Raw genomic sequence first — 226,923 nt, forward strand, 5'->3', positions numbered from 1 at the left:
AACAGAAACCGTGCAGCCCGGCCGCCGCGCCGCCCCGCTTCCGGTAGGCCTCGGCGCAGTCGGCGAAGCCGTCCTCCTGGGTACGCCCGGTGTCCGGCAGAGCCACGACACCGGCATCGGTGAGGGCTTCGAAGACGGTGGTGATCCGGTCACTGGCGGCACGCCACTGGGCGGCCCGCATCCGCACGGGATCGGGCTCCGGAGCCGTCGGCGGCGGGACGGGTCGGCCGGTGACCCGGGCGAGCAGCTCGCCGACGGCGGGCATCATGACGTTGCACAGGACATGCTGCCCGGCGTTCGTGGCGACGTCGGCTTCGGCACCGGCATCCAACAGCAACTGCACGGCATCGGTCGACGGCGCGAACTCCGCCGCCAGGAACAGCGCGGTCCGGCCGTCCGCGCTGCGATGTTCCAGCGGGGAGCCGGATCGTACGAGAAGGTCCAGGACCGCCAGATTCCGCTCCACGGGTGTGGTGTCGGCACCGATCGCCGCCATCTGTAGGGCGGTGAACCCGTGCGGGCTGACGGCCGACACGTCCGCCCCCGCGCGGATATGGTCCTGAACGGCTTGCACGTCGCCCAGCCGAGCGGCTTCGAAGATGGTCGACTGGTTGAACCGGGCTGTCATGGCGTGTCACGGTACCGACTCGCCCGGAAGGTGCGGACGATCGGAAGTCCGGCCTAGCCGATCACCTGCTGCCACACGTAGTACGCCGCGAAACCGGCGAAGAACACGATCGCGATCACCACGAGCGTGGTGGCCGCCCAGCCGGCCCGTAGGGCGGACGGCAGCGTACGCCGGTTGAGCCAGAGTACGAGCGCCGCGACCAGCGGGATGTGCACGGCCTCGATGGACCCCGCCAGGGTGAGCAGTGCCACCGGGTCGCCGAAGATGACGAACACCGCGAACGGCAGAACCGCGAGCCACCCGATCACGGCGACCCGGCCGATGACCGTGGGGCTGGCCCACGGACGCTGCGCGAGGTGGGACGGCAGCACCTTGCGAATGCCGTCCGTGTACAGCCGCTGCCAGCCGTCGATGTTGGTCAGCGTGGCCGTCCAGAAGGCCGAGATGAGGCCCACCGCCATCAGCCAGAACCCGACACTGCCGAACACCTCACTGAACAGCGTGGTCAGGTCGCGGGCGACGTCGGACTCCGCCGGCACGATGCCCTCCGGGCGCAGCAGCTCCGCACCGAGGATGAGGAACGCGACCGTGATGATCCCCACGCCCACCACGGCGAACGTCGAGTCGAGCGTCATGGTCCGCAACCACTGACGCACCCGGGCCACCTGGCCGGCATCCAGGCTGCGCGGGTCGAGGCGGCCCGGATGCTCCAGCGCGCCGACGCCGACGCCCTTCGCCGCGACCCAGTACGAGTACCACATGAGCCCGGCAGCGCCGTTGGACAGGAAGCCCAGCCAGGGCAGGATGTCGGCGACCACGAGGTCCTCGGGCACCGTGGGCACCACACCGGATGCGGCCTCGCCGAGGCTCGGGCCGACGAGTACGGCGGCCACCACGACACCGATCGCCAGTAGCAGCCCGATGATCCGGGACACCCACTCCACCCCGGTGTAGCGGCCGAACAGCACCAGGCCGGCCGCCGCCGCGATGACCACTCCCGTCCAGAGTTCGATCGGGCCGGGCGCGGCCAGAGTGAAGGCGCTGGCGGCGGCGCTCGCGATGCCGGCGATGGCCGCGACGCCGACCACCAGTTGCGGCACCAGGATCATCCACAGTGCCCATCCACGCGGGCCCGGCAGGTCGGCCATCCCGCTGAGCAGTCGCTGACCGGTCACCACGCTGTAGCGCCCGATCTCCCGGGTCACGAAGAGCTTGAGCACCAGGGCCGCGATCAACGCCCACATCAACGTGTACCCGTACTGGGCGCCGACTCGGGGGGTGAACAGCAGTTCGCCGGTGGCCAGGGCGGCCATCGCCCAGAGCACGCCCGGCCCGATGTACCCGAGTTTGGCGCGACCGGTGGGCGGTTCCGGCACCTCCACCGCTCTGTCACGACTCTTGACCGTTGCCTGTTCCAACACCCGTACCCTTCGATCGCCGGATCTCTCGGAAGGGTCCGTACCCACGGAGGCCGGCACCCTACCGGTCGGCTACCGGATCCGGTCGGGCGCTCATGCCGGACCGGGCGGTCCGGACGGACCGACGGGACGCACACTGAACAGGTCACCCGGCTGGCAGCCGAACACGTCGCAGATGGCGGTCAGGGTGGAGAACCGGACGGCTCGGGCCCGGCCGTTCTTCAGCACCGACAGGTTCACCACGGTGACTCCGACCCGCTCGGCGAGTTCGGCGAGAGTCATCCGGTGCTCGATGAGCAGTCGGTCGAGGTGGCAGACCACCCGATGGCTGGCGGGCTGCTCGTCGTCGACCGGGGCCATCACACCAGTCCTTCGAGGTCGGCGCGCAGTGCCGCGCCCCGGCGCAGGAACTCGGCCGCCGCGCCGAGGCCCAGGCCGAGCAGCAGGGTGGTCACCGGCAGGTCGATGACGGTGTGCAGCGCGAACACCTGGTCAGGCTGCCAGGCGTGCCGGGCCGCTCTGACGAGTGTGAGATGACCGGCGGCCTGGAGTGCGGCGGCCAGCGATCCGCCGAGCAGGAGCACGGCGGCCGCCGCGCCGACCCGGCGGGCGTTACGGGGGTGGAACGGGTCCGCGGTACGCAGCGACCGCACCACCCGCCACAACAACGCTCCGGTCGCCGCGATGACGGCCGCGAGCAGCAACGCCGGTCCGAAGATCCAGAGTCGGTCCCCAGCGGTCGGCTCGGCCACGGTCAGGATGGCGGCTCCCTGGGGAGCGAGCGTGAAGCGACCGGCCGTGACCTGCGCACCGAGGTCGGCCGTGGGCGTCACTGTCACGGGCACGACCAGGTTGTCGGCGACCAGAGCGCCGACCGCCGAACCTGCGACCAGCAGGGCGCCGAGCGCCACGGCGCCCGCCGTGACCGCTTCGAAGGCACCCTGGCCCGTCGGACCTGTGCGGGAACGACGCCTCTGTCCGAGTTGATGGAGCACCAGGAACCCTCCCCAGATCGACATTCGATATGTACTCCCTATAGTATCGAAATTCGATATGCCGCCGGTGGGCCACCCGGCACCGGTACGCCGAACGACCAAGCCACCCACCTGAGAGGTCGGACCAGCCGTGGTCATCCCCGTACCCGTCCGCACCGCCGGGCTGTTCCTCGCCGGCTCGCTGATCTGCTTCGTCGTTCCACCGCTCGCTGCGGGCCTGTTCGCGGCCGACGGGACGCCGGTGGTACTGCTCGCGGTCGCCGGCGCCGAACTGGTGTCGGCCGTCCTCCTCATCACCTGGTGGCTGCGCCGCCACGGGTTCGACCATCGGACTCTGGGCCTGACGTCGCGCCACTGGCGGCGGGACACGCTGATCGCGGCGGCCACCGTTCCGCCCCGCCTGTTGCTGGAGTTCGGGGTGCTGCTGCCCGCATCCGGTGGCGCGGCCAACCCGGAGGTCCAGGAGATCCTACGGATGACCACCGGCGGTGCGGTCGCAGTGGCCGCCGCCCTCGTGCTGGGTGTCGTGGGTGGCGGCATCGCCGAGGAGTTGTACTTCCGCGGATTCCTCCTCGGGGCGATTCCGCACCGATTCACCCGGCCACGGGTGGCGTTGCGGGTGGCGGCGGTCGTCTCGGTGCTCCTGTTCGGCCTGCTGCACCTGCCGGCCAACGCGCTGAACGCGCTGTCCATCGCCGTCGCCGGGCTGGTCTACACCGGGCTCTTCCTGGCCACCCGCCGACTGACGGCAGCCGTGGTGGCCCACGCGTTGTGGAACACCGCCGCGGTCGGCGCAGTCCTCGTCAGCTACGGCTGAGCAGGGGTTCGCCGCCCCGGCCGGGGTCGGCGGCACGGCCTGCACCGCATCTGACCCTCCCGGATGCCCACGCCGACCGATTCGTACGGTGATCACTCCCCGCAGTCAGGTGCGTGGGCCGGAGGTGCCACCATGCGAACCACCTCGCCACCATCGCCGGTGATCCACCAACCATAAGTTTGCCCAGCTCATCCGATGCGTCGGCGGCGACATTGGGCCGAGTTGGCTAAGGTGTTAGCTAAACGAGGAGGTCGGATGATGTCGGCTGAGGCTGTGCACTACAACATGCATGACGCCAAGACTCATCTGTCGCGCATCATCGAACGGGTGGAGCGCGGCGAGGAGATCATCATCGATCGGGCGGGCACCCCGGTGGCGAAGGTGGTGCCGCTGGTCCGACGGGCCAACCGCACCGCAATCGGCTCCCTCGCCGGGCAACTGGACCTCTCCGGCGACTGGGACTCCCCCCAGACCAACGCCGAGATCGCCAACGACTTCGGCATCGGCGCATGACCCTGCTGCTGGACACCCACGTCGTGCTCTGGGCCATCACCGGCGATGCGACCCTCGGCACCGAGTTCCTCGACCAGTTACGCCACGAGCCAGACATACTTCTCTCCCCGGTCAGCCTGTGGGAGATCACCATCAAGCAGAGTGCGGGGAAGCTCGCCGGCCCACCCGACCTCGCCGAGCGGGTGAGGGACATGGGCTTCCAGGAACTCCCGGTGACCCACGCCCACGCCATCACCGCCGGCCGCCTCCCACCCCACCACCGCGATCCCTTCGACCGCATGCTCGTGGCACAGGCGATCACCGAGGGTCTGACCCTGGCCACCCGAGACGCGTCGATATCGCTGTACGACGTGGACGTCCTCAAGGTGTGATCGGCCGGGCTCGTCCCGGCCTGCCAAGAACCACACGACGACGGCCCCGGGGCTGCGGCTCGTGGTCGAGCTCGCCGCAGCCCCGGCCCTCCGCGACCACCACCTCCTTCCCAGCGTGCGCGCCGAGCTGCTGCCGGCACGACCCGCCGAACTGCTGGCCAGTCGTCATGGCCTGGACCTCGTCGACCTCTGGTCGGCGAACAGGTAGCCCGGATGACGCCAGGAGCTAGATTCGTAGAACATCTGGTTCTACACTCGTATCCATGGAACGCATCGGTGTCCGGGAGCTGAACCAGAACACGAGCCAGGTGTTGGCTCGGGTGAGTGGCGGCGAGACCGTCGAGATCACCGATCGCGGACACCCGATCGCCCGACTTGTTCCGGTAGGCGACGACAGGTCGGTGTTGGCCAAGTTGGTAGCGGCAGGGCGAGCCGTCGCCCCAACCGGCGGCGGCTCTGTGCCACTTCCACCGAAGCTCGGTGACGAAAAGGTGGACGTGGCCGCCTCCCTCGCTGCGATGCGTGACGAGGAGCGCTGGTGATCTATCTCGATTCAGCTGCCGTCGTCAAGCTGGTTCGGCAGGAGATGTGCAGCGCCGACCTTGTCTCCTGGCTCAACAAGCACGACGACGTGCCGCTGGTCTCCTCCGCTCTCGTCGAGGTGGAAGTGCCCAGAGCGCTGCGCCGATCAGCTCCGCAAGCTTTGATCGGAGTACCGGCTGCCGTCGGACGGCTGTTCCGACTGGAGATCGACAGCACGATCCGTGCGACCGCAGCCGCGTTCGCCGAGCCGGCGCTCCGCAGCCTCGACGCCATCCACCTGGCCACCGCCCAAGTACTGACCAACGAGTCCGGCACGGCACTCACCGCCTTCGTCACCTACGACCGGCGGTTGCTCGAATGCGCCAAGGAAGCAGGACTGCCCGTAGCAAGCCCCGGTCAGAACTGACCCACGAATTCGCCACCCTGGTGGGGAGTCCGGTCGTCGTATGGCAGCGCGGCCAAGACATCGACCGTGGCCTGCCTTTCTGCTACCTGCACCCCTCCGTTCGGGTATCCGTTCGGTGGACCGGATGTGGCACAACCCGAACCGCATTCCCGCAGCTCAGGGTGGGATAGTGACTGTCACACCGTACGGCTCCGACGGCCGTAACGCGGGCGCAGGTCCGCTCCCCATGCTCGGCTCGCAGTCAGCCGAGCATGGGAGGAACAATGGGCCAGAATTGGCGTGGTGGTCGTGGCCGCCGATCGGCCACTGCCGGTGCTTACCGACCTCGTCGGCATCGGCGGCGGGGGTGTGACCACTGGTTGACGTCCTACGGCTTCGCGACGGCCTGAGTCAGCCTCGCCAATGGGGCGCTTCGACCCCTCGCTTGTAAGTTCTGGGCGCATCGTCCGGGCCCCAGTGCTGCGCCCAGGGCAAGGACCAGCGGCGTAAGCCCGCCCAGCGTCGCTGCTGTGTCCTCGGACGCTGCTGCCAGGATCTGCCCTCGGCAACGAGCGTCACCCATCTGCGGACCGTGCTCCGGACGCTGCTCTCCCAGGCGATCATCGACGGGCTGATCACCCGCAACGTCGCGTCCCTGGTGAAGCTGCCGCCGGTACGTAGGCGCAAGCGGAAGGCGTGGACGAGCGACGAGGCGCGGCGCTTCCTGGAGTCGGCTCGCGTCGACGACGATCCGCTCTACGCCGCTTACGTTCTGGTCCTGGTGCTCGGTCTGCGCAAGGGTGAAATGTTGGGGCTCACCTGGGCGGATGTCGACCTCGACGCGGGGGAGTTGACCGTCGACCGACAGCTTCAGCGGGTCGGTGCCGAACTGCTGCACCGGGAGACGAAGACGGCCGCCTCGGACGCCACCCTGCCGCTGCCGGACATCTGCACCGTGGCGCTCGACCGCCGCCGTGCCGCGCAGACCGTCGCCCGGGATGCCGCTGGTCCGGCCTGGCAGCCTTCCGACCTGATCTTCACCACCCGGTACGGGCGGCCGGTCGAGCCGCGCAACGTCAACCGCTTCTGGGACCGGCGTTGCGATGCTGCCGGAGTCCGGCGGATCACCGTCCGGGACGCACGGCGGACCTGTGCCTCGCTCCTGGCGGACCTGGACGTGCACCCTCGGGTGGCGATGCAGATCCTCCGGCACGCCTACTGCTGACTTCGCTGCTGTGCCGCGCCTGATCACGGTTTCCAAAGCCCGATCAGGGCCGCTGACCTGGGGTGGAGTGGGCCGCCAGGGACTCGAACCCTGAACCTATGGATTAAAAGTCCACAGCTCTGCCATTGAGCTAGCGGCCCGCTGGGCCATCAGGCTACCCGATCGTCCGCCTTCGGGTTGTGATGTGGTCCGCCCCGCTGCACACCGCCCGCGTACGGATGAATCGGCCGGAGCCTTGCTGGCTCAGGCCCCGTGCCGGCAGCTGTGCCCGGATCTGCCTTCCCCGAGGCCGGGCAGCACAGATGTGACCCGGCCGACGGGTTGCCCTTCAGTGCCCGAGCACACGTGTCCGATAGACGACGTCCTGGGTTGACAACCACTCCGCGCCGGTGACGCGTGAGCAGGGTGCGGTGGTGCCGCCGGCGATGCCCGACAGTGCCGCCGGCGACCCGACCCGTACCACCTCGTCAGGGAGAACAACCATGAGTCAGCCCGCCGACCTCCTCCGCGCAGCCCGTGAGCTCGCGGCCACCATCACCGCTCGCGCCCCGGAACTCGACGCCGACCGCGGCCTGCCCGCCGACCTGCTCGCCCAGCTGAAGAAGGCAGGGTTCTTCCGGATGTTCGTGCCGCGCAGCCACCACGGCCACGAGGTCGACCTGCGTGTCGGACTCGACGTGTTGGAGACGCTGGCGCGTGCCGACGCCTCGACCGGCTGGACTGTCATGATCGGATCCGAGACGCCGCACCTGGTGGCGCTGCTGGAGCGCGAGCAGTTCGACAAGTTCTATGCCAACGGCCCCGACGTGATCATCGCCGGCGGCTTCAACGCCCAGGGCGTTGCCGAGGTCGTCGACGGCGGCTACGCGGTGAACGGCACGTGGGCATTCGCCAGCGGCAGCGCGCATGCTGACTGGATCTTCGGTAACTGCGTGGTGACCCGCGACGGCCAGCCGCTGCCCGGCGCGACCGAAGGAGTGCCGCACCTGCGCTCGATGCTCGTGCCCGCCGGGCAGGCGCAGATCATCGACACCTGGCACGTCCTGGGCCTGCGCGGCACCGGCAGCAACGACGTGGCGATCTCGAACGTACGGGTCCCGGCCGAGCACACCTTCGACCTGTTCACCGGCGCGCCGTGCGTGCCCGGTCCCGGCTTCGTCGCCCCGCTGGTGCACTTCGTGCTGCATCTCGGCGCGGTGGCCGTCGGCATCGCGCAGGGCGCGCTGGACGAGACCGTGGCGATGGTCAACTCTGGCAAGCAGCGGCTGTACGCCAAGAACGGGCTCAAGGACTCGCCGGTGTTCCACGTCCACCTGGGACGGGCCGAGCTGGACGTTCGAGCCGCCCGGGCTCTGCTGCACGAGGTGGCCGACGAGGTGTGGGCAGCTTGCGAGCACGACCCGGCCGCGCTCACCGAGCTGGCCCCGCGTGCCTCGGCGACGCTGGCCTGGGTGACCGAAGCCGCTGTGCGGGCCGTTGACACCTGCTACCGCAGCGGCGGTGGCGCAGTGGCCCGCAACTCGTCGGCGATCCAGCGCCGGTTCCGTGACATGCACACCTTCAGCCAGCACGCGGCGGTGGCGGAGGGCTGGCTGGCCACCGGCGGAGCGGCCCTGCTGGGTCAGCCGCAGGGCCTGGCGTACTGAGGGCTTCCACCTCGGCTGAGCTTTCGAACCAGATCGACGTGTACGCCCCGGAGGGCCGCGGACCGCAGCTCGGCTACCACCTCGGCGACCCGTACGCGGCGAAGCTCGCCACGAGCAGTCTGCTCCGGGCCGCCCGGATGACCTCGACGATCACGGAACTGGTCAGCCCTACGGGCACGGCTGCACTGGTCGGCCCGCTGACTGCCAGCTCGGTGCGCCTCGCGTCCGCGCGCCCGTACAGGAGGGCTGCGCTGAGCAGGGCGAGAGCGACCGCTGGGCCGGGAAGGTCGGGTGCCTCGGTCGAGGTGGTGGTTGCCCCGCTCGCAGAAGGTCCGCCCTGGTCCGGCTGGCGACGGCGTACCGCGATGGTGAAGGCGGTGAGGCCGAGGTACGCCTCGGTCTTGCCGCCACCGGTGGGGAACCAGAGGAGGTCGGCGACGGCCTGGCCGGCGTCGTCACCCCGCTCCCGGTGCCGGGACGTCGGGTCGGGGGAGGCGAGCAGCGTGATGCCGGCGGCGATCCGGTCGGCCGCCTCACGGTCGTCGCGTAACGCCTCGCGCACCCGGCGGCGATAGCCGTCGAGCCGTCGTTCCGGAGAACCCGATGTCCACCCTGTCCGGTCAGCGCGGCAGGTTGAATCACCGGCGCGGATGGGTAAACGGGCGACATGACTGAGCTGCCGACGAACATTCTGACGGACGCTGGCTTCACGGCTGACGAGGCCGATGACATCGTTCAAGGCTTGGTGCAAGGTATTGACCTGCATCAAGACACGCAGCGCACACACTCCGTCAACATCGACGAACTCTCCCCAGAGAAGAAGGAGGCGCTCGAGCGGTTCAACATGGCTGTCGCTGCGGACCGCTGAGACGAGCACCGACCGGCGTCCCGACGCGTGCTCAATGATTGTCGGGACGCCGGTCGCGCAACGTGGAGTAGCCGGCGTAGTAGCGGCCGAAACCGTAGCCGCCGGCCGCCAGGGTGGCCAGCGCCCAGGGCCGTAGCCGGTCGCGCAGCTTGTCGGGCGCCAGCCGATCGACCGGCACCCGGAGGACCCCGAGCAGCTCGTACCACTGGTCAGCCGTGCCGGGGTCGACACCGCGCTGCTCGGCGAGGGAGTGCTACGCCAGCAGGTCGGCGGACCGGCCGGGATGAGCGCTCAACTTGATCACCTCGTTTGGCTGGCGACCGAGCGGCCATACCAGATCGAGATCCGGTCGTTGCCGTTCTCTGCTGGCGCGCACCCTGCGCTCGACGGCTCCTTTCAGATCCTGTCATCTCCGTCGCCCAGGTTGCCCGACCTGGTCAGGCAGGAGATGCTGCTCCCGGCTTCCTCACCGGCCTCAAGGTCGAGTCCGCACGTCAGTCGTCGCCACCTGCCTTCAGAACCTCCACGCGGAGCTCTTCCGCCTCGCCGGCGGCTGAGTACCTGGTGCGCTATGCCGTCGAGGTGAGGCCGCCGCGCGGTCGGGCGACGTCCTCCTCGGCGGCCGGTGCGTATCCCTCGTCGACGCTGACCTTGCGGGCGATGATGCCGAGCAGGACGCCGTAGACCACCTTGGAGGTGATGTCGGCGACGGTGTAGGTGATCTGCCGGGCGACGACGCCGTCGGCGGAGTCCCACATGGCCGGCATCAGGTATGCGCCGGGGTAGAGCATCCAGGAGACCAGCACCAGCCACCACACGCCCTTGGCGATCGGGCGGGCGGAGGCGGGCAGCCGGCTGAGGTTGCCGAAGATCGTCCGGGCCACCAGCACGAGCAGCAGGACGAAGAACGCGGTGCTGACCAGGCCCCAGATCCAGAACGGTGCCGAGCGTTCCACCTCGTAGAACTGGCCCGCGTAGCCGGTGTAGATCATCGCCAGGCCGCCGGCGACGAATAGGACCCAGGTGCGGTGGAACGCGCGCCCGGTGATGCCGAGCACCACCAGCAGCTGGATGAGCAGCACCGGCACGTCGATCGACCAGTTCATGTAGCGGTAGCCGTTGGTGAACAGTGTGTCGCTCTGCACCCACGCGGAGCCGTTCCAGTCGAACGCCTCGGACCAACGTTGGGACAGCACCCACAGCTCGAAGAACGCCGAGATCATGACGACCGCGGACAGGGTCGAGGCGAGTTGGTAGCGCCGGTCGGAGCTGTTGCGGGTGAGCAGGAAGTAGACCAGGCCGGCGGCCATCACCGCGTAGCCGAGCGTCAGCACGTGCGAGACGATCGTGTACTGGTCGACGTTGTAGTCGAACATGTTCTCGAAGTTCACGGTGCCCCCGTCCGACCAGCACTAATACCCACAAATCAGGTTATATGGTCCGTGGGTGGGGGTGTGGGCGGATCAGCTTCCCGCCCGGGTCGCCGTCGGCGGCTCCCGGGCACTGGTCGTCGCCGTGCTCGCCGTCGAACTGGTGGTGCCCGGCGGCTGGGGCGACGCGGACCGGGCCCTGCTGCTGGCCGGGCTCGTCGTCGGTGTCCCGCACGGCGCGCTGGACCACCTCGTACCCCGGATCGTGCTCGGCCGGCGGGCACCGCACCCGGCGCTGCTCGCGGCCGGCTACGCCACCCTGGTCGTGGTCGTCTTCCTCGCCTTCCGGGCGCTGCCCGGCGTCGGTCTGCTGGCCTTCCTGCTGCTGTCCGTCGCCCACTTCGGCACCGGCGAGACCGCCGTGGCCGACCTGCGCGCCGGCCGGCCCCCGCAGGCTGCCCCGCTCACCGCCGCCGCGTTCGGCGCCACCGTCGTGCTGCTGCCCCTGGCCGCCCACCCGACGGAGGTCGGGCCCCTGGTGGCGGCGCTGTCCGGGGGTGCCGCCGGCCTGACGCCCGGCCAGGCCCGCGCGGGCGTCGCGGCCGTGCTCACCCTGGCCGCCCTGGCCGGGGTACGCCTCCTGCGGCGCGGCGACCACGCCGTCGCCGCCGAACTGGCGCTGCTGGTGACCCTGGTGCTGGTGGTGCCGCCGTTGGCGGCGTTCGGGGCGTACTTCGGCGGCTGGCACGCCCCCCGGCACCTGGCCCGGCTGGTGGCGGCCGACCCGGTCAACGCCGCCGACCTGGCCGCCGGTCGACTGGCCCGCCCGCTGGGGCGGCTCGCCCGGCAGGCGGCACCGCCCAGCCTGGCCGCGCTCGGGGCGTTGGCCGTGTTCTGGCTCGCCGCCGACTGGCCGGAGTCGGCGGCCACCGCGCTGATGCTCGTCGCCGCGCTCACCGTGCCGCACGCCCTCGTCGTCGCCGTGCTCGACCGCCGCGCCGGGCCCCCGAGAACCACCCCTCGTGGCAGCCGGGCGGGCGTCGGCTCCTGACCGGGCGGAGGTGACCTACCGGGTACGCGCCTTCCGGTCCGCCGCGAAGGCCCTGTCCGCGCTACCGCCCCGGCCGGACGGCGATCGGGCGGTTGGAGCGCTGCGGACCGGGTACGGGCAGCACATGCGGATCGTGGTGGTGGGGGCGAGCGGGAACGCGGGGACCGCGCTGGTGCGCCGGCTGCGGCGGGAGCGTGCGGTGGAGATCGTCGGGGTGGCCCGAAGGCTACCCGGGCAGGATGCCGGGGAACCGTACGACCAGGTGGAATGGCACTCCTGCGACATCGGTGCGCCCGGGGCGGCCGACCAACTCGCCGGGGTCTTCGCCGGGGCGGACGCGGTGGTGCACCTGGCCTGGCAGATCCAGCCCAGTCACGACCAGCGGGTGCTGCACCGCACCAACGTCGGCGGCAGCAACGCCGTCGCCGAGGCGGTGACGCGGGCCCGGGTCCCCGCCCTGGTGTTCGCCTCGTCGGTCGGCGCGTACGCGCCCGGTCCCAAGGACCATCCGGTCAGCGAACGCTGGCCGGCCACGGGGGTGCCCGGATCGTCGTACAGCCAGGACAAGGCCGAGGTGGAGGCGCTGCTCGACCGGCTGGAACGGGACCAACCCGACCTGCGGGTCGTGCGGATGCGCCCCGGGCTGATCTTCCAACGGCCGGCGGCCACCGAGATCACCCGGTACTTCCTGGGCCCGTTCGCGCCGGTCCGCCTGCTGCGGTACGGGCGCATCCCGCTGGTGCCCGCGAACCGGCGGCTGCGGATGCAGGCCGTGCACGCCGACGACGTCGCCGACGCGTACGCCCGCGCGATTCTGGGCGACGCGCGCGGCGCGTTCAACGTGGCGGCGGACCCGGTGCTGACCCCGGAGCTGGTGGCCAAGCACTTCCACGGCTGGACGGTGCCGGTGGCCGCCCCGGTGCTGCGCGCCGCCGCCGCGTTGACCTGGCGGGCCCGCCTCCAGCCCGTCGACGCCGGCTGGGTGGAGCTGGCCCTCAACGTGCCGCTGATGTCCAGCGAGCGGGCCGAGACGGAACTGGGCTGGCAGCCGCGCACCGACGCGGTGACGGCCTTGAAGGAGTTGTTCGCCGGCATGGCCGGGGGCGCCCACACGGCCACCCCGCCGATGACCGCCGCACCCGACCTGCCGGGCCGTCCCGGCGGCCTCGTCAAGGGACGGCTCGCCGGCCACGGCAACCCCTACTGACTCGGCCCGGTCGACCGGCGGCGAAGCTCGGTGTGGGCGCCGGTGACCGAGTGGCGGGTATGAGGGTTCGACTCGGCGGCGAACAGGGTTCGACTCGGCGGCGGGGCGAGCGGTGTCGGTTGCCGGGCCACCGGGTCAACGCAGGGTGGAGGAGGTGACCGTGGGATTGCGGGCACCGAGGAAGAAGATGCCGGGATACCCCCTGGTCTCGAACCCACGACTCGGGTTGCGGCGCAGGGTCGACCCCTCGACCGTCATCGTGCCGGACCGGTCGTTGCTGACGAAGAAGACCGCGCCACCGCCCTCCCGGGCCACGTTGTCCTCCACCACCGAACCGGCGATCCGCAGGGTGAACCGGTTGCCGTCGCAGTAGATCGCCCCGCCGCTGCCGCCACCCGGCGTGCCCGACCGGGCCGGGTTCGCGCCCCGGCCGACGGCCTCGTTGTCGCGCAGCACGCTGTTGAGCACCACCCAGGAGACGCCGATGCTGCTCAACGCGCCGCCGTTGGCGCAGGACCCGCCCGTGAACGTGCTGCCCACCACGTAGACGGGCCGGTTGTCGTACTGGCTGAGCACCCGGATCGCCGCGCCGCCCACGTCCGGGCCGGTGGGGTCGCACCGGTTGTCGACGAACCGCGAGTTGACCACCTTGACCCGACCACCCCGGACGAAGATCGCCCCACCGCCGCCGCCGTCGGTCCGCTCGCCGGTGGCGTTGCCTGCGGTGAAGGTCAGGTTCTGCACCGTGAGCTGCGGGTGGTCCTGGTTCTGGCAGTGCGAGGTGGTCCAGCCCTGTGCCCCGTCGCAGGTGTTCATGTAGAGGATCCGCCGTCGGCCCTGCCCGCTGAGGGTGACCAGGCCGCCCCCGTCGATGACGACCTTCGGCCCGTTGGCGTTGCGTACCTTGGCGGTGGCGGTCATCGCGATGGTCACGGGTCGCGGGCCGCAGTCGAAGGTGATGACGCCGCCTGCGGCGACCGCCTTGACCACCGCCGCCGACGTGCAGCTCGCCGGGGTGCCGGAGCCGACCGTCCGGTCCGGCCGGGAGGTGTCGACGGCCCGCGCCTCCGCCGGCACGCCCGCCCTGCCGCCCGGGTTGCCGGCCTTCGGTACGGGGACCGCAGCGGTCGGTTTCGGGCTCCGGGCCGCCCCGGGTCCGCCCAGCCCCACCCGGGGCGTGGGGGCGGCGGCGGGACCGGCCGGGGTGGGCCCACCGGCCGGGGCGGAGTCGGTGGCCGCGGCGGTCGGCACGTCGCCGTCGCCCGTCGGGCCGCCGCAGGCGGTGAGGAGGGTGAGCACGGCGAGCGTGCCGACGATGGCGGGGGAGGTCAGGCGCACCGGCCGATGGTAGGAGGCGGCCGGGCCGCTGGCGAGCCCGCGCCCCGGACGGCGCGCTCAGTCCTCGACGATGTCGGAGATCACGACGGTGACGTTGTCCGGTGCGCCGGCCTGGTGGGCGAGCTTGACGAGCTGCTCGCCGCAGTGCTGGCGATCGGAGTACGAGGCCAGCGCCGAGGCGATCGAGGCGTCCTCCACGTAGTCGGACAGCCCGTCGCTGCACAGCAGCAGCCGGTCGCCGGCCAGGACGGTGAGCGCGCCGATCGCGGGCGGCGCGTCGGAGCCCTGCACGGCGCGGGTGACCAGGGACCGCTGCGGGTGGTGCCGGGCCTGGTCGCGGGTGAGCGCCCCCTGGTCCACCAGCGCCTGGACGAAGGTGTCGTCCCGGGTGAGCTGGGTCAGCTCGCCGTCACGCAGCAGGTAGCAGCGGGAGTCGCCGACCTGGGCCAGCACCAGCGTGTTCCCGGCGAGCAGCCCGGCCGTCAGCGTCGTACCCATGCCGTCGCGGGCGGGGTCGGCGGTGATGGCGGCGTGGATGCGCTGGTTGGCGGTGCTGACCACGGCCCGCAGGGCGTCGGCGGCGGCGTCGGGAGCGGTCGGCGGGATCAGTTCGTCGAGAATCCGGATGACGATCTCGCTCGCCACCTCGCCCGCGGGCAGTCCACCCATGCCGTCCGCGACCGCGACGAGGCGGTCGCCGGCGAGGGCGGAGTCCTCGTTGTTGGTCCGGATCAGGCCGATGTCGTTGAGGATGGCCGAGCGGAGGATCAGCGTCATGCGTCAAGCTTGCCAAGAACACCCGCCCGGCGTCTTTCCGCACTCCCGCTACTGCGGTGGAAATGTCGACGGTCCTGGTTGTCGCCGCACGGCCGGTCCGGCATCCCGGCGGTGCCACCCCGGCCGTCGGCGGTCCATCATGGCCGTCGGCGCGGGTAGCGCAGCAGCAGACTGGCGGCGACCTCCTCGTCGCCGACGGCGGCGTACCCGTGCGGCACGTCGGCGTTCCAGCGCAGGTGTCCGCCCGCCGTGGCGGTGAGCGGCGCGTCGGTCGGCCCGGCGCGTAGCACGCCCGCGAAGACCGTGACGTGTTCGGTGACCCCGGGCTGGTGGGCCGGGGAGAGCTGACCCGGCCCGGGGCTGACCCGCATCCGGTACAGCTCGTAGGTGGCGTCCGCGTCGTCGAAGACCTCCAGCAGGGTCGCGGCGACCGCCGCGCCGCGCACGGTGGGACCGGCGGTCGGGCTGGACAGCACGGCCGTCAGGGGTACGCCGAGTTGCGCGGTCACCGCGTACAGCGTCTCCAGGGTCGGGTTGCGGGTGCCGCGTTCCAGCCCGGACAGGGTCGCCTTGCCGACCCCGGCGAGTCGAGCCAGCGCCGACAACGACATGCCCCGCTCCTCGCGCAGCCTGCGGACCCGGGTGCCGACGGTCCCGGCGTCCGCCTCGGGGCTCGGCGGGACGGGACGGTCGGGTTCGTCGGCCGTTCGGTGGGCTGGTGACGGCTGCGGCATCCCGCTATGGTGCTACACGTTCACCGTTCCGTTTACGGAACGAGGGGGGTGGGGGCATGGTCGGGCGTACGCAACCGGTGCTGGCCGGCGTGGTGACCGCGCTGGTCGGCTTCGCCAGTTCCTTCACCGTCGTGCTGGCCGGGCTGCGTGCCGTCGGCGCCACCGACGCCCAGGCGGCCTCGGGCCTGCTCGTGCTCTGCGTCGCCTCCGGCGTCTGCGCGGCCTGGCTCGGCCTGCGGCACCGGCTGCCGATGAGCGTCGCCTGGTCGACACCCGGCGCGGCCCTGCTCGTCGCCACCGGCCCGGTGCCCGGCGGCTGGCCCGTCGCCGTGGGCGCGTTCCTCGTCTCCAGTCTGCTGATCGTGGCCGCCGGCCTGTTCCCGGCGCTCGGTCGGGCGGTCGCCGCGATCCCCCGCCCGGTCGCCGGGGCGATGCTCGCCGGAGTGCTGCTGCCGTTGTGCACCGCCCCCGTCCGGGCCCTCGTCGAGGTGCCCGCGCTGGCCGCCCCGGTGGTGCTGGCCTGGCTGGTGCTGCACCGCCTCGCCCGCCGGTGGGCGGTGCCCGGCGCGCTCGCCGTGGCCGTGGTGGCGATCGCGGCGACCACGCCCGCCGCCGCGCTCGACCCCGCCGGCCTGCGCCCCGTCCTGGAGTTGACCGCCCCCGCCTGGAGCCTGCCGGCGCTGGTCGGCCTGGCGCTGCCGCTGTTCCTGGTGACCATGGCCGCGCAGAACGTGCCCGGCACGGCCGTGCTCGTCGGCTACGGCTACCGGCCGCCGCTGGGCTCCGCGCTGCGCACCACCGGGCTGGTCGGAGCGGTCGCCGCCCCTGCCGGCGGGCACGCCGTCAACCTCGCGGCGATCACCGCCGCCCTGGCCGCTGGCCCGGACGCGCACCCCGACCCGGAACGTCGGTGGATCGCCTCGGTCACCGCCGGTGCCGGGCTCGCCCTGCTCGGCCTGGGCGCCGGGCTCGCCACCACCCTCGTCGCGCTCTCCCCACCCGTGCTGGTGGAGGCGGTCGCCGGGCTGGCGTTGCTGGGGGCGCTGGCCACCGCGCTGTCGTCGGCGCTGGCCGAACCGGCCGACCGGGAGGCCGCCGTGATCACCTTCGTGGTCACCGCGTCGGGAGTGTCCCTGCTGGGCGTGGGCGGCGCGTTCTGGGGGCTGGTGGCGGGACTGGGGATGCTGCTCCTCTTCCGCCGGCGCGGGACGCCGCTCGTGCGCCGGCCCAGGACACCATCGACGCGGGCGCCGGGGACGCCGCCGTCGGACCGGGCGCCGGTGGCGGCCGGCGGTCCCGGCTCCGGCTCCGGTGGGGGCGGGGCCGTCACTCCTCCGGATGCAGGTCGGCCACCGGAACGCCGAGACGAACCCGCTCGTCGGTGACCGTGTCGATCTGCTCGGCCAGCACGTACACCGCGCCGGCGGGGACCAGGTCGGTGGAGACCTTCAGGTAGCCGGAACGCAGCAGCCGGGCCGCCAGGTCGGCGGGCACGTCGGGCTCCTCCACGGCCGCCGACTCGATCAGCTCGTCCAGACTGCCGCCCGGGTCGGCGGTCGGCGCCGCCTGCACGGTCACGGCGTTCGGGTCACCCCGCTGGACGAGATCCACGACGCCGACCTCCACCCCACCCGGGTCGACGACCCGCATGCCGGTGGTGACCCGGGAGAGCACGGCCTGCTGTCCGGCCCCCCGCGGCTCCGTCCGATGTCCCGCGTCCGCCCGCTGCCCGCTCCCCTGCTGCTCCATCTCCGTGCGGTTCCCGGCCCCCGCTGCGGCCAAACCCGGGCCGACGGGATGCGCCGTCCGGCGCGGCGGCACCAAACTTTCCGTCGGGTCGACAACGGGGCCACGGTCAGGGGGTGGGCGTCCAGCCGGACGGAGGACGCGGGGACAGTTCGCGCCAGGTGTCCGTGCCCTGGAGCAGCGCCCGGACGGTCTCCTCGGCCTCCTCGACGCTGGGGTACTCGTAGAACCGGGAGACGCCCTCCGCCCCGCCGGCCCGCTGCTCGACGTGCCACCTGTCGGCGTCCGCGCGGAGGAAGACGTCCCGTCGGGCCAACCGCCCCCACTTCCCGTTCCACCAGTGTCTGCGCTGCTCCATGGCGGGACTCTATCGAACATGCGTACGAAAGGAAGGGGCCCCTGCGGGATTCCCGCAGGGGCCGATGTGCGTACGCCGGGTTCAGCGCCCGGTGGGCGGTTCCTCCCGCCGGCCGAGCACGTCGTCCAGGGCGCCGCGCTGTTGACCGGGCGTGTTGTGGCCGGCGGCGACCAGCGCGTCCCGGATCTCGGTGAGCAGCTTGACCTCCTCGCTGGGCGCGGCCGGCGGCGGCTCCTCGCCCCGCTTGCGCCGCTCGGCCAGCCGGTTCATCGGGAACACCACCAGGAAGTACAGCGCCGCCGCGGTGAGCACGAACGTGATCACCGCGTTGACGAAGGTGATCCAGTCGAACTCGACACCGCGGACCGTCCACACCGCCCCGTCGATTCCGTCCGGACTGTCGGTGAGCAGCAGCACGAACAGCGTGATCAGCGGCTTGAGGAACGCGTTGGTCAGCGAGGTGACCACCGCCGTGAACGCCGCGCCGATGACGATACCGACCGACAGGTCGACGACGTTGCCGCGCATGATGAAGTCTTTGAAGCCCTTGAGCATCCGTACTCCCGAGGTGTCCGGTCTTTTCGTCGGGCACAACCTATGCCCCGGGCGGGGGCTCCAGAAAAGCGCCGGCCTCGACCGCCGCGCGCTCCGGGTCGCCGGCCCGGATCGCCGCCACCAGTCGGGCGTGGTCGACGTGGCGTTCGGGCTCCAGCGTGTCGCCCATGGCCGTGGCGATGGTGCGGCGCAGGGCGGTGCCGACCGAGGCGTACAGCTCGGCGAGCATGCGGTTGTGCGCGGCGGCGACCACCGCCGTGTGCAGGGCGGCGTCGGCCTCGACGAACTCGTCGACCCGGCCGCCGCGCCAGGCCGCCTCGCGGGCGGCGAGCGCGTCGTCGAGGGCCGCCAGGTCGTCGGGGGTACGCCGCAGCGCGGCCAGCCGCGCCGCCTCCACCTCGAAGGCGCGGCGCACCTCGACGACCTCTGCCGTGCGGTCGTCGGTGAGCCGACGGGCCACCACGGGAGCCAGTTCGTCGGTCGACACCACGTACGTGCCGGAGCCCTGCCGGCACTCGAGCACCCCGGCGTGTGCCAGCGCCCGGACGGCCTCGCGGACGGTGTTGCGCCCCACGCCGAGGGCGGCGACGAGCTGCGGCTCGGTGGGGATCCGTCCGCCCACCGGCCACTCGCCGCCCAGGATGCGTTCCCGGAGCTGGGCGATCGTGTCGCGCACCCGCTGCCCGCGCGGGGGTACGGCGGCGGGGTCATCCGACGGTGTCACTGCTTACACTCCCGGCCGAAATTCATCCCATGATTGTAGGTTCGAGGGCGTGATCCCGCCCCCGCCCCCCACCGCCGTGCCCCCGGCCCCCGCCGAACACGCGGGTCCGGCGGGCCGCGAGGACGGCCACGGCGGGCAGCACCTCCGGCCCGCCGCGCGCAACCGGTCCCGGCACAGGATGCTGGTGCTGGCCGGCATGGTGCTGGTGGCCCTGAACCTGCGCGCCGCAATCACCAGCCTCGGCGCGCTGCTCGACGAGGTACGCGCCGGGCTCGGGCTCTCCGGCGCGATGGCCGGCTTCGTCACCACCCTGCCCACGATCGCGTTCGCCGGGCTGGGCGCGGCCACCCCGTGGCTGGTCCGCCGGCTCGCCCCGGCCCGGTTGCTGGTGCTCGCCATGCTCGCCCTGACCGCCGGGCAGGCGCTGCGGGTGGTCACCGACTCGGCCGCCGCGTTCCTGGTCACCAGCGCGCTGGCCCTGGCCGGTATCGCGGTGGCGAACATCCTGCTGCCGATGCTGGTCAAGCAGCACTTCCCGCACCGCGCCGGGCTGGTCACCGGGGCGTACACGATGGCCCTGACGGCAGGCACGACGGTGGCCGCGGCGGCGGCCGTGCCGGTCGCACACGCCTTCGGTTCCTGGCGGGCCGGCCTGGGCGTCTGGGCGGCCATGGCCGCGGTGGCCGTCGTACCGTGGGTGCCGCTGGCGCTGCGGGCCCGCGCCGCCGCGCGCCGCGCGGCCCCGGCGCGCACCCCCGCACCCGGATCCGGCCCGGCCGCACCCGGCTCGGCTGGGCCATGGCGGTGTACTTCGGGGCGCAGTCGCTCAGCGGGTACGCGATCATGGGCTGGCTGGCACAACTGTTCCGGGACGCCGGTTTCCGGCCGCAGGACGCGGGCCTCCTGCTCGCCGGGGTGACCGCGCTCGGCGTGCCGATCGCGCTGCTCATGCCCGCCCTGGCCGGCCGGCTGGCCACGCTGCGCCCGCTGGTGCTCGGGCTGACCGCCGCGTCGACGCTGGCCTACCTGGGGCTGGCGCTGGCGCCGCAGGCCGGCGCGCTGCTCTGGGTGGCGCTGCTGGCGATCGGGCAGGGGGCGTTCCCGATGATCCTCACCACGATCGGTCTGCGGGCCCGCACCGCCGAGGGCACGGTGGCGCTGTCGGCCTTCGCGCAGAGCACCGGGTACGTCATCGCGGCCCTCGGGCCGCTGCTGGTGGGCGTCCTCTACGAGGCGACCGGCGGGTGGACCGCGCCGATCGGCTTCCTGCTGTTCGCGCTCGTGGTGCAGGCGGGCGCGGGCCTGGTGATCGCCCGTCCCCGCCATATCGAGGACGAGCGGTGAGCGGTGACGGTCAGGAGGAGGCCGGAGTGGGGTCGCCCGCGACGGCCTGGTCGACCGTCGGGTAGGTGTGCAGCACCTCGACCAGGCCGCTCACCTCAAGGATGCGCAGCACCCCGCGCTGCGGAGCGGCCAGGCGCACCACGCCACCGGCCTCGTCGCAGCTGTTCTTGGCCCGGACGAACACCGACAGCCCGGTCGAGTCGCAGAACGAGACCTCCGCCAGGTCGAACACGAGACGGCTGCGGCCCTTGTCGAGCAGATCCGTGATCTGGTCCTGCAACTGCGGAGCGGTCGCCATGTCCAGTTCGCCCGCCACCGCCACGACGACCACGTCGCCACGCTGTTCCGTGTGCACCGTCAGGGACATCAGCAAGACCTCCTGTTATCGACAGGAACGGTATCCCACCATCGGGCCGGTACGCAGAACGGGACCGACATCCGGTGCCGTCCGTCATTCCTTTGCTGCGCGGCAAGTAGCGCCCGGGTCTGCGGTGATAGAGTCCGCCCGGTCCGGGCGAGGGAGTTCACCATGGCGTTGAGCACGGAAGAGAGCAGTCGACTGGTCGACCTGCTGACGGGGCACGGCGACCAGGTCACCCGCCGGTGGACCGAGCTGGTCGCCGGCTCGCTGCGGGGCCGGCTGACCCAGGCCGAGCTGGGCCGGCAGGTGGAGGATCTGCACCGGGCGCTGCTCGACGCCCTGGGCAGGGGAGCGCAGGACCTGACCGTCGAGGGGGCCACCGAACTGCGGGCCGTGCTGGCCGAGCTGTCCAGGGGCCGCGCCCGACAGGGCTTCTCCGCCACCGAGACCGCCACCAGCATCTTCTCCCTCAAGGACGCGCTGCTGCCGCTGGTCGAGGAGACGGGTGGCTCGCTGCGCGACTACGTGGCCTACACCGCGCTGGTCGACCAGATGGCGCTGTTCACCTTCGAGACCTACGTGCGTACCCGGGAGAGCCTGATCGCCGACCAGGCCGAACAGCTGCTGGAGCTGTCCACCCCCGTGGTCAAGCTCTGGGAGGGCGTGGTGGCCGTGCCGCTGGTCGGCACGCTCGACTCGGCCCGCGCCCAGGTGGTGATGGAGCGGCTGCTGCAGACCCTGGTCGACACCGGCTCGCCGTACGCGATCATCGACATCACCGGCGTCCCGGCGGTCGACACCCAGGTCGCCCAGCACATCCTCAAGACGGTGGTGGCCGCCCGGCTGATGGGCGCCGACTGCATCATCTCCGGGATCCGGCCGCAGATCGCGCAGACCATCGTGGCGCTCGGCATCGAGTTCGGTGACATCGCCACCAAGGCCAGCCTCGCCGACGCGCTACGGCACGTGCTGCGGCTGACCGGCGTGGAGACCGGTCGCCGCCGGCCTCGCCGGGAGGCGTGATGGAGCGGGTGCCGATCCTCAAGATCGGCGACATCCTGCTGGTCTCCATCCAGGTCGACATGTCCGACCAGACGGCCCTCGCCCTCCAGGACGACCTCGCCGAGCGGATCGTCGACACCGGCAGCCACGGCGTGATCATCGACATCACCGCGCTGGACATCGTCGACTCGTTCGTCGGCCGGATGCTGTCGACCATCGCCTCGATCTCCAAGGTGCTCGACGCCGAGACGGTCGTCGTCGGCATGCGGCCCGCCGTGGCCATCACCCTCGTCGAACTGGGGCTGTCGCTCAACGGCATCCGGACGGCCCTGAACGTCGAACGGGGCATGGAACTGATCGCCGCCTTCCACGCCGAGGAGCACGACGACCACGACGACGATCCGGACTTCGAGCCCACGGCGTCGCCGTGACCGGCGTCGAGACGGGCCTGCCCAGGGCGCAGCCGGTCAGCAGCGACGAGGACGTCGTCCGGGTCCGGCAACTCGTCCGCACCGTGGCGGTCGCGGTCCGGCTCTCCCTCGTCGACCAGACCAAGGTCGTCACCGCGGCCAGCGAACTGGCCCGCAACACCCTGGTCTACGGCGGCGGGGGAACGGTCGAGGTGAGCGTGGTCGACAACGGCCACAAGCAGGGCGTACGGATCGTCTTCGCCGACACCGGGCCCGGCATCGCCGACCTCGACCTGGCGCTGACCGACGGCTACACCACCGGGGGCGGGCTCGGCCTCGGCCTCAGCGGGGCCCGTCGGCTCGTCGACGACTTCGACATCCGAACCGCCGTGGGCGAGGGAACACGTATCACGGTCACCAAGTGGTCGCGATGACCGGCGACGCGGTCACCGACCGCGGAGTCTGGTTCCGGGTGGACGACGGCGGCACCGGCAGCGCCGCACGACGGGCCGCCGAACGGCTCGCCGGGCAGCTCGGCTTCGACGAGGCCCGCACCGCCGACCTGTCGATCGTCGTGGCGGAGCTGACCAGCAACCTGGTCAAGCACGCCCAGGACGGGATGCTGCTGCTGCGCCCGGTACGCGCGGAGCAGGAGGCCGGCGTGGAACTGGTCGCCATCGACTCCGGGCCCGGTATGGCCGACGTCACCGACTCCGCCCGCGACGGGCACTCCACCACCGGCACCCTCGGTATCGGGCTGGGCGCGATCGTGCGCCAGGCGAGCTGGTTCGACGCGTACTCCCGGCCGGGTCGGGGCACCGTCATCGCCGTCCGGGTCTGGCCGGGGCAGGACCCCGGCCGGGCGTGGGTGGACGGGCTGACCCGACCGTTGACCGGCGAGACCGTCAGCGGCGACGGCTGCGCCTGGCGGATCGTCGACGGCCGCCGACAGGTGCTGGTCAGCGACGGACTGGGGCACGGGCCACTCGCCGCCGCCGCCACCGACGCCGCGCTCGCGGCCTTCCGCGTCGCGCCCGCGGCCCCGCCGACCGAGGTCGTCGCCCACCTGCACCGGTCGATGGCACACACCCGGGGGGCGGCCCTGGCGGTTGCCGAGCCCGACCCGGAGACCGGCCTGCTGCGCTACGCCGGCCTCGGCAACATCACCGGCGCGCTGCTGACCTCGGACGGTCGGCGCGGGCTCGTCTCGCTGCCCGGCATCGCCGGGCACCAACGGCCGGTGATCCGGGGCTACGAATACCCGTTCGACGCCGGTTCGCTGCTGGTCATGCACTCCGACGGGGTGGTCGACCGGTGGCGGCTCGACGACTACCCGGGGCTGGCCGAGCGCTCGCCGCTGGTGGTGGCCGCGACGGTGCTGCGCGACGCGGGCACCCGGCGCGACGACGCGGGCGTACTGGTGGCGAGGGCCTGGTCATGACGGCGGCGCTGCTGCACATGGCGCTGCGGGTGGAACAGGACATCTTCGTGGTCCGCCAGCGTGGCCGGGAGGTCGCCGCGGCGGTCGGCCTGGAACACCAGGATCAGGTACGCATCGCCACGGCACTGTCGGAGGTGGCCCGCGACCTGCTGCGCGGCACCGGCGGGGCCGACGTGATCTTCGCCGTCGTCACCACAGCGGACGGACGCAGCCACCTGCGGGTGGACCTCGTCCCCGTGGCACCACTGCCCGACGGCCGGTACGAGCCGCAGTCGGGGGCCGTGGCGCGCCTGGTGGACACACTGAGCGTGGTGGCGGGGACGGAGGATACGGTCGTGAGGATGTCCCGACGGGTTCCACTCACCGCGCAGACGCTCACCCCGGAGCGTCTCGCCGAGCTGCGTGCCACATTGGAACGGACGGCCCCCGGCACCGCCGAGGAGGAACTCGCCACCCAGAACGCGCAACTGGTCACCGCCCTCGACGAGGTGCGCAGCCAGCGCGACGAACTGGCCCGCCTCAACGAGGAACTGGAGCAGACCAACCAGGGGGTCATGGCGTTGTACCACCAGCTCACCGACGAGCTGGAGGAGACCAACCGGGGGGTGGTGGCGCTCTACGCCGAGCTGGACGAGAAGTCGGCGCAGCTGCGGGCGGCCAGCGAGTCCAAGAGCCGTTTCCTGGCGAACGTGAGTCACGAGCTGCGCGCCCCGGTCACCGCCGTCATCGGGTTGGCCCGGCTCCTGGCGGACTCGGCCTCCGACCCCCTCACCGCCGAGCAGGCCCGCCAGGTGGGGCTGATCCGTTCCTCCGCATCGGACCTGCTGGCCCTGGTCAACGAACTGCTCGACCTGGCGAAGGCCGAGTCCGGCCGGATCGAGCCGAACTGGGCCGAGGTCGACCTGCGGGCCCTGTTCGGCCAGCTTCGCGGCACCCTGCGGGCCGTCCGGACGGAGGACGAGGTCGAACTGGTGGTGGAGGACCCACCGGCACCGGCCAGCCTACGCAGCGACGAGGTGCTGCTCGCCCAGGTGCTGCGCAACCTGTTGCACAACGGGCTGAAGTTCACCGCCTCGGGCGAGGTGCGGCTGCGGGCCGAGCGGCGGGACGGGCACTGGTGGCTGTCGGTCTCCGACACCGGCCCGGGCATCGCGCCGGAGCTGCACGAGCGAATCTTCGAGGAGTTCTACCAGGTGCCGGGGGCGACCCGGGTCAACGGCACGGGCCTCGGTCTGCCGTACGCGCGACGGCTGGTGACCCTGCTCGGCGGCACGCTGGAGCTGACCAGTGAGCCCGGCCGGGGGAGCACCTTCACGGTCTCGCTCCCGGTGGGCGGAGCGTGACGTGGACAGCGGCGCGACGACCGTCCTGGTGGTCGACGACAGTCGAACCAAGCGTTACCTGCTGGTCAGCTGGCTGAGTCGGGCCGGCTTCACGGTTCTCGAGGCGGAGACCGGCGGCGAGGCGCTGGCCCGGGTCGGGGTGGACAAGATCGACCTGGTGGTGCTGGACGTTCGGCTGCCGGACCTCAGCGGCTTCGAGGTCTGCGAACGGATCAAGACCGCGCACCCGGCGCTGCCGGTGATCCACGTGTCGGCGCACGCCGTGGACCCGAACGACCGGACGCAGGGCCTCACCCGGGGTGCGGACGCCTACCTGGCCGAACCGATCGAGCCCGACGAACTGGTCGCCACCGCACACGCCGTGCTGCGCTACTACCAGGCCCGGAAGCGGGCCGAACTGCTCGCCGAGCGGCTGACCGGGCTGGCCGACACCACCGTGGCGGTGCACGCGGCACCGAACTTCACCCGGCTGCTGGCGGCGGCGGCACACGGTGCCGCGCAGATCTTCAAGGCTCCCGCGGCGGTGGTCGCCGAGACCTTCGACGGGGACTGCCTGGCCGGGGTGTGTTCCGGGCCGGATGCCGAGGCCGGCCTGGTGACCTGGGTGGTGGACGACACGGCCGTGCCGGTCGGGGCGACCGTGCGCGTCGACCCGTCGGAGGCCTGGGCGCTGGTGGACTGGCCGTCCGGGGACACGGTCACCGTGGCCGCCGCCCGGCTTCGGGACGACCGCGCGCCCCTGTACGTGGTGGTGCCCACCGGCACGCAGATCGCCCGGACACCGGTGTTGGTGCAGTTGGCGCAGGCGGTCGCGTCGGCGGTGGAGGCGCAACGGTCCTTCGACGAGGAACACCGCATCGCCGTCACGCTCCAGCGCAGCCTGCTGCCGCGCCGTCTACCGGAGGTCGCCGGCCTCGACTTCGCCGTGCGCTACGAGCCGGCGAGCGCCCGCACGGAGGTGGGCGGCGACTTCTACGAGCTGGTGATGCTCGACGGTCACCTGCTGCTGGCCGTCGGCGACGTGGCCGGGCACTCGCTGCACGCCGCCACCGTGATGGCCGAACTGCGCCACGCCGTGCGGGCGTACGCGGTGGAGGGGCACCAGCCGGGTGAGATCCTGCACCGGGTCAACGAGCTGATGCGGACGCTGCTGCCGAACGAACTGGCCACGATCTGCGTGCTGCTGATGGAGCCGGGCACGGGTCGGGTGCGGCTGGCCAGCGCCGGCCACCTGCCACCGTTGATCACGATGGACGGGAAGGTCGAGTACGTGCACCACTCGGCCCCGCTGCTCGGCGTCCGCGCGCCCCGACCCCCCGACCTGGAGTTCGTGCTGCCGGCCGGCGCCACCATGGTCTTCTACACCGACGGGCTGATCGAACGCCGGGACGCCACCATCGACGACGGGCTGGGGGCCCTGGCGCGGTGCGCCGAGCACGTCGAGCCGGACCTGGACCGGTTCTGCCAGCGGCTGCTGGTGGAGCTGGCTCCGGACGAGATCCAGGACGACGTCGCCGTGGTGGCTCTCCGCCGCCACTGAACCGGGCCGGCCGCCGGTTGTCGCGGACCGGCTGATTCCGCGGTCGTCGCCCCGGCCGACGACCCCCGACGTCTTGACACCTTCCGTAGTCTGATCGTCACGTGGAGAAGTCGCATGTCATCGGCCGACGTAACGTCGGCGAACATGGGAGCGCTTTCTGATGCGAAAGGCCCGAACGCCGGGCCCGCGTCGGGGCCGGACCGCCCCGACGCGCCTGGCAGCGGGAGATCGTCACATGCGTCATCAACTCCGGGCGGCGCCGCGGGCCGTCGACCGGACCCGTCGTCGCCGACTGATCGCCGTCGTCGGCACCGCGACGGGCGTCGGCCTGCGCGCAGGTCAGGGCCTGCCCGCCGGTCGGGGCCTGCCCGCCGGTCGGGGCCTGCCCGCCGGTCGGGGCCTGCCCGCCGGTCGGGGCCTGCCCGCCGGTCGGGGCCTGCCCGCCGGTCGGGGCCTGCCCGCCGGTCGGGGCCTGCCCGCCGGTCGGGGTCGGCCCACCTTCCGACCCCGTCCAACTGGGTGGTTGGGGTGGTCAGGCGCGACCGAGCCGGTCGAGGATCCAGGCGTTGACGAACGCCTCCTCCCGCCAGGAGTCGTAGCGGCCGCTCGGGCCGCCGTGCCCCGCCCCCATCTCGGTCTTGAGCAGGTAGTCGCCCTGCGGCGCCACCGCCCGCAACCGGGCGACCCACTTCGCCGGCTCGTGGTAGAGCACCCGGGTGTCGTTCAGGCTGGTCACCGCGAGGATCGCCGGATAGTCGTGGGCGGCCACGTTCTCGTACGGCGCGTACGAGCGCATGTACGCGTACACCTCCGGGTCCTCCAGCGGGTTGCCCCACTCCTCCCACTCGGTGACGGTCAGCGGCAACGACGGGTCGAGGATGGAGGTCAGCGGGTCCACGAACGGCACCTGCGCGACGATGCCGGCGAACGCGTCCGGCGCGAGGTTGGCCACCGCGCCCATCAGCAGACCACCCGCCGAGGCGCCCCGGGCGACCAGGCGCTCCGATGCCGTCCACCCGGACTTGACCAGGTGCCGCGCGCAGGCCACGAAGTCGGTGAAGGTGTTCTTCTTGGTCAGCATCTTGCCCTGGTCGTACCAGTGCCGCCCCAGTTCACCGCCGCCGCGTACGTGCGCCACGGCGAAGACGACCCCACGGTCCAGCAGGGACAACCGGGGGACGGAGAACCACGGGTCCATGCTGGCCTCGTACGAGCCGTAGCCGTAGATGACGCACGGCGCGGACCCGTCTCGGGGCACCCCCCGACGGTGGACGACGGAGATCGGCACCCGGGTGCCGTCGTCGGCCAGCGCCCAGTCGCGCTGCTGCTCGTAGTCGGTCGGGTCGAACTGCCGACCGTCAGGACCGGGCTGCACCGGCTTGCGCCGCAGCAGCACCATCTCGCGGGTCACCAGGTCGTAGTCGTACACCGAGTCGGGGGTGACCAGGGAGGTGTAGCGCAGCCGGACGCGGCTGGTGCGGTATTCGGGGTTGACGTCCAGCGCGACGCTGTGGAGCGGTTCGGGGAAGGCGATGTCGTGACCGTCGCCGTCGCCGACCGGCAGGACCCGCAGCCCGGTCAGGCCCTCGCTGCGGACGGTCAGCACGAGGTGGTCGGAGAAGGCGTCCACCGACTCCAGCCGGGTGCCCGGCGAGTGTTCGATCAGGGGCACCCAGTCGCCGGGGGCGTCCGCCGAGGTGTACGCCAGTGCGAAGTCCTCCGCGTCGTCGTTGTGCAGGATCAGGAACCGGTCACCGTGGTGCTCGACCGAGTATTCGACACCCTGCCGACGCGGCGCGACGACGGCCGGTTCGCCCGTCGGGTCGGCGGCGGGGATGACGTGGACCTCGCTGGTGGTCTTGCTCGCGATGTCGATCAAAATGAAGCGTTCCGAGCGGGTCAGCTCGACGGAGACCCAGAAGCGTTCGTCGTCCTCCTGGTAGACCACGGTGTCGTCGCTGGCGGGGGTGCCGATCACGTGCCGCCACACCCGGTTGGGCCGCCACGTCTCGTCGACGGTGAGATAGAACAGCGCCGACGCGTCGGCGGACCAGGCGGTGCCGTAGAAGGTGTCGGGCACCTCGTCGGGCAGCAGCTCGCCGGTGACGAGATCCTTGACCCGCAGGGTGAACCGTTCGTCGCCGGAGTTGTCGACGGAGTAGGCCAGCCAGCGCCCGTCGGGGCTGACGTCGAACGCGCCCAGCGCGAGGAAGTCGTGCCCCTCGGCGAGCAGGTTGCCGTCGAGCAGCACCTCCTCACCGTCGAGCGGCGCTCCGGCCACGCTGACCGGAGGCGTGGTCTCGCCGTCGCGGACCGCCCGGCGGCAGTGCACCCCGTACTGCTGCCCCTCGACCGTGCGGGTGTAGTACCAGTGGTCGCCCTTGCGGGTGGGCACCGACCGGTCGGACTCCTGCGTGCGCCGGCGGGTCTCCTCGAACAGCTCGTCGCGCAGCTGGGCGAGGTGGGCGGTGCGCGCCTCCGTCCAGGCGTTCTCGGCGGTCAGATAGGCGATCGTCTCCGGGTCGTCCTTCGCGGCCAGCCAGGCGTACTCGTCGACGACGACGTCGCCGTGGTGGACGCGCTCGGTGGGTACGCGCTTGGCGGCGGGGAGGGGGGTCTCGGTGGTCACGGCGTCACGTTACCGGCACCGCGCCCCGCCCGGCGCGGTCTCGTCGGAGCGACATACCACCGGACTGTTCGAACACATGTACGATGACGGGATGGCGGCAGCAGTGAGTGACACCGACCGGCCCGGCGCCCTCGACATCACCCGACGGTTGACCGGGATCTGTGGCCCGTCCTTCGCCCGCCTCGCCGGCCCGGCCGACGAGGTGGCCGGATGTCCGGCCCGCTGGGTGGCCGTGCCCGGCGAACCACGGGCCGCCGCCGAGGTGTTGCGGCTGGCCGTCGCGCACGACCTGACGGTGGTGCCCCGGGGAGCCGGCACGAAGATCGACTGGGGTGCCACCCCCGACCGGCTGGACATCGTGCTCGACACCGGCCGCCTCGCCGGGATCGGCCACCAACCGTCCGCCGAGACCGTCGAGGTGGGCGCGGGAACCCCGTTGCGCGCGGTCCAGGCCACTCTGGAACGCGCAGGCCGGCGGCTCGCGATGGACGCTCCGTCGCCCGGAGCCACCGTCGGCGGGGTGCTCGCCGCCGGTGAGTCCGGTCCACTGCGGCTCCGCCACGGCAGCGCCTGCGAGCAGCTCGCCGGCCTGCGCTACCTCACCGCCGACGGTGACCTCGTCGAGATCGGGGGCGGTGCCGCCGGGCTCGACCGGGCCCGCCTGCTCTGCGGCGCCCAGGGTGCGCTGGGCGTGCTGGTCGCCGCGACGCTGCGGGTGCAGGCCGCCCCGGCGAGCCGGATGTGGGTGTCCCGCCCGGTGGAGAACCCCATGGAGGTGCGCGAACTGGTCCGCACGGTGCTCGGCGCCCGGCTGGACCCGGCTGCGGTCGAACTCGATCTGCCGGCTGGCGTGCGGCCCCGGCCGAGGCAGGGCGGCCGGGCCGAGGCGATGTCCCGCCACCCGTCCGTGACGGGGCGGGCCACGGCCGCCGCGGGCTCCCTCACGGTGCTCCTGGAAGGCGGTCCGTCCGATGTGGCTGATCGCGCCAACCGGCTGGGTGCCCTGTTCGGGGCCGAAACGGCCGTCACCCGGTCGGCGCCGCGCTGGTGGCGGCACTACCCGTTCGCGCCGGGCGACACCGCGCTGCGGCTGGAGGTGCCGATCGAAGACCTGCACGCCGCCGTCTACGCGTTGTGCGACGCGTCCGGTGCGCCGGTGGCCGTACGCGGCTCCGCCGGGCTGGGCGTGGTGCACGCCGCCCTGCCCGGGGCGATGCCCGCCGAACGGGTCGCGATGATCCTCGCCGCCGTACGCGCGGTGCTGCTCGCCCGGCAGGGCCGCTGCGTGGTGGTGTCCGCGCCGCCGGCCGTGCGCCGGGCCGTCGACCTGTGGGGCGAGCTGGCCGGCGTGGCCGGGATGCGCGCCGCCCGTGACGACCTCGACCCGCACCGCCGCCTGGCACCGGGCCGCCTTCCCGGCGGCCTCTGAGACCGGCGGCGACCCCGCCGAGGCGGCGCGGTGACGACGGCCCGCGCAGTGGTGCACTGCGCGTGCGGCGGTGTGCGCTGCCCGCGAGGCCGGCGGGTTCGGTGTGCCCTGCTCGCGCGGCGGTGTGCGTGCCCGCGTGGCGGTGCACAGGCGGTCGTCAGCCGATGTCGTTGCGCAGCACCAGGATCGCGATGTCGTCGCGGGGCGTCTCGACGGAGAAGTTGATCGCGATTGCGCGCAGTCGGGCCGCCACCACGTCCGCCGGATAGCCGGCCAGCGGTGCGGCGGCGTCGCGGAGCCGGTCCGTGCCGAACAGCTCGCGTCCCCGCCGCCGCTCGGTCACGCCGTCGGTGTAGAAGACCAGGCAGTCGCCCGGGGCGAGCGGGAGCGCCGTGGCCGGCGTGGCGATCGAGTCGAGCAGGCCCAGCGCGGTGCCGCCGGTGCCGACGAACGTGGCCGCCCCGCCGCCGGAGCGCAGCAGCACCGGCCGGTCGTGCCCGGCCAGGTGCAGCTCCACGTCGAGCTGGTCGCCGTCGCCGGGGCCCACCGCCGCCAGGGCCAGCGTGCAGTACCGGCCGCTGCCCCGCTCGACGAGTGTGCCGTTGAGCCGCGCCAACACCTCGGGCAGCGGCTTGCCGTCCCCGACCAGCACCCGGATCACGTCCCGCACCAGGCCGGTGACCGCCGCCGCCTGCACGCCCTTGCCGGAGACGTCGCCGATCACCACGAGCCAACGGCCGTCCGACAGCGGCACCACGTCGTAGAAGTCGCCGCCGACGTCGACGTCACCGCCGGTCGGGACGTACTCGGCGGCGAGGCCGATGCCCTCCACCACGGGCAGCACCGGTGGTAGCAGCGACTGCTGCAACGCCTGCGCCACCCGGCGACGTTCGGCGTGGATCCGGGCGTTCTCGATGGCCAGGGCAGCCCGGCGGGCCACGTCCTCCAGCACGGCGACCTCGTCCGGGTCGTGCCGGTGCCGCAGGTGCCGGCCCACGGCCAGGGTGCCCAGCCGCTGGCCCCGAGCGATCAACGGAACGGCGAAGCCCTCCATCGGCGCACCCAGCGGCATCTGGGTGCCGTTGCGGGACGCCTCCCGCAGCCGCGCCTGCACCGAGTCGGGCCCGGTCTCGCGAAGCACGGCGTGCAACTGCGGCAGCACCGCCTCGTCGGAATGGCTGGCCGCCGCGAGTTTCAGCCGGCCCCACTCGTCGGTGGTGTGCACGGCGCACCACTGCCCGAGCCGGGGCACCACCAGCTGTGGCACCAGCGCCATCGTCAGCTCGACGTCCAGTGACTGGGCGAGCAGTTCGCTGGCCTCGGCGAGGAAGGTCAGCCAGGACTGCCGGCGCAGGTCGGCGCGGCGCAGCCGGTCGTTCTCCAGGTGCAGCGACAGCCGCTCCGCGGCCAGCACCGCCAGCGGCCGGGCGTACGCCGTCGGTGCCGCGTCCAGCTCCAGCTCCCCGGCGTACGGGCGGTGCACGGTCAACGGCACCCGCACCAGTTCGTTGCCGGTTCGTGGCTGACGACCGTACCGGGCGAGGACCTGGCTGCCCTGTCCGTCGCCGCGGTCGAGCCGTACCACGCCGCCGGCCGCTCCCACCATCTCCGCGAGCCGGGTGAGCAGGCTGGCCGCGAACTCGGGCAGCGGGTCCTCCGCGTACGGGTCGGGGGCGGTCTGGAGCAGCTCGGTCACGGCGCCGGCGCTCGGCGCTTCGGGTTCACCCCCGCCGGCTCCGGTGGCCGCCGCCACGGCTGGCGGTCGGTGGTCCCACCCGTTGCCACCGGGGCCGGACAGGTCGAGCCGGAACCAGACCCCCTTCCCGGTGGGCAGGTAGGTGGTGCCCCAGCGGCTGGCGAAGTGGTCGACGAGCAGCAGGCCGCGCCCGCGCTCGGTGACCTGGGAGATGTCGGCGGTGTTGTTGCGCACACCGACGGTCAGCTCGTCGACGGGGCCGGAGGCGAAGTCGGAGACGGTGACGGTGAGGCCCACCCGGTCGGCGACGACCTCGATGTCCAGTTCGGTGCGGGCGTGCTCGACCGCGTTGGTGGACAGCTCGGTGGTCAGCAGCAGCGCCTCGTTGAGCAGATCGTCGAGGTGCGCCTCGGCGAGCACGCTGCGCACGACGGCCCGTGCGGCGGCGGGCGTACGCCGGTCGGCGGGAAGGCGGACCCGCCGGACGCGCTCGTCTGGGCTGCCGTCCGTCGCGGGCCCCGTCTCCGCTGACACCCCCGTATCCTCCACCGCCACCCGCCCGCTGCCAAGCCGATCACCGATCAGACGCTCCGGGCCCGCCCGGCGGTGCGACGTGGCGCGACCAGGTCACGGGCACAATGATGGGGTGGCCGGCCGCTGGCCGGGAACCGTCGAGATGAGCGAGGAATGATGACCACGGCGAAACAGTCGGCACACGCGGACCCGTCCGCCGCCGACCACGAGGCGGTCCTCTCCGAGCTGGCGGAGGCACTGCGGCGGGTCCGCCGCGGCGACCTCAAGGTCCGGTTGCGTCGGCGTTCCGGCGCGGCCGGGGAGGTGGTGGACGCCTTCAACGACGTGGTGTCGCTCCAGGAGCGGCAGCACCTGGACCTGCGCCGGATCAGCCGGATCGTCGGGCGGGACGGCCGGCTCACCGAGCGTCTCGACGAGGAGGGGTTGGACGGGTCGTGGGCGGAGGGGCAGCGCGCGGTCAACTCGCTGATCGACGACCTGGGCCGGCCCACCACGGAGATCGCCCGGGTCATCGTCGCGGTCGCCGAGGGTGACCTGTCCCAGCACATGGCGCTGGAGATGGACGGCCGGCCGCTGCGCGGCGAGTACCTGCGGATCGGCCGCACCGTGAACACGATGGTCGACCAGCTCTCGTCGTTCGCCGACGAGGTGACGCGGGTGGCCCGGGAGGTCGGCACGGAGGGCAAGCTGGGCGGTCAGGCCGACGTGCGGGGCGCGGCCGGCACCTGGAAGGACCTCACCGACTCGGTGAACACCATGGCGTCGAATCTCACCGGGCAGGTGCGGTCGATCTCCCAGGTGGCGACGGCGGTGGCGAAGGGCGACCTGTCGCAGAAGATCACGGTGAACGCCCGGGGTGAGGTCGCCGAGCTGGCGCACACGTTCAACTCGCTGACCGACACCCTGCGGTTGTTCGCCGAGCAGGTGACGCGGGTGGCCCGGGAGGTCGGCACGGAGGGCAAGCTGGGCGGCCAGGCGGAGGTGCCGAACGTCGCCGGCACCTGGAAGGACCTGACCGACAGCGTCAACTCGATGGCGTCGAACCTGACGGCGCAGGTGCGCAACATCGCCCAGGTGTCCACGGCGGTGGCCCGGGGCGACCTGTCGCAGAAGATCACCGTGGCGGCCCAGGGCGAGATCCTGGAGCTGAAGGACACCGTGAACACGATGGTCGACCAGCTCTCGTCGTTCGCCGACGAGGTGACGCGGGTGGCCCGGGAGGTCGGCATCGAGGGCAAGCTGGGCGGCCAGGCCCAGGTGCGCGGCGTGTCCGGCACGTGGCGCGACCTCACCGAGAACGTCAACCAGCTGGCCGGCAACCTGACCAGCCAGGTCCGGAACATCTCCCAGGTCTCCACGGCGGTGGCGAAGGGCGACCTGTCGCAGAAGATCACGGTCGACGCGCAGGGCGAGATCCTGGAGCTGAAGAACACGGTCAACACGATGGTCGACCAGCTCTCGTCGTTCGCCGACGAGGTGACGCGGGTGGCCCGGGAGGTCGGCACCGAGGGCAAGCTGGGCGGCCAGGCCCAGGTCAAGGGCGTCAGCGGTACGTGGCGGGACCTGACGGACAACGTGAACTCGATGGCGTCGAACCTGACGTCGCAGGTGCGCAACATCGCGTCGGTGACCACGGCGGTGGCGAAGGGCGACCTGTCGCAGAAGATCACGGTCGACGCCCGGGGCGAGATCCTGGAGTTGAAGTCGACGGTGAACACGATGGTCGACCAGCTCTCGTCGTTCGCCGACGAGGTGACGCGGGTGGCCCGGGAGGTGGGCACGGAGGGCAAGCTGGGTGGCCAGGCCCAGGTGCGCGGCGTCGCCGGCACCTGGCGGGACCTGACGGACAACGTGAACTCGATGGCGTCGAACCTGACCGCCCAGGTGCGCAACATCGCCCAGGTCTCCACGGCGGTGGCGAAGGGCGACCTGTCGCAGAAGATCACGGTCGACGCCCGGGGCGAGATCCTGGAGTTGAAGTCGACGGTGAACACGATGGTCGACCAGCTCTCGTCGTTCGCCGACGAGGTGACGCGGGTGGCCCGGGAGGTCGGCACCGAGGGCAAGCTGGGTGGTCAGGCGCAGGTCAAGGGCGTCTCGGGCACCTGGCGTGACCTGACGGACAACGTGAACTCGATGGGGTCGAACCTGACGTCGCAGGTGCGCAACATCGCGTCGGTGACCACGGCGGTGGCGAAGGGCGACCTGTCGCAGAAGATCACGGTCGACGCGCAGGGCGAGATCCTGGAGCTGAAGAACACGGTCAACACGATGGTCGACCAGCTCTCGTCGTTCGCCGACGAGGTGACCCGGGTGGCCCGGGAGGTCGGCATCGAGGGCAAGCTGGGCGGCCAGGCGCAGGTCAAGGGCGTCTCGGGCACCTGGCGTGACCTCACCGAGAACGTCAACCAGCTCGCCTCCACGCTCACCACGCAGCTGCGGGCCATCGCCCAGGTGTCGACCTCGGTGACCCGGGGCGACCTGACCCAGCGCATCGCCGTCGAGGCGCAGGGCGAGGTCGCGGAGCTGAAGGACAACATCAACCAGATGATCGTCACCCTGCGGGAGACGACGAAGAAGAACGCCGAGCAGGGCTGGCTGGACTCCAACCTGGCCCGCATCGGTGGTCTGCTCCAGGGCCAGCGGGACCTGGGCGAGGTATGCCGGATGATCATGATGGAGGTGACCCCGCTGGTCGACGCGCAACTCGGCGCGTTCTTCCTGGCGGACAGCTCCGACGGCAGCATGCGGCTGCGGCTGACGGCGTCGTACGGCTACGTGGCGCGCGGCCACGACGTGACGTTCGGGCCGGGTGAGGGGTTGGTGGGCCAGGCGGCCCTGTCCCGCCGGACCATCCGGGTCAGCGCCACCCCCGACGGCCGGCTGCGGCTGCGCTCCGGGCTGGCCGAGACCCCGCCGGCCGACCTGGTGGTGCTGCCCGTGCTGTTCGAGGGCGAACTGCTCGGTGTGATCGAGTTCGCCGGGGTCATCACCTTCTCCGAGTTGCACCTGGCGTTCCTGGAGCGGCTGGTGCTGACCATCGGCGTCGCCGTGAACACCATCCAGGCCAACCGGCGCACGGAGGAACTGCTCGCCCAGTCCCAGCGGCTCGCGCACGAGATGCAGGAGCAGTCGGCGGAGTTGCAGCGCACCAACGCCGAACTGGAGGACAAGGCGCAGCTGCTCTCGGAGCAGAAGGGCAACATCGAGACGAAGAACCGGGAGATCGAGCTGGCCCGGCTCGGCCTGGAGGAGAAGGCGCAGCAGCTCACCCGTGCCTCGGCGTACAAGTCGGAGTTCCTGGCGAACATGAGCCACGAGCTGCGTACGCCGCTGAACTCGCTGCTGCTGCTGGCGCGCCTGCTGGTGGAGAACTCGGAGCGCAACCTCACCCCGAAGCAGATCGAGTTCGCCCGCACCATCCACAGCGCCGGTTCCGACCTGCTGTCGCTGATCGACGACATCCTCGACCTGTCGAAGATCGAGGCAGGCCGGATGGACGTCGAGCCGACGGAGGTCCGGTTCGAGGACATCCGCGGGTACGTGGAGCAGGCGTTCGCCCCGCAGGCCGAGGAGAAGGGCCTGGACTTCCAGGTACGGGTCAGCCGGGACCTGCCGCCGGCGCTGGTCACCGACGCCCAGCGGCTCCAGCAGATCCTGCGCAACCTGCTGTCCAACGCGGTGAAGTTCACCGACGACGGGGCGGTGACGCTGCGCATCGCCCCGGCGGCGGAGAACGTCACCTTCGACGTGCCGGCACTGACCAACGCCCGGCAGGTCATCGCGTTCACCGTGATCGACACGGGGATCGGCATCTCCGACGACAAGCTGTCCCTGATCTTCGAGGCGTTCCAGCAGGCCGACGGCACCACCAGCCGGCGGTACGGCGGCACGGGGCTGGGCCTGTCGATCAGTCGGGACCTGGCCCGGCTGCTCGGCGGCAACATCGTGGTGTCCTCGGCCCCCGGGCAGGGCTCCACCTTCACCCTCTACGTACCGGCCGTGCTGGCCCCCGACGCGGTGGTCGCGCCGGCACCACCGTCGCCACAGCGCGCGGGCCTGCCGTCGTCGCTGCTCATGCCGCCGGTGGAGCTGCTGCCGCCCCAGGCGGCGGAGGCACCGGCGACCCGGCAGCTCGACGGAGCCACGGTGCTGATCGTCGACGACGACGTGCGTAACGTCTTCGCGCTGACCAGCGCGTTGGAGCTGCACGGGATGACGGTGCTGTACGCCGACAACGGCGCCGACGGCGTCCGTCTGCTCGCGGAGCACCCGGAGGTGGATATCGTGCTGATGGACGCGATGATGCCCGACCAGGACGGTTACGAGACCACCCGGCAGATCCGGCGAAACCATCGCTTCGCGGACCTGCCGATCGTGTTCCTGACCGCCAAGGCCATGCCCGGCGACCGGGAGTCGGCACTGGCGGCCGGCGGCAGCGACTACATCACCAAGCCTGTCGACCTGGACGACCTGATCGAACTCATGGCGTCCTGGATCAGCGGCAGCCGTACGGAGGAGAGCTCGTGAGCCAGGTCGCCAAGGCGCTGCTGGTGGACGATCGCAGGGAGAACCTGATGGCCCTGGAGGCGATCCTCCAGGGTCTGCCGGTGCAGTCGGTGGCGGTGGAGAGCGGTGAGGCGGCGCTCAAGCAACTGCTGGTGGACGACTTCGCGGTCATCCTGCTGGACGCGCAGATGCCGGACATGGACGGTTTCGAGACGGCGAGCCACATCAAGCGCCGGGAGCGTACCCGGAACGTGCCGATCATCTTCCTCACCGCCGCGGACCGGGACGCCCAGCTCGCCCTGCGCGGATACGCGGTCGGTGCGGTGGACTATCTCACCAAGCCGTTCGACCCGTGGGTGCTGCGGGCGAAGGTGTCGGTGTTCGTGGACCTGTGGGTGAAGACCCGCCAGTTGACCGCGCAGTCGGACGTGCTGCGGGAACGCGAGACCCAGTGGCGGACGCTCACCGAGGCCGTGGACGAGGTCACGAGGCTGCTGCGCGGTGACGACCCGGACGCCCGCGCCCGCGCTGTCGCCCTCCTGGAGAACGCCCGCTGGCACCCCACCCCCTGACTCCACCCGCTCCCGCCTCCACCCGCCCGGCCCATGCGCCCATCCGGTTGATCATGAAACTGTGGCCGCCCGGAGTCCGGAACGTCGGCGACAACTTCATGATCGACTGCGCCGGGTGGGGGGCGGCGGGGGTGGGTGTGGGGAGGGGTGGGTCAGGTGGTGGGGGACTCGTTGCGGATCATCAGGGCGGAGCGGAGGCCCGTGATGTCCAGGACGCGGAGCAGGAACTCACCCACGTTGGTCAGGATCAGCAGGGTCTGTGCGTGGCTGGCCTTGCGGCTGAGCACCACCAGGGTGCCGAGGCCCTGTGAGTCGCAGAACGTGACCCCGCCCAGGTCGAGCACGATCCGCGGCGGCGGTTCGGTCAGCACCTCGTTGACAACCGTCGACAACTGGGCGGCCGTGAGCATGTCGATCTCACCGGCGAGACGAAGCACGGCCTCGTCACCCGTCCGGTGTACGGTGATGGACAGTTCGGCACGATCCACCCGGTCAGCCTAGCGCGATCTCTCCTGCCCGGCCTGCCGAGGCGGGTGACGTCGACCGCCCGGAATCCGGCGAACGCGCCCCCGGCGGTGGGCGGGCCCAGCGTCCCGCCGCCCCGTCCTCCGCTCCGAACCGTCCCCCGCCCCGCCCGGCTGGTGGGCCGTGACCCCGCCCGGCTGGTGGGCCGGGCCCCGCCCCCGCTACCGGACCGTGGCCCGGCGGCAGGTGAGTCTGGTAACCCCGAGCCGGGGTGCCTGCCGATTCCCCGCCCGGCGCTGACACAATGGCGGCATCGTGACCGATACGTTTCCCGCCGGATCCGGCCGCTACCCGGTCGACGCCCCGGCCTCAGAGGCCCTGTTCGACCGCGCCCGCGCCATTGTGCCGGGCGGGGTGAACTCCCCCGTGCGCGCCTTCCGCGCGGTGGGCGGCACCCCGCGCTTCATGGTCCGGGGGAGGGGCCCTGGCTGTACGACGCCGACGACCGACGCTACGTCGACCTCGTCTGTTCGTGGGGGCCGCTGATTCTCGGGCACGCCCACCCCGAGGTGGTCGCCGCCGTGCAGGCCGCCGCCGCGAAGGGCACCAGCTTTGGCGCCCCCACCCCCGGTGAGGTGGAGCTGGCCGCCGTGATCGTCGACCGGACACCGGTCGAGCAGGTCCGGCTGGTCAACTCCGGCACCGAGGCGACGATGTCGGCGATCCGGCTGGCCCGCGGCTTCACCGGCCGATCCAAGATCGTGAAGTTCGCCGGCTGCTACCACGGGCACGTCGACGCGCTGCTCGCCGCCGCCGGCTCCGGCGTGGCCACGCTCGGCCTGCCCGACTCTCCCGGCGTGACCGGTGCTGCGGCCAGCGAGACGATCGTGCTGCCCTACAACGACATCTCGGCCGTGGAGGCGGCGTTCGCCGCCGAGGGCCCGCACATCGCCGCGGTCATCACCGAGGCCGCCGCCGGCAACATGGGTGTGGTGGCCCCCCGCGACGGCTTCAACCAGCAGTTGGCCCGGATCGCCCACGCGCACGGGGCCCTGCTCGTCGTCGACGAGGTGATGACCGGGTTCCGGGTGTCCCGCACCGGGTGGCACGGCCTCGACCCGGTCGACGCCGACCTGTGGACGTACGGCAAGGTCATGGGGGGTGGGCTGCCCGCCGCGGCGTTCGGCGGGCGCGCGGAGATCATGGCGCGGCTGGCTCCCGCCGGCCCGGTCTACCAGGCCGGCACCCTCTCCGGTAACCCCCTCGCGTGCGCCGCCGGCCTCGCCACGCTGCGGCTCGCCGACGAGGCGGTCTACCGCCGGCTCGACGACACGGCCGCCGTCGTGGGCAAGCTGGCGTCCGACGCGCTGGCCGCCGCCGGGGTGCCGCACCGGCTGTCGTACGCGGGCAGCATGTTCTCGATCTTCTTCACGGACGCCGACGTCGTGGACTACGACAGCGCCCGCACCCAGCAGGTGCCCGCGTTCAAGGCGTTCTTCCACGCGATGCTCGCCGCCGGGGTCTACCTGCCGCCGAGCGCGTTCGAGTCGTGGTTCGTGTCGGCGGCACTCGACGACGCCGCACTGGAACAGATCGCCGCCGCCCTGCCCGGGGCGGCCAACGCGGCGGCTGCGGCAGGCAACGGGGGGTTGCGGTGAGCGCGAGGAGTGAGCCGGGCCTGCGAGCCCCGCAGTCGCGAACAAAGGGGGCGCAGCGGTGAGCGATACGGTGGTCCACGTGCTGCGGCACGGCGAGGTGCACAACCCGGACAGCATTCTCTACGGCCGGCTGCCCGGTTTCCGTCTCAGCGAGTTGGGCGTGCAGATGGCCAAGGCCGCTGCCCAGGGCCTGGCCGAGCGGGAGGTGGTGCACGTCGTTGCCAGCCCGCTGGAACGCGCCCAGCAGACCGCCGAGCCCATCGCCGCCCAGTTCGGGCTGCCCGTCGGAGAGGACGAGCGGCTGATCGAGAGCGCCAACTGGTTCGAGGGCAAGAAGGTCTCACCCGGTGACGGCTCGTTCCGCGACCCGCGTAACTGGTGGGTGTTGCGCGACCCGGTGACCCCCAGTTGGGGCGAGGCCTACCGGGCCATCGCCGAGCGGATGTTCGCCGCGCTGCACGCCGCGCGGATCGCCGCCGAGGGCCGCGAGGCGGTGCTCGTCTCCCACCAGCTGCCCATCTGGACCCTGCGGCGGTATGTGGAGCGGAAGCGGCTCTGGCACGATCCGCGCAAGCGTCAGTGCGGCCTGGCGAGCCTCACCTCGTTCCACTTCGACGGCGCGAAGGTGGTCGGCATCGGCTACTCGGAGCCGGCCGCGCACCTGATCGCGATGTCGCCGACAGCCCGGACGGCCAAGGGGGCCTGATGGACGCCCGGAGGTGGACCGCCGGTCTGCTCGCCGCCGTGACCGCCACGGTGGCCCTGACCGCCTGTTCCTCGGACGGGGAGGCGGGCTGCGCGAGTGAGGCCGGCATGGTGCAGTGCGCGCCCGACGAGCGTGGTGACGCTCCGACGATCGCCGGTGAGCTGCTCACCGGCGGCCGGTACGACGTCGCCGCCCAGCGCGGCCAGGTGGTCGTGGTGAACTTCTGGGGTTCGTGGTGTGCGCCCTGCCGGGCCGAGGCCGACGACCTGGAGGCCACCTACCAGGCCACCCGGGGTTCCGGGGTGACCTTCCTCGGCATCAACGTGCAGGACAGCAGGGACAAGGCGATCGCCTTCGAGGAGGGCCGGGTGACGTACCCGAGCATCTTCGACCCGGCGAGTCGCCTCGCCCTGGCCCTGGACATCCCGCCGAACAGCATCCCGGCGACCGTCGTGCTCGACCGGGACGGGCGCATCGCCACCGTCATCCGGGCTGCGGTCACCCGGGACGATCTCCAACCCATCGTCGAGCGGGTCGCCGCGGAGTCAGCTCCGCCGACCGGCGAACGCTGATGGGCGAGACCTTCGGTCAGCTCGCCGAGTCCGGCCCGCTGCTGCTCGCTGTGGGCGCGGCGGCCCTGGCCGGGTTGGTCAGCTTCCTCTCCCCGTGCGTGCTGCCGCTGATGCCGGGCTACCTGTCGTATGTCACCGGCCTGGCCGGCGTGGACCTTGAGGGCCGCCGCCCGCCGGCCACGACAGCCGCCGACCCGGTCCCGTCCGCCGACCCGGTCCCGTCCGTCGCCGCCCCGGCCGGGGTGGCGGTGCGCGAGCGGACCACGACGGCCGTGGTCGCCGTCAAGGGGCGGGTGCTCGCGGGGACGCTGCTGTTCGTTGCCGGGCTCACCGCCGTCTTCACCGCCACCGCCATCCTGTTCACCAGCGTCGGCCGGGTCTTCTTCGAGTACGAGCGCACGCTGGAGATCGTCATCGGGGCGCTGGTGGTGCTGCTCGGGCTCGGCTATGTCGGGGTGCTGCCCGGACTGCAACGCGAGTTGCGGATCAACCGGCTGCCGGCCGCCGGCCTGGCCGGTGCACCCGTCCTCGGGGCGGTGTTCGCGCTCAGTTGGGTGCCGTGCACCGGCCCGACGCTCGCCGCGGTGCTGGGCATGGCCGCCACCAGCGGGCAGACGGATCGGGCGGTCACGCTGGCCGTGGCGTACTGCCTCGGGCTGGGGGTACCGTTCGTCGTCTTCGGGCTGGCCTTCGAGCGCCTGCTCGGGGTCTTCCGCGCCGTGCGGCGGCACAGCCGCTGGGTCACCCGCGTCGGCGGGGTGCTGCTGGTCATGATCGGACTGGCGTTGGTCACCGGCGGGTGGACCAGCGTCGTGATCTGGTTGCAGACCACCATCGGGGTGGGTGAGGTGAGCATCTGATGACGGTCGTGGACGACCGGCCGCAGACCCCGGCCGAGGCGCCCCGGCGCCGGCCCAACCCGCTGCTGGCCCTGCTGCGCAACTCGTGGCGGCAGCTCACCAGCATGCGTACCGCCCTGATCCTGCTGTTCCTGCTCGCGGTCGCCGCGATCCCCGGTTCGGTGCTGCCGCAGCGCGGGGTCAACCCGGAGGACGTCCGCGACTACTTCGCGGCGAACCCCGACCTGGCCCCCGTCCTGGACCGCCTCGGCGCGTTCGAGGCGTTCGGCTCGGTCTGGTTCTCCGCCATCTACCTGCTGCTGTTCACCTCGCTGATCGGCTGCATCACCCCCCGGCTGCGCGATCACGTGCGGGCGTTGCGGTCGAAGCCGCCGGCCGCGCCGAGGCGGCTGGACCGGCTGCCCCAGCACACGGTGTTCGCCGCCCCGGCGGGTGGCGTGCCGGCGCTGGTCGGGGCGCTGCGGGCACGGCGCTGGCGCGTCGTGGTGCGCGGCGACGAGGTCTCCGCCGAGAAGGGCTACCTCAAGGAGACCGGCAACCTGCTGTTCCACGCTTCGCTGGTGGTCGTGCTGGTCGGGGTGGCGTTGGGATCCTGGTACGGCTGGAGCGGCAACCGGCTGCTCGTCGCCGGTGAGGACAACGCGTTCTGCAACACCCGCCAGCAGTACGCGGAGTCGAAGCTGGGCCCGCGCGTCGGCAGCGCCGACCTGCCCCCATTCTGCGTGCGGCTCGACGACTTCGAGGCCCGGTTCCTGGAGTCGGGCCAGGCGGAGTTCTTCAACGCCGAGGTGACCGTCGACGAGGCCGGCGGCACGCCACGGACCGCCGACTTCTCGGTCAACTCGCCGCTGCGGCTCGACGGCGCGAACGTCTACCTGCTCGGTCACGGGTACGCGCCGGTGCTGCGCTACACCGACCGGTACGGCCGCACCCAGACCAGCACCACCCCGTTCCTGAGCACCGGCGACGTCGGGCTGACCGGGGAGGGACTGGCCGCCTACCCCGACGTCAACGTCGACCCGGCCACCGGCGAGCGGAACCCCGATCTCCAGATGGCCTTCACGGGCCTCTACCTGCCCACCGCCCCGGAGGAGGGGCCGTTCACCCGGTCCGAGCACCCCACGGAGCGCAACCCGGCCGTGAACCTGGTCGCCTACCGGGGCAACCTCGGCCTGGACGCCGGCATCCCCGGCTCGGTCTACGAGCTGGATCAGCGGCAGGTGCGCGAAGGCAAGGTCACCGAGGTCGGCACGAAGCTGCTCAGGCCCGGCGAAACGTGGACGCTGGACGACGGCACGACGCTGGAGTTCCTGGGAACCGAGCCGTACATCGTGCTGTCGGTGCGCCACGATCCCGGGGCGACGCTGCTGCTGGTGGCCTCCGTCACGCTGCTGACGGGCCTGATGGGGTCGCTGTTCGGCCGGCGCCGCCGGGTCTTCCTCCGCGTGCTGCCCCCTGGTGGGGGTGTCGCCGACCCCACAGGTGGATCTCCGACGGGCGGTAGTAGCTTGGTCGAGGCCGGTGGCCTGCCGCGCACCGACCAACCCGGGTTCGCCGACGAGTTCGCCCAGCTCGTGTCCGCGCTCAGCGGCGACGGGCGGGACGGCGACGAACGCGACGCCGGTGACCGGGCCGGCGCGCGAGAAGGAGCCGACTGATGTCCGCACTGTCCGACCTGCTGGTCACGTTCGCGACCCTGGCGTACCTGATCGGGATGATCAGCCACGCCGTCGAGTACGCGCTCGGCAACGCCCGCGCGCGGGCCGCCACCGCGACGCCCACCCGAGAGCTGGTCGGCGCGGGGGCCGGCGGCCGGGCGGTCGGCACGCTGCCCACTGAGAGCGACGCTGGCGGTGACGGTGACGGCGGCCGGGCGGTCGGTGACGCGGTCGGCGCGCTGTCCGGCGTCGGCGACGGGGCTGCTGCCGGGGCCGATCGGTCGGTCGTCGCGGGTCCGCCGAGCCGGGCCGAGCGGACCGCCGCGCGGGCGCGACTGGCCGGGCGGGTTGCCGTCGGGGTCACCGCCGTGGCCGCCGTGCTGCACCTGGCGGCCCTGGTGACCCGGAGCCTCGCGGCCGACCGGATGCCCTGGGGCAACATGTACGAGTTCGTGCTGACGGTCTCGTTCATCGGGGTCGCCGCCTGGCTGGCGGTGCTGTGGAAGGTGCCGTCGCTGCGCCGCCTCGGGCTGTTCCTGACCCTGGTCATGGTGCTGCTGGTGGCCACCGCCGAGCTGGTGCTCTACACCCCGGTCGTGCCGCTGCTGCCGGCGCTGAACTCGTACTGGTTCATCGTGCACGTGTCGACCATCGTGTTCGCCTCGGGGCTGTTCCTGCTGGGCGTGGTGCCGGCCGTGGCGTACCTGATGCGCAACGGCTACGAGCAGGGCCGGCGCAGCTTCCCGTACACCCTGGCGAAGCGGATGCCGGCGGCGGCGGCGCTGGAGCGGCTGACCTTCGTGCTGCACGCCTTCGCGTTCCCGATCTTCACCTTCGCGGTGATCGCGGGGGCGATCTGGGCGGAGGCGGCGTGGGGCCGGCCGTGGGGGTGGGACCCGAAGGAGACGTGGGCGTTCATCTCCTGGGTGGTGTACGCCGGCTACCTGCACGCCCGCGCCACGCCCAGCGTGAAGCGCAACGTGGCCGCCTGGCTCGCCATCCTGGGCTTCCTGACGGTGATGATGAACCTGTTCGGGGTGAACATCTTCTTCGAGGGCCTGCACTCGTACGCCGGCGTCGACTGACCCGCAGCCGCTGGATGGAGAGGTTCACTTCCCAGAACTGTGGTTCTACGTTCTGCAGGGTGTGGTGCCCGCCAAACCTCCGGACATCGTGGTGGATGCGTGGGATGCCCCACAGCGGTGACGGTGACCCGGCTTCGCCACCGGCCCGGGCGGTGCGGGAGACTTGCTGGCATGGCGGTTCGTGGCTTTCCGTACACCGATCTCAAGGACTTCCTCGCGGCGCTGGAGCGTGCGGGTGAGCTGAAGCGGGTGGCCGTACCCGTCGACCCGACCTTGGAGATCAGCGAGGTCGTGACCCGGACGGTCCGCGCGGGCGGCCCGGCGCTGCTGTTCGAGCGTCCCACCCGTGGCGAGATGCCGGTGGCGATCAACCTGTTCGGCACCGAGAAGCGGATGGCGATGGCGCTGGGCGTCGAGTCGCTGGACGAGATCGGCGAGCGGATCGGCGCGCTGGTCAAGCCGGAGCTGCCGGTCGGCTGGTCCGGCATCCGCGAGGGCCTCGGCAAGGTCATGCAGCTCAAGTCGGTGCCGCCGCGCAAGGTGAAGACCGCCCCCTGCCAGCAGGTGGTGTACCGGGGCGACGACGTCGACCTGAACCGGTTGCCCGGCCTCCAGGTGTGGCCCGGCGACGGCGGGATCTTCCACAACTACGGGCTGACCCACACCAGGCACCCGGAGACCGGCAAGCGCAACCTGGGCCTCTACCGACTCCAGCAGCACTCGCGCAACACCCTCGGCATGCACTGGCAGATCCACAAGGACTCCACCGCCCACCACGCGGTCGCCGAGCGACTCGGCCAGCGACTGCCCGTCGCCATCGCCATCGGCTGCGACCCGGTGGTCAGCTACTCGGCCAGCGCGCCGCTGCCCGGCGACATCGACGAGTACCTGTTCGCGGGCTTCCTGCGCGGCGAGCGGGTCGAGATGGTCGACTGCCTGACCGTGCCGTTGCAGGTGCCGGCGCACGCCCAGGTGGTGCTGGAGGGCTACCTGGAGCCCGGCGAGCGGTTGCCCGAGGGCCCGTTCGGTGACCACACCGGCTACTACACGCCGGTCGAGCCGTTCCCCGTGCTGCACGTCGAGACCATGACCATGCAGCGCGAGCCGGTCTACCACTCGATCATCACCTCCAAGCCCCCGCAGGAGGACCACGGCCTGGGCAAGGCCACCGAGCGGATCTTCCAGCCGCTGCTCAAGCTGCTGATCCCCGACATCGTCGACTACGACCTGCCGGCCGCCGGGGTGTTCCACAACTGCGCGATCGTGTCGATCCGCAAGCGCTACCCGAAGCACGCCCAGAAGGTGATGAACGCCATCTGGGGCGCGCACCTCATGTCGCTGACGAAGCTGATCGTGATCGTCGACGAGGACTGCGACGTGCACGACTACGACGAGGTCGCGTTCCGCGCCTTCGGCAACGTCGACTACGCCCGCGACCTGCTGCTCACCGAGGGACCGGTGGACCACCTCGACCACTCGTCGTACCAGCAGTTCTGGGGCGGCAAGGCGGGTGTCGACGCCACCCGCAAGCTGCCGACCGAGGGCTACACCCGGGGCTGGCCGGAGGAGATGACGATGGCCCCCGAGGTGGTCTCCCTGGTCGACAAGCGCTGGAAGGAGTACGGCATCTGATGGCGACCGCCGTCGAGACGCGACCCGGCCGGGTCACCTCCTTCCTCAGGCTCGTCGCCATCGAGCACTCGGTGTTCGCCCTGCCGTTCGCGTACCTGTCGGCGTTGACCGCGATGCAGGTCGACGGGGGGCGGGTGCGCTGGCTCGACCTGCTGCTGATCACCGTGGCGATGGTCGGGGCACGGACGTTCGCGATGGCCGCGAACCGGATCCTCGACCGTCGCATCGACGCGCTGAACCCGCGTACCGCCAACCGGGAGATGGTGACCGGCGCGGTGAGCCCGCGGACGGCCTGGACCGGCGCGGCCGTCGCCCTGGTGGTGTTCCTCGCCGCCGCAGCCCTGCTCAACCCGCTCTGCCTGGCGCTCGCGCCGCTGGCCGTGGTGCCGCTGGTCGTCTACCCCTACGGCAAGCGGTTCACCAACTGGCCGCACGCCATCCTCGCCGTCGCCCAGGCGGTCGGCCCGGTCGGCGCGTGGCTGGCGGTCACCGGGACGTTCGCCGGCTCGTGGCCCGCCTGGCTGCTCGGCGTGGCCGTCGGCCTGTGGATCGGCGGCTTCGACCTGATCTACGCCTGCCAGGACGCCGAGGTCGACCGGGAGATCGGGGTGCACAGCGTACCGGCCCGTCACGGGGTGCCCTTCGCGCTGCACGCCTCGACCGTCGCCCACGTGGTGACCTTCGCACTGTTCGGATGGTTCGGGGTGCTGGTCGGCTTCGGCTGGCTGTTCTGGATCGGCCTGGCGCTGACCGCCGTCGCGTTCGGCTACCAGCACGTGGTGGTCACCCCCACCGACCTGAGCAAGGTGAACCGGGCGTTCTTCACCGCCAACGGTTTCGTCGGCATCGCGCTGTTCGTCTTCGCGCTGCTCGACCTGGTGGTGCGGCTGGGCCTGCGCCCCTGAGCCGACGCGCTGTCGGGAGCGCCGGGGCCGCGGCCCTGGCGCCGGGCGGTTCCGGCCGCTGTCGGGAGCGGCGGGACCGCACCCGCTGCCGGGCGGTTGCGGGCGGCGACGAGCCGGTCCACCTCCCGGGCCCCGGTGGGCCGGTCCACCTCCCGGGCCCCGGTGGTCAGCCGACCGAAGCGGATGCCAGGTCGGGGCCGGGGTAGCGGGCGCTCTCCAGCGTCCACTCGACGGTGCCGACCACGGCGGCGGCCACCACGTCGAGGTGGTCGCCGACGGCCTCGTTCAGCGCCGCCCCGAAAGACGGCACGGCGGCACGCAGCTCCTGGAAGCGGTGCATCGCCTCGCGCCAGCGCTCCGCCGCCAGCCGCACCGCCGCAGCCTCCGGGACGCGCCGCTCGGCGGCCAGCGCCAGCACCAGGTTGTGCCCGCCGGAGGTCGCCCGGTCCCGGTCGAGCGAGGCGATGTCGTTGTACCAGGACACCAGGTCGTTGCCGGTGGCGGCGATCCGGCGCACCGACGGGTGGTGGTAGACCGCGTCCGGCAGCAGCCGCCCGGTCACGAACTCCACCAGCGGGTACGACACGTAGGTGGCAGCGGTCGCCCGGCGCAGCTCGACGTACTCGGCGACGCCGGGAACATGGCCGGTGTCCTTGTTGACCGCCTCCCGCCAGGTGCCGTCGAGATGGTGGGCGACCGCGTCGGCGAACCGCGACCGCCAACGGGCCGGCATCCGGCGGCGCGGCTCCCGCCACGCCCTGAGCAGCAGCCGGCGCAGCGGGCCGGTCAACCCGGCGTGCCGCAGCCGGGGGTCGCCGCGCAGCACTCCCAGCGTGCCGTCGCGCAGCGCCCGGATCCGCTCGGGTGGCAGCCTGTCCGGCCCGTCACAGGCGTCGTCGACCAGGAAGAACCAGGTGAACAGGGCGGTCAGCACGCGCAGGTCGGGCTCGGTGGCGTCGGGATACAGCCGGCCGGCGTACCGGGCGAACCGGGCCTTCGACAGCCGCTCCCGTCCGGCCGCGTCGAGCGGCAGGCCGACCTGCGGCAGCCAGTCGAGCAGCCACTCCTGCACCCCGTCGGCGTGCGGGGACAGCCGGGCCGGGAGCGGACACTGCGCACGCAGGGACCAGAGGACCTCGCCCGTCATCCCGGGTTCCTCTCCCGCAGTTGCTTCCGGTGGATCGCTTTCGAGGCAGCATCCCAGATCGGAATGATTCTCGCTTACCGGTCGGTACGTCAGGACACAAGCGGCAATCCGGAAGGCGCGGACTAACGGGGTGGGGGCGGGCGGTTCTCCCCGGCGGTGGTCAGGCAGGCTGTACGGCATGCGCGAACCATGGGTGGTCGGTGTCTCGGGAGCGTCCGGCACGCCGTACGCGGCGGCGGTCGTCCGCGGGCTGCTCGACGCGGGTCAGCCGGTGGACCTGATCGTCTCCCGGGCGGCCCGGCTGACCGTGCTCGACGAGACGGGCCGCCCGTTCCGGGACGCCCACTGGGCCGACGACCTGGCCGCCTGGCTGGGTCGTGACCTCGACGGGGCCGACGTGCGGCACTGGCCGGCCGGCGACCTCGCGGCCGGGCCCAGCAGCGGCTCCTACCGGGTACGCGGCATGGCGGTGGTGCCCGCCAGCACGGCCGCCTGCGCCGGCATCGCCATCGGACTGTCCAAGGACCTGTTGCAGCGGGCTGCCGAGGTCAACCTCAAGGAGCGCCGCCCACTGGTCGTGGTGCCGCGGGAGACCCCGGTGACCCGCAGCCACCTGGAGCACCTGATCGCGCTGCACGACGCGGGAGCGGTCGTGCTTCCCGCCAGCCCCGGCTTCTACGGTGCCGGTGCGGCGGCCTCCGCCGCGCAACTCGTCGACTTCGTGGCCGGAAAGGTGCTGGACGCGCTCGGGGTCCCGCACACGCTGTTCCACCGCTGGGCGGGACAGCTGAACGCGGACCGGACCTGAAGCCCGGCCCGCGTTCCGATACGCACCAGATCAGTACATGCCCGCGTTGGCCGGGCCGGGCCCGGTGGAAGCGGCCGGGCCCGCGTTGCGCGGTCTGCCCATGTCGTCCGCCTCGTCCAGCATGCCCTCCCCCTCAAGCAGGGCCCGCACCTCGGATTCCCGAAACCGGCGATGCCCGCCTGGAGTCCGGATGCTGCCTATCCGGCCGGCCGCCGCCCATCTCGTCACAGTTTTCGGGTCCACCCGAAACAGCGCAGCGACCTCACCCGGTGTCAGCAGGCGATCTCCAGTGTCCACAGCCCCCTCCTCGCGTCGACGAAGCCCCCGGCTGAACACACTGCCCCCGGCCGGTGCGAGCCCAGAGCCGTCATGAGGGACGTATGGCAATTACAGCACCAGGGAACTGGCGTGTCCGCCAAACGCGAAAAACGCACGGAGTGGGAAGTTAGTAAATGGTACCGGCGTGGATCCCCCTAGACCGACCGTCTGCGAACTGTCACCTGCTGTCATGTGCAACGGACGCCGAACGCCCGGCGTTACGCCGCTGCGACTAGGGTCTACAGTCCGTGGACGCCATCGACCTGAGCCTCGTGGACCTCCTGCGGGGCAACGCCCGCCTGTCGTACGCCGAACTGGCCCGCCAGGTCGGACTCTCCGCCCCGGCAGTGCACGAACGCGTCGGGAAGCTCGAGTCCGGCGGCGTGATCCGGGGCTACCGGGCCGAGGTCGAGCCCGAGTCCATCGGGCTCGGCGTCACCGCCCTGATCGGCATCGTCGAGGACTCGGCCGCAGACACCGACGACGTGCTGGAGGCCTTCCGGCGGATGCCGGAGATCGAATCCTGCTACTTCATGGCGGGCGTCGAGTCGTTCCTGCTCAAGGCCCGGGTGGGCACGATCGCCGAACTTGAGCAACTGATCGTCCGGCTGAACCGCGTTGCCGGGGTGGCCTCCACCCGTACCGGGATCGCCCTGTCGACGAAGTGGGAGAACCGACCCCAGCCGGTCAGCACGCCGACCACCTGATCCCCGCCAGCCCGACCACCGTCGCGGCTCCCGGATGCGGCGACCGGCCACTGGTGCCGCCCCCGCACGCGGCGGTAGCGTGCGGCGATGGGAGGTCCGCAGCCCGCACCCGCCGCGAAGAGGCGCCCGACAGACGCGACCGTGGTGACCGGGTGGCCGTGGTGACGGGGCGACCGTGGTGACCGGCGCAGCCGTCGTGACCGGAGCGGCCGGCGGCCTGGGACGGGCCATCGCCGTCGCCCTGCACGCCGACGGCTGGCCCGTTCTCCTCACCGACACCGACGCCGGGGCGGTCGCCGAGGCCGCCGCTCCGCTCGGTGGTTGGTCCCGGCCCCTGGACGTCCGCGACGAGGCGGCCTGCACGGCCGTCGCCGTCGAGGCCGCCGCACGCCACCCCGACGGGTTGGGCCTGTGGGTGAACAACGCCGGGATCCTGGTGACCGGGCCGAGCTGGGAGCAGGATGCCGGCACCCGCCGCCGGGTGGTCGAGGTGAACGCGCTCGGCGCGATGAACGGCACCCTGGCGGCGTTGGCCGTCATGCGTGCCCGGGGGCGCGGCCACGTGATCAACATCGTGTCGTTGGCCGGGCTGGTCGCCGCGCCCGGCGAGACCCTCTACGCGGCCAGCAAGCACGCCCTCGTCGCCTTCAGCATCGGCACCCTCGCCGACCTGCGGCTGGCCGGGCACCGGGGCGTACACGTCTCGTGTCTGTGCCCCGACGGGATCTGGACCCCGATGCTGCACGACAAGCTCGACGACCCCGGGGCGGCGGCGTCCTTCACCGGGACGCTGCTGACGCCGGAGCGGGTCGCCGGACGCGTGGCGCGGCTGGCCCGGCGACCCCGCCCGGTGGTCAGCGTGCCGCGCTGGCGCGGCGCGCAGGTTCGGTTCCTCGACGCGCTGCCCGGCCTGGCGCTGCGTCTCGCCCCGCTGATCCTCGCCGTCGGGCGGGCCGGCCAGCGCCGGCAAGGCCGCAGGACCGGCGGCCACTCCGGCTGATCCGCCCGGGTCACCGGGCCGGTGCCCCGCCCGCGTCACGGGCCGGTGCCCCTGCGCTCGGGCCTCCTTGCTACGTTTCCCGCGTGACTCAACTCGACCGGTGCGACGAAGCGGGCCGGGCCTGGGTGATGGAGGCGATCGCCGCCGTCGAGGCGGACGCCAACCGCTCCGCCGACACCCACCTGCTGCCGTTCCCGCTGCCCCGGAAGTGGGGAATCGACCTCTACCTCAAGGACGAGTCGGTGCACCCGACCGGCTCGCTCAAGCACCGGCTGGCCCGGTCGCTGTTCCTCTACGGGCTGTGCAACGGCTGGATCGGCCCGCAGACCACGATCGTCGAGGCGTCGTCCGGGTCGACGGCGGTCTCCGAGGCGTACTTCGCGCGGATGCTCGGGTTGCCCTTCATCGCGGTGATGCCCGCCTCCACCTCGCCCGAGAAGATCGCCCAGATCGAGTTCCAGGGGGGCCGCTGCCACCTGGTGGACGACCCGGCCAAGGTGGTGGTCGAGGCGCGCTGGCTGGCCGAGGACTCCGGCGGGCACTTCATGGACCAGTTCACCTACGCCGAGCGGGCCACCGACTGGCGGGGCAACAACAACATCGCCGAGGCCATCTACGCGCAGCTCGCCCTCGAACGGCACCCCGTCCCCGCCTGGGTCGTGGTCGGCGCGGGCACCGGCGGCACCAGCGCCACCATCGGCCGGTACGCCCGCTACCGGCGGCTGCCCACCAAGCTCTGCGTGGTCGACCCGGACAACTCCGCCTTCTACCCGGCCTGGCGGGCCGCCGACTGGTCGGTGTGCACCGGGCGGCACTCACGGATCGAGGGGATCGGCCGACCCAGCGTGGAACTGTCCTTCCTACCCTCGGTCGTGGACCGGATGGTGCAGGTGCCCGACGCCGCGTCACTGGCCGCGATGCGGGCCGGTTCGGCGGTACTCGGACGCCGGGTGGGCGGCTCGACCGGCACCAACCTGTGGGGGGCGTTCGGGCTGATCGCCGGGATGCTCGCCGAGGGCCGGCACGGCTCCGTGGTCACCCTGATCTGCGACGCCGGCGACCGCTACGCCGACACCTACTACTCCGACGCGTGGGTGGCCGCGCAGAACCTGGATCTGGCCCCCCACCTGGCCACCGTCGAGCGCTTCCTCGACACCGGCGACTGGCCGGCCTGACCGCGCCGCCGCGGGTGGCGCGGTGGCGACCCGTCGGGCGCAGACGCCTCAGCGCGGGTCGATCCGCTCGGCCAGCCCGGGGTAGCGCACCACGAACCCGTCGGCGTCGACGTCGATGTCGGCGGTGAACGTGTCACTGGTGAAGCGCACCCGCCCGGTTCCGAGCCCGGTGTAGACCTGTTCGGCGGGGAGCACGGTCAGACTCGGCACCAGCACCCACGCGACCGTCACCCGGTGGGCAGTGTCGGCCGGCGCGGCGGCCAGCCCGAGCCGGCGTACCGGAAGGGTGTTGAACAGCGGTGAGCCGCCGAGGTCGAGGTCGCGGGCCTCGGCCAGCCGGTCCGCGTCGTCGGTGCCCGGCAGCCCGACCCCGGGATGCCCCCCGGCGGTCAGGGCAGCGTCGAGGTCACCCTGTTCGGCGGCCGTCACCCGCCACCGGTCCACGGCCCGTTCCAGACGTACGCTGCGCCACCAGCCCGCCCCCTCGACCTCGACCTCCAGCCGCAGGCTCGCCCAGTCGTGGTCGGTGGCGAGCTGGTAGCGGCAGGTGAAGGGAACAGGGTCCACGGCCAGCTGCGTGCCGTAGGCCGTCAGCCCTCGACGGTCGTCGAAGCGGACGTGTTCGGCCCCGGCGGTGTCGGTCCTGGACCAGAGCAACGACTTCGGCATTGTCGGCATGGACCGACGCTACGCCACCGGACCGAGACCGGCAGTGGATGCGACGAACGCCGCCGCGAAGCGTGGGCTCCGCGACGGCGTCCGCGTCGGATCAGTGGGTACGCGCCGGCGGTCGGCCGCCGAAACCACGCCGCTCGCCCTGCGGCCGGTCGTCCCGGCCCCGGCCCTCGGGCCGGAACCCGCCCCGGTCGCCGAAGCGTCGCTCACCCTGCGGCCGGTCGCCGTGACGCCGTTCGCCCCGGTCACCGAAGGTGCGGCTCTCGGTCGGCCGGTCGCCGTAGCGCCGTTCGCCCCGATCGCCGAAGGTGCGACTCTCGGTCGGCCGGTCGCCGTGACGCCGGTCGCCGCGGGCCTCCCGGTCGCCGTAGCGGCGCTCGCCCTGCGGCCGATCGCCGAACCGGCGCGGGCCGCCCGGCCGATCGCCGTACCGACGCGGCTCCTCAGGCTCCTCGCGTACCGGCACGCCGCTCGGCTCCCGGGCGCCGGTCAACTCGGACAGGACCGGATCGCCGGCCCGCACCCGGGACTGTGCCGGTTCCACGCCCGCCTTCTCCAGCATCGCCAGGGTGGTACGGCGCTGCTTGGGCAGCACCAGCGTGGCCACCGCGCCGGACTCGCCCGCGCGGGCCGTACGCCCCGCCCGGTGCAGGTAGTCCTTCGGGTCCTTCGGCGGGTCGACGTGCAGCACCAGCGAAACGCCGTCGACGTGGATCCCCCGGGCCGCCACGTCGGTGGCGACCAGCACGTTCATCCGGCCCTCACGGAACTCGGCCAGCGTGCGCGTACGCATCCGCTGGGTCTTGCCGCCGTGCAGGCCACCGGCGCGCACCCCCACTGCGGCGAGCTGCGACACGAGGCGGTCCACCCCGAGCTGCGTACGGGCGAAGACCATGGTCCGGCCCTCGCGGGCCGCGATGGCCGCGGTCACCGGGAACTTGTCGTGCGGCGGGATCAACAGCATGTGGTGGTCCATGGTGGACACCGACGCGGTCGACGGCGCGGTCGAGTGCGTCACCGGGTCGGACATGAACCGCTTGACCAGAGCGTCGACGTCGCCGTCCAGGGTGGCGGAGAAGAGCAGCCGCTGGGCGTCCACCGGCGTCTTCGCCAGCAGCTCGGTGACCTCCGGCAGGAAACCCATGTCGGCCATCTGGTCCGCCTCGTCCAGCACGGTGACCTCGACATCGTCGAGGCGGCACACGCCCCGGGCGATCAGGTCGCCCAGCCGGCCCGGGGTCGCCACGACGATCTCCACGCCCCGGCGCAGGGCGTCGATCTGCCGGTCGTAGGGCACCCCGCCGACAGCGGTCTTCAGGAACACGCCGACAGCCTTGCCGAGCGGCACCAGGGCGTCGTTGACCTGCATGGCCAGCTCACGGGTGGGCACCAGGACCAGGGCCCGCGGGTGCAGCGGCCGGGCCCGGTTGCGCTCGGCGACGCGGGCCAGCAACGGCAGGCCGAAGGCGAGAGTCTTGCCGGAGCCGGTCTGCCCCCGGCCCAGCACGTCCCGGCCGGCGAGCGCGTCGGGCATCGTCGCCTGCTGGATCTCGAACGGAGTGGTGATGCCCTGCCGGGCGAGGACCCGCACCAGCGGCTGCGGCAGGCCGAGGGCGGCGAAGTCGGGGACGGCCTGCTCGGCCTGGTCGAGGACGGACGGGGAGGTGCCGGGAACAGCAGAGATGGTCAAGAAATGCCTTTCGAGCGGGGCGCATCTTCGCGATGGCCCGCCACGGCATCGTGCCGCCGGATCGCCCGCAAGATCGCCCAGGGGCGCGCGGAGCGCGCCGGGTCAGTGATCCCGACCAGTGTACGGCGATTGTCCGACGCGCACCGGCCACGCCTGGCGGTAGTGGGCGGGCTCACCCGCATTCAGCCGCTCAGCATGCCCCCGACAAGTCCACCCATGGCGTCGTCGGCCAGCAGCACCACCACGACGCCGATCGCCACCAGCAGGCCCAGCGCGGCGGCGAGGGCGATCACCACCCGGGTCGTGCTCGACCGCTCCTGGTTCGGGTTCTCGGTCCAGCCCTGGGCCAGGATGTGCCCGGTCAGGGAACCGGAGTTCTCCAGCGGGCTGCTGGACGGGAAGGACACCGTCGCGTGGCCGGGCCCGTCGGGGTTCGCCCGGTAGAACGTTCCCAGGTCGCCGTCGTACCGCCCGGAACGGCCCGCGTTCCCGGCCGACCCGGGCGGTGCCGGGGCCACGCCACCGGGCAGGGACACGGTCCGGTCAGCGCCGGTCGCGTCGGGTAGGGCGGTCGTCCGGTCGGTGCCGGTCGCGTCGGGCACGGCCGTCGTCCGGTCCGTGGCCGCCGGCCGCTCGGGCAGGGCCGCTGTCCGGTCCGTGGCGGTCCTGTCGGGCGTGGCCGTCGTCCGGTCCGGGACGACCGGGGCGGTGTGGCCGGTCGGCGGGAGGACGCTCGGCCGCTCGGTCGACGGCAGGAGGCTCGGCCGTACCGAGGCCCGGGGGACGGCGCTCGGTGATGCGCCGGGTTCGCTGCCGGCCGGGGCATCCCGGCGGCTGCCGGGGTTCGTCGGCGGCGGCCAGGCCGGCAACGCCGGCGCGGGCACGACCGGGGCGGCGGCCCGGGTGGCGGGTGGGGGCGGGAACGGGGGCGCGGGCATCGGCCCCGGGGGCGGTGGCGGAGCGGGGACAGGGGGTCCCGGAGGCGGCGTGGGTGGTCCGGGCACCGGCGGAACCGGAGGGCCGGGCCGTGGACCGGGTCCGGGCGGCACCGGCCCCGGTGGGAGCGGCCCGGGTGCCGGCGGCGTCGGTCCGGGTACCGGCGGGTTCGGGGCGGGCGGCGTCGGCCCGGGTACCGGCGGGACGGGAGCCGGTGCGGGTTCCGGCTCGGGCGTGGGTGGCGTCGGCGGCTCGGCCGGCTGCGGCGGCTGTGCGGGCTCCGGGGGCTCGGGGTCGGTGGGCGCGGAGCGGTACACCTTCGCGGTGGCGGACCGGGGCCCGGCGGCTCCGGCCTCGTCGGCGGTGACCCGACTCGCCCCGGGCACGGTGGCGCTGGCCCGCGCCGACCGCTGGCCTGGCACGTCGGCTCGGCGTGGCGTCTCGGCCTGGCCTGGTCCACTGGCCCGGCCCGGTGTGTCGGTCCGGCCCGGTGTGTCGGTCCGGCCCGGTGTGTCGGTCCGGTCTGGTGCGTCGGCCCGGCCCGGGGCGTCGGTGGGGGCGGGGGACTCGGCCTGGGCTGCCTGTGCGGCAGCCGACCCGCCGGTTGGCGGCCCCACGTCCTCCGCCGTACCGACCGGTGTGGTGGCCCGGTAGGTGGTGCCGACGGGGACGCCGGCCGGGCGGGAGGCACCCCCCTGTGGAGGAGCGACGGCAGTCGGCACGCTGACCCGGGCCCGTGCCGAGCCGGCCGGCGCAACTTCGGGTCGTTCACCGGTGGCGGTGCTGGCCGGTGCTGCGGACGTCGGCCGGTCGGCGACGGGGGCGGCCGGACCGGACGCCGATCCGGGCCCACCCGGCTGCGCCGGAACCACTTCGTCGGCCATGCTCGCCCTCCGCACCACGTCCGCACCCGGACCCGTCGCGTCGGACCGGGAGTGCCTGACTGTCACCGTGCCACATTCGCACCTCGTCGCACAGCCGGAGTGGTCATCGACTCCGCAGGTCACCGGGACAGCTTGCACCGGGACCAGGTGGCGATCCGCTCCGGGTGCCCGGGACGGTGGCCCGCAGGTCAGCTCCCGGTGCTCGCCGAAGGACTGGCCGAGGTGCTGGTCGTGGGACTGGTCGAGGCGCTGGCGCTGGTCGAGGCGCTGGTCTCCGGCCCCGCGCTGCTGCTCGCCGCCGTGGTGGCGGGGACGCTGGTGCTGGCTCCGACGCTCGGCGAGGAGCCCGCCGAGGGCGACGCCTGCCCGGTCGGCTTCGGCAGCGGAGAGGTGGAGCCGGAGGCCGACGGGGACGCCGAGCCGGAGGGCGCCAGGGAGGCCGAGGCGGAGGCCGTCGGGACAGCCGAGCCGGAGGGTGACGCCTGGCCGGTCGGCGACGGGGAGGTCGAGCCGGAGGGCGAGGGCGACGGTGAGTCGGTCGGGCTGGGCGTGGGGCTCGGGGTCGTCGGGGTCGGCTTCGGCTTTCCGGTAGGGGTCGGCGTCGGCGTGGTGGGCTTCGACGGCGTGGGCTTCGGAGTGGGCTTCGGCTTCGGCTTCGGCGGGGTGGACGGGGCGGGAACCGCACCGACCACCCGGGTCGCCGCGTAGAGCCGGGACCAGCTCACCGTCGAGATCTTGACGACGTCACCCGTGGTCGGTGCATGGATCATCTTGCCGCCGCCGATGTACATCCCCATGTGGTGGATGCTCGTCCAACTGCTGCCGGAGGCGAAGAAAACGAGATCGCCGGGGAGCAGGGCGTTGCGGGCCACCGTCCGCGACCGGGTGGCGTAGTACTGGTCGCGGGAGACGCGGGGCAGGTCGTAGTAGCCCGCCGACCGGTAGGCGGCCCAGATCAGGCCGGAGCAGTCGAACCGGTCGGGGCCCTCGGCCGCCCAGAGGTAGGGGTCGCCGAGCTGCCGCTTCGCGTACGCCAGGGCAGCCAGTGCCGTCGGGTGAGCGGCCAGCCCGTCGACGGACTCGCCGCCGAGGTACCCGGCACCGAGCTGCTGCTCGACCGCCTCCTGCTGACGGGCCAGCTCGACCAGCCGCGCGGAGTGTTCCTCCCGCAGCTTGAGCAGCTTCGCCTCCTCGGCGCGCAGCGCCTTCTCGGTGGCGGCGTACTGCTCCTGGATTCCCTTGGCCCGCGACTCGGCCGACAGGTACGCCTGGTAGGCCGTCTGCTCGTCGGTGCGGGCGCGGGTGAGCTGGCTGGCGGCGGCGTTGGTGGACTCCTCGCGGCGGTCACCCCTGTGCAGCCGCTGGAGCATGGTCAGATCGCGCAGGTCGGTCGCGAACTCGCCGGGTGGCAGGGCGGCGGCGGCCTTGAGTGCCTGGGCGGCGGCGGTGTCGGCGCGCCGCTGCGCCCCGGTGAGGGCGTCGCGGGCGAACTCCAGGTCGCGTTCGGCGGTGCGTAGCTGCGTCTCGGCCTCGGTGCGCTGCTGTTCGAGTTGCAGGAGCTGGGTGCCGAGCTGACCGATGCGGGTCTCGACAGCGGTGATCTGTGCCTGGAGCGGATCGGTGGCCGGCGCGGCGACCCCCGGCGCGGGCTGTCCGGGCAGGCCCGGGGCGGCGACGCCGCCGGGCAGCAGCAGCGGGCTCGACACGGTGGGGCGGGAGCCGCTGTCCGGGACGGTGACGGGCACGCCGGGCTCGGCGTACGCGGGGGCGGCGAGGACGGCGGCGGCGACGGCGCCGAGGAGAGCGGACCAGAGCATCGGCCGGAGCACCGGCGAGATCACCGGGTCACGTCGTCGCTGCCGTCGCCCGCGCCCGCTGTCGACCATTCCGCTCCCCGTCCGGCGTGCTGGGTCCGCGCTGTCACGGGCGCGGCCGTGGGGACGGTACCAGTGTGTCGTCCCCCACCCTTGTTTACCTCAGCCGCGTAACGATGTCGATGTCTCGGCGGGTAACAGGAGGCTGAGAGTTCGTGGGGTGGGCCGCCCTCGGACGACCGTGCTGTGAGCCGGTCGGACGACCGACGTAGGCTCGACTCCGACCGCAGGTGGAAGGGACGTGGCTTGCAGATGGACGCCGGGCTCAAGCGTGACCTCGAAGCGAAGGTGTACGCCGGCGAGCGGCTGACCCGCGAGGACGGCATCGCCCTGTACGACAGCGACGACCTGGCCTGGCTGGGCCGGCTGGCGCACCATAAGCGCACCGAGCTGAACGGCGACCGGGTGATGTTCAACGTCAACCGTCACCTGAACCTCACCAACGTGTGCAGTGCGAGCTGCGCGTACTGCTCCTTCCAGCGCAAGCCGGGCGAGAAGGACGCGTACACGATGCGCATCGACGAGGCCGTGCGCAAGGCCAAGGAGATGGAGGACGAGCAGCTCACCGAGCTGCACATCGTCAACGGCCTGCACCCGACCCTGCCGTGGCGCTACTACCCGAAGGTGCTCAGTGAGCTGAAGGCGGCGCTGCCGAACGTCAAGCTGAAGGCGTTCACCGCCACCGAGGTGCAGTGGTTCGAGAAGATCAGCGGGCTGGGCGCCGACGAGATCCTCGACGAGCTGATGGCGGCCGGTCTGGAGTCGCTGACCGGCGGCGGCGCGGAGATCTTCGACTGGGAGGTCCGCCAGCACATCGTCGACCACGCCTGCCACTGGGAGGACTGGTCGCGGATCCACCGGCTGGCCCACTCGAAGGGCATGAAGACCCCGTCGACCATGCTCTACGGCCACATCGAGGAGCCCCGGCACCGGGTCGACCACGTGTTGCGGCTGCGTGAGCTGCAGGACGAGACGGGCGGCTTCGTGGTCTTCATCCCGCTGCGCTACCAGCACGACTTCGTCGACTCGGCGGACGGCAAGGTGCGCAACCGGATCCAGGCGCGCACCACGATGGCCGCGCCGGCCGAGTCGCTGAAGACGTTCGCGGTGTCCCGGTTGCTGTTCGACAACGTCCCGCACGTCAAGTGCTTCTGGGTGATGCACGGGCTGTCGGTGGCCCAGCTCTCGCTGAACTTCGGCGTCGACGACCTGGACGGGTCGGTCGTGGAATACAAGATCACTCATGACGCGGACTCGTACGGCACCCCGAACACCATGCACCGCGACGACCTGCTGCACCTCATCTGGGACGCCGGTTTCCAGCCGGTGGAGCGCAACACCCGCTACGAGGTGGTCCGCGAGTACGACGCCGCCCCGTCGCTGGCCGAGCGCCGCGCCGAGCCTCAGCAGGTCTGGGCCTGAGCCGGGCACGTACCCTGACAGGGCCATGACCGAGCAGCAGGCCGGGTTTCCCCGGCGCGACGCGCAGGGGCGCATCCGTGTCCCGGGCGACCTGGTCGGGGTGGCCCTGGCCGGCCTCGTGATCGGCCTGCTCGCCCTGGTGCTGTTCGACGGGTTGTTCACCTGGCTCGGCGACGGTGGGTTCGGCGGTGCCAACGGCTGGTTGGCGGTCATCCTGCCGGCGTGGCTGTTCCTGGACGACTTCCGGGCCTGGGAGTTCGGCGCGGCCCGGGTGGTGGCCGCCCTGTCGGCCGCGACGCTGGCGGTGGTGACCGGGCTGGTGGTGGCCGGGCTGGGCGGCGCGCTGCCGTCGTTGGCGTCCGGAGCGCTGGGGGCGGCCACGTTCACCCTGGTGTATGCGGTGGTCTGGTTCCACGGCGTCCGTTGGCTGGCTCGCCGGACGGGCTGAACAGGCCCGGACGGGCTGACCGCGCGGACGGGCTGACATCGCCGCCGGATCGACCGGCGTCGGGGAAGGGAGAAGGGTGAGCGGGGCCGTCAAGTACACGCTGGGCCGGATCGGGTTGTTCGTCATCGTGCTGCTGGCACTGTGGCCGGTGGAGTTGAACTTCCTGCTGAAGCTGATGCTCGCGGTGATCTTCTCCGCGGCGGCCTCCTTCTTCCTGCTGCGTCAGTGGCGGGAGGAGATGGCCACGGAACTGGCCGCGGCGGCGCAGCGGCGGCGGGCCGAGAAGGACCGGCTGCGTTCCGCCCTGGCCGGCGAGGACGAGCAGGACGGTGACCCCGGCCGCCGGGCGTGACCGGCGTCGCCGGACTCCCCGACCCGCCGCCCTCCCCCACCCCGCCCTTCGGCTCTGTGGCAGGGGAACCTTCCGGGCGGCCCGCCCTCCGGTGACCCTGTGGCAGGGGAACATGTCGCCGAAGTGACGATCAGGTTGGGATGAGCCGAGCAACGATCGATATTGATATGACCATGTGACCGGTGGTGGGCTGTCCTCCACCGGGCGGGTCCGCCCGCACCTCGAGGAGGTTCCATGGCCTTCCGCTCCATCCCTCTGCGCCGTGGTCTGGCGCTCGTCATCGCGGCCGGGCTGGGCCTGCTCACGCTCGCCGCCCCGCCCGTGTCCGCCCGGCCCGCCCCCGACCGGGACGCGCAACCTGCCGCCGTGCCCTACCGGGTGCTCGGCCCGAAGACCCTCGCCGACCGCGACGCGGTGGCCCGTACGGGCGCCGCGATCGACTACTCCGAACACGGCGTCCTGCACATCTCGGCCACCCGGGCCGAGGCGGCGGCCATCAGCCGTCTCGGGTTCCGGCTGGAGGCGGTCGCCGCGCTGCCCACCGACCGGGGTCAGGCCGAGGCCGGCACGCTGGCCTTCCCGCCCGCCGACTCCAACTACCACGACTACGCCGAGCTGACCGCCGTGGTCAACAAGGTGGTCGCCGACCACCCGACGATCGCCCGGAAGATCAGCATCGGCACCTCGTACCAGGGCCGTGACCTGATGGCGGTGAAGATCTCCGACAACGTCGCCTCCGACGAGAACGAGCCGGAGATCCTGTTCAACTCCCAGCAGCACGCGCGGGAGCACCTGACCGTCGAGATGGCGATCTACCTGCTCAACCTGTTCACCGACAACTACAACTCCGACTCCCGGATCCGGGACATCGTCAACACCCGGGAACTGTGGATCGTCCCGACGGTCAACCCGGACGGCAGTGAGTACGACATCGCCACCGGCTCGTACCGGTCGTGGCGTAAGAACCGCCAGCCGAACAGCGGCTCGTCGTACGTCGGCACCGACCTGAACCGCAACTGGGGCTACCTGTGGGGCTGCTGCGGCGGCTCGTCCGGCTCCACCTCGTCGGACACCTACCGGGGCCCGTCGGCGTTCTCCGCGCCGGAGACCCAGGCGCTGCGCAACTTCGTCAACAGCCGCGTCGTCGGTGGGACGCAGCAGATCAAGGCCAACATCGACTTCCACACGTACTCGGAGCTGGTGCTGTGGCCGTTCGGCCACACCACCAACAACACCACCACCGGGATGACGGCCGACCAGTACAACACCTTCGCCACCATCGGCCAGCAGATGGCGGCCACCAACGGCTTCACCCCGCAGCAGTCCAGCGACCTGTACATCACCGACGGTGGCAGCATCGACTGGATGTGGGCGGCGCACGGCATCTGGGCGTACACCTTCGAGCTGTACCCGGGCTCGGCCTCCGGCGGCGGCTTCTACCCGCCCGACGAGGTGATCCCCGCGCAGACGTCGCGTAACCGGGAGGCGGTGCTGATCCTCAGCGAGTACGCCGACTGCCCGTACCGGGCGATCGGCAAGCAGTCGCAGTACTGCGGCGGCGGTGGCGGTGGCACCACGGTCTGGTCGGACACCTTCGAGACCGCGACCGGCTGGACGATCAACCCCGGCGGCACGGACAACGCCACCACCGGCCAGTTCGAGCGGGGTGCCGCGCAGGCGACCAACTCCGGCGGCGCCAAGCAGCTCACCCCGTACGCGGGCAGCAACAGCCTGGTCACCGGCGCGCCGGCCGGCAGTGGTGCCGGTTCCTACGACATCGACAGCGGTGCCACCAGCGCCCGGTCCCCGGCGGTGACCCTGCCGTCGAGCGGCACCCTGACCCTGTCGCTGGCCTGGTACCTGGCGCACGCCTCGAACTCGTCCTCGGCCGACTACTTCCGGGTCAGTGTGGTGCACAACGGCGGCACCACGACCCTGCTCAACCAGGCCGGGGCGGCGACCAACCGCAACGGTTCCTGGACGGTGTCGAGCCTCAACCTCACCCCGTACGCCGGGCAGTCCGTCCGGATCCTGGTGGAGGCTGCGGACGCCTCGGGCGCGAGCCTGGTCGAGGCGGCTGTGGACAACGTCACCATCACCGCCTCCTGATCCGGCGGGGCCCCGTTCCACCCCCGACGGGGCCCCGTCCCACCCGGCAGGGCCCCGTTCCACCTCGGGCAGGGCCCCGATCCGGCAGGAAAGCGGATGAATCCCCGTCGAGTGGTCGTCGTCTCCCGCCCCCGCGCAGGAGTCGGCGGCCGCTCGGCGGGGATCGCTGCGTGACCAGGAAGAGGGCCGCGCGGCGTGCGCTACCGTCTTACCGACCACGCCACAGCGAAGCCGGTGCGAAACCGGTGCTGTCCCGCAACTGTGATGCCCCTGCCGGGGACGAGCCAGGTCGCCTGCGGTGCGGTCGCGACCCGCGCTCTCGAGGAAGGGCGCCTCGCGGACGGACGTACGCGTCCTGTCGGCGAAGCACCACCTCGACCGACAGGAGGACCGATGTTCAGACGTACCCCCCGGATCTTCGCCGCCACCCTCGCGGTGGCCGCGCTGACCCTCGGTGCCTGCGCCGAGAAGACCTCGGACACGCCCACCCCCGATGCCGGCGGTTCTTCCGCCGCCGCCTTCCCCGTCACGGTCGGCTCGCTGACCCTCCAGGAGCGGCCCGAGAAGATCGTGTCGCTGTCGCCGACGGCCACCGAGATGCTGTTCGCCATCGGCGCGGGCCCCCAGGTCACCGCCGTCGACGACCAGTCGAACTTCCCGGCCGACGCGCCGAAGACCGACCTGTCCGGCTACCAGCCGAACGCCGAGGCCATCGCCGCGCGCAACCCCGACCTGGTGGTGCTCGCCAACGACACCAACAAGATCGTCGACCAGCTCACCGCGCTGAAGATCCCGGTCCACCTGAACCCGGCCGCGAAGACGCTGGACGACTCCTACCGGCAGATCACCGAGCTGGGCGCGCTGACCGGCAACGTCGACGCCGCCGCCGACGTCACGAAGCGGATGAAGGACGACATCGCCAAGATCGTCGCCGAGGTGCCGGAGCGGGCCGAGAAGCCGACCTACTTCCACGAGCTGGGCCCGGAGCTGTACACCGCCACCAGCAAGACCTTCATCGGCTCGCTCTACACGCTCGCCGGCCTGGAGAACATCGCCGACGCGGCCGACGCCGACGGCAGCAACGGTGGCTACCCGCAGCTGTCCCAGGAAGTCATCGTCGACGCCGACCCGGACTTCATCTTCCTCGCCGACACCAAGTGCTGCCAGCAGAGCCCGGAGACCGTCAAGGCCCGCGGCGGCTGGTCCGGCATCACCGCGGTGAAGAACAACCAGATCGTGGCCCTCGACGACGACGTGGCCTCCCGTTGGGGGCCGCGCGTGGTGGACCTGCTGCGCGCCATCGTCGACGCCACCGCCACGGCGACCCCGTGACGGACGCCCGCCGGTGACCACGGCCCTGCCCGTGACCGGAGGTGACCGCCGCCGCGAGCGGCAGCCGACCACGCCGCTGCGGTCGGCCGGGACGCCCGTCGCGTCCCGGCCGGCCGGGCTGCGCCCGCGCTGGCTCGTCGCCGGTGTCGCCGCGGTGCTGGTCGCCCTGGTCGTCGGGGTGTCGCTCGGCCCGGTCGCCCTGCCGCCGGGCAGCGTCGCGGCCGAACTGCTCAACCTCATTCCGGGGGTACGCCTCGACAGCGGGCTGACCGAGCGGGAGATCGCCATCGTCACCGAGCTGCGGCTGCCCCGCGTCGTGCTCGGCCTGCTCGTCGGCGGGCTGCTCGCCCTGGCCGGCGGCTGCTACCAGGGGGTGTTCCGCAACCCGCTGGCCGACCCGTACCTGCTCGGCGTCGCCGCCGGCGCCGGCCTGGCGGTCACCGCCGTGATCACCCTCGGCGGGGCGGCCGGCGGCACGCTCACCGGCCTGCCCGTCACCATCCCGCTGGCCGCGTTCGTCGGGTCGCTCGGCGCGGTGCTGCTGACCTACCTGCTCGGCGTGTCCGGTGGGCGGGGTCGCTCCCCGGCCACCCTGATCCTGGCCGGCGTGGCCGTCTCCGCGTTCTTCTCCGCCGGGCAGACCTACCTGCTCCAGCGGAACTCCGACAGCATCCAGCAGGTCTACTCCTGGCTGCTCGGTCGCCTCGCCACCGCCGGCTGGGAGGACGTCCGCCTGGTGCTGCCGTACTTCCTGGTCACCAGTCTGGTGGTGCTGCTGTACCGGCGGGAGATGGACGTGCTCTCCGTCGGCGACGACGAGGCCGCCAGCCTCGGGCTGCACCCGCAGCGGTCCCGCTACCTGCTGATCGCCGCCGCCTCGCTGGGCACCGCCGCCGCCGTCTCCGCGTCCGGGCTGATCGGCTTCGTCGGGATCATCGTCCCGCACACCGTTCGGCTGCTCGCCGGGTCGAGCTACCGGGTCATCCTGCCCCTGTCGCTGCTGTTCGGCGGGGCGTTCCTCGCGCTGACCGACGTGGTGGCCCGCACGGCCGCCGCCCCGCAGGAGATTCCCATCGGCGTGGTGACCGCGCTGCTCGGTGGCCCGTTCTTCGTACTCGTGCTGCGTACCACCCGGCGGGTGCTGACGTGACTACGTCGGCTCCGGTGCCGGCCGGTCCTGAACCGTCGTCCGGTCCCGTGTCGTCGGGGACCGGGTCGGTGCCGGCTGTCGAGGTGCGGGACCTGCACGTCAGCCTCGGCGGAGCACCGATCCTGGCCGGTGTCGACCTGACCGTCGCAGCCGGCGAGTGGGTCACCGTGATCGGCCCCAACGGCGCCGGCAAGTCGACGCTGTTGCGCGCCGTCGGCGGCCTGCTGCCCGCGCCGGACGCCGTTTCCCTCTTCGGTACGCGTCTCGGCGCGCTACGCCGCCGCGACCGGGCCCGGGTGGTCGCCACCGTGGCCCAGTCCCCGGTCGTGCCGGCCGGCATGTCGGTGCTGGACTACGTGCTGCTGGGCCGCACCCCGTACATTCCGGCGTTGGGTCGCGAGTCCGCCGCCGACCTCGCCGCCGTGCACGACGTCCTGGACCGACTGGACCTGGCGGGCTTCCAGGCCCGGGAGTTGGCCACCCTGTCCGGCGGCGAACGGCAGCGGGTCTTCCTGGCCCGGGCGCTCGCCCAGGGGGCCACGCTGCTGCTGCTGGACGAGCCGACCAGTGCGCTGGACATCGGTCACCAGCAGGAGGTTCTCGAACTGGTCGACCAGCTGCGCGGGGCGCACGGCCTGACCGTGGTCGCCACCATGCACGACCTCTCCGTCGCCGGTGAGTACGCCGACCGCATGGTGCTGCTCGCCGACGGCCGGGTCGTCGCCACCGGCACTCCCGCGCAGGTTCTCACGGAGGAACTGCTCGCCCGCCACTACCGTGCCACGGTCAAGGTCATCCCCGGTGAACACGGCCCCCTGGTGGTCCCCACCCGCCCCCGCTGAGAACTTGTTGATCAACCCTGCCGGGAGGGGGTGGGGTGGGTGGTTACGGCGAACAGGGCGCCTTCAGGGTCGCGGAGGACGGCTTGCCGGCCCGTCGGCACGGGGCGCGGCGGGACCAGGATCGTGCCACCCTGCTCGGCCGCGCGGGCGGCGGTGGCGTCGGCGTCGGCCACGGCGAAGGACACCGACCAGTACGCCGGCCCGTCGAGCGGGGACCCGCCCGCCGGCGGCGACACCATCCGGGCCACCACCCGGTCCCCGAGCCGCCAGGCCGCGTACGTGCCCGGCCCCGGCCGCTCGTCGTAGGGCTGCCAGCCGAAGACCAGCCCGTAGAACTCCTTCGCGCCCTCGGGGTCGGGGGTGACCAGTTCCGTCCAGCTCATCGTGCCGGGCCGGTCGGACATCTCGGTCCCACCGAAGGTCATCGGCTGCCAGACACTGAACGCGGCCCCGGCCGGGTCGGCGAAGACGGCCATCCGGCCCCGGTCGAACACCGGGAACGGCGGCACCACGACCTGCCCGCCGGCCCGGCGCACCCGCCCCACGACCAGGTTCGCGTCGTCGGTCGCCACGTACGTCGACCAGATCGGCTCCTGGTCGGGCACCGCTGGCGGTCCCGCGCCCGCCACGGCACGCCCGGAGAGCAGGAAGACGGTGTACCCGCCGGCCTCCGGTTCCGGGTCCACCCGGCCGGTCCACCCGAACAGCTCAGGGTAGAACCGCCGTGCCTCGTCCAGGCCCGGGGTGGCGAGGTCGACCCAGCAGGGCGTACCCGGCGGGACGGTGCTCACGTCGACCCCTCTCGGCGCGGGGGTGGCCCCGACCGGCCGGGCCCCTTCGGGCATGGTGGCACCGGTACGCCGCCGCGCGGGGCGGAAACGGTCGTCTGGTCAACTGAACCGGCGACCCTCGTCCCGCCGGTACGCCCACCCGGCCAGCGCGGCCAGCCCCACCACCCACACACCCAGCATCACCAGCGCCAGCGGGTTGACCGGGTAGTCGCCCACGGTCGCCCACATCAGCTCCACGGCCCCCCGGGTCGGCACGAACGGCGCCACCGCCTCGATGAACCCGGGGGCCTGGTCGGGAGCGCTGAGCAGGCCACCGCCGAAGGCCAGCGGGAAGAACACGAGCTGCGCCACGACGATCGCCGCCTTGCTCGGCAGCGAGTATCCGATGGCGAGGCCCATCAGGGTGAACGGCACCGAGATCACCGCCACGGTGGGCAGCGCGAGCAGGAGGGCGCCCGGGGTCGTCCGGGCGGCGGTCAGCGTCGCGCCGATCAGCACCACCGGCACCAGCGAGAGATAGGTGATCGCCAGCCCGGCCAGTACCCGGCCGGCGAAGCGCGGCGCGGCGCCGGCCGGAAGCGTCCGGGTGTACGGGTTCCACGGCTGGTCACGGTCCTCGGCGACGCCGACGCCGTACTGGAAGATGTTGGCACTCATCACCGAGAAGGTGACCATCGCGGCGGTCGCGTAGGTGGCGCCGACGGGATCCTTCCCGGCGAAGGGCACCACGAAGAAGAGCATCGCGGCGGCGGGGAAGAAGGCGCTGCCGAAGATGGCGATCGGAATCCGGACGGTTTCCAGTAGCTGGTAGCGGGCGTGGACCAGGGTGAGTTGCACGTCGTCTCCTCAGGCGGGGGCCGGTTGGGCGGCGTCGTCGGCGGTGATCGCGAGGAAGGCCTCCTCCAGCGAGGTGGGACGCACCTCCAGGTCGTGGAAAGCCACCCCGGAGGTGACCAGGTCGCGGACCAGTTGGTCGGCGTCGGCGGTGAGCAGGTGGGTGCGGCCGTCGACCCGCTCGGTGCGCACCACGCCGGGCAGCGCCGGCAGCGTGTCGGCGACGAGACTGACCCGGCGTACGCCGACGACGGCCCGCACCGCCGCGACGGTGTCGTCGACGAGCACCCGGCCGTGCCCGATCACCACCACCCGCTGGGCCAACGCCTCCACCTCCTCCAGGTAGTGGCTGCTCAGCAGGACCGTCCCGCCGTCGGCGTGGAACGCCCGGATCGCCTGCCACAGGGCGTGCCGCGCCTCCACGTCGAGGCCGGTGGTCGGCTCGTCGAGGACGACCAGCCGGGGACGGCCGACGAAGGCCAGCGCCACGGCGAGGCGCCGCCGCTGCCCGCCGGACAGCCCGCCGCACTGCCGCCGGACCAGTTCGCCGAGGCCGAAACGGTCCAGGAGTTCGGCCCGGGGCACCGGATCGGGGTAGTGGGCGGAGACGAAGTCGACCACCTCGCCGACCCGCAGCGTGCCGGGCAGGCCGGTCTCCTGCGGGGTGACCCCGATCCGCAGCCGGGACGCCGGGTCGCGCGGGTCACCGCCGAACAGCTCGACCCGCCCGGAGGTCGGTCGGCGCAGCCCGACCAGCAGGTTGAGCAGGGTGCTCTTGCCGGCCCCGTTCGGCCCGAGCAGGCCGACCAGTTCGCCGGCGCGCACGTCGAGGTCGACGCGGTCCAGCGCGAGCACGTCGCCGTAGCGGCGGGTGGCCTGTTCGGCGCGGGCGAGGATCATTGCTGCTCCTTGGCGTCGGCGGGGAGGTGCCGGCCTCCGGCCGTGGCCGGGCCGGTCGCGCTCAGGTGAGGGGATCGGGCAGTGGCTCGGCGTGCAGCACCGACAGCCGGGACACCGCCCGGGTCAGCACCACGTACAACCGGTGCAGTCCGCGTGGTTCGGCGGCGACGATCGCGGCCGGCTCGACCACCACCACGTGGTCGTACTCCAGGCCCTTGACCAGGCTCGCGGGCACCACGGTGACCCGCGCGGCGGCCGGGTCGTCGACGGTCGCGGTGTCGACGTCGGCTGCCGCGAGCGCCGCGCGCAGGCCGCCGACCGCGTCGTCGGCGGCGATGACGGCGACGGACCCCTCGTGGGCGAGCGCCGCCCGCACCTCCGCCACCGTCGCGGCGGTCAGGTCGGTCACGGTACGCACGTCGAGCGCGCCGTCGCGGCGCAGCGACTCCGCGGGCGGCACGTCCACGGCGAGCGCCGGCAGCAGCCGGTTGGCCAGCGCGACCACGGCGGCAGGCACCCGGAACCCGACTGTCAGCGGCACCACGGTCGCGTCCGGCTTGCCCAGGTGGCGCAGTGTCTCCCGCCAGTCGGTGGCGGCCCACGGGGCGGTGCCCTGGGCGAGGTCGCCGAGCAGGGTGATCGAGCCGTGCTCGCTGCGGCGGGCGATCGCCCGGCACTGCATGGGGGAGAGATCCTGGGCCTCGTCGACGACCACGTGCCCGAAGCCCGTCGGGCGTTCGATCAGCCCGGCAGCCTCGTCGATGAGCACCGCGTCGGCGGGGGTCCACCTCGTCGCCTTCGCCGTCCGGCCCAGCCGGGTGCCGATGGTCGCCGTGCGGGCCGGCGAGCCGGCGATCAGGGCCTGTTCGTCGGGGGTGAGGAGGCCGTCGGCCGCCGAGGCCAGCCGGGCCGGGTCGCTCAGCAGCGCGTGCACCAGGCCGTCCGGGGTGAGGGCCGGCCACACCGCGTCCAGGAACTCGGTGACCGGGCGGGACCTGCCCGTCCGGCGCAGCCAGGCGTCGCTCGGCGACTCCGCGCGCCGGGCCTCGGCCTGCCGCTGCAACAGGCTGACGACGCGGGCGCGGACCCGTTCCCGCCCGGTCGCGTACGGCAGCCCTTCGCGGCGGGTCTCCTCGACCACCCGGTGCAGCGGGTCCAGGCCGATGCGCCAGCGGAACGAACCGTCGGAGATCATGATCGGGTCGCTGGGCGTGCCGATGTGGGCCTCGACGGCGCGGCGCAGCACCTCGGCCATCCGCGCGTCGTGCTTGACCGCCGCGACGGTCGGGTGGTCGGCCGTCGCCCGCACCGGCACCCGGTCGACCAGGTCCTCGACGGTGGCCTGCGCGACCTCGACCTCGCCGAGCGCCGGCAGGACCGCTGCGATGTACGCCAGGAACGCCCGGTTCGGGCCGACGACGAGCACCCCCGAGCGGCGGAGCCGTTCCCGGTGCAGGTAGAGCAGGTACGCGGCCCGGTGCAGCCCCACCGCCGTCTTGCCGGTTCCCGGTGCGCCCTGCACGCAGATCGAGGCGGCCAGGTCGGCGCGGACCAGTTCGTCCTGCTCGGGCTGGATGGTGGCGACGATGTCGCGCATCGGGCCGACGCGGGGCCGCTCGATCTCGGCGGTGAGGATCCGGCTGGCGGTGCCCAGTTCCTCGCCCCGGTCGAGGTGCTCGTCCTCGAAGCTGGTCAGCTCGCCCCGCTGGTAGCCGAACCGGCGACGCACGGCCACGCCCTGCGGCTCGCGGGCGCTGGCCCGGTAGAACGACCGGGACACGGGTGCCCGCCAGTCCAGCACCAGCGGCTCACCGGTGTCGTCGGCGACGTGCCGCCGCCCCACGTGGTAGCGCCGCCCGGCGTGGTCCCGGTCGGACGCGCCGAAGTCGAGCCGGCCGAAGAACAGCGGCGTGTCGGGGTCGTCGGCCAGTTCGGCGACCCGGCGGGCCAGGGTGCGGCCGAGGGTCTCCGCGGCGTACGCGTCGCCGGCCACCTGGTGGCCCCCGGCGAAGAGCGCCTCGGCGCGGGTGCGCATCCGCCCCAGCGCGGCCCGGGAGGCGTCGAGGTGCTCCCGTTCGGCGGCCAGGTCGCCGTCGAGGTGGTCCCGTGGGGCGGCGTGGTCGCCGTCGAGGCGGGCGGTGTCGCCGCCGTCGTGGTGCACACGGTCGCTGTCGGGGTGTGCGGAGCCCGGCTGTGCGTGGTGGGGGTCGAGTTCGACTGCGGTCATGCTGACTTCCCGTTCGAGGTCATCTGCTGATCGCTCGCGTCTCCGGAAGGCGGATGGCCGCCCGTCCGGCGCGGGGACGTCCGCTCCGGTGCCTGCTCACCTCGGCCGTCGGCGGCCCAACAGCCTACGCCTGCACCGTACCCGCCTCCACCGCATTTCCCGCCCGTCGGGCGGGCGGTGGGATGCGGGTTTGGCCACTTCCGGGGCGGCCAGCTCAGCAGGCGAGGTGGTACGGGGATACGGTCGGGGCATGGTCGAGCGCGTCGCACGTCCCCGGGTCGGGCACATCCAGTTCCTCAACTGCCTGCCGATCTACTGGGGTCTGATGCGTTCGGGCGCGCTGATCGACGTCGACCTGCACAAGGACTCACCCGACCGGCTCAGCGCCGCGCTCGTCGCCGGTGACCTGGACATCGGGCCGATCTCGAACGTCGAATACCTGCGACACGCCGACGAGCTGCTGCTCCTGCCCGACCTGGCGGTGGGCAGCGACGGGCCGGTGCTCTCGGTCAACGTGGTGAGCACGAAGCCCCTCGCGGAGTTGGACGGTGCCCGGGTGGCGCTCGGCTCCACGTCGCGCACCGGGGTCCTGCTGGCCCAGCTCCTGCTCGGCGAGCGGTACGGGGTGCGCCCGGAGTACTTTCGCTGCCCACCCGACCTGACCCAGATGTTGCTGGAGGCCGACGCCGGGGTGCTGATCGGGGATGTGGCGCTGCGCGCCCTCCACGAGGCGCCGAGGCGTGGGCTGGAGGTCACCGACCTGGGGCAGGCCTGGCGGGAGTGGACGGGCCTGCCGATGGTCTTCGCCGTCTGGGCCGTACGCCGCGACTTCGCCACCGCCCATCCCGGCCTGGTCAAGGAGGTGCACGAGGCGTTCCTGCGCTCCCGTGACCTGTGCCTGGCGGAGTTGGGCCAGGTCGCCGAGTCGGCGGCCCGGTGGGAGCCGTTCGACGCGGCCACCCTGGCCGAGTACTTCCGGGTGCTCGACTTCTCGCTCGGCGAGCGGCAGGTGGCGGGCCTGCGCGAGTTCGCCCGGCGGGCCGCGGAGGTCGGTGCTGCTCCGGCGCTGCCGGCCGACGGCCCGGCCTTCTTCAGCGGCTGAGCTTTCCCCACCGCCCCCGGAGGGTCAGGTGGCGCTGCGGAGCAGTGCCTTGGTGACCTTCCGGCAGTTGTCCATGCCGTACTCGTAGCCCCTGCCGATGGGGTAGCGGAGCATGACGCCCATGGTCCAGGTGTCGCCGATCGCCAGGCAGTTGACGTGGATCTCCTGTTCGCGGATGCGGTCGACCCAGCCGTTCTTGATGGCGATGGTCTTGCGCTCGGCGCTCGGGAACGCCTTGCGGATGCCGAAGTCGCCGGCGCCGCGCACCAGGCGCATCTCCTTGAGCAGCCAGCTCGTCCACTCCTTGCCGGCGGCCTTACCGTCGGCGATGCAGTCCCCGAGGCGGGCCGTGTCCCGGGGGGACAGCGCGGTTCGGCTCCAGCCCTTGTCGGGAGCGACGTTGCTGTCGGTCAACGTGCAGGTCTTCAGCAGCCGCTTGATCGACTCGGACCGGCCGATCTCCGTGTAGAGCTGCTCGGTCCGGGTGTTGTCGCTGTCCCGGATGATCTTCGTGAGGTCGGCGAGCTTCGCCTCGGTCGGCTTTCGGCCGGCCTCGTCGGTGCGCCGCAGGTAGTCGGCGACGATCCAGGCCTTGATCATCGAGGCGGTGGTGCTCGTCTCGGCCATGTCGGGGGAGCCGACGATCTCGCCGGAGCGCCGGTCCAGCAGGCTCCAGCCGTACCAGCCGTCGAGGTCGAGGTCGAGGTCGCGGGGGACGAACGGCAGCGGTTCCGGCGACGGGCTGGGCGAGGGTGACGGGCGCGAACGACGAGTGGCGGGGCCGTCGTCGGTGATGGCGGTGCCGCCGCCGACGCCGCCCCAGGTCGCGGCGGCCGAGGATTCGAAGGGGGAGCCGGGCAGCAGGCGCAGGGAGACGAGGACGAGACCGATCAGCACGGCAGCCGTTACGATGATCTTCGCGGGGGAGGGGTCGCCCGGCCCGCCGCGGCGGCGGGCCATCAGAGCTTCCCGGCGGGCTGCTGGGGCACCTTGAGGGCGGCGCCGGGCTGCGGGGTCACGAGCTGCGTGGCGACGCCCGCGCAGACCCGGGCCCCGTACTCGAGCCCGCTCTTGTGCGGGTAGCGCAGCATCACCGACAGGCTCCACTTCCCGGTCACTGCGAGGCAGCTGATGTGCCAGTTCCCGTCGTAGTACAGCTTGGTCCAGCCGTTCTTCATGCTGACCGGGCCCTGGGACTTGATCTCGGCGGGCAGGCCGTCGATGATGCCCCACCTGCCGCCGCCGGACTTGACCTGCTGGCTCTTGACGCTACCGCGCACCTTGGACATCTCGTCCAGCAACCAGCTGGTCCATTTCGGCCCTGCCGCCTTGCCGTCGGCGATGCAGTCGCCGAGCCGGACGGCGTCCCGGGGGGACATCCTGGTGAAGCTCCAGTAGCCCTCGTACCCCTTGACGTTGCCGCGCTTGGTGTCGGTCAGGCCGCAGATGCCGATCGCCCGCTTGATCACCGGATTCGGTTGGCCGTCCGGCGACTTGCGGTAGGAGCCGCCGGCGGCGTAGTAGACGGCGTTCGCGGCGTCGTCGTCACTGTCCCGGATGGCGAGGCTGGCCTGGCGCTTCAACTTTGCCGACGGCTCCTTGTCGCCGAGCTGGCGCAGGTAGTCGGCGACGATCCAGGCCTTGATCATCGACTCGGTGGAGCTGGTGGCGGTCATGTTCGTCGACCCGGAGACCTGGCCGGTCTGCCGGTCCAGCAGAGCCCAGGAGAAGAACTCGCCCTTGAAGTTCACCGAGACCGGGCCGGCGGCCAGGGTCGGGGGCGGCGGGACCGTGGGTGCGGGGGCGGCCACGCTCTGGGCGCCGCCGGTGCCTCCGTCGGTGGCGGCGAGCCGGGCGTAGGCGGCGGGCACGAGCATGACGCCTCCGAGGAGGACCGCCACGACGGCGAGCACCAGGGTCACGCGGGATCGCATGAGCGGACGAGCTCCAGGTGTCAGGGCCGGGGGACCGGCTGTTGCCAGGACTGACCGGCGGACCGTCAGGGCCGGGGGAGGTGGCCCCTTGTCGAGCTGGCGATCGTCGTCAGCCGATCGGTGTGACGCAGGAAGTCTACGTGTGGTTCGGCGGCACGCCAGGCCTCGACACCGGCCAACTCACGATGAAGTCGGGACAACGAGCCTTTGCGCGGGTGTTGTGAGGATTTATCAGGTTTTTGTGACGCGAGTCATAGCTGGTGCGCGTCACGGGTCGCGACGGGCACGTGACCGGGGGCGTCGTCGAATCCTGTGACACCCTCTGGTGTCGAGGGCTGCAAGCTGTAACACTGAACGCATGTATGGCAACGACTTCTCCGCCGAGGACACCCCCGGCGGCGGCCTGCTCGGTGAGGTCGAGGCGGCGGAAGCGGCGCTGCGCGAGGCCGCCGAGCGCGGCCGGCGCGGCGCGGCCGGGCCCGACGACGACCTGGCCGCCTACTTCGCCGAGGTCATCGACGCCGACCAGAAGATCGAACCGCGGGACTGGATGCCCGAGGCGTACCGGAAGACCCTGATCCGGCAGATCGCCCAGCACGCCCACTCCGAGATCATCGGCATGCAGCCGGAGGGCAACTGGATCAGCCGGGCCCCCTCGCTCAAGCGCAAGGCGATCCTGCTGGCCAAGGTGCAGGACGAGGCCGGCCACGGCCTCTACCTGTACGCCGCCGCCGAGACCCTCGGGATCAGCCGCGACGAACTGGTCGACCTGCTGCTCGACGGCCGGCAGAAGTACAGTTCGATCTTCAACTACCCGACTCTGACCTGGGCCGACGTCGGTGCGATCGGGTGGCTGGTGGACGGCGCGGCGATCGTGAACCAGGTGCCGCTCTGTCGCTGCTCCTACGGTCCGTACGCCCGCGCGATGATCCGCGTCTGCAAGGAGGAGTCCTTCCACCAGCGGCAGGGCTACGAGATCCTGCACACGATGGCGCACGGCACCCCGGAGCAGAAGGCGATGGCCCAGGACGCCGTCGACCGCTGGTGGTACCCGTCGCTGGCGATGTTCGGCCCGCCCGACGGCGACTCCACCCACTCCGGGCAGTCCATGGCCTGGAAGATCAAGCGCTTCTCCAACGACGAGCTGCGCCAGCGCTTCGTCGACATGTGCGTGCAGCAGGCGGAGATCCTCGGCCTGACCCTGCCCGACCCCGACCTGCGCTGGAACGAGGACCGGCAGGCGTACGACTACACCCAGCCCGACTACGACGAGCTGATGCGGGTGATCAAGGGCGAGGGGCCGTGCAACCGGCAGCGGATGGCACACCGCCGCCGCGCCCACACCGAGGGTGCCTGGGTCCGCGAGGCCGCCGCGGCGTACGCGGCCAAGCAGGCGAGGAAGAAGGAGAAGGTCGCCGCATGACCGAACAGTCGCCCCTGTGGGAGGTCTTCGTGCGAGCCCGGCGCGGGTTGTCGCACACCCACGTCGGCAGCCTGCACGCACCCGACGCCGAGCTGGCCCTGCGTAACGCCCGCGATCTCTACACCCGCCGCCAGGAGGGTGTCTCGATCTGGGTGGTGCCGGCGGGCGCGATCACCGCGTCCAGCCCCGACGAGAAGGACGCCTTCTTCGACCCGGCGGCCGACAAGGTCTACCGCCACCCGACCTTCTACGAGGTGCCGGACGGGGTGGCCCACCTGTGACCGCCGACCTGTTCGAGTTCACCCTCGGCCTCGGCGACGACGCGTTGGTCGCCGCCCAGCGGCTGGCCGAGTGGACCACCCGGGCACCGGAGCTGGAGGAGGACGTCGCGCTGGCCAACATCGCCCTCGACCAGCTCGGCGCGGCACGCCTGCTGCTGACGTACGCCGGTACGCTGGAGGGTGCCGGCCGGGACGAGGACGCGTTGGCGTTCCTGCGCGACGACCGGGAGTTCCGCAACTGCCTGCTGGTGGAGCTGCCCAACGGCGACTTCGCGGTGACCATGGCGAAGCTGCTGTTCCTGTCGGCCTACCAGCTGCCGCTCTACACCGCGCTGGCCGGCTGCGACGACGAGCGGCTGGCCGCGATCGGGGCGAAGACGCGCAAGGAGTCGGCGTACCACCTGGATCACGCCTCGCGGTGGGTGACCCGGTTGGGCGACGGCACCGAGGAGTCACACCGGCGGATGCAGGCGGCCGTGGCCGAGGTGTGGCCGTACACCCACGAGCTGTTCGCGGCGGCCCCGGCGGCCCCGGTCGACCCGGCCACGCTCCGCCCGCGGTTCGACGCGACGGTCGACGAGGTGCTGGCCGAGGCGACGCTGACCCGGCCGGCGACGACCTGGTCGCCGGCCGGCGGGCGGGACGGTGTGCACACCGAGCACCTGTCGTACCTGCTCACCGAGATGCAGGTGCTGCACCGTGCCCACCCGGGGGCGGCGTGGTGAGCGCGAGGAGTGCAGCGCAGCGGAGCCCCGCAGTCGCGAGCGAGGGCGATGTGGTGAGCGCGAGGAGTGCAGCGCAGCGGAGCCCCGCAGTCGCGAGCGAAGGCGATGTGGTGAGCGCGAGGAGTGCAGCGCAGCGGAGCCCCGCAGTCGCGAGCAAAGGCGATGCGGTGACCAGCCCCGGGGAGGCCGTCGCGGCGGTGGTGGACCCGGAGATCCGGGTGGTCACCATCGCCGACCTGGGCATCCTGCGGGCGGTCGAGGAGGACCGGGCCACCGGCCGGGTCGTCGTCACCATCACCCCCACCTACACCGGGTGCCCGGCGATGGACGTGATCCGCGCCGACATCCGCCGGGCACTGGCCGCCGTCGGTCACCCGGACGCCGAGGTGCGGACGGTGCACAGCCCGGCGTGGAGCACCGACTGGATCTCCGAGGCCGGGCGGGCCAAGCTCGCCGCCGCCGGCATCGCCCCGCCTGCCCCCGCGACGTCCGGCGGCGGCGCGGTGCCGCTGACCCTGGCCGTGCGCTGCCCACGCTGCGGGTCCCCGGAGACCGAGCAGATCAGCCGTTTCGGCTCCACCGCCTGCAAGGCACTGTGGCGTTGCCGCTCCTGCTCCGAACCCTTCGACCACCTGAAGGCGCTGTGACTGTCTCCATCACCAGGCCGGTCCGTCGCCGGCCGGTCTTCCACCCGCTGCCCGTCCGCGCCGTCGACCGGCTGACCGCCGACGCGGTGGCGATCACCTTCGCCGTACCCGAGGAACTGCGGGGCACCTTCGCGTTTGCCGCCGGTCAACACCTGACCGTGCGCCGCGTCGGCGAGGGCGGCGAGGATGTGCGGCGGTCGTACTCGATCTGTTCGACCCCGGACGACCTGGCCCGGCACGGCCGACTGCGGATCGGGGTGCGGGAGGTCCCCGGTGGGGCCTTCTCCGCGTACGCGTGCCGGGCCCTGCGGCACGGCGACACGGTGGAGGTGCTGCCGCCGCTGGGGCACTTCACCACCGCCTTCGCGCCGGACCGGGCCCGCCACTACGGCGCGGTGGTCGCCGGCTCGGGCGTCACCCCGGTGCTGTCGCTGGTCGCGACCGCCCTGGCCGTCGAGCCGGCCAGCACGTTCACCCTGGTGTACGGCAACCGCACGGCCAACTCGGTGATGTTCGCCGAGGAACTGGCCGACCTGAAGGACCGTTACCCGACCCGGCTGCACCTGGTGCACGTGCTGTCCCGGGAGCAGGGCGAGTCGCCGCTGCTGTCCGGGCGCGTCGACGCGGAGCGGCTGGGTCGGCTGCTGGACACCATCGTGCCCGGCGAGGCCATCGAGGAGTGGTTCCTCTGCGGGCCGTACGGCATGGTGGTGGACGCCAGGGCGGTGCTGGCGCAGCGTGGTGTCGTGGACTCGGCGGTGCACACGGAGCTGTTCCATGTCGACGCCCCGCCGGAGCCGGTGCGCCGGCCGGACGACGAGCCCGGCGTCGGCGCCGAGGTGACCATCGTGCTGGAGGGCCGCTCGTCGGTCTTCACGATGGGCCGCGACGAGCGGGTCCTGGACGCGGCGCTGAAGGTGCGTGGCGAGCTGCCCTACGCCTGCAAGGGCGGGGTCTGCTCGACCTGCAAGGCGAAGGTCGTCGACGGCGCGGTCCAGATGGCCCGCAACTACGCGCTGGAGCCCGACGAGGTGGCCGCCGGGTACGTGCTGACCTGCCAGTCCACCCCACTCACCGACACCCTCACGATCGACTACGACGCCTGACAGGATTCGCTCTCTCCGCCGTTGCGCCGGGTGGTGATCCGCCCGGGTCGGCAGCGAGAGTGAGCCTCCGATGATCGTTCCGGAGTTGTCCGGCGCCACCTGGCGCAAGTCGGGTCGCAGTGGGGATCTGCTGCTCTACCGGCGCGTCGACCGGGTGCCCGTGCGGGCGCCGGGACGGACCTCGGCGTTCGTACGGCGTCCGGGGCCTGCGCCATGATCACGATCGGGGTTCCGCCGGACGTCATCACGCGGTCGCTCACTTTCCGCTACACGTTGTGGGAACGCCGTCAGACCGGGTCCGTAGGGCGTTCGTCACCGGTGGTGGTGCCCGGTGCGGTGGGTACCACAGGCGACGTAGGCTCGGGGGGTGATGGTGAGCCGGGAGATCGACGACATCCTGCGGCGCGGCGCGGACGGCGGGCGGATCACGCCCGAAGAGGCACTGCTGCTCTACACGGAGGCACCGTTCCACGCGCTCGGCGAGGCGGCCGACGCGGTGCGCCGGCGGCGCTACCCGGACAACATCGTCACCTACCTGATCGATCGCAACATCAACTACACGAACGTCTGCGTGACGGCGTGCAAGTTCTGTGCCTTCTACCGGGCCCCGAAGCACCGGGAGGGCTGGACCCACCCGACCGAGGAGATCCTGCGCCGCTGCGGCGAGGCGGTCGAGCTGGGCGCCACCCAGGTCATGCTCCAGGGCGGACACCATCCGGAGTACGGCGTGGAGTACTACGAGGAGCTGTTCTCCTCGGTCAAGAAGGCGTACCCGCAGCTGGCCATCCACTCGATCGGCCCCAGCGAGATCCTGCACATGGCGAAGGTGTCCGGGGTGGGGCTGGACGAGGCCATCGCCCGGATCAAGGCCGCCGGCCTGGACTCGATCGCGGGGGCCGGCGCGGAGATGCTGCCGGAGCGCCCCCGCCGGGCCATCGCCCCGCTCAAGGAGTCGGGTGAGCGCTGGCTGGAGGTCATGGAGCTGGCCCATCGGCAGGGCGTCGAGTCCACCGCCACGATGATGATGGGCACGGGTGAGACGGCTGCCGAGCGGATCGAGCACCTGCGGATGATCCGGGACGTGCAGGACCGCACGCAGGGCTTCCGCGCCTTCATCCCGTGGACGTACCAGCCGGAGAACAACCACCTCAAGGGCCGCACCCAGGCCACGACGCTGGAGTACCTGCGGCTGGTCGCCGTGGCCCGGTTGTTCTTCGAGACCGTGCCGCACCTGCAGGCGTCCTGGCTGACCACCGGCAAGGACGTGGGTCAGCTCGCGCTGCACATGGGCGTGGACGACCTCGGTTCGATCATGCTGGAGGAGAACGTGATCTCCTCGGCGGGTGCCCGGCACCGCTCCAACCTGCACGAGCTGATCGGGATGATCCGTTCCGCGGACCGGATCCCGGCCCAGCGGGACACGCTCTACCGCCGGCTGGCCGTGCACCGGACGCCGGCCGACGACCCGACCGACGAGCGGGTGGTGTCGCACTTCTCCTCGATCGCCCTGCCGGGCGGCGGTGCCGGGAAGTCCCTGCCGCTGGTCGAGGCGCGCTGACCGGAGGGCCCGGTCCGGTGGCGGCAACCGCCGCCGGGTGAGGGGCAGCGGGGATCCGGGTCGGCGGCTCGGGTCGGGCGTTCGCCGTATGCCGGACCCGCGGGCTCGGGTCGGGTGTTCGCCCCTGCGCTGCGTGCGGAGGGCTGCGCGCTGCGTCATGAGTAGATGCCCGACCGGGCATCGTCCGAACGGTCTGCCGCTACCGTCCGTGCAGTTCGATCCGATCGCCCCGGTCGGGTCTCCCAGGGCTCAAGTGGGAGAGCAAGGGCCATCAATCCGGACAATCTTTAAGTGATCTTTAGGTGGGCAGTTGGCGACACCTGCGATCGGGGGTGGCGGCGATGATCGTGGGCCGCTAACGTGCGGCGCGCGACCCTTCCGCTCATCCCACGGGGGAACAGCCAATGACCTTCCGTAATCGGCCGCTGGTGCGGCTCGGTGCCGCCGCCCTGCTGGCATCCGGCGCACTGACCGTTCTCGGCACGCCCGCCCACGCGGCCGGGGCCACCGACCTCTCGCTGGACGTGGTGGGCACCAGGCTCGCCGCCGGCGTCGAGGGGAAGGTCGCCTTCGCGAAGATCACCAACAGGGGCGACGCCACGCCGGGTTCCCTGACGGTGGGCATCGACGTGTCGAAGGTGGACTTCGACAAGGTGGCGGCGCTCCCGCTCGCCGACAAGTGCGATGTGGAGGGCGAGGGCAGGCCGGTCCGCTGGACCTGTGACATACCCGGCGCCGACCTGCCGGGCCCGGGCGAGACCATCGACGTGCCGGTGGTCATCTTCAGGAACGTCGAGATCAAGGGCAGCTACGGCGCCCCGGTCACCGTGACCATCGAGTCGCCGGACGACACCGACGAGTCCAACAACAGCACGTCCGCCACCGTCGAGCTGACCGGCGTCAACGGGCCCGATCTGCTGGTGCTTGCCGAGGACGTCAAGCGGGGCATCACCATCGCCGACGACGGCGCCACCGTCCACGACGACCTGAAGGCCGGCCAGTACGCCGAACTGCTGTACACCGCCTTCAACCAGGGCGACCAGACCAGCGTCGGCCTCCGGAGCACCGTCAAGCTGCCCGAGGGTGTCACCTTCACCACCCCGATGGACGGCTGTGACTTCGCCGAGGACCAGACCTCGGTCGTCTGCACCTGGGACGACCTGGTGATGATCCCGACGCAGGACGACACCAACGGCGAGGACGACGCCTTCTCCGGCGTCGAGGTCAGCATGCTGGTCCGGGTCGCCAAGGACGTGAAACCGGGTGCCCTGGGCGGTTCCGTCGCCGTGGCCTCGCTCGGGGTGCAGCAGACCCGTCCGAAGATCACCAAGGCGCAGCTGCCCGAGCAGGTCAGGGGTGTGCAGGCCGAGGACGTCGACGCCAGCGACAACACCGACGCCTTCGCCTTCATCGTGGTCGACGGGTCGAACGGCGGTGGTGGCGGCGGCGACGGCGGCCTGCCGGTGACCGGCCCGCAGGCGACGCTGATCGGTGGCCTCGGGGCGACCGTGATCGCCGCAGGTGCCGCGATGTTCCTGGTGACCCGCCGTCGCCGGGTGGTCCTGGTGACTCCGGGTGACGAGAAGACCATTACCTGAGGCCCCGTCCTCCATCGGTCCATGAGGGCCGTTCACATAACGCACCACGGTGGAGGCGGGACGGGTGACCGTTCCGCCTTCGTCGTCCGCCCACCAGCCTCGGCGCGGAGCGCACTGGCGCGCCACGACGAGCTCGGTTACCGTCCGCTCGATTCCGCAACCTGCCAATCCCTATCCCCGGGGGATCGATGTCACTCCGTCGTACCTTTCTCACCCGCGCCGGCACCGTCGCGCTGCTCGCGACCGCCGGCCTGGCCGTACCGGCCGCCCCGGCGCTCGCCGCCGACCAGGCGGACCTCCTGCTCACTCCGCTCAGCTACGAGCTGGCCAAGGGCGTTTCCGAAGCCAAGGCCAAGCCGTTCAAGTTCCAGGTCGGCAACACCCGTGGCACCGTCGACGCCACCGGCGTCCGGGTGACCGTCGAGACGAAGGGCCTCAAGGACCGCAAGGTCGGGGTCGTCGTACCCGAGGGCTGCGAGGTCGAGGGCACCTCGTTCAGCTGCCTGCTCGGCGACCTGGCCGCCGGCACCACCGAGGACTTCGGCATCCCGCTCTTCTCCACCACCGGCAGGCGGGGTGACGCGGGCACGCTCGTGGTCACCGTCAGCGCCGCGACCGCCGACCCGAATCCCGAGGACAACACCGTCGAGCACGACATCACCGTCGCCAGGCCGGGCTACGACCTCACCACCTGGGTGCAGGACGTGTACGCCGATGTCGCGGTCGACGGCGACGAGGCCGACGAGTCCGGGCTCACGCCGGTGCGACCCGGCCAGACCGCGCCGCTGGACTGGGCCGTCTACAACGGCGGTAGCCGGCGGGCCAGCGGTGTCGCGTACGGCATCACCCTGCCGGCCGGCGTCACCTTCGCCGAACTGCCTGAGGGCTGTGTCGAGCAGGAGTTGGGCGGGTTCGCGCAGGCGTACTGCGAGGACCGGGGCGTCATGCTCAGGCCCGGACAGTTCTACACGGCTGACATCCGGGTGAAGGTGGCCGAGGGGGTGACCGAGGCGGTGCTGCGTCCCGGCTTCCTGTTCGCCGCCGGGCTGGACGACTCCGAGGGGGAGCCGCAGGAGCAGCCGAAGGTCGCCAGCGGTGCCCAGCGCAGGGCCTTCACCGAGGTCGACCCGACCGACAACCAGGCACAGTTCGACGTCTTCGTCGACCTGACCGCCGAACCGACTCCGGACCCTTCGGGCGAGCCGACCCCGACGCCGAGCACCACCCCGGGCACCGGCGGTGACGGTGGCGGGCTGCCGGTGACCGGCACGCAGGTCGGCCTGATCGGCGGGATCGGCGCTGCCGTGCTGCTGGCCGGCGGCGGCCTGCTGCTGCTCTCCCGGCGACGCAGGGTCGTCCTGGTGCCCCCCGGCGACGAGAAGTCGACCGACTGACGTTCGATCCGATCGGCCCGCCACGGGTCGTCTGCGAACACCCCGCCTCCGTGGCGGGACGGCTGACCGTCCCGCCACGGAGGCGTTTCCGGCTTGCGGGTTCGCTGGCTGGTTCGGTGGTCCCGGTCGGGAACGGCGGTGACCCTCCGCCCGGTTGGCTCGGCCCGGCTGGCAGAGTGGGGGGGGTGAGTCGTACCCCGCAGGGCCAGCGCGCCAGCCTGGACAAGCAGCCGCACGAGGTCGCCGCGATGTTCGACGGCGTGGCCGCCCGCTACGACCTGACGAACACCGTGCTCTCCTTCGGACAGGACCGGTGGTGGCGACGGGCCACCCGGGCCGCGCTGGGGTTGCGCCCCGGTGAGCGGGCCCTGGACGTCGGCGCGGGCACCGGGGTCTCGACGGAGGAACTGAACCGCTCCGGGGCGTACGTGGTGGGTGCCGACCTGTCCCTCGGCATGCTGTACGCGGGCAGACGCGCCCGGCCCGGGGTGCCGCTGCTGGCGGGCGACGCCCTTCGCCTGCCCTTCGCCGACGCCAGCTTCGACGCGGTGACGATCTCCTTCGCGTTGCGCAACGTGAACGACACCGACGCCGCGTTGCGCGAACTGGCCCGGGTGACCCGGCCCGGTGGCCGGTTGGTGGTGTGCGAGTTCAGCACCCCGGTCAACCCGGCGTTCCGCACGGCCTACCTGTCGTACCTGATGCGGTCGCTGCCCTCGGTGGCGCGGGCCGTCTCCAGCAACCCGGACGCCTACGTCTACCTGGCGGAGTCGATCCGGGCGTGGCCGGACCAGGCGGCCCTGGCGGCGCGGGTGTCGGCGACCGGTTGGGGCCGGGTGGCCTGGCGGAATCTCACCGGGGGGATCGTCGCCCTGCACCGGGCCGTCCGCACCTGAGCAATTTCGTGAACGCTCCCGCTTTGGTCTGTTTTGTTCCGTACGCTCGCCCCATGACCCACCGGGACGAAGCGGCCACCGACGATGCCGCGGAACTGATCGCGCAGCTGCGGGAGCTGGCCGGCGCGGATCCTGCCGACGTGCGTCAGGTGGTGGCCGAGGTGCTCTCCGCCCTGGATCGCGCCGCCGGGGGCGCGTTGCGCGAGCACCTGCCCGAGGCGATCCGGGTGGACGCGGGCCTCGACTCCGCCGCCAGCCCGGCCGGCCGCTGACCCACCCCGCCGCCGACCCGATCCGGAGCCGCTGACCCGTCCGCCGCCCGCCCGGCCCGTTGGACGGCCCGTCGCTCACCGGCCGTGGTCGGCCCGCCGCGGAGGGCGTAATCGACTCCCGCACGGTGTCGGGTCGGGCACCCGGTGTCACGGGCGGGCGTGACGAACCGGAGCCGCCCTGGTCTGGACGGGGGTCTCCGGCAAGTAAGGCATGCCTAATCCGGCGAGCTCGCGGCACCGGTCATAGACTCCTCCCCGGCTGGCTTGTGAAGCAATTCACGAGCATGCGGGAGGAGGCGCGGATGACCGCGGTGGAGAACGACGCCGACGTTATCGTCGTGGGCGCCGGTCCCGGTGGCTCGGCGACCGCGTACCACCTGGCTCGGCACGGCGTCCGGGTGTTGCTGCTGGAGAAGACCGAGTTCCCCCGGGAGAAGGTCTGCGGCGACGGGCTGACCCCGCGCGCGGTGCGGCAGCTGATCCGGATGGGGGTCGACACCTCGCCCGAGGCCGGCTGGCTGCACAACAGGGGCCTGCGGGTGATCGGCGGCGGCGTCCGGCTCGAACTGGACTGGCCCGACCTGGCCAGCTTCCCCAACTACGGCCTGGTGCGCACCCGGCTCGACTTCGACGACCTGCTCGCCCAGCGGGCGGTCACCGCCGGCGCGGAGCTGCGCACCGGTGTCAACGTGATCGGTCCGGTGCTCGACGGCGCCAACCGGGTGGTCGGCGTCGAGGCCGAGGTCGGCCAGGACGGTTCCCCCGCCACCTTCCGCGCGCCGCTGGTGGTCGCCGCCGACGGGGTCTCCGGGCGGTTCCCGCTCGCGCTGGGGCTGGCCAAGCGGGAGGACCGCCCGATCGGCGTGGCCGTCCGGCGCTACTACCGCAGCGCGGCCAAGCACGACGACGACTACCTGGAGTCCTGGTTGGAGCTGCGGGCCAAGGGCAGCGACGCCCTGCTGCCCGGGTACGGCTGGATCTTCGGCCTCGGCGACGGTCGGGTCAACGTCGGGCTGGGTGTGCTGAACTCCTCCTCGGCCTTCGGGAAGACCAACTACCGGCGGCTGCTGACCGACTGGCTCGCGAACACCCCCGAGGAGTGGGGGATGACCGACGAGACCAACGCGGAGGGGCCCATCCTCGGCGCGGCGCTGCCGATGGGCTTCAACCGGGTGCCGCACTACACTCGCGGGGTCATGCTGGTCGGCGACTCCGGCGGCATGGTCAACCCCTTCAACGGCGAGGGGATCGCGTACGCCATGGAGTCGGGCGAGCTGGCCGCGGAGATCGCGGTGCAGGCCCTGGCCCGCCCGGCCGGCGCCGAGCGGGAGCGGGCGCTGATGGCGTACCCGCAGGAGCTGAAGGCGCGGTTCGGTGGCTACTACCGGCTCGGCGGCGTCTTCGTGAAGCTCATCGGCCGCCCGGAGATCATGCGGCTGGCCACCAAGCACGGCATGCCGCACCCGACCCTGATGCGTTTCGTGCTCAAGCTGCTGGCCAACCTGACCGACCCGCGTGGTGGGGACGCCATGGACCGGGTCATCAACGCGATGACCAAGGCGGCACCGGCGGTGTAGTGGACCTTCGGACGATCGATGCACCCCCCCGCCGACGGCCGCCGGGCGGGATGTGAATAGTGTGACTTTTTGTCAATGAGCAAGGGCAGGGAAGGACGAGCAGGAGAAGAAGATGTCGCTCTCGCCGTACGCACCCATCATCGGGCTGTTCGCCCTCGCTGCGGGGTTCTCGCTGTTCTCCGTGGCCGCTGCCCGCTTCGCCGGCCCCCGCCGGCTCAACAAGGCCAAACTCGAGGCGTACGAGTGCGGCATCGAACCCAGCCCGCAGCCGATCGGCGGCAGCCGGTTCCCGGTCAAGTTCTACCTGACGGCGATGCTCTTCATCGTCTTCGACGTGGAAATGATCTTCCTCTACCCGTGGGCGGTGTCGTTCGACGCGCTGCCGATGTTCGGGTTCATGGCGATGTTGGTGTTCATCGGTGCGGTCTTCGTCGCGTACGCCTACGAGTGGCGACGCGGCGGCCTGGACTGGGACTGAGGGAGGAACGGCAGATGGGTATCGAGGAGAAACTTCCCGCCGGAGTCCTGCTCACCTCGGTGGAGAAGCTGGTCAACTGGTCGCGCAAGTCGTCGGTCTGGGGGGCCACCTTCGGTCTGGCCTGCTGCGCCATCGAGATGATGGCCGCCGGTGGTCCGCACTACGACATGGGCCGATGGGGCATGGAGGTCTTCCGCGCCTCGCCCCGGCAGGCCGACCTGATGATCGTCGCCGGCCGGGTGAGCCAGAAGATGGCCCCGGTCCTGCGCCAGATCTACGACCAGATGGCCGAGCCCCGCTGGGTGCTCTCGATGGGTGTGTGCGCCAGCAGCGGCGGCATGTTCAACAACTACGCGATCGTGCAGGGCGTCGACCACGTCGTCCCGGTCGACATGTACCTCCCGGGCTGCCCGCCCCGCCCGGAGATGCTCATCGACGCCATCCTCAAGCTGCGCGAGAAGATCGGCCACGAGCCGCTCGGCCCGAACGGCCGCAAGATGCTCGAGGCCCGCCAGGCGCGCGGCGACGTGCCGGTCGTGCCGTACGGCTCGATGCCGTCGTCGTACCGCAACGACAAGGCCCGCCGCGCCGAGTGGACCCAGGCGGTCCGGGAGGGCCGCGAGGAGCAGCTGCGGATCGAGAACTGGATGAAGGCGCAGAACCACCTCCGGGGGAGTGTGAAGTGACGTCCGACGACAAGGTGCCCGGTGGCGGCGTACCCGTGCCGGTGACCCCGGCCGGAGCCACCAGCGGTGCCCCCGCCGAGTTCCCGCCGGACACGCCCGCCGGGCGCGGCATGTTCGGCAACCAGGGCAGCGGCGACGTCTCCGGCTTCGGCGGCCTGGTCCGCCAGCGGCCGACCGTCGAGGATTCCCCCCGGCCGTACGGGAGCTACTTCGACGAGGTCCGCGACGCGCTGGAGGAGGCGTACCCGGCCTTCGGCGACGCGATCGAGAAGGTCGTGGTCGACCGGGGTGAACTGACCCTGCACGTCCGGCCGGAGCGCATCGCCGAGGTCTGCCAGGTGATGCGGGACGACCCGGCGCTGCGGTTCGAGCTGTGCTCCTCGGTGTCCGGGGTGGACTACCTCGGCGCGGACGCCCGCCGGCTGCACGTGGTCTACCAGCTCACCTCGATGACCTACCGGCGTCGGGTGCGGCTGGAGGCGGCGGTCTCCGTCGAGGAACCGCACCTGCCCAGCGTCACCTCCGTCTACCCGACGGCGGACTGGCAGGAGCGCGAGGCGTACGACATGTTCGGCATCGTCTTCGACGGCCACCCCGGCCTGACCCGGATCCTCATGCCGGACGACTGGGAGGGCCACCCGCAGCGCAAGGACTACCCGCTCGGCGGCGTGCCCGTCGAGTACAAGGGCGCCGAGATCCCGCCGCCGGACCGGAGGAGGTCCTACCAGTGAGTGCCTCGAACTACGCCACCGAGCGCGACACCACCGAGGGCAAGGTCTTCACCGTCACCGGCGGTGACTGGGACGAGGTCGTCTCGGGTGTCGACCCGATCAACGAGGGTCGCATCGTCGTCAACATGGGTCCGCAGCACCCGTCCACCCACGGCGTGCTCCGGCTCATCCTGGAGCTGGAGGGCGAGACGGTCCGCGAGGCCCGCTCCGTCGTCGGCTACCTGCACACCGGCATCGAGAAGAACCTGGAGTACCGCAACTGGGTCCAGGGTTCGACCTTCGTGACCCGGATGGACTACCTTGCCCCGATCTTCAACGAGACGGCGTACAGCCTCGCGGTGGAGAAGCTGCTGGGCATCGAGGACCAGATCACCGAGCGGGCCAACACCATCCGGGTGCTCATGATGGAGCTGAACCGGATCTCCTCGCACCTGGTCTGGGTGGCCACCACCGGCATGGAGCTCGGCGCCATCTCGGTGATGCTGTACGGCTTCCGCGAGCGGGAGTACATCCTCGAGATCTTCGAGCTGATCACCGGCCTGCGGATGAACCACGCGTACGTCCGCCCCGGCGGCGTCGCGCAGGACGTGCCGGACGAGGCGATCGTCAAGATCCGCGAGTTCCTCAAGCTCATGCCGAAGAAGCTCAAGGAGTACGAGGACCTGCTCTCCGAGCAGCCGATCTGGACCCAGCGCACCCAGGGCGTCGCGGTGCTCGACGTGACCGGCTGCGTCGCGCTCGGCGTGACCGGGCCGGTGCTGCGTTCCGCCGGCCTGGCCTGGGACCTGCGCAAGACCATGCCGTACTGCGGCTACGAGTCGTACGAGTTCGACGTACCGACCCACCCCGACGGTGACGTGTGGGCCCGTTACCTGGTCCGGCTCGCCGAGATCCGCGAGTCGCTCAAGCTGGTCGAGCAGGCGCTGGACCGGCTCAGGCCGGGCCCGGTGATGGTGGCCGACAAGAAGATCGCCTGGCCCGCGCAGCTCGCCATCGGCGTCGACGGCATGGGTAACTCGCTGGAGCACGTCGCCAAGATCATGGGTCAGTCGATGGAGTCGCTGATCCACCACTTCAAGCTGGTCACCGAGGGGTTCCGGGTTCCACCGGGCCAGGTCTACGTCGGCATCGAGGCACCCCGTGGAGAGTTGGGCGTGCACGCGGTCTCCGACGGTGGCACGCGGCCCTACCGGGTGCACTACCGGGAGCCGAGCTTCGTCAACCTCCAGGCCCTCCCGGCGATGGCCGAGGGCGGCCTGATCGCCGACGTGATCGCCGGCGGCGCCTCGCTGGACCCCGTCATGGGAGGTTGTGACCGGTGAGCACCTTTACCGAACAGACCCGCGAGCGGGCCCGGGAGATCATCGCCCGGTACCCGGCCGACCGGTCCCGCTCGGCGCTGCTGCCGCTGCTGCACCTGGTGCAGGCCGAGGAGGGCTACGTCTCCCCGGCCGGGGTGGCGTTCTGCGCCGAGGTCCTCGGGCTGAACAAGGCCCAGGTCGGTGCGGTCGCCACCTTCTACACCATGTACAAGCGCCGGCCAACCGGTGACTACCTGGTCAGCGTGTGCACCAACACCATGTGCAACGTGCTGGGCGGCCAGGAGGTCTACGACACCCTCGCCGAGCACCTCGGCGTCGGGCACGACGAGACCACCGCCGACGGCACGATCACCCTGGAGCACGCCGAGTGTCTGGCGGCCTGCGACTACGGGCCGGTGATGACCGTCAACTACGACTTCTTCGACGGCGTGGACCCGCAGACCGCGGTGGGTGTCGTCGAGGAGTTGCGCGCGGGCGGGCAGCCGACGTCGAGCCGGGGCGCCCGGCTCTGCACCCTGAAGCAGATGTCGGTGCAGTTGGCCGGCTTCGCCGACGAGCGGGAGGGTGCGGTCGCCGACGGCGTGCCGGGTGAGCCGACCCTGCGCGGCCTGCGGCTGGCCCAGGAGCACGGCATCTCGGTGCCGGGCTTCGACCCGAACACTCCCATCCGCAGCAAGGCGGAGGCGGACGCGGCGGCGGAGCAGGCCAAGGCCGCCGCACCGGCCGCCAGGGCCGCCGCCCCGGCTGCGGGCAAGGCCGGGGTCGGCGAGTCGGCCCCCGCCGCCGCGGCCACCGGCACCACCGCTCCCGACGTTGCCGGACCCGACCGGAAGTCGCCCGAGGTGCGGGCGGCCGAGACCCGCCAGCCGGACGCGCAGACCCCGGTGCCGGACGCCCCGGGCACCAAGGTGCCGGTCGACGGCGCTCCGGCGGAGCCGGCCGACGCTCGGGCGGCCGAAGCCGCCGGCGTGGCGGACAACCCGGTGGCCGGTGACGGCAAGCCCGCCGGCGACGACGCCGACGCGCAGGAGCGCAACCTCAGGGACGCGGAGGCGAGCGCGGGCAGCGAGCCCGCGAGCCCCGCAGCCGGGAGCGAAGGGGGAACCCGACAGTGACGACGCCTCGGCCGGAGACGCTGGCCAAGCTGACGCCGGTGCTGACCAAGCGCTGGCTGTCGCCCGACGCCTGGCGGATCGGCACCTACGAGAAGCTGGACGGCTACGCCGCCCTGCGCAAGGCGCTCAAGGCCCACCCCGACGACCTGATCCAGCTGATCAAGGACTCGGGGCTGCGCGGTCGTGGCGGTGCGGGCTTCCCCACCGGCCTCAAGTGGGGTTTCATCCCGCAGGGCGACGGCAAGCCGCACTACCTGGTGGTCAACGCCGACGAGGGCGAGCCGGGCACCTGCAAGGACCTCCCGCTGATGACGCACGACCCGCACTCGCTGGTCGAGGGCGTCATCATCGCGTCGTACGCGATCCGCGCCAACCGCGCCTACATCTACATCCGGGGCGAGGCGGTGCACGCCGCCCGCCGGCTGCGCAACGCGGTGCAGGAGGCCCAGGCCAAGGGCTACCTCGGGCGGAACATCCTCGGCACCGGGTTCGACCTGGAGCTGGTGGTGCACTCGGGAGCCGGAGCGTACATCTGCGGCGAGGAGACGGCGCTGCTGGACTCGCTGGAGGGGTTCCGGGGGCAGCCCCGGCTGCGCCCGCCGTTCCCGGCGACCCACGGCCTGTACGCCAGCCCGACGGTGGTCAACAACGTCGGCACCATCGCCAGCGTTCCGTACATCGTGCTGGGTGGGGCGGACTGGTGGAAGACGATGGGCACGGAGAAGTCCTCCGGGCCGATGATCTACTCGCTGTCCGGGCGGATCGCCAACCCGGGCCAGTACGAGTGCACGATGGGCGTGACGCTGCGCGAGCTGCTGGAGCTGGCCGGTGGCATGCAGCCCGGCCACCAGCTGCGGTTCTGGACCCCGGGCGGCTCCTCGACGCCGCTGCTCACGGCCGAGCACCTGGACGTTCCGCTGGACTTCGAGGGGGTGGCCGCCGCCGGGTCGATCCTCGGCACGACGGCCACGCAGATCTTCTCCGACCAGGACTGCCCGGTGTACGCGACGTACCGGTGGCTGGAGTTCTACCACCACGAGTCGTGCGGCAAGTGCACCCCGTGCCGGGAGGGCAACTACTGGATGGTCCGGGTGTACCGGCGGATCCTCGCCGGGCAGGGCACCCACGAGGACCTGGACACCCTGCTCGACACCTGCGACAACATCCTCGGTCGCTCGTTCTGCGGCCTGGGTGACGGTGCGACCAGCTCGGTGACCTCCTCCCTGAAGTACTTCAAGCAGGACTACCTCGACTACATCGAGGGTCGTACCGCGCCGAAGCTGTCGGACAAGCAGTTGGTGGGAGCCCACTAATGACCGATGTAGTCAAGGCCCCGGAAACCGTCACGCTGACCATCGACGGCGTCGAGGTCACCGCCCCGAAGGGGGCGCTGCTGATCCGGGTCGCCGAGCAGTTGGGGACCGAGATCCCCCGGTTCTGCGACCACCCGCTGCTGGCCCCGGCGGGTGCCTGCCGGCAGTGCCTGGTCGAGGTGGAGGGCCAGCGCAAGCCGGTCGCCTCCTGCACCCAGACCGTCTCGGACGGCATGGTGGTCCGCACCCAGCTCACCTCCCCGGTCGCCAAGAAGGCGCAGGAGGGGGTCATGGAGCTGCTGCTGATGAACCACCCGCTCGACTGCCCGATGTGTGACAAGGGCGGCGAGTGCCCGCTGCAGAACCAGGCGATGTCCACCGGCCGCACGGACTCGCGGTTCCACGAGCACAAGCGGGAGTACCCGAAGCCGCTGCCGATCAGCACCCAGGTGCTGCTCGACCGCGAGCGCTGCGTGCTCTGCCAGCGCTGCACCCGGTTCTCCGACGAGATCGCCGGCGACAAGTTCATCGACCTGATGGGCCGGTCGTCCGCCGAGGAGATCAACATCTACCGGGACGAGGAGTACGGCGGGCAAGCGGACGAGGGCGATGACGGCGATGTGCCGTTCAACTCGTACTTCTCCGGCAACACGGTGCAGATCTGCCCGGTCGGCGCGCTGACCGGCGCCCAGTACCGGTTCCGGGCCCGCCCGTTCGACCTGGTCTCCACCCCGAGCGTCTGCGAGCACTGCTCGGCCGGTTGCGCCCAGCGCACCGACTGGCGGCGCGGCAAGGTGCTGCGCCGGCTGGCCGGCGACGACCCGCAGGTCAACGAGGAGTGGAACTGCGACAAGGGGCGGTGGGGCTTCCAGTACGCCCGCGCCTTCGACCGGCTCACCACCCCGCTCGTGCGCGACCGGCACACCGGCGAACTGCGCGAGGTGTCCTGGAGCGAGGCGCTGAGCGCCGCCGCCGAGGGGCTGCGCGCCGCCCGGGACGCCGGCCAGGGCACCGCCGTGCTCACCGGCGGTCGGCTGACCGTCGAGGACGCCTACGCGTACGCGAAGTTCGCCCGCGTGGCCCTGCACACCAACGACATCGACTTCCGGGCCCGGCCGGTGTCCCGTGAGGAGACCGACTTCCTCGCCAGCACGGTCGCCGGAGCCACCGACGTCACCTACGCCGACGTGGAGAACGCGCCGGCGGTGGTGCTGGTCGGCCTGGAGCCGGAGGAGGAGTGCCCCATCCTCTTCCTGCGGCTGCGCAAGGCGTACCTGAAGAAGAAGCTGACGGTGTACGCGATCGCGCCGTTCGCCACCCGCGGCCTGGAGAAGCTCGGGGCCAAGCTGGCCCGGGTGGTGCCGGGCGAGGAGGCCAGCGTGCTCGCCGAGCACGCCACGGTCGCCGAGGCGCTGGGCACCCCGGGCGCGATCCTGATCGTGGGCGAGCGGCTGGCCACCGTGCCGGGCGGGCTCTCCGCCGCCGTGGCGGTGGCCCGGCGTACCGGAGCGAAGCTGGCCTGGGTGCCGCGGCGTGCGGGTGACCGCGGTGCCGTCGACACCGGCTGCCTGCCCAACCTGCTCCCCGGCGGACGCCCGGTCACCGAGCCGGCCGCCCGAGCCGAGCTGGGCGAGGCGTGGGACATCCCGGCGGGGGTCATCCCCAGCCAGGCCGGCCGGGACACCGACGGCATCCTCGCCGCCGCCGTGAACGGTCAGCTCGGCGCGCTGGTGGTGGCCGGCGTCGACCCGGCCGACCTGGCCGACCCGCGCCTGGCGGAGCAGGCTTTGGACGCGGTGCCGTTCCTGGTGAGCCTGGAGCTGCGCAACTCGGCGGTGGCCCGCCGGGCGGACGTGGTCCTCCCGGTCGCCCCGGTGGTCGAGAAGGCCGGCAGCTTCCTGGACTGGGAGGGCCGGCTGCGCACCTTCGAGGCGGTGCTGGACACCCCCGCGATGACCGACGGTCGGGTGCTCGACGCGCTGGCCGCCCAGCTCGACGTGCGGCTGGGCACGGGCGACGTGCTCAGCGTCCGGCGGGAGCTGGGCGGGCTGCCGGCGACCCGGGTGGCGCGTACCGCCGCGCCGTCGGTGGAACCGGGCACCGTGCCGCAGCCCGGTGCGGGTGCGGCCGTGCTCGCCACCTGGCACCAGCTGATCGACCTGGGCAGCCTCACCGACGGCGACGAGCACCTCGCCGGCACCGCCCGCCCGCCGGTGGTCCGGCTGGGCAAGGGCACGGCGGAGGCGCTCGGCGTGGCCGATGGCGAACCGGTGACGGTGGGCACCGACCGGGGGGCGCTGACCCTGCCGGTGGTGATCACCGAGATGCCGGACGGCGTCGTCTGGCTGCCGACCAACTCACCCGGCTCGACCGTCCGGCGCAGCCTCGGTGCGGCGTCCGGCTCGGTGGTACGGATCTCCGTGCCCGCCGCGACCGGGTCCGCCACCCCGGAAGCCGCCGGCCGGCCGGGCCCGCTCCTCAACTCCGGGGGTGCCCAGTGAGCCCCGCTGTCGCGAACGAAAGGTGGGCCCAGTGCTGACCTACCTGGCCCAGGATCCGACGCTGGCCGACTTCGGCCGGGACCCCTGGTGGCTGGTCCTCGGAAAGATCCTCTTCGCCTTCGTCTTCGGTCTGCTCGCCACCCTGCTCGGCGTCTGGTTCGAGCGGCGGGTCGTGGGCTTCATGCAGGTGCGGCCCGGCCCCAACCAGGTCGGCCCGTTCGGTCTGCTGCAGACCCTCGCCGACGGCCTGAAGATGGCCTTCAAGGAAGACATCCTGCCGAAGTCGGCGGACAAGGTCGTCTACTTCTTCGCCCCGGCGATCTCGGTGATCTGCGCGGTCACCGCGCTGTCGGTGATCCCGTTCGGCCCGATGGTGAGCATCTTCGGTCACTGGACGCCGCTCCAGGTCACCGACGTGCCGGTGGCGGTGCTGGTGGTGCTGGCCTGCTCGTCGATGGCGGTGTACGGCATCGTGCTGGCCGGCTGGGCGTCCGGCTCGACCTACCCGCTGCTCGGCGGGTTGCGCTCCACCGCCCAGCTCATCTCGTACGAGGTGGCGCTGGGGCTGTCCATCGTGGCGGTCTTCATGCTCTCCGGCACGATGTCGACCAGCGGGATCGTCGCCGCCCAGGGGGACGGCACCCGGCTCACCCTGTTCGGCGCGGACGTCCAGGGGCCCGGCTGGTATGCGCTGCTGCTCTTCCCGAGCTTCGTGATCTTCTTCATCTCCATCGTGGGTGAGACCAACCGGCCGCCGTTCGACCTGCCCGAGGCGGAGTCGGAGCTGGTCGCCGGCTTCATGACGGAGTACAGCTCGCTGAAGTTCGCGCTGATCATGCTCTCTGAGTACGTCGCGATGGTGACCATGTCGGCCTTCACCGTGACGCTGTTCCTCGGCGGCTGGCGGGCACCGTGGCCGATCACCTTCTGGGAGGGGGCGAACAGCGGCTGGTGGCCGATGCTCTGGTTCTTCGGCAAGGTCGTCCTGCTGGTCTTCGTCTTCGTCTGGCTGCGGGGCACGCTGCCCCGGCTGCGGTACGACCAGTTCATGCGGCTGGGCTGGAAGGTGCTGATCCCGGTCAACCTGGTCTGGATCGTCGTCCTGGCGGGCTTCCTGAAGACGCAGGGCTGGGAACGCGCCGACCGGCTGGTGGTCTACGGGATCATCGCCGGGGTGGTGCTGCTGGCGACGCTGTTCTGGCCGAGCCGGAAGCCCCAGCCGCAGGCGCCGCTCCAGGAGCAGGTCGACAACCGGCCGTCGGGCAGCTTCCCGCTGCCCCCGATGGACCTGCAGGTTCCACCGAGCCCGCGCACCAGGCGCGTGGTCGCCGAGCGGGAACCGGCCAACATCGCCGGCCCGGACTCCAGGGAGGTGTGACGTGGGCGCGATCACCGGAACGTTCAAGGGCTTCGGTGTCACCTTCTCGCACATGTTCAGGAAGGTCGTCACCACCGACTACCCGTTCAAGCCGCCGGTCTCGGCGCCGCGCTACCACGGGCGGCACATCCTCAACCGGCACCCGGACGGCCTGGAGAAGTGCATCGGCTGTGAGCTGTGCGCCTGGGCCTGCCCGGCCGACGCGATCTACGTCGAGGGTGGCGACAACACCGACGAGCAGCGGTTCTCGCCGGGCGAGCGGTACGCCAGCATCTACCAGATCAACTACGCCCGGTGCATCTTCTGCGGACTCTGCATCGAGGCGTGTCCGACCCGGTCGCTGACCATGAGCAACGAGTACGAGCTGGCCCGGGACAACCGGCAGGATCTGATCTTCACGAAGGAGCAGCTGCTCGCGCCGCTGCTGCCCGGCATGGAGCAGCCGCCGCACCCGATGCGCCTGGGCGACAGCGAGAAGGACTACTACGTCGGCGCGCTCACCAACCCGGGCACGTCGGCCGGTGCGGAGACCTCCCCGATGGGTCCGGGCCGCTACCGGCTCGACGAGCACCCGGGTGTGGAGTTCCCCGGCGCCGAGCAGGCCGCCCAGCGGGCCGAGGCGGGCAAGGGAGAGACGGCATGACCACGCAGACCGTGCTCGCCGCGACCGGCGCGGTGTCCGGCGGGGAGGCGGTGACCTTCTGGATCCTCGCCCCGCTGGCGTTGCTCGGGGCGATCGGGATGGTGATGGCCCGCAACGCCGTGCACTCGGCGCTCTGGCTGGTGCTGACCATGCTCAGCCTGGGCGTGTTCTACGTGCTCCAGGCCGGGCCGTTCATCGGCATGGTGCAGATCATCGTCTACACCGGCGCGATCATGATGCTCTTCCTGTTCGTGCTGATGCTGGTGGGCCGGGACGCCTCCGACTCGTTGATCGAGGTGCTCCGCGGGCAGCGGGTGGCCGCGATCGTGCTGGGTGCCGCCTTCGCGACGCTGCTCGGCAGCGGGGTGTACCGGGCCACGCAGGGCGGCACGGCGGTCGGCCTGGAGCAGGCCAACGCCGGGGGCAACGTGCAGAGCATCGCGCGGCTGCTGTACACCGACTACGTCTTCGCGTTCGAACTCACCGCGGCGCTGCTGATCACCGCCACGATCGGTGGGATGGTGCTCGCCCACGTCGAACGGCGCAAGGAGGACAAGCGCGACCAGGTGGCCACCATGAAGGCCCGCTTCGCGCCCGGCAACTACCCCGGCCCGAAGCCCGGCCCCGGTGTCTTCGCCACCTCCTCGTCGGTGGCCACCCCGGCGCGCCTGCCCGACGGCCGACTGAGCGAGCAGAGCACCCCGGACATCCTCCCGGTGCGTGAGCTGAGCGCCGAGGAGACAACGCTGAAGGGGACTGACAAGTGAGCGCGAGGAGCGGGCCGGCGGGCCCTGTGGTCGCGGACGGAAGGCGGTTGCGCTGATGGGCGACTTCTTCTCGGTCGAACCGAACTACTACCTGGTCCTCGCCGCGGTGCTGTTCACCATCGGCGCGGTCGGCGTGCTCGTCCGGCGCAACGCGATCGTGCTGTTCATGTGCATCGAGCTGATGCTCAACGCGGCCAACCTGACGCTGGTCACCTTCGCCCGGATCAACGGTGACCTGAACGGCCAGATCATGGCGTTCTTCGTGATGGTGGTGGCGGCGGCCGAGGTCGTGATCGGGCTCGCCATCATCATGGCGATCTTCCGGACCCGACGCTCGGCGAGCGTCGACGACGCCAACCTGCTGAAGTACTAGAGGGGCCCCGGTGGACGAGATTCTGACGTACGCCCAGGCGGAGCCGACGGGAACCGTCGCCTACGCGACGGCGGACGGCCTGCTGAGCAGTGTCTGGCTGCTGGTGGCGATCCCGCTGCTCAGTGCGACGGTCCTGCTGCTGCTCGGCCGCCGGGCCGACCGCTGGGGCCACTGGCTCGGCGTGGCCGCCATCGGCGCCACCTTCCTGCTCGGCCTGACCTACTTCCTGGGCCTGCGCGGCCTGGAGAACAAGTCCGTCGAGCTGAGCCTGTGGGACTTCATCGCGGTCGGCGGTCTGCGGGTCGACTTCGGCCTGCTGTTCGACCCGCTGGCCGCGGTCTTCGTCCTGCTGATCACCGGGGTGGGTTTCCTGATCCACCTCTACGCGGTCGAGTACATGGCGCACGACGCGGGCCGACGGCGGTTCTTCGCCTACTTCAACCTGTTCGTCGCCGCCATGCTCCTGCTGGTGCTCGGCAACAACTACGTGATGCTCTACTTCGGCTGGGAGGGCGTCGGCCTGGCGTCGTACCTGCTGATCTCCTTCTGGTCCGACCGGCCCAGCGCCGCCACGGCCGGCAAGAAGGCGTTCCTGATGAACCGGGTCGGCGACGCCGGCCTGGCCATCGGCATCTTCATCATGTTCGCCACCCTCGGCACCACCCAGTACGACGAGGTCTTCAACGGTGTCGGCGCGCTGGCCGGGGGCACCGTGCTCGCGCTCGGCCTGCTGCTCCTGCTCGGCGCGTGCGGCAAGTCCGGCCAGTTCCCGCTCCAGGCGTGGCTTCCGGACGCGATGGAGGGCCCGACCCCCGTGTCGGCCCTCATCCACGCCGCGACGATGGTCACCGCCGGCGTCTACCTGATCGCCCGGTCCAACCCGGTCTTCTCGGCGAACTCGACGCTCCAGCTCGTGGTCGTCAGCGTCGGCGCGCTGACCCTGCTGCTGGGCTGCGTCATCGGCGCCGCGAAGGACGACATCAAGCGGGTGCTGGCCTGGTCCACGGTCAGCCAGATCGGCTACATGTTCCTCGGCGTCGGGCTGGGCGGGGGCGCGTACGCCCTGGCCATCGTGCACCTGCTCGCGCACGGCTTCTTCAAGGCCAACATGTTCCTCGGCGCGGGCTCGGTCATGCACGGCATGAAGGACCAGGTGGACATCCGCCGCTTCGGCGGCCTGTCCAAGTACATGAAGATCACCTGGTTGACCTTCGGCGCGGGCTGGCTGGCCATCATCGGCATGTTCCCGTTCTCCGGCTACTTCTCCAAGGAGCCGATCATCGCGGCGGCCTTCGAGCGGGAGGGCTGGACCGCCTGGCTGTTCGGCGGGGCCGCGCTGCTCGGTGCCGGGCTGACCGCGTTCTACATGACCCGGCTGTTCGTGCTGACCTTCCACGGCCCGAAGCGGTGGACGGAGGACGTGCACCCGCACGAGTCCCCGCTGCTGATGACGGTCCCGCTGATCCTGCTGGGGCTCGGCTCCGTGGGCGCGGGCTTCCTGCTGGCCACCTCCGTGCCGGACTGGCTCACCGCCACCGCCGGCCTGGGCGGCGAGGAGGAGGCACACTCGGCGGTCCTGTCGCACACGGCGGTCACCATCCTCTCCCTGGGGATCACCGTGCTGGGGGCCGGGCTCGCCTGGTTCCTGTTCCGCAACGGCACGGCGACCACGCCGCAGCCGGCCGGGGTGCTGGTCACCGCCGCCCGCCGGAACCTCTACACCGACACGGTCAACGAGGCGGTCTTCGAGAAGCCCGGCATCTTCCTCACCCGGGCGCTGGTCTACCTGGACAACCGGGGCATCGACGGGCTGGTCAACGGCCTCGCCGCAGCGGTCGGCGGCGGCTCGGGCCGGCTCCGGCGGATGCAGACCGGCTTCGTCCGGTCGTACGCGACCTCGATCCTGACCGGCGCGCTGCTGGTGGTGGCCGCCTTCCTGGCCGTGCAGGCGGGGTGGTTGGCGTGATCGACCTCAGGGGGCTGACAGCCTCTCAGGCGGCCGTCGCCGGCGGACCGCACAGTGACGACGGAGGTAAGGCCGCATAATGTCCGACTTCCCGTTCCTCTCGGTGCTCACCGTGGCGCCGCTGGTGGGTGCCCTGGTGGTCGCCCTCCTGCCGCGCAGCCGGCCGGTGCTGGCCAAGCAGGTGGCGCTCGGCTGGTCGTTGCTGGTGCTGGCGCTGTCGGTGGTCATGTGGATCACCTGGCAGGTCGGCGGCGACCGGTTCCAGTTCCGCGAGTCGTACCCGTGGATCCCGAACTGGGGCGTCAGCTTCACCCTCGCCGCCGACGGCATCGCACTCGTGATGCTGATGCTGATCGCGGTGCTGGTGCCGCTGGTGATCCTGGCGTCCTGGCACGACGCCGAGAGCTCCAGGCGGTCCGTGCCGGCCTACTTCGCGCTGCTGCTCGTCCTCGAGTGCACGATGATCGGCGTCTTCGCCGCCGCCGACGTCTTCCTGTTCTACGTGTTCTTCGAGGTCATGCTCGTGCCGATGTACTTCCTCATCGGCAGCTACGGCGGCCACCAGCGGCAGTACGCGGCCGTGAAGTTCTTCCTCTACTCGCTGGTCGGCGGCCTGTTCATGCTGGCCGCCGTGATCGGCCTGTGGGTGGTCGGCGGGAAGACCTTCGACTGGGTGGCGCTGTCGGAGGTGGACATCTCCACCGGGGCCGAGCGCTGGCTGTTCCTCGGCTTCTTCGTCGCCTTCGCGATCAAGGCACCGTTCTTCCCGTTCCACACCTGGCTGCCGGACGCCGGTGGTGCGGCTCCGGCCGGCGCGGCGGCGCTGCTCGTCGGCGTACTGGACAAGGTCGGCACCTTCGGCATCCTGCGTTACTGCCTGCCGCTGTTCCCCGACGCGGCGAAGTGGTTCGCCCCGTGGGCACTGGCCCTGGGCCTGATCGGCATCATCTACGCCGCGTTGCTGGCCGTCGGCCAGAACGACCTGAAGCGGCTGGTGTCGTACACGTCGATCGCGCACTTCGGCTTCATCGGGGTCGGCATCTTCGCCTTCACCACGCAGGCCGGCACCGGCGCGGTGCTCTACATGGTCAACCACGGCCTCGCCACCGGGCTGCTCTTCCTGGTCGTGGGCATGCTGATCGCCCGCCGGGGTTCGGCGCTGATCAGTGACTTCGGGGGTGCGGGCAAGCTGGTGCCGGTGCTGGCCGGGGTGCTGTTCTTCGCCGGTCTGGCGTCGCTCGCGCTGCCGGGCACCGCGCCGTTCGTCTCCGAGTTCCTGGTGTTGATCGGCACGTTCACGGTGAACAAGCCGGTGGCGATCATCGCCACGCTCGGCATCATCCTGGCGGCGGCGTACGTGCTGTGGATGGTGCAGCGCACCACCCAGGGCACGCTCAACCCGGCGCTGACCGAGATCGACGGCATGAAGCGGGACCTCAACCTGCGCGAGAAGGTCGTCGTCGCCCCGCTGATCGCGCTGATCGTGGTGCTCGGCTTCTACCCGAAGCCGGTCACCGACGTGATCAACCCCGCCGTCCAGGCGACCATGGAGGACGTCGGCAGGACCGACCCCGCTCCCGAGGTCGGCGGCGTCCAGGAGGCGAGCCGGTGACCGCGAGGAGCGGGCTGGCGAGCCCCGGCTGCCCGCGCGAGGAGCGAGTCCCGCGGTCGTGGGCACACCACGCAGTCGTGAACGAAAGGTTGGTCCAGTGACCGAGCTCCAACTGCCGTCGATCGCCTACGGGGCGCTCGCGCCCACCCTGATCATGCTGGGCGCCGCGGTGATCGGGGTGCTGGTCGAGGCGTTCGCGCCCCGGCGGCTGCGGCACCCGGTGCAGCTGACGTTGGCGCTGCTGGCGGTGCTCGCCGCGCTGACCATGGTGGTCCTGAACGCCGACGAGCGGCTGATCACCATGGGCGGGGCGATCGCCGTGGACGGGCCGACGCTGTTCCTCCAGGGCGCGATCCTGGTGCTCGCCGCGGTGGCGCTGCTGCTGATCGGCGAGCGCGCGGTCGAGCGCGGCGGGGCGTTCGTCGCCCAGGCCGCGGTCACCGCCGACTCGCCCGAGGACCGGCGGCAGGCCGAGGGGCAGAACGGCGCGACCGAGGTCTACCCGCTGACCACCTTCGCGATCGGCGGCATGCTGATCTTCGTGGCGGCGAACGACCTGCTCACCATGTTCATCGCGCTGGAGGTCTTCTCGCTGCCGCTGTACCTGCTCTGCGCGCTGGCCCGCCGCCGGCGACTGCTGAGCCAGGAGGCCGCGCTGAAGTACTTCATGCTCGGCGCGTACGCCTCGGCCTTCTTCCTGTTCGGGGTGGCCCTGATCTACGGCTTCACCGCCGGCCTGCCGAACCGCCCGGCCGGGGTGGACTTCGCCACCGTCAACGCCGCGGTGGCCGACTCCACGGCCAGCCAGGTGCTGCTGTTCGCCGGCATGGCCCTGATCGCCATCGGCCTGCTGTTCAAGGCGGCGGCGGCTCCGTTCCACGTCTGGACGCCCGACGTCTACCAGGGTGCCCCGACCCCCGTGACCAGCTTCATGGCCGCCTGCACCAAGGTCGCCGCGTTCGGCGCCCTCCTGCGGGTGTTCCACGTGGCCTTCGAGGGGGCCCGGTGGAACTTCACTCCCGTGCTCGGGGTGGTGGCGGTGCTGACCATGCTGGTCGGTGCGGTGCTCGCGGTCACCCAGACCGACATCAAGCGACTGCTGGCGTACTCGTCGATCGCCAACGCCGGCTACCTGTTGGTGGGTGTGCTCGCCCCCGGGCGCGACGGCCTCTCCGGCACGATGTTCTACCTGGTCGCGTACGGCTTCTCGGTGCTCGCCGCGTTCGCCGTGGTCACCCTGGTGCGCGACGCCGACGGCGAGGCCACCCACCTGTCCCGCTGGGCGGGTCTGGGCCGGCGGTCGCCGTTCTTCGCGGCGGTGTTCACCTTCATCCTGCTGGCCTTCGCCGGGATCCCGCTGACCAGCGGCTTCATGAGCAAGGTCGCGGTCTTCGGCCCGGCCATCGACGGCGGTCAGACGTGGCTGGTGATCGCAGGCGTGCTGACCAGCATGGTGCTGGCCTTCCCGTACCTGCGGGTCGTGGTGATGATGTGGCTCTCCGAGCCGGGTGAGTCGACCCCCACCGTCACCGTGCCCGGCGGGCTGACGTCGGCGGCACTGGTGATCGGCGTGCTCGCCACCCTGGTCCTCGGCGTCGCCCCGGCGCCGCTGCTGGACCTGACGGCGGGGGCGGCGGAGTTCGTCCGCTAGCCGCCCGGGACACTGGCGGGAGGGGTCGGCACCAGGGGGTGCCGGCCCCTTCCGCGTATCCCCCGCCCAGGCAGGTCGAGGAGGTGTGGCATGGTTGAGGGCGTGGGTAATCCGGCTGGCGAGCGTTCAGGTGCCACCGGCTCCGGCGAGCGCCGGGACCGGGAGGGCATGAGGCACTTCGGCGCGCTCGGCCTGCATCTCGCCGACCCCGGCGTCGAGGCGTCCGTGCTGGGAGTGCTGGAGAGCGTCGAGGCCGATCTGCGGTCCAGCGTCGACAGCGCCGACCCGCTCGTCGCCGAGGCGTCCCGACACCTGGTGGAGGCCGGCGGCAAGCGGTTCCGTCCCCTCCTGGTGGCGTTGGGGGCCCAGTTCGGCGATCCGGCCGCCGCGCAGGTGGTGCCGGCGGCGGTCGTGATGGAGCTCACCCACCTGGCGACCCTCTACCACGATGACGTCATGGACGAGGCCGCCGTGCGGCGGGGGGCGCCCAGCGCCAACTCCCGCTGGACCAACTCGGTCGCCATCCTGGTCGGCGACTACCTCTTCGCCCGCGCCGCGGACATCGCCGCGGACCTGGGGCCCGAGGCGGTACGCCTCCAGGCCCGCACCTTCGCGCGACTGGTGCACGGGCAGATCGCGGAGACCGTCGGTCCCCGGTCCGAGGACCCGGTGGCGCACTACCTTGGCGTGATCGCCGAGAAGACCGGCTCGCTGATCGCCACCTCGGCCCGGTTCGGCGGCATGTTCGGCGGGGCGTCCGCCGAGCACACCGAGGCCCTCGCCGGTTACGGCGAGACGATCGGGATGGCCTTCCAGCTCTCCGACGACCTGCTCGACATCGCCAGCGAGTCGGGGCAGTCAGGCAAGACCCCCGGCACCGACCTGCGCGAGGGTGTCCCCACCCTGCCGGTGCTCTACGCCCTGGCCTCCGACGACTCCGACGCGGCCTCGGTGCGGCTGCGCGAGATCCTGGCGACCGGGGCGCTGACCGACGACGACCTGCACGCCGAGGCCCTCGGCCTGCTGCGGGAGTCGCCGGCGCTGAAGCGGGCCAGGGAGACGGTCCGCAGCTACGCCGAGGATGCCCGCGCCCAACTCGCTCCGCTGCCGCCGGGCCCGGCCCGCCGGGCGCTCGAGTCCCTTTGCGACCACATCGCCGACCGCACCAGCTGACCCGGCTGTCTCACCCGCCCGCGCGGACGAGGAGCACACCGGCTCGCGTGGCGCGCTCCGCCCGGGTCACCGGGCAGGGCCGGCTGCCGCGGCGGGAGTGAGCAGCCGGCTGGCGGTGAGCATGAGGGCGGCGGCGGTGAGCATCGCGCCCGCCGCGCTCAGCCACATCGCCGGGTAGCCCGCCGCCGCGGCGAGGGCGCCGAAGGCCAGCGGGCCGAGGCAGCCGCCCGCGTACACCCCGGTCTGGGTGATCGAGGTGGCGGCGGCCGGCGCCTGCGGGTGCAGCCGGACCACCGCGAAGTTCATCAACCCCGGCCAGGCCCAGCCGAGGCCGAAGCCGAGCACCACCCCCGCCACCAGCGGCCCGGAGCCGGCTGCCGCGAGCAGACCCAGCCCGGCCGAGCCGATCACCAGCATTCCGGCGATCACGGCGACGTGACCGCCCGCCCGGCGGTCGGCGAACCAGCCCACGCCTATCCGGCCGGCGACGCAGACCGCGCTGCCGAGGGTCAGGGTCAATCCGGCGAGCCCCGGTGACAGCCCTCGCCCGGCGGAGGAGTCGACCAGGAAGGTGCCCAGCGCGTTCGCCGCCGCCGCCGCGAGCGTGGCCGCCATCCCGACCACCACCAGGGCGGCCGTGGCGCCTCCGGGGCGGGCGGGCGCGCGACGGCCGGGTCGGGGCTCCCGCGCGGGCACGGCGGCCAGCGCGGCCAGGGCGACCCCCGCCGCCGCCACGAACGCCCAACGCCAGCCGACGGTCAGCGCGACCGTGGGCACCGCCGCGCCGGCCAGCAACGTCGACAGCGGGATGGCGGCCTGCTTGACACCGAACGACAGCCCCTGCCGTCGGGGTGGCACGTGCCGGGCCAGCGCGGCGTTGCTGGCCAACTGTCCCAGCGCGTTCGCGACGCCGCTGAGCGCCAGCAGGCCGACCAGCACCGGGTAGGAGCGAGCCAGGGTCGCCACGGCGAGCAGGCAGCCGGCGGACAGCAGGATGCCGGCGCGGGCGACGACCGCCGCCCCGTAGCGCTCGGCGAGCCGGCCCGACGGCACCGAGGCGAGTGCCCCCACGCCGAAGTGGAGGGACACGGCCAGGCCCAGGCCGGCGGGGGAGAAGCGGAGTTCGTCGCCCAGCTGCACGGCCAGCCCGCCCACCAGGAAGACCGGCAGTACACAGGCGATGGTCACGACGACGGCGTGGAGGCCGGCCCGGACCGGCCGGAGGGTGACGCCCGAGGTGGGCGGCACGGCGATGTCGGTCATGGTGTGGCCAACCTACGTGAGCCGCCCTCGACTCACGCAGAGTATCTGTCGGATAGACGATCCGTGGATGGTGATCTGCCCGATCTACCCGAGCAGGCATTTCGCGGCGAGCTGGTTTTTCATATGGTGTAAGTCCCCGGCGTCGGAGGTGGTTGTGCGCGACCCCTTGGCGGAGCCTTCGGACCTCATCCGGAGTGTGTCCCGCGCGCTACGAGTGCTCGAGGCGGTCGGCCGTGCCCCGCGCGGCCTGACCGTCAAGCAGATCGCCCGGCGCTGCGAGCTCACCGTGGCGACGACCTACCACCTGGTGCGCACCCTGGCCTATGAGGGCTACGTGATCCGCCGGGAGGACGGCACGTACATCGTCGGCCTGGAGATCGCCGACCGCTACCGCGAGCTGGTCACCGCCTTCCGGGGCGCGCCGGCCGTCGGTGAGGCGCTGCGGCGGGCCGCCGTGGAGACGGGCTGGAGCCACTACCTGGGCCGGTTCGTCGGCGGCCAGGTGGCGGTCACCGCGGTCGCCGAGGGGCACCGCTCCCCGTACCTGGAGGAGGTCGTCCCCGGCTTCGACGAGGGCGCCCACGCGACCGCCCTGGGCAAGGCGCTGCTCGCCACCCTCACCGTCGAGCAGCGCCACCGCTACCTGCGCGAGTACGGCATGCGTCCCTTCACCAACGCCACGCTGACCACCCCGGAGGCGTTCGAGGCCGACCTGGCCGCCGGGGACCGGCGCGGCATGCAGATGGAACTGGGCCAGTTCCGTCAGGGCGTGGCCTGCGCCGCCGTGCTGGTGGCCCCCGACAAGGACATGGAGCGCCGGGTCGTGCTGGCCTGCGCCCTGCCGGCCAGCGAGATGATGACCTCCGCCCGGGTGGTCCGCGCCAAGCTGCTGACGGCCGCCCGGGCCATCGCCGACGGCATCGCCGCCGACACCTGACCGGCCGGGGTCACCGACGGATGTCGCCCATGCGCCGAGCCCCTCCCCATGCGACGAGGCCCCCTCCCAGGCGGGGAGGGGGCCTCGCGGTGGCGGCCGGGGGTGGGGGGCCGCCGGAGGGGGGTCAGCTACCGATCGGGCCGCCGTCCAGACGCCAGGTGACCACCACGCCCGGCTTGGCGTAGTCGCCGTCCGGCCAGGTCGACGCCGGGTTCTCGACGGTGGCGCCGGTCAGCTCACCGGGGTGCTGCACGGCCACGAACAGCGAACGGTTGTCGTCGGTGACGAACGGCCCGCAGGTCTCCGCGCCGACCGGCACGGTGAGGAACTGCTTCAGGTGGCCCTTCTCCGGCCCCTCGATCGCCGTGGCGAAGAGACCGTCGTTGCTGCCCAGGGCGTTGCCGTCGGTCGAGATCCACAGGTTGCCGGTGGCGTCGAACATCAGGTTGTCCGGGCAGGAGATGGGGGAGACCTTCGACTTGTCGTACCCGGCGTAGTAGGTCGACGGGTCGGCCGGGTCGCCGCAGACGATCGGCAGCGACCAGGTGAAGGTCTCGGCGGTGTTGTCCCCCCGGTCCTCGACCAGCTCCGCGATCTGGCCGTGCCGGTTCGCGGTACGCGGGTTCATCTCGTCCGGCTTCGGGTTGCTGCCGGTGCCCCGGCTGCTGTTGTTGGTCAGCGCCACGTACACCTTGCCCGTGGCCGGGCTGACCTCGACCTCCTCCGGCCGGTCCATCTTGGTCGCGCCGACCTTGTCGGCGGCGAGGCGGGTGAAGACCAGCACCTCGTCGGCGGTCATCCCGTCCACGTACGACCGGTTGCCCCGGACCAGCTTGATCCACCGGCCCCGGCCGTCGAACGCGCCGTCGGAGGGCAGTTTGCCCGAGCCGTCGATCTCGTCGGCGCTGGTCTGGTCGAACTGGGCGACGTACAGGGTGCCGGACTCCAGCAGGGTCAGGTTGTGCCTGCGGGCGATCCAGGAGTTGCCCTTCATGAACTTCTTGTCGGAGACGAACTTGTAGAGGTAGTCGAACCGCTCGTCGTCGCCCATGTACGCCACGACGTGCCCGTCCCGCGCGACGTGCACGTTGGCGCCCTCGTGCTTGAACCGGCCCATCGCGGTGTGCTTGCGCGGCCGGCTGTCCGGGTCGTACGGGTCGATCTCGACGATCCAGCCGAACCGGTGCGCCTCGTTGGGGTGCTTCGCCAGGTCGAACCGCTCGTCGGCGCGTTCCCACTTGCGGCTGCCGCCCGGGTACCGGGCCGTGGTGTTGATGCCGTAGCGGGCCAGCCGGGGCTTCAGCTCGGCCGGCGCGGCGTCGCCACCGACGAAGTACTGGTTGAAGTTCTCCTCGCCGGAGAGCACCGTGCCCCACGGGGTGACGCCGCCCGCGCAGTTGTTCAGCGTGCCGACGACCACCCTGCCGCGTGGGTCGGCGGCCGTCCGCAACCACGCCGATCCGGCGGCCGGGCCGGTCAGTTCGAACTTCGTGGTGTGCGCGGTGACCCGCCGGTTGTACGGCCGGCGGCCCCGCTCGACCGGCCGCCACTGCCCGGTGCCGCCGACCCGCTCGATCTCCACGACCGACATGCCGTGCGCGGCCATGGCCACCCGTAGCTGCTCGACGGTCATCGCGTCCGGCGTGGTGTAGCCGGGGAACATCAGGTCCTCGTTGGTGTACTCGTGGTTCACCACGAGCAGCCCTCGCCTGCCCTGGCGGTCCAACGGCAGCGCGGCGACGAAGTCGTTGTTGTAGCCGAACTGCTTCGACTGCGCGGCGGCGCTCTGCCCGTGCAGGTCGAACTCGGGGGCACCGGGCAGCACCGGGTCGCCCCACCGGATGACGACGGCGTGGTCGTAGCCGTTCGGCACCACGAACGTGTCGAGGGTGTTCGGGGGGATGGGCTTGAAGTCGAGGGCACCGGTGCCGACGTCCGGGCGGCCCGGTGCGCGGCGGGCGGCCTCGGGAGCGACCGGGGTCGCCGGGGCGGCTGCGGCGGGCGCGGCACCGGCCAGCGCGCCGGCTGCGGCACCGCCGAAGCCCAGCACCATCGCGCCGACCGCGCCGGCGCGGACCACGCCCCGGCGGGTGACCTCGGCGTTGACCACGTCACCGAAGTACGCGTTGTCGGAGGTGTTCGGAACCGGGTGGTCGCAGGCGTTGCCGCAGCGGTAGAGACAGGTCATGGCGTCACGGCTGCCGTGGCGTGTGGTGCCGAGCAGCGGGAGCAGCCGGGGACGGTCGCTCATGTGCAGGAGCCTCCAGGAGAGGGGGGTCGGTGCACGCCGGACCAGCTCACCGGCGTGCGTACCCGCCGGACGCTAGGAGTGCACGGTGAGCGCGCGTCGGCGTCGATGTGAACCAGGCGTGAACACCTTTGCCGAGAGTGCCCCGGTGACCTGCGGCTGAACCGTTCGTCGTGACGGCACGTATGTCCCTGCGTACCGCCCCGCCGGCTGCGGCCGAGAGCGAGGAGACCGCCATCACCGACGACGACGCCCACCTGCTCCGCGCCCTGCACGACGAGCACGCGGAGGCGCTGTACGCCCACGCCCTGCGGCTGGTCGACGGCGACCGGCAGCGCGCCGAGGACCTGGTGCAGGAGACCCTCCTGCGGGCCTGGCGGCACCCCGAGTCGCTCGACCCGCGTCGGGGCTCGGTGCGGGCCTGGCTGTTCACCACCGCGCGCAACCTGGCCATCGATGCCTGGCGACGCCGCTCGACGAGGGTCGGCGAGGTCTACACCGACGAGCTGCCCGAACCGCCGGAGGTCGTCGACGAGACGGAACGCGCGGTCGAGGCGTGGACCGTCGCCGAGGCCCTGAGCCGCCTGAGCCCCTCCCACCGGGACGTCCTGGTGGAGTGCTTCTACCAGGGGCGTTCGGTCGCCGAGGCGGCCTCGCGCCTGGGGGTGCCCCCGGGCACGGTGAAGTCCCGCACCCACTACGCACTGCGCTCACTACGGTTGGTCCTGGCCGAGATGGGGGTGACCGGATGACCCGCTGCGAGTTCGCACACGACGACGGCGCGTACGTGCTGGGCGCCCTGGCCCCCGCCGAACGGGCCGCCTACGAACGGCACCTGGCCTCCTGTCCCACCTGCCAGCAGGCGGTGTCCGAGATCGCCGTGCTGCCCGGCCTGCTGGGTCGCCTCGACCCGGCCACCCTGGAGCAGTTCCTGCCCCTGCCGGAGAACCCGCGGGTGCCCGAGCTGCTCGGCACCGCCCGCGAGCGCCGGCGCCGCGAGCGGTCGGCCACCCGCCTGCGGTACGCGGTCAGCGCCCTGGCCGCCGCCACCGTCACCCTGGTGGTGGGCGTGGGGCTGGCGACGGTCCTGCCCGGACAGCGGTCGCCCGCGCCGCCGCCCGTGGCGCAGGTGCGGATGGTGGAGATGGAGCCGGTGGCCGGGTCGGTGCCGGTGCACGCCGAGATCGGCCTGACCGGCCGCGACTGGGGCACCGAGATCACCATGCGCTGCGGGTACGACGCCCGCACTGGCTACCAGAAGGCGTACGCGTTCCGGCTCGTGGCCCGGGGCGCGGACGGCGCGACGGAGCAGATCGGCTCGTGGCTCGCCGCCCCCGGCGACGACCTGCGGATCACCGGCGCGACGCGGTTCACGGCCGCCGACCTGGTCCGCCTGGAACTGGTCCGCGCCGACGGCACCCCGGTGCTCGCCTACGACGTCCGCTGAGGCGCCCACGTCGGCCGTCGCTCATGGGTGACTGCGCACCGCACCGCACGCCTGCGCGCGTCCGCTCATCGGATGGCGGCGGGTACGGCGGCGACCGGCGGGTGCGGATGGCGGCGGCGGGTGTGGCGGAGGGCGTCGACGGTGAAGACGATCAGGGCCAACCAGACCAGGGCGAAGCCGGCCAGCCGGGCCGGGGGCATCGGCTCGTGGAAGATCAGCACCCCGCAGCCGAGCTGGATGATCGGGGCGACGTACTGGAGCATGCCCAGGGCCGTCAGCGGCAGCCGGTTGGCGGCCCCGGCGAACAGCAGCAGGGGGATCGCGGTGGCCGCGCCGGCCAGCACCAGCAGCGCGGTGTGCCCCGCGGAGACCCGGCCGAAGGTGGCGTCACCGGCCGCGGACAGCCAGCCCAGGTATGCCAGTGCGGGCAGCGCCAGCACCGCCGACTCGACGAACAGCCCTTCGGCGGCGGGCAGCCCGAGCCGCTTCTTCACCAGCCCGTAGCCGCCGAAGCTCACCGCCAGGGTCAGCGCCAGCCAGGGCGGCCGACCGTAGTCGACGGTCAGCACCACGACGGCGAGCCCGCCCACGGCCAGCGCCGCCCACTGCGCCGGGCGCAGCCGCTCCCGCAGCACGACCACCCCGAGCAGCACCACGACGAGGGGGTTGACGAAGTAGCCCAGTGCCGTCTCCACCACCCGGTCGGAGTTGACCCCGTAGATGTAGGTGCCCCAGTTCACGGCGATCAGCGTGGCGGCGGCCCCGATGCCAGCCAGGGCGGAGCGGCGGCGTGCCAGGGCCCTGAGGAAGCCCACGTTGCGCAGGGCGGCGAGCAGCAGCGCGACGAAGGCCAGGGACCAGACGATCCGGTGGGCGAGGATCTCCGGTGGGGAGGCCGGGCGCAGCAGCTTGAAGTAGAGCGGGAAGAACCCCCACAGCAGGTACGCACCGAGGCCGAAGAGGTATCCGAGGCGGAGCGGCGTCACGCCTCCACCGTAAGGGGCGAACGGTCGCTCGGCTCCTTGCCGGTGACCGGGTTCACCGGCCGCCGGTCCAGCTCCATCCAGCGGTCGGCCCGTACCGGAGTGAACCCGACCTTCGCATACAACCCGTGCGCGTCGTTGGTGGCCAGCACGATCCGGCGTACGCCCAGGGCGGCCAGGTGGTCGCGGACCGTGCCCGCGAGCCAGCTGCCCAGCCCCCGACCCCGCTCGGCGCGGTCGACGTAGACGTCGCAGAGCCAGGCGAAGGTCGCCCCGTCGGTGACCACCCGGGCCACGGCGACCTGCCGCCCGTCGCCGGGCCGGTAGACCCCGAAGGGCACCGACCCGGCGAATGCCCGCCGCACCGTCTCCCGGTCCCGCCCCAACGCCCAGTACGCGTCGGTGGAGAGCCAGTGGTGCACCAGATCCAGGTCGAGACGCGCCGGGTCGGTGCTGATCAGGTAGCCGTCGTCACGGGTCAGGTCGGACACCCTGGCGACGTTAGCCCGTCCGCCGGCCCCGCTGGTCGGCCGATCCCCGGCATCTGGTCGCCGGACGCGGACGGCGGGGGACGTGTGGCCGTCCGGGGGTGAACCCGGCCCGGGGCGGTTCAGTCGCGGTCGAGGATCGCGCCGAGGATCCAGGTGACCACACTGACGAAGAGCGCGCCGAGCACCGCGGCGGGCCAGAAACCTTCCACGTCGAACGGCAGCCCGGCCTGGTCGGCGATCCAGGCGGTGAGCAGGAACAGCAAACCGTTGACCACCAGCGCGATCAGCCCGAGGGTCAGCAGGTAGAAGCCGCAGCCGACGGTCTTGATGATCGGTTGGAGCACCGCGTTGACCACGCCGAAGATGACCGCGACGAGGAGCACCGTGGTGACCGTCTCCGTGGTCGAGGCCGCGTCCAACGTGATGCCCGGGATGAGCAGCGTGGCCAACCAGAAGGCCAGCGCCGTCGCGCCCAGCCGGATCAGCAGTCCCTTGACAAAACCCATGGCGGGGATCGTGCCACGCCGGGGCACCCGGCGGAACCCGTCGGCCGAGGCACCGGGGGAAGGCACGGGCCCGGCATACCCCGTCGGCCGGCGCAAAGGGGGAAGGCACGGGCCCGGCGCACCCGGCGGGCACCCACGGGACCGTGGCCGCGGTGACGCGGTCAGTGCCGGGACGGGTGACCGATCAGCTGCGACTCGATCGGGGTGGGGGAGAGCAACGCCCACCGCAGCGCACGCCGGTTCACCACCGCCACCATGCCGTCCCGGATCCGGGTCAGCCACTCGGCGGAGGAACCGAGCCCCAGCGCCGCGCCGGCCACCGCCGCCTCCGCCCGGTCCAGCGGTTGCAGCACCACCAGGTCGGCCCGGCCCAGCGCGTCCGCGTCCCCGGGGGTCAGCTCGTCGCGCAGCAGCAGGGTCGTCCGCCACGGCGCGTCCGCGACGGTTTCCGCCGCCGCCGGACCGACGTCGTCCACCAGCAGCAGCGGGCACAGTGGCGTGGCGGGCCCGGCCACCGGTCGGCCGGGCGGCAGCAGCGGGATCGTGGTGCCGGGCAGGCCCACGCCCCGCACGAACGGTTCCCAGTCCCGTGGCCGGGTGGTGCGCACGACCACCTGCGCGCCGAGGGCCATCGCCCGCAGCGCCACCAGCTGCGCGGCACGCACCCCGCCGACCAGCATCACCCGGGTGTTCTCCGGCCGGAACAGCCGCACGGCGACCGCGCCGCCGTGCCGGTTGGCACCCACCATCAGCCCGGCCGCGCCGAACGGCAGCTCCAGCGCGACCCGACCCGGCACCGGCTCGCCCGGCAGCGCGAGCGGCAGGGTGCCGGCCAGCCCGGTCAGGTGCGCGCCGTCGAGGCGGTCCACCGCGCCACCGGCCGCGTCCACCAGCCGCCGCAGCGCCCGGGTGGCCGTCGCCAGCTCCGCCGGGGTGGTGGCGCTCAGCCGCACGACGAGCCCGGCCGGCGCCGCCGACGGATCGCCGCCGGCCGGCCCGGCGCACAGCGACACCGTGGTCGCGGTCGCCGGCAGGCCCAGCATCCGGGGCACCAGCTGTCGCCCCGCCTCGGTACGCGGATCCGGCCACCGCCGGAGTCGGAACGTGGTCTGCAACAGGCCGCCGGAGCGCACCGCCGGCCAGGACTCCCGCACGGGCTGCCCGTCGTGGTGTGCCAGCTCGCCCAGCAACCGCAGCGCCGGCTGCTCACCCAGCGGCCGGGCCGGAACGGTGCCCAGCCTGCGTACGATCCGGCGTACAGTGCCGGCCAGGGCCCGCCGCAGCGCCTCGTCCGACCAGCCGTCCGCCCGCAGCACCCGGACGGCGAGCACGGCCCGCTCCCCGCCGACCAGCCGCCCGTCGGTCAGTTGCCGGTACGAGGTGCCCGCCGCGCCGCTGCCGGCGGCGACCGTCGGTGCCGCGAACCCGCAGAGCAGCAGCTGGACGCGCACCGGTGGGCCGTCCGCGCCGGCACCGGGCAGCAATGCCGCCGGGGCGGGCAGCACGTGCGCGGTGTCGCCGAGCAGATCGTTGGGATCGCCGATCTCCAGCATGGCCACCAGGCCAGCCGGGTCGTCGAGGACAGCGGCGGCACCGCCGGCCAGCTCGGTCGAGCCGACGACGGCTCCCGCGTCGACCAGACCGAGCAGCGCGGCCGGGTCGGCCCCGGGCGGCAGCGTGCGGCGGCGGGTCAGGTAGCTCAGGGCGGTGCGCAGCCACTCGTACCCCCAGCGGCCCCGGAACCGGCACCAGGCGACCGGGAGCAGCAGCACCGCCAGCAGCGCCGCGCCGGCGACCGCGAACGGGCCCCGCCCCGACGCGGCCAGCATCAGGGCCACCGCGACCTGTGCGACGACGACCTGCCCGGCCCGGATGCGACGGCCACCGCGCAACGGGTGCGCCGCCGGCCGCCGGACGGGGACGCCGGACCGACCGGACTCCGGGCCGACGGCGGACGCGTCGGTGGCGGGCGGGTCGACGGCGGTGGGCGGGTGCTGCCCGGTCGGTGCCCCCACCCGCGGGGCCGCAGGGCTGGTCGTCGTCACCACACCTCCTCGGCCGGTCACCCGCCGCGGTTTCCGTGCCGCCCATCGTAGGGGCCAGGTCGACCGGCCGTTGTCCACAGGGGAGCGCGGCGGGGTAGCAGAACTGCGGTCGGGTCGCTACCGTCAGCGACGAGTTCCGCTGACCGTGCCGTGCAGATCCGGCGTCCGGGCGCTCACGCGAGCGGCGCGTCCGGCGGGTGGATGCGTCGACGGCCAGCCAGACCGAGGAGACGAGGTGGCATCCGGGGTGTCCCAGACCCAGGCAGAAGCCGCGGTGATGCAGCAGACCGCCGCGAAGTTCGAGCAGGTGGACCAGTCGTTGCAGTCCATGCTGAGCGGCCTGATGGCCCAGCTGGAGGTGCTGCAACAGGCCTGGCGCGGCGCGGGCGGCCGGTCATTCGACCAGGTCAAGCGGCAGTGGGCACAGGACCAGTCGGCGTTGCAGCAGTCCCTGCGGGAGACCGCGGGCGCCATCCGCACCGCCGGCCAGCAGTACGACGTCTCGGACAGCGAGGCGGCCTCCCGCGTGTCCGCCACCAACCGCGGCGGCATCCAGCTGCCGCTCTGACCGCAGGAGAGGAAGACACACCGATGGACCATGTGCTGGTCGTGAACTTCGCCGCGCTGCAACAGGCCAGCGCGGACATCCAACGGGCGATGAACACGCTCGACTCGCAGCTCGGTCAGCTGGAGCGCGACGCCGCTCCGCTCGTGGCCACCTGGACCGGCGACGCCCAGGCCGCCTACGAACAGCGGCAGGCCCGGTGGCGCAACGCCTCCCAGGACCTGCAGGCGATGCTGCGCGACATCAAGCTCGCGGTGGGCGACTCCGCCACCGACTACCTCGACACCGAGAAGAAGAACGTCGGCCTGTTCCAGTAGGTGTCGCCCGTGGTGGCGTGTGCCCGACACGCCACCACGGGCGGTCGGCGTCCGGGTCGGGCCGGCTCTGCGCCCGGGTCAGGCCGGCTCTGCGTCCGGGTCAGGCCGGGTCGGCGGGCCGCCAACGCCGTCGACTGCCGCGGGGAGCCAGCAGGGCCAGCGCGCCTGCGGCGGCCACCACCGTCACTCCGACGCCCGCCACCACGAACGCCCGGTCCCGGGCGGCGGCCCGCCGCGCCCGCTGGGCGAGCACCGCCGGGTCGACCCGGTCGTCGCCGATGCCGGCGGCCGGTCGGGCCCGGTCCAGCCTGGTGGCCGGCGACTCGGTGACCGCCCGGTACGGGTTGAGCACCCCCGCGCCGTAGCCGCCGTCGGGCGCCGGATCGGCGGTGGACACCAGCCGGCGGGTCACCTCGGCGGCGGTCAGCTCCGGCCGGTACCCCCGCAGCAGCGCCGCCGTCGCCGCGACGAACGGTGCCGCGTAGCTCGTGCCCTCCGCGCGGTGGTGACCCTGACCGGGCGCGCACACGACCACGTCGCTGCCGGGCGCGACGAGGTCGACGTACGTCCCGGTCTGGGAGAAGTCGGCCCGGGAACCGTCAGCGGATATCGCCCCCACGCCGAGCACCCCGTCGTAGGCGGCCGGATACGGGCGCGGATCCCCGCTGCCGTGCAAATTGCCGGCGGCGGCCACGACCACCACGTCCCGGGCGAGCGCGTGGGCGACGGCGGCCCGGACGGCCGGGTCGTCGGCGTACAGCACGACCGACAGGTTGAGCACGTCCGCGTCCCGGTCCACCGCCCAGCGGACGGCCCGGGCGAAGTCGGCGGCGTCGACCGTGCGCCCCGACTCGCGGCCGTCGACCACCTGCTGTTCGCTGACCCGTACGGGCAGGATGCGCACCCCGGGGGCGAGCCCCCGGAACGCGACCCCGTCGCGTGGCGTCGCCGCGATGATGCTGGCCACCCCGGTGCCGTGCCCGACACAGTCGCGGCGACCGTCCCCGTTCGGATCGAGCAGATCGGTGCCGGCGAGCACCCGGCCGGCCAGCTGTGGGTGACGCGGATCCACGCCCGAGTCGACCACCGCCACCGTCACCCCCGAGCCGTCCGTCAGCGGGGCCAGCCGCTCCGGGGCGTACCGGTACTGCGGCCAGGGGGTGGCCGTGACCGGCCGGGCGGGGGCGAGAGGCGACGCGCAGCCCGGCGCGGCCCGCGCGACGGGCACCGGCCCGGACAGCGTGGTCAGGGCGCTCAGCAGCACCGCCGCCACGCCGGCCAGGGCGGGCCGTACGGGGATCCGGGACATCGACCGCCTCCGTATCGTGTCGACTCCGGAACGGGATGTTATCGCCTCAGCGCGGAGCGGACGCGCCGCCACCGGCCTGCAATTGTGATCTTGCTACCACCTTGTAGGTTGTACGCGATACCTATGGCCTGCGCACGGGAGGGAAGTGGCCGTGACCGAATGGGAGCCGGCCACCGAGGCCGAGGCGGCGATGCGCGACGCGCTGCACGCCAACGACCAGCAGCTCTACTTCCGCATCCTGGCCCGCACGCACCTGCTGCTACCGGTGTCCCCCGAGTCGGCCGCCGGTCAGGCCCCGACGGGCTGGGGAACCTGGACGACCGCCGGCCGGACCCACGTGCTCGCGTTCACCTCCGTCGAGGCCATGCGGGCCTGTCTCGGTGAGCATGCCGGAGCCAGCCGCCGTGCCAGCTACCTCGAACTCGCGGACAGCTGGCCCAACCACGAGTGGTGGCTGGCTGTGAATCCCGGCCTGCCGGTCGAGGGCTACCTGCCCGCCTGGTACGTCGCCCAGTTGTCCCGTGGCGACGTGCGGCTACCCGGCCGCACGATGGGTGCCCGCGCCCGGTTGGAGCGGGTCGAGGCGCTGGCCCGGGCCCGCGACAACGTGACCGGCCCGGGGCGGCCCGGCCCGGCCCCGACCGCCCGCCCGGAGGCTCCGCGCGGTGTGGCCCGGCCGGACGCGACACCGGCAGCCCCCGTACCGCCCCGGGCCGAGGTGTCCGAGCCGGCACCGCCGTCGCCGCGTAGCCCCGCTGCCGGTCGGTCCGTGCCGCCACCTGCCGTTTCGCCGCCGCCCGGTCGGGAACCCGACGCCGGGGCCCCGTCCACCTGGGGGGCCGACTCCGCGTCGCCGTCCGGTTGGGGGGCCGACTCCGCGTCGCCGTCCAGCGTCGGTCGCGGCGACCCCCGCGAGGCCGCGAACGGCCGGCCCACCCGAACGGGCCGGCCCGATCCCGGCTGGCCCCCGCCGGAGCATCCCGATCCACGGGCCAACAGGCGGCAGGCCGACACCGGCCAGCGGTCCTTCTTCGAGCCGGCGTCCGCCCGGGGGCACCGAGGGGACGGGGGACGCCCCGGTGGCCGCGCCGTGCCGCCCGGCCGGTTCGCCTCCGGAAGCCAGCCGTTCCCGCGTCGCCGGCCGTCGGGCGAGCCGGTGCCGGAGACGCCCACGCACGCGTTCCCCGCCTCGACGGGCGGCGAGGCCACCGTGGCCCTTCCCACCCCCGGCGCCGACGCCGTCCGGTCGCCGGGGCCACCCGCGGAGGAGAACACGGTTCCGTTCCGCGTGCCCTCCGTGGCCGGGCGGGCATGGCCCGCCCCCGACGCAGGGCCGCAGGCGGGCCCGGACACCGACGTGACGCAGACCCTGCCGCGCCGCCGGCCGACGCCCCCGCCGTCCGACGACCAGCCCGAGAGCGTCGCCGAGCCGGTTTCCGCGCCCCCCGCCCCGCGGCGCGGGTTCACCCCGATCGTCATCGAGGGCACCCTCGTCGAGGCCCGTGACGCGTCCGCCACGTCCGGGCAGGCCGCGCCCGCCCCCTATCCGGGTCGACCGGCAGGGGATGGCGACCCCGTCGAGCAGCCGCCCGCGCGACCCGCGCCCGACCTGTGGACGCCCCGGCGGTCCGCCCCCGCCGTCACCCCTCCCGACCTCGCGCCCGCCGCCGACGCCGCCGGGGTGACCCACGACCTCGGTTCGCCGAACGGTGTCGACGATCCCGCCGCGACCCGACCGGTCAGCGGGCAGGGGCCCCCGGAACACGTCAGCTCGGGTCAGGCGAACCCGGAGCGCGTGGCCCAGGAGCCGGAAAGCCCAGCCACCTCGCTGTTCGAGCCGACCAACTCCGCACGGGTCGATCCCCCCACGACAGCGTCCCTGTTCGAGCCGGTCCGTCCGGCGCGGGCGGAGGGGGCGGTGTCGGACAGGGCGGCGACCTCGGCCGGTTCTCCCGGTACGCCCGTCGCGGATCACCCGCCTGCCGCACAGTCCGACGAGCCGACCGTGACGATGGAGCACGGGCGGTCCGACGAGCCGACCGTGACGATGGAGCACGGGCGGTCCGATGCCACACCGACGGAGCCGATTCCGGCGGGTCCGGCGGAGTCCGGGTCCGACGCACTGACGGAGCCGATCGTCGCGGGTTCGGCCGGGGAGGCTGCGACGGAGCCGATCTTCGCGGGTTCGGCCGGGGACGCAGCGACGGAGCCGATCCACACGGGTTCGGCCGGTGCCGCGACTGCCTCGACGGTCGGGTTCGTACCGGCCAACGAGGTCGAGGAGGACCTGCTCTCGGCTGCCGACGCCGGCAGCACCGACACGTTCCTGTCCACGCTGCTGCTGGCGCGGGTGCTGCTGCCGGTCGCGGCTGCCTCCGCCCCCGGCAGCCGTCCCGGGGAGCCCGGATTCGTCTGGCGTACCGAGCAGACCGACGGCGAGACGTTCGTGGTGGTGTACACCTCCCCGGAACGCCTGGCCGACCATACCGTGACCGGCGTCGAGACGGTCCTCGTGCGCTTCGTGCAGCTGATCCGCCGCTGGCCGGACGAGGCATGGTCGTTCGCGGTGAACCCGGGCACCCCGGTGGGGGCGAAGCTGCCCGGTGAGCAGATCGTGGGGCTGGCCAACTGGGCGGCCGAGGTGGGGCTGGGCGACGACGCCGGGGGTGAGCCCGAGCCACCCGCCACGGAGCCCGAACCGGCGAGCCGGGCGCGCACCACGCCACCGGCCATCGACCCGGCCCGGCCGGTCGTCATGCAGAAGGCGGTGGCCCCCAGCCAACTCGCGTACTACCTGGAACGCGGCTACGACCGGGTCTCCGGTTTCGTGCACCGGGCCGGCGAGCTGGCCCACCTGAGCACCCCGGCGGAGTTGTACGACGCTCTCGGCCTGGGCCACCCCGACTCGCCCTTCGACAGAGCCGCCGAGGAGGTGTACGTGCTGCGGTGGCCGGCGTACCGGCCCAGCCTGTACCGCATCCCCTACGGCGGGCAGAACGAACCGGCCATGCGGGCGATGGAGGGCTGGGTCATCGAGCGTCCCCCGTTCCGGGGCAACGGCTTCGCGCCGGGCGAGAGCAGCGACGTGGTGGCCGAGTTCAAGGTGGACAGCGCCCGCCTGCCGCACGGTGCCCAGCTGTGGCGGATCGGCGCGGACGGCAGTGAGCGGCTCGTCGCCACGCTGGACACCGACGCGTTGACCTGGCGTCAGGTCGGTGCGTCATGATCCGCGACGGCTACGTGGCCCGCTGGCAGGGGCGGGAGTACCAGGCCAGCCCCGACGGCGACGACGTGCGGCTGTACCAGCCCGAACCGGGTGACGGCTTCACCGAGGTGCATCCCGGACGGCACGTGCGGGTGGTGCCGGTGGACGAGGTCGACGACCTCGCGTACGTGCGGACCACCTGCACCTGGCAGGGGCAGCCGTTCGTGGTGCTCGCCGAGCATGACGGCTGGCTGCGGGTCGAGTACACCGGCGGTCGCTGGCCGGTCGCCCAGGCGATGAGGTTGGAGGTCTTCGACTTCGGGGTCTACCAGGGCTGGGCCCCCGCCGCCCAGGTGACGGACCTGCGCGAACAGCGCGTCTGAGTCACGACTTCGTCCAGCGCAGGATCTCCCCGAGCACCAGTTCCGAGGCCTCGACGTGCGGGAAGTGCCCCACCCCGTCGAGCAGCCGCCACTCGTACGGCGCCGTGACGTACCGACCGGACCCCTGGGCGGTGCGGGGCAGCGAGGCCAGATCGTCCGAGCCGTGCAGTTGCAGGGTCGGCGTGACCAGCGGCTTCTGCATGAGCCGGACGAAGCGGTACCCGTGCAGCCGCAGCACCGACCGGAACGCCCACCGGTAGCCCTCCAGCGCGCAGAAGGCGGCCTGGGGGATCCGCATGGCCTGCCGGCAACACTGCGCGTACGCGGCGAAGTCGGGTCCCGTCACCCAGCGTGACCCGCCCCAGCGGCGCAGGATCTCCTCCACCGCTGCCCCGTCGTCCCGGGTCAGCACGTGCTCGTACCGGGGCAGCTGGAACTTCAGGGTCGGCGTCGAGGCGGTGAACTGCCCACGCGGGTCGGCGAAGATGGCGGCGCGCAGCCGCAGCGGATGCGGTGCGCCCAGCACCACCAGCCGGCGCACCAGGGACGGGTGGAACGAGGCCACCGTCCAGGCGATCATGCCGCCCGCGCCGGTGCCCACCACCGTCGCCGAGCGTTCCCCCAGGCCACGGATCAGGCCGGCGACGTCGGCGGCGAGCGTGTAGCCGTCGTACCCCCGGGGTGGCTTGTCGCTGGCGCCGTAGCCGCGCAGGTCGACGGCGACGGCCCGGAACCCGGCGTCCGCGACCGCCGGCAGCATCTCGTGCCACGCCCACCAGTGCTCGGGGAAGCCGTGCAGGAACAGCACCATGGGGCCGGTGCCCGCCTCGACCACGTGGAACCGGCTGCCGTTGGCGCCGACGAACCGGTGCGTCCACGGCCCCTCGGTGAGGACGCAGGACTCGTCGACGGCCCCGCCACGCTGCTCGGTCATGTCGACAGCCTAGGCCCCCGGGCCCGGCCACCGCCGGACCCGTCGAGGCACCTGGCCTGTCTGCGGGGGCGATCCTGATCAGTCCGTGACGATGCTCTTGGCGATGCCGGGCCCACAGTCCACGTCGGTGAGCGGGGCGGTGACCTTCAGGGCGACCACCGCGCCGGTCGCCAGTTCCCCGGCGCCGGGACCGTGCAGGGCGTACTCCACCCCGTCGTCGGTCAGCAGGCCGTAGCAGGGGCCGGAGCCGCCGCGGATGATCCGCCCGGCGACGACGTTCGCGGGGCGGTTGTCGGTCGGCGTGCGGGGCGGTTTGACCGAGGTGCCGATGCTGGGCGGCGGCACGCTCGACAGCGGCGGCCCGGACGATCGCCCCGACGGTGCGACCGGGGTGGTCGACGCGGCGGGTGTCTCCGGTGGCCCGGTGGTCGACGAGAGGCCCGTGGCGGGCGGCGGGCCCCCGGGGACGACTCGCCCGTTCCCGGGTCACCTCCGGTGGCGCACGCGGTCAGGGACAGCAGCGGGAGAGCCAGCAGCCCGGCCACGGCCGGCGTGAGGAGTGAGGGCAGGCGCATCCCTGTCCGACGCGGCGGCCCGCCGGTCGGTTCCACGGACCCAGGTCCGCGCACCGTCGGCCCGCAGTTCATGCACGATCGGCCCCCGGTTCCGCGCACGGTCGACCGCCGGTTCCACGGCAGCGGCGCCCGGGCGGAGTCGACCGCCCGGGCGCCGCTGTTCGTGCTCGGTCAGCTGGTCAGCTGATCCGGATCTTCAACGTGGTGCCGTTCTGCTTGAGCACCCGGATCTTCGTCCCGGTGGCCGGCAGCTTGACGCCGTGGTTCGGCAGCTCCTCGTAGAAGTACTTCTTGGTGTCGTCGAACAGGGGTGCCGCCGCCTGACCGCGGATGTAGTGCGGCTGGCTGTTGATGTGCAGCGTGAACGAGTCGGCCTTCTTCAGGCTGAACGGGGCATCGTAGACCTGCACCCGGGCCCGCCACGGCTGGCCGGTCAGGTTGTAGATCGGGCGCGGACGCGCGTCGATGTACAGGTTCCGACCCTCACCCGGGTGGTTGACGGTGTCGTTGTCCGCCCACCGGGTGTTCCAGTACGAGATGAGCAGGCCCTCCTGGTACGCGTAGTGGTCCACCCAGTCGGGCCGGGTGTTCGCGTAACCGAAGTAGTACGGGCCGGTCTCCAGGTACTTGTCGTACGAGACGTACGACCGGTGCCCGGCGATGTAGTAGTTGTCGAAGGCCTTGGTGTAGGTCTCCTCCTGGATGCTCCAACCGTCCAGCGTCCAGTCGCCGGCGCCGTTCTCGGCACCGTCGGCCAGGACCGTCTCGCCGTCGGCGGTCACGGTGATCGCGTCACCGAAGAACCCGCCCGAGCTGACGCCGCCGTCGGTGGAGTAGCGGAACCGGAACTGCGCCACCTGGCCGGCCGCGAAGTCCATCGGGATGGTGATGTCGACCCACTGGCCGCCGCTGCTGCCGTCGAGTGCCGGACGGCCCGCGACCTCGGGGATCGGCTTGCCGTCCACGGTGCCCGGCAGGGCCTGCCAGGTCTGCCCGCCGTCGAGGGACGCCTCGAAGTACAGGTAGTCGTACCCGGTCTCGATGTTGTAGCGGCCCTGCATCGACAGCGACGCCGACGTCTTCCCGGTGAGGTCCAGCGTCCGGGTCATCGTGGTGTTCAGGTTGTCGTCGTTGCCGGAGAAGAACTGCTTCTCGCCCTCGAACGGCGCGCCGTTGTCGAAGGCGTACTCCCGCTGCGGCAGCACGACCACCACGGCCTGCGGTTTCTTGGAGTTGTACTCCTGCGGGCCCAGCGTCATGGTGCGCTTCTGCCCGGCCACGACCACCTCGTAGTCGAGCCAGCCGAGCTGGAGCTTGTTCCACGCGCCCAGGTCGCCGCCGCGCTCGCCGATGCCGCCGTCGTTCTTGCCGCCGAGGCGGCTCTGGGCCATCAGCGTCCAGTGTTCGTTGTTGTTGTCGGCGGAGGCACCGATGTTGTAGTCGTCCGGCAGACCGAGGTCGTGGGCGTACTCGTGGTAGAACACGCTCCGGCCGCCGTTCTCCGGCTGGATCGTGTAGTCACCGATCCACACGCCCGTGTTACCGATCTGGGTGCCACCCGCCGGGAAGTTCGGCGGGCCGGTGACGCCCTGGTCGGTGGCGAAGGCGTACCAGCGGTGGCTCCAGATGGCGTCTTCACCCTGGATCGGGTCGCCGTCGGCCATGTCGCCGCCGGCGTGCACGATCTGGAAGTGGTCGATGTAGCCGTCCGACTCGTTGAAGTCGCCGTCACCGTCGTGGTCGTACCGGTCCCACTGGTCCATCGCCTGGACGTCCGCGGCGATCTGGGCGTCGGTGCGGCCCTGGGCCTTCTGGTCGGCCACCCACTGGTTGGCGGCGTCGCGGACCAGCGCCCAGACGTTGTTGCAGACGATCGAGGCGCAGACGACCGGGTCGCCGGTGGGGTCGTCGTCGGCCTTCGGGTCGCCCGACCGGCCGTAGCGGGCCTCGTTGTAGTCGACCTTCACCCAGTTGGTGACCTCGCCGTCCACGCTGTACCGACCCGAGGACTGCGCCTCGTAGTACTGCTTGACCGACTCGTCACCGGGGGCGGTGCCGAAGTAGAGCTTGCGGTAGTGCTCCGCGCTGTAGTCCGGCTGCCACACGGTCGAGTTGTCGACCGCCCGGTTGGGCTCCGGGATCTCGTTGTGCAGCGGACCGTCGAACTTCGTCGGCCCGGGCCGGTTCGGGTCGAGGTCCTTGTCCGGGTAGTCCGGGTGCCGCTCGTTGCCGAACTCCGCCAGGATCACGAAGATGTTGTCGGTCTTCTCCCGGGACAACTCGACGTACTGGTCCTTCTTGGCGGCCTTGCCGCCGCGCAGCGTACGGGCGTTGGCGCCCGGGGCGCCGGCGGCGGTCTCGCCGACCTTCACGACCGTGCTGCCGTTGATTCGCTCTGCCTTGGCCCGGCCGGAGAGGACCGAGGTCAGGCCCTCCTGACGCAGCGCCCGGCGCTTCTCCTCCAGCGGGTTCGGCAGGTCGTGGTCGGCGTGGGCGTGGTCGGCGGCCGACGGGGCGGCCTCCGGCACGAGTGACTGCGGGGCGGCGGTGGCCGATGGTCCGACCGCCAACCCTGTCGCCGTCAGCGAGAGCCCGAGCAGACCCACTGCGACTTTGCGCACGTGGTACCTCCGGTGTGAGGGAACCGGCCCTACGGGGGTTGGGGCCGGTGATTGCGGTCCCACGTATGGGACCACTGGTGAACATAGGCACTGGAGTTACTCGTGTGAAGGAGCGTGCGTTGCTTTGTTGCAGATTCTTGTTGGAAAAGCTTTCCAGTGTCATGTGCTCGGCGACCGGCCCGACCGTCCTGAGCAGGCAGGACAGCGCGCCGATGGGCGTGAATCAGCGATCCTGCTCCACCCTCCGGAAGATAACGAAAGAGGCACGAATGACAATGGGTGGCGGTCCGCGTGGACCGCCACCCATCTCAGTGAGTACGCCCGTCGTCAGTCCTCGTCGGACTTCGCGCCACTCATCCCCGAGCTGATCAACTCCATCACCGACGAGTCCTGGAGAGTGGTCACGTCGCCCAGCGACCGGTTCTCCGCCACGTCCCGCAGCAACCGACGCATGATCTTGCCGGAGCGGGTCTTCGGCAACTCCGGCACCAGCATGATCTGCCGGGGCTTGGCGATCGGGCCGAGCGTCCTCGCCACGTGGTTGCGCAACTCGGTGATGAGCTGCTCACCGGCCGCGCCGGAGGTGTCCGTCGTGCCGCGAGGGATGGCGAACGCGACGATCGCCTGCCCCGTCGTCGGGTCGGTCGCCCCCACCACCGCAGCCTCGGCCACCGACGGATGCGACACCAGCGCCGACTCCACCTCGGTGGTGGAGATGTTGTGGCCCGACACCAACATCACGTCGTCCACGCGGCCCAGCAGCCAGATGTGCCCGTCGTCGTCCTTCTTCGCGCCGTCACCGGCGAAGTAGACCCAGTCGCCGCCCCCGCCGCCGCCCGCGCCCGCCCCGAACCGGGACCAGTAGGTCTCGACGAACCGGTTGTCGTCGCCCCAGATCGTGCGCAGCATCGACGGCCACGGCTCGCGCAGCACCAGGTAGCCGCCCCCGCCGTTGGGCACGGGTTGACCCTGGTCATCGACCACGTCAGCCACGATCCCCGGCAGCGGGGCCATCGCCGAACCCGGCTTCGTGGCGGTGACGCCCGGCAACGGCGAGATCATGATCGCGCCGGTCTCGGTCTGCCACCAGGTGTCCACGATCGGCAGTTCGCCACGGCCCACGTGCTGCCTGTACCACATCCACGCCTCGGGGTTGATCGGCTCACCCACGCTGCCCAGCAGCCGCAGGGACGACAGGTCGTGCCCGGCCGGGAGATCCTCGCCCCACTTCATCATCGTGCGGATCAGCGTCGGAGCCGTGTACAGGATGGTGACCCGGTAACGGTCCACGATCTCCCAGAACCGTCCCTTGTGCGGGGTGTCCGGGGTGCCCTCGTACATGACCTGGGTGGCACCGTTGGCCAGCGGGCCGTACACGATGTAGGAGTGACCGGTCACCCAGCCGATGTCGGCGGTGCACCAGTAGACGTCCGTCTCCGGCTTGAGGTCGAACACCGCGTGCGCCGTGTACGCCGCCTGGGTCAGGTAACCGCCGGTGGTGTGCAGGATGCCCTTCGGTCGGGCCGTGGTGCCGCTGGTGTAGAGGATGAACAGCGGGTGCTCGGCGTCGAACGGCTGCGCCGTGTGCTCGGCCGACGCGGTCTCCACCGTCTCGTGCCACCAGTGGTCCTTCGCCGACCAGGCGACCTCCTCGCCGGTGCGGCGCAGCACCAGCACATGCTCCACGGACGGACAGTTCGCCACCGCCTCGTCCACCGTCGGCTTCAACGCCGACGGCTTACCGCGCCGGTAACCCCCGTCAGCGGTGATCACCACCTTGGCGCTGGCGTCCTGGATCCGGTTGCTCAGCGAGTCGGCGGAGAAGCCACCGAAGACGACGCTGTGCGTGGCGCCGATCCGGGCGCACGCCAGCATCGCCACCGCCGCCTCCGGCACCATCGGCAGGTAGATCGCCACCCGGTCGCCGGCCATGACACCCAGATCGGTCAGCGCGTTCGCCGCCTGGCAGGTCATCCTGTGCAGATCGGCGTACGTGATGGTGCGGGTGTCGCCCGGTTCGCCCTCCCAGTGGATGGCGACCTTGTCGCCCCGGCCCGCCTCCACATGCCGGTCCAGGCAGTTGTACGCCACGTTGAGCTGCCCGCCCACGAACCACGTCGCAAACGGCGCCTTCGACCAGTCCAGCACCTGGTCCCACTGTCGCGCCCAGGTGAGCCGGCCGGCCTGTCGCTCCCAGAAGGCCAGCCGGTCGGCGTCCGCGTCGGCGTACGCGTCTGCGGTGACGTTGGCGTTGGCGGCGAGATCGGCCGGCGGCGGGAACTGGCGCGTCTCGTTCAGCAGATTGGCCAAAGCCTCGCTCATGCCGGCACTCCGCTTCGCTGCGTGCCGTCATGAGGCACCAGGGCACTGAGTTGATGATTCGTTCGCTGCCGCTCGCTCATGCCGGCACTCCGCTTCGCTGCGTGCCGTCATGAGGTACCAGGGCACTGAGTTGATGATTCGCTCGCTGCCGCTCGCTCATGCGGTGACTCCCTCGTCGTTCCGTGACCTGCGTCTCTCGGGCAGGTTAGTCCCGGCCGACTGCGGCGGCGACCGCTGTCCCGGCGACCGCGCCGAGCGGCCAGCCGTACGCGCCGGACGGCGGGCGTCGGTCGGTTGCCGGGCGGCCGGTCGTGCGTGGCGGCCGGTGGTGGCGGGGGTCGCCTTCCCGCCGGGTCGGCACCGCTGGGGACGGCCGGGTCGCTAGCGTGACGGGGTGACCGCCGATCCGCTCGCGCCGCTGCTCGCGCTCGCCGACATCGCCCCCGCGGTGGACAACGCCCGTACCCGATTCGACCTGGCGCTCGGACACCGCGCCCTGCGCCGGCACGGCGGCCAGGTCGCAGCCGAGGTCAGCCTGCGCTCCGCAGTGGCCAGCGCCGCTTTGGAGGGCCGTGTCCACGGGCGGGAGGCGGTACGCGCCGGCACCGTCACCGATCCGGTGCTCCAGGGTGCGCTGCGGGTGGCCGGGGCGCTGCCCGGGCTGAGCGAGCTGTGGCCCCGCGCGCCCCGACAGGCACTCGCCAAGCTGCACGTGCTCGCCGCCCGCGACGTCGTCACCGAGGCCGAGCTGGGCCGGCCGGTGGCCGACCCGGTGGTCGCCGCCCGGCTGGACGGCCTCGCCACCCTCGTCGCGGGCGGAACGACGGTGTCCCCGCTGGTGCTGGCCGCCGTCGTCCACGGCGAACTGCTGAACCTGCGCCCCTTCGCCGGGCCCTCGGGGGTGGTGGCCCGGGGAGCCGCCCGACTGGTCCTGCTCTCCACCGGTCTCGACCCGCGTGGGTTGCTCACCGTCGACGTCGGGCACCGCGAGCGCGAGCCCGAGTACGTGGGCGCGGCCGGGGCCTTCGCCACCGGCACCCCCGACGGGCTGCGCTCCTGGCTGCGCCACTACATGTCGGCGGTCGAGGTGGGCGCCGACCAGCTCACCGAGATCGGTGACGAGGTCCTCGCCGCCACCTGACCGGCGGTCAGCGACTCAGGCGCCGGGGCGATCCCGGCGATCCCCGGGATCAGACGGCGGGTGCGGTTCGGGTGCGACGGTGGCGGCCGTACCAGGCGATCCCGATCGCCACCCCGACGCCCACCCCGAGTGCGGCGGCGGCGACCGGCACGGCCGGCCGTTCCCGCAGCCGCCGGCCCAACGGAACGGGATGCCGGAACTCCAGCACCGGCCAGGCGTTCTCCGCGGCGAGCCGGCGCAACTGCCGGTCCGGGTTCACCACGCTCGGGTGGCCCACGCACTCCAGCAGCGGCCGATCGCTGTACGAGTCGGAGTAGGCGTACGACTCGGCCAGGTCGTAGCCGCGCTCGGTGGCGAGTTCGCCGACCGCGTCGACCTTGCTCGGCCCGGCGGCGTAGAACTCGACCTCGCCGCTGTACCGCCCGTCGACCACACCCATCCGGGTGGCGATCACGTCGGTGACCCCGAGCAGGGCCCCGATCGGCCGAACCATCTCCTCACCCGACGCGGACACCAGCACCACGTCCCGGCCCGCCGACTGGTGCTCCTCGATCAGCGCGGCGGCCTCGGCGTACACGTATGGGTTGATCAGCTCGTGGAGGGTCTCCGCGACGATCTGGCGGACCTGCTCGACCGGCCAGCCCTTGCAGAGCGTCGCCAGATAGTCCCGGGTCTTGGCCATGGTCTGCTCGTCGGTGCCGCCCAGCCGGAACATCAGCTGCGCGTACGCCGACTTGACCACATCGCGCCGGGTGATCAGGCCGTCCCGGTAGAACGGCCTGCCGAACGCCAGGGCGCTCGACTTGGCGATGACGGTCTTGTCCAGATCGAAGAAAGCGGCACCTCGGCCCACGGCGCGAAAGTCTAGCCCGATGGTCTATCGTCGGCGGGTGCCCGGGGCCCGACCTGCGGGTAGACCCCCACCGCCACCTGCTCAGCGTGACCGTGGTCACACGCTGCGAACACGATTTCGCAGGGAGTGGAGGTTACACCACTCGACGTACACGGGTCCCCTCGGGCAGACTTGTCTGCGCGACGAGTGTTCATGTCTCGTACAACAGGCAGGCCCTCGGCGGTTGCACCCCCCGTGACCGCTGAGTGGGTTCGGCTCGACCCCCCCGGAGCCGAACCTTCGACGACCCCCGTCTCCCCCCGACGGGGGTCGTCTCCTTTTCATGCGTCCCGTGAGGCATACCCGCGAGGCGGCAGCGTGGGTGATGTGGGTGGCGGCCTGCCGCAGCGCCCTCGAAACCCGCCCCGGACCGGCGCCGCGGCCGGCCGGCTACTCGGGCAGATTGTCGCGGAGGTCCTCGACCTGGCGCTCCAGCCGGTTCACCGCGTCCTCGTTGTTGAGGAAGGTGGAGATGCCGGCGGCGAGCGCAAGAGCGATCAGGAGTGCGAGCCCGTTGAGGACCAGGCCGGCGATGGCGACGCCCTTACCGGTCAGCCCTGGGCGTTTGGTCATCTTCATGGCCACGATGCCGAGGATGAGTCCGATGATCGCCAGCACGAGTCCCACCGGCGAGAAGAGAACGGTCAACACGCTGACCAGGGCTGCCGCTCCCAGCGCCAGGGCGAAGGCTGCCGCTGGGCTTGTCTTCGCCGCTGTGCCGGGTTCGGCTTTGGCGGGACGAATGGGATGATCTGGCGGTCTCATGTCTTCCCCTCTCCTCGCATTGGCTCGGGTCGGTCGCGAATGCCCACATCTGGCGACTTCATGCCCATCGGCCGCAGCAGCAAAAAGCCCAGGTCAGTCCGGCCGCCGGGAAGACGAATGGCCGGGACACCGTCGGGTACCCGGAGGCCGACACGCGAGAGGAGGACGACCCGTGCAATTCACTGAACAGCAGGTTCGTTCGCTGTACGGCCAGGACGTCCAGGACCAGTCGGGTGCCAAGATCGGCAGTGTCGCCCAGGTGTGGGCCGACGCTCAGGGTTACCCGACCTGGGTGAGCGTGCAGACTGGTGGTCGCCTTGAGCCGATGGCTCCCCTGGGCAACGCGCAGATGCAGCAGGGGCGGCTGATGGTTCCGTACGACAAGGCGACCGTGCAGAGCGCCCCGGGCGTGAAGCCTGGCACCGACACTCCGCTCGATGCCAAGCAGAACGAGCAGTTGTACGCGCACTACCGGATGCAGGCGCAGCCGAAGTCGCAGCCGCCGCAGGGCCGCGAGGACCTGATCCGCTCCGAGGAGCGGCTGCGGGTGGGCACCGAGAGCCAGCCCGCCGGCAGGGCGGTACTGCGCAAGAACGTGGTCACCGAGGACGTGCACACGACCGTGCCGGTCGCGCACGACGAGGTGTACGTGGAGCGTGAGCCGATCTCCGCCGCCGACGCGGCCAACGTCCGCTCCGACATGGGCGAGGCGGAGCAGGAGATGCAGCTGCGCGCCGAACGTCCCGTGGTGGCCAAGGACCGGGTGCCGGTCGAACGGGCCCACCTGGCTCGGAACGAGGTCGTCGAGGAGCAACCGATCGACGAGCGGGTTCGCCACGAGGAGATCTCGGCGAACATCCCGGAGAAGAGCCGCCGCCGGCGGTGAACCACGGGATGAGTAGTTAGGCGATAGACGCCTGCGGGCGGCCGGGTCATCAGCACCCGGTCGCCCGTTCGGCTGCCCGTCCGGACGGGACCGGTGCCGATCTGGCGAACCCCCTCACCTGATGACGGCCGTGCCGGTGCTGGCGGCGGGCAGGAAGCACACGAGGGCGCGTCCGCCCGCGGTGGTCACCACCCAGGGATGTCCCACGTAGGTGTGCTGCCGGTGCCGCTGACCCGGCTGGAGCACCGCGTACTGCCGGCGGTCGCCGCCGTAGTCGAGCCAGTACACGGTGACGCGCTCGGCACGCTCGTTGACGAAGTCGATGTGTGTCTCGGATCCGCCGCCGGTGGAGCGGAGGTGCCGCTCCCGCGACGCCGGCAGCGGGTTCAGCTCGCCGGGGCTGCTGCGGCCGGAAGGGCTCGGCGAGGCCGGCCGGGAGGGCCGGCTCGTCGGTGGCGACGGCGCGGCGTCGGACCGTCGGGTCGGTGCCACGACGCGCGTCGGCGATGCGCTGCCGGTCGGTGTCGTGGCACGGGACGACAGGGAGACCCGGGCCGGTGAGAGCGAGGTGGCCGGAGCGGGGGGCGGCTTCGCGACCTCCTCCGTGGCCACCGGAGCGGCCACCGGCACGTCCGCCGCGTCGGGCACGTCCGGCGCGGCGTCGGGCCACCATCCGACCATCAGCGCGGCCAGCACAGTGACCGCGACGAAGGTCAGCACGACGCCTCGGTGGGGCCCCCGGGGTTGGGTTCGTGGCGCCGGCGAGGCTGGCGGCCGGACGACCGGCACGAGTTCGGTCGGGCGGGCCCGCTCCCTGCGGTCTACCGGCGGGCTCGGGGGCCTGTCGACGGTACGGGGCTCGGGAAGCCAGCCCCCGATCCGCAGGCGGGGTGCGGTGCGAGGGCTGTCCTCGTGCTCCGGTGACGTGCTCATGGTCCCCGATCCGGACGCGGTGCCGCCAGGGCGGGCGGACACGGAGCGTTGATTATGCGTGGTGCCGGTCGCGGGTCGTCAATGGTGCGGATCGGTGGATAGGAAGCGCAGCCGGGCTGGCTGGCGGGCGCGGTCGCGTGCCGGCAGGGCGGCTGGCCCGGCATAGCAGATCGACAACGTCGACGAGGTCTGTCCACAGGAGGCTCCGTTGTCCACAGGCCGTTCCTCGGGGCGGCGGGCTAACCGGTTCGACGCGCAGGGTCTGGGACAGCAACCCGAGAGCCCCGACCGCTGGAGGCCGCGATGCCACCCCTCACCTCCGTCCCGCCATCACGGCCCCTACCACTGATCGTCACCTCGGACGGTGACCTCCTCGACGACCTGCTGCGACTCGCCGCCGCAGGTGGTGTCGAGGTGGAAGTCGCCGTCGACCCCGCCGCCGCCCGCACCCGGTGGCTGCCCGCCCCGCTGGTGCTGCTCGGCGGTGACCAGGCGGAACCCTGTCTGCGGGCCCGACTGCCGCAGCGGGCCCGGCTCGTCCTGGTCGGCCGGGGTCGTGGCCTCGACCCGGGATGGCAGGTCGCCGAGTTGATCGGTGCGGAGCACGTCGTGACGCTGCCCGCCGCCGAGCCGTGGTTGGTCGACCGGTTCACCGACTGCCGGGGTGACGGCACACCCACCGGCACCACCCGCGTCGTCGCCGTCCTGGGCGGGCGTGGCGGGGCGGGGGCGAGCATCCTGGCGGGCGGCCTCGCCGTCACCGCCGCCCGAGCCCGCCTTCGTACGCTGCTCGTCGACGCGGACCCGTTGGGTGGGGGCGCCGACCTGGTGCTTGGCTGGGAACAGCTGGAGGGCCTCCGGTGGCCGGCGCTGACCGACGCCAACGGCCGCGTCGACGCGCCCGCGCTGGTACGCGCCCTGCCCAGCAGGGGTGATCTGGTGGTCCTCTCCTGGGACCGGGGTGACCTGTTCGCGCTGCCCGTCGAGGCCATGGCCGCCACCCTGGACGCGGCCCGCCGAGGTCGCGACTTCGTGGTGGTCGACCTGCCCCGCCAGTTCGACGACTCGGCGGTGACGGCACTGCAGGCCGCCGACCGCACGTTCGTCGTCGTGCCCGCCGAGCTGCGGGCCACCGCCGCTGCGGCCCGGGTGGTGGCGGCGGCCGGTCCGCACTGCCGGGACCTGGCGGTGGTCGTGCGCGGGCCCTCTCCCGGCCGCCTCCGGGCCGCCGAGGTCGCCCGCGCCCTCGGCCTCCCGTTGGCCGGCACGCTACGCCCCGAGCCGGGCATCTGCCGGGGCCTGGAACGTGGTGAGGCGCCCGCCGCCGACGGCAAGGGCCCGCTCGCCGCGCTCTGCCAGCGGATCGTCGCAGAGCTGACCGGCCAGCCGTTGGCGGGTGCGGCGTGACCGGGCCGGCCCTCGGGGACGGGCTGGCCGCCCGGGTACGGCAGCGCATCGCCGCCGGCAGCGATCCGGTCACGCCGGCTGCGATCGTCTCGGCGGTTCGCGCCGAGCCTGCCGCCGCCGTCCTCGGCGACACCGCCCTGCTGCGGATGGCCGACCGGGTGCACGACGAGTTGGTGGGTGCCGGCCCCCTGGCGCCGCTGCTGGCCGACCCGGAGGTGACCGACGTGCTGGTGAACGGCACGCGGGTGTGGGTGGACCGGGGGCGAGGGCTGCACCAGGTGGCGGTTCCGGTCGGCACCGTCGACGAGGTACGCCGGCTCGCCCAGCGTCTCGCGGCGACGGCCGGCCGCCGACTCGACGACGCCTCCCCGTACGCCGACGCGCGGCTCGCCGACGGCACGCGCCTGCACGCCGTACTGCCGCCGGTCGCGACCGAGGGCCCCTACCTGTCGCTGCGAACCTTCCGGCAACGCCCCTACACCCTCGACGAACTGGTCCGGCAGAACACGGTTCCCCGCCCCGTGGCACCGCTGCTCGCGGCGGTGGTCGCGGCGCGGCTGGCGTACCTGGTCGTCGGGGGCACCGGATCGGGCAAGACGACACTGCTGAACACGCTGCTCGGGCTGGTGCCGGCGACGGAACGGATCGTGCTGGTGGAGGACGCGGCGGAGTTGCGGCCCGTGCATCCGCACGTGGTGGGGTTGCAGGCGCGTACCGCCAACGTGGAGGGTTCGGGCGCGGTCGGGCTGACCGACCTGGTCCGGCAGGCGCTGCGGATGCGGCCGGACCGGCTGGTGGTCGGGGAGGTGCGCGGCGGTGAGGTCGTCGACCTCCTGGCCGCCCTGAACACCGGTCACGACGGTGGCGCCGGCACGTTGCACGCCAACGCCCCGGCAGACGTGCCGGCCCGCCTGGAGGCCCTCGGGATGCTCGGCGGGCTGCCCCGGGCCGCCCTGCACGCGCAGGTCGCCGCCGCACTCCAGGTGGTGTTCCAGCTCCGGCGCGCTCCCGAGGGCCGGGTACTCGAATCGGTCTGTCTGCTCCTGCCCGAGGGGCCTGAACGTCTGGTGACCGTCGTGCCCGCCTGGCTGCGGGGGCGGGGGCTCGGGCTCGCGGCTCGCGCGCTCGGCGCACTCATCCACGCCCGTGGTGTCCCGGTGCCGCCGATCCTGCGCACTCCCTGGCCCGGTGCGACCAACCCGCCCTCCCTGGACGACCCCGCATCCGCGTCTGCGCCCGCGCCCGAGGCAGCGACAGGCGGCACCGAGCCGCAGGTGATCACAGGCCCCGTCGACCCCGCCGGCAAACCTCGAACGGCGGGCCGGGGATGAGCGGCCACCTCTGGCTGTCGGCGTCCCTGCTCGCCGTGGTCGCGCTGACGTCCCTGCTGGTCCGCACGTTGCGGAAACGACGTCCCTCCGAGGAGGACCGCCACGACGGACGGGGAGGTTGGCGGCTCGGTGCCCCTCGCCGTGGACGCGAGGCCCGGGATCCACTCGTCGAGTGGGTGACCGAGCTGCGGGAGACCGGCACGGAACGGTTCACCGACCCGTTCGGGTCGTGCGCCTCACCCGGCCCGAGTCGGCCCGCTGCTCGTCGGGACAGCCGCCGGCCTGCCGGTGCGGACCGGCCCCTCTTCGTGCCGTCCGCGTCGCTGCGGACCGCCCCCCGTGCAGCATTCCCGGAGGGCGTGACGGCCTGGCCGGTCGTGAACGTCGCACCGGCGACGGCCTTCCCGGCGGTGGCGCGGCCGGTCAGCAATCGGATCGACGCGGCGGGAGTACTCTCCGCGCCCGAGCCCGTTCCGGGTGCGGTCGTGCCCTCCGGCCCGGCTGCCGGTTCCGCACCGGACGCGTCCGGACCAGAGGCGTCGGCGTCGGACGAGCCGCCCACCCGGTGGCGGTTGTCGACGCGGCAGGTTCTGGTCCTGACCGGTCTCGCCGGCGCGGGAGGCGGCGTGCTGCTCGGCGGGCCTGTGGCCGCTGTTGCCCTCGGCGCGTACGGCACGCTGACCGTGCGGGCCGTGCTCCGGCACCGGCGGACGCGGCGGAACGGCCAGGCTCGGCGGCGACGCCTCGACCAGCTCGGCGGCCTCGCCGCCGACCTGCGGGCCGGTCTGCCTGTCGCCGTCGCCACGCTCGGCTTCGCCGAACCGGCATCCGCCACCTGGTCGAGCGGCGCCCACCCGGACGCCGGGCGCTCGGGTACGGGCGGATCCCGGATCTCCGGTGCCGACCCGCGACCGTCCGGGCCGGTGCCGGCCACTCCGGTCAACGATTCGGTCCCGCCGGCTCCGGGCCGGTCCGTCACGACGTCGAGGGCCCGGCTCGGCACAGCCGGGCACGCGCCGGCCCGCCACGGGACGGCGGCGCACCGGCTCGACGCGGCGGTGCGGTCCCCGGACCGGCTCGGCCGTTTGACCAGGGCCGCGGTTCGCCTGGCCGACCGTACGGGTGCGCCGTTGGCGGACCTGGTGGAGCGCATCGAGGCTGACGCTCGGGCAACCGACCGGGGACTGGCTGCGGCAGCGGCCCAGGCAGCCGGTGCCCGAGCCACCGCCCTGCTGCTCGCGGCGCTCCCGTTGGGCGGCATCGGCCTCGGCTACGGCATCGGCGTGGATCCGGTGCAGGTGTTGCTGCACACCCCTGTTGGAGGCGGATGCGCCGTGGCCGCCGTCGCGCTCCAGGCGATCGGGCTGCTCTGGGCGGAGCGGCTCGGTGCCCCACCGAGCGTGGTGACCTGATGGCACCCTCGTCTCCTCTCGGCCGCAGGCGCGTGGCCTTCCCGGCGGTCCGTCTCCGAGCCGGGTCCCGTGCCCGACTGCGCCGCCTGGGCACCCGCCCCGGCACGGGTGTGTCGGCCCCGTCCCACACCAGGCTCCCGTGGATGCGCCTCGACGACCGCCGGGCGACCCCACCGGGCCGGTCCGGTCGCCGGGTGGACGCGGTACGCGTCGCCGCGGTCCTCACCGGCGTCGCCGTGGCGGTGGTCGGCGGGTGGTGGCTCGGCTGGCTGCTGGCCCTGCCGGCTGTCGTGGCGTCCGACCGGCTGCTGCGGCGGATCGAACCTCCCGCCACCCGCAGGGACCGGCTCAGGTCGGAGGCCGATCTCCCGCTCGCCGTGGATCTGCTGGCCGCGGCGATGCGGGCCGGCGCACCGCTCGACCGTTCGGTGCTCGCGGTGGCGGAGGCGATCGACGGGCCGCTCGCCGAGCGGCTCGGGCGGGCCGGTCGGACGCTGCGCCTCGGGGGCGGTCACGAGGAGGCGTGGGCGCACCTCGGGCGGGTGCCGGGCGCGGACCGGCTCGCCGCCGCCGCTGCCCGCTCGGCCAGCAGCGGCGCGACCCTGGCCGGTGCCCTGGCCAGGCTCGCCGACGACCTGCGGGCCGACCGCGGCGTCGCGGCGGAGGCCGCCGCCCGTCGCTCGGGCGTGTTGATCGTGCTGCCGCTGGGACTGTGTTTCCTGCCGGCCTTCCTGCTCGCCGGCCTGGTGCCGGTGGTCGTCGCCGTTCTCGGTGACGTGCTGTAACCAACCACACCGAAAGGATCAAGAATGTACCGAATCCTCCTCCGGCTCCGCGGGGACGCCGGGATGAACACGGCCGAGTACGCCGTCGGCACCCTCGCGGCGGTCGCCTTCGCGGGAATCCTGCTGAAGGTGCTGACCTCCGGCGACGTGCAGGCCGCTCTGGGAGCCGTCGTCGAGCGGGCGTTGAAGTGACCGCGCGCCGGCGGGTCGGCCGCGACCGGGGTTCGTTCACCGCCGAGATGGCGGCCGGCCTGCCGGCGCTGCTGCTGCTTCTGCTCGCCGGCCTGGCTGCGGTCGACGCCGTCAGCACCCGGGCGAGTTGTCGTGACGCGGCCCGGGAGGCGGCACTGGCCGCCGCCCGGGGCGGGGACGCTACCGTCGCCGGCCGATCCGCGCCGCCCGACGCGGCCATCACGGTCGTCGTCGAGGGCGACCTGGTACGGGCTACGGTGCAGGCCCCCGTGCGGGCGTTCGGCGCGCGTCTGCCGCAGGTCACCGTGGTCGCCAGTGCCGTCGCCGCGATCGAACCCGGGGTCGGGGAGGCTCCGTCGTGACGCTGCCCGTGGAAGAGAGCTGTCGTCCGCACCTCGCCAGCGGGGGTGCTCCGGTGTCGGCGCAGCGGGAGCGCGGTGGAGCCAGCGTCTGCCTGGTCGCGGCAGGCCTGGTGTTCGTCCTGGCGGGGCTCCTTGCGGCAACCGTCGCGGCTGCGCGGGCCGCCCGCCAACAGGCCCAGGTCGCGGCAGACCTTGGTGCGCTCGCCGGGGCGGCCCAAACGCTCGACGGGGAGCCGACCGCCTGCGCTCGGGCCGTGGAGATCGTCCTCGCCAACGGCGCGACGCCGGCCGCGTGCCGCCTCGACGGTCTCGATCTCCTGGTCACGGTCCAGGTGGCGGTGGAACTGCCGCTCGGGCCGGCGCGGGTAGCCACGGCCACCGCCCGGGCCGGCCCGGTCCGTGCCTGACGCGGCCTGCTCATCGTCGGCTCGTTCGCCCTCGGCGTGTGCACCGCCCACCGTCGCGGACAAGGTGTCGACGGAGCGTACGAGGCGACAGTCCTTGAATTCCAGGCAATGGGCTCTTGGGATCTCCGGGTGGTGAGGACGCCCGAGGACTGCCGGGTCAGCCGACGCGCTCCGGGAACGGCGTCGCCTGGTCGCGTCTTCAGGTGCCCTGACCGTGGCTGGCGCGGTGGGCGGTGACGGCGTCCATGTTGTCCTGAGCCCACGCGCGGAGATGGCCCACCACCCGGTGCAAGGACGCACCGAGGTCGGTGAGCTCGTAGGTGACCGTTACCGGCACCGTCGGGGTGACGCTGCGCGTCACCAGGCCATCGGTCTCCAGGGACCGCAGCGTCTGGGTCAGCATCTTCTGGCTGACGCCCACCAGCAGCCGGGACAGCTGGGAGTAGCGCAGCACCCGAGGCCCCGCGGGCTCGTCGTCGTCGCGCTGCTCTGCAGCTTCCCCGGCCAGGGCGCACAGGACCAGGGTGACCCACTTGTCCGAGATCCGGTCTAGCAGTTGCCGGCTCGGGCAGACCGCCAGGAAGGCGTTGTACTGCTGCGCAGCGGTGCGCTTCGCCTCCTCCGTCGCCAGCTCCGCGGTCCGGGCGGTCGGGCGAGACGGTGTCATCGCGGTCATGCTGCCCCCAGGCGTAAGGGGTGCGTAACGCACCTGAAAGTGCCTACTTCCCGATGGAGAGCAGGGGTGTCAGTCTCTTCCATGCCGCCTCGCGGCGCTAGTACCGCGACCGCGGTCATTGAGACGAACACCCAGACCAACACCGGGAAAGGCCTACCGTGAGAACCACCTCCACCAGCGACGCCAGCGGCTCTACCAGCGACAGCATCGGCTCCATCCCCACTGCTCTGCCTGGCGGCACCTGGACTCTGGGTGATCGCGAGGTCACCCGCTTCGGCTACGGCGCGATGCAGCTGGCCGGGCCCTGGGTCATGGGCCCCCCGGCCGACCACGACGGCGCCCTGGCCGTCCTGCGCGCCGTCGTACGGGCCGGCATCACCCACATCGACACCTCCGACGCCTACGGCCCCCGGGTCACCAACGACCTCATCCGTGAGGCCCTGCACCCCTACCCGCGGTCGCTGTTCATCGCCACCAAGGTCGGTGCGAACCGCGACGCGCGGGGCGGCTGGCCCACCGCCCGCCGACCCGAAGACCTGCGCCGCCAGGTCCAGGACAACCTGCAGGCCCTGGGAGTGGACGTGCTGGACCTGGTGAACATGCGCATGGGCGACGCCAACGGCCCCCAGGACGGCTCGATCGCCGAATCCTTCGAGACCCTCGCCCAGCTGCAGCAGGACGGCCTGATCCGTCACCTGGGGGTCAGCAACGTCACCGCCGAGCAGGTCGCCGAGGCCCGGGGCATCGCGCCGATCGTGTGCGTGCAGAACATGTACAACCTCGCCGTCCGTCACGACGACGACCTGATCGACGACCTGGCTCGCGACGGCATCGCCTACGTTCCCTTCTTCCCCCTGGGCGGGTTCACCCCCCTGCAGTCCGAGGCGCTGTCGGCGGTGGCGCAGCGGCTGTCGGCCACGCCGATGGCGGTGGCGTTGAGCTGGCTGCTGCAGCGTTCGGCGAACGTGCTGCTGATTCCGGGGACGAAGTCGGTGACGCACCTGCGCGAGAACATCTCCGGCGCAGCCACCGTCTTGTCCGCACAGGACGTGGCCGAGCTGGACACCATCGGACGCTGAACCGTCCCGGCGAACGGTGCCAGCCCTCGCTGGGCCGTTGCTGAGCGTCGTCCCGGTCGAGGCGGGAGGTGGAGGAGTGCCTTCAGCTCTCGCCTCGGTCAGCGGCCCTGAAGGGCGTCCAGGGCGATCGCCATGGCGATGACCACCCGGCGGTCGATCTGCGGGTTGTGGATCTCGACGACGTAGCGGTCGCGCAGGCCCCACTGCTTGATGACGGAGAAGACCGGCTGGCCGCCGGCGACGAAGTCGAAGTGGTACGGCAGCCAGGACAACGAATCCACGAACCGGCGCAGGATCGCCACCGGCATGCTGCGCTCCTGGCCGGTGGCCTGGGGCAGGCCGGGCTGCTCCACGTACCAGGTGGAGCGCAGCAGGGACTGCGCGAAGTCCTTACGGAACAGGCCGATGGGGTTGCCGGCGTGGTCGGTGACGTCGTACGTGGCGCCGAGGTCGAGCCGCTGGCGGGCCTTGAACCCGAGCAGCGGCTGCTGCTTCGAGTCGTCGGCGTAGATGGTCACCTGCTCCTTGAACGCGAGCCGCTTCTGCTGCGCGAACGCCAACAGTCCCGCCTCGGAGCCGTCGGGGCCGACAGCGTGGACCTCGTACTGGTTGACCATGAGCCGCAGCCGCTGCCGGATGTGGAAGCGTTGCTGGGCCTGCAAGGCGTCGAGCTGCATGCAATCTCCTCAGATGTGGTGGGCCGGAGTCTCGCACAGCCGTACCCGTCCCTGCCCGGCCACCACGACCGGCCACCCGATCGGCCACGGCGGTCCGGCCACCACCGCCGCTGCCGGCGGGAGCGGCCCGGCCGCGCCGGCCGGGGTCGAGCCGACCGGGTCGAGCCGACCGGGTCGAGCCGACCGGGTCGAGTCGACCACGTCTGCCCCGCCGGCTCGGCCCCGACGGGTCAGCGGACGCCGTCGACGGCGGCGCGGTGCGCCCAGCCACTGATGAGATGCTGGATGCCGAGGAGCCGTTCGTTGATCTGGTCCAGCCGTTCCGCCTGGGCCAGCGTGGCGAGCGCCGTGCCGAGCGCGATCTGCTGGTCGGGGGTGAGGTTCTCCTGGTCGATCATGTAGAGCAGGTCGACGGCCTCGGCGATGGTGTCGGCCACAACTCCTCCTCCGGCGGGCGCGGGTCACACGGCTACAGCGGTCAGCAACACGGGACGCTTCGATGGAAGCGCTCCCATACTGTGCCCCGCCGGAGCGGGTTTCATGCAGGGGATCCCTGGGCCGCACCGTCGGTCGGCAGGTGCGCCAACACCACGTCGAGCACCCGGACGGCGTCCGCCTTGGAAAGCGGGTTGTTGCCGTTGCCGCACTTCGGTGACTGCACGCACGACGGGCAGCCCGTCTCACAGCCGCACTCGGCGATCGCGTCCCGGGTGGCCCGCAGCCAGGTCGACGCCGTGCCGTACGCCCGCTCGGCGAAGCCCGCCCCACCGGGATGCCCGTCGTACACGAAGACCGTCGGGGCCTCGGTGTCCGGGTGGGCGGCCGTGGACAGTCCGCCGATGTCCCACCGGTCGCAGGTGGCCGTGAGCGGCAGCAGCCCGATCGCGGCGTGCTCGGCGGCGTGCAGGGCCCCCGGCACGTCGGCCGGGTCGACCCCGGCGGCGGTGAGCGACTCCGGCGACAGGGTGAACCAGACCGCCACCGTGCGCAGCTCCCGCGCCGGCAGCTCCAGCGGTCGGGTGTCGATGACCTCGCCCGTGGCGATCCGCCGCCGCTGGTACGACACGACCTGACTGGTCACGTCGACCTCGCCGAGGAACAACCCGACCGGCCCGGCGTCGACGTACGAGCGCACCGACACCACCGACAGCGAGGTCACGTCGCGGGCGTGGGTGGACCAGTCCGGCTCCTCCGGATGCACCAGCGCGCACCCGTCGTCGAGGTCGAGCGAGTCGACGACGTACGACACGCCCTGATGCAGGTAGACCGCGCCGGTGTGCAGCAGGAAGTGCGACGAGCCGCCGTCGACGGTGCCGAGCAGCCGGCCGGTTGCCGACTCGACCACACAGACCGGGGCGCCGCCCTCGCCGCGCAGGTCGACCTCGGGCCGCTCCCGGTGCCGCCAGTACCAGCCGGTGGGCCGCTGCCGCAGCGCCCCCGCCTCGACCAGCGCGTCGACCGCCTCCTTCGCCCCGTCCCCGAACAGGGTCAGGTCGGCAGGGGTCAGCGGTGCCTCGGCCGCCGCGCAGGCCAGTTGAGGGCCCAGCACGTACGGGTTGGCCGGGTCGAGCACGGTGGCCTCCACCGGCGCCCCGAACACCGCCTCCGGATGGTGCACCAGATAGGTGTCGAGGGGATCGTCCCGGGCCACCAGCACGGCGAGTGCCTCCTGCCCGGAGCGGCCGGCCCGGCCGGCCTGCTGCCACAGCGACGCCCGGGTGCCCGGGTATCCGCAGACCAGCACCGCGTCGAGGCCCACCAGGTCGACACCCAACTCCAGGGCGTTGGTCGAGGCCAGCCCGAGCAGGTCGCCGTGCAGCAACGCCCGTTCCAACCCGCGCCGCTCCTCGCGCAGGTAGCCGGCCCGGTAGGCGGCCACCCGGTCGCCGAGCCCCGGCACGGCCTCGTCCAGCGCCCGGCGGGCGGTCGACGCCACCACCTCGGCGCCGCGCCGGGACCGGACGAAGGCCAGGGTGCGCACCCCCGCGGCGACGGTGTCGGCCAGCAGGTCGGCGGTCTCCCGCAGGGCCGACCGCCGGACCTGGGCGAGGTCCGGCTCCGGGTGCGCGTCCGAGGTGGCGGGCAGCAGCGGCGGTTCCCACAGCGCGAAGGTCACCCCGCCGCGCGGCGAGGCGTCCTCGGTGACGGCGACCACGGGCAGGCCGGTGAGCCGCCCCGCCGCCGCGGCCGGGTCCCCCGACGTGGCCGAGGCCAGCACGAACGTCGGCGTACGCCCGTAGCGGGCGCACTGTCGACGCAGCCGGCGCAGCACGTGTGCCACGTGGGAGCCGAACACGCCCCGGTAGACGTGGCACTCGTCGACGATCACGTACGCCAGCCGGCGCAGGAAGCCGGACCACTGGGCGTGTCCGGGCAGGACGCCGTGGTGCAGCATGTCCGGGTTGGTCAGCACGAAGCGGGAGTGTCGCCGGATCCACTCCCGCTCGGCGCGCGGAGTGTCCCCGTCGTAGCAGGCGGGGCGTACCCCGTCGAGGTCGAGGTCGGCGACGGCGCGTAGCTGGTCGGCGGCGAGCGCCTTCGTCGGCGCCAGGTAGAGCACGGTGGCGCGGGGATCGGCGAGGACGGTGGCCAGCGCGGGTAGCTGGTAGGCCAGGGACTTGCCGGACGCGGTGCCGGTGGCGACGACGATGTGCCGCCCGTCGTACGCCAGGCCGGCGGCCTCGGCCTGGTGCCGCCACGGGGCGACGACACCGCGTCGCGCGAAGGCCCCGCGCAGCTCGTCGGGTGCCCAGTCGGGCCACGGGGCCGGTACGCCCGGGCGGGCGGGGACCCGCTCGACGTGGGTGACCGGGTCGACGGGGTGGCGTTGGCGCAGCCGGCGCAGCAGTTCCCCCGGCGTGGCGACCTGCTGTCGCTCGGGGCCGGGGCCTGCGGATACGGTGGCTGCCGAGGTCACGTCCTGCACTCTCGCACTGGTGTTCGGACTTGAACAAGCCGGGTGCTGGGTAAGGGGAGGCCTTCGCCGGTGACCGTCGGGCCGGTCGGCGGGTGATGGTTAGATGCCCAGGAGAGTTTACGGCTCTGAGGAGGAGGACCGATGGAGCTGTCGCTGGCGACGCGCACAGTGGGCGAGCACACGGTGCTCGAGGTCGGCGGTGAGGTCGACGTGTACACCGCCCCCCGCCTGCGGGAACGGCTCCTCGAACTGATCGACGGTGGTGCCCGGCACGTCGTGGTGGACCTGGGCCGCGTCGACTTCCTCGACTCCACGGGCCTGGGCGTGCTGGTCGGCGGCCTCAAGCGGCTGCGCACCATCGACGGCAGCTTCTCCCTGGTCTGCGACAAGGAGCCGCTGCTCAAGATCTTCCGGATCACCGCCCTCGACCAGGTCTTCCCGCTGCATCCGACGGTCGAAGCGGCGACCGGCGCCGGCGCGTGATGGCCACGGTCCGGCTCTCGTTCTCGCCCGCCCCGGTGCACGTGCGCACCGCGCGCCTGGTCGGTGTCGCGGTGGCCCGCCGGGCGGGGGTCCGGGAGGACCTGCTCGACGAGGTGCGGCTGGCCATCGGCGAGGCGTGCACCCGCGCGGTCGCCCTGCACCGGCAGTACGGCCTTACCGAACCGGTGTTGGTGGAGATGTCCGACTCCGGCACGTACGCGGTGCGGGTGGTCGACCGCGCGCCGATCGAGGCGGGTATCGGTCTCGCCGCGCTCGACGCGGACCAGCTCGCCAACGAGTCGCTGAACGAGGACGACCTGACCACCGGAGTGGGCTTCGCCCTGCTCGCCGGCTTCGTCGAGGACCTCCAGGTCCGTCCCGTCGACGAGGGTGTGGGCACCGAGGTGCGGATGGTCTGGCCGCTGGGCCGCTGAGCCGCCCGGCGCGGTCGACGACGAACGAGAGGCCGCATCCCGTACGACGGGGTGCGGCCTCGTCGTCATGGATGACGCCCTATATCAGATTTCGTCTCATAACACAGCGACGAAGATCATCGGGGCACGGTCGGCCCTGGGTGTGACCTCTAACACTGCGTGGGGCTACAGTACGCGGGTTGTCAGCAAGTGACCCGCCCCGCGGCCAGCGAGGACGGGTGTTCATCGCTGGTCCGCCGGGGTGGGTTGGCGCGCTTGCGGGTTCGCATCCAGGCGCCGGGCGGTGCGTCTCCACCGCCCGGCGCGTTGTTCGGCACAGGAGGACACAGATGTCCGACACCTTGGCCGCCGAGGGCGGCGGGATCTCCCTCACCGGAGCCAATGTCACGTATGTCGTCATGGCCGCGGTCATCGCGGCGGTCGCGCTCGTCTTCGCCGCGGCGTTGACGAAGACCGTGCTGGCCGCCGGCCGGGGCACCCCCAAAATGCAGGAGATCTCAGGGGCCGTCCAGGAGGGCGCCTCGGCCTACCTGATCCGGCAGTTCCGGACGCTGGCGATCTTCGTGGTCGTCGCGGTGGTGCTGCTGTTCCTGCTGCCGGTGCACGACACCGACGGCAGCGAACTGGCGGTGAAGCTCGGCAGGTCGCTCTTCTTCGTCGTGGGCGCGCTGTTCAGCGCCTTCATCGGCGGTGCGGGCATGTGGCTGGCCACCCGGGCCAACCTGCGGGTCGCCGCCGCCGCACGGGAACGCGAGGGTGGCCGCGAGGTGGCCATGAAGATCGCCTTCCGCACCGGTGGTGTGGTCGGCTTCCTCACCGTCGGCCTGGGCCTCCTCGGCGCGGCGACGGTCGTCCTGGTCTACCGGGGCGACGCACCCACCGTGCTGGAGGGCTTCGGTTTCGGTGCCGCGCTGCTGGCCATGTTCATGCGGGTCGGTGGCGGCATCTTCACCAAGGCCGCCGACGTCGGCGCCGACCTGGTCGGCAAGGTCGAGCAGGGCATCCCCGAGGACGACCCGCGCAACGCCGCCACCATCGCCGACAACGTGGGCGACAACGTCGGTGACTGCGCCGGCATGGCCGCCGACCTGTTCGAGTCGTACGCGGTCACCCTGGTCGCCGCGCTGATCCTGGGCCGTGCCGCGTTCGGCGAGGACGGCCTGGTCTTCCCGCTGATCATCTCGACCATCGGGGTGCTGGTCGCCATCATCGGCGTCTTCATCACCCGGCTGCGTGCCTCGGACCGCTCCGGCCTGACCGCGATCAACCGGGCCTTCTACCTGTCCGCCGGCATCTCCGCGGTGCTGGTGGCGGTCGCCGCGTACGCCTACCTGCCGGCCACCTTCGACCAGCTCGAGGGCGGGCTCACCGACGTCGACCGCAACCCGCGCCTGGTCGCCATCGGCGCCGTCGTGATCGGCATCGTGCTGGCCGCCGCCATCCAGGCCCTGACCGGCTACTTCACGGAGACCACCCGTCGGCCGGTCCAGGACATCGGCAAGAGCTCCCAGACCGGGCCCGCCACCGTCATCCTCGCCGGCATCAGCGTCGGCCTGGAGTCGGCGGTCTACTCGGCGCTGCTCATCGGCGCGGGCGTGTTCGGCGCCTTCCTGCTCGGTGGCAGCTCCATCACGCTGTCGCTGTTCGCCGTGGCGCTCGCCGGCACCGGCCTGCTCACCACGGTCGGCGTGATCGTCGCGATGGACACCTTCGGCCCGATCTCCGACAACGCCCAGGGCGTGGCCGAGATGTCCGGCGACATCGACGAGCACGGCGCACGCACCCTGACCGAGCTGGACGCGGTCGGCAACACCACCAAGGCCATCACGAAGGGCATCGCGATCGCCACGGCGGTGCTGGCCGCGACCGCGCTGTTCGGCTCGTACACCGACACGCTGCGCACCGCGTACGGGGACGCGGGCGTGGCCGACGTCGGCAACGAGATCCTCAACGCGCTGAACGTGGCCAACCCGCAGAACCTGGTCGGCCTGATCATCGGCGCGGCGGTCGTGTTCCTCTTCTCCGGGCTGGCCATCAACGCGGTGTCCCGCTCGGCGGGCGCCGTGGTGATGGAGGTGCGCCGGCAGTTCCGCGAACTGCCCGGCATCATGGACGGCAGCCAGCGCCCGGAGTACGGCAAGGTCGTCGACATCTGCACCCGGGACGCGCAGCGCGAGCTGATGACCCCCGGCCTGCTGGCCATCCTCGCGCCGATCGCGGTCGGCTTCGGCCTCGGGCCCGGCGCGCTGGCGTCGTACCTGGCCGGTGCGATCGGGGCCGGCACGCTGATGGCGGTGTTCCTGAGCAACTCCGGTGGCGCCTGGGACAACGCGAAGAAGATGGTCGAGGACGGCGCGTACGGCGGCAAGGGCTCCGAGGCGCACGCCGCGACCGTCATCGGCGACACGGTCGGCGACCCGTTCAAGGACACCGCCGGCCCGGCGATCAACCCGCTGATCAAGGTGATGAACCTGGTCTCGCTGCTGATCGCGCCCGCCGTGGTCGCGTGGAGCGTGGGCGACGAGCGCAACGTCGGGCTGCGCGTCACCATCGCCGTGGTGGCGACGCTGATCATCGTCGCGGCGGTGGTGTTCAGCAAGCGCAAGGGCGTGGTGATGGACGACTCGACCGGCAGCGGTTCCGGCGCGGACCAGCGGCCGGAGTCGGTCAACGCCTGACCCGTCACGTCGACCCGGTCCCCGGTCGGCCCGCCAGGCCGGCCGGGGACCGGCGCGTGTCGACCGGCGTCGACAGCTGGCCGGGCCGTGCCGGTCCGCGCCCGCTGACCGGTGCCGGGTCTCGACAGAAGTCGTACGCTGCAACGCATGCGTACGTGCCGGGCGGCAACCGCCGGAAAGCTCACGGTGGTCCTGGCCACGCTCGTCCTCCTGGCCGGCTGCGGCGACGGACCCAGCCCCCGGGCGTGGGCGGCCTCCGTCTGCTCGGCGTTGACCCCGTGGCGGGCCGAGATCAGCAAACTGACCCGGAGCACCGACGAACAGATGACGGCGCAGACCACCCCGGCGCAGGCCAAGGAGAACCTCGTCCGGATGTTCGCCGGGGCCGAGCAGGCCAGTGAGACCGCCCGACGCAGCATCGAGCAGGCCGGCGTCCCGGAGACCGAGCACGGCGAGGAGATCTCGGTCGGGTTCCGCGACTCGCTGGCGAAGATCCGTGACGCGTACGGCCGGGCCCGGGACACCATCGACGGGCTGGGCACCGGCCAGGCCACCGCCTTCTACGACGGCGTCCGGACCGCCGTGGACACCCTGAAAGCCGAGTACGACGCCAGCGCGCTGGACACCAGCCGGCTCAACTCCGAGGAGCTCAAGCGCGCCTTCGACGAGGTGCCCGAGTGTCGCTGAGCGGGGAACGCCGCCCCGGTCAGCCGCAGCTCCGCCGGCCGGGCCGACCACCACCGCCCGGCCCCGGCGACGCGCCGGAGGCGGTGCCGCTGCCGGTGGCGTTTCCCGAACCCGAGCGGTCGGCGCACGACCGGGTCGGTGCCGCAACCACCGCCGCGGGCGCCCCGATCGCCGCCGGGCCCGCCGGTCGGCAGCTGGTCTTCTTCGGCGCCGACACCGCCGAGCCGTCCGTCGCGGACCTCGCCGGGCTGCTCGCGGGGCCGGGCGAGGTGGTACGGATGGGCGGCACCGCCCGGCTGTCGGTGGTGGTCGACGCGGGTTGGCGGGTGCACGTCCTCGTGGCCGAGCTGGCGCAGCGGGGAGTGCCGGCGAGCTGGGAGCCGACGGAGGACGCGCGACACACCGTGCGGACCGCGTACACCCGGATGTTGCTGCCGCTGGCGGCGGCCTGGCTGCGCGGCGCGACACAGCGGCCCCCGACCACCTTCCACCTGACCGGGCGGCGGTTGCGACTGTGGCTGGCGGCGGCGGGGGTCGCCGAGCCGTCGGCCTTCCTGCTGCGGCTGGGCGGCACCGATCCGGACCGGTGGGCCACGGTGGGCGCGGCCCTCGACGCGGCCGGCCTGGCGGGCCGGCTGGTGGAGCCGGGCGAGGGCGGCCCGGCGTACCGGATCACGGGCCGACGCCGGCTGGCGCGGCTCGCCGAGCTGGTGGGCGACCGGCCGGCCGCCGCCCCGGCCACGGCCTGGCCACCCCGGACCTGACTGGTGCCCCGAGGCCGCCCGAGTGGCGGTCCAGGTGAGGAAGGCGACGGCGAGGCCGGCGGTGGCGACGCCGAGGCGTGTGCGGAAAAGGGGCGATACGGTCAGTCGGCGGATCAGCCGACGGGCTGTCGTCGTCACAGTGTTCCGCCTTCGGCCACACCCACGGTGTACGGTGGCGCCGTCCGGCACCTCGTCCCGTGCCCCGGGGCGGATCGCCGCCCGCGAAACCCGGAACGCGGACGGCGCGTTACGTTGGACATCCGGACCGCAGGGGCCCGGAGGGTCGAGTGCGGCCTGAACCGGGCATCGGGCGACCACGAGCAGGAGTGAGGTCGGAGAGAGCCGTGCCGAGCAACGCTGGAACCACCCGTCTGGTCATCGTCGAGTCCCCGGCGAAGGCCAAGACGATCTCGGGCTATCTCGGCCCGGGATACGTCGTGGAGGCCAGCTTCGGGCACGTCCGCGACCTGCCCCGCAACGCCGCCGACGTGCCGGCGAAGTACAAGGGTGAGCCGTGGGCGCGGCTCGGCGTCGACGTGGACAACGGCTTCCACGCCCTCTACGTCGTCTCGCCCGACCGCAAGCAGCAGATCAGCAAGCTGGTGAAGCTGGCCAAGGAGGTCGACGAGATCCTCCTCGCCACGGACGAGGACCGCGAGGGCGAGGCCATCGCCTGGCACCTGGTGGAGACCCTCAAGCCGAAGGTGCCCGTCAAGCGGATGGTCTTCCACGAGATCACCAAGCCGGCCATCCAGGCCGCGGTGGCGAACCCGCGCGAGATCGACCGCGACCTGGTCGACGCCCAGGAGGCCCGGCGCATCCTCGACCGCCTCTACGGCTACGAGGTCTCCCCGGTGCTGTGGAAGAAGGTCATGCCGAAGCTGTCGGCGGGCCGGGTGCAGTCCGTGGCGACCCGGATCGTGGTCGAGCGGGAGCGCCAGCGGATGGCCTTCCGCACCGCCGAGTACTGGAACATCCTCGCCACCCTGGCGGTGGCCGAGCCGGGCGAGGGTCCGCGTACCTTCAACGCCACCCTGGTCGCGCTGGGCGGCGACCGGATCGCCACCGGCAAGGACTTCGAGTCCACCACCGGTCGGGTGAAGCCCGGTGCCGGGGTCGTCCACCTCGACGAGAGCGGGGCGCGAGGGCTGGCCGCCCGTCTGTCGGGTCGGCCGTTCACGGTCACCCGCGTCGAGGAGAAGCCCTACCGCCGCCGCCCGTACGCGCCGTTCATCACCTCCACCCTCCAGCAGGAGGCGGCCCGCAAACTGCGGTTCTCGTCGCAGCAGACGATGCGCACCGCGCAGCGTCTCTACGAGAACGGTTACATCACCTACATGCGTACCGACTCGGTGAACCTGTCGGAGACCGCCATCGCGGCGGCCCGCCGGCAGATCGTCGAGCTGTACGGTGAGCGCAGCGTGCCGCCGGAGCCGCGCCGCTACACCGGCAAGGTGAAGAACGCCCAGGAGGCGCACGAGGCGATCCGCCCCGCCGGGGACAACTTCCGCACCCCCGGTGACGTCGCCAAGGAGCTGTCGGCCGAGGAGTTCAAGCTCTACGAGCTGATCTGGCGGCGCACCATCGCCTCGCAGATGACCGACGCGGTCGGCTCCAGCGTGTCGGTGCGCATCCGCGCGGTCTCCACGGCCGCCGAGGAAGCCGACTTCGGTGCCACCGGCAAGACCATCACCGACCCGGGCTTCCTGCGGGCGTACGTCGAGTCCAGCGACGACGAGAACGCCGAGGCCGAGGACGCCGAGCGCCGGCTGCCGAACCTGGTCAGGGACCAGCCGCTGACCGCCGACGAACTGGCGGCGCAGGGCCACCACACCCAGCCGCCGTCGCGCTACACCGAGGCGTCGCTGGTCAAGGCGCTGGAGGAGCTGGGCATCGGCCGCCCCTCGACGTACGCGTCGATCATGCAGACCATCCAGGACCGCGGGTACGTCGCCAAGCGCGGGCAGGCGATGATCCCGACGTTCCTGGCGTTCGCGGTGATCGGGCTGATGGAGCGGCACTACCCGCGCCTCATCGACTACGACTTCACGGCCAGCATGGAGAACGAGCTGGACGAGATCGCCGGTGGTGACCACGCGGCCGTCGACTTCCTCACCGCCTTCTACTTCGGCACCACGAACGGCACCGGCGACCAGGCCATCGCGCACGCGGGTGGGCTGAAGAAGCTGGTCACCGAGAACCTCAGCGAGATCGACGCGCGCAGCGTCAACTCGATTCCGCTGTTCGTCGACGACGACGGCCGCGAGGTCGTGGTGCGGGTCGGCCGGTACGGGCCGTACCTCCAGCGTGAGCTGCCCGGCGGTGAGCCGGCTGCCGCCTCGCGTGCCGGCGCGGCGGCGCCTGCGGCCGGGTCCTCGGCGGAGGGCGAGGAGGGTGGCGTCGCCCAGGGCGACCGGGCACCGATTCCCGAGGGGCTCGCCCCCGACGAGCTGACGCCCGAGAAGGTGCACGAGCTGTTCCTCGGCGGTGGCGGTGAGCGCAAGCTCGGTGACGACCCGGCCACCGGGGAACCCATCGTGCTCAAGTCGGGCCGGTTCGGCCCGTACGTCTCCAGCGGCGAGCGCAAGTCGTCGCTGCTGCGCACCCAGTCGCCCGACTCGCTCACCTTCGACGAGGCGCTGAAGCTGCTCAGCCTGCCCCGCCTGGTCGGCGTGGCCCCGGACGGGGCCGAGGTGTTCGCCAACAACGGCCGCTACGGCCCGTACGTCAAGCGTGGCGACGAGTTCCGGTCGCTGGACTCCGAGGACAAGCTGTTCACCGTCACCCTCGACGAGGCTCTCGCGCTGCTGGCCGCCCCGAAGACCCGCCAGCGTCGGGCCGCCGCCCCACCACTGCGCGAGATGGGCAACGACCCGCTCACCGAGAAGCCGTTGGTCATCAAGGACGGTCGGTTCGGCCCGTACGTCACCGACGGCGAGACCAACGCCTCGCTGCGGCGCGGGCAGACCCCGGAGGCGCTGACGCTGGAAGAGGCGTCGGAGATGCTGGCCGAGAAGCGGGCCAAGGGGCCGGCGCCGAAGAAGAAGGCGGCACCGAAGAAGGCCGCGGCCAAGAAGGCGCCGGCGAAGAAGGCCACGGCGGCGAAGAAGACGGCCACGGCGGCGAAGTCCACGGCCGCCAAGACGGCGGCGGCGAAGTCCACGGCGGCGAGGACGGCGGCGGCGAAGTCCACGGCCGCCAGGGAGGCGACCACCGCCGAGGCCACGACCGCCCGGAAGGCCCCGGCCAAGAAGGCCGCTCCGCGTAAGGCGACGACCTCGACGGAGTGAGCGATCCGGCGAGATCGGCCGCTCCGCGTAAGGCGACGACCTCGACGGGGTGAGCGATTCGGCGAGATCTTGGTGCGAAAGTGCCCAAGGAGGGGCCGGTGCGTACCAAGATCTCGGGGGTTGGGTGTCCGGCGGCGGCTGGGGTCAGCCGGGCCATCCTGCGGCTTTCAGGGCCGCGTGGATCTGGCCGGTGACGTGGTCGGGCCGGTTGCGCACCGCCCACGCCGGGAACCGCAGGACGCGATCGCCCTCGATCCACAGGTCGTTCTGGCGACGCATGTCGGCCCAGGCTGCGGCCGGATCCAGGTGCTGCCCACCGTCGATCTCCACGTGGACGTGCCACTCCTCGAACGACACGTCCAGGTAGCGGCGGCGGCCCGTGGCATCACGCCGCTCCACCTGCCGCGAGGGTTCGGGCAGGCCGGCACGTCGGACGAGGCCGAGGAAGTCGAGTTCGGCGAGGGAGTGCGACCCGCCCGCCGCGTCGGACGCGGTCTCGGCGATGAGCCGGCGCCGTCGTGCCCGTGGCAGCCGTTCCAGGACCCGGTGCACGTCGTCGCCACCGACCAGACGCTGCTGGAAACCGGCGGCGATGACCGCACGCGCCTGCTCGTCAGTCGCGGCCCACTGGGCGGCGTCGACCAGGGACCGGGCCGGCATCGTCCGCCGGGGCTGCCCGACCGCTAGAACGTCGTCCTCTCCCAGGGTGGTCGTCCGGTGCACCACCACCCCGGGCGGGAGCGAGCGAGTCTGGTGCGTGGCAGGTAGGAGCAGGTGCACCAGCGGGCTTCCGTACCGCCGCAGCCCCCATGCCTCGGCCGCCGTCAGCCCGCCCAGCACCGCCGCGGGTCCGGCGGCGAGGACCGCGATCCAGCGCAGGTGCTCGGCACCGACCGGACCGTTGTGCGTGACGAAGACGGCGCGGTGGACCTTGCGCCAGCGGCCGGTGCCGACCCGGTGGCGGATGGCCTTCGGGGAGAGGTGCTGGCGCGCCTGCTCAAGGCTGATGACGTCGTCCTGGTGGAACAGCGTCCAGGCGAGTTCGTCGGAATCGTCGCTCGGCAGCGCCTTCCGCCAGCCAGCCCATGCCCGCCCCCCAGAACCGCCGGCCCCACCACGTGCACCGGCTCCACCACGTGCACCGGCTCCACCACGTGCACCGGCCCCACCACTCCGGCCCCACCGACCCCCCGCGCTCACCTCCCGCGTTCACCCACTCCCGCGCTCACGCCCTCCCATCTCCACCCCTTCCACGCTCACCCTGCCCCGTAGGAACGCACTCTGTCTGCCCCTGTGGACAGCCCCGAGATCTTGGTACGGATGTGCCCCGGGAGGGGCCGGTCCGTACCAAGATCTACGCAGGAGGTCGGGTCAGGATCCGAGGACGTGGGTCAGGTGCGGGCTGGCGAAGACGCGGTGCGGGTCGAGATGGTCGCGCAGCGACCGGAAGTCGGCCCAGCGGGGGTACGCGGGGGCGAGCGACGCCGCGTCCCGCCAGTGCAGCTTGCCCCAGTGGGGTCGACCGCCGAGCCGGGCGGCCACCTCCTCGAACGCCCGGAAGTACGGCTCGTCCGGTACGCCGACGTACTGGTGCAGAGCGATGTACGCGCTGTCGCGCCCGTACGCGTGCGACAGCCAGATGTCGTCGGCGGCGGCGAAGCGCACCTCGACCGGGAACAGCACCTTGACCGGCAACCGGTCGATGATCCGCCGCAACTCGTCCAGCGCCTCGGGCAGGGCGGTGCGTGGCAGCGCGTACTCCATCTCGGTGAAGCGGACCCGGCGCGGGGTGCAGAAGACCGCGTCGGAGCGGCCGGTGTAGCGGCGTTCGGTGAGGGCCCGGGCGGCGGCGGCGTTGATCAGTGGTGCCAGGGCGGGCACCAGGCGGCCGAGCCGGCAGGCCCCGCCGAACCCGGTGTTGGCGACGAAGTCGTCGTCCAGCCAGCCGCGCCAGCGGGACAGCGGGCGGTCGTCGGCCGGCACCCGGTCGTTGGTCTTGAGCTGCACCCGCTCGGTGTAGGGGAACCAGAAGAACTCGGCGTGGTCGTGCCTGTCGAGCAGGGCGGGCAGGTCGGCGAGTACGGCGGACAGCGAGGCGGGACGTTCGTGCGCGAGCAGGACGAACGCGTCGACGCAGCGTAGGGTCACGTCGACGAGGACGCCGAGCGCGCCGAGGGAGACCCGGGCGGCGGCGAACACGTCGGGGTGTTCGTCGGCGGAGCAGTGCAGGATCTCGCCGGTGCCGGTGACCAGGGTGAGCGCCTCGACGAAGGTGGACAGGCAGCCGTGGGCCGTGCCGGTGCCGTGGGTGCCGGTGGAGATGGCGCCGGCGACCGTCTGGGCGTCGATGTCGCCGAGGTTGGGCAGGGCGAGTCCGTGGTCGTGGAGCAGGGCGTTGAGTGTCCGTAACGTCATCGCGGCCGGTACGGTGGCGAGTCGGCGATCGACGTCCACCCGTACGTCGGTGGCCAGGTCGGCCAGTTCCATCCGCTGCCCGTCGGCGACCGCGACGGGGGCGAAGGAGTGGCCGGCACCGACCGGCCGGATCCGCTCACCCGAGGCGGAGGCGGCTATGACATGTGCCGCGACCTCGTCGACAGTGGTGGGGCGCAGCACAGCGGTGGCAACGCTGCGCTGGTTGCCCGCCCAGTTCGACCAGGCGGCGGCGGGGGCGGTGACGGCCATCGGCGCTCCTCGAGATGAATATGAACCGAATTCATATCAGGAACGTTATCCCTGGTAAATACCGCAATCGAGGTTTGCTCGTTGTACCGGTAGTCACGAACTCGTGACGTGCAGATATGTTCATCCGTCGAGAGGGGGTGGCGAGTGTCCACTTCAGCCGCCACGACCGGGCCGCTTCGTCGCGTACCGGTGCAGGGTCGAAGTGTGGCGCGGGTCCAGCGGATGCTGGACGCCTGCGCGGAGCTCGTCGACGAGGTGGGGTACGAGGGACTGACCACCACCCTCCTCGCCGAGCGTGCCGAGGTGGCGATCGGCTCGGTCTACCAGTTCTTCCCGGACAAGCGGGCCATCGTGCAGGCGCTGACCCTGCGCACGATGGAGTCCTACCTCCAGCGACTCGACGAGCGCTTCGCCTCGGACGACCTGACCCACTGGTGGGACGGCGTCGACGCGGGTATCGACGAGTATATCTCGATGCACCGCACTGTTCCCGGCTTCCGCACCCTGCACTTCGGCGACGTGGTCGACCTGCACCTGCTCGACGAGCAGCGGGACAACAACGGCGTGATCGCCGACCAGTTGGCCCGGGTGCTCACCGAACGCTTCGGCCTGACCGACGTGCCTGATCTGCGCTTCCACCTGGAGATCGCGGTGGAGGCGGCCGACGCGCTGATCAAGCTGGCGTTCCGCCGGCTGCCCGACGGCGACGACCGGGTGCTGACCGAGGCAAAGGCGCTGATCCGCGAGTACCTGCACCGCCAGGTCGACGCGCGGGACGCCGCCGCAGCCGATGCCGCCGCATCCGACGCCGCCGCAGATGTTGCCGTCGATGCCGCCGGCGAGCCGGCCGCCCGGACCGCCTGACTCCGGTATCCGGCTCACCGGCCGGTCCCCTGCCGGCGCGCCGTCACCCCGGGCATCCCGCCCGCCCGCGGTCGTGTCGTCGGCGGCACCCGACCGGTGCCACCACTGCGCCGGGGTGGCGGCGACCTCACAGGAACGCGTGGCCCTCGCCGCGGTACGTGGGCACGGTCGCCACCACGGAGTCCCCCTCGACGAGGTGCAGCTCGTTGACGCGTTCGCACAGCTCGCCGGCCTTGGCGTGGCGGAACCACACCCGGTCTCCCACCCGTAGCCCGGCCGCCGACGCCCCGGTCACGGGGGTCTGCACCTCGCCGGCGCCCTCGGTGCCGACCAGTTTCAGCCCGGCGGGCAGCCACGGGCGGGGGAGCCGGCTGTCCGCCGCCGGGCCCGAGGCGATCCAGCCGCCGCCGAGCACGGTGGCGACCGTCGGGTTGGGCCGGCGGACCACCGCGCAGGCGAAGAAGGCCGCCGGGGTGGGCCGCCACGCCCGGTACGCGTCGAACAGCGTCGGCCCGTACAGCCCCGAGCCCGCGGTGACCTCGGTGACCGCGGGGTCGGCGCTGGTGGCGGCCACGCTGCCGGTGCCGCCTCCGTTGACGAACTCCAGCTCCGCGTGCTCACGGACGGCGGTGACCGCCGCACCCCGGCGGGCCAGCAGCTCACGGTAGGAACCGCGCTGGGCCAGCCTGATCGCGGTGGCGAGTACCGCCTGCCGCGGCGGCGCGTCGCCCAGGCCGGCGATCTGTGCCTCGTACGACATCAGCCCGACCAGCCGGAAGCCCGGCCGGGCGGCGATGGTGGCGGCCAGTCGGCCGGCCGCCCGGGCGCTGTGCACGGGGGACCGGCGCACCCCGACGTGCAGCCGTCCCCGCACCAGCCGCCAGGAGGCGTCCAGGTCGAGGCAGACGCGCAGGTCGGGTCGGCGGGTCGGGGCGCACACCGCGTCGACGAGGTCCAGTTGCCCGGTGTCGTCGACCATCAGGGTGACGGCGGCGGCGAGTGCCGGTTCGGCGGCCAGCTCGGCCAGCGCGGCCCGGTCGGCGGTGGGGTACGCCACCAGGGCGTCGTCGGTCACCCCGGCGCGTACCAGCCAGATCGCCTCGGGCAGGGTGAAGGCCATCACGCCCCGCCAGCCGGGGCGGTCGAGCGTACGGGAGATCATGGCTCGGGCCCGGACCGACTTGCTGGCGACCCGCAGGGGCTTGCCGCCGGCGCGGGCGGTGAGCGCGGCGGCGTTGGCGTCGAGGGCCGGAAGGTCGACCACCGCGTACGGCGGGTCGAGGTGTGCGGTCGCCCGGTCCAGCCGGTTCCGCAGGATGTCGCTGTCGGTCGCCACGTGTGCACGCTAACTGTCGAACGGTCAATGCGAAAAGCCCTCGCGTCCGCCCGGCTGCGCGCAGTGGCGACGGCGGCCTAGGCTCGGCGAGCAGGCAATGTCACGGCGGGCAACGCCTACCGCCGGGTCTAGAGTGTTCCACCGGGGGTGCCCAGTGATGGGCCGGCACGTGGAGGTACGGCCATCGAAAGCCAGTTCAACGGCGAGTCGCCCGGCGTGTCGCCGTCGGAGAACGAGTCCGGCGGCGCCGCCCGGCCGTCCGCCGACGCCGCCCACCAGTCCGGCACCGCCGACGCCGACGCCGCCCACCAGTCCGGCACCGCCGACGCCGACGCCGCCCACCAGTCCGGCACCGCCGACGCCGACGCCGCCCACCAGTCCGGCACCGCCGACGCCGACGCCGCCCGCCGGCCCGGCACCGCCGACGCCGACGCCGCCCGCCGGCCCGGCACCGCCGACGCCGACGCCGCCCATGAGCGCGGTACCGCCCACGCAGGCACCCCGCCGGCCGGTCCGGAGGGTCGCTCCGGCGGCCAGTCCGCAGCCGACCTGTCCGGGTACGCCGGCATCCGGTCCGTCCTGCGCATCCGGCCGTTCCGCCGGCTCTGGATCGTCCTCGGCGCGGCCTCCTTCGGCGACTGGTTCGGCCTGCTGGCCACCTCCGTGTTCGCCGCCTCGCAGGTCGAGGGCAGCACGGCCAAGGGCGCGGCCTTCGGTGCCACCATCTCGATCCGGCTGCTGCCCGCCCTGGTCCTCGGGCCGATCGCCGGCGTGCTCGCCGACCGGTTCGACCGGCGCTGGACGATGGTCATCTGCGACGTCCTGCGGTTCCTGCTGTTCGCCTCGATCCCGCTGGTCGCACTGCTGGGCGCGAGCAGCGCCGTCGTCGTCGGCTGGGCGCTGGTCGCGACCTTCCTGATCGAGTCGATCACCCTGCTGTGGATCCCGGCCAAGGAGGCCGCGGTCCCCAACCTGATCCCGCGCGCCCGGCTGGAGGCGGCCAACCAGCTCACGCTGATCACCACGTACGGCCTCACGCCCGTCTTCGCCGCGCTGGTCCTCGCCGCGCTGGACGCCGCCGTCCGGGGCGCGGTGCCCGGGAACCCGCCCGACTGGGCCGAGCCCGCCCAGTTGGCGCTCTGGGTCAACGCGTTCTCCCGCCTCGCCACCGCCCTGGTGGTGGCGTACGGCATCAAGGAGATCAGCCACGGCCAGGCCGCCGAACGGGGCCGCACCGAGCAGAGCATGCTGCGCCAGTTCACCGACGGCTGGAAGTTCATCGGCAAGACGCCGCTGGTGCGGGGCCTGGTGCTCGGCATCTTCGGGGCCTTCGCCGGCGGCGGCATCGTGATCGGCACCGCCAAGTTCTTCGCCAACTCGCTCGGCGCCGGCGACGCCGCCTTCTACCTCCTCTTCGGCGCGATCTTCGTCGGCCTGGCCCTCGGCATCGGGCTCGGCCCGCTGATCGTCAAGGAGATGTCCCGGCGACGCTGGTTCGGCATGAGCATCGTGCTGGCCAGCGCCTCGGTGATGACCCTCGCCTTCGCCATCCACCTGTCCATGGCGATGGTCGGTGCGATCCTCGTCGGCGCGGGCGCCGGCATGGCCTTCCTGTCCGGCACCACCCTGCTCGGTGGGGAGATCGCCGACGAGGTACGCGGCCGGGTCTTCGCCGTGGTGCAGATCGGCACCCGGCTCGTGCTGATCCTCGCCATCGGCCTGAGCAGCCTGCTCGCCGGGGTCGGCGGATCCCGCACCCTGGAGATCGCCGACCTGGGGGTCTCCATCTCGTCGACCCGACTGCTGCTGCTGGCCGCCGGTGCCGCCGGCATCGTCGCCGGGATCAGTGCGTTCGGGCAGATGGACGACAAGAAGGGCGTGCCGGTTCTCGCCGACCTGTGGGGCTCGATCCGGGGCCGCCCGCTGATGCCGGCCGAGCCGTTCGTCTCCGCCGGTCTGTTCGTGGTCTTCGAGGGCGGCGAGGGGGCGGGCAAGTCCACCCAGCTCACCCGACTGGCCGAGCGGCTGCGTGAGCAGGGCCGCGACGTGGTGGTCACCCGCGAACCCGGGGCCACCGCCATGGGGGCGCGGATCCGCTCGCTGCTGCTCGACAGCTCCGGCGTGGAGGCACCGTCCCCGCGTGCCGAGGCGCTGCTCTACGCCGCCGACCGGGCCCACCACGTGGCCACCGTCGTCCGCCCGGCGCTCGTGCGGGGTGCGGTGGTGGTCAGCGACCGGTACGTCGACTCGTCCCTGGCATACCAGGGCGCGGGCCGGACGCTGCCCGTCGAGGAGGTCTCCTGGCTCTCGTCCTGGGCCACCGGAGGGCTCAAGCCCGACCTGGTGGTGCTGCTCGACGTCGACCCGCGCACCGGGCTGTCCCGCGTGGCGGCACGCAACGAGGGCACCGACCGGCTGGAGGCCGAGTCGGTGGCCTTCCACGAACGCGTCCGGTACGCCTTCCTCGACCTCGCCGTCGCCGACCCGAAGCGTTACCTGGTGCTCGACGCCTCCCGGTCCGCCGAGGAGATCGCCGGGCAGGTGGTCGCCCGGATCGAGGAGATGCTGCTGGGAGCATCCGGCGGCGTCGTGCACCAGCGCCCGGCGCAGGGGCCGGACACCTCGGTGCAGTCCGAGTTATCCGACCCGGAGCTGGTGACGACGGAGCGGACGTGATGCCCGACGTCTTCGCCGACCTGGTCGGCCAGGACGAGGCGGTCGGCACCCTGCGCCGCGCCGCGGCGGCGGCCGCCGCCGTGCTGCGCGCCGCAACGGGCCGTCCCGGGGAGGCCGCCGAGCTGTCCGCCGCCACGGCCGAACCAGGGGACGCCGAGGTGGCCCCGGGCGCGGGTGGTGTCGCGGCCGGCGACCCCGGTGCGGGGATGACCCACGCCTGGATCTTCACCGGGCCACCCGGGTCGGGGCGGTCCGTCGCCGCGCGGGCCTTCGCCGCGGCGTTGCAGTGCGCGCACGGCACCGGCTGCGGCACCTGCCCCGGCTGCCACACCACCATGACCGGCACCCACGCCGACGTGCGGCTGGTGGTGCCGGAGGGGCTCTCCATCGGCGTCAACGAGATGCGGGCGCTGGTGCTGCGCGCCGCCAGCACCCCGTCGGGCGGGCGCTGGCAGGTCGTGATCATCGAGGACGCGGACCGGCTCACCGAGGCCGCCGGAAACGCACTGCTCAAGGCCGTCGAGGAGCCGCCGCCGCGTACCGTCTTCCTGCTCTGCGCCCCGTCGACCCACCCGGACGACATCTCGGTGACGATCCGGTCCCGCTGCCGGGTCGTACCGCTGCGGCAGCCGCCGGCCGGCGCGGTGGCCGAGGTGCTGGAACGGCGGGACGGCATCACGCCCGACGTGGCCCGATGGGCGGCGGCGGCCGCGCAGGGGCACGTGGGTCGGGCCCGGCGGCTGGCCCGTGACCCGGAGGCGCGTGCCCGGCGGGAGGCGGTGCTGGCCGTGCCGCGCCGGTTGACCGGGGTCGGGGCCGCCTTCGACGCGGCTTCCGCGCTGATCGAGGCGGCCGAGGCGGAGGCCGCCGTCTCGGTGGCGGAGAGCGACGCGGCCGAGCGGGCGGCGCTGGAGACCGCCCTCGGCGCGGGCGGCACCGGGCGGGGCGCGGCCGGCGCCATCCGGGGTGCCGCGGGACAGCTGAAGGACCTGGAGAAGCGGCAGAAGTCGCGGGCCACCCGGGCCCAGCGGGACGCGCTCGACCGGGCGCTGGTCGACCTGGCGGGCTTCTACCGGGACGCGGTGGCCATGGCGCTGCGTGCCCCCGTCGACCCGGTGCACGTCGACACGGCCGCGCTGGCCGGCGCGGGCGCGCAGAAGTGGCAGGCGGAGGGGGCGTTGCGCCGCCTGGAGGCGGTCCTGGCGTGCCGGGCGGCGATCGAGGCGAACGTGAAGCCGAGGATCGCCGTCGAGGCGATGATGCTCGCCCTCTGGAAGGGCTGATCCGGGCGCGTGCCGAGGGCGGTCCGGGGCGGTGGATCCCGTCGGCCGGACCGGTTGTCCACAGGCATCGACAGGCGCAATTCGGGTGCGGTACGGTCCGGTGTGCCGTGGTGACGGTGGTGGCACACTGAGTGAGCAGTCCGGGGAGGAGTTCGCCGATGCCGCGGGGGGAGATCGACGAGGCCTGGATCGAGGAAGCCGTGCGGCGCTACCGCCGCATCGAGTCCCTCCAGGCCGAGTTCGACCAGGCGGTGACGACGGTCGAGGTGACCGTCCGGTCGCCGGACGGTCTGGTCGAGGTCGTCGTGACCGCCGCCGGCCGGGTCACCGACGTGCGTTTCCTCGGCCCGCTGCACACCCGCCACCCGCGTGACGTCGCCGCCTCGGTGCGGGCTGCGGTGACCGCCTCGGCCGATGCCGCCCAGTGGGCGCGCGAGAAGCTCCACAACGAGACCTTCGTCGCCTACCGGCCGCTCGCGGGAGCCTGAGATGGATGTGCTGCGCACCCTCGCCGGCCGTCTCGACGAGGCTGCCGCCGACCTCAGCGGCGTGTCCCGCGCGGTCACCGCGGGCGACCCCCCGCAGGTCGCCTTCGGTGCCGACGCGGCCGGCCGGCCGGGTGAGATCGGTCGTGCGCTGCACCGGCAGTGGGTGGAGGCGACCGGTGACCGGGCCCGCGAGGCGCACGCGGCGGCGGCGCAACTGGCGGCCGCGGCGAACGCCGTCCGGAGCACGGCCGACCACTACGCCGACACCGACGCCGGTGCCCGTCGCCGCCTGCTCGGGGAGGGGTGATGGACGCCCTCGACCGGCTCGCTGAACCGGGCCTCGACCTGCTGGGCCGGGTCGACGCGCTGCTCGCCGCCGGTGCTCCCGAGGGGCACCGGGTGTGGCCGTTGCTGCGCCGCATGCAGGTGCTTCCCGGCGAGGCGGTGCGTGCCTTCCTCGACCTGCGGGCCGCGCCGCTGACGGCCGCCGGTCACGCGGTCCGACGGCAGGTCCGGGGGTACGACGACGCCGGTGCCGCGCTGACCGATCAGCTGCTCTGGTCGGGGCCGGCCGCTGAGGCGTACGGGCGGGCGAGGGCGTCCCTGCTGCACCACTTCGACGAGGGTCCGGAGAGCCTCGTCGGGCGGCTGGAATCCACCGCGGGTTACGCCGACGCGCTGGCCGACTGGGTGGAGGGCAGCCGGCTCGCCCTGGCCCGGGCGCTCGCCGACGTGCTGGGCTCCGCCGACGCGGTGGCAGTGGTCGCGGCGACCTCGGCACGCGGGCCCGGGGATCCGGCGGCCCCGTCGACCACGGGTGCGCCCCAGGCCGCCGAGATCGCGGCACGGGTGCTGGCGGTGCTGTGCGTCGCGTACGACGGTGCGGAGACCCTGCTCCGCCAGTGGGCGCCGAGCCTCAGGGAGTCCCGTTGGCGCGCTCCCGCCCCGGTGCAGCCCCTGCGCGAGACATCCACCCGAGTCGGCTGGTGAGCATCCGGTCGGGTAGCGCCGTCCCCGCCCAGACCGGCCGCACATCGGTTGATTCGACAACGGTGGATGGCGACGCCGGTGTTCGTCCCGCGACGAGCGGGTGCGCCGGAGCGCCCGTGGCGACGTAGGGTGAGGGAATGGGCATGCTCTGCGCCGTCAGCTTCCACCGGTACGGGCGCCTCTACTATCTCGATCCCGGCGAACTGCGCCCGCAGGTGGGCGACCGGGTGCTGGTGCCGACCGACGACGGGCCGGAGGTGGCCGAGTGCGTCTGGGCCGCCCAGTGGGTCACCGAGGACACGGACGGCTTCCCCCGCCTCGCCGGGCTCGCGCAGGAGGACGATCTGCGCCGCGACGAGACGCTGCGGCGCCGCAAGGCGGAGGCCAAGGTCGCCGCGAAACGGCTGATCCGGGAGCACGGCCTGCCGATGAAGGTGGTCGCCGTCGACCACGCCCTCGGCGGGCCCGACGGTGGCGGCGAGCGGAGCACGATCTACTTCACCGCGCCGCACCGGGTGGACTTCCGGTCTCTCGTCCGGGACCTCGGAGCGACCCTGCACTGCCGGGTCGAGCTGCGCCAGCTGTCCGCCCGCGACTCCGCCCGGGTGCAGGGTGGCATCGGCTCCTGCGGACGTGACCTGTGCTGCGCCACCTTCCTCAACGACTTCGAGCCGGTGACCATCCGGATGGCGAAGGACCAGGATCTGCCCCTCAACCCGCTGCGCATCTCCGGCGCGTGCGGGCGGTTGATGTGCTGCCTGAAGTACGAACATCCGCTGTACCAGAAGTTCCAGGAGTCCGCCCCGGCGATCGGTTCCCGGGTGTCGACACCGGAGGGGGACGGCCGGGTCGTCGGCCACAGCGTCCCCCGGGACGCCGTGACGGTCCGGCTGGACGCCGACGGCTCCCGCTGTTCCTGCTCGCGTGCCTCCGTCTGCGGCCCCCGCCAGGCCCACGACCAGCACTACACCACCTGATCGGCCGCCACCGCCCGGGTCAGGTGAGGGTGATCGGCGGTTCCGCCAGCCGAGGGGTCAGCGGGGTGCGGGGGGCCAGCCAGGAGGATTCCGGCGAGTCGTCGGGGTTCAGCTCCCAGTCGCGGGCCACCCGGTCGACGGCGACCGGGTAGAGGGTGAGCGTGCCGTCCGGGTCGATGCGCATCCGCAGGAACGCCTTCGCGTCCTCGATTCCCTGGCCGGCGAACAGTTCGTTGACGTTCACCCCGAAGATGCTCGCCACCAGCAGGTACGCCGCCACGAGCTGGCTGGCCACCAGGCCGCTGACCGGCCCGTAGAACGCCGCCGCGGCGACCGCCGGCAGCGGCCACGACCAGTCGTGGAACGGCAGTTCCAGCCAGGCCCAGCTGCCTGCGGCGGCCAGCCCGACGTGCGCCACGCCGTGCCCCAACCCGAGAATCCAGTGCCGGGCCCGCCGCTTGCCACCGGAACTCGGCGGCTTGGCGAACAACGCCGCCGCCAGCACGGTCACCAGCACCATGGCCACCAGCGGCACGCTGAACAGCCGTTGGTCGGTGGCGTTCTCGCGGTACTCGGCCACCCCCACCATCGCCAGCATCAGCAGCGTGTGCAGGATGCCGAGCAGCGAGGCGAAGCCGGGGTTGCGCCGGGGCAGTCGGGCGAAGATCCCCCAGCCGTACCGCCGGGAACGCGCCGCGTCCGGGTAGCGGCCCGCCAGTTCGTACGGCAGGGACGGGCTGGACCGCCGCGCGAGGGTGTCGTGCGGGGGGACCGCGATGCGCTGCGGGAGCTTGTGCGTCGGATACAGGTACGCGCCACCGCCGCCGCAGGTGACCAGTTGCCGCTCCGGGCCCGCGTAGCGGGCATAGTGGTGCAGGTCCCCGGAGATCAGGAGCCGTACCTGCGCCCCGCTGGGCGCGACGATCGTGCGGATGAAGTAGTCGATCGAGTCGTACGCCGTGGGATGGTCGACGGCCTTGACCCAGGCGGGTGCCGGCACCGCAAGGATCACCCGGCTCTGCGGTCCCAGCCTCGTCGCCACCTCGTCGAAGTAGGCGAGCTGCGGGTCGTCGAGGTACGACCCGGACTGGTCGTCGATGCCGAGCAGCCACCAGTCGGCGGGGAGTTCCACCGCGAAGTACGACCGGGACTGGCCGGTGCCCCAGCCGGCGAAGTGCCGGTCCCGGGACCGGACGAACAGCCGCAGGAAGGCGGTCAGTCCGTCGTACCAGTCGTGGTTGCCGGGTAACGCGAAGATCGTCGGCTGCTCGGGTGGGGTCACCGGCAGCGCGGCCTGGTAGGGACCCTTGCACCGGTCCTCGTACGCCTCGTAGGCCGCTGACGGGTACACCTGGTCGCCGCCCATCACCAGCGTCTGCGCCCGGGGTAGCCGGTGCCCGTCCACGTCCAGCTCGCGCTGGGCGAGCAGGTACGCCACCGAGTACGTGGCGTCGAAGCCGTCGCCCAGGTCGGCCACGTAGTCGAGCCAGAGCCCACCGTCGGGTCCGACCTGCCGGCCGATGCGCGCCGGCAGCGCGCTCTGCATCTCCCGTTTGTCCAGGTACGCCCCGAAGAGTATGGCCAGCAGCGTACGGATGCCGGTGCTGACCAGCAGGAACGGCGCGAGCCACGGCACCGGCCCGCGCGGCGTGAAGCCCAGCTCACGCGGATCGGTGCTGCGCGGCCGGCGGGCGGGACGACCACCCGAGGCCTCCACGGCGTGCGGCCCGGCCGGCGGTGGCTCACCCGGCTGGCCGGTCGGCGGGGTGGTGTGCGGGTCGACGGGGGAGCGATCGTCGGTCACCCGCCGCAGCGTAGCCCGGATCCGAGTGGGCTGCCGTCCGGGAAGGAGTCGGATGTCCGGTTGCAGAAACAGGGATCCCCGCTCGGTCTTCGGCGGGGTCGTGCCGTAGACTCGACGATCGTTGCCGCCTTAGCTCAGTCGGCTAGAGCGACGCACTCGTAATGCGTAGGTCGACGGTTCGATTCCGTCAGGCGGCTCGGTGCCGAAGCCCAGGTCATCGACCTGGGCTTCGCCGCTTTCCGAGGCTGACGGATCTGGTCGGCGTCACGCTCGCTTCTTGAACGTCGAGACCGCCCACACGTATCCGACCAGGGTGAACCCAACACACCAGGCGACGGCCACGATCGCGTCGCTGCTCGACGGGTTGCCCGTCAGCAGCCCGCGCAGCGTCTCGATGATCGGGGTGAAGGGCTGGTGCTCCGCGAACTGTCGCACCCCGAACCCCATCGTGTCCGCGGGCACGAACGCACTGCTCAGGAACGGCAGCATGATCAGCGGAACGGTGGCCAGACCCGCTGATTCCACGGTCTTCGCCGCCAGGCCCATGGCGACCGTGAGCCAACCGGCCGCGAAGCTGAGCAGCACGATGACACCGACCGCGCCCAGCCAGTCAAGGGCGCTCGCGGCCGGGTCGAACCCCATCGCGAAGGCGACGCCGATGATGGCCGCGCAGGCCACCAGGCAGCGCAGCGTGGTCACGACGACGTGCCCGGTCAGCACGGAACCGCGGGAGACGTCCATGACCTTGAACCGGTTGATGATGCCCTTGGTCATGTCGGAGTTCACCGCCGTCGCGGTGGCCCCGAGGCCGTAGCCGATGGCCATCACCAGCAGCCCGGGCGTCGCATAGTCGATGTAGTCGGACCCGACGCTGAACGCGCCCCCGAACACCTTCACGAACATCAACATGATCACGATGGGGAACAGGATCGCGTTGAACACCGTGAGCGGATTCCGGAACGTGTGCTTGAAGTTGCGCCGCAGCATGATCGCCGAGTCGCCGAACGCCGTCGAGAGAGCGCTCATCGCGCGATCGCCTCCTTGCTCGTGGGCTTGGTGCTCGTCTGGTCGGTCAGGGCCAGGAAGACGTCGTCGAGGTCCGGCGTGCGTACGGAGAACTCCTGGGCGTTGATCGACTGCTGGTCGAGCCGGTTCAGCAGGGCCACCAGCGACCTCGATTCGCCGTCGTGGGGCACCCGCAGGGTCAGCTCCTCGTCGTCGCGGGTGGACTCGGGCAGGAGCCGCGCCGCCGTCTCGAGTTCGTGGATTTCGGCGAACCGGAACTGCACATGACTGCCGCCGACCTGGCGCTTGAGCTCCTCGGGGGTGCCCTCGGCGACCAGGCGGCCCTGGTGGAGCACCGCGATCTGGTCGGCGAGCTGGTCGGCCTCCTCGAGGTACTGGGTGGTCAGGAAGATGGTGCCGCCCTCGGCCACCAGCTCCCGGACGATCGCCCACATGGTGCGCCTACTTCGGGGGTCGAGACCCGTCGTCGGCTCGTCCAGGAAGATGATCTGCGGGTTGCCGACCAGCGTCATCGCCAGGTCCAGCTTCCGGCGCATACCGCCGGAGTAGGTCGACACCATCCTGTCCGCCGACTCCACCAGGTCGAACCGCTCCAGCAGTCGCGTGACGATCGGGTCGCTCGAGCGTATGTGCTTGAGGTCCGCCATCAGTTGGAGGTTCTCGCGGCCCGACAACAGATCGTCCACTGCGGCGAACTGACCGGTCACACCGATGGCGGCGCGCACCTGCCTGGTCGCGGTCGCCACGTCGTGCCCGGCGACGCGGATTGTTCCGGCGTCAGCCTTCAGCAACGTCGTGAGGACGTTCACCATCGTCGTCTTGCCCGCCCCGTTCGGGCCGAGCAGGGAGTAGATCGATCCCGGAGCGACGGTGAGGTCGATGCCGTCGAGCACGACCTTGTCGCCATATGCTTTTCGCAGTCCGGAAACCGCAATCGCCGAACGTGTCATCTCTCCATCACTCTCATCGGAGCTGCCCTTTCAGATGTCGTCGCGCGCCGGATCGCTGTCCTTCGCGGAGCGTCGGACGAAACCACTGATCGCGTGTGTTGGCCGAAGCCGTGGGCGGTGGTGCGGAGGGCACTGTGCACTGGCTGTCGTGCACTCTCGTGGGATTGTTGTTGCGGACCCACCATCGAGTGCCGGTCGGTGACACCGCGCTTCGCGTCAGCCGCCGAACGGCGTCGATGTGTGCAGAAGCGATCAACGAGGCGCTCGTACGACCGCTCAGGAAACTGGCCTCGCCCCGGTGGCACGGTGAACCTGACGGGACGGTGAAGGGGTGCGTTGGTCGTGACCGCGTGACGTTCCGAGGCGTGGGCCGGAAGCAGCGGGCACGGGCCGCCCTTCCGGCCGTGTGGCGGCGGCGTTTCCCGGGCTGGGCACCGACAGCCAACGGTTTCGTGGTCGGCCACCGGGAGGACGTGGCGGTCCTCCCGGTGGATCAGGAGCGTCGAACGGTGATGTCGCCGAAGGAGGTGCGGCCGCGTACGGCGACCTTGCTGTCGGTCTGGGGTTCGGTGATGTGTTCGAGTTGGTTGTCGACTCGGCCGAAGTTCGTCTGGACCTCGAGCTTGGCGGCGACCCCGTCGGCTATGCCGATGTCGAGGTTGCCGGCGGAGGTGGCGAGGGTGGTCGAGCCGCGGGCCACCTCGTCGACGCGGATGCTGCCGTTGGTGGTCTTCGCGTCGACGTCGGCGGCGGCGTGGTGAATGTGGATGTTGCCGTTGGAGGTGCGGATCCGCAGGTCGCCCGTGGCGGTGTCGATGGTGGTGTTGCCGTTGGAGTTCTTGATCACCGCGGTGCCGTCGATCCTGGTGATGTGGATGGTGCCGGTGCCGGTGCGGATGTCGGCGTCGCCGGTGACGCTGTCGGCGGTGACGTGGCCGGCGGCGGTCGCCAGCCGCAGTGGGCCGGCTTGTTCGAGCCCGATGTTGCCGGCCGAGGTCTCGAGTTGGCACTGCCCGAGCTGGCCGGTGCCGCGGATGTCGCCGGCCTGTAGTTCGGCGGACAGGTGGGAGCCGCTCGGCAGTTCGATGGACACGATGACGTGCTTGGACCTGCGGGAGAAGTCGAAGGCGCCCGCCTTCGGACCGGTGATGCGCAGGGTGCCGTCGGTGTAGTCGACCTTGACCTGTCGAGCTGCCTTCACGTCGGAATCGTCGGTGTCGTTGCCGGGGCGGACGTCGACGACGGTGTCGGCGCGGTCGGTTGCGGTGACCTGCAGGTGGCCGGCGCCGAGGTCGACCGTGACGGCGATCGGTGCGGGGGTCTGGAAGGTGGGCATGTTTCCTCCGGTCGTGACGTGGTGAACGGCTCCGCTGTGGTGGTGCGGGCGGGTGCGTGGTCAGCGGACCCAGCCGGTGAATCCCTGCCTGGTGCGCATGCCGCTGCCGGGGGGTTCGGGACGGTCGGAGCCCTGTAGAGCGGCGGCTGCGGCTCGGACCAGCCAGGCGTTGACCGAGCGTCCCTGTTGGGCGGCGGCCTGTTCGATCGCGGTCTTGAGTTGTTCGGGCATGCGGACGTTGATCCGGGCGGTGGGACCGTCGTCGATGATCAACTGTTCGGTGTCCGGACTGTCGGTGGTGTCGTCGGTGGTGCGTTCGGGCGGGTCGGCGGGGGGCGGGGTCACGACAAAGTCGGCCTCGCGTCCACGGAGGCGTAGCTCCACCGATCCGGGGGTCAGATCCTGGGTGATCTCGTCGGCGGCTGCCGACAGGACCTCCAGCATCGCCATCCGGATGGTGGACTCGAGCGACCCGGTCAGTCGCTCGACCAGCGCACGCTGCTCTTCGCCGCCGGCTTCGGCCAGCGTGGCGAACTCGCGTGCCAGGTTGGTTACGTACGGGCTCAACTCCACGGTGCCATCATGGCACAAGAATGGCACACAGGCAAGCCAAACTGGCTCAGATCTGCGCCACCCGTGGCAGCACCCGGCGCTCTGCCGACTCCCCGGTAGCCTGCGCTCCTCTCGGCGAGCGAGTCGACCCCACGGAGGAAGCGTGGGATGCGACCTGCACCTCGCAGACGTGTCCCCATTCGTCCGGTCTCGACGAAACTCCGACATCGCACAGTTCGGGAACCGGTCCTGTCACACCCGGCCGTCACACTGACGGTCATGTCCGAGCCACAGCCCGTGCGGCCCACCCCCGTCATGCTGAGCTTCGACGTCGCCACGTCCGCCGACGTCGACCTGGTCGTGGCCGGCCCGGGCGGCCGGCGCGGAGGTGGTCACCGAGCCGGGCCCGCAACCCTGGGGGTACGCGGGCGTCTTCGCCGATCCGGACGGTCACCTGTGGATGGTGACGGCCGGAGCGGCTCCCGCGTGACGACACCCGCGTCCGCGTTCGGCACCGGTCAAGCCGTCGACGCCTCGGGGTGCTGGCACGATGACGGCACGACCGAGCCGCACGTCGTCCTCCACCGCAAGCTGGTCCGGGACCGGATCCCCGACCTGATCCAATCGCAGGGCGGCGGGGTCGAAGTCCGGGCGCTCGACGAGGCCGAGGTGCTGCCCGCGCTGGTCGCCAAGCTGCACGAGGAGGCCACCGAGCTGGGCGCGGCGGGCCCCGCTGACCGCCTCGCGGAGTTGGCCGACGTCCGGGAGGTGCTGTCGGCACTGGTCGCGCACCTGGGCTTCACCGAGGCCCAGGTGGCACGGGCGGCGCGGGACAAGCGCGCGGAACGCGGCGGTTTCGAGGGCCGGATCTGGCTGGAGGCCACGCGCGACCGGGGTTGAGGAAGCCACACATCTGTCGATCAAGGGTGTACCCCTCAACGGGGATGGGCCTGATCACGTGTAGAGCTTCTTCGCGTACTCCGGGCCGTAGTGGCGTTCCAGATCGGCGAGGCTCTCCGCCGGTGACTCGGTGTCCTTTCTCAGCCGCGCCCGGGTGGGCAGCGCGTCCGGCCGCCAGGTTTCCGGCTCCCACAGCCCGGCGCGCAGGAACGCCTTCGCGCAGTGGGAGAAGATCTGCTCGATCTCGACCACCAGGGCCAGCACGGGCCGGTGCCCCTGCATCACCATGTCGTCGAACCAGGGGGCGTCGCGCAGCAGCCGGGCCCGACCGTTGATCCGCAGGGTGTCGGTCCGCCCGGGGATCAGGAAGATCAGCCCGACATGCGGGTTGGTGAGGATGTTGCGGTAGCCGTCGGCGCGCCTGTTGCCCGGCCGCTCGGGCAGGGCGATGGTGTGTTCGTCCAGCACCAGGGCGAAGCCGGGCGGGTCACCCTTCGGCGAGACGTCGCAGGTGCCGTCCGATGCGGCGGTGGCGACCAGGCAGAACGGCGACGCGGCCAGCCACTGCCGGTCGCGCTCGTGCAGCCGGTCGCGCTCCTTGGCCGCAACGTGTGGGGTGGGCGTGCCCAGCAGCTCCCGTAGCTCCGCCGCCGAGGTGATCTCCACCGTCACGTCGACCTCCCCCGTCCGTTGACCACGGTGGCGGCGCACCGTCGTTTCGAGCCTACTGCGGCGCCCGTGCGTGGTTTGCCCCGGCGCGGCGGCGGGTAGGGCCCACAGCGAGCGCCGGAACCCGAGCACGGACGAGGTGAGCAGGAGGCCCGAAGATGGAGAGCCGACTAAAGGTCCTGGGCCACCCCGTCCACCCGATGCTGGTGATGTTCCCCGTCGCACTGCTGGTCACCGCCGTGCTGTTCGACGTGGTGGACACCGTCGGCGGGCCGGACTTCCTCGGCGAGGTGGCGTACTGGAACATCACGGTCGGCCTGGTCGGCGGCCTGCTGGCCGCGGCGGCCGGCGTGGTCGACCTGCTGGCCATCCCCACCGGCACCCGGGCGAAGCGGGTGGCACTCATCCACGCCGCCGCCAACGTGGCGGTGATCCTGCTGTTCTCCGCGGTGTGGGTGGTGCGGCTCAACGCCGAGTCGCGGGCCGCCGGCGGGGCGCTCGTCGCCATCGAGGTGGTGGCCCTGGCGATCCTCGGCATCAGCGCCTGGCTCGGCGGGGAACTCGTCGACCGGCTCGGCGTCGGCGTCGACCGCGATGCCGGCCTGGACGCGCCCAGCTCGCTGCGGCCGGCAACCAACGCCCACGCCAACGCCCCCAGCACCGCTCCCGCCCCCGGCACCGCCCAGGCCACCGGACGGACAGGAGAACCGCGATGACCGAGCACAACCGTGGCTGGCGGAGCCGACAGCAGGGCTGGGACCCGATGGGCGAACTGCACTCGCTGCGTGCCGAACTGCGCCGGCTGGTCGGCGGCCGGTCCGGCCCGCCCGAGGTGGAGCTGGCCGAGACGTCCGACGGCTGGGAGGTGGTCGTCCGGCTGCCGGGGGTCGCGCCGGAGGAGGTCGCCGTCGAGCTGGACGACCGGGAGTTGTGCGTCCGGGCCCGCTCGGAGGCCGAGGTCAACGCCGACCACGGCATCCCGGGCGGATTCGAGACCCGGGGCTTCGAGCACCGGGTGGACCTGCCGGCCCGGATCGACCCCGACGCGATCGACGCGGTGATGGACCACGGCCTGCTGCGGGTTCGCCTGCCCCGGGCGAACCGACCCGCGCCGCGCACCATCACCGTCGGCCGTGCCGGCCCCCGTGGCGAATCCGGGGGTGCACCGCCGACCGTCGATCCGGCCGCCGACCGGGAACTGCACCACCCGGACGTCGCCGCCGGCGAGTACGGCCGGCCCTGACCGGCGTGGCCGGCCTCGCCCTGCTCGGCCCGGCCGTCGGGCACGTGCCCGACGTGGCCCGGATAGCCGTGCTGCGCGCCAACGCCCTCGGCGACTTCATCTTCGTGCTGCCGGCGTTGGACGCGCTGCGGTCGGCGTACCCGGCGGCGGAGATCGTGCTGCTCGGCGCGCCGTGGCACGCGCAGCTGTGGCGCGACCGCCCCGGCCCGGTGGACCGGGTGCTGGTGGTGCCGCCGGCACCGGGCATCCGCACGCCCGACGCGGGGGAGCCGGAACCGGACCTCGACGCCTTCCTCGCGGCGGCCCGCGCGGAACGGTTCGACCTGGCGGTGCAGGCGCACGGCGGCGGCGCCAACTCCAACCCGTTCGTGGCCGCCCTGGGTGCGCGGGTCACCGTCGGGCTGCGGGCCGACGACGCCCCACCGCTGGACCGCTGGCTGCGCTACGTCTACTACCAGCCCGAGGTGATCCGCTACCTGGAGGTGGCCGCGCTGGTCGGTGCGCCCGCCACCACGATCGTGCCCACCCTGGCCGTCACCGACGCCGACCGGGCCGAGGCGCTGACGGTGCTCGGACCGCGGCACCGACCCCGGGTGGCCCTGCACCCGGGAGCCACCGACACCCGCCGCCGCTGGCCCGCCGAAGGGTTCGCCGAGGTCGCCCGGGAACTGCACGGCGACGGGTACGAGGTGCTGGTCACCGGCACCCCTGCCGAGCGGGAGGTGGTGGACCGGGTCGTCGCGGCGGCCGGGGTGCCGGTCCGTCCCCAGGTGGGCACCCTCAGCCTCGGCGGGCTCGCCGGCTGCTACGAAGCCTGTGAGCTGGTGATCTCCAACGACACGGGACCGCTGCACCTGGCCGCCGCCGTGGGCACCGCCACGGTCGGCATCTTCTGGGTCGGCAACCTCGTCACCGTGGCGAACCTGCTGCGCGGCCGGCACCGGCCGATCAGCTCGTGGACGGTGCACTGCCCGGTGTGCGGGGTGGACTGCACGCCCGGCATCTACCCGCACCGGCCGGGCGACGGCGAGTGCCCGCACCGGGTCTCCTTCGTGGCCGACGTGCCGGTCGTGGAGGTCGTCGAGGCCGCCCGCGAGCTGCTGGCTCAGCCCGCCTGACCGTCGGCGAGGACGACCTCCCACGCCTCCACGTCCCGGTCGGTGACGGTGGTCGGCGACTCCAGGTGGAACGCCCCGCTGGGCAGGACGCCCGCGCCGCCGTGGCGGGCCAGCACGGCGAGCTGGGCGGCGACGTCCTCGCCCTGGTGGTTCTCCGCCACCGACCGCCAGAAGTCGAAGCCCCCGCAGTCGACCAGTTTCGCCCGGTCGTACAGCACGCAACCGCCCACCCAGGAGACCCGGTACGCCCGCCACTCGCCCGGCCGCAGCCTGACCGCCTCGGTGACGTGCAGCAGGTTCGCCGCCGAGTGGATCCGTGCCCTGTCCCACTCCGGGCTGCCGGGGCGGATCCGTTCCGGCACCGGCCGGCCCGTCCACTCGGCGTAGTGCCGGTGCGTGTCGGGCCGTACGTCGTCGAGGTAGGACAGCCCGTGTACGGCGTTGCCGACGAACCCGCAGCCCAGCTCCCCGATCGCGGTGACCAGGCGGCGCAGGGTCCCCGGCTCCAGCCAGACGTCGTCGTCGAGGTTGAGCACGTACCGGGCGGCCGAGGCGGCCAGCAGGGACGCCCGGTGCTCGGCGAGCCCGCGGCGCGGCAGGCGTCGGGTCAGCAGCACGGGATGCCCCCGGTGGCGCAGTGCCCGCACCATGGTGGCCGCCGCCGGGTGGGCGTACCCGGGATCGCCGTCGGACTGGTCGCTGACCACCACCCCGAAGCCGTCGACGCCCTCCTGGGCGGCCAGCCCTGCCAGGGTGACCGCCAGTTCGGCGGGACGGTTGCGGGTGGGCACCAGCACGTCGACCAGCCGCTCGGCGCGGAACCCCTCGGGCGTGCCGGCGTCGAGCGGCCGGTTCACGGCGACTGGCCGGTGACCGGTGCCGGCTGGCCGGCGAGTTCGCCGGGCACGGCGGTGTTCGCGGGTGCCGGGTCGGCTGGTCCACCGGGACCGTTGACCGCGGGTGCCGGGTCGGTGGATCCACCGGGACCGGTGGTCGCCGGTGCCCGGCCGGCGGAGTCGGCGGCGGCAGTGCCGGCGGCGTGGCCGTGCGCGCGGATCCGGTCGATGATCGCGGAGGTGGAGCGGTCCGGCACGTACCCGAGGGTGCGGACCTGCCCGCCCAGCCGGCGTACCAGCGGGGCCTCGGGCACCAGCTCCGGCGGGTAGTCGCCACCCTTGACGTACACGTGGGGGCGCACGGCCTCGATCAGCGCGGCCGGGGAGTCCTCCTCGAACACCACCACGTGGTCGACGCAGGACAGCGCGGCGAGCAGGGCGACGCGGTCCTCCACGGGGTTCACCGGCCGGTCCGGGCCCTTGAGCCGGCGGACGCTGCCGTCGGAGTTGACGGCCACGACCAGCACGTCGCCCAACGCCCGCGCCTGTTCCAGGTAGCGCACGTGCCCCCGGTGCAGCACGTCGAAGCAGCCGTTGGTGAAGACCACCGAGCGGCCGGCGGCGCGGTGCTCGGCGGCGATCGCGGTCAGGTCGGCCCCGCCGACCAGCGGGGCCGCGTCGGGTCGGGCGGCGGGCACGTCCAGCGCGGCCAGCAGGTCGTCGCGGCGGCACACGCAGGTGCCCGTCCCCGACACGGTGATCGTGGCGGCGAGCTGGGCCAGTTGCGCGGCGGTGGGCAGCGGCGCGTCGGCGGCCAGCGCCAGCGTCATCGCGGCCAGGTAGGCGTCCCCGGCCCCGACGGCATGGCTGGCCGGCACCGGGGTGCTGTGACTGCGGCGGGGCTCGCCGTCGGCCCCGCCGACCACCGCGCCCTCGGTGTCCAGGGTCACCGCGACCACGGCGGCGCCGGTGTGCGCGCGCAGTTCCGCCAGCCGGGACTGGGCCAGGACAGCCCGGTCGACGCCGGCCCCCGCGGCGGCGTTCACGGTCACGCCGGTCCCGGTGACGCTGAGCCCGTCGCCGGTCATCGCCACCCGACCCTCGCCGGGCGTCGGCTCGCCGGTCGGCCCGTCGGTGCGGCGCATGCCCGCCTCGCGGGGCGCGGCACCCACGGTCAGCTCGGACGGTCCGTCGGCCGGGTCCTCCCCGGGATGGTCGAGGTGGAGCCCGGCGTGGCCGGCGGCGCGGGCGGCGGTGCCGGCGCGGGCCAACAGCCGGGTCGCCTCGGCGAAGCTCGGGGTGACCACGGTGGGGGCGAGTCCCCGCCAGTCGGCCAGGTCGTGCGCGTCCAGCGAGACCGTCGCGTACCGGTCGCGGTGTGCCACCAGCCAGGCGCGGACGGCGGCGGGCAGCGCGCCGAGGCCGTAGTCGCACACCACCAGCGTGGGTGGCTCGCCGCCGGTGGCGGCGCGTAGTTCCTCGGTGGCGCAGCCGAGGGCGGTCAGCAGGTGCCGGACGCCGTCGTCGTCGAGCGGGTCGTCGGGGTCCCCGGAGTCCTCGCGCAGCAGGATCTGGTCACCGGCCAGCATGCGGCGCTTCACCGGCGTGGGGCGGCCCGGCTGGTTGACGGTGCGGTCCCAGACGCCGGCCCGGTCGAGGCAGTCGTGCAGTTCGTCCCCGGCCACGTCGGCGCCGACCGGGGCGACCAGCACCGCCCGGCCGCCCAGCGCGGCGACGTTGACCGCCGTGTTGGCCGCGCCCCCGGCCGCCGAGATGCGGCGACGCAGGGTGAGCACCGGGGCGGGCGCCTCCCGGCACAGCCGGTCGGAGTCGGCGAACCGCCACTCGTCGAGCATGGCGTCCCCGACGACCAGGACGGGACGTCCCCGCCAGCTCTCCACCACCGAGGCGAGCCGGCGCTGTTCCGCTGCTGCTCCTCCCATGGCCGCCGCGTCCCCCGGGCCGGTCCGGTCAAACCTGCGGCGTCGACCACGGGGAGGGGGCGTTTCGGGCATCCGGTCCCGGGAAGGGATTTCCGGGTACCCCCGAGAGGAGAGCAACGATGGCAGCGACACTGCAGGGCAAGCGGATCGCGTTCCTGGCCGCGGACGGCGTGGAGGAGGTCGAGTACGTCCAGCCCCGCGAGGCGGTCGAGCAGGCCGGGGCCACCGTCGAACTGGTCTCGCTCAAGCCCGGTGCGATCCGGTCGTTCAACCACCTGGACCAGTCGGAGACGTACGACGTGGACGTGGCGGCGGCGGACGCGGACGCCGGGCGCTACGACGGGCTGGTCCTGCCGGGCGGCGTGGCGAATCCGGACTTCCTGCGCGCGGACCCCGAGGCGGTCGGGTTCGTGAAGGCGTTCTTCGACGCCGGCAAGCCGGTCGGGGTGATCTGCCACGGGCCGTGGACGCTGGTGGAGGCGGACGTGGTGCGGGGCCGCCGGTTGACGAGCTGGCCGAGCCTGCGCACCGATCTGGTCAACGCGGGCGCGGACTGGGTCGACGAGGAGGTCGTCACGGACAACGGGCTGGTCTCCAGCCGCAGGCCCGACGACCTGCCGGCGTTCTGCGCGAAGATCGTCGAGGAGTTCGCCGAGGGCCGCCACTGACCCGGCAGCCGCGTCGGGTCCATCGGCGCACGGCCTGTCGTCGGCCGCCGCCCATCGCGGGCCGCCGCCCGTCTTCAGGCCACCGGCGCTCGTCGGGCTGCCGCCCGTGCCGTCCGCTGCCGCCCGTCCTCAGGCCGCCAGCGTGGTGACGCGGGCGGCCTGGGCGGCGTCCTCGGCCTCCTTGTGGGCCAGGCCGTCGCGGGCGTCGTAGCGCAGGAAGGCGGGCAGGGCCGCGGCCAGCGCGACCGTGCCCACGACGCAGAGCACGCCGCCGGAGACGATCGAGCCCTGGATGCCGAGCGGGGTGCGGGCCATCAGGCCGGAGCGGAGCTGCCCGAGCAGGGGCCCGGTGGAGTACGACAGCATCTCGATCCCGGCGAGTCGGCCGCGCAGGTGATCGGGGATCGTCTGGTTCCAGATGGTCATCCGGAACAGTCCGGAGACCATGTCCGCCGCGCCGGCGAAGGCCAGGAAGAACAGCGCCCACCACAGGTTCGTGACGAGACCGAAGCCGATGATGCCCAGCCCCCAGGCGCCGGCGGCGAACACCACCATCAGTCCGTGCCGGTGCACCCGGGCCGTCCACCCGGAGCTGAGGGTGGCCGCCATCGAGCCCACGGCCGGCGCGGCGTAGAGCAGGCCGAGCACGGCGGGGCCGCCCATCCGCTCGGCCATGAACGGGTAGAGCGCCTGCGGCATGCCGAAGAACATCGCGTTGATGTCGACGAGATACGTGCCGAGCAGTTCGGGACGGCTACGCGCGTACCGCAGGCCCGTGGCCACCGACCGCAGCGACGGCCGGTCGGCCGCCGGGGGTGGCGGCATCGCCCGCATGTAGGCCAGGCAGAGCAGGGACACGACGAAGGTGGCCAGGTCGACCGCGTACACCCAGACCAGGTCGACGCTGGCGATCAGCACCCCGGCCAGGGCGGGGCCGGCGAGCTGGGTGATCTGCATCCGCAGCGAGTTCAGTGCGGAGGCTGCCGGGATCTGGTCGGGTACGACGAGGCGTGGGGTCATCCCCTCCAGGGCGGGCCGGCGCAGGCCGTCGAGTGCGGCGGTCAGCGCCGCCACCACGTAGAGCAGCCAGAGCTGCGGCTGCGAGCCGAGCGAGTTGACCAGCAGCACACCGCAGAGCAGGGCGAGCCCGATCTCGCCGCCGAACACCAGCAGCCGCCGGTCGAGGAAGTCGGCGAGCGCGCCGCCGACGAACGACATCACCAGCAGCGGCAGCAGTTCACAGACGCCGATCAGGCCGACCAGCAGGGGATCGCCGGTGAGGTGGTAGACCTGGTACGGCACGGTCACGTAGGTGATGAAGGATCCGAAGCCGGACACGCCCGCGGCGGAGAACACCAGCCGGTAGTCCCGTGAGGTGCGCAGGGGCGAGACGTCCAGCGCCACCCGGCGCAGCAGTTCCACTCCCGGCATGTTCGCCGACCGCGGGCCGCCTGTCGACGTGATACGCGTCGCCTGGCGACCTGATCCCCGTCGGCGGCCCTCGCCACCATCCTCGTCGGCGGCGACGACGCCTACTTCAGGATCAGCCGGTTGGTCTTCTCGAAGACGTCCAGGTCGGCGAGGGTCTCCGGGACGCTGACGGACAGCGGGGCGGGAAGCGCCTCCCGGTGGAAGAAGCCGGCGTCGATGGTCTCGTCTGTGGCGCGGGCCAGCACGCCGTCCCACTCCTCCACCCGGAACGCCGTGGTGAAGATCTGGTAGGTGTGGCCGTACATGTTGGTCCTGGTGCGGTCCGGCCCGGTGTAGAGGGCGAACGCGCTGACCCGCAGGGCACGCAGCCCGGTCTCCTCGCGGACCTCCCGGACGGCGCAGTCGGCGATGGACTCGCCCAGCTCCATGGCCCCGGCGGGCATCGCCCACTGCCCGTTGTCGGAGCGGCGGATCAGCAGCAGCCGCCCCGCGTTGTCGCGTACCACCGCGCGGGCGCCGACGAACATCAGCGTCCGGTCGCCGGCCAGCGCGCGCAGCTGCCCCACGTACGAGTCGGCCCAGGAGATGCTCACCCGGCCAATTTACGGGGCTTCCCTTCGGGGGGCCGGCGACACTAGCTTGTTACCCGTGCGTAGCACTTTTCGGATTCTGGCTACGCCGTAACGTTTTCCGGCGCACCATCGCCGGTAGGGGTAGGGAAGCACTCCTGTGGAAATCCCTCCCCAAGGGGCGGCCCCGGCGTTCGCACCGCGCCGGGGCCGCCCGCTCCATGCGGGGGCTACCCGCACCGTCCATTCTTGCGAAGATTCTTCGCCTCTGTCCCGCTGATGGGAAAACCCACCCGGCCGTCGCCCTACTCGCTGGTCGTCACGAGCACCTTGCCGACCACCGCGTCCTCCACCGCCTGCTGCGCGGCGGCCGTGGCCGCCAACGGGTGGTGGTGCAGCGGCAGCCCCATGTCCTCGCCCACCCGGATCCCGCCCTGCGCCGCGGCGGCCGCCACGTCGTTCACCGCCTGCGCCTTGGCCGCCTTCGGCATCGTGTACACCAGCACGAACTGCCAGCGTGCGTTCGGCGCCATCAGCGGCCGGATCGGCAGCGTCACCTCGCCCCCGCCGTCGTCGGCGTACACGGCGACCACCCCACCCGTGCGCAGCAGCGCGACGTCGGCGGCGGCGTTGCGTGCCGCCGACACCTCCACCACCGCGTGCACCCCGTCGGGGGCGATCTTGCGGACCTCCTCGACCACGTCCTGCCGGCGGTAGTCGACCACGAACGACGCCCCGGCCGCCGCCGCGAGCTGTGCCTTCTCCGGACTGCTCACCGTGGCCACCACGCAGGCGTCGGCCCAGCGGGCCAACTGGATCGCCGCGTTGCCCACGGCACCCGCCCCACCCTGCACCAGGATCGTGTGGTCACTGAGCGCCCCGGCGTGCAGCCGGTCCGGCAGGTACTCACCGGAGGTCAGGCAGCGGTGCGCGGTCAGGAACGGGATGCCCAGGCAGGCACCCAGGTCGAAGGGGGCGTCGCCGAGGCGTACGGCCTGCCGGACCGGCACCACCGTGTACTCGGCGCAGGTGCCCCACGGCCGCTGCCAGGCGGCCTCCCACAGCCAGACCCGCTCGCCGATCAGGTCACGGTCGACGCCCTCGCCCACCGCCTCCACCACCCCGGCGCCGTCCTGCCCCGGAGTCTGCCCGCCGGGCGGAACGGGGCCCTGCCGGCGGGCCTTCCAGTCCGTCGGGTTGACCCCGGCCACGGCCACCCGCACCAGCACCTCGCCCGGCCCCGGCTCCGGCACCGGCCGGTCCACCACCTGGAGCACCGAGGCGTCGCCGGTGCGCTCGTACACGATCGCCTTCATCGCGCCTCCTCACTCACCGTGCCCTGACGGCTGCCGTACCCGACGGATCCGCCCTCATGCCCCCGGCCGGGGCACGGCTGCGCCGAGGCCCGCCACCAGTTCCGGGGTCAGCTCGCCGACCGAGCCCAGCACCACCGCCGCCTGCTCCCGCGCGTCAGGGTCCAGCGGATACGCCCCGTGCGGCACCGCCACCACGACCATCCCGGCAGCCGCCGCCGAACGGACCCCGTTCGACGAGTCCTCCACGGCCACGCAGCGCGCGGGAGCCACCCCCAGCCGGTCGGCCACCGCCAGGTAAACGTCCGGTGCCGGCTTGCCGTGGGCGGTCTCCTCCGTCGACAGGGTGGTGCGGAAGGTGTCGGTCAGGCCCGTCGCCGCCAGCGCCGCCGCGATCAGCCGCGTCGGCGACGAACTGGCCAGCCCCAGCGGCCACCGCGCGGCCAGCCGGCGTACCACGTCGTCCGCACCGTCGATCAGCGGTACGCGGGCCGCGTACCGTCGGGCCATCTCCTCGACCACCTCGGCGGCGACCTGCTCGGCGGTACGGTCGACGCCCAACTCGCCGCTGAGGTAGCGGGCCCACTCACCGGTGCTCATGCCCATCAACCGACGCTGCGTGTCGTCCTGCCAGGTTCCGCCGTTGGCCGCCACGTACGCCCGGCGGACCTCCTCCCACACCGGCTCGGAGTCCACGATCACGCCGTCCAGGTCGAACACCACCGCATCCACCGTCATCCGGCCATCCTCCTCCATCCCCGTCGCTCACGGCGGCCGGTGGGGGCTGCGGGACGGTCGGCGTCGGGACGGTCGTCGGTGGGCGCGCTCAGCCGGTGGGCGCTCAGCCGGTCGGCGGCGCTCGGTCTTCGGGCGCGGCCAGTCGATGGTGCGGTCAGCAGGTGGGCGCGGTCAGGAGTCGAGGGCGGGAAGTCCGATGGGGCTTCCCGCCGGGATCACCGTGTGGGCGGCACGGGCGATCGGGTCGAGCAGCTCCCGCAGCCGACCCGTCCGCTCGGGGCCCAACTCGACCCAGGGGCGTGCGGCGGCGACGTCGGTGGCGTCCTCGACGGCCTGGAAGCGGGCGCGTCCCCGGTCGGTGGGCTTCCCGTCGACGGTCAACCAGCCCCGGTCGGTCAGCCGCTCGCGGGCCTGCGCCCACTCCTGCTCCGACCAGCCCCGGCCCAGCAGGTTCGCCGGCGACATGTCCACCGCGACCCGCCAGGCCAGGGTCTCCACCGGGTCGAGATCGGCGGCGACGAGCGCCGCCACGTGCCCGTCGCCCCGGTGCTCGCGCAACGTCGTGGCGGCCTGCCAGAGCCGGGCCAGGGGGTAGTCGCCGTGCGGCAGGGCGGCGTTGGCGGCCCCCAACACCCGGCCGGCGGTCTGCACGGCACCGGCGGCGGTCTCCAGCAGCTCGGCCGCCTCGACCAGATGCGACTCCGGCAGCTCGTACGTCAGCTCGGCCAGGGCCTGCACCGCACCGGTGAGCCGGGCCCGCAGCGCCTCCTGCGGGGCGGCCAACGTCCACACCGCCGGTAGCGCGCGGGACACCATGTGCGGGGCGAAGCTGAAGAACGCCGCGACGACCGTCGGGGCGTCGCAGGCCCCCAGTGGGGCGGCCCGGCCCGCGAAGTAGCCGCGCCAGTAGCCCCGCAGCCCCACCGCCTCGTACGCGGCGCGCGAGCGCGGGTGGAAGTAGGTGATCGCGTGCACCGGCTCGTAGCGCGTCCACATCAAGCGGGCGGTGCGCCCCGGGTCGTCCAGCGTCGTCACGTGCACCTCCGCGTCCGGGTGGCCATGCCGGCGGCTGACCGCCGGGTGCTGCCGAACCTACTGCCGCAGGGTGACGGGCAGAAAGCCATCTGTGGGCAACGACATTCGTCGGATCAGCCCGGAACGGGATGAACGGTCGCGGAACGCGGCGACGGGCGCCCACCCCGGTGCCGGGTGGACGCCCGCCGTCGGACAGCTCGGACTACTGCGCGGCCAGCACGTCCACCACGAACCGCAGCGGACCGGCCGGCCGGCCACCCGCCCCGTCGGTGCCGTACGCCTGCTCCGCCGGAATGTCGAGCTGGACGCGGCTGCCCACGTTCACCCCGACCAGGCCCTTGTCCCAGCCTTCGATGACCTGACCCACGCCGATCGGGAAGGTCGCCGGCTGGCCCCGCTCCCAGGACGAGTCGAACTGCTCGCCGGTGGCGTAGAACACCCCGACGTAGTTCGTGGTGATCGCCTGCCCGGCCTTGACCTCCGGCCCGGTGCCCTTGATCAGCGTGGTGACCGTGAGCTTGTCCAGCTCGCCCTGGCCGGCGCTGACGGTCGGCTTGGTGCCCAGCGCCGGGTCCGCCCCCTGCGGGAGCTGCGGCGCGGGGGCCGCACTCGGCTCCGCCGGGGCGCTGGCCGAGGCGGACGGGTTGCCGGCGGCCTGCTCGTCGGCGTCGTCGCCGCGCTGGCCGACGATCACGAAGACGGTGATCAGCACCCCGGCCACCGCGACGGCGGCGAGCCCACCGGCCCACGCCTGTCGGCGGCGCTTGGCCTCCGCTGCCTTCTGAGCCGCCAACTGGGCGGCGAGTCGCCGCTCCGACTTCGTGGACCGGTTCTCCGTGCGCTCGCTCACGTCGTCGACTCCCTGCTGCGAAGGTGGGGTGGCCGGCGTCATCCGCCGGGGAAAGCCGACGCACACGGTACCCGCCCCGACGCCCACGGTGCCGCTTCACCCGGCGGTCCGGCCATCTATGTGCCCGGGTGTCCCACCGGGCGGGCGGCGGGCCGGGGTGGGATGGCCGCAGCCGCGTGCCGGGGGCCGCCCTCCGGCGTCGCGGCTCAGGCGCTCTTGCGGGTCGTCTTCTTCGCGGCGGTCTTCTTGGCCGGCGTCTTCTTCTCCGCCCCGGCGGCCTTCTTCGGCGTCGCCTTCTTCGCCGGCTCGGCCCTGTCGGGAGCGGCCTTCTTCGCGGCGGTCTTCTTCGCCGGGGCCTTGGCCGCCTTCTTCTCGGCCGCCTTCTTCTGGGCCGAACGGGCCGCGGAGATCGGCGTCGGCTGCCCGGCCCCGCCGCTGGCAGCCGGTTGCTCGCCGCGCGCCGACCGGGCCCGCTCCACGGACGCCTTCAGCGCCGCCATCAGGTCCACCGCCGCCGCCGGGGCCTCCTCGGCCTCCTCCGGCGCGACGACCTCCCGGCCCTCCACCTTCGCGTCGATGACCTCCTGCAACGCCGCCCGGTAGTCGTCGGTGAACGCGTCCGGTTGGAACTCCCCGGCCATCGAGTCGATCAACGAGCTGGCCATCGCCAGTTCCGGCGGGCGGACCTTCAGATCCTCGTCGAGGAAGCCGAACTCGGGTCTGCGGATCTCGTCGGGCCACAGCATCGTGTTGAGCAGCAGCACCCCCTCGCGAACCCGCAGGGTGGCCAGCTGCTCCCGCTGGCGCAGCGCCACCTTCACGATCGCCACCCGTTCCGAGTCGGTCAGGGCGTCGCGCAGCAGCACGTACGGCTTGGTCGCCGTGCTCTCCGGCTCCAGGAAGTACGCCTTGTTGTAGAGGATCGGGTCGACCTGCTCCGCCGGTACGAACTCCAGCACGTCGATCGCGCGCGAGCTGGTCAGGGGCAGGTCGGCGAAGTCCTCGTCGGTCAGGATGACCAGCTCGCCGCCGCCGAGGTCGTACCCCTTGGCGATGTCGTCGTAGCTGACCTCCTCGCCGCAGACCTGACAGGTGCGCTTGTAACGGATCCGGCCGCCGTCGGCCCGGTGCACCTGGTGGAACCGGATGTCCTTCTCCTCGGTCGCCGAATACAGCTTCACCGCGATCGAGACGAGGCCGAACGACACGGCTCCCTTCCAGATGGCCCGCATCACGCGCTCCCTTCCCCGGTATCGACCATGCTCGCATCCGATCGAAGCGGGCGCGAGGACTTCCGGCGGCAACTACAGTCAGGGAGTGCCCGGCGCGCCGCTCAAGCCGATGCTCGCGATGACCGGTCAGCTTCCGTCGGGTGACGGCTGGGCGTACGAGTTCAAGTGGGACGGCGTCCGGGCCCTCGCCGACGTGGCGGGCGGCCGGCAGCACCTGTACGCCCGCTCCGGCGTGCAGATCACCGCCGCGTACCCGGAGCTGATCCCGCTGGCCGAGCAGGTCGACGACGCGTTGCTCGACGGCGAGGTGGTGCTGTTCGACCCCGCCGGGCGACCGTCGTTCACGCTGCTGGCCGAACGGATGCACGTCCGCGACCCGGCGAAGGCGGCCCGGCTGGCCGCCACCGCCCCCGTCACGTACATGATCTTCGACGTGCTGCGGCTGCGCGGCGCGGACCTCACCGGCTGGCCGTACGCCCGACGCCGGGCGGCCCTCGACGACCTGGGGCTGGGCGCGGCGCGGTGGGCGGTGCCCCCGGTCTTCCCCGACGGCCCCGCCACCTACGAGGCGGCCGGCGAGCACGGTCTGGAGGGGGTGATGGCCAAGCGGGTCGACTCGGTGTACCGACCGGGCCTGCGTTCACCCGACTGGGTGAAGGTCAAGCTGGAGGTGACCGGCGACTTCGTGGTGGGTGGCTGGCGGCCCGGCGCGCGGAAGATCGGCGGCCTGCTGGTGGGGGTGCCCCGGCCCGACGGCCGGCTCACCTACCGGGGGCGGGTCGGCGGCGGCATCGGCGCGGCGATCGAGCGGGAGCTGCTGCGGGAGCTGGAACCACTGCGGGGTGGCGGGTCGCCCTTCGCCGGTGACGTGCCGCGCGAGGATGCGCGGGGGGCGATCTGGGTACGCCCCCAGGTGGTGGTCGAGGTGAAGTACGGCCAGCGCACCCCCGACGGGCGGCTGCGGTTCCCCCGGGTGTTGCGACTGCGACCGGACAAGCCGGCCGAGGAGGTCGATGATGCCAGCTGAACGGTTCCCGGTGAACGTGCAGGGACGCACCCTGGAACTGTCCAACCTCGACAAGGTGCTCTACCCGGCCGCCGGCTTCACCAAGGGCGAGGTGGTCGACTACTACACCCGGGTCGCGCCGGTGCTGCTGCCGCACCTGGCCGGTCGGGCGCTGACCAGGATCCGCTACCCCAACGGTGTCGAGGGTGGGTCGTTCTTCGAGAAGAACAGGCCGGCGTCCACGCCCGACTGGGTCCGGGTGGAGACGCTTCCCGCGCCCGGCTCGACGAAGGGCCGGGACACCATCGACTACGTGGTCGCCGACGACCTGCCGACCCTCGTGTGGTTGGCCAACCTGGCCGCGCTGGAACTGCACACCCCGCAGTGGAAGATCGGCGAGCATCCCGACATGCTGGTCGTCGACCTCGATCCGGGCCCTCCGGCGGGGCTGGGTGAGTGCTGCGCGGTGGCGGTGCTGATGCGCGACCGGCTCGCCGACGACGGCATCGACTGCTACCCGAAGACCTCCGGCAAGAAGGGCATGCAGCTGTGCTGCCCCATCGCCGGCACGCAGCCCGCCGACGTCGTCTCCGACTACGCGAAACGGATCGCGCGGGAACTGGAGGGCGAACACCCGAAGCTGGTCGTGTCGAAGATGGCCAAGAACCTGCGGCCCCGCAAGGTGTTCATCGACTGGAGCCAGAACAACGCGGCCAAGACCACCGTCGCGCCGTACTCCCTGCGGGCCCAGCCGGCCCCGTCGGTCTCCACCCCGCTGACCTGGGACGAGGTGGAGGCCGGCACCGGCGGTCGGCGGCCGGCGGTGCGTACCTTCACCGCCGCCGAGGTGCTGGACCGCGTCGAGGAGTACGGCGACCTGCTCGCCCCACTCCTCGACGGCGGCCCCGAGCTGCCGGGCTGAGCCCGCTGGCCCGCCGGACGGCCTGGCCGGAGGCTGGCCGCCGTCAGACGGCCGGCCAGCTCGTGTACGAGATGCGCGCGTTCAGGTTCGCCGGCACACCCAGCCACGAGTAGCACCTGACCCTGATCACCGTGTTCGACTCGGCGCGCGTCCAGCTCACCAGCACACAATGCCCCCGTGACGGGCCGTCCGGGGACATGCCCGAGTGGGCGTTGACGAAGGCGGTGCCGAAGGTCGTGCCGGTGCCCGTGAACGTCATCTGGTAGAAGCCGGTGCCGAGCAGCGTGCCGGCCGCGCCGCCGTAACCGGGCAGGGTCGAGTTGTAGCTGTCGCCGTTGATCGCTCCGCCGCTGCTGTGCTCGCCGTAGAGGGTGCCGCTGGCGAAGCGCGGGCCGGCGGAGTGGCCCAGCAGGTCGACCCGGGAGCCGTAGGTGACCGCGAACCGGGCGTCGACCGGCAGCCCGGCGGCGTTCGCGCACCGCACGATCCGGCCGTCCGGCCAGTCGGCCTGGCAGTTCACGGCCGTCGAGCCGAGCGCCGTCACATGGGTCATCGGGAAGATGGGGCCGTTCTCGCTGTCGGGGTTGGGGTTCAGGTGGAAGCGGTAACGGCCCTTGGCCAGCCGCTCGTAGGAGATGGCGCCGCCCGTCGAGTCGTACCGGTAGGTGCTGGGCAGCGTCCGTAGGCCCGTCGGTGCCGTCTGGTCGGTGGCGAACCACGCCAGCCGCCCCTGGTGGACGGAACGCCGGTTGGTGAACGTCATGACGAACCGGCTGTCCACTGGCGAGCCGGTCGCCGCGAAGCACCGCACCTGGATCAGGTGGTCGTCACCGAAGAGGCTGCGGTAGTAGGCCGGCACGGTGCAGTGCACCGGCCCCCCGCCGTAGGCCACCACATGCGCGACGCCGCCCGAGGTGGCCGCCCCCTCCAGGACCACCGTGTACGCCCCGGTGCCCGTCCGCCGCACGATCACGTCGGTGTCGATGGACGTGGCGGAGTAGCCGCCACTGATCCGGTATTCGGGGTGGTGGGGGAGTGCGCCCACACCGTGGCGGTGACCGTCGGGTTGGGAAAGGGCGCCGCCGTGGCGGGCGCCGGCACGGTCAGCGCCGCGCCGACCAGGAGCGCAGCCGCTCCCGCCGCTCCCCGACGAGGTCGGGACCATCTTCCTGCTCGCATGACAGCAGCCTTTCCGCCCGTTCGAACCGGGTGTCGACATCGGATGTTTCGGCCCCCGCGCCAGGAGTCTGCCAAGCCCGGTCAACGCGGGGTTCGCCGGTGGTCGCGACCCCCCCCCGGACGATCAGCGGTCAGGGGGTCGCGCCTGTCTCACCGTGGCGGCGCAGGCGCGCGTACGCCCCGCCGAGGAGGACGACCGTGACCAGGCTGATCGTCACGTCGCTGACAAGCGCCTCCACGGGGGAGGCCGGCGCGTACGGCGGAATGAGGTACGCCAGCGTGGCCGCACCCAGCAGCGCCGCTCCGGCGCAGGCGAGCACGTGTCGCTGCCCCCAACCGGTGCGCCCCGACCAGCGGGCGAGCACGAGGGCCACCGTGGCGACGACGGCGATGGTGATCGCGACGCCGGGCCATCCGGACAGCAGGGCCACGCCGAGGTAGCCGCCTCCGACGAGCAGCCCCGGCCAGCGGGCCCGCGGTGCGGCGGCGGTGGACGGTGCGGCGGCGGTGGACGGCGCGGCGGGCACGGCAGCGGGCGCGGCCTGCGGGGCCGCCGGGGCAGGCGGTGGCCTGCGTCGCCAGCGGGGCAGCACCGCCACCGCGACCAGGGCGAGGACCACGACCGCCGCGCCCGCGAGCTGCAGGGTGCTCGCCTGGAAGCCCTTGCGCCCACCGTCGTCGGAGAAGATCAACAGGCTGCCCAGCAGATAGAGGACGGTGACGGCGAGCAGGCCGGGCAGCCGCAGCCACGGCCGGCGACGGCGGGCCGGGGACAGGTACGACTCGACGAGCGCGATGGGCGCACAGATGCTCAGCGCCACATGGTTGCTGAGGTAGCCGACCGCCTCCTGGGCGCTGATCCCCAGCACGGGCACGCGCGTGTGGTCAGCCGCCTGACGCTCGGCGAACTCGGTGTCGGCGAGAAACTCGGGGTTGAACAGCGACTGGTCGACCAGGCCGGCCTGGAGTACCCCGAAGGCCGCCGCGAGCAGCACGATCATCGGCCAACCGCCGCCCGACCGCCGGGCGGCCTCACGGATCAGCACGGCCGCGCCCCCGTACATGGGAGCCAGGACGACCACCGCGAGCAGCATGTCGCCGACGGCGAAGCCTCCCCACGAGCACTCGGCCGCCCACGGGGCCAGCAGGAGGAGAGCGGCGACCGGGGCCAACCGTCGCCACCCCGTCGACCGGTCGCCCAGTTCGGGCAGCCGGTCGCCCCCGTCGGGCTGCTGCCCGGTCATCCGCCCTCCTCCCCGTCACAGGTCACGCCGCAGGGCCTTCGCCTCGTCGTCGAGCACCGGGGTCGCCGCCCATCCGCCTGGTCGTCGCCATGGGCCGCCTGGTCGTCGCGGTGGACCACCTGTTGCCTGCTCACCATGCCGTCGGCGAGGCGTCCGACGCCACGGCCATCAGCCCACGGAGGCATCTACCAAAGTCGACGGGTCGGACGTGTACGGGACGGTCCTGGCGGATGCGGCGTCGGACGGGACGATTCGGAGATGGCGGGGACAGATTCGGAGATGGCGGGGACAGTGGAACGGCCGTCCACCAACAGGCACCATGCGTGCCGATGTCGGTGGCGTCGCCGAGGTCGTGCGTAGCATCGGGCCGGAGGCAGCTGAGGAGGCACGATGACGCCGACCCCCACGAACACGGTGCGACCGGCCGGCGGGCAGCCGGCCCGGCTGGGCGGGCCTGCGCTGGTCACCTGGTGCGACGCGGCGACCGGGGAGCGCGTCGCACTGACCGCGTCCGAGCTGGGCGGCTGGGCGGCCCGAACCGCCGGTCTGCTGCGCGACGGGTGCGGGCTGGCCCCGGGCAGCCGGGTCGCGGTGCTGCTGCCGCCGCACTGGCGTACCGCTGCGGTGTTGCTGGGAGCCTGGTCCGTCGGGATGGCGGTGTCGTTCCGGCCCCACGCCACGGCCGGGCTGCCGGTCCTGGAACCGGGCGGCGACCGGCCGTACGACGCGGTGTTCGTCACCCCGGCACGCCTCGACGACTGGCTGGAGGACGTGCCGGAGGGGGTGCACCGTTACCTCGTCGGCACCGCGCCGACGACCGAGGTGCCGCTCGGGTGGCTCGACTGGTTCGTCGAGATGCTCCGGCACACCGACGACCCACCCGACCACGCGGCGATCCGCCCGTCGGATCCGGCCAGCCCCGACGGCACCAGCTACGGCGAGTGGGGTGAGATCGCGTCCGCCCTCGCCGGACAACTCGACCTGCGGGCCGGCGATCGGCTGCTGGTCGACGTGGCCGAGCACGAACAGCCGGTGAAGTGGCTGCTCGCGCCCCTGTCGGCGGGTGCGTCGGTGGTGCTCTGCGCCAACCTCGACCCGGCCGGCCGGGACGCCGTCGTCGCCGCGGAGCGGATCACCCGGATCCTCTGACCGACCCGCCCTACGGGGTCCCCTGAGGACGCAGCGCGGCCTCAGGGTCGTACGACGCGGGTTTTCTCCGGTGGTCGACGGTTCGGCCCGGTGGAAGCGTTACCCCCATGGCATCGCGACCCGTGCGACGTTGGCGTCAGCTCGTGCTCTGGCTGCACGTCGTCACCTCGGTGGGCTGGATGGCCCAGGCCCTGGCGATCTTCGTGCTGCTGGTCACCAGCCTGACCACTCAGAGCCGGGCGGAGGCCGTGAGCGCCACCTCGATGGCGCAGGTGCTCGACGGCAGGCTGCTCGCCCCGCTGGCCAACGCCTCGGCGTTCACCGGGTTCATGCTCGCCGCGGCGACCCCGTGGGGATTCGTCCGGCACTGGTGGGTGCTGGTGAAGTTCGCGATCACCCTGGTTCAGCTCCACCTGGGCATCTTCGTCCTCGGCGGGGCCCTGAAGGACAGCGCCTCGGCGGCGGCCACCGGCAGTGCCGGGCCGGCCGTTCCGCTGGCCGTCGGCTCGGCGCTGATGGCCGGTGCCATCGCCTTCCAGGCCTGGGTGTCGGTCGCCAAACCCTGGTCGACGACCCGCTGGATGCCCGCCGACCGGCGGCGCGTCTCCGCCGAGACGGCACCCCGCTGGGTGTTCGTGGCCACCGTCGTCGGCGTCGTCTCGGACCTCGCCGTCGCCGCGGTGCTCGGCCACCCGGCTCCGCTGGTCTCCGTGGCGATCCTGGTCACCTGGCTGGTGCGCCGCCGCCGCCGGGCGGCGACGATGGTGGCCGCCAGCGCGACGGCCTGAACCCGAGCAGCAGTCCCGACGGCCCGACCGCTGCGGCGACCTGGCTCCCGATCACCCGGTCGCAGGCCCAACAGCGCTCCCCGGCCCCCTGCCGTTACAGCGGTGCCAGCCTTGCGGCAAAGCCTGTTGCCGGCGTGTCTGACGTGGTCTCATACCCGGACGACGACGCCACGACCTGGTGGCAACCCCGCGTCGACCCGCACCGCTTCCATCCCCCGAAAGGTGCAACGATGCACAGGAGATCGACCTTCCGACTGGCGGTTCTCACCGCCGCCGCCGCGACGTTCCTGGCCTCCGGCGGCGCGTACGGCGCGGCGGGCGTGGCAGCGCCCGTCTTCCCGGGTGTCGAGTACTGCGAGCCGAGTGCCGAGGCGCACAGCGTGGCCCGGGTCGCCGAGGGCGCGACCGCCAAGGAGCCGGTGCTCTACTCGAAGAACGAGGCGAACGCCTACGGCGTGATCAAGGATGCTCCGCGCCTGCCCAACGGCAGCGTCACCGTGCCGACGGTCTTCCACATGATCTCCGACCACCCGCTGAGCGCGGCGGAGACGACCCGGTTCAACACGATGATCGCGGCACAGATGGAGGTGCTCAACGACTCGTTCTCGGGTGCCACCGCGCCGGACGCCGCCGACACGCCGTTCCGGTTCGACCTCGTCGACACCACGTGGACGGTGAACAGCGACTGGTACACGGTGGTGCCGGGCAAGAACGAGCGGGACATGAAGAGGGCGCTGTACACCGGCGACGCCCGCACCCTGAACGTGTACGCGGCGAACATCGGCGGCGGGCTGCTCGGCTGGGCGTACTTCCCGAAGGGCTACAACAACGGCCGGGACTACATCGACGGCGTGGTGCTGCTCGACGAGTCGATGCCGGGCGGGACGGCCGGCAAGTACGCCGAGGGTGACACGTTGACGCACGAGGTCGGGCACTGGCTGATGCTGGAGCACACCTTCGCGCACGGCTGCTCCGCCTCCGGCGACTTCGTCGCGGACACCCCGCGCGAGGCGGCACCGAACTTCAACTGCCCGGTCGGCGCGGACACCTGCGCCGCCCCGGGGCTGGACCCGATCCACAACTTCATGGACTACACGCAGGACTCCTGCATGGACATGTTCACCCCGGGCCAGGCGGACCGGATGAGCGACGCCTGGGTGGCCTTCCGGGCCGGTGGCGGCAAGTAGTCACCTGTGTGGGTTGGCGGGCCGCACCCCAGCGGCCCGCCAACCCATCTTCTTGCCCGGTCGCGGCAGAAGTGGTACCGCCTGTAGTACTACTGGCGGCAGGTGCTCAAGGCGATTGACAGGAAGGAGGCCATGTGATGCAGAACGAACCCCGTCCGGAGGTGTCCCACTACACCTATCGCGTCATGTGGTCTGCGGAGGATCGTGAGTTCGTCGCGACCTGTGCCGAGTTTCCGTCCCTCTCCTGGCTGGCACCCTCCCAGGTCGAGGCCCTGCAAGGGCTTCAGGATCTGGTGCGGGAGGTGATCGCCGACATGGCGGAGCAGGACGAGCAGGTTCCGCAGCCGTTCGCCGAACGCAACTACTCCGGCAAGTTCAACCTCCGGGTCGGGGAGAGCCTGCACCGCGAACTCGCCATCCAGGCAGCCGAGGACGGGTTGAGCCTCAACCAGTACGTCCTGCGCAGGCTCCGGGCCGCCTGACCAGCCGACGGCCCGCCGGGGTCGGACCGGGTCAGCGGGCGCTCGGTCGCACCCGGCGAGTGCAGGGCGACAGGTGATCGGTGGGCAGCGCACACCGCGTGCCGCCGGGCAGTGGCCGGTCGCAGAACACCCAATGGCGTACGCCCTGCTGGTCCTCGGCCGACACGGTCACCCCGCCCGGTTCGACGCGGGCGCTCAGCCGGGCCAGCAGGCGGACGGCGACACGCGCGAAGATCCGGGCGCGAAGCAGGTCCGGCGCGGTGATCGGCAGATGGATCACCCAACGGTCGCTCACCGGTAGCGGTGGCTCGCCGATCGTGCGCTCTGCCAGGCCCGCAGCGCGTTCTTGATCCGTGCGTTCTCCTCCTGCACCGCGACCAGGGCGGTCTGCGCGACGGTGAGTTCGTCGGCCACCCGGTGCAGGAAGGCGCGGATCTCGACGGGGTCGAGGCCGCGTCGCCGGACGTTGAGGGACCACTCGCGGATCTGCCAGGGCCGGAGCGTTCGTGGCGGACGGGCGACGGCTGCCGGGCGTTGCTCGCGTCGGGTCATCAGTCGACGGATCAGGTTGCGCATGGGTGACCGCCCTTCGTCGGGTCGCGTCGCTTCGTCGGGTCGCGTCGGAGTGGAAGGGGCGGCCTCCGCCGGTGGCGGGCGACGGAGACCGCCCCGCCCTGCCATCGCAGCTTCGATCGGCGGTACGTCAGCAGGGCCGCGCCGGGGGAGCGCGGGAGTGGGGTCTCGACGCGATGCGAGACCGGTACGAGAGGTGCCAACCGACCGCAGCATCACCGCATTACCGCATCACCGAGAGCGGCGCTATCGCCACCGAGTCACCTATGTCAAGCATGTCTTTGAGCCAGCTACCTACTTATGTCATTCGTGCTACATGTGTTGCCTGCGTCGAAACGCCTGATCGATACTGGTTGGGCCAACCGACTGCAAGGGGCCTGACGTGCCTATCCCACCCACGATGGACGAGCTGCTCGACGCTTTCATCAGAAAGATCAAGGACGGGACGTACCCGCCTGGCTCGCAGCTCCCCTCCGGGCGGGCTCTGGCGGATGAATACGACGTCTCGCAGTCAACGATCAGCCGCGCGGTGGCGAGGTTGCGGGAGCAGGGCGTGCTGGTCGGCCGACCGGGACGCGGCGTCTTTGTTGCGGAGTCCGCCCAAGGTTGATCTTGCGCCGACGGTAGATCGGTACGAGCCGTCTGTCCGACGGCCTCGCCGATCTTCTGCCGTCCACGACGGCGGCATCGTGGACCTCGCAGCCGCCGTCGCACGAGCCGCGTGCTGGTCTGATCTGTGCCGAGCATGTTGACCTATGCTCGTCGGGTGAAGCCGGTGGCAGCGGAGATGCGGCAGCTCATGCTCGGCGAGATGCTGTCGTCGCTGTCCGCCATCCCGGCGGAGGCGGTCGAGCACGGTGAGGTCTTCACGCGCCGCTGGATCGTCGACCTGATCCTTGATCTGGCTGGCTACACCGCAGATCGCGATCTTGCCAAGCTGGTGGCGGTCGAGCCAGCCTGCGGCGGTGGCGCCTTCCTTGCCGCGATGGCCGCTCGGGTCAGTGTCTCCTGCCGCAAGCACGACCGGCCGTTGCGTGACGCCGAGCGGGCCGTCCGTGCCTTCGATCTGCTGACCCCGAACGTGACGGCCAGCAGGCAGCTGGTGCGGGAGGTGCTGGTCGACGAGGGTTGGTCGCTTCCCGAGGCGCGGGAGGTGGCGACGGCGTGGGTGCGGCAGGGGGACTACCTGCTCGACCCCTATGTCCAGGAGGACGTGGACTTCGTCGTGGGTAATCCTCCGTACGTCCGCCTGGAGGATGTGCCGGCGGACCGTATGCACGCCTACCGCGCCGCCTGCCCGACCATGACCGGGCGGTCCGACCTCTACGTCGGCTTCTACGAGCGGGGGCTGCGTTCTCTCGCGCCGGGCGGCGTTCTCGCGTTCATCTGTGCCGACCGGTGGATGCGTAACCAGTACGGCCGGCAGTTGCGGGAGTTCATCGCCGCCGGCTACAGCGTCGACGTCACCGTGACGATGCACGATGTCGACGCGTTCGAGGAGCAGGTGTCGGCCTATCCGGCGGTGACCGTGGTCCGCCGTGCCCGGCAGGGCGACGCCATCGTCGTGGACGCTCGGAAGGGTTTCGGGCCCCAGGACGCTCCAGGGCTGGTCGAGTCGATCTTCCGAGGGGAGCCAGTCACCGAGCGAAACGACCGGTACGAGGTTGCCCGGCTGCCGCACTGGTTCACCGGGGGCGACTCCTGGCCCGCCGGTTCTCCGTCCCGTCTGGCCCTGATCGAGGCACTGAACGACCGACTACCCCCGCTCGAGGACGCGAGCACGGGCACCCGGGTCGGCATCGGCGTTGCCACGGGCGCCGACAGCGTCTTCATCACCACGGACGCCGACGTCGAACCGCGACGGCTGTTGCCGTTGACGATGGTCAGGGACACGACGACGGGCAGCCACTCGTGGTCCGGCCACTATCTCGTCAACCCGTGGGACGCGGACGGCCAGCTCGTCGACCTGGCCGTGTTGCCGCGCCTGCGGGCCTACTACCAGCGGCACGCGGCGGCACTCAAACGCCGGCACGTCGCCGGCAAGCGACCCGCGCACTGGTACCGGACCATCGACAAGGTTGACCATTCCCTGATCGATCGCCCGAAACTGCTCTTTCCCGACATGAAGACCATTATCCATCCCGTGCTGGACGAGGGTGGCTTCTACCCACATCACAACCTGTACTACATCGTCTCCGACAGGTGGGACTTGAAGGTCCTGGGTGGACTCCTGCTCTCCCGTGTCGCACAGGCCTTTGTGGAGGCTTACGCGGTTAGGATGCGGGGCGGCACCCTTCGATTCCAAGCCCAGTACTTGCGTCGGATCCGCGTCCCGAGGCCCGAGACGATCTCGGCCGCCGACCGTGCTGCGCTCGCCGCCGCCTTCGATGCGAGGGACACGCGTGCGGCGACGGAGGCTGCGCTGCGTGTGTACGGGATCGAAGACGCTGGAGATGTGATCGGTGGATCAGCGTTCGTTCGAGGAAGCGGTTCGTAGCTCTTGGGCGGTGCGAGAGTCGCAGGCCGCCAAGAAGCTGCTGTCCGGCAGGGCCGACACCGGAGGGCGGGGCGCGGTCACCGGCGGAGCCCACCTCGACGCGATGACGGAGCTTCTCGCGAGAGCGTTCCGCGACGCCGGCTTCCCGCCTGACTCCGTGCGCTGCAAGTCCGGAATCGAATTGCCGGGCTACTTCCGACCCACCAAGAAGTGGGACCTCGTCGTGTTCCACGAGGGTGAACTGGTCGCGGCGATCGAGCTCAAGTCGCACGTCGGCCCGTCGTTCGGCAACAACTTCAACAACCGGGCCGAAGAGGCGATCGGCACCGCTGTCGACCTGCGGCAGGCGTACGATCATGGCCTGCTCGGTCGACTGAGGCCCTGGCTCGGCTACCTGCTGTTGCTGGAGGAGGCACCGAGCTCCCTTCGCAAGGGCAAGCCCCGCAGCGGCGGCTTTCCGATCGATCCCGCATTCGCCGACACTTCGTACCTCGATCGCTATGTGATCCTCTGCCAGCGCCTACGGAATGCCGGCCTGTACGACGCCACCTGCCTGATCACCTCAGCTCGGGAGGCTGACGCACCCATCCGGCAGCCAGACCCGGAGATCGGTTTCGCCACCTTTCACGGGGCAATCATGGCCCGCCTCGAGGAGATCGGCGTCCTGCCGCCCAGGCGCAACTGAGGGCAGTGTTCCCTGATCAGTCGACCGTGGGCAGGGGTGGGCCGAGGACGTCGTCGGCGTCCACGATCGTGTACGCGTACCCCTGCTCGGCGAGGAAGCGTTGCCGGTGTGCCGCGTACTCCGTGTCGATCGTGTCCCGGGAGACGACCGTGTAGAAGTGCGCCTGCCGGCCGTCGGCCTTGGGCCGCAGCACCCGCCCCAGCCGCTGCGCCTCCTCCTGCCGGGAGCCGAACGTGCCCGACACCTGGATCGCCACCGCCGCCTCCGGCAGGTCGATCGAGAAGTTGCCCACCTTCGAGATCACCAGCGTCCGCACCTCACCCGACCGGAACGCGTCGAACAGCCGCTCGCGTTCCTTGTTGGTCGTCGAGCCCTGCACGATCGGCGCGTCGAGGTATTCCCCCAGCTGGTGCAGCTGGTCGATGTAACCGCCGATGACCAGCACCTGCTCCTGCGGGTGCCGCGCCACCAGGGCGCGCACCACCGGCAGCTTCGTGCGGGCGGTCGCCGCCATCCGGTAGCGCTCGTCGGCCTCCGCCGTCGCGTACGACATCCGCTCCGCGTCGGTCAGCGTGACGCGTACCTCGGTGCACTGCGCCGGGGCGATCCAGCCCTGCTGTTCGATGTCCTTCCACGGCGCGTCGTACCTCTTCGGGCCGATGAGGCTGAACACGTCGCCCTCCCGGCCGTCCTCGCGTACCAGAGTCGCCGTGAGGCCCAGCCGGCGACGCGCCTGGAGGTCGGCGGTGAACCGGAAGATCGGCGCGGGCAGCAGGTGCACCTCGTCGTAGACGACCAGGCCCCAGTCGCGCGCGGAGAACAGGTCCAGGTGGGTGAACGCGCCGCCGCGCCGCGAGGTGAGCACCTGGTACGTGGCGATGGTGACCGGGCGGATCTCCTTGCGTTCGCCCGAGTACTCGCCGATCTCCTCCTCGGTCAACGAGGTGCGGGCGATCAGCTCCCGCTTCCACTGCCGACCGGCGACCGTGTTGGTGACCAGGATCAGGGTCGTCGCCTTCGCCTCGGCCATCGCGGCGGCGCCCACGAGCGTCTTGCCGGCGCCACAGGGCAGCACCACCACGCCCGACCCGCCGGCCCAGAACGCCTCCACCGCCTCCCGCTGGTACGACCGCAGCGTCCACGGCTTCCCGCCGCCCTGACCGGCCTCGGCCAACTCGATCGGGTGCGCCTCGCCGTCGACGTACCCGGCCAGGTCCTCCGCCGGCCAGCCGAGCTTGAGCAGCGCCTGCTTGAGCCGGCCCCGCTCCGAGGGGTGCACCTGGATCGTGTCGTCGTCGATCTTCGCGCCGAGCATCCCGGCGAGCTTCTTGCTCTTGGCGACCTCGACCAGCACCACCCGGTCCACGGCGCGCAACACCAGGCCGTGCACGGGATCGTTGGCGAGCTGGAGGCGGCCGTACCGGTCCATGGTCTCGGCCACGTCGACCAGCAGCGCGTGCGGCACCGGATAGCGGGAGAACTTGATCAGCGCGTCGACCACGGCCTCGGCGTCGTGACCGGCGGCCCGGGCGTTCCACAACCCCAGCGGCGTCAGCCGGTACGTGTGCACGTGCTCCGGTGACCGTTCCAGCTCGGCGAAGGGAGCGATGGTCATCCGGCACGCCTGGGCGTCGGGGTGGTCGATCTCCAGCAGCAGCGTCTTGTCCGACTGCACGATCAGTGGTCCACCGCTCACGCCAGGTCCTCTCGTCGCATGTCGGAAGGGGTCGGATCGGCGGCTGACCTGCCGCGGGCCGACCAACCAGTGTTGCACGGGCCGACCGATCGCAGAAAAATGCTCACCAGGCGCAACCGGTCGTGTACCTGCACACGTCTACCAAGGGGACACCAGTTCCAGGGGAGGGCGCATGGGGCACCTGAGGTTCGGCACCCGGCTCGCTGCCCTGGCGGTGGCCACGCTGGTCGGGGCCGGTGCGTGCACGTTCGATCCGCAGGCCGACGGAGCAGGGGGCGGGGGGCCCGTCTCCGTCGGTGCCGTGGAGCAGCCAACGGGGGCGAGCGGCACGCCCGGACCGGATCAGCGGAAACGGAGAACACCGACCGCGAAGCCGAAGCCCGAGCGCAGCCGGGCCCGCGCCGAGCCCACCCCCGCCGCGCCCACCCGCAGCCCGGCGAAGCCGACCCGCGAACCGACGAAGCCCACCGCCTCGCCGGCGCCCGCCGGCTGCCCGCAGGGGGAGCGCCAGCGGGCGGTGGAGACGTACCTGAGCCGGCTGGGCGGGTTCGGCCCGGTGACCGTGGACGGCAGGCAGTCCGCCGCCGACTGCGCCGCGATCAAGCGTTTCCAGCGGCGGTACGACATCCGCCCCGCCCACGGGCGCGCCGGCCCGCTCACGTACGACGTGGCGAAGCGACTGGCCACCACGGACACGGCGGTGTGCGGGCGGCGCACCGGCACCACGTTCTGTGTGGACCTCACCCGGCAGACGACCTGGGTGATGCGCGACGGCAGAGTGATCGTGAAGCCGACGGTGACCCGCACCGGGATGGCGGGCTACCGCACCCCGGCCGGCACGTTCACGATCAACTACCGCAACGTCAAGGAGTGGTCCGACCCGTACGAGGTCTGGTTGCCGTACTGGCAGCACTTCACCCGGGGCATGGGGTTCCACGAGACCACGACCTACCTGCACGACAAGTCGATCGGCTCGCACGGCTGCGTGAACCTGCTGCGTGCCGACGCCGTCAGGTACTGGGAACTGGGCCGCAACGGCAGCCGCGTGGTGTTGGTCGGCAGCCGTTCCGGGTGACAATCTAGGAACGAACGCAGGCCGAACGGGGCGGGAGGGTGAATGACCGTCAACCAGGATGTGATCCCCGAGCGGGTGCGGAGCGCAACCGCCGAGCCCGTCTCCACCGCGACGGTCGTCGCGTACGCGGTCGCCGGGGTGCTGCTGTTCGGCTGGTTCCTGTTCGGCTGGCTGGTGCTCCAGCAGGGATTCGTCGCCTCGATCGGCGAGGCGGCCGGCACCGGGTTCGCGTTGATGCTGGTCGTCGCGATCGTCGGTACCGTGCGCCGCGAGCGTCGCTGAACCCGCCGACAGCCCCGGCCCGGCGGCCTCTCAGCTCTCCAGCACCGCCGCAGTGATCCGGTGCAGCGCGAAGGTGTGCAGCATCTCCGTGCGTTCGTCCTCCGCCCGTAGGTAGCCCGCCCCGATCGACACCGGCCGAACCAGCCGCGACGCGGTCGCCCCGTGCGCGTCGACGTAGCCCACCCAGACCAGCGCCTTGTCGCGTACCGCCTGCTGGAGCACCGCCAGGGCGTCGCTGTGGCTGTGCGCCGGGGCAAGCCCGGCAGACGGGTTGCCCCGGACCACCGCCGGTGCCCGCCGGGCGGCCCGGGCCGCCGCGTCGCCCCGGCGGATCTGCTCCACGACGCCCAGCAGCCGTGGCATGGGCAGCTTCGGCGTGGCCAGCGGGTCGACGGCCCGGGACGCCACCGACACGCGGGACGGGGCCCGGCGGACCTTCGGCCGGGTCAGCACCGCGGAGCCGCCGGCATCCTCGGGCACCGGCGCGTACCCGGCGTCGCGGAGCACGGTCAGCATCCGGCCCACCTGGTACGGGGTGACCAGCACCGTGGGTGCCAGCCGGCGCAGCGCCAACGCCTCCAGCCGCCGGTCCGCCAGCACCTCGGCCAGCAGCGCCTCGTCGTCGCTGCGCACGTACGCCCCGGCGGAGCCCAGCCGCAGCCCGCCGTGCTTGCGGGCCACATCGTCGACCAGGTACGTCAGCCCCTGCGGTACGGGCGTTCGGGAGCGCCGCCGGAACAGCGCGTGCAGGTCGTCGGCCGAGTAGCCGGCGTCGAGGGCGCGTCGCACGCTCGCCGGGGTGACCCGGTACACGCCGGCCCCGCCGGCCGACTCGTGTTCGGCCACCACCTCCAGTTCGGTGGCCAGTTCCGGATCGGGTGGCCCCGGCACCACCACCGTCAGGTCCGCCTGGACGAGCACATGGTCGACAGGGGCGGGCAGCAGGGCGTCCAGGGCCCGCACGGCGGTGGAGGCGCCCTCGCCGCCGGCGTCGACGTGCCGGCCCAGCGGGTCGCCCGCGCCCCGCTCGTCGGAGTCGGTGACCTCGGCCAGCAGCAGCCGCCCGTACGTGGTGAGCGCCCCCAGCCCGGTCACGCCCAGCGTGGCCGCCTCGGCGAGCACCTCCCGATGGGCGGCCTCCCGGCCCCGGCTGCGCCGGGGTGCCCGCCAGTCCAGCACGGACAGGACCTCGTCGACGGTCGGCGCGGTGCCGGGTGCCAGGTCGGCGAGAACCCCGAGGACGGCGCGTCGGGCGGCCGGCGCACCGGCTCGTTCCGCCTCGGCGGACAGCACCGTGATCGGCCGGTCCCGGTCGTCGCGCTGCCCCACCAACCCGACCTGCCGGGTCATCCCCAGCCACCCCCGGGCCAACTGCTCCCAGCGTTGCGCGAAGGAACCCGCGTGCCACACCTCGTACCCGCCGGTGGGCAGCACCTGCTGGTCGACGCCGTACCGGCTGCCGGCGCCCCCGGGCAGCTCCACCTCACCGGTCAGCCCGGCCGCGTACGCCACCTCCAGCAGCAGCGCCGCCGTCGACTCGTCAAGCCCGGTGGCGCGGGCGAGCCGACGCAGGTCCCGCACGCCCAGGCCACCGGAACGCAGCACGGGCGCCGGCTCGGCGGCGAGCTGTTCCAACAGGGCCTCGGTGTGGCGTACCGCCTCCATGGTCTGCCCGGCCCCGGCGGAGTCGGCGGCCTTCGGTTCACGGGACGCGGCGGCGACCGGTGGCGGACTGGTGCGCAGCGGGCCGAGCGGGCCGGAGTCGCGGCGCAGCAGCAGGCCGATCTCCCGGGGCAGCTCCACGGTGCCGGCGGTGCCGGCCTTGCCGCCGGAGGTCCGCACCAGCAGCCGGTGGTCGACCAGCCAGCGGACCGGTGAGCCGGTGGCGGCCCCGCCGTTGGTCTCGTCCGGGGGCAGCGGATCCTCGGCACCCACGGCGGGGGCCTGCAACGCGCCCGGGGGCACGGTGCCGACGGGTGGCCCGGCCGCGAGCCGGTCCAGCACCGCGCGGGCCGACGGCGGGGCGGAGAGCAGCGTCCGCCGCAGCTTCGCCGGGTCCGCGCAGAGGGCGGCGGTGCGCGGGTCCAGCTCCGTCGCCGGCCGGCCCAGCCCCGCCGGGTACGGGGAGATCTCGTCGACGCCGCCGATCAGGTGCAGGGCGGTGTCCGGGCCGTACAGCAGGAACAGGGCGCGTAGCCGGTCGACCGCGGCCCGGACGGCGGTGGGGGCGGGCGGGTTCGGGCCGGCGGTGGCCATGGCGAGGACCCCGTCGACCGTGGCGGTGCCGCCGGCCGGATCACGGGTGAGGCGTGCCGCGTCGAGAATCTGGAGGGTGAACTGGTCCAGCCCGTCCATCGCGCGGGCCACCGACACCCGGGACTGGGCCCGGATGGCGAGCGCCGAGACGTCGGCCGGCACGGGTACGACGAGGTCCGGCCGCAGCTGGAGCAGGGTTGCCAGCGACTCGTCGGGCAGCGAGCGCAGGTGGTCGGCGAGTGAGGTCGTCATCGTCGTTCCACGCTAGCCCGGTCCGGGGCCCTCCCGCTCCTCGGACGTCCGGCTCGCCCGTGTCGACCGGTAGGTTCAACGGGTGCTCCCACTGACGGTCGGCTTCGATCTCGACATGACCCTCGTCGACTCCCGTCCCGGCATCGCCGCCACGTACCGGGCGTTGACGGCCCTGACGGGAGTGCCGGTGGACGCCGACCTCGCCGTCTCGCGGCTCGGTCCGCCGTTGCGCACCGAGATCGCGTACTGGTTCCCGCCGGAGCAGGTCGAGGAGGCGGTCCGGCTCTACCGGGAGCTGTATCCGGCGTACGCGATCACCCCCACGGTGCCGTTGCCCGGTGCCCGGGAGGCGGTCGACGCCGTGCACGCTCTCGGGGGCCGGGTCCTGGTCGTGACGTCGAAGCTCGGCCGGCTTGCCAGGCTGCACCTCGACCACCTCGGGTTGGCCGTGGACGAGCTGGCCGGCGACCTGTTCGCCGAGGAGAAGGCGACAGCCTTGCGGGCACAGGACGCGACCCACTACGTCGGCGACCACGTGGCCGACATGGTGGCGGCGAGGGCTGCGGGGGTGCCGGGGATCGGAGTCGCGACGGGCCCGTGCGACACCGACGAGTTGCAGGCGGCCGGGGCGGATCTGGTGTTGGCCGACCTCACCGGATTCCCGGAAGCGCTGCGCAACATGATCCGGCTAGCCTTGAGGGAGTAGACGTCTCGAGCGAAGCAGGGGTTCTCAGGTGCCGACGGGTCGAGTGAAGTGGTATGACGCGGCCAAGGGATACGGGTTCGTCACCAGCGACGAGGGTGGCGACGTGTTCCTGCCGAAGGGCGCGCTGCCGGCGGGTGTCACCGACCTGAAGGGGGGCCAGCGGGTCGACTTCAGCGTGGTGGACAGCCGGCGCGGGGCCCAGGCGATGGGGGTCAAGCTGCTCGACGCTCCGCCGTCGGTGGCGGAGCTGCGCCGCCGGCCCGCCGAGGAACTGCACGGCCTCGTCGAAGACATGATCAAGGTGTTGGAGGCGAAGGTGCAGCCGGACCTGCGTCGGGGCCGCTTCCCGGACCGCCGTGCCGCGCAGAAGATCGCTCAGCTGGTCCACGCCGTGGCGCGCGAGCTGGAGGTCTGAGGCACCAGCCCGGCGTCGGCAGCCCGGCCCAGCAGCGCCGACACGGCGGCGAACCCCGACTCACCCAGGTCGGCGGTGAACTCGTTGACGTAGAGGCCGATGTGCCGGTCCACCACGTCGGGCTCCATCTCCTGGGCGTGTTCCAGGACGTAGCCCCGGCTGGCTGCCGGGTCCGCCCAGGCCCGGCGTACGGATTCCCGGATCCACCCGGCGGCGGCCTCCGGGTCGACCGCGCCCCGCCGGGCCAGGATCGCGCCGAGCGGGATCGGCAGCCCGGTGTCGCCCTCCCACCATTCGCCGAGGTCGACCAGGGCGGTCAGCCCGTGCCGCGGGTAGGTGAACCGGGCCTCGTGGATGACCAGCCCGGCGTCGTACCGGCCGGCGGCGACGCCCGGCATGATCTCCTGGAACGGTACGACCTCGATCCGTGCGGGTGGACGGTCCGCCGCCCACAACCGGAACAGCAGGTACGCCGTGGTCCGGTCACCCGGTACCGCGACCGTCGCCCCGCCCAGGTCGGTGGTGGTGCCGCCGCGGGTGAGCACGAGCGGGCCGCAGCCGCGGCCGAGCGCGCCCCCGCAGGGCAGCAGGTGGTAGTCGTCCAGCAGCCAGGGCAGCGCCGCGTAGCTCACCTTGACCAGGTCGAAGGCCCCGCGCTCGGCGGCGGTGTTGGTGACGTCGACGTCCGCGTAGGTCACCTGCACCGGTGGGGCACCCGGGACCTGCCCGTGCACGAGGGCGTGGAAGACGAAGGTGTCGTTGGGACAGGGCGAGATCGCCAGCGAGAGCGCCACACGCCCACCGTAGCTTTTCCTGCCCTGCCCTGCCCTGCCCTGCCCGGCCCGGCGCACAGCCCGCATCGGCCCGGCTCGGCCTGTGCGGCAGGCTTTCCGGATGCGTCCGGGGGCGGGTCGAGGATTGATAAGCCGGGCCCTCCCGAGCTGATAGCGCGAACGAAGCACCGCGCGGTGCTTTCCGGCCGCGAGGCGGTGATAGCGCAGACGATGCAGCTCGGGAGGGCCCGCCGGACACCCTGTCGTGGGTGTGTTCGCGGGCGCTGCCGCCCGCTGCCGTGGCGCGATCATGTCCACACCAGGCCCACCGGCGCAGGTTCTGCGGGCCAGTTGTCCACAGGTTCGTCCACAGGGTTGTCCACAGCTGTCTCCGAAGGCTTGAGGGCGTGGCGTCACGGCGCAAGCATCGACGGATGGACGAGACGATCGGCGAGCCCAGGCTGGATCTGGGTGTGCTGCTGCGGGCCGCGCGCCGACGGGCAGACCTCAGCCAGCGTGAACTGGCGGTGCGCTCCGGCGTGCCGCACTCCACCGTCGCGCGCATCGAGTCGGGCCGGGCGGAGCGGTCGCCCCCGCCCGGCGGCGCCCGGTTCCTTCGGGCCTGCGGCTTCGCCGTGGAGTGCAGTCACCCGCTCGCCATGCGACTCGACCGCCCCTGACGACGACGGTCGAACGAGGGCACCAGCATGCCGAGGGTGCGCCCGCCGCCGGCTCAGCCGAGGGCGGCGGCGGCCTTGGTGAGCGCGGCGAGGGCCTCGCGCAGGCGCCAGGCGTCCCGGTCCCGGGGGCCGACCGGGTTCGAGACCGTACGCAGCTCGACGAAGGGGACCGTGGCCTGGGCGGCGGCCACGGCCACCCCGTACCCCTCCATGGCCTCGGCCACCGCGTCGGGGTGCCGGCGGCGTAGCTCCGTGGTGCCCGCGACCGTGCCGGTGACCGTGCTGACCGTCAGCACCGGACCGACCGTGGCCGCCGGTAGTGCCGTGCCCAGGGCGGCCAGCAGATGCGGGTCGGCGGCGATCGACCGGCCCGCGCCGAGCAACTCCGCCGGCATGCCCAGTTCGTCGACGGGAATGAACCCGTCGGGCGACTCGGCACCCAGATCGGCGGCCACGGCGTGGGTGCCGAGCACGGTGCCGCCCACCTCCACCGGCCCGGCGAAGCCGCCGGCGACGCCCGCGCTGACCACCCCCCGGTACGGACGCCCGGCGGCCTCGGCCAACGCCAGCAGCCGGGCGGTGGCCGCCCCGGCGACGGCCGGCCCGACGCCCACCGGCACCACCGTCACCGTCGGGTCGGACACTCCCGCCCGGACGGCCTCCGCCTCGGCCGGTACCGCCGTCACCACCAGCAGACCGATCACGACAGCGGCCCCGGCGACTCCCGGCGCGACTGCTCGTCCCCGCTCCCGGAACCGGGGACGGCCGACGACGGGCGGTAGATGTGGTAGCCCGGCGGCGCGAGATCGGGCTCGTCGGCGGGCTGACCGCCCTGGAGGGGGGCGGGTGAGCTCGGTGCGGGGTCGGCGCGACCGACCGGTTCGTCCGTCGTCGCGTCGTCACGTGGGGCGGTGGCCCCGGTGCCCTGCTCTGTGGCGTCGGCCGCCAGTTCGTCGTCAGCCAGGGGCCGCCCGCGCAGCCGCTCGGCGTGCAACCGGCCGGCTGTCACGGCCCCCCGCAGGGCGGCCAGGGTGGCGACGCCGGCTGCCACGGCGATGCCGAGCCGGCCGTCGAAGGGCACCAGGCCCAGCGCGCCGCCGGCCACGAACGCGAGCATCAGCGCGGTCTCCGAATGGGCGAACGAGCTGGCGCGTAGCCGCTCCGGAATGCGTTCCTGGATCGAGGCGTCCACCGCGAGCTTGGCGATGCCACTGGCCATCGCGGCGACAACACACAGCAGGGCGACCATGGGCAGCGAGAACGACAACGCGGCGAGCACGGCCACCCCGGCGACGATCACCATCCCGCTGGACTGGAGGGCGGCGGGCCGGTGGATGCGCAGCCGGGTGCCGATCGCGGTGGCCAGGAAGGTGCCCACCGCGAGTGCCCCGCCGACCAGGCCGAGCGCCGCCTCGTCACCCAGCTCGCGACCGAACGCGACGGTGGTCAGGTCACCGGCCTTGATCGCGAAGGCCAGGAAGAGCAGCAGGAAGCCGTACACGGCGCGGAGCGAGGCCGCACCGAGCAGCGTGGCGATCACCAACCGGCCGGCAGGGCGGCCCCGACCCAACGGCCGTTCCCCGGTGGCGCGGCGCAGTGCCCGCAGCGGCCGGGGCACCCGCTCGGGTGGCTCCGAGTCGGCCTTCGGGGGCAGCCGCAGGGCGATCACCATGCCCACCAGGAAGATCACCGAGGCGACCCGTAGCGGCCACTGCGCCCCGAACCAGAACGCGGCCAGGCCGATCGGGGCGACCATGGCTCCGGCCACCGTTCCGTAGACGCTGGCCCGCGCACCCACCTGGGACAGGCCGAGCCCCTCGGGCAGCAACCTCGGCACGGCCGCGGAGCGGGCCACCCCGTACGCGCGGGACAGCGCCAGCACACCGAAGGCGGCCGGGTACAGCCCGAACCCGTGGATGTAGTCGGAGATCAACCAGGCCAGGAACGCCCGGCCGAGCATGGTGGTGGCCAGCGCGTAGCGGCGGCCGTGCCGGAAGTGGTCGAGCAGTGGGCCGACCACCGGCGCGAGCATCGCGAACGGAACCATGGTCACCAGCAGGTAGAGCGCGACCTTGCTCCGCGCCTCGCCCAGCGGCACGTTGAAGAAGATGGTGCCGGCCAGCCCGATGGCGATCAGCGTGTCGCCCGCGCAGGACAGGGCGTGCAGGTCGAACAGTCGGACCATGCCGACCTCGCCGCCGGCACCCCGGGCCCGGGCCCGGCCGGCGCTGCGGGTCACCCACCGGCCGCCGTTGACCGAGCCCCGGAACAGCAGCCGGGTGGCGCGGATGCCGGTGCCGACGGTCCGCCCCAGCAGGGACCGCTCGGAGCGGGAGAACAGCGGCATGGGACCCATCCTCGCCCATCGCGCCGACCCGTGCCGCACCACCGCCCGGAACAACTCCGGGGAGTGCCTGTCAGCCGGCCGTACCGATGGGGAACAATGGTCCGGTGACCAGGCCCGCCTCCGCCCGCGCCGCCCGACTCGACCAGGTCTGCGCCGCCGCCGTCGAGGTGGCGCGCGCCGGTATCACCGAGGTCGACCCCGCCGACGTCGGCGACCACCTCCAGGCCGTCGCCGAGGGGGACCGGCTCGTCACCCACTACTTCGAATGCCGACTGGCCGGCTACCGGGGCTGGCGGTGGGCCGTCACCGTGACCAGGGTGGCCCGCAGCCGCACGGTCACCATCTGCGAGACGGTGCTGCTGCCCGGCGCGGACGCGCTGCTCGCGCCCGGTTGGCTCCCCTGGCAGGAGCGGCTCAAGCCGGGCGACCTGGGCCCCGGCGACCTCCTGCCCACCCCCACCGACGACGAGCGGCTCCAGCCCGGCTACCTGCTGTCCGACGACCCGGCGGTCGAGGAGACGGCCTGGGAGTTGGGTTTCGGCCGGACCCGGGTGATGTCCCGCGAGGGGCGGATGGAGGCCGCCCAGCGCTGGTACGACGGTGACCACGGCCCGGCCGCGCCCATCTCGACGGCCGCGCCCGCCGCCGCCCGCTGCGGCACCTGCGGCTTCTACCTGCCGCTCGCCGGCGCGCTACGGCAGTCCTTCGGCGCCTGCGGCAACTTCTACGCCCCCGACGACGGCCGGGTGGTCAGCGCGGACCACGGGTGCGGCGCACACTCCGAGACGATGGTGGAGACCACGGAACCGGTGGTGGAACTGCCCACGGTCTACGACGACAGCGCGGTGGAGACGGTGGCCGTCACCTCGGAGGCCGACCCGGCCCCGCAGACCGCCGACCCGGCCGGGACAGCCGCCGACGCCTGAGCCGGGCACCCGACCCGACACCGGGGCGGGCGTCAGCGGGCGGCCCGGCGGCGACGCCGGTTGGCGTCATGACGCATCATCACGGCCAGCCCGGGGAAGCCCCACAGAAAACCGGCCAGGCAGGTCCACAGCCAGTTGCGGTGGTCGTTCGTAGCCAGCCAGTCGCGGAAGAACACCAGCAGCACCAGTCCGGCGACCGCCCAGGCGGCCATCCCCGCGAGGGCGAACGGCACCATCGGAGGGTCCAGCGGCTCGGGTCGCGACGGCGGTTGCTTCGGCACCCGGCAAGCGTAACGTGACCGAGCTTTTGCGCTGGCCGGTGATCTGCGACGATGCGCGCGACAACGCGAGATCACCTGCGAGGAACCGATGGCAGTAGCGCCGCCCGACAACGACACACCACCCGATCCCGCCGCACCGCGTAGCGGGTTCGACCGGTACTTCGAGATCACCGCCCGCGGTTCGACGCTGAACCGGGAAGTACGCGGTGGCCTGGCGACCTTCTTCACGATGGCGTACATCGTGGTGCTCAACCCGCTCATCCTCGGTGCGGCCGTCGACGGCGACGGGCAGCAACTGCCGATTCCCGCCCTCGCCGCGGCCACCGCCCTGGTCGCCGGGCTGATGACCATCCTGATGGGCGCGGTGGGCCGCTTCCCGCTGGCCGTCGCCGCCGGCCTCGGCGTCAACGCGCTCGTCGCGTACGAGATCGCCCCGGAGATGACCTGGGCGGACGCCATGGGCCTCGTGGTCATCGAGGGCCTGATCATCGCCGTGCTGGTGCTCACCGGCCTGCGTACGGCGGTGTTCCGGTCGGTGCCGACCCAGCTGAAGACCGCGATCGGCGTGGGCATCGGCCTGTTCCTGACCATCATCGGCCTGGTCGACGCCGGTTTCGTCCGGCGGGTGCCCGACGCGGCGAACACCACCGTCCCGGTGGGCCTGGGCATCGGCGGCAAGCTGGTGAGCTGGCCGATGCTCGTGTTCGTGGTGGGTCTGCTGGTGACCCTGGTGCTGGTGGTCCGCAAGGTCAGGGGTGCGATCCTGATCGGCATCCTCGCCTCGACGGTGCTGGCGATGATCGTCGAGGCGGCGGGCAACATCGGCCCGTCGTTCGTCAACGGTCAGCCCAACCCGAAGGGCTGGTCGCTGAACGTGCCGCAGATCCCCACCTCCTGGTTGGAGTGGCCGGACCTGTCGCTGCTCGGCGAGTTCAACGTGTTGGACTCGTGGGGCCGGGCCGGCTGGCTGGTCGTGCTGATGTTCGTCTTCACGCTGCTCATCACCGACTTCTTCGACACGATGGGCACGATGGTCGCCGTCGGGCAGGAGGGCGGCATGCTCGACGAACGGGGCACCCCGCCGCGCACGAAGGAGATCCTGCTCGTCGACTCGATCGCCGCGGCCAGCGGCGGTGCGGCGAGCGTGTCCAGCAACACCTCGTACATCGAGAGCGCCGCCGGTGTCGCGGAGGGCGCCCGCACCGGCGTGGCCAACCTGGTCACCGGCGCGCTGTTCCTGCTGGCGATGTTCCTGGCCCCGCTGGTGGAGGTCGTGCCGTTCGAGGCCGCCTCCGTCGCACTGGTGGTGGTGGGTTTCCTGATGATGACGGCGGTGCGGACCATCGACTGGTCCGACTACGAGATCGCCATCCCGGCGTTCCTCACCATCGTGCTCATGCCGTTCACGTACTCGATCTCCAACGGCATCGGCGCGGGCCTGATCGCGTACGTGGTGGTGAAGCTCGCCAAGGGCAAGGCCCGCGATATCCACCCGCTGCTGTACGGGGTGGCGGCGTTGTTCGTGCTGTACTTCCTGCGGGGGCCGATCGAGTCCGTGCTGCTCTGACACCCGGGCTCCGGGCCGGGGCGTCCCACGGGACACCGGCCCGGAGCCGCACTCAGGTCGCCGTGAGCATGGTCATATCGCCTGCGGCCCGACCGGCTCATTAGTTAGGCTAACTATCGTGACGGAGCGGACGGTGACGGCGAAGAGCGTGCCACCGGCGCAGCTGGCCCCCCAGTTGCGTGATGCGATCACCCGGCTCAACCGGCGGGTCCGCCAGGCCCGGCCGGTCGGCGACCTGACGGTCACCCAGCTCTCCGCGCTCACCAGCCTCCGGCTGGCGGGCGCGCTGACGCCCCGGGAACTTGCCGACGTCGAACGGGTGCAACCGCCCACGATGACCAGGATCGTCGCGAAGCTGGAGGAGCGCGGCCTCGTGCAGCGCACCCCCCACCCGACCGACGGCCGGCAGGTCATCCTCGCGGCGACCGAGGGGGGACGGGCCGTGCTCGACCAGTTCGAGCGGGCCCGGGACGAGTGGCTGGCACACCTGCTGGCCGAGCTGAGCGACGCAGACCGCGACATCCTGCGGCAGGCCGCCGAGGTCCTGCAGCGGCTGTCCCGCGCCTGACGCCGGGACACCCCGACGGGGTCTCCCGCCCGGAGGTCGCACACCACGTGTGCCCCCGCGCCGCGCCGTCCGTCGTTGACGACGCGTACGTGAAAGCGCGAGGAGGCGCACCAAGAGTGCAGGCGAAGCTGAGCACGATGTTCCAGTCCCTACAGGTCCGCAACTACCGACTGTTCACCACCGGTCAGCTGATCAAACTGATCGGCGTCTGGATGATGTTCATCGCCCAGGACTGGCTCGTCCTCGAACTCTCCGACGACTCGGCCACCGCACTCGGCATCGTCGTCGCACTCCAGTTCACCCCGGTGCTGCTGCTCACGCTGATCTCGGGCCGGCTCGCCGACCGGTACGACAAGCGGATGCTGCTCCTCGCCGCCAACGCGTTCTGGACGGTGCTGGCCCTGGCCATGGCCGCGCTGGTGCTCACCGGCCTGGTGCAGCTGTGGCACGTGTTCGTCTTCGCCGCCCTGCTGGGCGTGGCCAACGCGGTGGAGACCCCGGTCCGGCAGGCGTTCGTCTCCGAACTGGTCGGCACCCGGCTGCTGCCGAACGCGCTCTCGCTCAACGCGGCCACCTTCAATTCCGCCCGCATCGTCGGGCCCGCCGTCGCCGGGCTGGCCATCGCCGCCTTCGACGTGGGTCCGGTGTTCCTGGTGACCGCCCTCAGCTCGATCGCGCCCCTGGTCAACGTGGTGCGGATGCGCCCCGCCGAGCTGTACCGGGAGGCGCTGCTGCCGCGCGAGGAGCGGGCCCGCGCCACGGTCATGGACGGACTGCGCTACGTCGGCCGCCGACCGGACCTGCTGCTGCCGATGGCCGTGATGTCGGTCGTCGGTATGACCCTGTTCAACTTCCAGCTCACCCTGGCCGCACTGGCCAAGACGGTCTTCCACACGGGCGCGGCCTCGTTCGGCCTGTTCAGCACGACGCTGGCCGTGGGCGCGCTGGTCGGCGCGCTGGCCGGAACGGGTCGGCGTAGCCGTCCCTCGGTGTGGCTGGTGCTCGGCGCGGCCGTCGGGTGCGGCATCTTCGGCACCCTGGTCGGGCTCGCCCCCGCGTACTGGATGGTGGTCGCCCTGCTGCCGCCCACCGGCTTCTTCATGGTCTTCTTCGCCCAGGCCGCCAACCAGCGGGTGCAACTCGGCACCGACGCCGCGTTCCGGGGACGGGTGATGGCGCTGTGGGTGCTGGTGTTCCTCGGCACCAACCCGGTCGGTGCCCCGCTGATCGGCTGGGTGGCGGAGACCTTCGGCGCCGGTGCCAGCATCTGGATCGGCGGGTTGATGTCTCTGACCACGGCCCTGCTGGCGCTGACCTGGCAGCTACGCCGCACCGGGGCGCGGCTGCGGTTCCGGGTGCTGCCGATGCCCCGCTTCTACGTGACTCCCGCCGACTGCTGAACCCGCTCCGGTCCGCCGGGCGGGTTCCCGTCCGGTGACCGCCACGGCTGTCCGCCGGCGACGGCCACGGGATCTCTTCCGGCGGTCGCCACGGCGCCCGTCCGCCGGCGGCGGGCCTGTTTCTTCCGGGTGGCGAACGGATGCCGGGAAACGGGTAACGTGACGCTGCGGAACGGCTTAGCGTCCATGTGTGGAGGTGGGACGGGTGCTCCTGCTGGCCCTGGCGCTGCTGGCCGTGGTCAGCCTGCTGGTGCTGCTCGTCGTGGCCTGCGGCGGCGACGAACTGGTCGGGCGGCTGACCCGCCGGTACGCGGCGTGGCGGGACCGGCGGCGTGAGGGCCGGCTGATCGCACGGCTGGACCGGGCGGTGGAGGCGGACGTCTCCGGCCGCGACGTGCACCCCGAAGACCTCGACCGGGCGCAGCGCCGCCCGCTGGAGGAGATCGCCGCCGACCTGCGCCGGCTGGGACGGCAGCGGATCGCCGCCGGGGGCCGGGCGGCCGTGTGGCACACCACGGTCGTCGAGGCGTACGACGAGCGGCTGCGCCTGGCCTGCCGGGCGTTGGGCCTCACCGAGCACCTCGGCGAGTTGGCCGGCGTCGACCTGCAGATCGAACGGATCCGCGTCGAGGGGATCCTGCACGCCGCCGGCCTGGTCCTGCCGGCAGCCCAGACCGGGCAGTGGCAGCGGCACCGCTGAGGTGCGGCTCTTCGTGGCGGTCCAGCCACCGCCGGAGGCCGTCGCCCACCTGACCGCCCGGGTCGCCGGCCTGCGCCTCGCCGCGGCAGCCGCAGCCGGCACGAACGTCCGCCTCGCCGACCCGGCGAACGCGCACGTCACGCTCGCCTTTCTCGGCGAGGTGTCCGACGACCGCCTGGGCGAGGTGCACACCGGCCTGCGACTGGCCGCCCAGGGTTCCCACGCCGGACGCCACACCCCCTCCCACCTGCGGTTGGCGGGTGGTGGCCGGTTCGGCCGGGGGCGCTGCACGGTGCTCTGGGTGGGGCTGGACGGCGACGTCGAGGGGTTACGGGTGCTGGCCCGGTCGATCCGGTCCCGGCTGCGGCACGCGCGGCTGCCCCACGACGAGAAGCCCTTCCACCCGCATCTGACGGTGGCCCGCCCCGGCGACCGACTGCCCCCGGCCGACGTCGAGGCCGACCTCGCCGCCCTCGACGACTACCGGGGGCCGCAGTGGCCGGCCAGCGAGTTGGTGCTCATCCACAGCCAGCCCGGACCCCGGCCCACGTACGACCGGCTGGCCACCTGGCCCCTCTGACCATCCGCCCTGTGAACGGACGAACGTGTGGTGGCGCGTGGAATCAGGAGGACTCGCGGGCGGCGGGGGCGCTGCCGAAGAGCACATCGTCCCAGCTCGGAAGCCGCTTGCGGGGCTTACCGCCCGGCTCGGTCGACTCGCCCGTCGCCCCGGCCGCCGGGGCACCCGTGCGCCGTGGGCGCAGGACCGCCAGCGACGGCACGGCCGGGACCTCCTTCGGCGTGTCCGCGTCGTCGTCGAAGGCCGAGCCCTGGCCGCCGCCGAGCAGGGCCGCGGCCCCGCCCCCCACGGCCCGCTGCCGGGGCGCGTCCTGGTTGCCGGCCATCGCGGCCGGGGACCGCGGGTCGAGGCCCCGCCCCGAGGTGGAACCGAGGGGCCGGTCGAGCGACGCGAGCAGGGCGTCCCGCCCGGCCCGGATCGGGTCCCGACCCGGGCGGGTCGACTCGGTGGGCGTGGGCAGACCGTGCCCACCACCCCGGCTCGGCTCACCCCGGGACGGGCCGGGCAGCGCGTGGCCGCCCCGCTCCGGTGCGGGTTCCTGGCCGAGGATGGGCGTGGGCCGCTCGGCGCACAGGTACTGCGCCATGTCGTCGTGCGGGGTCACCGCCTGCCGGGTCTTGTCGAGATCCCAGACCGCCTGCGCGGTGGCCTTGCCGGACGGCCAGGTGGCCACGATCCGCCAGGTGCCGTCGTCGCGGCGCCACGCGTCCCAGGAGATCTTCTCGGTGTCGATGCCGTGTTGGGCGAGACGACCGTTGACCACCTCGGCGAGCGGGGTCGGCTTCTCGGCACCCTTGAGCCGGGTGCGCCGGGCGTGCTGGGCGAGCATGGCCCGTTCCTGGAGCACCGGGCCGGCATACCGCAGCACCCGGTCGACCGGGACACCCGCGATGCGGGCCACGTCCTCAGCGGACTCACCGGAGCGGATCCGGGCCTGGATGTCCCGAGGGGACAGCGACGGGATCGGGTCGGAGGCGGTGGGCGCCACCACGAGCGCCGGCGCGCCCGGTTCGGCGTGCAGGGCTCCGGTGATGCGTTCGTCGATGGGCAGGGCGAGCAGGCGCCCCACCTCGTCGGCGAGCACCAGGGCCTGGCCGTCCTCGGAGAGGGCGACGAAGCGTACTGGGCGCATCGCGTTGCCTCCGTCCCGCTTCGCTGGCCGTACGCCACGAGCCGGCCACCCGGGCGTCTCGCCCCACCGTACGCCCATCTACCCGCAGGTGGGGGATGCGACACCCCGCAAGTTGCGGGTGACCTGCGACGATGATCACGGTCGGTGGTCACCACGCGGGGCGGTGACCACCGACCGTGACGACGGCTAGAGGCGCTCGACCACGTAGTCGATGGACGCGGTGAGCGCCTCGACGTCGGCCGGCTCGACGGCCGGGAACAGCGCGACCCGCAGCTGGTTGCGGCCCAGCTTCCGGTACGGCTCCGTGTCCACGATGCCGTTGGCCCGCAGCGCCTTCGCAATCGCCGTGGCGTCCACCCCGTCGGCGAAGTCGATCGTGGCGACCACATTGGACCGCAGCGCCGGGTCCGTGACGAACGGCGTGGCGAACGACGCGCGCTCGGCCCAGCCGTACACGGTGGCGGCGCTCTCGGCGGTGCGCTTCGCCGCCCAGGCCAGCCCGCCCTGGGCGTTCATCCAGTCGGTCTGCTCGGCGGCCAGGAAGATCGTGGCCAGCGCCGGCGTGTTGTAGGTCTGTTCCAGCCGCGAGTTGTCGATCGCGGTCACCAGGTCGAGGAACGCCGGGATGTACCGGCCCGACGCCTTGATCTCGGTGGCCCGCTCCAGCGCGGCCGGCGACATCAGGGCCAGCCAGAGCCCGCCGTCGGAGCCGAAGCACTTCTGCGGGGCGAAGTAGTAGACGTCGGTCTCGCCGACGGTGACGTCCAGGCCGCCCGCGGCGGAGGTGGCGTCGACCAGCAGCAGCGATCCCGGGTCGGCACCCTCGACCCGGCTGATCGGCACGGCCACGCCGGTGGAGGTCTCGTTGTGCGGGGTGGCGTAGACGTCCACCCCGGCCTCGGCGACCAGCGACGGGGCGCTGCCGGCGGCCGACTTGCGGACCGTCGGCTCGCCCAGGAACGGCGCGTCGGCGACCGACTTGGCGAACTTCGCGCCGAACTCGCCGAAGCTGGCGAACTGGGCCCGGTCGCGGACCAGGCCGAAGGCGGCGACCTCCCAGAAGGCGGTGGTGCCGCCGTTGCCGATGATCACCTCGTAGCCCTCGGGCAGGGAGAAGAACTCGGCGATGCCGGAACGGAGCCGGGCCACCTGGTCGCGGACCGTCTTCTGCCGGTGCGAGGTGCCCAGGTAGCTGGTCGCCACGTCGGCGAGCGCGGAGACCGCCGTCGGACGGACCTTCGACGGCCCGCAGCCGAAGCGGCCGTCGGCGGGCTTGATCTCGTCGGGAATCCGGATGGTCGGTGCGTCAGCCACGGTCTTCTCGAATCCTTCCGCAAGGGCCGGGGCCCGGGTGAGCTGGCGGGCGCGGACGGCCGGAGGCGCGTGCGCTGCGCACACGGCGAGCCGGCAACCGAACCCGGTCCGGCGACACTGCCGGCCTTCATCCTCGCACCCCTGACCGCCTGCCTGTCGGGTGGTCCCATGCCGGGAGCTGAGTCTTCCGCCACAGCCCACCGCACGACTGCGGCCCCGTCCGGGTGGACGGGGCCGCAGTCGAGGTGCGCCGGTCAGACGCCGTGCGGGATGGCGTTCCAGCCCTCGACCTCGTGCGGCTTGCGGGTCCCCGGGCCGACGTAGCGCGCCGACGGGCGCACCAGCCGCTGGAGCTTCTTCTGCTCCAGGATGTGGGCGCTCCAGCCGCCCATCCGGGCGCAGGTGAACATCGAGGTGAACATGTGCGCGGGCACCTCGGCGAAGTCCAGCACCACGGCCGACCAGAACTCGACGTTGGTGGCGAGGACCCGGTCGGGGCGGCGGGCCTGGAGCTCGGCCAGGGCCGCCCGCTCCAGCGCCTCGGCGACCTCGAAGCGTGGCGCACCCAGATCCTTGGCAGTGCGGCGCAGCACGCGGGCACGCGGGTCCTCGGCCCGGTAGACCCGGTGGCCGAAGCCCATCAGCCGCTCGCCCCGGTCGAGGACGCCCTTCACGTACCCCTCGGCGTCGCCGCTGCGCTCGACCGCCTCCAGCATCGTCAGCACCCGGGAGGGGGCGCCGCCGTGCAGCGGGCCGGACAGGGCGCCGATCCCGGAGGAGATGCAGGCCGCCGCGTCCGCGCCGGTGGAGGCGACGATCCGGGCGGTGAAGGTGGAGGCGTTCAGGCCGTGCTCGGCAGCCGAGATGAAGTACGCGTCGACGGCCTTGACGTGCCGGGGGTCGGGCTCCCCGCGCCACCGCTTCATGAAGCGCTCGACGATGGTCTCGGCCTTGTCGATCTCCTTCTGCGGCACCGCCGGCAGGCCGAGGCCGCGGGCGGACTGCGCGACGAAGGAGAGCGCGGTCACGGACACCCGGGCCAGATCCTCGCGGGCCTGCTCGTCGGAGATGTCCAGCAGCTGGTGCAGGCCCCAGTAGGGGGCGAGCATGGCGACCGCGGACTGCACGTCGACGCGGATGTCGCCGGAGTGCACCGGCACCGGGAACGGCTCCGCCGGGGGCAGGCCCGGACCGAAGCGCCCGTCGACCAGCAGCGCCCAGACGTTGCCGAAGGAGACCTGGCCGATCAGATCCTCGATGTCGACGCCGCGGTAGCGCAGCGCGCCGCCCTCGCGGTCCGGTTCGGCGATCTCGGTCTCGAAGGCTACGACGCCCTCCAGGCCCGGTTTGAAGTCGGCCATGTCGTCTCCTGGCGTGTGGTCGGTGCGCCCGCCCGGGCTCTGGAGTCCCGGCCCCGGCCGGGTGAGCGCCTTAGGCGACCCTCAGGGATGTGTTCGTGACATCTTGCCTGCTGACCAGCGGCTGCGCGACCCGCTCCGGATGTGCCGCTCGTGACATCCCCGCCCGCGCGGCCCGCCGATCCCTCGGCGACACTGGGCTGGACGGGCTGGTCAGCGTCACGGGGCCGGGACCGCCCCGACGGGCAGGGGAGGGAAAGTGACGGGTGACACACCGCCACCGGCGGCGATGCGACACGAGTACACCGCCGACACCGGACTCACCGAGGCGGGCCTGGCCGGCGACTGGCACACCCAGTTCGCCCGCTGGTTCGCCGACGCGGTCGCGGCCGGGTTGCCGGAACCCAACGCGATGGTCTTCGGCACGGCCGACGCCGCGGGGCGGCCCAGCGGCCGCACGGTGCTGCTCAAGGGGTATGACCCGGAGGGCTTCGTCCTGTTCACCAACCACGGTTCCCGCAAGGGCGCCGAGGTGGCCGCCAACCCGTACGCCAGCCTGGTGTTCCCCTGGTTTCCCATGCAGCGGCAGGTGGTCGTCGCCGGCCGGGTCGAGCGGATCGACCGGGCCGCGACGGAGGCGTACTTCGCCGACCGGCCGCGCGGCTCCCAACTGGGCGCCTGGGCCAGCGACCAGTCCCGGGTGATCCCGCACCGGGCGGCCCTCGACGAGGCGTACCGGGCGGCGGCGGAGCGGTTCGCCGGGGTGGAACAGGTCCCCGCCCCGCCGCACTGGGGCGGGCTGCGGGTGCGACCCGAGTCGGTGGAGTTCTGGCAGGGCCGGGCCAGCCGGCTGCACGACCGGCTGCGGTTCCGGCGTACCGGGGACGGCGGCTGGGTGGTGGAGCGGCTCGCCCCGTGAGCACGGAGGGGACGGCCCGGGGGCGCGAGCGGCGCCGCTGGGCGATCGACCTGCGCCCGCTGCGGGTGCCCGCGTACCGTCGGCTGTGGGTCGGCAACAGCATCGCCATGTTCGGCTTCCAGTTCACGGCGGTCGCCGTACCTGTCGAGATCTTCACGCTGACCGGGGACTCGTTCTGGGTGGGTCTGCTCGGGGTGGCGGCTTTCGTACCCCTGCTGGTGTTCGGGTTGTGGGGCGGCGCGATCGCCGACGCCCGGGACCGCCGGCTGGTGCTGCTCGCCGGTTCGGTGCTGCTCTGGGTCTCCGTGCTCGGGCTGCTGGTCCAGGCGCTGCTGGGGGTCGGTAGCCCGCTGTTGCTGCTGGGGCTGGTGGCCCTCAGTGCGGTGTCGTTCGCGGTCGCCGGCCCGGCCCGCAGCGCGCTCGTGCCCCGGCTCGTCCCCGCCGAGCTGATCCCGGCGGCCACCACGCTGAACTTCACCACGGCGATGGCCACGGCGGTGCTCGGGCCGCTGGCCGCCGGCCTGATCCTCGCCGTCTGGCGCGTGGACGTCGCGCTGCCGGTCGCCTACGGCGTGGACGCGTTGCTGCTCACCGCCCTGGTCGGGGCGGCGCTGCGGCTGCCCGCCATGCCGCCGGAGCCGGACCCGGACGGGCACGCGCCCCGGGCGGCGGGCCTGCGCAGCATCGTCGACGGGATGCGCTACCTGGCCGGAGCGCCGGTGCTGCTGCTGTCGTTCGGCGTCGACCTGATCGCCATGGTCTTCGCCTTTCCCCGCGCGCTGTTCCCCGAGGTGGCCACCGAGCGGTTCGGCGGCGGCGCGGCGGTGGGCTGGCTCTACAGCTCGATCGCGCTCGGTTCCCTGCTCGCCGGGCTCGTGTCCGGCTGGATCGGCCGGGTGCGCCGGCAGGGGCTGGCCCTGGTGGCGGCCGTCGTCGGATGGGGCCTCACGGTGGCGCTGGCCGGGTTGGCCCGGCAGCTCTGGCTGGTCGTCGCGCTGCTGGTCCTGGCCGGAGCCGCCGACCTGGTCAGCTCGGTGGTGCGACAGTCCATCCTGCTGATCCACGCGCCGGACCGGATGCGCGGCCGGCTCCAGGGGGTGAACACGGTGGTGGTGGCGGGCGGGCCGCGGCTGGGCGACCTGCGGGCCGGCACCATGGCGGCCGGCTTCGGCAGCGGCGTGGCGTGGGTGGGCGGCGGCCTGGCGGCGGCCGTGCTGGCGGTGCTACTCGCGGTGACCTTCCCGGCCCTGCTGCGTCACCGGGCCGCGACCGGGTCGAGCGCCGACCGGGGTTGAGCGGTTAAGGTCCCGGCATGGAAACCCCTTACCAGCAACCGCCGTCCGGGGCACAGTGGACGATCGCCGCCGGCGGCCACGAGGCTGTCATCGTCGAGGTCGGCGGCGGGGTCCGCACGTACCGGCAGGACGGGGTGGACCATCTCGACGGGTACGACGCCGACGAGATCTGCCCCGGGGGGGCCGGGCAGGTGCTCGCTCCCTGGCCGAACCGGATCCGCGACGGCCAGTACCGATTCGGCGGCCGGTCGTTGCAGCTCACGCTGACCGAACCGGCCCGGCACAACGCGATCCACGGCCTGGTCACCTGGGTGCCGTGGCGGCTGGAGGACCAGCGGCCCGACGCGGTGACGGTCGGGTACGACCTGCCGCCGCAGCCCGGCTACCCGTGGCCGCTGCGGCTGCGGACCCGGTGGAGCGTGGGCGCGGACGGGCTGCGGGCCGAACACGAGGTGACCAACCTCGGCGGCGAGGAGGCGCCGTTCGGCTTCTCCGTGCACCCGTACCTGCGGCTGCCGGGGGTCGCCGTGGACGACATGTCGCTGCGGGTGCCTGGGCGTACCCGGCTGCTGGTGGACAGCCGGCTGCTGCCGGTGGGCGCGGCGAAGGTGGCCGGCACCGAGTTCGACTACACCGAGGGCCGCCGGATCGGCGACGCGGTGCTCGACCACAGCTTCGGGCAGGTGGACCGGGAGGCCGACGGGACGTCGGTGGTGACCCTCGCCGGGCCGGACGGCGGGTCGGGGGTGCGGATCTGGGCGGACGGGGAGTTCGGCTGGTGGCAGGTCTTCACCGGTGACACCCTGTCGGGGGAGCGGCACCGCCGCTCGGTGGCGGTGGAGCCGATGACCTGCCCACCGGACGCCTTCCGCTCGGGTCGGGACCGGATCACGTTGGCGCCGGGCCAGGTCTGGCGCGGTGTCTGGGGCGTCCGACCCGGGCTCTGAGCGGGTGTGGGGAGCGCGATGGAGTTCGCGGAGGTCGTCCGGCGTCGCCGGATGGTGCGCAACTACGACCCGGACCGGCCCGTGCCGCCGGAGGTGGTCGACCGGCTGCTGGAGCACGCCGTCCGGGCCCCGTCGGCCGGGTTCGCCCAGGGCTGGGGTTTCCTGGTGCTGGAGGAGCCGGCCGACCGGGAACGGTTCTGGGCGGCGACCACCCCGGAGGGTGGCGGTCGGGAGCGGTGGCTGGCCGGGATGCGGCGGGCACCGCTGATCGTGGTGCCGCACGCCAACCGCTCCGCCTACCTGGAGCGCTACGCGGAGCCGGACAAGGGCTGGGCCGACCGGGCCACGGAACGCTGGCCGGTGCCGTACTGGCATGTCGACACCGGATTCGCCGCACTGCTGATGCTGCTGACCGCTGTGGACGAAGGGCTGGGGGCCTGTTTCTTCGGCATCCCGGCGCAGCGGCAGGCGGCGTACCGGGAGGCGTTCGGCGTGCCGGAGGAGTACCAGCCCGTCGGCGCGCTCACCATCGGTTACCGTGCCCCCGACCACCGGTCACCGTCGTTGCGTCGTGGGCGACGTCGCATGGACGAGGTCGTGCGGCGGGGACGGTGGGATGCGGCGGGCGGCTAGGCTGGCGAGTCATCGGCGCCGAGGCGTCGCGCCGCGACCCGGCCCGGTGTCGCGGGCCGGCCGGCCAGGGGGAGGGAGCGTGCCGTCGTGATCTTCAGAGCGGTCCGGGACGGGCGTCCCTACCCGGAGCACAACCTGACGCTCAAGCAGTGGGCCGAGATCCCGCCCCGGCCGCTGCGACTGGACCAGTTGATCACCACCAAGCGTGAGCTGGCGCTGGACAAGCTCCTCGCGGAGGATTCGACCTTCTACGGCGACCTCTTCCCGCACGTCGTGCAGTGGAACGGTGGCCTCTACCTGGAGGACGGCCTGCACCGGGCGTTGCGGGCGGCGCTCCAGCAGCGCAACCAGATCCACGCCCGGGTGTTGGTCCTCGGGGCGGCCGAGTGACCGCCCCGGCGCGCTGAGGCTTCGTTAAGGTTGCCGGCATGAGCCCCGTTGATCTGCTCGACCTCGACTCGTCGCTCAGCGAGGAGGAGCGCCAGGTCCGCGCCGTCGTGCGCCGGCTCGTCGACGACCGGGTGCGCCCGCACGTCGCCGGCTGGTACGAGGACGGTCAGGTGCCGGCCCGTGACCTGGCCCGTGAGTTCGGCAAACTCGGGCTGCTCGGCATGCACCTCACCGGCTACGGCTGCGCCGGCTCGTCGGCGGTGGCGTACGGGCTGGCCTGTCTGGAACTGGAGGCCGGCGACTCCGGGGTGCGCTCCCTGGTGTCGGTGCAGGGTTCACTGGCCATGTACGCCGTCTGGCGCTACGGCAGCGAGGAGCAGAAGCAGCGCTGGCTGCCCGCGATGGCGACCGGTGAGGCGATCGGCTGCTTCGGGCTGACCGAACCGGACCACGGCTCCGATCCGGCCTCCATGGCCACCCGCGCCCGCCGCGACGGCGACGACTGGGTCCTCACCGGCAGCAAGATGTGGATCACCAACGCGCCGATCGCGGACGTCGCGGTGATCTGGGCGCGCACCGACGAGGGGGTGTGCGGCTTCGCCGTACCGATGGACACGCCGGGGGTGACGGCGCGGGAGATCCGGCGCAAGATGTCGCTGCGCGCCTCCGTCACAGGGGAGATCTCGCTCGACGACGTGCGCCTCCCGGCGGACGCCCGGCTGCCCGAGGCGACCGGGCTCAAGGCTCCGCTGAGCTGCCTGACCGAGGCCCGGCACGGCATCGTCTGGGGTGCGTTGGGCGCGGCCCGCGACTGCCTGGAGACCACCCTGGGGTACGCGGCCACCCGCACCCAGTTCGGCCGGCCGCTGGCCGGCTTCCAGCTCACCCAGGCCAAGCTGGCCGACATGGCCGTCGAGTGGACCAAGGGTTATCTGCTGGCGGTGCAGCTCGGCCGGCTCGCCGACGCCGGCCGGTTGCGCCCCGACCAGGTCAGCGTGGGCAAGCTGAACAACGTGCGGGAGGCCCTGGCGATCGCCCGCCAGTGCCGCACGATCCTCGGCGCGAACGGCGTCTCCGGCGACTACCCCGTGATGCGGCACGCCAACAACCTGGAGAGCGTGCTCACCTACGAGGGCACCTCGGAGATCCACCAACTGGTCATCGGGCAGCGCCTGACCGGGCTGTCGGCCTTCGTCTGACCTGTTCCGGCACGGTCCACCGAGCGCGAGTCGTACGGGGGCCTTACCGTCTTCATCAGACGACCTGTCGGACGAGGACGGTGAGGGCGATGGCCCGCGACGGTGACAGCAACGAGCCGACCACGCAGTTCCCCGGCCTGCCGGCCGGCGACGACCATCCGGGCAGCGCGCCGAGGGCGGGGGGCGGTGGGCCGGCGCGCGGCCTGCTGTGGGTGCTGGGCGCGGCGGCGCTGGCCGTCGTGGTGCTGCTCGGGGTGCAGGCCACCGGCCTGCTGCCGGAGTTCCGCAACCCGTTCACCAAGGAGCAGACCGACCGCAGCCAGCCGCCGCTGCTGCTGTCGATCCGGGATCTCAGCCGCTACGTGGCCGCCGAGGGCAACTACCAGGTCGTCGTCGACCTGCAGAACGACCGGCGCAACGTGCCGGACTGGCTGCTCAACGAGCGCACCCTGTTCGTCGGGGCGGGCACCGTCGAGGCGTACGTCGACTTCTCCACGATCTCCGAGGGTGCGATCGTGCGGTCCGCCGACGGGAAGTCGGTGGAGATCAGGCTGCCGGCGCCGCAGCTCGGGGACACGAACCTCGACATGGAGTCCAGCTACGTGTTCGCCGAGGAGCGCGGCCTGCTCAACCGGGTCGGCGAGCTCGTCGGTGGCGACCCGAACCGGCAGCAGCAGGTCTACCGGCTGGCCGAGGAGCGCATCACCACCGCCGCCCGGGACAGCGGGCTGACCCAACGCGCCGAGGAGAACACCCGCAAGATGCTGGAGGGGTTGCTCCGTTCCCTCGGCTACGAGCGGGTGACGATCACCTACGTCGCCCCCTGAGCCGACCCGGGACGCGGTTGGTGACCGACTCCAGTTGCGGTATATCGCGGCATCCGGCCGCCAGGAAAGCGCGATATACCGCAACCCGCGCCGCGCGCGTCCCGTGTCCGGCGCCCGCTGGACCGGTCGGGGGCCGGTGGAGGGCGTCAGTAGGCCGTGCCGTGCCGGTCCTCGTTGGGCATGATGATCCACAGCGCCAGGTAGACGATCACCTGGGTGCCGGGCAGCAGCAGGGACAGCAGGAACAGCAGCCGGACGAAACCGGGGGACCTGCCGAACCGGCGGGCCAGGCCGGCACACACGCCGGCGATCATGCGCCCCTGGCGGGGTCGGACCAGTTTGCGACTCATCGTCGTACTCCACTCTGCGGCCTGCGCCGCGTCGCCTGGAATCAACGCTAGGAACGGGTGGTCGCCGTGCCCTCGGTCCCGAGGAGGAGCGGCGACGTGCCCACCCGTAGGTGCATACCCGCGCGGCCACCGTCTGACGCACCACCACGACCATCCCGGGTACCCGGCCCGATGCGGGGTACCTGGCGGTTGACGGGTGGGCGGGGCGCGGCGCGGTAGGCTCGCCGGCTGGGCCCACAACGTGGTGTGCCGACGAGGAGGTGCGGTCGTGATCAGCGTGTTCGACCTGTTCAGTGTCGGTATCGGCCCGTCCAGCTCGCACACCGTGGGTCCCATGCGGGCGGCCCGGACGTTCGTGGCCGGGCTCAAGGCCGACGGCCTGCTCGCGGACATCGCCCGGGTACGCGCGGAGCTGTTCGGTTCGCTGGGCGCGACGGGGCACGGCCACGGCAGCGACCGGGCGGTGCTGCTGGGGCTGGCCGGCGAGACCCCGGAGACCGTGGACACCGACTCCGTCGAGAGGCGGGTGGAGCGGATCCGTGCCGGGCGTCAGCTCGACCTGCTCGGCACCCACGAGATCGACTTCGACCCCGACCAGGATCTGGTGCTGCACCGCCGCCGGTCGTTGCCGTACCACCCGAACGGGATGACCTTCGCCGCCTACGACCGGGCGGGTGCCGAGGTCAGGGCCCGGACGTACTACTCGGTGGGCGGCGGGTTCGTGGTGGACGAGACCGCCGCCGGAGCGGACCGGATCACGGCGGACACGACCCCGGTCAGGTACCCGTTCCTGACCGGCGCCCAACTGCTCGACGTGACCCGGGAGTCGGGACTGTCGATCAGCGGGGTGATGCTCGCCAACGAGCTGTCCCGGCGCAGCGAGGCCGACGTACGCGCCGGTCTGCTGGACATCTGGCGGGTGATGCGGGAATGCGTGGCGAGCGGCTGCGAGCGTGACGGGACGCTGCCGGGCGGCCTGAAGGTGCGCCGCCGCGCCGCCGAGCTGCGCCGCAGCCTGGAGGCGGAGGCCGGCACCGCCGACCCGCTGCGCGTCATGGACTGGGTGACCCTGTTCGCCCTGGCCGTCAACGAGGAGAACGCGGCCGGCGGTCGGGTGGTGACCGCCCCGACCAACGGCGCGGCCGGGATCATCCCGGCGGTGCTGCACTACTACACCCGGTTCGTGCCGGGCGCCTCCGACGAGGGCGTGGTGCGGTTCCTGCTGGCGGCGGGCGCGATCGGCGTGCTGTTCAAGGAGAACGCCTCGATCTCCGGGGCCGAGGTGGGCTGCCAGGGTGAGGTGGGGTCGGCGTGTTCGATGGCGGCGGCCGGGCTGGCCGAGGCGCTGGGCGGCAGCCCCGAGCAGGTGGAGAACGCCGCCGAGATCGGCATGGAGCACAACCTGGGCCTGACCTGCGACCCGGTGGGTGGCCTGGTGCAGATCCCCTGCATCGAGCGCAACGCGGTGGCTAGCATCAAGGCGATCACGGCCGCCCGGCTGGCGCTGCGCGGCGACGGCGTGCACGCGGTCTCGTTGGACAAGGTCATCAAGACCATGCGGGAGACCGGCGCGGACATGAAGGTCAAGTACAAGGAGACGGCGCGTGGCGGCCTGGCCGTCAACGTGATCGAGTGCTGAGCCGTCGCGGCCGGCACCGTTCACCGACTGCTAACCTGTCGTCCGTTTCAGCAGGCGGGAGTCGGCGGTGACCACAGGCGTCGCGTCGTTGTGGGCGCACCGCGCCTCGCTGCGCATCCTGGTCCGGCGTGACCTCGCCGTGAAGTACCAACAGTCGGTGCTCGGCTACTTCTGGTCGCTGATCGAACCCCTGGGCATGGGGGCGATCTACTGGTTCGTCTTCGGCGTCCTCTACTCCCGGGACACCACCCGACACCTGGGCGAGGCCGCCGGGTCGTACCCGCTGTTCCTGATCACCGGGATCTTCGCCTGGATGTGGACCAGCTCGGCGCTGAGCGAGGCCACCAACGCCCTCACCGGGCAGTCCCGCCTGATCACCACCATGAACGTGCCCCGGCAGGTCTTCCCGATCGGCCGGGTCACGGGCCGGTTCGCCGAATACCTCGCCGGCCTGCCGATCCTCGCCGCGATCGCGGTCGGCTACGCCGCGTCCGGGCGGATCGACCTCGGCTGGTCGCTGCTGGCGCTGCCCCTCGCGGTGGGCGTCCAGGCGACCCTGCTGGTGGGGCTGGCGTTGCTGCTGTCGGCGTGCAACGTGCTGATGCGGGACGTGGAGCGGTTCATGCGCCTGATCATCCGGGTGCTGTTCTACGCCACGCCGATCATCTACCCGCTGAGCCTGGTCCGCGACTCGGGCCTGCCGGGCTGGCTCAAGGTCGGCTACGAGCTGAACCCGCTGGTCGGCATCTTCCAGCTGCACCACGCCGTCTGGTACCCGGACGAGTTCCCACACGCCCGGCTGTTGGCCACCACGCTCGGTGGCAGCCTCGCGGTGCTGGTGGCCGGCTGGTGGGCGTTCCGCCGGCTCGAACCCGCTGTCCTCAAGGAACTCTGATGGCCGAGCCGATCATCGAGGCGCAGGGCCTCGGCATCCGTTTCGTGCGCAACCGCCGCCGGCAGCTGCGGCTGCGGGAGCTGTTCATCCACCGGGGTACGCGCGGCGCGGCGCAGGGCCGGTTCTGGCCGCTGCGCGACGTGTCGTTCACGGTGGCCGCCGGGGACACGATCGGGGTGATCGGCCGCAACGGCACCGGCAAGAGCACGCTGCTGCGGCTGATCGCCGGGGTGCTCATCCCCGACGAGGGCCGGATCCGGGTACGCGCTGACGTCGCGCCGCTGCTGGAGCTGTCCGCCGGTTTCTCCAACGACCTGACGGGGCGGGAGAACCTGCACCTGGTCGGTGGCCTGCACGGGCTGTCGTCGACCTACCTGAAGCGACACTTCGACGAGATCGTGTCGTTCGCCGGCGAACAGGTGGAGCGGGCCATCGACACCTCGGTGCGGCACTACTCGTCCGGCATGAAGGTCCGGCTCGGTTTTGCGATCATCTCCCACCTGCCGCACCCGATCCTGCTCATGGACGAGGTGACCGCAGTGGGTGACGCGGAGTTCCGCAAGAAGTGCTACACGACCATCGACCGTCTGCTCGGGGAGGGGCGCACTCTGGTGCTGGTGTCACACAACGAAAAGGACCTGACCCGGTTCTGTCGTCGAGGGCTCTACCTCGACGCGGGCCGGTTGAGCGTCGACGGAACCATCGCCGAGGCGCTGGCCGCGTACCACGCCGCGGTTCCCCGGTGACCGTCGCGATCGTGCTCGCCGCCGGAGGCCCGGCCGCGAGCCTGCCGACGGGCACCGGTGAGCCGCTGGCCGAGCGGCTGGCCGACCAGCTCCGCCAGGCGGGAGCGCGGGACGTACGGTTCGCCGCCGACCTGGCGGAACTGGCCGCCCTGGCCGCCACCGCCCCCGGCCCGGTGCTCGTCACCGGCGTCGACCTGGTGGCGCACACCGCCGTCCTGCGGCACCTGGCCACGAGTCCCGGCGGCTCGACGGTGGCGCTGGTGCTGACCGATCCGCCCGCCCCCGGTCGTGCCGTCGTGTGCGAGGAACGCGGCCAGGTGGTCGACGCCGGCCCGGCCGGCACCCTGGAGGGCACGGTCACGGGAACCTTCGGTGGGGCGTTGCGGGTCGGCCCGGCGGACCTGCCGGCCCTGGTGGCCGCCGCCCGCGCCGCCGCCCAGCCCGACACCGCGCCCGCGGTGGACCGGCTCTTCGCCGGCCTCGCGGCGCTGGGCACCCGGATCTCCGCCCACCGGGTACGCCTGCTCGTGGCACACCGGGTCGACGAGCGCACCGGCCTGGCCGTCGCGGAGGCCGGGGTGGCCGCCGTGGACGAGGACCGGGCCGAGTTGAAGCTGTCGGTGAAGGAGAAGGACGACTTCTTCACCACGTACTTCGTCAGCACCTGGTCCCCGTACGTGACGAAGGCCGCCGCCCGGCTCGGGTGGGGGCCGACGGCGGTGACCATGCTGTCGGTGGCCATGGCGGTCGCCGCGGCGGTGCTGTTCGGCGTCGGCGGCCGGGTGCTGCTGGTGGTCGGCGCGGTGCTGCTCTACCTGGGGTTCGTGCTGGACTGCGTGGACGGGCAGCTCGCCCGCTACACCCGGCACTTCAGCGCCTGGGGCGGCTGGCTGGACACGATGGCCGACCGCTTCAAGGAGTACGTCGTGTACGCGGGCCTGGGCTTCGGGGCGACCCAGGCGGGCTTCCGGTACGGCTGGGCGTTGGCGATCGCCGCGATCACCCTGCAGACGGTGCGGCACATGACCGACGCCTGGTACGGGGTGCTGCACGACGAGGCGGCCCGCCGGCCGAAGCCGGTGACGACCGGCGGGGGGATCGGCGACCGGCTCAACGCGGCCTCGAACCGGGTGCAGGCCGACACGGGTTCGCTGTCGTACTGGTTGAAGCGCACGGTGGTCTTCCCGATCGGGGAACGGTGGGCGCTGATCGCGGTGACGGTGGCGTTGTTCGGGCCGCTGGTCAGCCTGTACGCGGTGCTCACCTGGGGGGTGCTGGCGTTCGCGTACACCGGTGCGCTGCGTACCCTGCGGGCACGCTGGATGTGGGTGCCGGTGCTGGACACGGTCGATGCGACCCTGCACCGTGACGACGGCCCGCTGGCCGGCCGACTGCCGGTGGTGCGACCGGTGGGTCCGTTGACCCTGGCGGTGCTGGGGGCGCTGGCCCCGGCGGCGGTGCTGGTCGCGGCGGCCTGGACGGGTGCGGCCGGGCTGCGGTGGACGGTGCCGGTGGCGGCGCTGCTGCTGTTGGTGGGCGCGCTGGGTGCCGGAGCGGCGCACAACGGCCCGTTGGACTGGCTGGTGCCCGCGGCGCTGCGGGCCGGTGAGTTCCTGTTCGCCATCGTGGTCGGGGTGGTCGGTGGTGCGCCGGCCTGGCTGGTGTTCGGGTACCTGCTGGTGCTGACGTTGCACCACTACGACCTGGTCGCCCGGCTGGAGAAGCGGCAGCCCGCACCGCCGCTGCACGCCGCGACGCTGGGCTGGGAGGGCCGGTCGGTGCTGCTGGCACTCGCCACGATCGCCGGATTTGCGACTGTTGCTCTAGCTACACTCGGTGCGTACCTTATCGGGGTGTTCGTGGCGAGCGTCGCCCTGGCCTGGGTCGTCCTGCCGGCCCGCGCAGCGCGGGGAACGGCCGTCCCGGCCGGCGCGGGAGGTCGCTCGGCGGGCTGACGGGGGGCCGGTGCGGATGACGTTGGTCAGTTTCGTCGTACCGGCCTACCGGGTGCAGGGCTACCTGCGCGAATGCCTGGACTCGATCCTCGGCCAACCGGTCACCGACATCGAGGTGATCGGGGTCGACGACTGCTCACCGGACGCCAGCGGTGACATCATCGCCGAGTACGCCGAACGCGACCCGCGGGTGACGGCCGTCCGGCTGCCCGGCAACGTGGGGCTCGGCCCGGCCCGCAACGTCGGGCTGGACCGGGCCACCGGCGAGTACGTGTGGTTCGTCGACGGCGACGACTGGCTGGCCCCCGACTGCCTGACCGAGGTGGCCGACCGGCTCCGGGCCACCCGGCCCGACGTGCTGCTCGTCGACCACGTCCGCACCCACTGGGACGACACCGCGACCCGCAGCGCCATGGCGGAGGTGTTCCCGGAGCCGCCCGGTCCGGTCACGTTCCGGCTGCGGGAGCGCCCGGAGGCCCTGCGTCTGCTGCACACCGCCTGGAACCGGCTGGTCCGTCGCCGGTTCCTCGACCAGGTGGGCCTGCGCTTCGCCCCCGGCTGGTACGAGGACGTGTCGTTCAGCTATCCGGCGTTGCTGGCCGCGGACCGGATCGGCGTGCTGGACCTGGTCTGCGTCAACTACCGGCAGCGCCGGGCCGGGGCGATCACCCGGACTCGGGGCGACCGGCACTTCGAGGTGTTCGAGCAGTGGCACCGGGTGTTCCGGTTCATGGCCGACCGAGGGCTGGACGAGCTGCGCCCGGCGGTGTTCGAGCGGATGGTCTGGCACGAGCTGACCGTGCTCGGCAACGGCGCGCGGATCGCCCCCGAGTTGCGGAAGCCGTTCTTCGACCGGATCAGCGCCGACCACCGGCGGTTCGCTCCGCCGGACGCGCCCGCGCCGGAGGGCGCCGAAGGGCTCAAGCACCGGCTGGTCGCCGCTGGCGACTGGCGGACGTTCAGCGCGCTGCGGGCGGCGAGCCGCACCGGGGCGGCGGCGCGGGGCCGGGCCCGGGCCGTCCGTGGCCGGGTGCTGCCCCCGGCCCGCCGGGCGGCCCGGCTGGCCCGGGACGCGTTGCTGCGTGAGTACTACCGGGCGGAGCTGCGTCGGCCGGTCGACGATGGCCTGGCGGTGTACGCCGCGTACTGGTACCGGGGGTACGCCTGCAACCCGGCTGCCGTCTACGAGGCGGCGCGGCGGCTCGCGCCGCAGGTGCGGGGCGTGTGGATCGTGCGGCGGGACCGGGTGCACACCCTGCCAGACGGGGTCGAGTACGTCGTGGCGGGCACGCCCGCGTACCACCGGGTGCTGGCCCGGGCCCGGTGGCTGGTCAACAACGTCAACTTCCCGGACTTCGTACGCAGCCGGCCGGGCACGACACACGTGCAGACCCACCACGGCACGCCGGTGAAGGTGATGGGGCTGGACCAGCAGCGCTACCCGTTGGGCGCGGTCGGCATGGACTTCGCGGGGCTGCTGCGGAGGGTGGACCGTTGGGACGTCAGTGTCACCTCGAACAGTTTCTCCACGCAGATGTGGGAGCGGGCGTATCCGGCGGCGTACACGACGCTGGAGGTCGGCTACCCGCGCAACGACCGGCTGGTCACCGCGACCGCCGAGGAGGTGCTGCGGATCCGGGCGGAACTGGGGGTCAGCCCCGGTGAGCGGGTGGTGCTGTACGCCCCGACGCACCGGGAGCACCTGCCCCGCTACCGGCCGCCGTTCGACCCGGAGCGGTTTCTCGCCGCGCTGGGCCCGGCGGGCCGACTGCTGGTGCGCAGCC

Annotated in this window: 212 protein-coding genes, 2 tRNA genes, 5 pseudogenes and 1 riboswitch (2 of these 220 cut by a window edge); of the genes and pseudogenes, 138 read left to right on the top strand and 81 right to left on the bottom strand. The window is 72.6% G+C overall.

Annotation, left to right across the window (positions count from 1 at the left end; genetic code table 11):
- The 4 genes from GA0070616_RS13760 to GA0070616_RS13775 form a co-directional block, all read right to left on the bottom strand.
- Positions 1-628 carry the 5' portion of an ankyrin repeat domain-containing protein gene (locus GA0070616_RS13760; protein ID WP_091081789.1) on the bottom strand. The gene continues 203 nt to the left of window position 1, outside the view, so 628 of the gene's 831 nt are visible here — the first part of the coding sequence; its start codon is at positions 626-628; the stop codon falls past the left edge of the window.
- A gap of 53 nt (positions 629-681) precedes the next feature.
- On the bottom strand, positions 682-2,049 hold the full coding sequence (locus GA0070616_RS13765) for an Nramp family divalent metal transporter (protein WP_139128894.1): 1,368 nt from the start codon (positions 2,047-2,049) through the stop codon (positions 682-684).
- A gap of 90 nt (positions 2,050-2,139) precedes the next feature.
- The gene (locus tag GA0070616_RS13770) at positions 2,140-2,406 is read right to left on the bottom strand and encodes a helix-turn-helix domain-containing protein (protein WP_091081794.1); all 267 of its coding nucleotides are present in this window, start codon (positions 2,404-2,406) and stop codon (positions 2,140-2,142) included.
- The gene (locus GA0070616_RS13775; protein ID WP_175440072.1) at positions 2,406-2,957 is read right to left on the bottom strand and encodes a DUF2975 domain-containing protein; all 552 of its coding nucleotides are present in this window, start codon (positions 2,955-2,957) and stop codon (positions 2,406-2,408) included. The genes GA0070616_RS13770 and GA0070616_RS13775 overlap by 1 nt, the downstream gene beginning before the upstream one ends.
- A gap of 214 nt (positions 2,958-3,171) precedes the next feature.
- Here GA0070616_RS13775 and GA0070616_RS13780 point away from each other — a divergent pair, with 214 nt between their 5' ends.
- The 7 genes and pseudogenes from GA0070616_RS13780 to GA0070616_RS13805 form a co-directional block, all read left to right on the top strand.
- A complete protein-coding gene (locus GA0070616_RS13780; RefSeq protein WP_217628195.1) occupies positions 3,172-3,858 on the top strand; it encodes a CPBP family intramembrane glutamic endopeptidase in 687 nt (228 codons plus the stop codon).
- 258 nt (positions 3,859-4,116) lie between these two features.
- Positions 4,117-4,371, top strand: a complete 255-nt coding sequence (locus GA0070616_RS13785) for a type II toxin-antitoxin system Phd/YefM family antitoxin (protein ID WP_091090705.1) — start codon at positions 4,117-4,119, stop codon at positions 4,369-4,371.
- On the top strand, positions 4,368-4,742 hold the full coding sequence (locus GA0070616_RS13790) for a type II toxin-antitoxin system VapC family toxin (protein WP_091081800.1): 375 nt from the start codon (positions 4,368-4,370) through the stop codon (positions 4,740-4,742). The genes GA0070616_RS13785 and GA0070616_RS13790 overlap by 4 nt, the downstream gene beginning before the upstream one ends.
- Before the next feature lie 61 nt (positions 4,743-4,803).
- Positions 4,804-4,950: a hypothetical protein gene (locus GA0070616_RS28130; RefSeq protein WP_175440073.1), complete on the top strand. Its 147-nt coding sequence runs from the start codon at positions 4,804-4,806 to the stop codon at positions 4,948-4,950.
- Between the two features lie 55 nt (positions 4,951-5,005).
- Complete coding sequence (locus GA0070616_RS13795) at positions 5,006-5,284, top strand: type II toxin-antitoxin system Phd/YefM family antitoxin (RefSeq protein WP_091081804.1); 279 nt, start codon at positions 5,006-5,008, stop codon at positions 5,282-5,284.
- Positions 5,281-5,691, top strand: coding sequence for a type II toxin-antitoxin system VapC family toxin (locus GA0070616_RS13800; RefSeq protein WP_091081807.1), 411 nt, complete (start codon positions 5,281-5,283; stop codon positions 5,689-5,691). Before GA0070616_RS13795 ends, GA0070616_RS13800 begins: the two co-directional genes overlap by 4 nt.
- Before the next feature lie 454 nt (positions 5,692-6,145).
- Positions 6,146-6,886, top strand: a pseudogene (locus tag GA0070616_RS13805) (tyrosine-type recombinase/integrase); the annotation flags it as partial.
- 77 nt (positions 6,887-6,963) lie between these two features.
- On the opposite strand, the gene GA0070616_RS13810 reads toward GA0070616_RS13805, so the two are convergent.
- Positions 6,964-7,035: transfer RNA gene (locus tag GA0070616_RS13810), tRNA-Lys, on the bottom strand.
- Between the two features lie 342 nt (positions 7,036-7,377).
- On the opposite strand from GA0070616_RS13810, the gene GA0070616_RS13815 reads away from it, so the two are divergent.
- Positions 7,378-8,541, top strand: coding sequence for an acyl-CoA dehydrogenase family protein (locus tag GA0070616_RS13815; RefSeq protein WP_091081810.1), 1,164 nt, complete (start codon positions 7,378-7,380; stop codon positions 8,539-8,541).
- A gap of 73 nt (positions 8,542-8,614) precedes the next feature.
- Here GA0070616_RS13815 and GA0070616_RS13820 read toward each other — a convergent pair whose 3' ends face one another.
- Positions 8,615-9,103: a hypothetical protein gene (locus tag GA0070616_RS13820; RefSeq protein WP_091081813.1), complete on the bottom strand. Its 489-nt coding sequence runs from the start codon at positions 9,101-9,103 to the stop codon at positions 8,615-8,617.
- A gap of 105 nt (positions 9,104-9,208) precedes the next feature.
- On the opposite strand from GA0070616_RS13820, the gene GA0070616_RS13825 reads away from it, so the two are divergent.
- Entirely contained in the window at positions 9,209-9,409 is a 201-nt protein-coding gene (locus GA0070616_RS13825; RefSeq protein ID WP_091081816.1) for a hypothetical protein, read from the top strand.
- Positions 9,410-9,440: 31 nt separating this feature from the next.
- On the opposite strand, the gene GA0070616_RS28135 is transcribed toward GA0070616_RS13825, so the two are convergent.
- Positions 9,441-9,587 carry a hypothetical protein gene (locus GA0070616_RS28135; protein ID WP_175440074.1) on the bottom strand — a complete coding sequence of 49 codons (147 nt, stop codon included), beginning with the start codon at positions 9,585-9,587 and terminating at the stop codon, positions 9,441-9,443.
- 57 nt (positions 9,588-9,644) lie between these two features.
- On the opposite strand from GA0070616_RS28135, the gene GA0070616_RS29445 reads away from it, so the two are divergent.
- Positions 9,645-9,995 (top strand): Scr1 family TA system antitoxin-like transcriptional regulator, encoded by a 351-nt coding sequence (locus GA0070616_RS29445; protein WP_425412997.1) that lies wholly within the window; start codon positions 9,645-9,647, stop codon positions 9,993-9,995.
- Here the strand turns inward: GA0070616_RS29445 and GA0070616_RS13830 are convergent.
- Positions 9,979-10,800: a bacteriorhodopsin gene (locus GA0070616_RS13830; protein WP_091081819.1), complete on the bottom strand. Its 822-nt coding sequence runs from the start codon at positions 10,798-10,800 to the stop codon at positions 9,979-9,981. The genes GA0070616_RS29445 and GA0070616_RS13830 overlap by 17 nt on opposite strands.
- Positions 10,801-10,855: 55 nt before the next feature.
- Between GA0070616_RS13830 and GA0070616_RS13835 the strand changes: the two genes are divergently transcribed.
- Together GA0070616_RS13835 and GA0070616_RS13840 are read left to right on the top strand one after the other, a co-directional pair.
- On the top strand, positions 10,856-11,830 hold the full coding sequence (locus GA0070616_RS13835) for a Brp/Blh family beta-carotene 15,15'-dioxygenase (RefSeq protein WP_175440075.1): 975 nt from the start codon (positions 10,856-10,858) through the stop codon (positions 11,828-11,830).
- A 124-nt stretch (positions 11,831-11,954) separates the two neighbouring features.
- The gene (locus GA0070616_RS13840; RefSeq protein ID WP_091090709.1) at positions 11,955-13,037 is read left to right on the top strand and encodes an NAD-dependent epimerase/dehydratase family protein; all 1,083 of its coding nucleotides are present in this window, start codon (positions 11,955-11,957) and stop codon (positions 13,035-13,037) included.
- A 135-nt stretch (positions 13,038-13,172) separates the two neighbouring features.
- Here GA0070616_RS13840 and GA0070616_RS13845 read toward each other — a convergent pair whose 3' ends face one another.
- From GA0070616_RS13845 to GA0070616_RS13855, 3 genes are all read right to left on the bottom strand, one after another.
- Entirely contained in the window at positions 13,173-14,375 is a 1,203-nt protein-coding gene (locus GA0070616_RS13845; protein WP_091081824.1) for a hypothetical protein, read from the bottom strand.
- A gap of 57 nt (positions 14,376-14,432) precedes the next feature.
- On the bottom strand, positions 14,433-15,152 hold the full coding sequence (locus GA0070616_RS13850; RefSeq protein ID WP_091081826.1) for a PP2C family protein-serine/threonine phosphatase: 720 nt from the start codon (positions 15,150-15,152) through the stop codon (positions 14,433-14,435).
- A 137-nt stretch (positions 15,153-15,289) separates the two neighbouring features.
- Positions 15,290-15,886, bottom strand: a complete 597-nt coding sequence (locus GA0070616_RS13855; RefSeq protein ID WP_091081828.1) for a helix-turn-helix domain-containing protein — start codon at positions 15,884-15,886, stop codon at positions 15,290-15,292.
- Between the two features lie 56 nt (positions 15,887-15,942).
- Here GA0070616_RS13855 and GA0070616_RS13860 point away from each other — a divergent pair, with 56 nt between their 5' ends.
- The gene (locus tag GA0070616_RS13860; protein WP_091081831.1) at positions 15,943-17,271 is read left to right on the top strand and encodes a benzoate/H(+) symporter BenE family transporter; all 1,329 of its coding nucleotides are present in this window, start codon (positions 15,943-15,945) and stop codon (positions 17,269-17,271) included.
- Here the strand turns inward: GA0070616_RS13860 and GA0070616_RS13865 are convergent.
- The 4 genes from GA0070616_RS13865 to GA0070616_RS13880 all read right to left on the bottom strand — a co-directional run bounded on the left by GA0070616_RS13865 (position 17,213) and on the right by GA0070616_RS13880 (position 19,269).
- Positions 17,213-17,536 (bottom strand): hypothetical protein, encoded by a 324-nt coding sequence (locus GA0070616_RS13865; RefSeq protein WP_091090712.1) that lies wholly within the window; start codon positions 17,534-17,536, stop codon positions 17,213-17,215. The two genes, GA0070616_RS13860 and GA0070616_RS13865, sit on opposite strands and share 59 nt — an antisense overlap.
- A 205-nt stretch (positions 17,537-17,741) precedes the next feature.
- Positions 17,742-17,990, bottom strand: coding sequence for a hypothetical protein (locus GA0070616_RS13870; protein ID WP_091081833.1), 249 nt, complete (start codon positions 17,988-17,990; stop codon positions 17,742-17,744).
- An 81-nt stretch (positions 17,991-18,071) separates the two neighbouring features.
- Entirely contained in the window at positions 18,072-18,545 is a 474-nt protein-coding gene (mscL, locus tag GA0070616_RS13875) for a large conductance mechanosensitive channel protein MscL (protein WP_091081835.1), read from the bottom strand.
- A 40-nt stretch (positions 18,546-18,585) separates the two neighbouring features.
- A complete protein-coding gene (locus GA0070616_RS13880) occupies positions 18,586-19,269 on the bottom strand; it encodes a FadR/GntR family transcriptional regulator (RefSeq protein WP_091081838.1) in 684 nt (227 codons plus the stop codon).
- Positions 19,270-19,447: 178 nt separating this feature from the next.
- On the opposite strand from GA0070616_RS13880, the pseudogene GA0070616_RS13885 reads away from it, so the two are divergent.
- Positions 19,448-20,613: pseudogene (locus GA0070616_RS13885) on the top strand (MFS transporter).
- A gap of 10 nt (positions 20,614-20,623) precedes the next feature.
- Here the strand turns inward: GA0070616_RS13885 and GA0070616_RS13890 are convergent.
- Positions 20,624-20,980 carry an STAS domain-containing protein gene (locus GA0070616_RS13890; protein ID WP_091081840.1) on the bottom strand — a complete coding sequence of 119 codons (357 nt, stop codon included), beginning with the start codon at positions 20,978-20,980 and terminating at the stop codon, positions 20,624-20,626.
- Positions 20,981-21,142: 162 nt separating this feature from the next.
- Between GA0070616_RS13890 and GA0070616_RS13895 the strand changes: the two genes are divergently transcribed.
- The 6 genes from GA0070616_RS13895 to GA0070616_RS13920 are packed head-to-tail and all read left to right on the top strand — an operon-like array spanning position 21,143 to position 26,710.
- Positions 21,143-21,997 (top strand): STAS domain-containing protein, encoded by an 855-nt coding sequence (locus GA0070616_RS13895; protein WP_091081843.1) that lies wholly within the window; start codon positions 21,143-21,145, stop codon positions 21,995-21,997.
- Positions 21,997-22,407 carry an STAS domain-containing protein gene (locus GA0070616_RS13900; protein ID WP_091081848.1) on the top strand — a complete coding sequence of 137 codons (411 nt, stop codon included), beginning with the start codon at positions 21,997-21,999 and terminating at the stop codon, positions 22,405-22,407. The genes GA0070616_RS13895 and GA0070616_RS13900 overlap by 1 nt, the downstream gene beginning before the upstream one ends.
- Entirely contained in the window at positions 22,404-22,820 is a 417-nt protein-coding gene (locus GA0070616_RS13905) for an ATP-binding protein (protein ID WP_091081852.1), read from the top strand. The genes GA0070616_RS13900 and GA0070616_RS13905 overlap by 4 nt, the downstream gene beginning before the upstream one ends.
- Positions 22,817-23,827: a SpoIIE family protein phosphatase gene (locus GA0070616_RS13910; protein ID WP_091090716.1), complete on the top strand. Its 1,011-nt coding sequence runs from the start codon at positions 22,817-22,819 to the stop codon at positions 23,825-23,827. Before GA0070616_RS13905 ends, GA0070616_RS13910 begins: the two co-directional genes overlap by 4 nt.
- The gene (locus GA0070616_RS13915; protein WP_091081855.1) at positions 23,824-25,170 is read left to right on the top strand and encodes a sensor histidine kinase; all 1,347 of its coding nucleotides are present in this window, start codon (positions 23,824-23,826) and stop codon (positions 25,168-25,170) included. The genes GA0070616_RS13910 and GA0070616_RS13915 overlap by 4 nt, the downstream gene beginning before the upstream one ends.
- 1 nt (position 25,171) lies before the next feature.
- Entirely contained in the window at positions 25,172-26,710 is a 1,539-nt protein-coding gene (locus tag GA0070616_RS13920) for a SpoIIE family protein phosphatase (RefSeq protein WP_091081857.1), read from the top strand.
- Positions 26,711-27,242: 532 nt separating this feature from the next.
- On the opposite strand, the gene GA0070616_RS13930 is transcribed toward GA0070616_RS13920, so the two are convergent.
- The gene (locus GA0070616_RS13930; protein WP_091081860.1) at positions 27,243-29,339 is read right to left on the bottom strand and encodes a S9 family peptidase; all 2,097 of its coding nucleotides are present in this window, start codon (positions 29,337-29,339) and stop codon (positions 27,243-27,245) included.
- Positions 29,340-29,430: 91 nt separating this feature from the next.
- Between GA0070616_RS13930 and GA0070616_RS13935 the strand changes: the two genes are divergently transcribed.
- Complete coding sequence (locus tag GA0070616_RS13935) at positions 29,431-30,768, top strand: FAD-binding oxidoreductase (RefSeq protein WP_091090718.1); 1,338 nt, start codon at positions 29,431-29,433, stop codon at positions 30,766-30,768.
- Positions 30,769-30,925: 157 nt separating this feature from the next.
- On the opposite strand, the gene GA0070616_RS13940 is transcribed toward GA0070616_RS13935, so the two are convergent.
- Positions 30,926-32,998 carry a SpoIIE family protein phosphatase gene (locus GA0070616_RS13940; protein WP_091081862.1) on the bottom strand — a complete coding sequence of 691 codons (2,073 nt, stop codon included), beginning with the start codon at positions 32,996-32,998 and terminating at the stop codon, positions 30,926-30,928.
- 156 nt (positions 32,999-33,154) lie between these two features.
- Here GA0070616_RS13940 and GA0070616_RS13945 point away from each other — a divergent pair, with 156 nt between their 5' ends.
- Both GA0070616_RS13945 and GA0070616_RS13950 read left to right on the top strand, forming a co-directional pair.
- Complete coding sequence (locus GA0070616_RS13945) at positions 33,155-37,528, top strand: HAMP domain-containing protein (protein ID WP_091090721.1); 4,374 nt, start codon at positions 33,155-33,157, stop codon at positions 37,526-37,528.
- The gene (locus GA0070616_RS13950) at positions 37,525-38,079 is read left to right on the top strand and encodes a response regulator (RefSeq protein ID WP_091081865.1); all 555 of its coding nucleotides are present in this window, start codon (positions 37,525-37,527) and stop codon (positions 38,077-38,079) included. The genes GA0070616_RS13945 and GA0070616_RS13950 overlap by 4 nt, the downstream gene beginning before the upstream one ends.
- A gap of 152 nt (positions 38,080-38,231) precedes the next feature.
- Here the strand turns inward: GA0070616_RS13950 and GA0070616_RS13955 are convergent, their stop codons facing one another.
- Complete coding sequence (locus tag GA0070616_RS13955; RefSeq protein ID WP_091081868.1) at positions 38,232-38,567, bottom strand: STAS domain-containing protein; 336 nt, start codon at positions 38,565-38,567, stop codon at positions 38,232-38,234.
- A gap of 292 nt (positions 38,568-38,859) precedes the next feature.
- On the opposite strand from GA0070616_RS13955, the pseudogene hemL reads away from it, so the two are divergent.
- From hemL to mqnP, 8 genes and pseudogenes are all read left to right on the top strand, one after another.
- A pseudogene (gene hemL, locus GA0070616_RS13960) lies at positions 38,860-40,202 on the top strand (glutamate-1-semialdehyde 2,1-aminomutase).
- 58 nt (positions 40,203-40,260) lie between these two features.
- Positions 40,261-40,908: a histidine phosphatase family protein gene (locus tag GA0070616_RS13965; RefSeq protein WP_091081870.1), complete on the top strand. Its 648-nt coding sequence runs from the start codon at positions 40,261-40,263 to the stop codon at positions 40,906-40,908.
- Complete coding sequence (locus GA0070616_RS13970) at positions 40,908-41,480, top strand: TlpA family protein disulfide reductase (protein ID WP_091081873.1); 573 nt, start codon at positions 40,908-40,910, stop codon at positions 41,478-41,480. The genes GA0070616_RS13965 and GA0070616_RS13970 overlap by 1 nt, the downstream gene beginning before the upstream one ends.
- Positions 41,480-42,340, top strand: coding sequence for a cytochrome c biogenesis CcdA family protein (locus GA0070616_RS13975; protein ID WP_091081875.1), 861 nt, complete (start codon positions 41,480-41,482; stop codon positions 42,338-42,340). Before GA0070616_RS13970 ends, GA0070616_RS13975 begins: the two co-directional genes overlap by 1 nt.
- Positions 42,340-43,998 (top strand): cytochrome c biogenesis protein ResB, encoded by a 1,659-nt coding sequence (gene resB, locus GA0070616_RS13980; protein ID WP_091081878.1) that lies wholly within the window; start codon positions 42,340-42,342, stop codon positions 43,996-43,998. The genes GA0070616_RS13975 and resB overlap by 1 nt, the downstream gene beginning before the upstream one ends.
- Positions 43,998-45,083: a c-type cytochrome biogenesis protein CcsB gene (ccsB, locus tag GA0070616_RS13985; RefSeq protein ID WP_091081880.1), complete on the top strand. Its 1,086-nt coding sequence runs from the start codon at positions 43,998-44,000 to the stop codon at positions 45,081-45,083. The genes resB and ccsB overlap by 1 nt, the downstream gene beginning before the upstream one ends.
- Before the next feature lie 171 nt (positions 45,084-45,254).
- A complete protein-coding gene (locus GA0070616_RS13990) occupies positions 45,255-46,715 on the top strand; it encodes a menaquinone biosynthesis decarboxylase (protein WP_091081882.1) in 1,461 nt (486 codons plus the stop codon).
- Positions 46,715-47,620: a menaquinone biosynthesis prenyltransferase MqnP gene (mqnP, locus tag GA0070616_RS13995; RefSeq protein ID WP_091081884.1), complete on the top strand. Its 906-nt coding sequence runs from the start codon at positions 46,715-46,717 to the stop codon at positions 47,618-47,620. The genes GA0070616_RS13990 and mqnP overlap by 1 nt, the downstream gene beginning before the upstream one ends.
- 166 nt (positions 47,621-47,786) lie before the next feature.
- On the opposite strand, the gene GA0070616_RS14000 is transcribed toward mqnP, so the two are convergent.
- Positions 47,787-48,767, bottom strand: a complete 981-nt coding sequence (locus GA0070616_RS14000) for a terpene synthase family protein (RefSeq protein ID WP_091081888.1) — start codon at positions 48,765-48,767, stop codon at positions 47,787-47,789.
- A 178-nt stretch (positions 48,768-48,945) separates the two neighbouring features.
- Between GA0070616_RS14000 and GA0070616_RS14005 the strand changes: the two genes are divergently transcribed.
- The gene (locus GA0070616_RS14005) at positions 48,946-49,575 is read left to right on the top strand and encodes a UbiX family flavin prenyltransferase (protein WP_091081891.1); all 630 of its coding nucleotides are present in this window, start codon (positions 48,946-48,948) and stop codon (positions 49,573-49,575) included.
- Positions 49,576-49,605: 30 nt separating this feature from the next.
- Here the strand turns inward: GA0070616_RS14005 and GA0070616_RS14010 are convergent, their stop codons facing one another.
- Positions 49,606-49,872 carry a BldC family transcriptional regulator gene (locus tag GA0070616_RS14010; RefSeq protein ID WP_091081894.1) on the bottom strand — a complete coding sequence of 89 codons (267 nt, stop codon included), beginning with the start codon at positions 49,870-49,872 and terminating at the stop codon, positions 49,606-49,608.
- A gap of 269 nt (positions 49,873-50,141) precedes the next feature.
- Here GA0070616_RS14010 and GA0070616_RS14015 point away from each other — a divergent pair, with 269 nt between their 5' ends.
- The 3 genes from GA0070616_RS14015 (at position 50,142) to cds1 (ending at position 52,775) form a co-directional block, all read left to right on the top strand.
- Positions 50,142-50,600 carry an Lrp/AsnC family transcriptional regulator gene (locus GA0070616_RS14015; protein ID WP_091081896.1) on the top strand — a complete coding sequence of 153 codons (459 nt, stop codon included), beginning with the start codon at positions 50,142-50,144 and terminating at the stop codon, positions 50,598-50,600.
- A gap of 196 nt (positions 50,601-50,796) precedes the next feature.
- Positions 50,797-51,600: an SDR family NAD(P)-dependent oxidoreductase gene (locus GA0070616_RS14020; RefSeq protein ID WP_245712765.1), complete on the top strand. Its 804-nt coding sequence runs from the start codon at positions 50,797-50,799 to the stop codon at positions 51,598-51,600.
- 83 nt (positions 51,601-51,683) lie between these two features.
- On the top strand, positions 51,684-52,775 hold the full coding sequence (gene cds1 / locus GA0070616_RS14025) for an L-cysteine desulfhydrase Cds1 (protein ID WP_091081904.1): 1,092 nt from the start codon (positions 51,684-51,686) through the stop codon (positions 52,773-52,775).
- A gap of 48 nt (positions 52,776-52,823) precedes the next feature.
- Here cds1 and GA0070616_RS14030 read toward each other — a convergent pair whose 3' ends face one another.
- The 4 genes from GA0070616_RS14030 to GA0070616_RS14045 all read right to left on the bottom strand — a co-directional run bounded on the left by GA0070616_RS14030 (position 52,824) and on the right by GA0070616_RS14045 (position 58,846).
- Complete coding sequence (locus GA0070616_RS14030; protein ID WP_245712766.1) at positions 52,824-53,453, bottom strand: putative glycolipid-binding domain-containing protein; 630 nt, start codon at positions 53,451-53,453, stop codon at positions 52,824-52,826.
- A gap of 91 nt (positions 53,454-53,544) precedes the next feature.
- Positions 53,545-55,134, bottom strand: coding sequence for a DEAD/DEAH box helicase (locus tag GA0070616_RS14035; RefSeq protein WP_091090724.1), 1,590 nt, complete (start codon positions 55,132-55,134; stop codon positions 53,545-53,547).
- Between the two features lie 188 nt (positions 55,135-55,322).
- Entirely contained in the window at positions 55,323-56,078 is a 756-nt protein-coding gene (locus tag GA0070616_RS28800; RefSeq protein WP_245713044.1) for a hypothetical protein, read from the bottom strand.
- 1,070 nt (positions 56,079-57,148) lie between these two features.
- Positions 57,149-58,846, bottom strand: a complete 1,698-nt coding sequence (locus tag GA0070616_RS14045) for a C40 family peptidase (RefSeq protein ID WP_091081911.1) — start codon at positions 58,844-58,846, stop codon at positions 57,149-57,151.
- Positions 58,847-59,086: 240 nt separating this feature from the next.
- Here GA0070616_RS14045 and mqnE point away from each other — a divergent pair, with 240 nt between their 5' ends.
- The 7 genes from mqnE to GA0070616_RS14080 all read left to right on the top strand — a co-directional run bounded on the left by mqnE (position 59,087) and on the right by GA0070616_RS14080 (position 66,489).
- The gene (mqnE, locus tag GA0070616_RS14050; protein WP_091081914.1) at positions 59,087-60,256 is read left to right on the top strand and encodes an aminofutalosine synthase MqnE; all 1,170 of its coding nucleotides are present in this window, start codon (positions 59,087-59,089) and stop codon (positions 60,254-60,256) included.
- Positions 60,257-60,281: 25 nt separating this feature from the next.
- Positions 60,282-60,704 (top strand): hypothetical protein, encoded by a 423-nt coding sequence (locus GA0070616_RS14055; protein WP_091081917.1) that lies wholly within the window; start codon positions 60,282-60,284, stop codon positions 60,702-60,704.
- 76 nt (positions 60,705-60,780) lie between these two features.
- Positions 60,781-61,056: a DUF4229 domain-containing protein gene (locus GA0070616_RS14060; protein WP_091081919.1), complete on the top strand. Its 276-nt coding sequence runs from the start codon at positions 60,781-60,783 to the stop codon at positions 61,054-61,056.
- Positions 61,057-61,290: 234 nt separating this feature from the next.
- Positions 61,291-63,165 carry a M14 family metallopeptidase gene (locus GA0070616_RS14065; protein ID WP_091081921.1) on the top strand — a complete coding sequence of 625 codons (1,875 nt, stop codon included), beginning with the start codon at positions 61,291-61,293 and terminating at the stop codon, positions 63,163-63,165.
- Between the two features lie 176 nt (positions 63,166-63,341).
- Positions 63,342-63,480, top strand: a riboswitch (cobalamin riboswitch).
- 78 nt (positions 63,481-63,558) lie between these two features.
- Positions 63,559-64,497, top strand: coding sequence for an ABC transporter substrate-binding protein (locus GA0070616_RS14070; protein ID WP_091081924.1), 939 nt, complete (start codon positions 63,559-63,561; stop codon positions 64,495-64,497).
- A 76-nt stretch (positions 64,498-64,573) separates the two neighbouring features.
- Positions 64,574-65,647, top strand: a complete 1,074-nt coding sequence (locus GA0070616_RS14075; RefSeq protein WP_091090731.1) for a FecCD family ABC transporter permease — start codon at positions 64,574-64,576, stop codon at positions 65,645-65,647.
- Positions 65,648-65,694: 47 nt separating this feature from the next.
- A complete protein-coding gene (locus tag GA0070616_RS14080) occupies positions 65,695-66,489 on the top strand; it encodes an ABC transporter ATP-binding protein (protein WP_091090735.1) in 795 nt (264 codons plus the stop codon).
- Positions 66,490-66,500: 11 nt separating this feature from the next.
- Here the strand turns inward: GA0070616_RS14080 and GA0070616_RS14085 are convergent, their stop codons facing one another.
- From GA0070616_RS14085 to GA0070616_RS14100, 4 genes are all read right to left on the bottom strand, one after another.
- Entirely contained in the window at positions 66,501-67,280 is a 780-nt protein-coding gene (locus GA0070616_RS14085) for a VOC family protein (protein ID WP_091081926.1), read from the bottom strand.
- A gap of 99 nt (positions 67,281-67,379) precedes the next feature.
- Positions 67,380-68,117 (bottom strand): ABC transporter permease, encoded by a 738-nt coding sequence (locus tag GA0070616_RS14090; RefSeq protein ID WP_091081928.1) that lies wholly within the window; start codon positions 68,115-68,117, stop codon positions 67,380-67,382.
- Between the two features lie 9 nt (positions 68,118-68,126).
- Positions 68,127-69,014, bottom strand: coding sequence for an ABC transporter ATP-binding protein (locus GA0070616_RS14095; protein WP_091081930.1), 888 nt, complete (start codon positions 69,012-69,014; stop codon positions 68,127-68,129).
- A 61-nt stretch (positions 69,015-69,075) separates the two neighbouring features.
- The gene (locus GA0070616_RS14100; RefSeq protein ID WP_139128897.1) at positions 69,076-71,241 is read right to left on the bottom strand and encodes a HelD family protein; all 2,166 of its coding nucleotides are present in this window, start codon (positions 71,239-71,241) and stop codon (positions 69,076-69,078) included.
- A gap of 250 nt (positions 71,242-71,491) precedes the next feature.
- Between GA0070616_RS14100 and GA0070616_RS14105 the strand changes: the two genes are divergently transcribed.
- Positions 71,492-72,343: a menaquinone biosynthetic enzyme MqnA/MqnD family protein gene (locus GA0070616_RS14105; RefSeq protein WP_091081933.1), complete on the top strand. Its 852-nt coding sequence runs from the start codon at positions 71,492-71,494 to the stop codon at positions 72,341-72,343.
- 24 nt (positions 72,344-72,367) lie between these two features.
- On the opposite strand, the gene GA0070616_RS14110 is transcribed toward GA0070616_RS14105, so the two are convergent.
- On the bottom strand, positions 72,368-73,303 hold the full coding sequence (locus GA0070616_RS14110; RefSeq protein ID WP_091081935.1) for a serine hydrolase: 936 nt from the start codon (positions 73,301-73,303) through the stop codon (positions 72,368-72,370).
- Positions 73,303-74,277 carry a hypothetical protein gene (locus tag GA0070616_RS14115; RefSeq protein WP_091081937.1) on the bottom strand — a complete coding sequence of 325 codons (975 nt, stop codon included), beginning with the start codon at positions 74,275-74,277 and terminating at the stop codon, positions 73,303-73,305. The genes GA0070616_RS14110 and GA0070616_RS14115 overlap by 1 nt, the downstream gene beginning before the upstream one ends.
- Before the next feature lie 358 nt (positions 74,278-74,635).
- Here GA0070616_RS14115 and paaA point away from each other — a divergent pair, with 358 nt between their 5' ends.
- The 26 genes from paaA to GA0070616_RS14245 all read left to right on the top strand — a co-directional run bounded on the left by paaA (position 74,636) and on the right by GA0070616_RS14245 (position 103,463).
- Positions 74,636-75,700: a 1,2-phenylacetyl-CoA epoxidase subunit PaaA gene (gene paaA, locus GA0070616_RS14120; RefSeq protein WP_091081939.1), complete on the top strand. Its 1,065-nt coding sequence runs from the start codon at positions 74,636-74,638 to the stop codon at positions 75,698-75,700.
- Complete coding sequence (paaB, locus tag GA0070616_RS14125) at positions 75,697-75,981, top strand: 1,2-phenylacetyl-CoA epoxidase subunit PaaB (RefSeq protein WP_091081942.1); 285 nt, start codon at positions 75,697-75,699, stop codon at positions 75,979-75,981. The genes paaA and paaB overlap by 4 nt, the downstream gene beginning before the upstream one ends.
- A complete protein-coding gene (gene paaC / locus GA0070616_RS14130; RefSeq protein WP_091081944.1) occupies positions 75,978-76,706 on the top strand; it encodes a 1,2-phenylacetyl-CoA epoxidase subunit PaaC in 729 nt (242 codons plus the stop codon). The genes paaB and paaC overlap by 4 nt, the downstream gene beginning before the upstream one ends.
- A 167-nt stretch (positions 76,707-76,873) precedes the next feature.
- A complete protein-coding gene (paaD, locus tag GA0070616_RS14135) occupies positions 76,874-77,353 on the top strand; it encodes a 1,2-phenylacetyl-CoA epoxidase subunit PaaD (protein WP_091081946.1) in 480 nt (159 codons plus the stop codon).
- Positions 77,350-78,459 carry a 1,2-phenylacetyl-CoA epoxidase subunit PaaE gene (gene paaE, locus GA0070616_RS14140; RefSeq protein ID WP_091081949.1) on the top strand — a complete coding sequence of 370 codons (1,110 nt, stop codon included), beginning with the start codon at positions 77,350-77,352 and terminating at the stop codon, positions 78,457-78,459. The genes paaD and paaE overlap by 4 nt, the downstream gene beginning before the upstream one ends.
- 367 nt (positions 78,460-78,826) lie before the next feature.
- A complete protein-coding gene (mqnC, locus tag GA0070616_RS14145) occupies positions 78,827-80,017 on the top strand; it encodes a cyclic dehypoxanthinyl futalosine synthase (protein WP_091081952.1) in 1,191 nt (396 codons plus the stop codon).
- A 404-nt stretch (positions 80,018-80,421) separates the two neighbouring features.
- Positions 80,422-81,615 (top strand): hypothetical protein, encoded by a 1,194-nt coding sequence (locus GA0070616_RS14150; protein ID WP_091081956.1) that lies wholly within the window; start codon positions 80,422-80,424, stop codon positions 81,613-81,615.
- Positions 81,616-81,803: 188 nt separating this feature from the next.
- A complete protein-coding gene (locus tag GA0070616_RS14155) occupies positions 81,804-83,009 on the top strand; it encodes an LPXTG cell wall anchor domain-containing protein (protein WP_091081959.1) in 1,206 nt (401 codons plus the stop codon).
- A gap of 185 nt (positions 83,010-83,194) precedes the next feature.
- Positions 83,195-83,905 carry a demethylmenaquinone methyltransferase gene (locus tag GA0070616_RS14160; protein ID WP_091081962.1) on the top strand — a complete coding sequence of 237 codons (711 nt, stop codon included), beginning with the start codon at positions 83,195-83,197 and terminating at the stop codon, positions 83,903-83,905.
- Between the two features lie 53 nt (positions 83,906-83,958).
- A complete protein-coding gene (locus tag GA0070616_RS14165; RefSeq protein WP_091081964.1) occupies positions 83,959-84,177 on the top strand; it encodes a hypothetical protein in 219 nt (72 codons plus the stop codon).
- Positions 84,178-84,479: 302 nt separating this feature from the next.
- Positions 84,480-85,754 (top strand): geranylgeranyl reductase family protein, encoded by a 1,275-nt coding sequence (locus GA0070616_RS14170; RefSeq protein ID WP_091081967.1) that lies wholly within the window; start codon positions 84,480-84,482, stop codon positions 85,752-85,754.
- Between the two features lie 112 nt (positions 85,755-85,866).
- Positions 85,867-86,232 (top strand): NADH-quinone oxidoreductase subunit A, encoded by a 366-nt coding sequence (locus GA0070616_RS14175; protein WP_091081968.1) that lies wholly within the window; start codon positions 85,867-85,869, stop codon positions 86,230-86,232.
- Between the two features lie 14 nt (positions 86,233-86,246).
- Positions 86,247-86,918, top strand: a complete 672-nt coding sequence (locus tag GA0070616_RS14180) for a NuoB/complex I 20 kDa subunit family protein (RefSeq protein ID WP_091081970.1) — start codon at positions 86,247-86,249, stop codon at positions 86,916-86,918.
- Positions 86,915-87,649 carry an NADH-quinone oxidoreductase subunit C gene (locus GA0070616_RS14185; RefSeq protein ID WP_091081973.1) on the top strand — a complete coding sequence of 245 codons (735 nt, stop codon included), beginning with the start codon at positions 86,915-86,917 and terminating at the stop codon, positions 87,647-87,649. Before GA0070616_RS14180 ends, GA0070616_RS14185 begins: the two co-directional genes overlap by 4 nt.
- A complete protein-coding gene (locus tag GA0070616_RS14190; RefSeq protein ID WP_091081976.1) occupies positions 87,646-88,971 on the top strand; it encodes an NADH-quinone oxidoreductase subunit D in 1,326 nt (441 codons plus the stop codon). Before GA0070616_RS14185 ends, GA0070616_RS14190 begins: the two co-directional genes overlap by 4 nt.
- Positions 88,968-90,086, top strand: a complete 1,119-nt coding sequence (nuoE, locus tag GA0070616_RS14195; protein WP_091081979.1) for an NADH-quinone oxidoreductase subunit NuoE — start codon at positions 88,968-88,970, stop codon at positions 90,084-90,086. Before GA0070616_RS14190 ends, nuoE begins: the two co-directional genes overlap by 4 nt.
- Positions 90,083-91,399, top strand: a complete 1,317-nt coding sequence (gene nuoF / locus GA0070616_RS14200; RefSeq protein WP_091081982.1) for an NADH-quinone oxidoreductase subunit NuoF — start codon at positions 90,083-90,085, stop codon at positions 91,397-91,399. The genes nuoE and nuoF overlap by 4 nt, the downstream gene beginning before the upstream one ends.
- A complete protein-coding gene (locus GA0070616_RS14205; RefSeq protein WP_091081984.1) occupies positions 91,399-93,900 on the top strand; it encodes an NADH-quinone oxidoreductase subunit G in 2,502 nt (833 codons plus the stop codon). The genes nuoF and GA0070616_RS14205 overlap by 1 nt, the downstream gene beginning before the upstream one ends.
- A gap of 34 nt (positions 93,901-93,934) precedes the next feature.
- A complete protein-coding gene (nuoH, locus tag GA0070616_RS14210; RefSeq protein ID WP_091090743.1) occupies positions 93,935-95,278 on the top strand; it encodes an NADH-quinone oxidoreductase subunit NuoH in 1,344 nt (447 codons plus the stop codon).
- Between the two features lies 1 nt (position 95,279).
- A complete protein-coding gene (nuoI, locus tag GA0070616_RS14215; protein WP_091081987.1) occupies positions 95,280-95,921 on the top strand; it encodes an NADH-quinone oxidoreductase subunit NuoI in 642 nt (213 codons plus the stop codon).
- Positions 95,918-96,688, top strand: coding sequence for an NADH-quinone oxidoreductase subunit J (locus tag GA0070616_RS14220; RefSeq protein WP_091081990.1), 771 nt, complete (start codon positions 95,918-95,920; stop codon positions 96,686-96,688). The genes nuoI and GA0070616_RS14220 overlap by 4 nt, the downstream gene beginning before the upstream one ends.
- A gap of 55 nt (positions 96,689-96,743) precedes the next feature.
- Positions 96,744-97,061: an NADH-quinone oxidoreductase subunit NuoK gene (gene nuoK / locus GA0070616_RS14225; RefSeq protein ID WP_091081993.1), complete on the top strand. Its 318-nt coding sequence runs from the start codon at positions 96,744-96,746 to the stop codon at positions 97,059-97,061.
- A gap of 10 nt (positions 97,062-97,071) precedes the next feature.
- Positions 97,072-99,027, top strand: a complete 1,956-nt coding sequence (nuoL, locus tag GA0070616_RS14230) for an NADH-quinone oxidoreductase subunit L (RefSeq protein ID WP_091081995.1) — start codon at positions 97,072-97,074, stop codon at positions 99,025-99,027.
- 79 nt (positions 99,028-99,106) lie between these two features.
- Positions 99,107-100,639, top strand: a complete 1,533-nt coding sequence (locus GA0070616_RS14235; RefSeq protein WP_091081998.1) for an NADH-quinone oxidoreductase subunit M — start codon at positions 99,107-99,109, stop codon at positions 100,637-100,639.
- 97 nt (positions 100,640-100,736) lie between these two features.
- A complete protein-coding gene (nuoN, locus tag GA0070616_RS14240) occupies positions 100,737-102,290 on the top strand; it encodes an NADH-quinone oxidoreductase subunit NuoN (RefSeq protein ID WP_091082000.1) in 1,554 nt (517 codons plus the stop codon).
- 90 nt (positions 102,291-102,380) lie between these two features.
- Positions 102,381-103,463, top strand: coding sequence for a polyprenyl synthetase family protein (locus tag GA0070616_RS14245; RefSeq protein ID WP_091082003.1), 1,083 nt, complete (start codon positions 102,381-102,383; stop codon positions 103,461-103,463).
- A 66-nt stretch (positions 103,464-103,529) separates the two neighbouring features.
- On the opposite strand, the gene GA0070616_RS14250 is transcribed toward GA0070616_RS14245, so the two are convergent.
- The gene (locus GA0070616_RS14250; RefSeq protein WP_091082007.1) at positions 103,530-104,726 is read right to left on the bottom strand and encodes an MFS transporter; all 1,197 of its coding nucleotides are present in this window, start codon (positions 104,724-104,726) and stop codon (positions 103,530-103,532) included.
- Between the two features lie 154 nt (positions 104,727-104,880).
- Here GA0070616_RS14250 and GA0070616_RS14255 point away from each other — a divergent pair, with 154 nt between their 5' ends.
- Positions 104,881-105,663 (top strand): IclR family transcriptional regulator, encoded by a 783-nt coding sequence (locus tag GA0070616_RS14255; protein ID WP_091082011.1) that lies wholly within the window; start codon positions 104,881-104,883, stop codon positions 105,661-105,663.
- A gap of 124 nt (positions 105,664-105,787) precedes the next feature.
- Here GA0070616_RS14255 and GA0070616_RS14260 read toward each other — a convergent pair whose 3' ends face one another.
- Positions 105,788-107,914 (bottom strand): PhoX family protein, encoded by a 2,127-nt coding sequence (locus GA0070616_RS14260; protein ID WP_091082013.1) that lies wholly within the window; start codon positions 107,912-107,914, stop codon positions 105,788-105,790.
- A gap of 182 nt (positions 107,915-108,096) precedes the next feature.
- On the opposite strand from GA0070616_RS14260, the gene GA0070616_RS14265 reads away from it, so the two are divergent.
- Both GA0070616_RS14265 and GA0070616_RS14270 read left to right on the top strand, forming a co-directional pair.
- Positions 108,097-108,663, top strand: coding sequence for a sigma-70 family RNA polymerase sigma factor (locus tag GA0070616_RS14265; protein ID WP_091082016.1), 567 nt, complete (start codon positions 108,097-108,099; stop codon positions 108,661-108,663).
- On the top strand, positions 108,660-109,358 hold the full coding sequence (locus GA0070616_RS14270; protein WP_091082019.1) for a zf-HC2 domain-containing protein: 699 nt from the start codon (positions 108,660-108,662) through the stop codon (positions 109,356-109,358). Before GA0070616_RS14265 ends, GA0070616_RS14270 begins: the two co-directional genes overlap by 4 nt.
- Before the next feature lie 65 nt (positions 109,359-109,423).
- Here the strand turns inward: GA0070616_RS14270 and rarD are convergent, their stop codons facing one another.
- From rarD to eccE, 4 genes are all read right to left on the bottom strand, one after another.
- The gene (gene rarD, locus GA0070616_RS14275) at positions 109,424-110,344 is read right to left on the bottom strand and encodes an EamA family transporter RarD (protein ID WP_091082022.1); all 921 of its coding nucleotides are present in this window, start codon (positions 110,342-110,344) and stop codon (positions 109,424-109,426) included.
- Positions 110,341-110,832, bottom strand: coding sequence for a GNAT family N-acetyltransferase (locus GA0070616_RS14280; RefSeq protein ID WP_091082025.1), 492 nt, complete (start codon positions 110,830-110,832; stop codon positions 110,341-110,343). The genes rarD and GA0070616_RS14280 overlap by 4 nt, the downstream gene beginning before the upstream one ends.
- A 119-nt stretch (positions 110,833-110,951) precedes the next feature.
- Positions 110,952-111,338, bottom strand: a complete 387-nt coding sequence (locus GA0070616_RS14285) for a phage holin family protein (protein ID WP_091082028.1) — start codon at positions 111,336-111,338, stop codon at positions 110,952-110,954.
- A 161-nt stretch (positions 111,339-111,499) separates the two neighbouring features.
- Positions 111,500-113,383, bottom strand: coding sequence for a type VII secretion protein EccE (gene eccE, locus GA0070616_RS14290; protein WP_425412943.1), 1,884 nt, complete (start codon positions 113,381-113,383; stop codon positions 111,500-111,502).
- Positions 113,384-113,630: 247 nt separating this feature from the next.
- Here eccE and GA0070616_RS14295 point away from each other — a divergent pair, with 247 nt between their 5' ends.
- Positions 113,631-113,951, top strand: a complete 321-nt coding sequence (locus GA0070616_RS14295) for a WXG100 family type VII secretion target (RefSeq protein WP_091082030.1) — start codon at positions 113,631-113,633, stop codon at positions 113,949-113,951.
- 23 nt (positions 113,952-113,974) lie between these two features.
- Entirely contained in the window at positions 113,975-114,265 is a 291-nt protein-coding gene (locus tag GA0070616_RS14300) for a WXG100 family type VII secretion target (protein ID WP_091082032.1), read from the top strand.
- A 100-nt stretch (positions 114,266-114,365) separates the two neighbouring features.
- Here the strand turns inward: GA0070616_RS14300 and mycP are convergent, their stop codons facing one another.
- Positions 114,366-115,574 carry a type VII secretion-associated serine protease mycosin gene (mycP, locus tag GA0070616_RS14305; protein ID WP_091082035.1) on the bottom strand — a complete coding sequence of 403 codons (1,209 nt, stop codon included), beginning with the start codon at positions 115,572-115,574 and terminating at the stop codon, positions 114,366-114,368.
- 151 nt (positions 115,575-115,725) lie between these two features.
- Here mycP and GA0070616_RS14310 point away from each other — a divergent pair, with 151 nt between their 5' ends.
- Both GA0070616_RS14310 and GA0070616_RS14315 read left to right on the top strand, forming a co-directional pair.
- Positions 115,726-118,800 carry an SseB family protein gene (locus GA0070616_RS14310; protein ID WP_091090751.1) on the top strand — a complete coding sequence of 1,025 codons (3,075 nt, stop codon included), beginning with the start codon at positions 115,726-115,728 and terminating at the stop codon, positions 118,798-118,800.
- Complete coding sequence (locus GA0070616_RS14315) at positions 118,797-119,162, top strand: hypothetical protein (RefSeq protein ID WP_091082038.1); 366 nt, start codon at positions 118,797-118,799, stop codon at positions 119,160-119,162. The genes GA0070616_RS14310 and GA0070616_RS14315 overlap by 4 nt, the downstream gene beginning before the upstream one ends.
- 1 nt (position 119,163) lies before the next feature.
- Here GA0070616_RS14315 and GA0070616_RS14320 read toward each other — a convergent pair whose 3' ends face one another.
- From GA0070616_RS14320 to acs, 4 genes are all read right to left on the bottom strand, one after another.
- Positions 119,164-120,096: an alpha/beta fold hydrolase gene (locus GA0070616_RS14320; RefSeq protein WP_091082041.1), complete on the bottom strand. Its 933-nt coding sequence runs from the start codon at positions 120,094-120,096 to the stop codon at positions 119,164-119,166.
- Between the two features lie 78 nt (positions 120,097-120,174).
- Positions 120,175-120,441 carry a hypothetical protein gene (locus GA0070616_RS14325; protein WP_175440077.1) on the bottom strand — a complete coding sequence of 89 codons (267 nt, stop codon included), beginning with the start codon at positions 120,439-120,441 and terminating at the stop codon, positions 120,175-120,177.
- 409 nt (positions 120,442-120,850) lie between these two features.
- Positions 120,851-123,277 (bottom strand): immune inhibitor A domain-containing protein, encoded by a 2,427-nt coding sequence (locus tag GA0070616_RS14330; protein ID WP_091082044.1) that lies wholly within the window; start codon positions 123,275-123,277, stop codon positions 120,851-120,853.
- A gap of 342 nt (positions 123,278-123,619) precedes the next feature.
- On the bottom strand, positions 123,620-125,614 hold the full coding sequence (acs, locus tag GA0070616_RS14335) for an acetate--CoA ligase (protein ID WP_091082047.1): 1,995 nt from the start codon (positions 125,612-125,614) through the stop codon (positions 123,620-123,622).
- Positions 125,615-126,008: 394 nt separating this feature from the next.
- On the opposite strand from acs, the gene GA0070616_RS14340 reads away from it, so the two are divergent.
- Positions 126,009-126,755 (top strand): Fic family protein, encoded by a 747-nt coding sequence (locus GA0070616_RS14340; protein ID WP_091082052.1) that lies wholly within the window; start codon positions 126,009-126,011, stop codon positions 126,753-126,755.
- Positions 126,756-126,804: 49 nt separating this feature from the next.
- On the opposite strand, the gene GA0070616_RS14345 is transcribed toward GA0070616_RS14340, so the two are convergent.
- Positions 126,805-127,608 carry an HAD family hydrolase gene (locus GA0070616_RS14345; RefSeq protein WP_091082057.1) on the bottom strand — a complete coding sequence of 268 codons (804 nt, stop codon included), beginning with the start codon at positions 127,606-127,608 and terminating at the stop codon, positions 126,805-126,807.
- A 429-nt stretch (positions 127,609-128,037) separates the two neighbouring features.
- Positions 128,038-128,412 carry a DUF4190 domain-containing protein gene (locus GA0070616_RS14355; RefSeq protein ID WP_091082062.1) on the bottom strand — a complete coding sequence of 125 codons (375 nt, stop codon included), beginning with the start codon at positions 128,410-128,412 and terminating at the stop codon, positions 128,038-128,040.
- Between the two features lie 172 nt (positions 128,413-128,584).
- Between GA0070616_RS14355 and GA0070616_RS14360 the strand changes: the two genes are divergently transcribed.
- Complete coding sequence (locus GA0070616_RS14360; protein ID WP_175440078.1) at positions 128,585-129,298, top strand: PRC and DUF2382 domain-containing protein; 714 nt, start codon at positions 128,585-128,587, stop codon at positions 129,296-129,298.
- A gap of 114 nt (positions 129,299-129,412) precedes the next feature.
- Here the strand turns inward: GA0070616_RS14360 and GA0070616_RS28470 are convergent, their stop codons facing one another.
- Positions 129,413-130,018, bottom strand: a complete 606-nt coding sequence (locus GA0070616_RS28470) for a VHL beta domain-containing protein (protein ID WP_245712767.1) — start codon at positions 130,016-130,018, stop codon at positions 129,413-129,415.
- 516 nt (positions 130,019-130,534) lie between these two features.
- Between GA0070616_RS28470 and ssd the strand changes: the two genes are divergently transcribed.
- The 7 genes and pseudogenes from ssd (at position 130,535) to GA0070616_RS14400 (ending at position 136,127) form a co-directional block, all read left to right on the top strand.
- The gene (ssd, locus tag GA0070616_RS14370; RefSeq protein ID WP_091082067.1) at positions 130,535-131,638 is read left to right on the top strand and encodes a septum site-determining protein Ssd; all 1,104 of its coding nucleotides are present in this window, start codon (positions 130,535-130,537) and stop codon (positions 131,636-131,638) included.
- Positions 131,635-132,828, top strand: a pseudogene (locus tag GA0070616_RS14375) (TadA family conjugal transfer-associated ATPase); the annotation flags it as partial. The gene ssd and the pseudogene GA0070616_RS14375, both read left to right, overlap by 4 nt.
- 1,226 nt (positions 132,829-134,054) lie before the next feature.
- Positions 134,055-134,381, top strand: a pseudogene (locus GA0070616_RS14380) (hypothetical protein); the annotation flags it as partial.
- Complete coding sequence (locus GA0070616_RS14385; RefSeq protein WP_425412944.1) at positions 134,381-135,166, top strand: type II secretion system F family protein; 786 nt, start codon at positions 134,381-134,383, stop codon at positions 135,164-135,166. The pseudogene GA0070616_RS14380 and the gene GA0070616_RS14385, both read left to right, overlap by 1 nt.
- A gap of 24 nt (positions 135,167-135,190) precedes the next feature.
- Positions 135,191-135,358 (top strand): DUF4244 domain-containing protein, encoded by a 168-nt coding sequence (locus GA0070616_RS14390; protein WP_091082073.1) that lies wholly within the window; start codon positions 135,191-135,193, stop codon positions 135,356-135,358.
- Positions 135,355-135,720 (top strand): TadE family type IV pilus minor pilin, encoded by a 366-nt coding sequence (locus GA0070616_RS14395; protein WP_091082076.1) that lies wholly within the window; start codon positions 135,355-135,357, stop codon positions 135,718-135,720. Before GA0070616_RS14390 ends, GA0070616_RS14395 begins: the two co-directional genes overlap by 4 nt.
- 2 nt (positions 135,721-135,722) lie before the next feature.
- Positions 135,723-136,127 carry an Rv3654c family TadE-like protein gene (locus GA0070616_RS14400; RefSeq protein WP_425412998.1) on the top strand — a complete coding sequence of 135 codons (405 nt, stop codon included), beginning with the start codon at positions 135,723-135,725 and terminating at the stop codon, positions 136,125-136,127.
- A 199-nt stretch (positions 136,128-136,326) separates the two neighbouring features.
- On the opposite strand, the gene GA0070616_RS14405 is transcribed toward GA0070616_RS14400, so the two are convergent.
- A complete protein-coding gene (locus GA0070616_RS14405; RefSeq protein WP_091090768.1) occupies positions 136,327-136,794 on the bottom strand; it encodes a winged helix-turn-helix transcriptional regulator in 468 nt (155 codons plus the stop codon).
- Positions 136,795-137,018: 224 nt separating this feature from the next.
- Here GA0070616_RS14405 and GA0070616_RS14410 point away from each other — a divergent pair, with 224 nt between their 5' ends.
- Complete coding sequence (locus GA0070616_RS14410; RefSeq protein WP_281188607.1) at positions 137,019-137,882, top strand: aldo/keto reductase family oxidoreductase; 864 nt, start codon at positions 137,019-137,021, stop codon at positions 137,880-137,882.
- 98 nt (positions 137,883-137,980) lie between these two features.
- Here GA0070616_RS14410 and GA0070616_RS14415 read toward each other — a convergent pair whose 3' ends face one another.
- The 3 genes from GA0070616_RS14415 to GA0070616_RS14430 all read right to left on the bottom strand — a co-directional run bounded on the left by GA0070616_RS14415 (position 137,981) and on the right by GA0070616_RS14430 (position 141,476).
- A complete protein-coding gene (locus GA0070616_RS14415; protein ID WP_091082079.1) occupies positions 137,981-138,559 on the bottom strand; it encodes an LURP-one-related family protein in 579 nt (192 codons plus the stop codon).
- Between the two features lie 230 nt (positions 138,560-138,789).
- Positions 138,790-138,996, bottom strand: coding sequence for a hypothetical protein (locus GA0070616_RS14425; RefSeq protein WP_091082085.1), 207 nt, complete (start codon positions 138,994-138,996; stop codon positions 138,790-138,792).
- Positions 138,997-139,097: 101 nt separating this feature from the next.
- Positions 139,098-141,476, bottom strand: a complete 2,379-nt coding sequence (locus tag GA0070616_RS14430; RefSeq protein ID WP_091082088.1) for a DEAD/DEAH box helicase — start codon at positions 141,474-141,476, stop codon at positions 139,098-139,100.
- A 141-nt stretch (positions 141,477-141,617) separates the two neighbouring features.
- Here GA0070616_RS14430 and GA0070616_RS14435 point away from each other — a divergent pair, with 141 nt between their 5' ends.
- From GA0070616_RS14435 to topA, 6 genes are all read left to right on the top strand, one after another.
- Entirely contained in the window at positions 141,618-141,959 is a 342-nt protein-coding gene (locus GA0070616_RS14435) for an STAS domain-containing protein (RefSeq protein WP_091082091.1), read from the top strand.
- Positions 141,959-142,393, top strand: coding sequence for an ATP-binding protein (locus GA0070616_RS14440; protein WP_091082096.1), 435 nt, complete (start codon positions 141,959-141,961; stop codon positions 142,391-142,393). The genes GA0070616_RS14435 and GA0070616_RS14440 overlap by 1 nt, the downstream gene beginning before the upstream one ends.
- 329 nt (positions 142,394-142,722) lie before the next feature.
- Entirely contained in the window at positions 142,723-145,071 is a 2,349-nt protein-coding gene (locus tag GA0070616_RS14445; protein ID WP_091082101.1) for a sodium-translocating pyrophosphatase, read from the top strand.
- A gap of 147 nt (positions 145,072-145,218) precedes the next feature.
- Positions 145,219-145,758 carry a hypothetical protein gene (locus tag GA0070616_RS14450; protein ID WP_091082104.1) on the top strand — a complete coding sequence of 180 codons (540 nt, stop codon included), beginning with the start codon at positions 145,219-145,221 and terminating at the stop codon, positions 145,756-145,758.
- Positions 145,755-146,522, top strand: a complete 768-nt coding sequence (locus GA0070616_RS14455; protein ID WP_425412999.1) for a hypothetical protein — start codon at positions 145,755-145,757, stop codon at positions 146,520-146,522. The genes GA0070616_RS14450 and GA0070616_RS14455 overlap by 4 nt, the downstream gene beginning before the upstream one ends.
- A gap of 344 nt (positions 146,523-146,866) precedes the next feature.
- Positions 146,867-149,812 (top strand): type I DNA topoisomerase, encoded by a 2,946-nt coding sequence (gene topA, locus GA0070616_RS14460; RefSeq protein ID WP_091082106.1) that lies wholly within the window; start codon positions 146,867-146,869, stop codon positions 149,810-149,812.
- Between the two features lie 144 nt (positions 149,813-149,956).
- Here the strand turns inward: topA and GA0070616_RS14465 are convergent, their stop codons facing one another.
- Together GA0070616_RS14465 and GA0070616_RS14470 are read right to left on the bottom strand one after the other, a co-directional pair.
- Positions 149,957-151,012, bottom strand: a complete 1,056-nt coding sequence (locus tag GA0070616_RS14465) for a DUF559 domain-containing protein (RefSeq protein ID WP_245712769.1) — start codon at positions 151,010-151,012, stop codon at positions 149,957-149,959.
- 171 nt (positions 151,013-151,183) lie between these two features.
- Positions 151,184-152,497 (bottom strand): D-arabinono-1,4-lactone oxidase, encoded by a 1,314-nt coding sequence (locus GA0070616_RS14470; protein ID WP_091082108.1) that lies wholly within the window; start codon positions 152,495-152,497, stop codon positions 151,184-151,186.
- 222 nt (positions 152,498-152,719) lie between these two features.
- On the opposite strand from GA0070616_RS14470, the gene GA0070616_RS14475 reads away from it, so the two are divergent.
- Positions 152,720-153,361, top strand: a complete 642-nt coding sequence (locus GA0070616_RS14475; protein WP_245712972.1) for a TetR/AcrR family transcriptional regulator — start codon at positions 152,720-152,722, stop codon at positions 153,359-153,361.
- Between the two features lie 127 nt (positions 153,362-153,488).
- Here the strand turns inward: GA0070616_RS14475 and GA0070616_RS14480 are convergent, their stop codons facing one another.
- Positions 153,489-154,697: an amino acid deaminase/aldolase gene (locus GA0070616_RS14480; RefSeq protein ID WP_091082113.1), complete on the bottom strand. Its 1,209-nt coding sequence runs from the start codon at positions 154,695-154,697 to the stop codon at positions 153,489-153,491.
- Positions 154,698-154,844: 147 nt separating this feature from the next.
- Here GA0070616_RS14480 and tmk point away from each other — a divergent pair, with 147 nt between their 5' ends.
- The 6 genes from tmk to GA0070616_RS14515 all read left to right on the top strand — a co-directional run bounded on the left by tmk (position 154,845) and on the right by GA0070616_RS14515 (position 161,111).
- The gene (gene tmk, locus GA0070616_RS14490; protein WP_425412945.1) at positions 154,845-157,373 is read left to right on the top strand and encodes a dTMP kinase; all 2,529 of its coding nucleotides are present in this window, start codon (positions 154,845-154,847) and stop codon (positions 157,371-157,373) included.
- The gene (locus tag GA0070616_RS14495; RefSeq protein ID WP_091082115.1) at positions 157,373-158,656 is read left to right on the top strand and encodes a DNA polymerase III subunit delta'; all 1,284 of its coding nucleotides are present in this window, start codon (positions 157,373-157,375) and stop codon (positions 158,654-158,656) included. Before tmk ends, GA0070616_RS14495 begins: the two co-directional genes overlap by 1 nt.
- A gap of 158 nt (positions 158,657-158,814) precedes the next feature.
- Positions 158,815-159,144 carry a YbaB/EbfC family nucleoid-associated protein gene (locus tag GA0070616_RS14500; protein ID WP_091082118.1) on the top strand — a complete coding sequence of 110 codons (330 nt, stop codon included), beginning with the start codon at positions 158,815-158,817 and terminating at the stop codon, positions 159,142-159,144.
- A gap of 1 nt (position 159,145) precedes the next feature.
- Entirely contained in the window at positions 159,146-159,451 is a 306-nt protein-coding gene (locus GA0070616_RS14505) for a hypothetical protein (protein WP_091082121.1), read from the top strand.
- Positions 159,451-160,134 carry a hypothetical protein gene (locus GA0070616_RS14510; RefSeq protein WP_091082124.1) on the top strand — a complete coding sequence of 228 codons (684 nt, stop codon included), beginning with the start codon at positions 159,451-159,453 and terminating at the stop codon, positions 160,132-160,134. Before GA0070616_RS14505 ends, GA0070616_RS14510 begins: the two co-directional genes overlap by 1 nt.
- A 137-nt stretch (positions 160,135-160,271) precedes the next feature.
- Positions 160,272-161,111, top strand: coding sequence for a PSP1 domain-containing protein (locus GA0070616_RS14515; RefSeq protein ID WP_091082127.1), 840 nt, complete (start codon positions 160,272-160,274; stop codon positions 161,109-161,111).
- 19 nt (positions 161,112-161,130) lie between these two features.
- On the opposite strand, the gene GA0070616_RS14520 is transcribed toward GA0070616_RS14515, so the two are convergent.
- A complete protein-coding gene (locus GA0070616_RS14520; RefSeq protein ID WP_425412946.1) occupies positions 161,131-162,915 on the bottom strand; it encodes a metallophosphoesterase family protein in 1,785 nt (594 codons plus the stop codon).
- A 123-nt stretch (positions 162,916-163,038) separates the two neighbouring features.
- On the opposite strand from GA0070616_RS14520, the gene GA0070616_RS14525 reads away from it, so the two are divergent.
- Positions 163,039-163,112: transfer RNA gene (locus GA0070616_RS14525), tRNA-Thr, on the top strand.
- Between the two features lie 67 nt (positions 163,113-163,179).
- Here GA0070616_RS14525 and GA0070616_RS14530 read toward each other — a convergent pair.
- The 4 genes from GA0070616_RS14530 to GA0070616_RS14545 all read right to left on the bottom strand — a co-directional run bounded on the left by GA0070616_RS14530 (position 163,180) and on the right by GA0070616_RS14545 (position 166,800).
- The gene (locus GA0070616_RS14530; protein ID WP_091082130.1) at positions 163,180-163,941 is read right to left on the bottom strand and encodes an ABC transporter permease; all 762 of its coding nucleotides are present in this window, start codon (positions 163,939-163,941) and stop codon (positions 163,180-163,182) included.
- On the bottom strand, positions 163,938-164,891 hold the full coding sequence (locus tag GA0070616_RS14535; protein WP_091082132.1) for an ATP-binding cassette domain-containing protein: 954 nt from the start codon (positions 164,889-164,891) through the stop codon (positions 163,938-163,940). Before GA0070616_RS14535 ends, GA0070616_RS14530 begins: the two co-directional genes overlap by 4 nt.
- Positions 164,892-165,384: 493 nt before the next feature.
- Entirely contained in the window at positions 165,385-166,227 is an 843-nt protein-coding gene (locus GA0070616_RS14540; protein ID WP_091082135.1) for a DUF4097 family beta strand repeat-containing protein, read from the bottom strand.
- 60 nt (positions 166,228-166,287) lie between these two features.
- The gene (locus tag GA0070616_RS14545) at positions 166,288-166,800 is read right to left on the bottom strand and encodes a type II toxin -antitoxin system TacA 1-like antitoxin (protein ID WP_091082140.1); all 513 of its coding nucleotides are present in this window, start codon (positions 166,798-166,800) and stop codon (positions 166,288-166,290) included.
- A 367-nt stretch (positions 166,801-167,167) separates the two neighbouring features.
- Here GA0070616_RS14545 and GA0070616_RS29450 point away from each other — a divergent pair, with 367 nt between their 5' ends.
- Complete coding sequence (locus tag GA0070616_RS29450; RefSeq protein WP_425412947.1) at positions 167,168-167,269, top strand: hypothetical protein; 102 nt, start codon at positions 167,168-167,170, stop codon at positions 167,267-167,269.
- Positions 167,266-167,679, top strand: coding sequence for a nucleoside triphosphate pyrophosphohydrolase (locus tag GA0070616_RS14550; RefSeq protein ID WP_245712770.1), 414 nt, complete (start codon positions 167,266-167,268; stop codon positions 167,677-167,679). Before GA0070616_RS29450 ends, GA0070616_RS14550 begins: the two co-directional genes overlap by 4 nt.
- 54 nt (positions 167,680-167,733) lie before the next feature.
- Here the strand turns inward: GA0070616_RS14550 and GA0070616_RS14555 are convergent, their stop codons facing one another.
- A complete protein-coding gene (locus tag GA0070616_RS14555; protein ID WP_091090792.1) occupies positions 167,734-168,351 on the bottom strand; it encodes a pyridoxamine 5'-phosphate oxidase family protein in 618 nt (205 codons plus the stop codon).
- 155 nt (positions 168,352-168,506) lie between these two features.
- On the opposite strand from GA0070616_RS14555, the gene GA0070616_RS14560 reads away from it, so the two are divergent.
- Genes GA0070616_RS14560 through GA0070616_RS14570 form a run of 3 tightly spaced genes read left to right on the top strand, consistent with a single transcriptional unit; the run spans position 168,507 to position 170,709 of the window.
- The gene (locus GA0070616_RS14560) at positions 168,507-169,064 is read left to right on the top strand and encodes a DUF2231 domain-containing protein (protein WP_245712771.1); all 558 of its coding nucleotides are present in this window, start codon (positions 168,507-168,509) and stop codon (positions 169,062-169,064) included.
- On the top strand, positions 169,061-169,591 hold the full coding sequence (locus tag GA0070616_RS14565; RefSeq protein ID WP_091082142.1) for an Hsp20/alpha crystallin family protein: 531 nt from the start codon (positions 169,061-169,063) through the stop codon (positions 169,589-169,591). Before GA0070616_RS14560 ends, GA0070616_RS14565 begins: the two co-directional genes overlap by 4 nt.
- A 5-nt stretch (positions 169,592-169,596) precedes the next feature.
- Complete coding sequence (locus GA0070616_RS14570; RefSeq protein ID WP_091082146.1) at positions 169,597-170,709, top strand: glycosyltransferase family 9 protein; 1,113 nt, start codon at positions 169,597-169,599, stop codon at positions 170,707-170,709.
- Here the strand turns inward: GA0070616_RS14570 and GA0070616_RS14575 are convergent.
- Together GA0070616_RS14575 and rfaE2 are read right to left on the bottom strand one after the other, a co-directional pair.
- Positions 170,697-171,566 (bottom strand): glycosyltransferase family 2 protein, encoded by an 870-nt coding sequence (locus GA0070616_RS14575; RefSeq protein ID WP_091082148.1) that lies wholly within the window; start codon positions 171,564-171,566, stop codon positions 170,697-170,699. The genes GA0070616_RS14570 and GA0070616_RS14575 overlap by 13 nt on opposite strands.
- Positions 171,563-173,488: a D-glycero-beta-D-manno-heptose 1-phosphate adenylyltransferase gene (gene rfaE2 / locus GA0070616_RS14580; RefSeq protein WP_091082151.1), complete on the bottom strand. Its 1,926-nt coding sequence runs from the start codon at positions 173,486-173,488 to the stop codon at positions 171,563-171,565. Before rfaE2 ends, GA0070616_RS14575 begins: the two co-directional genes overlap by 4 nt.
- Before the next feature lie 119 nt (positions 173,489-173,607).
- Between rfaE2 and GA0070616_RS14585 the strand changes: the two genes are divergently transcribed.
- Complete coding sequence (locus GA0070616_RS14585; RefSeq protein WP_091082153.1) at positions 173,608-174,156, top strand: type 1 glutamine amidotransferase domain-containing protein; 549 nt, start codon at positions 173,608-173,610, stop codon at positions 174,154-174,156.
- A 129-nt stretch (positions 174,157-174,285) separates the two neighbouring features.
- On the opposite strand, the gene GA0070616_RS14590 is transcribed toward GA0070616_RS14585, so the two are convergent.
- The 7 genes from GA0070616_RS14590 to ku form a co-directional block, all read right to left on the bottom strand.
- The gene (locus GA0070616_RS14590; protein ID WP_091082156.1) at positions 174,286-175,587 is read right to left on the bottom strand and encodes an MFS transporter; all 1,302 of its coding nucleotides are present in this window, start codon (positions 175,585-175,587) and stop codon (positions 174,286-174,288) included.
- 101 nt (positions 175,588-175,688) lie between these two features.
- Positions 175,689-176,180, bottom strand: coding sequence for an NUDIX domain-containing protein (locus GA0070616_RS14595; RefSeq protein ID WP_091082159.1), 492 nt, complete (start codon positions 176,178-176,180; stop codon positions 175,689-175,691).
- 281 nt (positions 176,181-176,461) lie between these two features.
- Positions 176,462-177,472: an NADPH:quinone reductase gene (locus tag GA0070616_RS14600; RefSeq protein ID WP_091082161.1), complete on the bottom strand. Its 1,011-nt coding sequence runs from the start codon at positions 177,470-177,472 to the stop codon at positions 176,462-176,464.
- A 54-nt stretch (positions 177,473-177,526) separates the two neighbouring features.
- Positions 177,527-178,207 carry an HAD family hydrolase gene (locus GA0070616_RS14605; protein WP_091082164.1) on the bottom strand — a complete coding sequence of 227 codons (681 nt, stop codon included), beginning with the start codon at positions 178,205-178,207 and terminating at the stop codon, positions 177,527-177,529.
- Positions 178,208-178,378: 171 nt separating this feature from the next.
- Positions 178,379-179,203, bottom strand: a complete 825-nt coding sequence (locus GA0070616_RS14610; RefSeq protein WP_091090795.1) for an SCO6745 family protein — start codon at positions 179,201-179,203, stop codon at positions 178,379-178,381.
- 241 nt (positions 179,204-179,444) lie between these two features.
- Positions 179,445-180,134 (bottom strand): FKBP-type peptidyl-prolyl cis-trans isomerase, encoded by a 690-nt coding sequence (locus GA0070616_RS14615; RefSeq protein ID WP_091082167.1) that lies wholly within the window; start codon positions 180,132-180,134, stop codon positions 179,445-179,447.
- A gap of 164 nt (positions 180,135-180,298) precedes the next feature.
- Positions 180,299-181,324 (bottom strand): non-homologous end joining protein Ku, encoded by a 1,026-nt coding sequence (gene ku / locus GA0070616_RS14620; protein WP_091082169.1) that lies wholly within the window; start codon positions 181,322-181,324, stop codon positions 180,299-180,301.
- Between the two features lie 85 nt (positions 181,325-181,409).
- Here ku and ligD (GA0070616_RS14625) point away from each other — a divergent pair, with 85 nt between their 5' ends.
- Both ligD (GA0070616_RS14625) and ligD (GA0070616_RS14630) read left to right on the top strand, forming a co-directional pair.
- Positions 181,410-182,351 (top strand): non-homologous end-joining DNA ligase, encoded by a 942-nt coding sequence (ligD, locus tag GA0070616_RS14625; RefSeq protein WP_091082172.1) that lies wholly within the window; start codon positions 181,410-181,412, stop codon positions 182,349-182,351.
- A complete protein-coding gene (gene ligD / locus GA0070616_RS14630; RefSeq protein WP_091082175.1) occupies positions 182,341-183,252 on the top strand; it encodes a non-homologous end-joining DNA ligase in 912 nt (303 codons plus the stop codon). The genes ligD (GA0070616_RS14625) and ligD (GA0070616_RS14630) overlap by 11 nt, the downstream gene beginning before the upstream one ends.
- A gap of 43 nt (positions 183,253-183,295) precedes the next feature.
- Here ligD (GA0070616_RS14630) and GA0070616_RS14635 read toward each other — a convergent pair whose 3' ends face one another.
- Positions 183,296-184,297 (bottom strand): hypothetical protein, encoded by a 1,002-nt coding sequence (locus GA0070616_RS14635; protein WP_091082177.1) that lies wholly within the window; start codon positions 184,295-184,297, stop codon positions 183,296-183,298.
- A 265-nt stretch (positions 184,298-184,562) separates the two neighbouring features.
- Positions 184,563-185,675, bottom strand: coding sequence for a hypothetical protein (locus GA0070616_RS14640; protein ID WP_091082179.1), 1,113 nt, complete (start codon positions 185,673-185,675; stop codon positions 184,563-184,565).
- 390 nt (positions 185,676-186,065) lie between these two features.
- Here GA0070616_RS14640 and GA0070616_RS14645 point away from each other — a divergent pair, with 390 nt between their 5' ends.
- From GA0070616_RS14645 to GA0070616_RS14660, 4 genes are all read left to right on the top strand, one after another.
- Complete coding sequence (locus tag GA0070616_RS14645) at positions 186,066-186,824, top strand: TIGR03089 family protein (protein WP_139128898.1); 759 nt, start codon at positions 186,066-186,068, stop codon at positions 186,822-186,824.
- A 107-nt stretch (positions 186,825-186,931) separates the two neighbouring features.
- Positions 186,932-187,612, top strand: a complete 681-nt coding sequence (locus tag GA0070616_RS14650) for a hypothetical protein (protein ID WP_091082182.1) — start codon at positions 186,932-186,934, stop codon at positions 187,610-187,612.
- Positions 187,613-187,842: 230 nt separating this feature from the next.
- Positions 187,843-188,799 carry a zinc metalloprotease gene (locus GA0070616_RS14655; protein ID WP_091082185.1) on the top strand — a complete coding sequence of 319 codons (957 nt, stop codon included), beginning with the start codon at positions 187,843-187,845 and terminating at the stop codon, positions 188,797-188,799.
- A gap of 137 nt (positions 188,800-188,936) precedes the next feature.
- Positions 188,937-189,281, top strand: coding sequence for a type II toxin-antitoxin system HicB family antitoxin (locus tag GA0070616_RS14660; RefSeq protein WP_091090802.1), 345 nt, complete (start codon positions 188,937-188,939; stop codon positions 189,279-189,281).
- Positions 189,282-189,312: 31 nt separating this feature from the next.
- Here the strand turns inward: GA0070616_RS14660 and GA0070616_RS14665 are convergent, their stop codons facing one another.
- On the bottom strand, positions 189,313-189,576 hold the full coding sequence (locus GA0070616_RS14665) for a hypothetical protein (RefSeq protein WP_091082188.1): 264 nt from the start codon (positions 189,574-189,576) through the stop codon (positions 189,313-189,315).
- Positions 189,573-189,857 (bottom strand): DivIVA domain-containing protein, encoded by a 285-nt coding sequence (locus GA0070616_RS14670; RefSeq protein WP_091082190.1) that lies wholly within the window; start codon positions 189,855-189,857, stop codon positions 189,573-189,575. Before GA0070616_RS14670 ends, GA0070616_RS14665 begins: the two co-directional genes overlap by 4 nt.
- A gap of 397 nt (positions 189,858-190,254) precedes the next feature.
- Between GA0070616_RS14670 and GA0070616_RS14675 the strand changes: the two genes are divergently transcribed.
- The 3 genes from GA0070616_RS14675 to GA0070616_RS14685 all read left to right on the top strand — a co-directional run bounded on the left by GA0070616_RS14675 (position 190,255) and on the right by GA0070616_RS14685 (position 193,036).
- Positions 190,255-190,464: a winged helix-turn-helix domain-containing protein gene (locus GA0070616_RS14675; protein ID WP_091082192.1), complete on the top strand. Its 210-nt coding sequence runs from the start codon at positions 190,255-190,257 to the stop codon at positions 190,462-190,464.
- A gap of 156 nt (positions 190,465-190,620) precedes the next feature.
- The gene (locus tag GA0070616_RS14680) at positions 190,621-192,351 is read left to right on the top strand and encodes an Eco57I restriction-modification methylase domain-containing protein (RefSeq protein ID WP_245712772.1); all 1,731 of its coding nucleotides are present in this window, start codon (positions 190,621-190,623) and stop codon (positions 192,349-192,351) included.
- Positions 192,317-193,036: a PaeR7I family type II restriction endonuclease gene (locus GA0070616_RS14685; RefSeq protein WP_091082195.1), complete on the top strand. Its 720-nt coding sequence runs from the start codon at positions 192,317-192,319 to the stop codon at positions 193,034-193,036. Before GA0070616_RS14680 ends, GA0070616_RS14685 begins: the two co-directional genes overlap by 35 nt.
- A gap of 16 nt (positions 193,037-193,052) precedes the next feature.
- On the opposite strand, the gene GA0070616_RS14690 is transcribed toward GA0070616_RS14685, so the two are convergent.
- A complete protein-coding gene (locus tag GA0070616_RS14690) occupies positions 193,053-194,732 on the bottom strand; it encodes a DNA repair helicase XPB (protein WP_091082198.1) in 1,680 nt (559 codons plus the stop codon).
- Positions 194,733-194,904: 172 nt separating this feature from the next.
- Here GA0070616_RS14690 and GA0070616_RS14695 point away from each other — a divergent pair, with 172 nt between their 5' ends.
- Both GA0070616_RS14695 and GA0070616_RS14700 read left to right on the top strand, forming a co-directional pair.
- Positions 194,905-195,807: a L,D-transpeptidase family protein gene (locus GA0070616_RS14695; protein ID WP_091082201.1), complete on the top strand. Its 903-nt coding sequence runs from the start codon at positions 194,905-194,907 to the stop codon at positions 195,805-195,807.
- 42 nt (positions 195,808-195,849) lie between these two features.
- Positions 195,850-196,089 carry a hypothetical protein gene (locus GA0070616_RS14700; RefSeq protein WP_091082204.1) on the top strand — a complete coding sequence of 80 codons (240 nt, stop codon included), beginning with the start codon at positions 195,850-195,852 and terminating at the stop codon, positions 196,087-196,089.
- A 30-nt stretch (positions 196,090-196,119) separates the two neighbouring features.
- Here GA0070616_RS14700 and GA0070616_RS14705 read toward each other — a convergent pair whose 3' ends face one another.
- Positions 196,120-198,597: a helicase-associated domain-containing protein gene (locus GA0070616_RS14705; RefSeq protein WP_091082207.1), complete on the bottom strand. Its 2,478-nt coding sequence runs from the start codon at positions 198,595-198,597 to the stop codon at positions 196,120-196,122.
- A gap of 82 nt (positions 198,598-198,679) precedes the next feature.
- Here GA0070616_RS14705 and GA0070616_RS14710 point away from each other — a divergent pair, with 82 nt between their 5' ends.
- On the top strand, positions 198,680-199,303 hold the full coding sequence (locus tag GA0070616_RS14710; RefSeq protein WP_091082210.1) for an HAD family hydrolase: 624 nt from the start codon (positions 198,680-198,682) through the stop codon (positions 199,301-199,303).
- Between the two features lie 28 nt (positions 199,304-199,331).
- Complete coding sequence (locus GA0070616_RS14715) at positions 199,332-199,718, top strand: cold-shock protein (RefSeq protein WP_091082212.1); 387 nt, start codon at positions 199,332-199,334, stop codon at positions 199,716-199,718.
- Here the strand turns inward: GA0070616_RS14715 and GA0070616_RS14720 are convergent.
- Positions 199,679-200,512, bottom strand: a complete 834-nt coding sequence (locus GA0070616_RS14720; RefSeq protein WP_091082215.1) for a 1,4-dihydroxy-6-naphtoate synthase — start codon at positions 200,510-200,512, stop codon at positions 199,679-199,681. The genes GA0070616_RS14715 and GA0070616_RS14720 overlap by 40 nt on opposite strands.
- A 413-nt stretch (positions 200,513-200,925) precedes the next feature.
- Between GA0070616_RS14720 and GA0070616_RS28805 the strand changes: the two genes are divergently transcribed.
- Positions 200,926-201,171 (top strand): helix-turn-helix domain-containing protein, encoded by a 246-nt coding sequence (locus tag GA0070616_RS28805; RefSeq protein ID WP_245712773.1) that lies wholly within the window; start codon positions 200,926-200,928, stop codon positions 201,169-201,171.
- A gap of 53 nt (positions 201,172-201,224) precedes the next feature.
- Here GA0070616_RS28805 and GA0070616_RS14730 read toward each other — a convergent pair whose 3' ends face one another.
- A complete protein-coding gene (locus tag GA0070616_RS14730) occupies positions 201,225-201,875 on the bottom strand; it encodes a futalosine hydrolase (protein ID WP_091082217.1) in 651 nt (216 codons plus the stop codon).
- On the bottom strand, positions 201,872-203,518 hold the full coding sequence (locus GA0070616_RS14735; protein WP_091082220.1) for an MFS transporter: 1,647 nt from the start codon (positions 203,516-203,518) through the stop codon (positions 201,872-201,874). Before GA0070616_RS14735 ends, GA0070616_RS14730 begins: the two co-directional genes overlap by 4 nt.
- Before the next feature lie 86 nt (positions 203,519-203,604).
- Between GA0070616_RS14735 and GA0070616_RS14740 the strand changes: the two genes are divergently transcribed.
- A complete protein-coding gene (locus GA0070616_RS14740; RefSeq protein ID WP_091082223.1) occupies positions 203,605-204,444 on the top strand; it encodes a DUF3027 domain-containing protein in 840 nt (279 codons plus the stop codon).
- 32 nt (positions 204,445-204,476) lie between these two features.
- Here GA0070616_RS14740 and GA0070616_RS14745 read toward each other — a convergent pair whose 3' ends face one another.
- A complete protein-coding gene (locus GA0070616_RS14745) occupies positions 204,477-204,725 on the bottom strand; it encodes a DUF2530 domain-containing protein (RefSeq protein WP_091082225.1) in 249 nt (82 codons plus the stop codon).
- 88 nt (positions 204,726-204,813) lie between these two features.
- Here GA0070616_RS14745 and GA0070616_RS14750 point away from each other — a divergent pair, with 88 nt between their 5' ends.
- The 5 genes from GA0070616_RS14750 to thpR all read left to right on the top strand — a co-directional run bounded on the left by GA0070616_RS14750 (position 204,814) and on the right by thpR (position 209,540).
- Positions 204,814-206,292 (top strand): NCS2 family permease, encoded by a 1,479-nt coding sequence (locus GA0070616_RS14750; protein WP_091082228.1) that lies wholly within the window; start codon positions 204,814-204,816, stop codon positions 206,290-206,292.
- Between the two features lie 118 nt (positions 206,293-206,410).
- Complete coding sequence (locus tag GA0070616_RS14755; protein ID WP_175440079.1) at positions 206,411-206,860, top strand: MarR family winged helix-turn-helix transcriptional regulator; 450 nt, start codon at positions 206,411-206,413, stop codon at positions 206,858-206,860.
- Between the two features lie 116 nt (positions 206,861-206,976).
- Positions 206,977-208,260, top strand: coding sequence for an MFS transporter (locus GA0070616_RS14760; protein WP_091082234.1), 1,284 nt, complete (start codon positions 206,977-206,979; stop codon positions 208,258-208,260).
- 190 nt (positions 208,261-208,450) lie between these two features.
- Positions 208,451-208,960 carry a hypothetical protein gene (locus GA0070616_RS14765; RefSeq protein WP_091082236.1) on the top strand — a complete coding sequence of 170 codons (510 nt, stop codon included), beginning with the start codon at positions 208,451-208,453 and terminating at the stop codon, positions 208,958-208,960.
- A 1-nt stretch (position 208,961) separates the two neighbouring features.
- On the top strand, positions 208,962-209,540 hold the full coding sequence (gene thpR, locus GA0070616_RS14770; RefSeq protein WP_091082239.1) for an RNA 2',3'-cyclic phosphodiesterase: 579 nt from the start codon (positions 208,962-208,964) through the stop codon (positions 209,538-209,540).
- Between the two features lie 43 nt (positions 209,541-209,583).
- Here the strand turns inward: thpR and sepH are convergent, their stop codons facing one another.
- The 3 genes from sepH to GA0070616_RS14785 all read right to left on the bottom strand — a co-directional run bounded on the left by sepH (position 209,584) and on the right by GA0070616_RS14785 (position 213,347).
- Positions 209,584-210,672, bottom strand: a complete 1,089-nt coding sequence (sepH, locus tag GA0070616_RS14775; protein ID WP_091082242.1) for a septation protein SepH — start codon at positions 210,670-210,672, stop codon at positions 209,584-209,586.
- Positions 210,673-210,858: 186 nt separating this feature from the next.
- Entirely contained in the window at positions 210,859-211,986 is a 1,128-nt protein-coding gene (gene serC, locus GA0070616_RS14780) for a phosphoserine transaminase (protein WP_091082245.1), read from the bottom strand.
- Positions 211,987-212,240: 254 nt separating this feature from the next.
- Positions 212,241-213,347, bottom strand: coding sequence for a citrate synthase 2 (locus tag GA0070616_RS14785; protein WP_091082247.1), 1,107 nt, complete (start codon positions 213,345-213,347; stop codon positions 212,241-212,243).
- Between the two features lie 286 nt (positions 213,348-213,633).
- On the opposite strand from GA0070616_RS14785, the gene pdxH reads away from it, so the two are divergent.
- From pdxH to GA0070616_RS14820, 7 genes are all read left to right on the top strand, one after another.
- The gene (gene pdxH, locus GA0070616_RS14790; protein ID WP_091082249.1) at positions 213,634-214,263 is read left to right on the top strand and encodes a pyridoxamine 5'-phosphate oxidase; all 630 of its coding nucleotides are present in this window, start codon (positions 213,634-213,636) and stop codon (positions 214,261-214,263) included.
- A complete protein-coding gene (locus GA0070616_RS14795) occupies positions 214,260-215,558 on the top strand; it encodes an MFS transporter (protein ID WP_091082251.1) in 1,299 nt (432 codons plus the stop codon). The genes pdxH and GA0070616_RS14795 overlap by 4 nt, the downstream gene beginning before the upstream one ends.
- Positions 215,559-215,575: 17 nt before the next feature.
- A complete protein-coding gene (locus tag GA0070616_RS14800; RefSeq protein WP_091082254.1) occupies positions 215,576-216,505 on the top strand; it encodes an aldose 1-epimerase family protein in 930 nt (309 codons plus the stop codon).
- 18 nt (positions 216,506-216,523) lie between these two features.
- Positions 216,524-217,138: a nitroreductase family protein gene (locus tag GA0070616_RS14805; RefSeq protein WP_091082257.1), complete on the top strand. Its 615-nt coding sequence runs from the start codon at positions 216,524-216,526 to the stop codon at positions 217,136-217,138.
- 87 nt (positions 217,139-217,225) lie between these two features.
- Entirely contained in the window at positions 217,226-217,528 is a 303-nt protein-coding gene (locus tag GA0070616_RS14810) for a type II toxin-antitoxin system VapB family antitoxin (RefSeq protein WP_091082260.1), read from the top strand.
- A 38-nt stretch (positions 217,529-217,566) separates the two neighbouring features.
- Entirely contained in the window at positions 217,567-218,727 is a 1,161-nt protein-coding gene (locus GA0070616_RS14815) for an acyl-CoA dehydrogenase family protein (RefSeq protein WP_091082262.1), read from the top strand.
- Positions 218,728-218,816: 89 nt separating this feature from the next.
- Positions 218,817-219,554: a DUF4230 domain-containing protein gene (locus GA0070616_RS14820; RefSeq protein WP_091082265.1), complete on the top strand. Its 738-nt coding sequence runs from the start codon at positions 218,817-218,819 to the stop codon at positions 219,552-219,554.
- Positions 219,555-219,700: 146 nt separating this feature from the next.
- Here GA0070616_RS14820 and GA0070616_RS14825 read toward each other — a convergent pair whose 3' ends face one another.
- Positions 219,701-219,904, bottom strand: a complete 204-nt coding sequence (locus GA0070616_RS14825) for a PspC domain-containing protein (protein WP_091082268.1) — start codon at positions 219,902-219,904, stop codon at positions 219,701-219,703.
- A gap of 268 nt (positions 219,905-220,172) precedes the next feature.
- Between GA0070616_RS14825 and GA0070616_RS14830 the strand changes: the two genes are divergently transcribed.
- The 5 genes from GA0070616_RS14830 to GA0070616_RS14850 all read left to right on the top strand — a co-directional run.
- Complete coding sequence (locus GA0070616_RS14830) at positions 220,173-221,543, top strand: L-serine ammonia-lyase (protein ID WP_091082270.1); 1,371 nt, start codon at positions 220,173-220,175, stop codon at positions 221,541-221,543.
- A 67-nt stretch (positions 221,544-221,610) separates the two neighbouring features.
- Positions 221,611-222,438 (top strand): ABC transporter permease, encoded by an 828-nt coding sequence (locus GA0070616_RS14835; protein WP_091082272.1) that lies wholly within the window; start codon positions 221,611-221,613, stop codon positions 222,436-222,438.
- Complete coding sequence (locus GA0070616_RS14840; RefSeq protein WP_091082274.1) at positions 222,438-223,184, top strand: ABC transporter ATP-binding protein; 747 nt, start codon at positions 222,438-222,440, stop codon at positions 223,182-223,184. Before GA0070616_RS14835 ends, GA0070616_RS14840 begins: the two co-directional genes overlap by 1 nt.
- Positions 223,181-225,139, top strand: coding sequence for a DUF5941 domain-containing protein (locus tag GA0070616_RS14845; RefSeq protein ID WP_091082276.1), 1,959 nt, complete (start codon positions 223,181-223,183; stop codon positions 225,137-225,139). The genes GA0070616_RS14840 and GA0070616_RS14845 overlap by 4 nt, the downstream gene beginning before the upstream one ends.
- Positions 225,140-225,155: 16 nt before the next feature.
- Positions 225,156-226,923, top strand: partial view of a bifunctional glycosyltransferase/CDP-glycerol:glycerophosphate glycerophosphotransferase gene (locus GA0070616_RS14850; RefSeq protein WP_091082279.1) — the 5' portion only. The gene runs 425 nt beyond the window's last position; only the first 1,768 of its 2,193 coding nucleotides appear in the window; its start codon is at positions 225,156-225,158; the stop codon falls past the right edge of the window.

It is taken from the genome of Micromonospora nigra, from assembly GCF_900091585.1.
GTDB lineage: Bacteria > Actinomycetota > Actinomycetes > Mycobacteriales > Micromonosporaceae > Micromonospora > Micromonospora nigra.

Excerpts from the sequence above, each read along its gene's own strand:
- GA0070616_RS14750 (WP_091082228.1), top strand. The coding sequence starts at position 204,814 with ATGGCAGTAGCGCCGCCCGACAACGACACACCACCCGATCCCGCCGCA.
- GA0070616_RS13790 (WP_091081800.1), top strand. The coding sequence starts at position 4,368 with ATGACCCTGCTGCTGGACACCCACGTCGTGCTCTGGGCCATCACCGGC.
- GA0070616_RS14700 (WP_091082204.1), top strand. The coding sequence starts at position 195,850 with ATGACCGTCAACCAGGATGTGATCCCCGAGCGGGTGCGGAGCGCAACC.
- GA0070616_RS14605 (WP_091082164.1), bottom strand. The coding sequence starts at position 178,207 with ATGACGGTGGATGCGGTGGTGTTCGACCTGGACGGCGTGATCGTGGAC.
- GA0070616_RS14840 (WP_091082274.1), top strand. The coding sequence starts at position 222,438 with ATGGCCGAGCCGATCATCGAGGCGCAGGGCCTCGGCATCCGTTTCGTG.
- rfaE2 (WP_091082151.1), bottom strand. The coding sequence starts at position 173,488 with ATGGGAGGAGCAGCAGCGGAACAGCGCCGGCTCGCCTCGGTGGTGGAG.
- paaA (WP_091081939.1), top strand. The coding sequence starts at position 74,636 with ATGTATGGCAACGACTTCTCCGCCGAGGACACCCCCGGCGGCGGCCTG.
- GA0070616_RS14265 (WP_091082016.1), top strand. The coding sequence starts at position 108,097 with ATGTCCCTGCGTACCGCCCCGCCGGCTGCGGCCGAGAGCGAGGAGACC.
- GA0070616_RS28800 (WP_245713044.1), bottom strand. The coding sequence starts at position 56,078 with ATGCCCGCGCCCCCGTTCCCGCCCCCACCCGCCACCCGGGCCGCCGCC.
- nuoK (WP_091081993.1), top strand. The coding sequence starts at position 96,744 with ATGGGCGACTTCTTCTCGGTCGAACCGAACTACTACCTGGTCCTCGCC.
- GA0070616_RS14670 (WP_091082190.1), bottom strand. The coding sequence starts at position 189,857 with ATGCGCAACCTGATCCGTCGACTGATGACCCGACGCGAGCAACGCCCG.
- GA0070616_RS14045 (WP_091081911.1), bottom strand. The coding sequence starts at position 58,846 with ATGGTCGACAGCGGGCGCGGGCGACGGCAGCGACGACGTGACCCGGTG.
- GA0070616_RS13945 (WP_091090721.1), top strand. The coding sequence starts at position 33,155 with ATGACCACGGCGAAACAGTCGGCACACGCGGACCCGTCCGCCGCCGAC.
- GA0070616_RS13990 (WP_091081882.1), top strand. The coding sequence starts at position 45,255 with ATGGCGGTTCGTGGCTTTCCGTACACCGATCTCAAGGACTTCCTCGCG.
- GA0070616_RS14505 (WP_091082121.1), top strand. The coding sequence starts at position 159,146 with ATGGATGTGCTGCGCACCCTCGCCGGCCGTCTCGACGAGGCTGCCGCC.
- ku (WP_091082169.1), bottom strand. The coding sequence starts at position 181,324 with ATGCGGGCCATCTGGAAGGGAGCCGTGTCGTTCGGCCTCGTCTCGATC.
- GA0070616_RS14800 (WP_091082254.1), top strand. The coding sequence starts at position 215,576 with ATGGAAACCCCTTACCAGCAACCGCCGTCCGGGGCACAGTGGACGATC.
- acs (WP_091082047.1), bottom strand. The coding sequence starts at position 125,614 with ATGAGCGAGGCTTTGGCCAATCTGCTGAACGAGACGCGCCAGTTCCCG.
- pdxH (WP_091082249.1), top strand. The coding sequence starts at position 213,634 with ATGCGACACGAGTACACCGCCGACACCGGACTCACCGAGGCGGGCCTG.
- GA0070616_RS13785 (WP_091090705.1), top strand. The coding sequence starts at position 4,117 with ATGTCGGCTGAGGCTGTGCACTACAACATGCATGACGCCAAGACTCAT.
- GA0070616_RS14705 (WP_091082207.1), bottom strand. The coding sequence starts at position 198,597 with ATGACGACCTCACTCGCCGACCACCTGCGCTCGCTGCCCGACGAGTCG.
- GA0070616_RS14270 (WP_091082019.1), top strand. The coding sequence starts at position 108,660 with ATGACCCGCTGCGAGTTCGCACACGACGACGGCGCGTACGTGCTGGGC.
- GA0070616_RS13815 (WP_091081810.1), top strand. The coding sequence starts at position 7,378 with ATGAGTCAGCCCGCCGACCTCCTCCGCGCAGCCCGTGAGCTCGCGGCC.
- GA0070616_RS14260 (WP_091082013.1), bottom strand. The coding sequence starts at position 107,914 with ATGAGCGACCGTCCCCGGCTGCTCCCGCTGCTCGGCACCACACGCCAC.
- GA0070616_RS13850 (WP_091081826.1), bottom strand. The coding sequence starts at position 15,152 with ATGACGCTGATCCTCCGCTCGGCCATCCTCAACGACATCGGCCTGATC.
- GA0070616_RS13795 (WP_091081804.1), top strand. The coding sequence starts at position 5,006 with ATGGAACGCATCGGTGTCCGGGAGCTGAACCAGAACACGAGCCAGGTG.
- GA0070616_RS14590 (WP_091082156.1), bottom strand. The coding sequence starts at position 175,587 with ATGCCGGGAGTGGAACTGCTGCGCCGGGTGGCGCTGGACGTCTCGCCC.
- paaB (WP_091081942.1), top strand. The coding sequence starts at position 75,697 with ATGACCGAACAGTCGCCCCTGTGGGAGGTCTTCGTGCGAGCCCGGCGC.
- GA0070616_RS14405 (WP_091090768.1), bottom strand. The coding sequence starts at position 136,794 with ATGACACCGTCTCGCCCGACCGCCCGGACCGCGGAGCTGGCGACGGAG.
- GA0070616_RS14250 (WP_091082007.1), bottom strand. The coding sequence starts at position 104,726 with ATGACCGACATCGCCGTGCCGCCCACCTCGGGCGTCACCCTCCGGCCG.
- GA0070616_RS14030 (WP_245712766.1), bottom strand. The coding sequence starts at position 53,453 with ATGCCGACAATGCCGAAGTCGTTGCTCTGGTCCAGGACCGACACCGCC.
- ssd (WP_091082067.1), top strand. The coding sequence starts at position 130,535 with ATGCCACCCCTCACCTCCGTCCCGCCATCACGGCCCCTACCACTGATC.
- GA0070616_RS14155 (WP_091081959.1), top strand. The coding sequence starts at position 81,804 with ATGTCACTCCGTCGTACCTTTCTCACCCGCGCCGGCACCGTCGCGCTG.
- GA0070616_RS14515 (WP_091082127.1), top strand. The coding sequence starts at position 160,272 with ATGGGCATGCTCTGCGCCGTCAGCTTCCACCGGTACGGGCGCCTCTAC.
- GA0070616_RS14475 (WP_245712972.1), top strand. The coding sequence starts at position 152,720 with ATGCTGGACGCCTGCGCGGAGCTCGTCGACGAGGTGGGGTACGAGGGA.
- GA0070616_RS14175 (WP_091081968.1), top strand. The coding sequence starts at position 85,867 with ATGTCGCTCTCGCCGTACGCACCCATCATCGGGCTGTTCGCCCTCGCT.
- GA0070616_RS14530 (WP_091082130.1), bottom strand. The coding sequence starts at position 163,941 with ATGAGCGCTCTCTCGACGGCGTTCGGCGACTCGGCGATCATGCTGCGG.
- GA0070616_RS14315 (WP_091082038.1), top strand. The coding sequence starts at position 118,797 with ATGATCCGCGACGGCTACGTGGCCCGCTGGCAGGGGCGGGAGTACCAG.
- GA0070616_RS13840 (WP_091090709.1), top strand. The coding sequence starts at position 11,955 with ATGCGGATCGTGGTGGTGGGGGCGAGCGGGAACGCGGGGACCGCGCTG.
- GA0070616_RS14510 (WP_091082124.1), top strand. The coding sequence starts at position 159,451 with ATGGACGCCCTCGACCGGCTCGCTGAACCGGGCCTCGACCTGCTGGGC.
- GA0070616_RS14390 (WP_091082073.1), top strand. The coding sequence starts at position 135,191 with ATGTACCGAATCCTCCTCCGGCTCCGCGGGGACGCCGGGATGAACACG.
- GA0070616_RS13770 (WP_091081794.1), bottom strand. The coding sequence starts at position 2,406 with ATGGCCCCGGTCGACGACGAGCAGCCCGCCAGCCATCGGGTGGTCTGC.
- GA0070616_RS14285 (WP_091082028.1), bottom strand. The coding sequence starts at position 111,338 with ATGGGTTTTGTCAAGGGACTGCTGATCCGGCTGGGCGCGACGGCGCTG.
- GA0070616_RS14170 (WP_091081967.1), top strand. The coding sequence starts at position 84,480 with ATGACCGCGGTGGAGAACGACGCCGACGTTATCGTCGTGGGCGCCGGT.
- GA0070616_RS14825 (WP_091082268.1), bottom strand. The coding sequence starts at position 219,904 with ATGAGTCGCAAACTGGTCCGACCCCGCCAGGGGCGCATGATCGCCGGC.
- GA0070616_RS14180 (WP_091081970.1), top strand. The coding sequence starts at position 86,247 with ATGGGTATCGAGGAGAAACTTCCCGCCGGAGTCCTGCTCACCTCGGTG.
- GA0070616_RS14150 (WP_091081956.1), top strand. The coding sequence starts at position 80,422 with ATGACCTTCCGTAATCGGCCGCTGGTGCGGCTCGGTGCCGCCGCCCTG.
- GA0070616_RS14385 (WP_425412944.1), top strand. The coding sequence starts at position 134,381 with ATGGCACCCTCGTCTCCTCTCGGCCGCAGGCGCGTGGCCTTCCCGGCG.
- GA0070616_RS14320 (WP_091082041.1), bottom strand. The coding sequence starts at position 120,096 with ATGACCGAGCAGCGTGGCGGGGCCGTCGACGAGTCCTGCGTCCTCACC.
- GA0070616_RS14300 (WP_091082032.1), top strand. The coding sequence starts at position 113,975 with ATGGACCATGTGCTGGTCGTGAACTTCGCCGCGCTGCAACAGGCCAGC.
- GA0070616_RS14005 (WP_091081891.1), top strand. The coding sequence starts at position 48,946 with ATGCGCGAACCATGGGTGGTCGGTGTCTCGGGAGCGTCCGGCACGCCG.
- GA0070616_RS14735 (WP_091082220.1), bottom strand. The coding sequence starts at position 203,518 with ATGCCGCTGTTCTCCCGCTCCGAGCGGTCCCTGCTGGGGCGGACCGTC.
- GA0070616_RS14645 (WP_139128898.1), top strand. The coding sequence starts at position 186,066 with ATGACGCCGACCCCCACGAACACGGTGCGACCGGCCGGCGGGCAGCCG.
- GA0070616_RS14435 (WP_091082091.1), top strand. The coding sequence starts at position 141,618 with ATGGAGCTGTCGCTGGCGACGCGCACAGTGGGCGAGCACACGGTGCTC.
- GA0070616_RS14610 (WP_091090795.1), bottom strand. The coding sequence starts at position 179,203 with ATGTGGACGCGCTACGAGCCGGTGCACGCGATCACCTACTTCCACCCG.
- GA0070616_RS14440 (WP_091082096.1), top strand. The coding sequence starts at position 141,959 with ATGGCCACGGTCCGGCTCTCGTTCTCGCCCGCCCCGGTGCACGTGCGC.
- mqnE (WP_091081914.1), top strand. The coding sequence starts at position 59,087 with ATGGACGCCGGGCTCAAGCGTGACCTCGAAGCGAAGGTGTACGCCGGC.
- GA0070616_RS14695 (WP_091082201.1), top strand. The coding sequence starts at position 194,905 with ATGGGGCACCTGAGGTTCGGCACCCGGCTCGCTGCCCTGGCGGTGGCC.
- GA0070616_RS13970 (WP_091081873.1), top strand. The coding sequence starts at position 40,908 with ATGGACGCCCGGAGGTGGACCGCCGGTCTGCTCGCCGCCGTGACCGCC.
- GA0070616_RS13900 (WP_091081848.1), top strand. The coding sequence starts at position 21,997 with ATGGAGCGGGTGCCGATCCTCAAGATCGGCGACATCCTGCTGGTCTCC.
- GA0070616_RS14355 (WP_091082062.1), bottom strand. The coding sequence starts at position 128,412 with ATGAGACCGCCAGATCATCCCATTCGTCCCGCCAAAGCCGAACCCGGC.
- GA0070616_RS13825 (WP_091081816.1), top strand. The coding sequence starts at position 9,209 with ATGACTGAGCTGCCGACGAACATTCTGACGGACGCTGGCTTCACGGCT.
- GA0070616_RS14235 (WP_091081998.1), top strand. The coding sequence starts at position 99,107 with ATGTCCGACTTCCCGTTCCTCTCGGTGCTCACCGTGGCGCCGCTGGTG.
- GA0070616_RS14070 (WP_091081924.1), top strand. The coding sequence starts at position 63,559 with ATGTTCAGACGTACCCCCCGGATCTTCGCCGCCACCCTCGCGGTGGCC.
- mycP (WP_091082035.1), bottom strand. The coding sequence starts at position 115,574 with ATGTCCCGGATCCCCGTACGGCCCGCCCTGGCCGGCGTGGCGGCGGTG.
- GA0070616_RS14815 (WP_091082262.1), top strand. The coding sequence starts at position 217,567 with ATGAGCCCCGTTGATCTGCTCGACCTCGACTCGTCGCTCAGCGAGGAG.
- GA0070616_RS14470 (WP_091082108.1), bottom strand. The coding sequence starts at position 152,497 with ATGGCCGTCACCGCCCCCGCCGCCGCCTGGTCGAACTGGGCGGGCAAC.
- GA0070616_RS14445 (WP_091082101.1), top strand. The coding sequence starts at position 142,723 with ATGTCCGACACCTTGGCCGCCGAGGGCGGCGGGATCTCCCTCACCGGA.
- GA0070616_RS14000 (WP_091081888.1), bottom strand. The coding sequence starts at position 48,767 with ATGACGGGCGAGGTCCTCTGGTCCCTGCGTGCGCAGTGTCCGCTCCCG.
- GA0070616_RS14785 (WP_091082247.1), bottom strand. The coding sequence starts at position 213,347 with ATGGCCGACTTCAAACCGGGCCTGGAGGGCGTCGTAGCCTTCGAGACC.
- GA0070616_RS13865 (WP_091090712.1), bottom strand. The coding sequence starts at position 17,536 with ATGCGGGTCGTCGACCCGGGTGGGGTGGAGGTCGGCGTCGTGGATCTC.
- GA0070616_RS14115 (WP_091081937.1), bottom strand. The coding sequence starts at position 74,277 with ATGCGATCCCGCGTGACCCTGGTGCTCGCCGTCGTGGCGGTCCTCCTC.
- GA0070616_RS14675 (WP_091082192.1), top strand. The coding sequence starts at position 190,255 with ATGGACGAGCTGCTCGACGCTTTCATCAGAAAGATCAAGGACGGGACG.
- GA0070616_RS14095 (WP_091081930.1), bottom strand. The coding sequence starts at position 69,014 with ATGATCCTCGCCCGCGCCGAACAGGCCACCCGCCGCTACGGCGACGTG.
- sepH (WP_091082242.1), bottom strand. The coding sequence starts at position 210,672 with ATGCGCCCAGTACGCTTCGTCGCCCTCTCCGAGGACGGCCAGGCCCTG.
- GA0070616_RS14065 (WP_091081921.1), top strand. The coding sequence starts at position 61,291 with ATGGCCTTCCGCTCCATCCCTCTGCGCCGTGGTCTGGCGCTCGTCATC.
- GA0070616_RS14495 (WP_091082115.1), top strand. The coding sequence starts at position 157,373 with ATGCCCGACGTCTTCGCCGACCTGGTCGGCCAGGACGAGGCGGTCGGC.
- GA0070616_RS14110 (WP_091081935.1), bottom strand. The coding sequence starts at position 73,303 with ATGGCCCGCCGCCGCGGCGGGCCGGGCGACCCCTCCCCCGCGAAGATC.
- GA0070616_RS13915 (WP_091081855.1), top strand. The coding sequence starts at position 23,824 with ATGACGGCGGCGCTGCTGCACATGGCGCTGCGGGTGGAACAGGACATC.
- resB (WP_091081878.1), top strand. The coding sequence starts at position 42,340 with ATGACGGTCGTGGACGACCGGCCGCAGACCCCGGCCGAGGCGCCCCGG.
- GA0070616_RS14415 (WP_091082079.1), bottom strand. The coding sequence starts at position 138,559 with ATGCAGCTCGACGCCTTGCAGGCCCAGCAACGCTTCCACATCCGGCAG.
- GA0070616_RS14655 (WP_091082185.1), top strand. The coding sequence starts at position 187,843 with ATGCACAGGAGATCGACCTTCCGACTGGCGGTTCTCACCGCCGCCGCC.
- GA0070616_RS28805 (WP_245712773.1), top strand. The coding sequence starts at position 200,926 with ATGGACGAGACGATCGGCGAGCCCAGGCTGGATCTGGGTGTGCTGCTG.
- ligD (WP_091082175.1), top strand. The coding sequence starts at position 182,341 with ATGCCAGCTGAACGGTTCCCGGTGAACGTGCAGGGACGCACCCTGGAA.
- GA0070616_RS13910 (WP_091090716.1), top strand. The coding sequence starts at position 22,817 with ATGACCGGCGACGCGGTCACCGACCGCGGAGTCTGGTTCCGGGTGGAC.
- GA0070616_RS14055 (WP_091081917.1), top strand. The coding sequence starts at position 60,282 with ATGACCGAGCAGCAGGCCGGGTTTCCCCGGCGCGACGCGCAGGGGCGC.
- GA0070616_RS14820 (WP_091082265.1), top strand. The coding sequence starts at position 218,817 with ATGGCCCGCGACGGTGACAGCAACGAGCCGACCACGCAGTTCCCCGGC.
- GA0070616_RS14540 (WP_091082135.1), bottom strand. The coding sequence starts at position 166,227 with ATGCCCACCTTCCAGACCCCCGCACCGATCGCCGTCACGGTCGACCTC.
- GA0070616_RS13890 (WP_091081840.1), bottom strand. The coding sequence starts at position 20,980 with ATGTCCCTGACGGTGCACACGGAACAGCGTGGCGACGTGGTCGTCGTG.
- GA0070616_RS14535 (WP_091082132.1), bottom strand. The coding sequence starts at position 164,891 with ATGACACGTTCGGCGATTGCGGTTTCCGGACTGCGAAAAGCATATGGC.
- GA0070616_RS14615 (WP_091082167.1), bottom strand. The coding sequence starts at position 180,134 with ATGACGCCGGCCACCCCACCTTCGCAGCAGGGAGTCGACGACGTGAGC.
- GA0070616_RS13855 (WP_091081828.1), bottom strand. The coding sequence starts at position 15,886 with ATGCCGCAGCCGTCACCAGCCCACCGAACGGCCGACGAACCCGACCGT.
- GA0070616_RS14650 (WP_091082182.1), top strand. The coding sequence starts at position 186,932 with ATGGCATCGCGACCCGTGCGACGTTGGCGTCAGCTCGTGCTCTGGCTG.
- GA0070616_RS14450 (WP_091082104.1), top strand. The coding sequence starts at position 145,219 with ATGCGTACGTGCCGGGCGGCAACCGCCGGAAAGCTCACGGTGGTCCTG.
- GA0070616_RS14105 (WP_091081933.1), top strand. The coding sequence starts at position 71,492 with ATGGTCGAGCGCGTCGCACGTCCCCGGGTCGGGCACATCCAGTTCCTC.
- GA0070616_RS14805 (WP_091082257.1), top strand. The coding sequence starts at position 216,524 with ATGGAGTTCGCGGAGGTCGTCCGGCGTCGCCGGATGGTGCGCAACTAC.
- GA0070616_RS14245 (WP_091082003.1), top strand. The coding sequence starts at position 102,381 with ATGGTTGAGGGCGTGGGTAATCCGGCTGGCGAGCGTTCAGGTGCCACC.
- GA0070616_RS14500 (WP_091082118.1), top strand. The coding sequence starts at position 158,815 with ATGCCGCGGGGGGAGATCGACGAGGCCTGGATCGAGGAAGCCGTGCGG.
- GA0070616_RS13870 (WP_091081833.1), bottom strand. The coding sequence starts at position 17,990 with ATGGAGCAGCGCAGACACTGGTGGAACGGGAAGTGGGGGCGGTTGGCC.
- GA0070616_RS14165 (WP_091081964.1), top strand. The coding sequence starts at position 83,959 with ATGACCCACCGGGACGAAGCGGCCACCGACGATGCCGCGGAACTGATC.
- GA0070616_RS14205 (WP_091081984.1), top strand. The coding sequence starts at position 91,399 with ATGACCGATGTAGTCAAGGCCCCGGAAACCGTCACGCTGACCATCGAC.
- mqnP (WP_091081884.1), top strand. The coding sequence starts at position 46,715 with ATGGCGACCGCCGTCGAGACGCGACCCGGCCGGGTCACCTCCTTCCTC.
- GA0070616_RS14660 (WP_091090802.1), top strand. The coding sequence starts at position 188,937 with ATGCAGAACGAACCCCGTCCGGAGGTGTCCCACTACACCTATCGCGTC.
- GA0070616_RS14640 (WP_091082179.1), bottom strand. The coding sequence starts at position 185,675 with ATGACCGGGCAGCAGCCCGACGGGGGCGACCGGCTGCCCGAACTGGGC.
- GA0070616_RS14220 (WP_091081990.1), top strand. The coding sequence starts at position 95,918 with ATGACCACGCAGACCGTGCTCGCCGCGACCGGCGCGGTGTCCGGCGGG.
- GA0070616_RS14585 (WP_091082153.1), top strand. The coding sequence starts at position 173,608 with ATGGCAGCGACACTGCAGGGCAAGCGGATCGCGTTCCTGGCCGCGGAC.
- GA0070616_RS14560 (WP_245712771.1), top strand. The coding sequence starts at position 168,507 with ATGGAGAGCCGACTAAAGGTCCTGGGCCACCCCGTCCACCCGATGCTG.
- mscL (WP_091081835.1), bottom strand. The coding sequence starts at position 18,545 with ATGCTCAAGGGCTTCAAAGACTTCATCATGCGCGGCAACGTCGTCGAC.
- GA0070616_RS13895 (WP_091081843.1), top strand. The coding sequence starts at position 21,143 with ATGGCGTTGAGCACGGAAGAGAGCAGTCGACTGGTCGACCTGCTGACG.
- ccsB (WP_091081880.1), top strand. The coding sequence starts at position 43,998 with ATGTCCGCACTGTCCGACCTGCTGGTCACGTTCGCGACCCTGGCGTAC.
- GA0070616_RS13860 (WP_091081831.1), top strand. The coding sequence starts at position 15,943 with ATGGTCGGGCGTACGCAACCGGTGCTGGCCGGCGTGGTGACCGCGCTG.
- GA0070616_RS14740 (WP_091082223.1), top strand. The coding sequence starts at position 203,605 with ATGGGGAACAATGGTCCGGTGACCAGGCCCGCCTCCGCCCGCGCCGCC.
- GA0070616_RS13975 (WP_091081875.1), top strand. The coding sequence starts at position 41,480 with ATGGGCGAGACCTTCGGTCAGCTCGCCGAGTCCGGCCCGCTGCTGCTC.
- GA0070616_RS14600 (WP_091082161.1), bottom strand. The coding sequence starts at position 177,472 with ATGAAGGCGATCGTGTACGAGCGCACCGGCGACGCCTCGGTGCTCCAG.
- GA0070616_RS13935 (WP_091090718.1), top strand. The coding sequence starts at position 29,431 with ATGGCGGCAGCAGTGAGTGACACCGACCGGCCCGGCGCCCTCGACATC.
- GA0070616_RS14565 (WP_091082142.1), top strand. The coding sequence starts at position 169,061 with ATGACCGAGCACAACCGTGGCTGGCGGAGCCGACAGCAGGGCTGGGAC.
- GA0070616_RS14100 (WP_139128897.1), bottom strand. The coding sequence starts at position 71,241 with ATGACCGCAGTCGAACTCGACCCCCACCACGCACAGCCGGGCTCCGCA.